Origin of the sequence: Pseudomonas entomophila (genome assembly GCF_018417595.1) — a bacterium.
GTDB lineage: Bacteria > Pseudomonadota > Gammaproteobacteria > Pseudomonadales > Pseudomonadaceae > Aquipseudomonas > Aquipseudomonas entomophila_C.
Window position 1 is genome coordinate 5,158,981 of sequence record NZ_CP070982.1, and the last position, 230,686, is coordinate 5,389,666.

General features: G+C 64.7%; 203 protein-coding genes, 2 tRNA genes, 4 pseudogenes and 1 riboswitch (2 of these 210 running past the window's edge). Of the genes and pseudogenes, 96 read left to right on the forward strand and 113 right to left on the reverse strand.

Annotated features, from left to right (window positions below; translation table 11 throughout):
* Positions 1-212, forward strand: the 3' portion of a protein-coding gene (locus tag JYG34_RS22620) for a cation diffusion facilitator family transporter (RefSeq protein WP_213658420.1). The gene continues 658 nt to the left of window position 1, outside the view; only the last 212 of its 870 coding nucleotides appear in the window; its start codon lies beyond the left edge, outside the window; it ends in the stop codon at positions 210-212.
* A 103-nt stretch (positions 213-315) separates the two neighbouring features.
* Here the strand turns inward: JYG34_RS22620 and JYG34_RS22625 are convergent, their stop codons facing one another.
* Positions 316-1,101: a DUF6515 family protein gene (locus JYG34_RS22625; RefSeq protein ID WP_213658421.1), complete on the reverse strand. Its 786-nt coding sequence runs from the start codon at positions 1,099-1,101 to the stop codon at positions 316-318.
* Positions 1,102-1,494: 393 nt separating this feature from the next.
* Between JYG34_RS22625 and JYG34_RS22630 the strand changes: the two genes are divergently transcribed.
* Positions 1,495-1,971 carry an Lrp/AsnC family transcriptional regulator gene (locus JYG34_RS22630; RefSeq protein ID WP_011535815.1) on the forward strand — a complete coding sequence of 159 codons (477 nt, stop codon included), beginning with the start codon at positions 1,495-1,497 and terminating at the stop codon, positions 1,969-1,971.
* A gap of 53 nt (positions 1,972-2,024) precedes the next feature.
* The gene (locus tag JYG34_RS22635) at positions 2,025-2,228 is read left to right on the forward strand and encodes a DUF2788 domain-containing protein (RefSeq protein WP_011535816.1); all 204 of its coding nucleotides are present in this window, start codon (positions 2,025-2,027) and stop codon (positions 2,226-2,228) included.
* 78 nt (positions 2,229-2,306) lie between these two features.
* Here JYG34_RS22635 and JYG34_RS22640 read toward each other — a convergent pair whose 3' ends face one another.
* The 4 genes from JYG34_RS22640 to JYG34_RS22655 form a co-directional block, all read right to left on the reverse strand.
* Positions 2,307-2,936, reverse strand: coding sequence for a pseudouridine synthase (locus JYG34_RS22640; RefSeq protein WP_249746192.1), 630 nt, complete (start codon positions 2,934-2,936; stop codon positions 2,307-2,309).
* A 6-nt stretch (positions 2,937-2,942) separates the two neighbouring features.
* On the reverse strand, positions 2,943-4,406 hold the full coding sequence (gene amn, locus JYG34_RS22645; protein WP_213658422.1) for an AMP nucleosidase: 1,464 nt from the start codon (positions 4,404-4,406) through the stop codon (positions 2,943-2,945).
* 159 nt (positions 4,407-4,565) lie between these two features.
* Positions 4,566-6,221 (reverse strand): acyl-CoA dehydrogenase family protein, encoded by a 1,656-nt coding sequence (locus tag JYG34_RS22650; protein WP_213658423.1) that lies wholly within the window; start codon positions 6,219-6,221, stop codon positions 4,566-4,568.
* Positions 6,222-6,648: 427 nt separating this feature from the next.
* A complete protein-coding gene (locus JYG34_RS22655; RefSeq protein ID WP_213658424.1) occupies positions 6,649-8,640 on the reverse strand; it encodes a sensor histidine kinase in 1,992 nt (663 codons plus the stop codon).
* 265 nt (positions 8,641-8,905) lie between these two features.
* Here JYG34_RS22655 and JYG34_RS22660 point away from each other — a divergent pair, with 265 nt between their 5' ends.
* The 8 genes from JYG34_RS22660 (at position 8,906) to lnt (ending at position 16,568) form a co-directional block, all read left to right on the forward strand.
* Complete coding sequence (locus tag JYG34_RS22660; RefSeq protein ID WP_213658425.1) at positions 8,906-9,703, forward strand: hydroxymethylpyrimidine/phosphomethylpyrimidine kinase; 798 nt, start codon at positions 8,906-8,908, stop codon at positions 9,701-9,703.
* A gap of 14 nt (positions 9,704-9,717) precedes the next feature.
* Positions 9,718-10,341, forward strand: coding sequence for a thiamine phosphate synthase (thiE, locus tag JYG34_RS22665; RefSeq protein WP_213658426.1), 624 nt, complete (start codon positions 9,718-9,720; stop codon positions 10,339-10,341).
* 17 nt (positions 10,342-10,358) lie between these two features.
* Positions 10,359-11,642, forward strand: coding sequence for a glutamate-1-semialdehyde 2,1-aminomutase (hemL, locus tag JYG34_RS22670; protein ID WP_213658427.1), 1,284 nt, complete (start codon positions 10,359-10,361; stop codon positions 11,640-11,642).
* Positions 11,643-11,832: 190 nt separating this feature from the next.
* Positions 11,833-12,378, forward strand: a complete 546-nt coding sequence (locus tag JYG34_RS22675) for a tetratricopeptide repeat protein (RefSeq protein ID WP_011535824.1) — start codon at positions 11,833-11,835, stop codon at positions 12,376-12,378.
* 332 nt (positions 12,379-12,710) lie between these two features.
* Positions 12,711-13,709 (forward strand): PhoH family protein, encoded by a 999-nt coding sequence (locus tag JYG34_RS22680; protein ID WP_213658428.1) that lies wholly within the window; start codon positions 12,711-12,713, stop codon positions 13,707-13,709.
* The gene (ybeY, locus tag JYG34_RS22685; protein WP_213658429.1) at positions 13,702-14,175 is read left to right on the forward strand and encodes an rRNA maturation RNase YbeY; all 474 of its coding nucleotides are present in this window, start codon (positions 13,702-13,704) and stop codon (positions 14,173-14,175) included. Before JYG34_RS22680 ends, ybeY begins: the two co-directional genes overlap by 8 nt.
* Before the next feature lie 27 nt (positions 14,176-14,202).
* Entirely contained in the window at positions 14,203-15,042 is an 840-nt protein-coding gene (locus JYG34_RS22690) for an HlyC/CorC family transporter (RefSeq protein WP_213658430.1), read from the forward strand.
* Between the two features lie 8 nt (positions 15,043-15,050).
* Positions 15,051-16,568, forward strand: a complete 1,518-nt coding sequence (gene lnt / locus JYG34_RS22695; protein ID WP_213658431.1) for an apolipoprotein N-acyltransferase — start codon at positions 15,051-15,053, stop codon at positions 16,566-16,568.
* A 118-nt stretch (positions 16,569-16,686) separates the two neighbouring features.
* Here lnt and JYG34_RS22700 read toward each other — a convergent pair whose 3' ends face one another.
* Positions 16,687-17,448, reverse strand: a complete 762-nt coding sequence (locus tag JYG34_RS22700) for a YdcF family protein (RefSeq protein WP_213658432.1) — start codon at positions 17,446-17,448, stop codon at positions 16,687-16,689.
* Between the two features lie 127 nt (positions 17,449-17,575).
* Entirely contained in the window at positions 17,576-17,890 is a 315-nt protein-coding gene (locus JYG34_RS22705; protein WP_213658433.1) for a hypothetical protein, read from the reverse strand.
* 238 nt (positions 17,891-18,128) lie between these two features.
* Here JYG34_RS22705 and leuS point away from each other — a divergent pair, with 238 nt between their 5' ends.
* The 5 genes from leuS to JYG34_RS22730 all read left to right on the forward strand — a co-directional run bounded on the left by leuS (position 18,129) and on the right by JYG34_RS22730 (position 24,189).
* Positions 18,129-20,735: a leucine--tRNA ligase gene (gene leuS / locus JYG34_RS22710; RefSeq protein WP_213658434.1), complete on the forward strand. Its 2,607-nt coding sequence runs from the start codon at positions 18,129-18,131 to the stop codon at positions 20,733-20,735.
* A 54-nt stretch (positions 20,736-20,789) separates the two neighbouring features.
* Positions 20,790-21,395: an LPS assembly lipoprotein LptE gene (lptE, locus tag JYG34_RS22715; protein WP_213658435.1), complete on the forward strand. Its 606-nt coding sequence runs from the start codon at positions 20,790-20,792 to the stop codon at positions 21,393-21,395.
* A 37-nt stretch (positions 21,396-21,432) separates the two neighbouring features.
* Positions 21,433-22,470 carry a DNA polymerase III subunit delta gene (gene holA / locus JYG34_RS22720; protein WP_213658436.1) on the forward strand — a complete coding sequence of 346 codons (1,038 nt, stop codon included), beginning with the start codon at positions 21,433-21,435 and terminating at the stop codon, positions 22,468-22,470.
* A 178-nt stretch (positions 22,471-22,648) separates the two neighbouring features.
* Positions 22,649-22,813, forward strand: coding sequence for an alternative ribosome rescue factor ArfA (arfA, locus tag JYG34_RS22725; protein ID WP_011535834.1), 165 nt, complete (start codon positions 22,649-22,651; stop codon positions 22,811-22,813).
* A gap of 62 nt (positions 22,814-22,875) precedes the next feature.
* Positions 22,876-24,189 carry a lytic murein transglycosylase gene (locus tag JYG34_RS22730; RefSeq protein ID WP_213658437.1) on the forward strand — a complete coding sequence of 438 codons (1,314 nt, stop codon included), beginning with the start codon at positions 22,876-22,878 and terminating at the stop codon, positions 24,187-24,189.
* A gap of 84 nt (positions 24,190-24,273) precedes the next feature.
* Here JYG34_RS22730 and JYG34_RS22735 read toward each other — a convergent pair whose 3' ends face one another.
* The 13 genes from JYG34_RS22735 to JYG34_RS22795 form a co-directional block, all read right to left on the reverse strand.
* Positions 24,274-25,212, reverse strand: a complete 939-nt coding sequence (locus JYG34_RS22735) for a S66 peptidase family protein (protein ID WP_213658438.1) — start codon at positions 25,210-25,212, stop codon at positions 24,274-24,276.
* A gap of 96 nt (positions 25,213-25,308) precedes the next feature.
* A complete protein-coding gene (gene lipA / locus JYG34_RS22740) occupies positions 25,309-26,325 on the reverse strand; it encodes a lipoyl synthase (protein ID WP_249746193.1) in 1,017 nt (338 codons plus the stop codon).
* A gap of 2 nt (positions 26,326-26,327) precedes the next feature.
* The gene (lipB, locus tag JYG34_RS22745) at positions 26,328-26,975 is read right to left on the reverse strand and encodes a lipoyl(octanoyl) transferase LipB (protein ID WP_213658439.1); all 648 of its coding nucleotides are present in this window, start codon (positions 26,973-26,975) and stop codon (positions 26,328-26,330) included.
* Positions 26,975-27,250, reverse strand: coding sequence for a DUF493 domain-containing protein (locus JYG34_RS22750; protein ID WP_213658440.1), 276 nt, complete (start codon positions 27,248-27,250; stop codon positions 26,975-26,977). Before JYG34_RS22750 ends, lipB begins: the two co-directional genes overlap by 1 nt.
* A gap of 73 nt (positions 27,251-27,323) precedes the next feature.
* Positions 27,324-28,484, reverse strand: a complete 1,161-nt coding sequence (locus JYG34_RS22755; RefSeq protein ID WP_213658441.1) for a D-alanyl-D-alanine carboxypeptidase family protein — start codon at positions 28,482-28,484, stop codon at positions 27,324-27,326.
* Positions 28,485-28,713: 229 nt separating this feature from the next.
* The gene (locus JYG34_RS22760) at positions 28,714-29,712 is read right to left on the reverse strand and encodes a septal ring lytic transglycosylase RlpA family protein (protein WP_213658442.1); all 999 of its coding nucleotides are present in this window, start codon (positions 29,710-29,712) and stop codon (positions 28,714-28,716) included.
* Complete coding sequence (mltB, locus tag JYG34_RS22765) at positions 29,712-30,722, reverse strand: lytic murein transglycosylase B (protein ID WP_213658443.1); 1,011 nt, start codon at positions 30,720-30,722, stop codon at positions 29,712-29,714. Before mltB ends, JYG34_RS22760 begins: the two co-directional genes overlap by 1 nt.
* A 17-nt stretch (positions 30,723-30,739) precedes the next feature.
* Complete coding sequence (rodA, locus tag JYG34_RS22770) at positions 30,740-31,843, reverse strand: rod shape-determining protein RodA (RefSeq protein WP_011535843.1); 1,104 nt, start codon at positions 31,841-31,843, stop codon at positions 30,740-30,742.
* 38 nt (positions 31,844-31,881) lie between these two features.
* The gene (mrdA, locus tag JYG34_RS22775; protein WP_213658444.1) at positions 31,882-33,780 is read right to left on the reverse strand and encodes a penicillin-binding protein 2; all 1,899 of its coding nucleotides are present in this window, start codon (positions 33,778-33,780) and stop codon (positions 31,882-31,884) included.
* Positions 33,781-33,797: 17 nt separating this feature from the next.
* Complete coding sequence (rlmH, locus tag JYG34_RS22780) at positions 33,798-34,265, reverse strand: 23S rRNA (pseudouridine(1915)-N(3))-methyltransferase RlmH (protein WP_011535845.1); 468 nt, start codon at positions 34,263-34,265, stop codon at positions 33,798-33,800.
* 9 nt (positions 34,266-34,274) lie between these two features.
* Complete coding sequence (gene rsfS, locus JYG34_RS22785) at positions 34,275-34,703, reverse strand: ribosome silencing factor (protein ID WP_062575306.1); 429 nt, start codon at positions 34,701-34,703, stop codon at positions 34,275-34,277.
* A 44-nt stretch (positions 34,704-34,747) separates the two neighbouring features.
* A complete protein-coding gene (gene nadD / locus JYG34_RS22790; RefSeq protein WP_213658445.1) occupies positions 34,748-35,407 on the reverse strand; it encodes a nicotinate-nucleotide adenylyltransferase in 660 nt (219 codons plus the stop codon).
* A 1-nt stretch (position 35,408) separates the two neighbouring features.
* Entirely contained in the window at positions 35,409-36,680 is a 1,272-nt protein-coding gene (locus tag JYG34_RS22795; protein WP_213658446.1) for a glutamate-5-semialdehyde dehydrogenase, read from the reverse strand.
* Positions 36,681-36,987: 307 nt separating this feature from the next.
* Between JYG34_RS22795 and JYG34_RS22800 the strand changes: the two genes are divergently transcribed.
* Together JYG34_RS22800 and JYG34_RS22805 are read left to right on the forward strand one after the other, a co-directional pair.
* Entirely contained in the window at positions 36,988-37,680 is a 693-nt protein-coding gene (locus tag JYG34_RS22800; RefSeq protein WP_213658447.1) for a DNA-3-methyladenine glycosylase, read from the forward strand.
* A gap of 3 nt (positions 37,681-37,683) precedes the next feature.
* Complete coding sequence (locus tag JYG34_RS22805) at positions 37,684-39,000, forward strand: bifunctional DedA family/phosphatase PAP2 family protein (protein WP_213658448.1); 1,317 nt, start codon at positions 37,684-37,686, stop codon at positions 38,998-39,000.
* A gap of 101 nt (positions 39,001-39,101) precedes the next feature.
* Here the strand turns inward: JYG34_RS22805 and JYG34_RS22810 are convergent, their stop codons facing one another.
* The 3 genes from JYG34_RS22810 to JYG34_RS22820 are packed head-to-tail and all read right to left on the reverse strand — an operon-like array spanning position 39,102 to position 40,777.
* Positions 39,102-39,692 carry an LON peptidase substrate-binding domain-containing protein gene (locus JYG34_RS22810; protein ID WP_213658449.1) on the reverse strand — a complete coding sequence of 197 codons (591 nt, stop codon included), beginning with the start codon at positions 39,690-39,692 and terminating at the stop codon, positions 39,102-39,104.
* 9 nt (positions 39,693-39,701) lie between these two features.
* Entirely contained in the window at positions 39,702-40,418 is a 717-nt protein-coding gene (locus JYG34_RS22815) for an LrgB family protein (RefSeq protein ID WP_213658450.1), read from the reverse strand.
* Positions 40,415-40,777, reverse strand: a complete 363-nt coding sequence (locus tag JYG34_RS22820) for a CidA/LrgA family protein (protein WP_213658451.1) — start codon at positions 40,775-40,777, stop codon at positions 40,415-40,417. The genes JYG34_RS22815 and JYG34_RS22820 overlap by 4 nt, the downstream gene beginning before the upstream one ends.
* 149 nt (positions 40,778-40,926) lie before the next feature.
* Between JYG34_RS22820 and JYG34_RS22825 the strand changes: the two genes are divergently transcribed.
* From JYG34_RS22825 to JYG34_RS22835, 3 genes are all read left to right on the forward strand, one after another.
* Entirely contained in the window at positions 40,927-41,382 is a 456-nt protein-coding gene (locus tag JYG34_RS22825; protein WP_213658452.1) for a MaoC family dehydratase, read from the forward strand.
* Between the two features lie 120 nt (positions 41,383-41,502).
* Positions 41,503-43,236 carry a C13 family peptidase gene (locus JYG34_RS22830; RefSeq protein WP_213658453.1) on the forward strand — a complete coding sequence of 578 codons (1,734 nt, stop codon included), beginning with the start codon at positions 41,503-41,505 and terminating at the stop codon, positions 43,234-43,236.
* Between the two features lie 27 nt (positions 43,237-43,263).
* Entirely contained in the window at positions 43,264-43,908 is a 645-nt protein-coding gene (locus JYG34_RS22835) for an oxidoreductase (RefSeq protein WP_011535856.1), read from the forward strand.
* Positions 43,909-44,030: 122 nt separating this feature from the next.
* Here the strand turns inward: JYG34_RS22835 and pbpC are convergent, their stop codons facing one another.
* Entirely contained in the window at positions 44,031-46,379 is a 2,349-nt protein-coding gene (gene pbpC, locus JYG34_RS22840) for a peptidoglycan glycosyltransferase PbpC (RefSeq protein ID WP_213658454.1), read from the reverse strand.
* Positions 46,380-46,447: 68 nt separating this feature from the next.
* Here pbpC and JYG34_RS22845 point away from each other — a divergent pair, with 68 nt between their 5' ends.
* The gene (locus JYG34_RS22845; protein ID WP_213658455.1) at positions 46,448-46,741 is read left to right on the forward strand and encodes a hypothetical protein; all 294 of its coding nucleotides are present in this window, start codon (positions 46,448-46,450) and stop codon (positions 46,739-46,741) included.
* Positions 46,742-46,805: 64 nt separating this feature from the next.
* Here the strand turns inward: JYG34_RS22845 and JYG34_RS22850 are convergent, their stop codons facing one another.
* Positions 46,806-51,710 carry an alpha-2-macroglobulin gene (locus tag JYG34_RS22850; protein WP_213658456.1) on the reverse strand — a complete coding sequence of 1,635 codons (4,905 nt, stop codon included), beginning with the start codon at positions 51,708-51,710 and terminating at the stop codon, positions 46,806-46,808.
* Between the two features lie 167 nt (positions 51,711-51,877).
* Between JYG34_RS22850 and JYG34_RS22855 the strand changes: the two genes are divergently transcribed.
* The 3 genes from JYG34_RS22855 to JYG34_RS22865 all read left to right on the forward strand — a co-directional run bounded on the left by JYG34_RS22855 (position 51,878) and on the right by JYG34_RS22865 (position 54,118).
* Positions 51,878-53,212, forward strand: a complete 1,335-nt coding sequence (locus tag JYG34_RS22855) for an MATE family efflux transporter (protein WP_213658457.1) — start codon at positions 51,878-51,880, stop codon at positions 53,210-53,212.
* Between the two features lie 167 nt (positions 53,213-53,379).
* Positions 53,380-53,706 (forward strand): polymorphic toxin type 44 domain-containing protein, encoded by a 327-nt coding sequence (locus tag JYG34_RS22860; protein ID WP_249746194.1) that lies wholly within the window; start codon positions 53,380-53,382, stop codon positions 53,704-53,706.
* Positions 53,684-54,118, forward strand: coding sequence for a hypothetical protein (locus JYG34_RS22865; protein ID WP_213658459.1), 435 nt, complete (start codon positions 53,684-53,686; stop codon positions 54,116-54,118). The genes JYG34_RS22860 and JYG34_RS22865 overlap by 23 nt, the downstream gene beginning before the upstream one ends.
* Positions 54,119-54,153: 35 nt before the next feature.
* Here the strand turns inward: JYG34_RS22865 and speA are convergent, their stop codons facing one another.
* The 4 genes from speA to JYG34_RS22885 form a co-directional block, all read right to left on the reverse strand.
* Positions 54,154-56,067, reverse strand: a complete 1,914-nt coding sequence (speA, locus tag JYG34_RS22870) for an arginine decarboxylase (protein ID WP_213658460.1) — start codon at positions 56,065-56,067, stop codon at positions 54,154-54,156.
* 152 nt (positions 56,068-56,219) lie between these two features.
* Positions 56,220-56,591, reverse strand: a complete 372-nt coding sequence (locus JYG34_RS22875) for a translation initiation factor Sui1 (RefSeq protein WP_213658461.1) — start codon at positions 56,589-56,591, stop codon at positions 56,220-56,222.
* A 262-nt stretch (positions 56,592-56,853) separates the two neighbouring features.
* Positions 56,854-57,390 carry an NUDIX hydrolase gene (locus JYG34_RS22880; RefSeq protein ID WP_213658462.1) on the reverse strand — a complete coding sequence of 179 codons (537 nt, stop codon included), beginning with the start codon at positions 57,388-57,390 and terminating at the stop codon, positions 56,854-56,856.
* Position 57,391: 1 nt separating this feature from the next.
* Positions 57,392-58,459 (reverse strand): DUF2333 family protein, encoded by a 1,068-nt coding sequence (locus JYG34_RS22885; protein ID WP_213658463.1) that lies wholly within the window; start codon positions 58,457-58,459, stop codon positions 57,392-57,394.
* A gap of 248 nt (positions 58,460-58,707) precedes the next feature.
* On the opposite strand from JYG34_RS22885, the gene JYG34_RS22890 reads away from it, so the two are divergent.
* From JYG34_RS22890 to accC, 6 genes are all read left to right on the forward strand, one after another.
* Entirely contained in the window at positions 58,708-60,324 is a 1,617-nt protein-coding gene (locus JYG34_RS22890) for a response regulator (RefSeq protein WP_213658464.1), read from the forward strand.
* A gap of 1,398 nt (positions 60,325-61,722) precedes the next feature.
* On the forward strand, positions 61,723-62,502 hold the full coding sequence (locus JYG34_RS26740) for a methyl-accepting chemotaxis protein (protein ID WP_434011784.1): 780 nt from the start codon (positions 61,723-61,725) through the stop codon (positions 62,500-62,502).
* 145 nt (positions 62,503-62,647) lie between these two features.
* Positions 62,648-64,405 (forward strand): protein-disulfide reductase DsbD, encoded by a 1,758-nt coding sequence (locus JYG34_RS22900; RefSeq protein ID WP_213658466.1) that lies wholly within the window; start codon positions 62,648-62,650, stop codon positions 64,403-64,405.
* Between the two features lie 177 nt (positions 64,406-64,582).
* Positions 64,583-65,035, forward strand: a complete 453-nt coding sequence (gene aroQ / locus JYG34_RS22905; RefSeq protein WP_011535870.1) for a type II 3-dehydroquinate dehydratase — start codon at positions 64,583-64,585, stop codon at positions 65,033-65,035.
* A 98-nt stretch (positions 65,036-65,133) separates the two neighbouring features.
* On the forward strand, positions 65,134-65,601 hold the full coding sequence (gene accB, locus JYG34_RS22910; RefSeq protein ID WP_186714982.1) for an acetyl-CoA carboxylase biotin carboxyl carrier protein: 468 nt from the start codon (positions 65,134-65,136) through the stop codon (positions 65,599-65,601).
* A gap of 17 nt (positions 65,602-65,618) precedes the next feature.
* Positions 65,619-66,974, forward strand: coding sequence for an acetyl-CoA carboxylase biotin carboxylase subunit (accC, locus tag JYG34_RS22915; protein ID WP_011535872.1), 1,356 nt, complete (start codon positions 65,619-65,621; stop codon positions 66,972-66,974).
* A 50-nt stretch (positions 66,975-67,024) separates the two neighbouring features.
* Here accC and JYG34_RS22920 read toward each other — a convergent pair whose 3' ends face one another.
* Complete coding sequence (locus JYG34_RS22920) at positions 67,025-67,516, reverse strand: hypothetical protein (RefSeq protein ID WP_213658467.1); 492 nt, start codon at positions 67,514-67,516, stop codon at positions 67,025-67,027.
* A 288-nt stretch (positions 67,517-67,804) separates the two neighbouring features.
* Between JYG34_RS22920 and prmA the strand changes: the two genes are divergently transcribed.
* The 8 genes from prmA to JYG34_RS22960 all read left to right on the forward strand — a co-directional run bounded on the left by prmA (position 67,805) and on the right by JYG34_RS22960 (position 78,423).
* Positions 67,805-68,683 carry a 50S ribosomal protein L11 methyltransferase gene (gene prmA, locus JYG34_RS22925; protein WP_213658468.1) on the forward strand — a complete coding sequence of 293 codons (879 nt, stop codon included), beginning with the start codon at positions 67,805-67,807 and terminating at the stop codon, positions 68,681-68,683.
* Between the two features lie 43 nt (positions 68,684-68,726).
* On the forward strand, positions 68,727-70,055 hold the full coding sequence (locus JYG34_RS22930) for a DUF3426 domain-containing protein (protein WP_213658469.1): 1,329 nt from the start codon (positions 68,727-68,729) through the stop codon (positions 70,053-70,055).
* A gap of 287 nt (positions 70,056-70,342) precedes the next feature.
* Positions 70,343-71,356 carry a tRNA dihydrouridine synthase DusB gene (gene dusB / locus JYG34_RS22935; RefSeq protein ID WP_213658470.1) on the forward strand — a complete coding sequence of 338 codons (1,014 nt, stop codon included), beginning with the start codon at positions 70,343-70,345 and terminating at the stop codon, positions 71,354-71,356.
* The gene (gene fis, locus JYG34_RS22940) at positions 71,353-71,673 is read left to right on the forward strand and encodes a DNA-binding transcriptional regulator Fis (RefSeq protein WP_011535876.1); all 321 of its coding nucleotides are present in this window, start codon (positions 71,353-71,355) and stop codon (positions 71,671-71,673) included. Before dusB ends, fis begins: the two co-directional genes overlap by 4 nt.
* A 78-nt stretch (positions 71,674-71,751) precedes the next feature.
* Complete coding sequence (gene purH, locus JYG34_RS22945) at positions 71,752-73,359, forward strand: bifunctional phosphoribosylaminoimidazolecarboxamide formyltransferase/IMP cyclohydrolase (protein WP_213658471.1); 1,608 nt, start codon at positions 71,752-71,754, stop codon at positions 73,357-73,359.
* Positions 73,360-73,491: 132 nt separating this feature from the next.
* A complete protein-coding gene (gene purD / locus JYG34_RS22950) occupies positions 73,492-74,787 on the forward strand; it encodes a phosphoribosylamine--glycine ligase (RefSeq protein ID WP_213658472.1) in 1,296 nt (431 codons plus the stop codon).
* A gap of 135 nt (positions 74,788-74,922) precedes the next feature.
* Positions 74,923-77,697, forward strand: a complete 2,775-nt coding sequence (locus JYG34_RS22955) for a hybrid sensor histidine kinase/response regulator (protein ID WP_213658473.1) — start codon at positions 74,923-74,925, stop codon at positions 77,695-77,697.
* Between the two features lie 129 nt (positions 77,698-77,826).
* Entirely contained in the window at positions 77,827-78,423 is a 597-nt protein-coding gene (locus JYG34_RS22960) for a MarC family protein (RefSeq protein WP_011535880.1), read from the forward strand.
* 56 nt (positions 78,424-78,479) lie between these two features.
* Here the strand turns inward: JYG34_RS22960 and JYG34_RS22965 are convergent, their stop codons facing one another.
* From JYG34_RS22965 to cobG, 5 genes are all read right to left on the reverse strand, one after another.
* Positions 78,480-79,166: a hypothetical protein gene (locus tag JYG34_RS22965; protein WP_213658474.1), complete on the reverse strand. Its 687-nt coding sequence runs from the start codon at positions 79,164-79,166 to the stop codon at positions 78,480-78,482.
* A 99-nt stretch (positions 79,167-79,265) separates the two neighbouring features.
* Entirely contained in the window at positions 79,266-80,966 is a 1,701-nt protein-coding gene (gene cobJ / locus JYG34_RS22970) for a precorrin-3B C(17)-methyltransferase (protein WP_213658475.1), read from the reverse strand.
* Positions 80,954-81,688: a precorrin-2 C(20)-methyltransferase gene (locus JYG34_RS22975; RefSeq protein WP_213658476.1), complete on the reverse strand. Its 735-nt coding sequence runs from the start codon at positions 81,686-81,688 to the stop codon at positions 80,954-80,956. The genes cobJ and JYG34_RS22975 overlap by 13 nt, the downstream gene beginning before the upstream one ends.
* Positions 81,685-82,311, reverse strand: coding sequence for a precorrin-8X methylmutase (locus tag JYG34_RS22980; RefSeq protein WP_046854044.1), 627 nt, complete (start codon positions 82,309-82,311; stop codon positions 81,685-81,687). Before JYG34_RS22980 ends, JYG34_RS22975 begins: the two co-directional genes overlap by 4 nt.
* A complete protein-coding gene (cobG, locus tag JYG34_RS22985; protein WP_213658477.1) occupies positions 82,304-83,629 on the reverse strand; it encodes a precorrin-3B synthase in 1,326 nt (441 codons plus the stop codon). The genes JYG34_RS22980 and cobG overlap by 8 nt, the downstream gene beginning before the upstream one ends.
* Before the next feature lie 243 nt (positions 83,630-83,872).
* Between cobG and cbiE the strand changes: the two genes are divergently transcribed.
* From cbiE to cycA, 13 genes are all read left to right on the forward strand, one after another.
* Positions 83,873-85,084 carry a precorrin-6y C5,15-methyltransferase (decarboxylating) subunit CbiE gene (gene cbiE / locus JYG34_RS22990; protein WP_213658478.1) on the forward strand — a complete coding sequence of 404 codons (1,212 nt, stop codon included), beginning with the start codon at positions 83,873-83,875 and terminating at the stop codon, positions 85,082-85,084.
* Positions 85,077-86,171, forward strand: a complete 1,095-nt coding sequence (locus JYG34_RS22995) for a cobalt-precorrin-5B (C(1))-methyltransferase (RefSeq protein WP_213658479.1) — start codon at positions 85,077-85,079, stop codon at positions 86,169-86,171. The genes cbiE and JYG34_RS22995 overlap by 8 nt, the downstream gene beginning before the upstream one ends.
* Positions 86,168-86,896 (forward strand): cobalt-precorrin-6A reductase, encoded by a 729-nt coding sequence (locus JYG34_RS23000; protein ID WP_213658480.1) that lies wholly within the window; start codon positions 86,168-86,170, stop codon positions 86,894-86,896. The genes JYG34_RS22995 and JYG34_RS23000 overlap by 4 nt, the downstream gene beginning before the upstream one ends.
* Before the next feature lie 83 nt (positions 86,897-86,979).
* Entirely contained in the window at positions 86,980-87,210 is a 231-nt protein-coding gene (gene vapB, locus JYG34_RS23005; RefSeq protein WP_011535889.1) for a type II toxin-antitoxin system VapB family antitoxin, read from the forward strand.
* A complete protein-coding gene (gene vapC, locus JYG34_RS23010) occupies positions 87,210-87,620 on the forward strand; it encodes a type II toxin-antitoxin system tRNA(fMet)-specific endonuclease VapC (RefSeq protein WP_213658481.1) in 411 nt (136 codons plus the stop codon). Before vapB ends, vapC begins: the two co-directional genes overlap by 1 nt.
* Before the next feature lie 72 nt (positions 87,621-87,692).
* The gene (locus tag JYG34_RS23015; protein ID WP_011535891.1) at positions 87,693-88,130 is read left to right on the forward strand and encodes an NfeD family protein; all 438 of its coding nucleotides are present in this window, start codon (positions 87,693-87,695) and stop codon (positions 88,128-88,130) included.
* 27 nt (positions 88,131-88,157) lie between these two features.
* Positions 88,158-89,012, forward strand: coding sequence for an SPFH domain-containing protein (locus JYG34_RS23020; protein ID WP_011535892.1), 855 nt, complete (start codon positions 88,158-88,160; stop codon positions 89,010-89,012).
* Between the two features lie 147 nt (positions 89,013-89,159).
* Complete coding sequence (locus tag JYG34_RS23025) at positions 89,160-89,549, forward strand: DUF2946 domain-containing protein (protein WP_213658482.1); 390 nt, start codon at positions 89,160-89,162, stop codon at positions 89,547-89,549.
* Positions 89,550-89,596: 47 nt separating this feature from the next.
* A complete protein-coding gene (locus JYG34_RS23030; RefSeq protein ID WP_213658483.1) occupies positions 89,597-90,079 on the forward strand; it encodes a copper chaperone PCu(A)C in 483 nt (160 codons plus the stop codon).
* A gap of 24 nt (positions 90,080-90,103) precedes the next feature.
* Entirely contained in the window at positions 90,104-90,535 is a 432-nt protein-coding gene (locus tag JYG34_RS23035) for a DUF2946 domain-containing protein (protein ID WP_213658484.1), read from the forward strand.
* A 69-nt stretch (positions 90,536-90,604) separates the two neighbouring features.
* Entirely contained in the window at positions 90,605-92,671 is a 2,067-nt protein-coding gene (locus tag JYG34_RS23040; protein WP_213658485.1) for a TonB-dependent copper receptor, read from the forward strand.
* A gap of 58 nt (positions 92,672-92,729) precedes the next feature.
* On the forward strand, positions 92,730-94,097 hold the full coding sequence (locus JYG34_RS23045) for a PepSY-associated TM helix domain-containing protein (protein WP_213658486.1): 1,368 nt from the start codon (positions 92,730-92,732) through the stop codon (positions 94,095-94,097).
* 191 nt (positions 94,098-94,288) lie between these two features.
* Entirely contained in the window at positions 94,289-95,704 is a 1,416-nt protein-coding gene (gene cycA / locus JYG34_RS23050; protein WP_213658487.1) for a D-serine/D-alanine/glycine transporter, read from the forward strand.
* A 123-nt stretch (positions 95,705-95,827) separates the two neighbouring features.
* Here cycA and JYG34_RS23055 read toward each other — a convergent pair whose 3' ends face one another.
* Positions 95,828-96,127: a hypothetical protein gene (locus JYG34_RS23055; RefSeq protein WP_213658488.1), complete on the reverse strand. Its 300-nt coding sequence runs from the start codon at positions 96,125-96,127 to the stop codon at positions 95,828-95,830.
* A 632-nt stretch (positions 96,128-96,759) separates the two neighbouring features.
* On the opposite strand from JYG34_RS23055, the gene urtA reads away from it, so the two are divergent.
* From urtA to JYG34_RS23090, 7 genes are all read left to right on the forward strand, one after another.
* A complete protein-coding gene (gene urtA / locus JYG34_RS23060; protein WP_213658489.1) occupies positions 96,760-98,025 on the forward strand; it encodes an urea ABC transporter substrate-binding protein in 1,266 nt (421 codons plus the stop codon).
* Positions 98,026-98,109: 84 nt separating this feature from the next.
* On the forward strand, positions 98,110-99,630 hold the full coding sequence (gene urtB / locus JYG34_RS23065) for an urea ABC transporter permease subunit UrtB (RefSeq protein WP_434011152.1): 1,521 nt from the start codon (positions 98,110-98,112) through the stop codon (positions 99,628-99,630).
* Positions 99,630-100,709, forward strand: coding sequence for an urea ABC transporter permease subunit UrtC (gene urtC / locus JYG34_RS23070; protein WP_213658491.1), 1,080 nt, complete (start codon positions 99,630-99,632; stop codon positions 100,707-100,709). The genes urtB and urtC overlap by 1 nt, the downstream gene beginning before the upstream one ends.
* Positions 100,706-101,563, forward strand: coding sequence for an urea ABC transporter ATP-binding protein UrtD (gene urtD / locus JYG34_RS23075; protein ID WP_213658492.1), 858 nt, complete (start codon positions 100,706-100,708; stop codon positions 101,561-101,563). Before urtC ends, urtD begins: the two co-directional genes overlap by 4 nt.
* A gap of 94 nt (positions 101,564-101,657) precedes the next feature.
* A complete protein-coding gene (gene urtE / locus JYG34_RS23080) occupies positions 101,658-102,356 on the forward strand; it encodes an urea ABC transporter ATP-binding subunit UrtE (RefSeq protein ID WP_213658493.1) in 699 nt (232 codons plus the stop codon).
* 31 nt (positions 102,357-102,387) lie between these two features.
* Complete coding sequence (locus tag JYG34_RS23085; RefSeq protein WP_213658494.1) at positions 102,388-102,912, forward strand: GNAT family N-acetyltransferase; 525 nt, start codon at positions 102,388-102,390, stop codon at positions 102,910-102,912.
* 5 nt (positions 102,913-102,917) lie between these two features.
* A complete protein-coding gene (locus tag JYG34_RS23090; protein WP_213658495.1) occupies positions 102,918-103,460 on the forward strand; it encodes a GNAT family N-acetyltransferase in 543 nt (180 codons plus the stop codon).
* A gap of 128 nt (positions 103,461-103,588) precedes the next feature.
* Here JYG34_RS23090 and JYG34_RS23095 read toward each other — a convergent pair whose 3' ends face one another.
* The 3 genes from JYG34_RS23095 to cbpA all read right to left on the reverse strand — a co-directional run bounded on the left by JYG34_RS23095 (position 103,589) and on the right by cbpA (position 105,291).
* Positions 103,589-103,918: a thioredoxin family protein gene (locus tag JYG34_RS23095; protein ID WP_213658496.1), complete on the reverse strand. Its 330-nt coding sequence runs from the start codon at positions 103,916-103,918 to the stop codon at positions 103,589-103,591.
* Positions 103,919-104,023: 105 nt separating this feature from the next.
* Positions 104,024-104,329: a chaperone modulator CbpM gene (locus JYG34_RS23100; protein ID WP_213658497.1), complete on the reverse strand. Its 306-nt coding sequence runs from the start codon at positions 104,327-104,329 to the stop codon at positions 104,024-104,026.
* Between the two features lie 2 nt (positions 104,330-104,331).
* Positions 104,332-105,291, reverse strand: a complete 960-nt coding sequence (cbpA, locus tag JYG34_RS23105) for a curved DNA-binding protein (protein WP_213658498.1) — start codon at positions 105,289-105,291, stop codon at positions 104,332-104,334.
* A 163-nt stretch (positions 105,292-105,454) separates the two neighbouring features.
* On the opposite strand from cbpA, the gene JYG34_RS23110 reads away from it, so the two are divergent.
* Positions 105,455-106,726 carry an Hsp70 family protein gene (locus JYG34_RS23110; protein ID WP_213658499.1) on the forward strand — a complete coding sequence of 424 codons (1,272 nt, stop codon included), beginning with the start codon at positions 105,455-105,457 and terminating at the stop codon, positions 106,724-106,726.
* 102 nt (positions 106,727-106,828) lie between these two features.
* On the opposite strand, the gene JYG34_RS23115 is transcribed toward JYG34_RS23110, so the two are convergent.
* From JYG34_RS23115 to JYG34_RS23125, 3 genes are all read right to left on the reverse strand, one after another.
* Positions 106,829-107,836 carry an AI-2E family transporter gene (locus tag JYG34_RS23115; protein WP_011535910.1) on the reverse strand — a complete coding sequence of 336 codons (1,008 nt, stop codon included), beginning with the start codon at positions 107,834-107,836 and terminating at the stop codon, positions 106,829-106,831.
* A gap of 70 nt (positions 107,837-107,906) precedes the next feature.
* Positions 107,907-108,200: a PsiF family protein gene (locus JYG34_RS23120; protein ID WP_186660750.1), complete on the reverse strand. Its 294-nt coding sequence runs from the start codon at positions 108,198-108,200 to the stop codon at positions 107,907-107,909.
* 63 nt (positions 108,201-108,263) lie between these two features.
* Positions 108,264-109,052, reverse strand: a complete 789-nt coding sequence (locus tag JYG34_RS23125) for an AraC family transcriptional regulator (RefSeq protein ID WP_213658500.1) — start codon at positions 109,050-109,052, stop codon at positions 108,264-108,266.
* A gap of 204 nt (positions 109,053-109,256) precedes the next feature.
* Between JYG34_RS23125 and JYG34_RS23130 the strand changes: the two genes are divergently transcribed.
* Entirely contained in the window at positions 109,257-110,129 is an 873-nt protein-coding gene (locus tag JYG34_RS23130; protein ID WP_213658501.1) for a DMT family transporter, read from the forward strand.
* A 114-nt stretch (positions 110,130-110,243) separates the two neighbouring features.
* Here JYG34_RS23130 and JYG34_RS23135 read toward each other — a convergent pair whose 3' ends face one another.
* Positions 110,244-111,134, reverse strand: coding sequence for an esterase/lipase family protein (locus JYG34_RS23135; protein ID WP_213658502.1), 891 nt, complete (start codon positions 111,132-111,134; stop codon positions 110,244-110,246).
* Between the two features lie 125 nt (positions 111,135-111,259).
* On the opposite strand from JYG34_RS23135, the gene osmE reads away from it, so the two are divergent.
* Entirely contained in the window at positions 111,260-111,601 is a 342-nt protein-coding gene (gene osmE, locus JYG34_RS23140; protein WP_213658503.1) for an osmotically-inducible lipoprotein OsmE, read from the forward strand.
* Between the two features lie 27 nt (positions 111,602-111,628).
* Positions 111,629-112,156 carry a ferritin-like domain-containing protein gene (locus JYG34_RS23145; RefSeq protein WP_213658504.1) on the forward strand — a complete coding sequence of 176 codons (528 nt, stop codon included), beginning with the start codon at positions 111,629-111,631 and terminating at the stop codon, positions 112,154-112,156.
* Positions 112,157-112,267: 111 nt separating this feature from the next.
* On the opposite strand, the gene JYG34_RS23150 is transcribed toward JYG34_RS23145, so the two are convergent.
* Positions 112,268-114,328, reverse strand: coding sequence for an AsmA family protein (locus JYG34_RS23150; protein WP_213658505.1), 2,061 nt, complete (start codon positions 114,326-114,328; stop codon positions 112,268-112,270).
* 341 nt (positions 114,329-114,669) lie between these two features.
* Between JYG34_RS23150 and JYG34_RS23155 the strand changes: the two genes are divergently transcribed.
* The 3 genes from JYG34_RS23155 (at position 114,670) to JYG34_RS23165 (ending at position 117,275) form a co-directional block, all read left to right on the forward strand.
* A complete protein-coding gene (locus JYG34_RS23155) occupies positions 114,670-115,170 on the forward strand; it encodes a phage infection protein (protein ID WP_213658506.1) in 501 nt (166 codons plus the stop codon).
* Between the two features lie 122 nt (positions 115,171-115,292).
* Positions 115,293-115,925, forward strand: coding sequence for a TetR family transcriptional regulator (locus tag JYG34_RS23160; RefSeq protein ID WP_213658507.1), 633 nt, complete (start codon positions 115,293-115,295; stop codon positions 115,923-115,925).
* A gap of 261 nt (positions 115,926-116,186) precedes the next feature.
* Positions 116,187-117,275 (forward strand): AGE family epimerase/isomerase, encoded by a 1,089-nt coding sequence (locus JYG34_RS23165; protein WP_213658508.1) that lies wholly within the window; start codon positions 116,187-116,189, stop codon positions 117,273-117,275.
* A gap of 55 nt (positions 117,276-117,330) precedes the next feature.
* On the opposite strand, the gene JYG34_RS23170 is transcribed toward JYG34_RS23165, so the two are convergent.
* The 7 genes from JYG34_RS23170 to JYG34_RS23200 all read right to left on the reverse strand — a co-directional run bounded on the left by JYG34_RS23170 (position 117,331) and on the right by JYG34_RS23200 (position 124,156).
* Positions 117,331-117,645 carry a hypothetical protein gene (locus tag JYG34_RS23170; protein ID WP_213658509.1) on the reverse strand — a complete coding sequence of 105 codons (315 nt, stop codon included), beginning with the start codon at positions 117,643-117,645 and terminating at the stop codon, positions 117,331-117,333.
* A gap of 14 nt (positions 117,646-117,659) precedes the next feature.
* Positions 117,660-118,424, reverse strand: coding sequence for an SDR family oxidoreductase (locus JYG34_RS23175; protein ID WP_213658510.1), 765 nt, complete (start codon positions 118,422-118,424; stop codon positions 117,660-117,662).
* Between the two features lie 634 nt (positions 118,425-119,058).
* Positions 119,059-119,775: an ABC transporter ATP-binding protein gene (locus tag JYG34_RS23180; RefSeq protein WP_213658511.1), complete on the reverse strand. Its 717-nt coding sequence runs from the start codon at positions 119,773-119,775 to the stop codon at positions 119,059-119,061.
* A complete protein-coding gene (locus JYG34_RS23185) occupies positions 119,772-120,647 on the reverse strand; it encodes an ABC transporter ATP-binding protein (protein ID WP_213658512.1) in 876 nt (291 codons plus the stop codon). Before JYG34_RS23185 ends, JYG34_RS23180 begins: the two co-directional genes overlap by 4 nt.
* Positions 120,644-121,945 carry a high-affinity branched-chain amino acid ABC transporter permease LivM gene (gene livM, locus JYG34_RS23190; RefSeq protein WP_213658513.1) on the reverse strand — a complete coding sequence of 434 codons (1,302 nt, stop codon included), beginning with the start codon at positions 121,943-121,945 and terminating at the stop codon, positions 120,644-120,646. Before livM ends, JYG34_RS23185 begins: the two co-directional genes overlap by 4 nt.
* A 2-nt stretch (positions 121,946-121,947) precedes the next feature.
* Positions 121,948-122,862 carry an ABC transporter permease subunit gene (locus JYG34_RS23195; RefSeq protein ID WP_044488501.1) on the reverse strand — a complete coding sequence of 305 codons (915 nt, stop codon included), beginning with the start codon at positions 122,860-122,862 and terminating at the stop codon, positions 121,948-121,950.
* Positions 122,863-123,019: 157 nt separating this feature from the next.
* On the reverse strand, positions 123,020-124,156 hold the full coding sequence (locus JYG34_RS23200; RefSeq protein WP_213658514.1) for a branched-chain amino acid ABC transporter substrate-binding protein: 1,137 nt from the start codon (positions 124,154-124,156) through the stop codon (positions 123,020-123,022).
* Between the two features lie 507 nt (positions 124,157-124,663).
* Here JYG34_RS23200 and pncB point away from each other — a divergent pair.
* A complete protein-coding gene (gene pncB, locus JYG34_RS23205; RefSeq protein WP_213658515.1) occupies positions 124,664-125,869 on the forward strand; it encodes a nicotinate phosphoribosyltransferase in 1,206 nt (401 codons plus the stop codon).
* 3 nt (positions 125,870-125,872) lie between these two features.
* Positions 125,873-126,700, forward strand: coding sequence for an ammonia-dependent NAD(+) synthetase (gene nadE / locus JYG34_RS23210; protein WP_213658516.1), 828 nt, complete (start codon positions 125,873-125,875; stop codon positions 126,698-126,700).
* A 111-nt stretch (positions 126,701-126,811) separates the two neighbouring features.
* Here nadE and azu read toward each other — a convergent pair whose 3' ends face one another.
* Positions 126,812-127,261, reverse strand: a complete 450-nt coding sequence (gene azu, locus JYG34_RS23215) for an azurin (protein ID WP_213658517.1) — start codon at positions 127,259-127,261, stop codon at positions 126,812-126,814.
* 349 nt (positions 127,262-127,610) lie between these two features.
* Here azu and JYG34_RS23220 point away from each other — a divergent pair, with 349 nt between their 5' ends.
* Positions 127,611-128,198 (forward strand): TIGR00730 family Rossman fold protein, encoded by a 588-nt coding sequence (locus JYG34_RS23220; RefSeq protein ID WP_213658518.1) that lies wholly within the window; start codon positions 127,611-127,613, stop codon positions 128,196-128,198.
* 117 nt (positions 128,199-128,315) lie between these two features.
* Here the strand turns inward: JYG34_RS23220 and JYG34_RS23225 are convergent, their stop codons facing one another.
* The 9 genes from JYG34_RS23225 to JYG34_RS23265 form a co-directional block, all read right to left on the reverse strand.
* Complete coding sequence (locus tag JYG34_RS23225; protein ID WP_213658519.1) at positions 128,316-130,613, reverse strand: YgiQ family radical SAM protein; 2,298 nt, start codon at positions 130,611-130,613, stop codon at positions 128,316-128,318.
* 153 nt (positions 130,614-130,766) lie between these two features.
* Positions 130,767-132,164, reverse strand: a complete 1,398-nt coding sequence (gene dnaB, locus JYG34_RS23230) for a replicative DNA helicase (RefSeq protein ID WP_213658520.1) — start codon at positions 132,162-132,164, stop codon at positions 130,767-130,769.
* A gap of 113 nt (positions 132,165-132,277) precedes the next feature.
* Entirely contained in the window at positions 132,278-132,724 is a 447-nt protein-coding gene (rplI, locus tag JYG34_RS23235; protein ID WP_213658521.1) for a 50S ribosomal protein L9, read from the reverse strand.
* 20 nt (positions 132,725-132,744) lie between these two features.
* Positions 132,745-133,611, reverse strand: a complete 867-nt coding sequence (locus tag JYG34_RS23240; RefSeq protein WP_213658522.1) for a hypothetical protein — start codon at positions 133,609-133,611, stop codon at positions 132,745-132,747.
* A gap of 35 nt (positions 133,612-133,646) precedes the next feature.
* On the reverse strand, positions 133,647-133,877 hold the full coding sequence (gene rpsR, locus JYG34_RS23245) for a 30S ribosomal protein S18 (protein WP_003249563.1): 231 nt from the start codon (positions 133,875-133,877) through the stop codon (positions 133,647-133,649).
* Between the two features lie 28 nt (positions 133,878-133,905).
* Entirely contained in the window at positions 133,906-134,331 is a 426-nt protein-coding gene (rpsF, locus tag JYG34_RS23250) for a 30S ribosomal protein S6 (protein ID WP_011535936.1), read from the reverse strand.
* Between the two features lie 293 nt (positions 134,332-134,624).
* Positions 134,625-135,368: a 23S rRNA (guanosine(2251)-2'-O)-methyltransferase RlmB gene (gene rlmB / locus JYG34_RS23255; protein ID WP_213658523.1), complete on the reverse strand. Its 744-nt coding sequence runs from the start codon at positions 135,366-135,368 to the stop codon at positions 134,625-134,627.
* Positions 135,365-137,938, reverse strand: a complete 2,574-nt coding sequence (gene rnr / locus JYG34_RS23260) for a ribonuclease R (protein WP_213658524.1) — start codon at positions 137,936-137,938, stop codon at positions 135,365-135,367. The genes rlmB and rnr overlap by 4 nt, the downstream gene beginning before the upstream one ends.
* Before the next feature lie 66 nt (positions 137,939-138,004).
* On the reverse strand, positions 138,005-138,190 hold the full coding sequence (locus JYG34_RS23265) for a hypothetical protein (RefSeq protein WP_213658525.1): 186 nt from the start codon (positions 138,188-138,190) through the stop codon (positions 138,005-138,007).
* A 19-nt stretch (positions 138,191-138,209) separates the two neighbouring features.
* Here JYG34_RS23265 and JYG34_RS23270 point away from each other — a divergent pair.
* The 4 genes from JYG34_RS23270 (at position 138,210) to JYG34_RS23285 (ending at position 141,287) form a co-directional block, all read left to right on the forward strand.
* Positions 138,210-138,296, forward strand: a tRNA-Leu gene (locus JYG34_RS23270).
* A gap of 87 nt (positions 138,297-138,383) precedes the next feature.
* Positions 138,384-138,470, forward strand: a tRNA-Leu gene (locus tag JYG34_RS23275).
* A gap of 238 nt (positions 138,471-138,708) precedes the next feature.
* On the forward strand, positions 138,709-139,722 hold the full coding sequence (locus JYG34_RS23280) for an extracellular solute-binding protein (RefSeq protein ID WP_213658526.1): 1,014 nt from the start codon (positions 138,709-138,711) through the stop codon (positions 139,720-139,722).
* On the forward strand, positions 139,722-141,287 hold the full coding sequence (locus tag JYG34_RS23285; RefSeq protein ID WP_213658527.1) for an ABC transporter permease: 1,566 nt from the start codon (positions 139,722-139,724) through the stop codon (positions 141,285-141,287). Before JYG34_RS23280 ends, JYG34_RS23285 begins: the two co-directional genes overlap by 1 nt.
* Before the next feature lie 63 nt (positions 141,288-141,350).
* Here JYG34_RS23285 and JYG34_RS26745 read toward each other — a convergent pair.
* From JYG34_RS26745 to hflC, 5 genes and pseudogenes are all read right to left on the reverse strand, one after another.
* Positions 141,351-141,866: pseudogene (locus JYG34_RS26745) on the reverse strand (methyl-accepting chemotaxis protein); the annotation flags it as partial.
* Positions 141,867-142,256: 390 nt separating this feature from the next.
* Positions 142,257-143,327: pseudogene (locus tag JYG34_RS26750) on the reverse strand (methyl-accepting chemotaxis protein); the annotation flags it as partial.
* Positions 143,328-143,558: 231 nt separating this feature from the next.
* Positions 143,559-144,851 (reverse strand): adenylosuccinate synthase, encoded by a 1,293-nt coding sequence (locus tag JYG34_RS23295; protein WP_011535943.1) that lies wholly within the window; start codon positions 144,849-144,851, stop codon positions 143,559-143,561.
* Positions 144,852-144,907: 56 nt separating this feature from the next.
* On the reverse strand, positions 144,908-146,095 hold the full coding sequence (locus JYG34_RS23300) for an ATP phosphoribosyltransferase regulatory subunit (protein ID WP_213658529.1): 1,188 nt from the start codon (positions 146,093-146,095) through the stop codon (positions 144,908-144,910).
* Between the two features lie 270 nt (positions 146,096-146,365).
* Positions 146,366-147,235: a protease modulator HflC gene (hflC, locus tag JYG34_RS23305; RefSeq protein WP_011535945.1), complete on the reverse strand. Its 870-nt coding sequence runs from the start codon at positions 147,233-147,235 to the stop codon at positions 146,366-146,368.
* Between hflC and mprA the strand changes: the two genes are divergently transcribed.
* Positions 147,228-147,308: an MprA protease, GlyGly-CTERM protein-sorting domain-containing form gene (mprA, locus tag JYG34_RS26755; RefSeq protein WP_353620507.1), complete on the forward strand. Its 81-nt coding sequence runs from the start codon at positions 147,228-147,230 to the stop codon at positions 147,306-147,308. The genes hflC and mprA overlap by 8 nt on opposite strands.
* A 43-nt stretch (positions 147,309-147,351) precedes the next feature.
* Here mprA and hflK read toward each other — a convergent pair.
* From hflK to JYG34_RS23345, 8 genes and pseudogenes are all read right to left on the reverse strand, one after another.
* Positions 147,352-148,413, reverse strand: a pseudogene (hflK, locus tag JYG34_RS23310) (FtsH protease activity modulator HflK); the annotation flags it as partial.
* Positions 148,414-148,509: 96 nt separating this feature from the next.
* Entirely contained in the window at positions 148,510-149,811 is a 1,302-nt protein-coding gene (hflX, locus tag JYG34_RS23315) for a ribosome rescue GTPase HflX (RefSeq protein WP_213658530.1), read from the reverse strand.
* A gap of 18 nt (positions 149,812-149,829) precedes the next feature.
* Positions 149,830-150,090, reverse strand: a complete 261-nt coding sequence (gene hfq / locus JYG34_RS23320) for an RNA chaperone Hfq (protein ID WP_011535948.1) — start codon at positions 150,088-150,090, stop codon at positions 149,830-149,832.
* Positions 150,091-150,183: 93 nt separating this feature from the next.
* Positions 150,184-151,155 (reverse strand): tRNA (adenosine(37)-N6)-dimethylallyltransferase MiaA, encoded by a 972-nt coding sequence (gene miaA, locus JYG34_RS23325; RefSeq protein ID WP_213658531.1) that lies wholly within the window; start codon positions 151,153-151,155, stop codon positions 150,184-150,186.
* Between the two features lies 1 nt (position 151,156).
* Positions 151,157-153,055 (reverse strand): DNA mismatch repair endonuclease MutL, encoded by a 1,899-nt coding sequence (gene mutL / locus JYG34_RS23330; RefSeq protein ID WP_213658532.1) that lies wholly within the window; start codon positions 153,053-153,055, stop codon positions 151,157-151,159.
* Positions 153,052-154,482, reverse strand: coding sequence for an N-acetylmuramoyl-L-alanine amidase (locus JYG34_RS23335; RefSeq protein ID WP_213658533.1), 1,431 nt, complete (start codon positions 154,480-154,482; stop codon positions 153,052-153,054). The genes mutL and JYG34_RS23335 overlap by 4 nt, the downstream gene beginning before the upstream one ends.
* Positions 154,483-154,494: 12 nt before the next feature.
* On the reverse strand, positions 154,495-154,968 hold the full coding sequence (tsaE, locus tag JYG34_RS23340) for a tRNA (adenosine(37)-N6)-threonylcarbamoyltransferase complex ATPase subunit type 1 TsaE (protein WP_213658534.1): 474 nt from the start codon (positions 154,966-154,968) through the stop codon (positions 154,495-154,497).
* Entirely contained in the window at positions 154,956-155,807 is an 852-nt protein-coding gene (locus JYG34_RS23345) for an NAD(P)H-hydrate dehydratase (RefSeq protein ID WP_213658535.1), read from the reverse strand. Before JYG34_RS23345 ends, tsaE begins: the two co-directional genes overlap by 13 nt.
* Before the next feature lie 65 nt (positions 155,808-155,872).
* Between JYG34_RS23345 and queG the strand changes: the two genes are divergently transcribed.
* Positions 155,873-156,937, forward strand: coding sequence for a tRNA epoxyqueuosine(34) reductase QueG (gene queG / locus JYG34_RS23350; protein WP_011535954.1), 1,065 nt, complete (start codon positions 155,873-155,875; stop codon positions 156,935-156,937).
* An 890-nt stretch (positions 156,938-157,827) separates the two neighbouring features.
* Here the strand turns inward: queG and JYG34_RS23355 are convergent.
* Both JYG34_RS23355 and orn read right to left on the reverse strand, forming a co-directional pair.
* Entirely contained in the window at positions 157,828-158,439 is a 612-nt protein-coding gene (locus tag JYG34_RS23355; RefSeq protein ID WP_213658536.1) for a trimeric intracellular cation channel family protein, read from the reverse strand.
* Between the two features lie 92 nt (positions 158,440-158,531).
* Positions 158,532-159,074, reverse strand: a complete 543-nt coding sequence (gene orn, locus JYG34_RS23360) for an oligoribonuclease (RefSeq protein WP_213658537.1) — start codon at positions 159,072-159,074, stop codon at positions 158,532-158,534.
* A 271-nt stretch (positions 159,075-159,345) separates the two neighbouring features.
* On the opposite strand from orn, the gene rsgA reads away from it, so the two are divergent.
* Both rsgA and JYG34_RS23370 read left to right on the forward strand, forming a co-directional pair.
* The gene (rsgA, locus tag JYG34_RS23365; RefSeq protein WP_213658538.1) at positions 159,346-160,377 is read left to right on the forward strand and encodes a small ribosomal subunit biogenesis GTPase RsgA; all 1,032 of its coding nucleotides are present in this window, start codon (positions 159,346-159,348) and stop codon (positions 160,375-160,377) included.
* A gap of 210 nt (positions 160,378-160,587) precedes the next feature.
* The gene (locus tag JYG34_RS23370; RefSeq protein ID WP_213658539.1) at positions 160,588-161,067 is read left to right on the forward strand and encodes a molecular chaperone Tir; all 480 of its coding nucleotides are present in this window, start codon (positions 160,588-160,590) and stop codon (positions 161,065-161,067) included.
* Positions 161,068-161,228: 161 nt separating this feature from the next.
* On the opposite strand, the gene motB is transcribed toward JYG34_RS23370, so the two are convergent.
* Both motB and motA read right to left on the reverse strand, forming a co-directional pair.
* Positions 161,229-162,263 carry a flagellar motor protein MotB gene (motB, locus tag JYG34_RS23375; protein WP_213658540.1) on the reverse strand — a complete coding sequence of 345 codons (1,035 nt, stop codon included), beginning with the start codon at positions 162,261-162,263 and terminating at the stop codon, positions 161,229-161,231.
* Between the two features lie 3 nt (positions 162,264-162,266).
* On the reverse strand, positions 162,267-163,118 hold the full coding sequence (gene motA, locus JYG34_RS23380) for a flagellar motor stator protein MotA (RefSeq protein ID WP_011535960.1): 852 nt from the start codon (positions 163,116-163,118) through the stop codon (positions 162,267-162,269).
* A gap of 130 nt (positions 163,119-163,248) precedes the next feature.
* Between motA and JYG34_RS23385 the strand changes: the two genes are divergently transcribed.
* Genes JYG34_RS23385 through asd form a run of 3 tightly spaced genes read left to right on the forward strand, consistent with a single transcriptional unit; the run spans position 163,249 to position 166,512 of the window.
* Positions 163,249-164,784, forward strand: a complete 1,536-nt coding sequence (locus JYG34_RS23385) for an HDOD domain-containing protein (RefSeq protein ID WP_213658541.1) — start codon at positions 163,249-163,251, stop codon at positions 164,782-164,784.
* A 45-nt stretch (positions 164,785-164,829) separates the two neighbouring features.
* Positions 164,830-165,639, forward strand: coding sequence for a thiosulfate sulfurtransferase (gene rhdA / locus JYG34_RS23390; RefSeq protein WP_213658542.1), 810 nt, complete (start codon positions 164,830-164,832; stop codon positions 165,637-165,639).
* A 9-nt stretch (positions 165,640-165,648) separates the two neighbouring features.
* Positions 165,649-166,512, forward strand: coding sequence for an archaetidylserine decarboxylase (gene asd / locus JYG34_RS23395; protein WP_213658543.1), 864 nt, complete (start codon positions 165,649-165,651; stop codon positions 166,510-166,512).
* Positions 166,513-166,619: 107 nt separating this feature from the next.
* Here asd and serB read toward each other — a convergent pair whose 3' ends face one another.
* Positions 166,620-167,834, reverse strand: coding sequence for a phosphoserine phosphatase SerB (serB, locus tag JYG34_RS23400; protein ID WP_213658544.1), 1,215 nt, complete (start codon positions 167,832-167,834; stop codon positions 166,620-166,622).
* A gap of 136 nt (positions 167,835-167,970) precedes the next feature.
* On the opposite strand from serB, the gene JYG34_RS23405 reads away from it, so the two are divergent.
* On the forward strand, positions 167,971-169,422 hold the full coding sequence (locus tag JYG34_RS23405) for a histidine kinase (protein ID WP_213658545.1): 1,452 nt from the start codon (positions 167,971-167,973) through the stop codon (positions 169,420-169,422).
* Positions 169,423-169,593: 171 nt separating this feature from the next.
* Here the strand turns inward: JYG34_RS23405 and JYG34_RS23410 are convergent, their stop codons facing one another.
* The 9 genes from JYG34_RS23410 to JYG34_RS23450 all read right to left on the reverse strand — a co-directional run bounded on the left by JYG34_RS23410 (position 169,594) and on the right by JYG34_RS23450 (position 178,941).
* Complete coding sequence (locus JYG34_RS23410; protein WP_213658546.1) at positions 169,594-170,304, reverse strand: PqiC family protein; 711 nt, start codon at positions 170,302-170,304, stop codon at positions 169,594-169,596.
* A 175-nt stretch (positions 170,305-170,479) separates the two neighbouring features.
* Positions 170,480-172,735: a DNA topoisomerase IV subunit A gene (parC, locus tag JYG34_RS23415; protein ID WP_213658547.1), complete on the reverse strand. Its 2,256-nt coding sequence runs from the start codon at positions 172,733-172,735 to the stop codon at positions 170,480-170,482.
* A gap of 10 nt (positions 172,736-172,745) precedes the next feature.
* Positions 172,746-173,264, reverse strand: coding sequence for a retropepsin-like aspartic protease family protein (locus JYG34_RS23420; protein ID WP_213658548.1), 519 nt, complete (start codon positions 173,262-173,264; stop codon positions 172,746-172,748).
* A complete protein-coding gene (locus JYG34_RS23425) occupies positions 173,261-174,247 on the reverse strand; it encodes an esterase-like activity of phytase family protein (protein ID WP_213658549.1) in 987 nt (328 codons plus the stop codon). The genes JYG34_RS23420 and JYG34_RS23425 overlap by 4 nt, the downstream gene beginning before the upstream one ends.
* A complete protein-coding gene (gene parE, locus JYG34_RS23430; protein ID WP_213658550.1) occupies positions 174,244-176,148 on the reverse strand; it encodes a DNA topoisomerase IV subunit B in 1,905 nt (634 codons plus the stop codon). The genes JYG34_RS23425 and parE overlap by 4 nt, the downstream gene beginning before the upstream one ends.
* A gap of 35 nt (positions 176,149-176,183) precedes the next feature.
* Positions 176,184-176,792, reverse strand: coding sequence for a YqiA/YcfP family alpha/beta fold hydrolase (locus JYG34_RS23435; protein WP_213658551.1), 609 nt, complete (start codon positions 176,790-176,792; stop codon positions 176,184-176,186).
* A 196-nt stretch (positions 176,793-176,988) separates the two neighbouring features.
* On the reverse strand, positions 176,989-177,792 hold the full coding sequence (gene cpdA / locus JYG34_RS23440) for a 3',5'-cyclic-AMP phosphodiesterase (protein WP_213658552.1): 804 nt from the start codon (positions 177,790-177,792) through the stop codon (positions 176,989-176,991).
* An 85-nt stretch (positions 177,793-177,877) separates the two neighbouring features.
* Positions 177,878-178,330: a DUF1249 domain-containing protein gene (locus tag JYG34_RS23445; protein ID WP_213658553.1), complete on the reverse strand. Its 453-nt coding sequence runs from the start codon at positions 178,328-178,330 to the stop codon at positions 177,878-177,880.
* The gene (locus JYG34_RS23450) at positions 178,321-178,941 is read right to left on the reverse strand and encodes an NUDIX domain-containing protein (RefSeq protein ID WP_213658554.1); all 621 of its coding nucleotides are present in this window, start codon (positions 178,939-178,941) and stop codon (positions 178,321-178,323) included. The genes JYG34_RS23445 and JYG34_RS23450 overlap by 10 nt, the downstream gene beginning before the upstream one ends.
* Before the next feature lie 185 nt (positions 178,942-179,126).
* On the opposite strand from JYG34_RS23450, the gene JYG34_RS23455 reads away from it, so the two are divergent.
* Positions 179,127-179,873: an RsiV family protein gene (locus tag JYG34_RS23455; protein ID WP_213658555.1), complete on the forward strand. Its 747-nt coding sequence runs from the start codon at positions 179,127-179,129 to the stop codon at positions 179,871-179,873.
* On the opposite strand, the gene cytX is transcribed toward JYG34_RS23455, so the two are convergent.
* Together cytX and thiC are read right to left on the reverse strand one after the other, a co-directional pair.
* Positions 179,842-181,125, reverse strand: a complete 1,284-nt coding sequence (gene cytX, locus JYG34_RS23460) for a putative hydroxymethylpyrimidine transporter CytX (protein WP_213658556.1) — start codon at positions 181,123-181,125, stop codon at positions 179,842-179,844. The genes JYG34_RS23455 and cytX overlap by 32 nt on opposite strands.
* Positions 181,126-181,290: 165 nt before the next feature.
* Positions 181,291-183,171 carry a phosphomethylpyrimidine synthase ThiC gene (gene thiC / locus JYG34_RS23465; RefSeq protein WP_213658557.1) on the reverse strand — a complete coding sequence of 627 codons (1,881 nt, stop codon included), beginning with the start codon at positions 183,169-183,171 and terminating at the stop codon, positions 181,291-181,293.
* Positions 183,172-183,329: 158 nt separating this feature from the next.
* Positions 183,330-183,436, reverse strand: a riboswitch (TPP riboswitch).
* A 160-nt stretch (positions 183,437-183,596) separates the two neighbouring features.
* Here thiC and JYG34_RS23470 point away from each other — a divergent pair.
* Positions 183,597-185,033: a TolC family outer membrane protein gene (locus JYG34_RS23470; RefSeq protein ID WP_011535978.1), complete on the forward strand. Its 1,437-nt coding sequence runs from the start codon at positions 183,597-183,599 to the stop codon at positions 185,031-185,033.
* A gap of 120 nt (positions 185,034-185,153) precedes the next feature.
* On the opposite strand, the gene waaA is transcribed toward JYG34_RS23470, so the two are convergent.
* The gene (gene waaA / locus JYG34_RS23475; RefSeq protein WP_213658558.1) at positions 185,154-186,425 is read right to left on the reverse strand and encodes a lipid IV(A) 3-deoxy-D-manno-octulosonic acid transferase; all 1,272 of its coding nucleotides are present in this window, start codon (positions 186,423-186,425) and stop codon (positions 185,154-185,156) included.
* Positions 186,426-186,463: 38 nt separating this feature from the next.
* Positions 186,464-187,354, reverse strand: coding sequence for a LysR family transcriptional regulator (locus JYG34_RS23480; RefSeq protein WP_213658559.1), 891 nt, complete (start codon positions 187,352-187,354; stop codon positions 186,464-186,466).
* A gap of 90 nt (positions 187,355-187,444) precedes the next feature.
* Here JYG34_RS23480 and JYG34_RS23485 point away from each other — a divergent pair, with 90 nt between their 5' ends.
* The 4 genes from JYG34_RS23485 to JYG34_RS23500 all read left to right on the forward strand — a co-directional run bounded on the left by JYG34_RS23485 (position 187,445) and on the right by JYG34_RS23500 (position 190,852).
* Positions 187,445-187,777, forward strand: a complete 333-nt coding sequence (locus tag JYG34_RS23485; protein WP_011535981.1) for a DMT family transporter — start codon at positions 187,445-187,447, stop codon at positions 187,775-187,777.
* 84 nt (positions 187,778-187,861) lie between these two features.
* Positions 187,862-189,037, forward strand: coding sequence for an NAD(P)/FAD-dependent oxidoreductase (locus JYG34_RS23490; protein ID WP_213658560.1), 1,176 nt, complete (start codon positions 187,862-187,864; stop codon positions 189,035-189,037).
* Positions 189,034-189,846, forward strand: a complete 813-nt coding sequence (locus tag JYG34_RS23495) for an aldo/keto reductase (RefSeq protein ID WP_213658561.1) — start codon at positions 189,034-189,036, stop codon at positions 189,844-189,846. Before JYG34_RS23490 ends, JYG34_RS23495 begins: the two co-directional genes overlap by 4 nt.
* Positions 189,847-189,883: 37 nt before the next feature.
* Positions 189,884-190,852 carry a metal ABC transporter ATPase gene (locus JYG34_RS23500; RefSeq protein WP_213658562.1) on the forward strand — a complete coding sequence of 323 codons (969 nt, stop codon included), beginning with the start codon at positions 189,884-189,886 and terminating at the stop codon, positions 190,850-190,852.
* Between the two features lie 87 nt (positions 190,853-190,939).
* Here JYG34_RS23500 and hldE read toward each other — a convergent pair whose 3' ends face one another.
* The 3 genes and pseudogenes from hldE to JYG34_RS23515 form a co-directional block, all read right to left on the reverse strand.
* On the reverse strand, positions 190,940-192,361 hold the full coding sequence (gene hldE, locus JYG34_RS23505) for a bifunctional D-glycero-beta-D-manno-heptose-7-phosphate kinase/D-glycero-beta-D-manno-heptose 1-phosphate adenylyltransferase HldE (RefSeq protein ID WP_213658563.1): 1,422 nt from the start codon (positions 192,359-192,361) through the stop codon (positions 190,940-190,942).
* 129 nt (positions 192,362-192,490) lie between these two features.
* Positions 192,491-194,299 carry a lipid A export permease/ATP-binding protein MsbA gene (msbA, locus tag JYG34_RS23510; protein WP_213658564.1) on the reverse strand — a complete coding sequence of 603 codons (1,809 nt, stop codon included), beginning with the start codon at positions 194,297-194,299 and terminating at the stop codon, positions 192,491-192,493.
* A gap of 18 nt (positions 194,300-194,317) precedes the next feature.
* Positions 194,318-195,489, reverse strand: a pseudogene (locus JYG34_RS23515) (O-antigen ligase family protein); the annotation flags it as partial.
* A 104-nt stretch (positions 195,490-195,593) separates the two neighbouring features.
* Between JYG34_RS23515 and JYG34_RS23520 the strand changes: the two are divergent.
* On the forward strand, positions 195,594-196,199 hold the full coding sequence (locus JYG34_RS23520; protein WP_213658566.1) for a toluene tolerance protein: 606 nt from the start codon (positions 195,594-195,596) through the stop codon (positions 196,197-196,199).
* A gap of 3 nt (positions 196,200-196,202) precedes the next feature.
* On the opposite strand, the gene JYG34_RS23525 is transcribed toward JYG34_RS23520, so the two are convergent.
* From JYG34_RS23525 to putP, 9 genes are all read right to left on the reverse strand, one after another.
* The gene (locus tag JYG34_RS23525; protein WP_213661247.1) at positions 196,203-197,291 is read right to left on the reverse strand and encodes a glycosyltransferase; all 1,089 of its coding nucleotides are present in this window, start codon (positions 197,289-197,291) and stop codon (positions 196,203-196,205) included.
* 47 nt (positions 197,292-197,338) lie between these two features.
* Positions 197,339-198,112, reverse strand: coding sequence for a glycosyltransferase family 2 protein (locus JYG34_RS23530; RefSeq protein WP_213658567.1), 774 nt, complete (start codon positions 198,110-198,112; stop codon positions 197,339-197,341).
* Between the two features lie 63 nt (positions 198,113-198,175).
* The gene (locus JYG34_RS23535; RefSeq protein WP_213658568.1) at positions 198,176-199,132 is read right to left on the reverse strand and encodes a glycosyltransferase; all 957 of its coding nucleotides are present in this window, start codon (positions 199,130-199,132) and stop codon (positions 198,176-198,178) included.
* Between the two features lie 16 nt (positions 199,133-199,148).
* A complete protein-coding gene (locus tag JYG34_RS23540) occupies positions 199,149-200,552 on the reverse strand; it encodes a PIG-L deacetylase family protein (protein WP_213661248.1) in 1,404 nt (467 codons plus the stop codon).
* A complete protein-coding gene (locus JYG34_RS23545; protein ID WP_213658569.1) occupies positions 200,549-201,445 on the reverse strand; it encodes an antimicrobial resistance protein Mig-14 in 897 nt (298 codons plus the stop codon). Before JYG34_RS23545 ends, JYG34_RS23540 begins: the two co-directional genes overlap by 4 nt.
* Positions 201,445-202,575 (reverse strand): glycosyltransferase, encoded by a 1,131-nt coding sequence (locus JYG34_RS23550; RefSeq protein ID WP_213658570.1) that lies wholly within the window; start codon positions 202,573-202,575, stop codon positions 201,445-201,447. Before JYG34_RS23550 ends, JYG34_RS23545 begins: the two co-directional genes overlap by 1 nt.
* Positions 202,559-204,316, reverse strand: coding sequence for a carbamoyltransferase family protein (locus JYG34_RS23555; protein ID WP_213658571.1), 1,758 nt, complete (start codon positions 204,314-204,316; stop codon positions 202,559-202,561). Before JYG34_RS23555 ends, JYG34_RS23550 begins: the two co-directional genes overlap by 17 nt.
* Before the next feature lie 251 nt (positions 204,317-204,567).
* On the reverse strand, positions 204,568-205,404 hold the full coding sequence (locus JYG34_RS23560; RefSeq protein ID WP_213658572.1) for a 23S rRNA (adenine(2030)-N(6))-methyltransferase RlmJ: 837 nt from the start codon (positions 205,402-205,404) through the stop codon (positions 204,568-204,570).
* A 134-nt stretch (positions 205,405-205,538) separates the two neighbouring features.
* On the reverse strand, positions 205,539-207,017 hold the full coding sequence (gene putP / locus JYG34_RS23565; RefSeq protein WP_213658573.1) for a sodium/proline symporter PutP: 1,479 nt from the start codon (positions 207,015-207,017) through the stop codon (positions 205,539-205,541).
* Between the two features lie 362 nt (positions 207,018-207,379).
* Here putP and putA point away from each other — a divergent pair, with 362 nt between their 5' ends.
* On the forward strand, positions 207,380-211,333 hold the full coding sequence (gene putA, locus JYG34_RS23570) for a trifunctional transcriptional regulator/proline dehydrogenase/L-glutamate gamma-semialdehyde dehydrogenase (protein WP_213658574.1): 3,954 nt from the start codon (positions 207,380-207,382) through the stop codon (positions 211,331-211,333).
* Between the two features lie 109 nt (positions 211,334-211,442).
* On the opposite strand, the gene JYG34_RS23575 is transcribed toward putA, so the two are convergent.
* Positions 211,443-211,871, reverse strand: coding sequence for a hypothetical protein (locus JYG34_RS23575; protein ID WP_213658575.1), 429 nt, complete (start codon positions 211,869-211,871; stop codon positions 211,443-211,445).
* 276 nt (positions 211,872-212,147) lie between these two features.
* On the opposite strand from JYG34_RS23575, the gene JYG34_RS23580 reads away from it, so the two are divergent.
* The 7 genes from JYG34_RS23580 to yccS all read left to right on the forward strand — a co-directional run bounded on the left by JYG34_RS23580 (position 212,148) and on the right by yccS (position 223,378).
* A complete protein-coding gene (locus JYG34_RS23580; protein WP_213658576.1) occupies positions 212,148-213,944 on the forward strand; it encodes an acyl-CoA dehydrogenase in 1,797 nt (598 codons plus the stop codon).
* A gap of 30 nt (positions 213,945-213,974) precedes the next feature.
* On the forward strand, positions 213,975-215,417 hold the full coding sequence (locus JYG34_RS23585; protein ID WP_213658577.1) for a TldD/PmbA family protein: 1,443 nt from the start codon (positions 213,975-213,977) through the stop codon (positions 215,415-215,417).
* Complete coding sequence (locus JYG34_RS23590) at positions 215,417-216,748, forward strand: TldD/PmbA family protein (RefSeq protein WP_213658578.1); 1,332 nt, start codon at positions 215,417-215,419, stop codon at positions 216,746-216,748. The genes JYG34_RS23585 and JYG34_RS23590 overlap by 1 nt, the downstream gene beginning before the upstream one ends.
* Positions 216,749-216,867: 119 nt before the next feature.
* On the forward strand, positions 216,868-218,295 hold the full coding sequence (mdtD, locus tag JYG34_RS23595; RefSeq protein ID WP_213658579.1) for a multidrug transporter subunit MdtD: 1,428 nt from the start codon (positions 216,868-216,870) through the stop codon (positions 218,293-218,295).
* Positions 218,296-218,407: 112 nt separating this feature from the next.
* Positions 218,408-219,745 carry an ATP-dependent RNA helicase DbpA gene (gene dbpA, locus JYG34_RS23600; RefSeq protein ID WP_249746300.1) on the forward strand — a complete coding sequence of 446 codons (1,338 nt, stop codon included), beginning with the start codon at positions 218,408-218,410 and terminating at the stop codon, positions 219,743-219,745.
* A gap of 140 nt (positions 219,746-219,885) precedes the next feature.
* Entirely contained in the window at positions 219,886-221,067 is a 1,182-nt protein-coding gene (locus tag JYG34_RS23605; protein WP_213658581.1) for an NAD(P)/FAD-dependent oxidoreductase, read from the forward strand.
* 127 nt (positions 221,068-221,194) lie between these two features.
* Positions 221,195-223,378 carry a YccS family putative transporter gene (gene yccS, locus JYG34_RS23610; protein ID WP_213658582.1) on the forward strand — a complete coding sequence of 728 codons (2,184 nt, stop codon included), beginning with the start codon at positions 221,195-221,197 and terminating at the stop codon, positions 223,376-223,378.
* Positions 223,379-223,490: 112 nt separating this feature from the next.
* Here the strand turns inward: yccS and JYG34_RS23615 are convergent, their stop codons facing one another.
* The 8 genes from JYG34_RS23615 to fba all read right to left on the reverse strand — a co-directional run.
* The gene (locus JYG34_RS23615) at positions 223,491-224,228 is read right to left on the reverse strand and encodes a substrate-binding periplasmic protein (RefSeq protein WP_213658583.1); all 738 of its coding nucleotides are present in this window, start codon (positions 224,226-224,228) and stop codon (positions 223,491-223,493) included.
* A gap of 141 nt (positions 224,229-224,369) precedes the next feature.
* Positions 224,370-225,317, reverse strand: coding sequence for an ornithine cyclodeaminase family protein (locus tag JYG34_RS23620; RefSeq protein ID WP_213658584.1), 948 nt, complete (start codon positions 225,315-225,317; stop codon positions 224,370-224,372).
* Positions 225,314-226,291, reverse strand: a complete 978-nt coding sequence (locus tag JYG34_RS23625; protein ID WP_434011154.1) for a threonine/serine dehydratase — start codon at positions 226,289-226,291, stop codon at positions 225,314-225,316. The genes JYG34_RS23620 and JYG34_RS23625 overlap by 4 nt, the downstream gene beginning before the upstream one ends.
* A 117-nt stretch (positions 226,292-226,408) precedes the next feature.
* Positions 226,409-227,038 (reverse strand): helix-turn-helix transcriptional regulator, encoded by a 630-nt coding sequence (locus JYG34_RS23630; protein WP_213658586.1) that lies wholly within the window; start codon positions 227,036-227,038, stop codon positions 226,409-226,411.
* 127 nt (positions 227,039-227,165) lie between these two features.
* Entirely contained in the window at positions 227,166-227,468 is a 303-nt protein-coding gene (locus tag JYG34_RS23635; RefSeq protein ID WP_011536010.1) for a winged helix-turn-helix domain-containing protein, read from the reverse strand.
* 14 nt (positions 227,469-227,482) lie between these two features.
* Complete coding sequence (locus tag JYG34_RS23640) at positions 227,483-227,983, reverse strand: M48 metallopeptidase family protein (RefSeq protein WP_213658587.1); 501 nt, start codon at positions 227,981-227,983, stop codon at positions 227,483-227,485.
* A 39-nt stretch (positions 227,984-228,022) separates the two neighbouring features.
* A complete protein-coding gene (locus tag JYG34_RS23645; protein WP_213658588.1) occupies positions 228,023-230,140 on the reverse strand; it encodes a putative bifunctional diguanylate cyclase/phosphodiesterase in 2,118 nt (705 codons plus the stop codon).
* 242 nt (positions 230,141-230,382) lie between these two features.
* A protein-coding gene (fba, locus tag JYG34_RS23650; protein ID WP_011536013.1) for a class II fructose-bisphosphate aldolase crosses the window boundary here: on the reverse strand, positions 230,383-230,686 show its 3' portion. Its footprint extends 761 nt past the window's final position; only the last 304 of its 1,065 coding nucleotides appear in the window; its start codon lies beyond the right edge, outside the window; its stop codon occupies positions 230,383-230,385.

The following is a 230,686-nucleotide window of genomic DNA, read 5'->3' on the forward strand; positions in this document are numbered from 1 at the left end:
TGCTCGAAGTGGTGCTGGCGATTCCCGGGGTGAAAGGCGCGCACGACCTGCGTACACGGGTGTCAGGCAGCCAGTGGTTCGTTCAGTTGCATCTTGAACTGCCCGGGGAACTGCCACTGCATCAAGCCCACGAACTGTGCGTGCAAGCTTCGCAGGCCATCCGCGAGCGTTACCCGCGCGCGGATGTGATGGTGCATGCCGACCCGGCCTGAGCAGAGCCTCCCCCGTAGGAACCAGCCTTGCTGGCGAACACCGGCAAGGCCGGTGCCAGGCACCGCAGGGCCTGCATCGCGGCTAAAGGCGCTCCTACAGGAATCAGTTGATGCTATAGCCTCGCCCACTCAGGCAGGCGCCCAGCGCCCGCCGGTAGTTGTCGGCCACGTTGGCCGGTGGCGCGTAGGTCGCAGTGGCAGGGTCGAAGCCTGTCTGGCTCACCGCCCAGCGGTGACATTGGTAGCGGTCCTGCTCCTGCTGCTCCGGCCCCTGCCCATAGGCCGGGTAGGCGATCACGTCATAACCGTTGTACGGCTGCTGGACAGGCGCTGGCACAGTAGTGGGCGGATTGACCACCACGTACTCTCGACTGTCGGCCTGGTACTGGTAGTAGGTGTCGGCCACCAGGAAGAACAACGCGCCCCCCTGCCACACTTCACGGGCATAGGGCGGCAGGTAGCCGACTCTCACGCCGTAGGGCGGCCTGACCACCACATAGCCGCCGCCATGGGGTCGATACCAATAGCCACCGGAATAGAAGTAGTCCTGCCCACGATAAGGCACTTTCCAGTAACGGTCCGGGAAACGGTCGACGCTATGGCCGGGGTGATACTGCGGCCCCGGGCCCCAACCATTGCCATGACCATCCGGGCGGCCGGCCCAGTCACCGCCCGGCCGCTGCCCGTAGTAGCGGTCGTCGCCGTGGCGACGCGGGATATCCTGGTAGTAGCCCTGGCGCGGCGGCTGGCTCTGGCGCACTTCGTCACGGGAATTGAGCGGCGAGCCGCGCCCGCCATTGGGATCCTCCGGCCCTTGGGCCAAAGCGCCCAGGCTCAAGCCCATGCCCAACAAACCAACACCTGCCAACTGCCAGATGCGCGACCTCATGTTGTTCCTCTCGCTCGGGATGACTGCATGCTGCGCAGTTTACCGTGGCGACTGGCCAGACAGATGAAATCGCAGGCATAAAAAAGGGAGGCCTTGCGGCCTCCCTTCGGGAATTGTCGTCCGTGCTCGGCGCTTGTGACACCGGCTCACCTCGCGCCGTCTTCTGGACAGTGCGTAGCCCGGGGGCCTGGCGGATCCTGTTGGATGGCCGGCCGCGACCGCCCGTCTGGGGCGCGTCGCCGTGGACTGATGTCCGGGCAGTGATTCTGGTGATAAAGATAGGCCGGATGGTGCGGCAGGGGATTGCGAAGATTGCTCTGATAAATAGCACTTGCGCAATTTTTCACCCTGGATTGATAATTCATCGCAATCCGAACAGAAAAGGCCTTTTCCATGAGCAAGCTCGACCGCTACGACCTGAGCATCCTCGCCGAATTGCAGCGTGACGCGCGCATCTCCAACCAGGAGCTGGCCGAGCGCATCGGCCTGTCCCCCTCCCCTTGCTCGCGTCGGGTCAAGCAACTCGAGGACGACGGCTACATCTCGCGCCAGGTGGCGCTGCTGGACCGCAAGAAGCTTGGGTTGAGCCTGACCGCCTATGTGCTGATCGGCATGGACCGGCACACCCCCGAGCGCTTCGAGACCTTCGAGGCGGCAATCCGCAGCCTGCCGCAGGTGCTCGAATGCAGCCTGGTCACCGGAATGGACGCCGACTATCAGCTCAAGGTGGTGGTGCCGGACATGGATCACTACCAGAAACTGCTGCTGGGCAGCCTGACCCGCATCGAAGGCGTGACCAGCGTGCGCTCGAGCTTCGTGCTCAACCAGGTGCTGGCCAGCACCGAGCTGCCCTTGACCCATCTGCGTTGAATCCCACGGCGCAGGGCGTATGATCGGGTGCTCAGCCTGCCTGGAGTGAACTGATGGATCCCGCCGTATTCGAAGAGTGGATGATGATTGTCCTGGTCACCGTGCTGATCGCTTTCATGGGCTTCATCGTCTGGGACCTGGCGAAGAAATCCAAGGCGGGGCGCTTCGGCACCCTGATCCTGTTCTTTGTGCTGGGCCTGGGGGTGCTGGCATTCATCATCAAGAGCGTGGTGGTGGGGTTCCTCGAAGGGGTGTAGCGGCGCCTTGCAACCCCCGCTCTCCCTTGCAGGAGCGGCCTTGTGCCGCTCCTGCAGGGTACGTGCATAGCTCGGATATCACAGCTTCGCCGCCACTTCCCGCCAGCAACCCTGCTCCAGCCCCTCGATCGTCCAGTCGCCGATACGCACCCGCACCAGGCGCAAGGTCGGCAACCCCACCGCCGCCGTCATCCGCCGCACCTGGCGATTTCGCCCTTCACGAATCACCAACTCCAACCAGGCCGTCGGCACGCTCTTGCGAAAACGTACCGGTGGATTGCGCGGCCACAGCTCGGGCTCATCGAGCAAACGCGCCTCGGCCGGGAGAGTCGGCCCGTCATTGAGTTCGACCCCCTCGCGCAGACGTTGCAGTTGCTCTTGGTTCGGCTCACCTTCGACCTGCACCCAGTAAGTCTTGGCCAGCTTGTGCTTGGGGTCGGCGATGCGCGCCTGCAGGCGCCCGTCGTTGGTCAACAGCAGCAGCCCTTCGCTATCGCGGTCCAACCGTCCGGCCGGGTAGATACCGGGGATATCGATATAGTCCTTGAGCGTGGCACGCCCCTCGCCGTCGCTGAACTGTGTGAGCACGTCGAACGGTTTGTTGAACAGGATCAGGCGAGGCTCGGCCGGCGGCGCCTTGGGCTGGCGACGCGGGCCGGAAGGCCGCGCCGTCGGACGGCGCGGTGTGTTGCGGGGTGGCAGGGACATGGATCCTCAGCGGAACGGCGGCTCATCGAAACTGCGCAGTTTACGCGAGTGCAGCGAGTTGAGCTCGGTGCGCAGCAGGTCGAGGGCGGCGATACCGATCTTCAGGTGCTGGCTGACCGCGCGGTTGTAGAACGCGTTGGCCGAACCCGGCAGCTTGATCTCGCTGTGCAGCGGCTTGTCGGACACGCACAGCAAGGTGCCGTACGGCACACGCAGACGGTAGCCCTGGGCGGCGATGGTGCCGCTCTCCATGTCCACGGCCACGGCGCGGGACAGGTTGATCAGCGGCCGCTCCTGGGCCCAGCGCAGCTCCCAGTTGCGGTCGTCGTAGGTTAGCACGGTGCCGGTGCGCAGGCGCTTCTTCAACTGATCGCCACGCTCGCCGGTGACCTGCGCCGCCGCCTCCTGCAGGGCCAGTTGCACTTCGGCCAGGGCCGGGATCGGGATGTTTGGCGGCACCACGCGGTCGAGGATGCCGTCACGGCGCATGTAGGCGTGGGCCAGTACATAGTCGCCTATGGTCTGCGACTGGCGCAGGCCGCCACAGTGGCCGATCATCAGCCAGCAATGCGGGCGCAGCACGGCCAGGTGGTCGGTGATGTTCTTGGCGTTTGAGGGGCCGACACCGATGTTGACCAGGGTGATGCCGTCGCCATCGGCGGCGATCAGGTGGTAGGCCGGCATCTGGTAGCGGTGCCAGACCACGCTGGCAACCAGCGCCTGGGCCTCGCCGTGGTCCATGCCTTTGTCGATGATCACGTTGCCCGGCAACACCATGCGCACGAAGCGCGGGTCCTCGCGCAACTGCTCCAGGCCGTGGCCGATGAACTGGTCGACATAACGGTGGTAGTTGGTGAGCAGGATCCACGGCTGCATATGTCGCCAGTCGCTGCCGGTGTAGTGCACCAGGCGGCGCAGGGAGAAGTCCACGCGGGCCGCGTCGAACAGCGCCAGTGGCAGCGTGTCGGCGCTCTCCCAATCGCACAAGCCGTCGGCGATGTTGTCGGTGGCCGCCGACAGGTCGGTGCTGGGGAACACCCGCGCCAGTTGCGCGGCGGTGATGCCGCTGCCGGCCAGTTCGTCGCCCTGGTCGACCACGTAGGGGTACGGGATGTTCTGCTCGCTGACGCCCACTTCCACGCTCACGGTGTAGTCGTGCATCAACGGGCGCAGTTGCTCCAGCAGGTAACTGCGGAAGGCCGCGGGCTGGGTGACGGTGACGCTGTAGGTACCGGCCACCTGGACCTTGGCATAGGCGCGGGTGGTGGCGGCGACTTCACCCAGGCTGTGGTAGGTGAGGCGCAGGGCCGGGTAGCGGAACAGCGCGCGCTCGGCCTCGGTCGGTTCGGTGCGGTCCTTGAGGTAGCGCTTGAGGGCCTGGCTCAAGGCCCCGGTGGCCTGTTCATGCAAGGCCGCCAGACGGTCGACGGCCTGTTCGGGGGTAGCAACGACTGCAAACGCTTGGCTCACGCTGGGCTTCCTGTCTTAGGGACATGCATGCCAGCCATCTTGCCTGCGTTCACGGGTAAATACACCCCCGGATGTCGGCCACCCGATCCCTGTGGAAGCCTCAGTGCTGTGTCGGCCTCACTGGCCTCTTCGCCGGCAAAGCCGGCTCCTACAGGAGATCTATGCACCGTTCCACACCGGTGTCGCACGCGCCACCAGTGCCGCTGCGTCCACGCCTCGCGGCAACGCGCCATACACCCGGCCGCTGCCGCCCAACCGGCTGCCGATGAAGGCATCGCTGACCGTCGCGTTGCCCGCTTCGAGCAGCAGCTTGGCCTGTAACGCCAGGGCAATGTCCTCGGTCAGCTGGCGTGCGCGGTACTGGATATCGCCGGTGTCGGCGAAGGCGCCTTTCAGGTTGCCGATGAACGCTGCCAGCCGCGCGTCGCCATGGCCATCCCCCAGTTCGCTGAACAACGCGTCGAGCACGCCCGGCTCCTTGGACAAAGCTCGCAGCACGTCCAGGCACTGCACGTTGCCCGAACCCTCCCAGGTGGAGTTGACCGGTGCTTCGCGGTACAGCCGTGGCAGGATGCTGTCCTCGACATAACCAGCGCCCCCCAGGCACTCGGCGGCTTCGTTGATCATTCCCGGCGCCCGCTTGCAGATCCAGTACTTGCCCACCGCCGTCACCAGCCGAGAGAAGTGCGCCTGCTGCGGATCGTCCAGTTGATCCAGCGCCTGGCCCATGCGCAGGCTCAGGGCCAGCGCGGCCTCGCTCTCCAGCGCCAGGTCGGCCAGCACGTTCTGCATCAACGGTTGCTCGTTGAGCACACGGCCACCGACCTTGCGGTGCGCGCAGTGATGCGCCGCATGGGTCAGGGCCTGGCGCATCAGCGCACTGGAGCCGACCATGCAGTCGAAACGGGTCATGGCCACCATCTCGATGATGGTCGGCACGCCCCGCCCCTCCTCGCCGATCATCCACGCCAAGGCGCCACGGAACTCCACTTCGCTGGAGGCGTTGGAGCAGTTGCCGAGTTTGTTCTTCAGGCGCTGGATATAGAACTGGTTGCGCTGGTCGTCGGGGCGGTGGCGCGGCAGCAGGAAACAGCTCAGGCCCTTTTCGGTCTGTGCCAGGGTGAGGAAGGCGTCGCACATGGGCGCCGAGCAGAACCACTTGTGCCCCACCAGCTCGTAGGGCTGGCCCGGGCCCGGCGCGCCCACCGGGTAGGCGCGGGTGGTGTTGGCCCGCACATCGGTCCCCCCCTGTTTCTCGGTCATGGCCATGCCAAGGGTGACCCCGGCCTTGTGCCGGTCGCCAATGTTGCGGGGGTCGTACGCTCGGGCAAGGATCTTCGGCAACCAGTAGCCAGCCAACTCCGGCTGCAACCGCAGCGCCGGCACGGCGGCGAAGGTCATGGTCAGCGGGCAACCGGTGCCGGCCTCGGCCTGGCTGTGCAGGTAGGTCATCGACGCGCGCGCCACGTGGGCACCTGCGCGCGGCTCGGCCCAGGGCAGGGACGGCAGGCCATGTTCGACAGCCGTGCGCATCAGCTCATGGTAGGCGGGATGAAACTCAACCAGGTCGATGCGATGGCCATAGCGGTCGTGGCTGCTGAACTCAGGTTTGTGCGCATTGGCGAGAAACCCCGCGGCCATCAGCGGGCCACCGGCCAGGGCACCGTATGCGTCGATGCGGGACTCGGCCCAGCCAGCACCGAAACGCCGCGACCACTCCTGCAGCGGCAGGTCGAGGCGGTAGAGATTGGCACCGTCCAGCGACGGCGGCTGGTTGGTGACTTCGTGGGTTTCAGCGAACTGGTGCAGGTTCATCGGGGCCTCCTGGTTCCGGTCGTGCCTGAAAGCCCCAGTGAAGCACCGCTGCCCGGTGAGTCAAAGTGACAAAACGGACTACATGGGGGGTGCTTCGTCGGGAGAATTGCCGCGGGCATGAGATCGAGCGCCGCCCGCGCGGCGCATCGCGGATGAATCCGCTCCTACACGTTTGTTTCGGGCCAGTCACGCCTGGGAGGTTACCGGTGACCGCCTTGTTGGCAAGACGCGGTTTATCGGCTGGCGCTACCGTCGCCTCGCCCCATTCAAGCCATGCGCCAAGGCTGACAACCATGGCTTCACGGATGCGGCACGTTGCAACCAATGTAGGAGCGGATTCATCCGCGATGCGCCGCGCGAGCGGCGCTCGATCTAAAGAGCGCCGCAAGGCTGCCGCCCACCTGGCAGCCAACAAGGCCTTGCCCCATTAGAATCGATTCAAGCCAGAAGCCACCCGGGCTGGCGGCAACTGCACCTGCGCGACCGCCAACGTCAGGCTCAACTCGAATCGGCTGCCCAACCCTGGCGTGGACTCGTGGGACAACGTCGCCTCGATCAACTCCCCCAGTTGCCGACAGATCGACAGCCCGACCCCCAACCCGCCGTAGCGCCGGGTCATCGACCCATCCACCTGAGCGAACCGCTGGTACAGCACCGCCTGGTCCAGGTCGTCGAAGCCGATGCCGCTGTCGCTGATGGTAATGCTCAAGGCCAGGCTGTCCGGCCCGGTACGACGGCCTCGCACCTGCACGGTAACGCCCCCCTGATGGGTGAACTTCAGGCCGTTGTCCACCAGACAGGCCACGCAGCGCGCAAGCTTTTGCGCATCGCCCACCAGGCTGTCGGGCAGGTCGGCAGGCACATCGAGGCTCAGGTAAAGGCCTTTGGCCAGGGCCTGGCTGGCGTAACCCGCGCGCAGCTCCTGCATCAAGCGCCGCAGGCTGAACGGTCCGTTCTGGTTGCGCAGGTGGCCGGCCTGCAGCTCGGTGAGGATGAGAATGTCGTCGACCATCGCCATCATGTCCTGGGCAGAGCCGGTGGCGGTGCGGTGATACTGGGCCTGCTCCGCGCTCATGGGCAGGGTGTGCAGCAGCTCGAGCGAGCCGATAACGCCGTTCATCGGCGTGCGCAGTTCGTGGGTCACGGTGGCCAGGAACTCATCCTTGAGCCGGTTGCTGCGGGCCAGTTGCAGGTTCATCTGCTCCAGAGTACGGCCAGTCTCGCGCAGGGTCTGGGCCTGTTGCTCGCGCAGGCTGTTGATGCGGTCGGCCAGGGCCAGCGACAGCAACGCCACCTCCAGCGCCGAACCCAGCTGGCTGGCGTACATGGTGATGAACAGGTTCGGCAGGTAGCCCAGCACCATCAAGGTGTTGACCAGCCCACCCAACAGGAAGGCGGTCCAGGCGATGATGAACCAGCGCGCCACCCGCAGCCCGCGCCACCAGGCATACAGCCCGGCGCTGAAGATGCTCACGGTGAACAACAGCGCCAGCAGCGTGGCCATGCGCAGCGCCACGCCGTAGCGCAGGGTCAGCGCCAGGACCATGACCAGGCCGCCGCCGGCCATCAGCACCATCAGCAGGCGATCGAAACCTCGGCTCAAGCGCCCCAGTTGCAGGAAGTGACGGGCGAACTGGCAACCAAACAGACCGGCGGCGCCAATGAAGAACGGGGTCGCGGCATTGGCCCACCAGGGGCTGTCCGGCCAGAAATAGGCGATACCGGCGCCATTGACCGACACCTGATAGAGGCCGAACGAGGCGATGTACAGGATGTAGTAGAGGTAGCTGACATCGCGCACGCTGAGGTAGATGAACAGGTTGTAGGCCAGCATCACCAGCAGCACGCCGTAGATCATCCCCAGCACGTACAGGCGGGTGGGTTGGTCCTCGAGATAGGTTTCGGCCGACCACAGGGTCAGCGGCGCCTGGATCGAACCCTGGCTGTGCAGGCGCAGGTAGGCGGTGGTCGACTGGCCAGGGCGCATGGGCAGCGCGAACAGGTAGTTGTTCTGGCGGATCTGCCGGCTGGCGTAAGGCAGTGCGTCACCGGTGCGCTGGGCCAGGTGGTAGGTTCCCTGCTCATCCGGCAGGTAGAGCTCCAGGTGGTCGAGGGGCGGATAGGCCAGTTCCAGCAGCCATTGGCGCGGCGCGGCGGAAGGAGGGGCGGCGTAGTCGAGGTCGATGCGCAACCAGAATACCGAGGTCGAATAACCGGCGTTCAACACCTCGTCCTGATGTTGCACGAAGTGGTTGGCAAAAGCGGGAGCGCTGACCTGGGTGATCGTGGCGTTACCATCGTGGTCCTCGTAGACCAGCATGGAACGGCCCAGCGGCAGACGCCCGGTGCTGTCGTCGAATTCGACCGCCCCGGCGAGCAAGGGCAAGCAGCCCAGAAGCACAATCAGCAAATAGCGCATACAGCCCCAGCATGGCCTGTCCAGTCGCGTCGCGGTTGCCTCCTTTCCCTTTGAGACGACGTGATCCGGCAGAGCCCGTTTATCGAGTTATCCGAGCACTCTAGCATAGCTTTCCGGCATGGCCAGAGGCCACTGCGAATTTGCATGCAGAAGCTCTAGCATGCAGCTTTCAGAGACCCACACAATTACATCCTGACCACTTGATCAACAAATCTTGCGCAGCGACCGATCCGCGCAAAAAGGTTTGGTGATAAGCTCGCCGACCATGAATACCTACAGCTCCCGCCCCGTTGTCCTCTGTCTGTCCGGCCACGACCCCAGTGGTGGCGCCGGCCTGCAGGCAGATATCGAAGCCCTGCTCGCCCAGGGCTGTCACGCCGCGCCTGCCGTGACCGCCCTGACCGTGCAGGATACCGTCAACGTTTCCGACTTCCGCGTGCTCGACCGCGAGTGGGTGCTGGCCCAGGCCAACGCCGTGCTGGCCGACTCCACGGTGGCCGCGGTCAAGCTGGGCATGCTCGGCTCGATCGAGATGGTCGACACCGTCGCCGAACTGCTGGCCGCGCACCCGCATCTGCCGTTGGTCTGCGACCCGGTGCTGCGCGCTGGCGGCGGCGGCCGCCTGGGCAAGGACGAGGTCGGCTACGCCCTGCGCGAGCGCCTGCTGCCCCTGGCCACCATCGCCACGCCGAACCTGCCGGAAGCGCGTATCCTCGCGGAGCTGCCGGACGGCACGGCGGACGAATGCGCCGAGAAACTGCTGCCGTTCTGTAGACACCTGCTGATCACCGGCGGTCACGGCGACGAGACCGAAATCCACAACCGCCTGTACAGCCGCGACGGCCAGTCGCACACCTGGACCTGCCAGCGCCTGCCAGGCAGCTACCACGGCTCGGGCTGCACCCTGGCCAGCGCCCTGGCCGGTCGCCTGGCCCTCGGCGAGCAGCTGGAAAGCGCCGTGCGCAGCGCCCTGGACTACACCTGGCGCACCCTGCGTGACGCCGAGCAACTGGGCAAGGGCCAGTACGTGCCGCGCCGCCTGCCCCTGGATTTCTGCTCCTGACACGAGGCCACCCGATGACGCTCCGCGGTCTGTATGCCATCACCGACAGCCAGCTGCTTGCCGGCCGTTTCCTCAGCCACGTCGAGGCGGCGCTCGAAGGCGGCGTCCGCCTGCTGCAGTACCGCGACAAGAGCGACGACGCCGGGCGCCGCCTGCGTGAAGCCGAAGGCCTGCAGAAGCTCTGCGAGCGCTACGGCACACAGCTGATCATCAACGACGACGCCGAACTGGCCGCGCGCCTGGGTGTCGGTGTGCACCTGGGGCAGACCGACGGCCCCCTGACACCGGCCCGCGCCCTGCTCGGCCGCCAGGCGATCATCGGTTCCACCTGCCACGCCAGCCTCAAGCTCGCCGAGCAGGCCGCCAGCGAAGGTGCCAGCTATGTCGCCTTCGGCCGCTTCTTCAATTCCGTCACCAAGCCGGGCGCCCCGGCCGCCAGCCTCGAACTGCTGGAGCAGGCCCGTGCCCACGTGAAACTGCCGATCGCGGTGATCGGCGGCATCACCCTCGACAACGCCGCCCCGCTGGTCGCCCATGGCGCCGACCTGCTGGCGGTGATCCACGGCTTGTTCGGTGCCGACAGCGCGCAGGAAGTCACCCGCCGCGCCCGTGCCTTCAACGCCCTGTTCGCCTCCTGATTTCGAGAGAAGATCCCATGTCCCGTTCCGAATCCCTGTTCAAAGAAGCCCAGAAGCACATCCCCGGCGGGGTGAACTCGCCCGTGCGTGCCTTCAAGAGCGTTGGCGGCACCCCGCTGTTCTTCAAGCACGCCGAAGGCGCCTATGTCGTCGACGAGGATGACAAGCGCTATGTCGACTACGTTGGTTCCTGGGGCCCGATGATCCTTGGCCACGGCCACCCGGACGTGCTGGACGCCGTGCGCCGGCAGCTGGAACACGGCCTGTCGTACGGCGCGCCGACCGCCATGGAAACCGAAATGGCCGACCTGGTCTGCTCGATCGTGCCGTCGATGGAGATGGTGCGCATGGTCAGCTCCGGCACCGAAGCGACCATGAGCGCCATTCGCCTGGCCCGTGGCTACACCGGCCGCGACGCCATCATCAAGTTCGAGGGTTGCTACCACGGTCACTCCGACAGCCTGCTGGTCAAGGCCGGTTCCGGCCTGCTGACACAAGGTGTACCGAGCTCGGCCGGCGTGCCGGCGGACTTCGCCAAGCACACCCTGACGCTGCCGTTCAACGACATCGCCGCAGTCGAGAAGACCCTCGCCGAAGTCGGCCAGACCGTGGCCTGCATCATCGTTGAGCCAGTGGCCGGCAACATGAACTGCGTGCCACCGGCGCCGGGCTTCCTCGAAGGCCTGCGCGAGCAGTGCGACAAGCATGGCGTGGTGCTGATCTTCGATGAAGTGATGACCGGTTTCCGCGTATCGCTGGGCGGTGCCCAGGGTCACTACGGCATCACCCCGGACCTGTCGACCTTCGGCAAGATCGTCGGTGGCGGCATGCCGGTCGGCTGCTTCGGTGGCAAGCGCGAGATCATGGGCTGCATCGCCCCGCTGGGCCCGGTCTACCAGGCTGGCACCCTGTCGGGCAACCCGCTGGCCATGGCTGCCGGCCTGACCACCCTCAAGTTGATCAGCCGCCCCGGCTTCCACGACGAACTGACGGCCTTCACCAGCCGCATGCTCGACGGCCTGCAGCAACGCGCCGATGCCGCAGGCGTACCGTTCGTCACCACGCAGGCGGGTGCCATGTTCGGCCTGTACTTCAGCGGCGCCGACGACATCGTCACCTTCGACGACGTGATGGCCAGCGACGCGGAACGTTTCAAGCGTTTCTTCCACCTGATGCTTGAAGGTGGCGTGTACCTGGCCCCGAGTGCCTTCGAGGCTGGCTTCACCTCCATCGCCCATGGCGACAAGGAGCTGCAGATCACCCTGGATGCGGCCGAGCGCGCCTTCGCCAAGCTCAAGTGACCTGGCCCTGTTCGCCGGCTTGCCGGCGAACAACCCTCGACGTGTGACCCCGTTCACACAGCCACGCCGAAGCTGTCCCTCCTTCCATGAGGCAGAAATTCGAGTAAATCTTTGTAAGGTTGGCGCTGCTTATCCCATAATGTGCCACCAGAGATATTGGCCGCAGCTTTGCAGAGGTAAGTCGATCCCCATGAACCGCACCGGCCGCGCCCTGACCCTGGGCTGCCTGTTGCTACTTCAGCCCCTGCTGGCCCTGGCGGAGGGCGGTAACTCGTTGCTGATTCCAGCGACGGGCCGCTGCACCCTCAATACAGCGCCCGAAGAACTGGAGAGCGCCCTGAAGGCCTGCGAGCGGACGGCGGAATCCGGGGATGCCGAGGCGCAATACGAACTGGGCGAGTTCTACTACAGCGGTACGCCACGTCACCTCGACTTCGCCCTCAAATGGTTCGAGAAGGCCTCGCTGCAGGGCCAGGCCCAGGCGCAGTACCGTCTAGGTTCGATGTTCTTCCATGGCGAAGGCGTCAAGGCCAACAACGTGCAGGCCTACATCCTGCTGAAAATGGCCGCGGTCAACGGGGCGGAGGACGCCCTGGACATGGCCGACGAAGTCACCGAGCAAATGCCCCGCGACGAACTCGAACACGCCACCCAGGTGCTCGGCCAGATCTTCCGCAAATACCTGCTCGAATTGCAGAACGCCGAAGGGCGCACACCCTTTTCGCCCTTGCCCTGAGCCCTCGCCTTCACCGTATCGTCAACTTCCACTGCCACAATCCATTGCAGGCGGGCAAACGGCGTTGGTGTCTTCGGCCGCATTGCGAGGCAAGGCCCCCTTGACTTGGCACGACCTCTGTAGGAGCGGCTTTAGCCGCGATCACCCGCGAAGCGGGTGCCACGCCTGCATCGCGGCTAAAGCCGCTCCTACAAAGGGCGGCGCTAGCAGGCTTGAATGCGAAGGCGCCAGCACAGGGCTACACCCCTTGATCGTTTCAGTGCTTTCGCCACTGCCATTCAAGGGTTATTCTTGAGTTCACATCCATCGCCGTCGAGCGGCTAGAAACGACCTTGAACGCACCCATACAACCCCATCGTTTCATCCTCGAACCTTTCGAGGCCCACCGTTTCGCCAACCTGTGCGGCCAGTTCGACGAGCACCTGCGCCTGATCGAACAGCGCCTGGCCATCGAGATCCGCAACCGCGGCAATCAATTCGAACTGATCGGCGAACCCAAGACCACTTCCGCAGCGGAACAGCTGTTGCGCCGTCTCTACCGAGAGACCCAGGCCAGCGACCTGTCACCGGAAACCGTCCATCTCTACCTCCAGGAGTCGGCCGTCGAGCACATCGACAATCCGGCCGTCAACGAGGTCAGCGTCTCGCTGCGCACGCGCAAGGGCAACATTCGTCCACGCGGGCTCAACCAGCAGCGCTACGTCAAGGAAATCCTGGCCAACGACATCAACTTCGGCATCGGCCCGGCCGGTACCGGCAAGACGTATCTGGCTGTGGCCTGCGCCGTCGACGCCCTGGAGCGCGAGCAGGTGCGGCGCATCCTGCTGGTGCGCCCGGCGGTCGAGGCTGGCGAGAAGCTTGGCTTCCTGCCCGGTGACCTGGCACAGAAAATCGACCCGTATCTGCGCCCGCTCTATGACGCACTCTACGAAATGCTCGGCTTCGAACACGTGGCCAAACTGATCGAGCGCCAGGTGATCGAGATCGCCCCGCTGGCCTACATGCGCGGCCGCACGCTCAACAACAGCTTCATCATCCTCGACGAAAGCCAGAACACCACCCTCGAGCAGATGAAGATGTTCCTCACCCGCATCGGCTTCGGCTCGACCGCGGTGATCACCGGCGACATCACCCAGGTCGACCTGCCCCGTGGCACCAAGTCGGGCCTGGCCCACGTGATCGAGGTGCTCAAGGACGTGCCGGGCATCAGTTTCACCCATTTCCAGCCCAAGGACGTGGTACGCCACCCGCTGGTGCAGCGTATCGTCGAAGCCTACGACCGCTTCGAAGCCCGTCAGTCGAAGCCCGAGGCAACCGGCAAAGATGCTTGAACTCGACCTGCAACGGGCCACGGACGCCGCCGCCCCCGATGACACCGCCTTCCGCCGCTGGTGCGAGCTGGCCCTGCGCCAGCGTACAGCCGACTCGGAGATGACCATCCGCCTGGTCGACGAGATTGAAGGCCGCGAGCTGAACCACACTTACCGGCACAAGGACTACGCGACGAACGTGCTGTCCTTCCCCGCCGACGTGCCCGACGACCTGCTCGACATTCCGCTGCTGGGTGACCTGGTGATCTGCGTGCCGGTGGTCGAGCGCGAAGCCCGGGAACAGGGCAAGTCGCTCGAGGCGCACTGGGCGCACCTGGTCATCCATGGCTGCCTGCACCTGCTCGGCTACGACCACATCGAAGACGATGAGGCCGAGGAGATGGAAGCGCTGGAACGAGAATTGCTGGCGGAACTGGGTCACCCGGACCCGTACGCCGACGACGAAACCGATTCAATCACACACTGAACACTGCAAGGATCACGAGTAACCGCCATGAGCGAAGATCGATCGAGCAACGGGCAAAAGTCCTGGCTGGGTAAACTGACCCAGGCTTTTGCCCATGAGCCGAAAAACCGCCAGGAGCTCCTCGAGCTGCTGCGCGAAGCCCATCAGAACAAGCTGCTCGACAGCGAAGCGCTGACCATCGTCGAGGGTGCCATCCAGGTCGCCGACCTGCAGGTGCGCGACATCATGGTGCCGCGCTCGCAGATGATCAGCATCAAGGCCAGCCAGTCGCCACGCGAGTTCCTGCCGGCGGTGATCGACGCCGCGCACTCGCGCTACCCGGTGATCGGCGAGAGCCACGACGATGTGCTCGGCATCCTGCTCGCCAAGGACCTGCTGCCACTCATCCTCAAAGAGAACGGTGACAGTTTCAATATCAAGGACCTGCTGCGCCCAGCCACCTTCGTGCCCGAATCGAAGCGCCTGAACGTGCTGCTGCGCGAGTTCCGTGCCAACCACAACCACATGGCCATCGTCATCGACGAATATGGCGGCGTGGCGGGCCTGGTGACCATCGAGGACGTGCTCGAGCAGATCGTCGGCGACATCGAGGACGAGCATGACGTCGAGGAGGACAGCTACATCAAGCCATTGCCCAGCGGCGACTTCCTGATCAAGGCGCTTACGCCCATCGAGAACTTCAACGCGTTCTTCGACAGCGCATTCTCCGATGACGAGTTCGACACCGTCGGCGGCCTGGTCATGAGCGCCTTCGGCCACCTGCCCAAGCGCAACGAAACCACCGAAATCGGCAGCTACCGCTTCCGTATTCTCAATGCCGACAGTCGCCGGATACACTTGCTGCGCCTGACACCGATCACCCGCTAAGGAACGACATGCGCTGGATCACCCGCCCCGGCTGGCCCGGTAACCTGCTGGCCCTGGCGGCCGGCGCCTCCACCCTCCTGGCCCTGGCACCCTTCGACATCTGGCCGCTGGCCCTGCTGTCCCTGGCCCTGTTCTACGCCGGCCTGCGCGAGCTGAGCCCGCGCCGGGCCCTGGGCCGTGGCTGGTGCTTCGGTTTCGGCCTGTACGGTGCCGGCACCTGGTGGATCTACGTCAGCATGAACACCTACGGTGGCGCCTCGCCGCTGTTGGCGATTGCCCTGCTGGTGGCGTTCTTCGCCTGCCTGGCGTTCTTCTTCGCCCTGCCCGCCTGGCTCTGGGCGCGCTGGCTGCGGCGCGACGAGGCGCCATTGGCCGATGCCCTGTGCTTCGCCGCCCTGTGGCTGTTGCAAGAGGCCTTCCGCGGCTGGTTCCTCACCGGCTTCCCCTGGCTCTACGCCGGCTACAGCCAACTCGACGGCCCACTGGCCGGCCTCGCCCCGCTGGGCGGAGTCTGGCTGATCTCCTTCGCCCTGGCACTCACCGCCGCCCTGCTGTGCAACCTCCACCGCCTGCGCGAACGCCGTTCGTTCCTGGCCGTGGGCGTGCTGTTGCTGGTGGCGCCCTGGATCGTCGGCCTGGCCCTCAAGGACCACGCCTGGACCAAGCCGGCGGGCGACCCGCTGAAGGTCGCCGCCCTGCAGGGCAATGTGGAGCAGGACCTGAAATGGGACCCGGCGCACGTCAATGCGCAACTGGCGCTGTACCGCGACATGAGCTTCAGCTCGAAACCCGTCGACCTGCTGGTCTGGCCGGAAACTGCGGTCCCCGTGCTCAAGGACCAGGCCCAAGGCTACATCGACATGATGGGCGGCTTTGCCGCCGAGCGGCATTCGGCGCTGATCACTGGCGTGCCGGTGCGCCAGGAAGTGCGCCACCAGCGCCGCTATTTCAACGGCATCACCGTGACCGGCGAGGGCGACGGCACCTACCTCAAGCAGAAGCTGGTGCCGTTTGGTGAGTACGTGCCATTGCAAGACATGCTGCGCGGGCTGATCGAGTTCTTCAACCTGCCGATGTCGGACTTCGCCCGCGGCCCCGAGGACCAGCCACTGCTGCAGGCCAAGGGCTACCAGATCGCGCCGTACATCTGCTACGAAGTGGTCTACCCGGAGTTCGCCGCCAGCCTGGCGGCGCGCAGCGACCTGCTGCTGACCATCAGCAACGACACCTGGTTCGGCACCTCGATCGGCCCGCTGCAACACCTGCAGATGGCCCAGATGCGTGCGCTGGAGGCCGGTCGCTGGATGATCCGCGCCACCAACAACGGCGTGACGGCGCTGATCGACCCGTTTGGCCGGATCACCGCGCAAGTGCCGCAGTTCCAGCGAGCGGTACTGTATGGCGAGGTGGTGCCGATGCAGCAACTCACGCCTTACCTGCAATGGCGTTCGTGGCCGCTGGCGATCGTCTGCGCGTTGCTGCTGGGCTGGGCGCTGCTCGCGGGGCGAATCGCCAAGACCGTCTAACCGGCAACACCCCTGTAGGAGCGACTTCAGCCGCGATCACCCGCGAAGCGGGTAGCAGGCGCCGCGTCGCCTGCATCGCGGCTAAAGCCGCTCCTACAGAGATCGCGTACGCCAGGCATCAATAGAACAACCGATACCCCAGCAGCCCCACCGCTTCATTCAGCAACTGCCCGCTCTGCCACATTGCCCGCCCTTCCGGCAGTAATCCGCCAAATGGCCGCGCATGCTCCTGCCCGAGGAAGCCCACCGGGGCTGGCAGCACCTCGAACCCCGCCCGCTCGAAGCTCCAGCGAGAGCGCTGCATATGCCAGGCCTGGGTCACGACCACCACACGACGAATACCCAACGGCTGCAGCAGCTTCGCCGTGAAGTCGGCATTCTCCCAGGTGGTACGGCTGGCCTCTTCCTTCCAGGCGACCTTCACCCCGAAATCGGCCTCCAGGCGATCAGCCATCAACTGCGCCTCACTGGGCGGCGTGCCGTAGTGCAAGCCGCCACTGGTCACCACCGGCAACCCGGAAGCCTTGGCCAACTGCGCAGCAAAGCGCATGCGCTCCAGCGCGACATAGGTCGGCTGGTCCGAGCCGCCCCAGGCTGGATCGCCCCGTTCACGTCCGGCGCCAAGGACCACGATGGCATCGGCTTTCTTCGCCAGCTCTTTCCAAGCGACCAGTTCAAGGGACGGTTCGGTCTCCAGCGCCCGTGCCGCCTGCTCCACCGCCAGCGGCATGCTCATCAGCCACAGCCCACCCAATCCAACGGTGAAACAGAAGGCCGCCAGGCGCGGACGTCGCCGTCGCCACCACCAGGCGGCCAGCAGCAGGAGCAGGAGCAGGCCCGGGGGCATCAACCATTGTTTGATGAAAAAGCGAATCGGCATGACATACCTCCATGGAAGGCATGCAGCCTAAGAGGATCGGCGCCGGGCCTCAAGGGCGACCGGCACCGATCGGAGCGTGTTGTATCGAAGAACCGGCGCGTTGCCCTGCGCCTGCAACCCTGAACGGCTATCGGGACGGCAGCGTCCTGGATCTGGCTGGAGCGGTTGAACGCTTTCTATCCTTGAGCCAGATGATCCTGGCCGTGGACTGTTCCGGCTGCGTATACGCACCGGCGCTGGCATGACGGCCTTCCGGGAGCGATTCCAGGTAGGCCTTGATTACCTCGAACTCGGCGTGGCTCAGACCACGTAACTCCAGTTCGGCGGGCATCTCATCGCGCAATCGTACCGATGTCCTGGCAATTTCCAGTGCCAGGCCCAGGCGGTCGATCAGGCGCTCGTACAGCTCCGGTTTGTTTGCAGGTAGTTGCGACTCTCCCATCCGTTCACCTCATTGAAGGTAAGAATTTCTCCCCCCACAAAAGAGCTTAGCGTCGCTGGCAAAAGCAGCCGTCCGTCACGACCAACGGCCCGCGCGGCGCGCGATGCAAACTGGGTTTCCCACGACGCGCGACGCTCATGTATGCTACGGCGTTCACTCTATTACGACACCGGAGTGCCGGACGCAGCGAGGTCGCGCTGCCTGGAACATGTCTCTTATCTCTCAATACAAAGTAGCCATGCACGAACAATACACACCCCGTGATGTAGAAGCCGCCGCCCAGAATGCCTGGGACGAGCAACAATCGTTCGCTGTTACCGAACAGCCAGGCAAAGAGACTTACTACTGCCTATCGATGTTCCCGTACCCGAGCGGCAAGCTACACATGGGCCACGTGCGCAACTACACCATCGGCGACGTGATTGCCCGCTACCAGCGCATGCTCGGCAAGAACGTCCTGCAACCGATGGGCTGGGACGCCTTCGGCATGCCGGCGGAAAACGCCGCGATGAAGAACAACGTCGCCCCGGCCAAGTGGACCTACGAGAACATCGACTACATGAAGACCCAGCTCAAGAGCCTGGGCCTGGCCATCGACTGGTCGCGTGAAGTCACCACCTGCAAGCCGGACTACTACCGCTGGGAACAGTGGCTGTTCACCCGCCTGTTCGAAAAAGGCGTGATCTACCGCAAGAACGGCACTGTCAACTGGGACCCGGCCGACCAGACCGTACTGGCCAACGAGCAGGTCATCGACGGCCGTGGCTGGCGTTCGGGCGCGCTGATCGAGAAGCGCGAGATCCCGATGTACTACTTCCGCATCACCGACTACGCCGACGAGTTGCTGGAAAGCCTCGACGAGCTGCCGGGCTGGCCCGAGCAGGTCAAGACGATGCAACGCAACTGGATCGGCAAGTCGCGCGGCATGGAGGTGCAGTTCCCGTACGACCAGGCCAGCATCGGCCATGAAGGCACCCTGAAGGTCTTCACCACCCGTCCGGACACGCTGATGGGCGCCACCTACGTGGCCGTCGCCGCCGAACACCCGCTGGCCACCCAGGCCGCCCAGGGCAATGCGGCGCTGCAGGCGTTCATCGACGAGTGCAAGAGCGGCAGCGTCGCCGAGGCCGACATGGCCACGCAGGAGAAGAAGGGCATGGCCACTTCCCTGTTCGTCGAGCACCCGCTGACCGGCGAGAAGCTGCCGGTATGGGTCGCCAACTATGTGCTGATGCACTACGGCGACGGCGCGGTGATGGCCGTACCGGCCCACGACGAGCGCGACTTCGAGTTCGCCCACAAGTACAACCTGCCGGTCAAGGCGGTGGTGCGCACCAGTGCCGGTGACGACGTCGGCAGCGAATGGCTGGCCGCCTACGGCGAGCACGGCCAGCTGATCAACTCCGGCGAGTTCGACGGCCTGGACTTCCAGGGCGCCTTCGACGCCATCGAAGCCGCGCTGATCCGCAAGGACCTGGGCAAGTCGCGCACCCAGTTCCGCCTGCGCGACTGGGGCATCAGCCGCCAGCGCTACTGGGGTTGCCCGATCCCGATCATCCACTGCCCGTCCTGCGGCGACGTGCCGGTTCCGGAAGATCAACTGCCGGTGACTCTGCCGGAGAACGTGGTGCCGGACGGCGCCGGTTCGCCGCTGGCGCGCATGCCCGAATTCTATGAGTGCACCTGCCCGAAATGCGGCAGCGCGGCCAAGCGCGAAACCGACACCATGGACACCTTCGTCGAGTCGTCCTGGTACTTCGCCCGCTACGCCTCGCCAAACTACGACAAGGGCCTGGTCGACCCGAAAGCGGCCAACCACTGGCTGCCGGTTGACCAGTACATCGGCGGTATCGAGCACGCCATCCTGCACCTGCTGTACGCGCGCTTCTTCCACAAGCTGATGCGTGACGAAGGCCTGGTAACCTCGAACGAGCCGTTCAAGAACCTGCTGACTCAAGGCATGGTGGTCGCCGAAACGTACTACCGTGTCGCCAGCAACGGCGGCAAGGACTGGTTCAACCCGGCCGACGTCGAGGTCGAGCGCGACGCGAAAGCCAAGATCATTGGCGCGCGCCTGAAAACCGACGGCCTGCCGGTGGAAATCGGCGGCACCGAGAAGATGTCGAAATCGAAGAACAACGGCGTCGACCCACAGTCGATGATCGAGCAGTACGGTGCCGACACCTGCCGCCTGTTCATGATGTTCGCCTCGCCGCCCGACATGAGCCTGGAATGGTCCGACTCCGGTGTCGAAGGCGCGAGCCGCTTCCTGCGCCGCGTCTGGCGCCTGGCCCAGGCCCACGTGGCACAGGGCCTGCCGGGCCAGCTGGACATCGCCGCCCTGAGCGACGAGCAGAAAGTCATCCGCCGCGCCATCCACGCCGCGATCAAGCAAGCCAGCACCGACGTGGGCCAGTTCCACAAGTTCAACACCGCCATCGCCCAGGTGATGACCGTGATGAACGTGCTGGAGAAGGCCCCCCAGGCCAGCGCTCAGGATCGCGCCTTGCTGCAGGAAGGCCTCGAGGCCGTCACCCTGCTGCTGGCGCCGATCACCCCGCACATCTCCCACGAACTGTGGAAGCAGTTGGGCCATGAACAAGCGGTGATCGACGCGACCTGGCCGAGCGTCGACGAAAGCGCCCTGGTGCAGGACACCGTGACGCTGGTGGTGCAGGTCAACGGCAAGCTGCGTGGCCAGGTGGAAATGCCTGCCGCCGCCAGCCGAGAAGAGATCGAAGCCGCCGCCCGCAACAACGAGAACGTCCTGCGTTTCACCGATGGCCTGACCATCCGCAAGGTCATCGTGGTACCGGGCAAACTGGTCAACATCGTCGCCAATTGATGGCAACGCCCACCCGCACGGGTGGGCGTATTCGGCCCACGAGGGAGCTACAACATGATCAAACGCAATCTGCTGGTAATGGGCCTCGCTGTACTGCTGAGCGCCTGCGGTTTCCAGCTGCGCGGCACTGGCACCACCGAACTGACCATCAAGGAACTGGACCTCAGCGCCCGTAACGCCTATGGCGACACGGTCAAGCAACTGCGCACCACGCTGCAGAACAGCGGCGTGAAGGTCTACAGCGGCGCGCCTTACAAGCTCGTGCTTACCAACGAGCAGGAAACCCAGCGCGCGGCAACCTACACCGGCGGTTCCCGTTCGGCGGAATACGAGCTGACCACCGTGCTCAACTATGCAATCGAAGGCCAGAACGACAGCGTTCTGCTGGAAGACAAACTGCAAGTGCAGAAGTACTACGTGTACGACGGCAACAACATCACCGGCTCCGGCCAGGAAGCCACCCAGGTTCGCAACGAGATTCGCCGTGACCTGGTGCAAGGCATGATGGTACGCCTGCAGCAGCTGACTCCAGCTCGCCTCGACGACCTGCAGCGCAAGGCCGACGAACGTGCCCAGGCTGAAGCACGCGCCCTGCAGGAAGCGCAACGCATCCAGGACGAGACGCCCCAGCAATCGCCGCTGGAAGTCCCGGCCAAGTGAGCCGGAGCGGGGTGCCAGAGCCACCCCGCCTTTCTCTATGAAACTGTCCCCCGCCCAACTCAACAAGCACCTGCAAGGCCAGCTCGCGCCCGTGTACATCGTCAGCGGTGACGACCCGCTGCTGTGCCAGGAGGCCGCTGATGCCATCCGCGGCGCCGCGCGCCAGCAGGGCTTCGATGAGCGCCAGGTGTTCAGCGCCGACGCCAACTTCGACTGGGGCAACCTGCTCCAGGCCGGCGCCAGCCTGTCATTGTTCGCCCAGCGCCGCCTGCTGGAACTGCGCCTGCCCTCCGGCAAGCCGGGTGACAAAGGCGCCGCCGCGCTGATGAAGTATTGCGCCAGGCCCGCCGAAGACACGCTGCTTCTGATCAGCCTGCCCAAGCTTGACGGCAGTGCGCAGAAAACCAAGTGGGGCAAGGCACTGATCGAGGGCGAACACTGCCAGTTCGTGCAGATCTGGCCGGTGGACGCACAGCAGTTGCCGCAGTGGATCAGCCAACGCCTGTCGCAGGCCGGCCTGTCGGCCCAGCGCGACGCGGTCGACCTGATCGCCGCGCGGGTGGAAGGCAACCTGCTGGCTGCTGCCCAGGAAATCGAGAAGCTCAAGCTGCTCGCCGAAGGCAACCAGATCACCGTCGAAACCGTCCAGGCCGCCGTCGCCGACAGCGCCCGCTTCGATGTCTTCGGCCTGGTCGACGCCATTCTCAACGGTGAAGCGGCCCATGCCCTGCGCATGCTCGAGGGCTTGCGCGGCGAAGGTGTCGAGCCGCCGGTCATACTCTGGGCCCTGGCCCGTGAGTTGCGTCTGCTGGCTGGGCTGGCCCTGCAATTCAGCCAGGGCGTCCCGCTCGACAAGGCTTTCAGCCAAGCCCGGCCACCGGTGTGGGACAAGCGCCGCCCCCTCGTGAGCAAGGCCCTGCAACGCCTTTCGGCGCAGCGCTGGGCGATGCTGCTGCAGGATGCCCAGCGCATCGACGCGCAGATCAAGGGGCAGGCCGAAGGGTCACCCTGGACCGGCCTGACCCGGTTGTCGCTGCTGATGGCAGGGCAACGCCTGGCCCTCCCGTCTGAGTAGGAGCGGCTTCAGCCGCGATCACCCGCAAAGCGGGTGTCACATACCGTGTCGCATTCTTCGCGGGTAAACCCGCTCCTACAGGGACCGCTGCTGCCGCACCATATACACAATCAATTGGCCCTCTACCGCCAACAAGCCTAGAGTCCGCCGCGAAATCCACCCCGACCGGGAACCCACCATGAGCAAGAAACCGAAGAAGCACGGCCCCAACAAGGCCAAGTCGATCATCGCCCAACCGCTGTTCCGCTGCCGCCAGGAACAACCGAACAAGGGCAAAGGCAGCTACCGCCGCGAAGCCTTCCAATCGAGAGATTGGGAGGCTTCTTGCTTTATGGCCGCCTGAAAGGGCATGAAAAGCGCAGGCATGGTATGGTCGGCACCTGACCTGCAATTCTGGATCTGTGCATGCCCTCTCGTCTCACTCTACGCTGGCAACCGCGCCAGCTGATCGCTGCCACCAGCTTCATCCTGCTCGTCGCCTGCGCGGAGAAACCCACCGCCGCGGACGCCCTGCCGCTGGCACCTGCCCAGCCCGCCCCGGTCGTCACCCTGCCCAGCGCCACACCTGAAGCCAGCACCGAAATCCAGCCGTTGCAGACCTTCGCCCAATGGCAGGCAGGCTTCCGCCAGCAAGCCCTGCAAGCCGGTATCAGCCCCAGCCTGTTCGATCGCGCCTTCCTCGGCGTCACCCCGGACATGGACGTGATCAAGGCCGACCGCAGCCAACCCGAGTTCACCCGCCCGGTCTGGGAGTATCTCGACGGCGCCCTGTCGCCCCTGCGCGTGCGCAACGGCAAGAAGCTGCTGGAACAGAACAGCGAACTGCTGAGCCGTATCGAACAGCGCTACGGCGTCGACCGCCAGGTGCTGGTCTCGGTCTGGGGCATGGAAAGCAACTTCGGCCAGTTCCAGGGCAGCAAGTCGGTGATCCGCTCGCTGGCCACCCTCGCCTACGAAGGCCGTCGCCCGCAATTCGCCCAGGACCAGCTGATCGCCGCCCTGCAGATCCTGCAGAACGGCGATATCCCGCCCGACGCCATGCGCGGCTCCTGGGCCGGCGCCATGGGCCAGACCCAGTTCATCCCGACCACCTACCTGACGCATGCCGTGGACTTCGACGGCGACGGTCGCCGCGACATCTGGAACAGCACTGCCGACGCCCTGGCGTCGACCGCCCACTATCTTCAAGCCTCCGGCTGGAAGCGTGGCCAGCCTTGGGGCTTCGAGGTGCAGGTGCCGGCCGGCTTCGACTTCTGGCTGGCCGACGGCAGCCAACGCAAGAGTGTCAGCGAGTGGCTGCAATTGGGCGTGAAATTGCCCGCCGGCACCCAACTGCCCGCTGGCAGCAGCCAGTTGTCCGCCGCACTGCTGTTGCCGGCTGGCGCACGCGGCCCGGCATTCCTGGTGCTGGACAACTTCCGCGCCATCCTCAAGTACAACAACTCGTCTTCATATGCGTTGGCGGTGAGCCTGCTGGGGGATCGTTTCTACGGTTGGGGGTTTATCGCCGGCAGTTGGCCCAAGGACGACCTGCCGCTGAGCCGCAGCGAGCGTATCGAGTTGCAGACGCTGCTCAATGCCAACGGGCATGAGGCGGGCAATGCTGACGGGATCATCGGTGCCAATACCCGCAAGGCCATCCGCAACGCGCAGCAAGCGCAGGGCTGGCCGGCGGATGGCTACCCAACGCACAAGCTGCTCGATAGCCTGCGTCGTTGAGACCTGTTCGCCGGCAAGCCGGCTCCTGCATGTACCTGTAGGAGCTGGCTTGCCGGCGATGGCCGCAAAGCGGCCCCGACCACTTCAAGCCTTGAACAATCCCTGCTCCAGCACCACCCTCTGCTGGCCGGCATCCAGCCGCACCCTCGCCCCCAGCGGCAGGCACACATTCGGATCACAATGCCCACTGCGCCACCCCGCCAGCACCGGTACCCCAAGCGGCCCGAAGATATCCAGCAGCAACGGCGTCAATGATGCGACCGTAATTCCCGCGAAGTCGCCTACCAACACACCTCGCACGCCCTCCAGCCTGCCTGCCAGGCGCAGCTGGGTCAGCAGGCGGTCCACCCGGTAAAGCGGCTCGTTGACGTCCTCGATGAACAGGATGCCGTCCCGGATATCGATTTCCGCCAGCGTGCCCATCGTGGCACCCAGCATCGACAGGTTGCCCCCCACCAGGCGCCCGGAGGCCACTCCAGGCACCACCGTGGTGAGCGGGAAGGCTGCCGGGTGGCCAATCGCATCGCCTGCCTCCAGGCGTCCGCACAGCTGCTCAAGCAACGAATCGACGGTAGGCTCGAGCTTCCCACCCAGCAAGTCGGCGTTGAGCATCGCCCCGTGGAAGGTAACCAGGCCCGAATACCGGTTGATGGCCGTATGCAAGGCAGTGATATCGCTATAGCCGATCAGCGGCTTGGGATGGCGGCGAATCAACTCGAAATCGAGGGCATCGAGCAGGCGCATGCTGCCATAGCCGCCACGCATGCAGAGGATGGCGTCGACGTCGGGATCGCGAAAGGCATCGTGCAGGTCCTGGAGGCGCTGCTGGTCGCTGCCCGCCAGGTAACCATCCGCCTGGCTTACCCCGGGATAGAGACGGCAGCGGTAGCCCCGCCGTTCGAACCACTGGCGTGCCTTGTCGGCGTCCACCCGCGCCGGCCCCGCCGGCGCGACGATGGCGAAACAGGCATTGTCGGGCAATGCCTTGGGCAACAGGGATTCAACGGTCTCCACACAATTCATCGCGCCACTCCTTGCAGCTTGTCGCTTGAAACTTGCAGCTAAAAAAAAGCCGATGCCGCCTCACGGCGCGCATCGGCATGGTCGCTCAAGCTCGCGTCAGAGCTTGATCTTGGCTTTGTGGGCCTGCTGGTCGGCGTGGTACGACGAACGCACCAGCGGGCCGGAGGCGACGTTCTTGAAGCCCATCTTGTAGCCTTCCTCGGCGAACCAGGCAAAGGTGTCCGGGTGGACGAAGCGCTGTACCGGCAGGTGGTTGCGCGACGGTTGCAGGTACTGGCCCAGGGTCAGCATGTCGATGTCGTGTTCACGCATGCGGTGCATGACCTCGATGACTTCCTCGTCGGTCTCGCCCAGGCCCAGCATCAGGCCGGACTTGGTCGGTACGTGCGGGACCATCTGCTTGAACTTCTGCAGCAGGTCCAGCGACCAGTCGTAGTCCGAACCCGGACGCGCGGCCTTGTACAGGCGCGGCACGGTCTCGAGGTTGTGGTTGAACACGTCCGGCGGGGTCTGCGCGGTGATCTCCAGCGCCACGTCCATGCGCCCGCGGTAGTCCGGGACCAGGGTCTCCAGCTGCACGCCCGGCGACAGCGCGCGGATCTCGCGGATGCAGTCGGCGAAGTGCTGGGCGCCACCGTCACGCAGGTCATCGCGGTCCACCGAAGTGATCACCACGTACTTCAGGCGCAGGTCGGCGATGGCGATGGCCAGGTTTTTCGGTTCATCCAGGTCCAGCGGCTTTGGTCGGCCGTGGCCAACGTCGCAGAACGGGCAGCGACGGGTGCAGATGTCGCCCATGATCATGAACGTGGCGGTACCGCCGGAGAAGCACTCGCCCAGGTTCGGGCAGGAGGCCTCCTCGCAGACGCTGTGTAGCTTGTGCTTGCGCAGCAGTTGCTTGATACGGTCGACTTCCGGCGAAACCGGGATGCGCACGCGAATCCAGTCAGGTTTTTTCGGGAGTTCTTCGGTGGGGATGATCTTCACCGGGATACGCGCCACCTTCTCGGCGCCGCGCAGCTTCACGCCGGCCTCGACTTTCTTCGGGGCGGGGCGGGGGGTGACGTCTTGCGTCGGGATCAGGTTCGGCACGGCTTCTTGCACAGTTGTCATAATCAGTCGATTCCGCCCGTCAGGGTCGTCTGCTCAGCATAGTCGAGGTGCCTGACCAGCTGTCCGCGCAGCCTTGTCCTGACCTCGTCGAGTTCGATCGGGCCTGCCAGGTCGCGCAGCTGGGTCATGGCCAGCCCCGCATACCCACAGGGGTTGATTCGGCGGAATGGCGCAAGGTCCATGTCCACGTTCAGGGCAAGGCCGTGGAAGGAACGGCCGTTGCGAATTCGAAGGCCAAGGGACGCGATCTTCGCGCCATCGACATAGACGCCAGGGGCATCGGGCTTGGCCACGGCCTGCACGCCGTAGCTGGCGAGCAGGTCGATCAGGGTCTGCTCGATGCGGCTGACCAGTTCGCGCACGCCAATGCTCAGGCGGCGCACGTCCAGCAGCAGGTAAGCCACCAGCTGGCCAGGGCCATGATAAGTGACCTGGCCGCCGCGGTCGGTCTGCACCACCGGGATCTCGCCCGGGATCAGCAGGTGCTCGGCCTTGCCGGCCTGCCCCTGGGTGAAGACCGCAGGGTGCTCCACCAGCCAGATTTCGTCCTGGCTGTCGGGGCCACGTTGCTCGGTAAAGCGACGCATGGCCTCCAGCACCGGTTCATAGGGCTGCAGGCCAAGATCGCGAAAACCGAGAACGCCGGGCATCACAGCACCATTTTCACGATGCCGGTGGCACGCAGTGCACTGTTGATGTCGTGCAGCTGGTTCTCGCTTTCGGCAACGATATGCAGTTGCACCGTGGTGTACTTGCCTTCCTTGCTCTGGCGCTCGGCCAGGGTCGACAGGTCGACCTTGGCGTGCTTGCTGAGGATCTCGATCACGGTGTCACGGAAACCGACAACGGTGTCGCCGATCACCTTGATCGGGTAATCCTCGCAGGGGAATTCGATTTTGTGCGACTTGACGTCAGGTTCGCTCATGGCGGAAACGGCCTCGTAAGCCGTGGCAGCAACAACGCCCCCGCCTGGTTCACGGGGGCATGCAGGTCACGTGTCAGTTGAACAACCCGTAGAAGAACAGACGGATGCTATCCCACATACGGCGCAAGAATCCGCCTTCCTCCACGCCATCGAGAGCGATGAGGTCGGCACTGTGAACGACTTTCTCGTCCAGTTTGACTTCCACTTTGCCGATCACGTCACCTTTATTGATCGGTGCGGTGAGCTGCGGGTTCATGGTCATCGAAGCCTGGAGGCGTTTCAATTGGCCTTTAGGCATGGTCATGGTCAGGTCGTTGGCCAGGCCGGCTTTCACCTGGTTGGTGGCGCCTTTCCATACCGGAGCCTGGGTCAGCTCGGTGCCTTTCTGGTAGAAGGTCTGGGTTTCGAAGAAGCGGAAACCGTAGGTCAGCAGCTTTTGCGTCTCGGCGGCACGGGACTGTTCGCTGTTGGTACCGAACACCACGGCGATCAGGCGCTGGCCGTCGCGAACGGCCGAAGCGACCATGCAGTAGCCGGCTTCGTCGGTGTGGCCGGTCTTCAGGCCGTCGACGGTCTTGTCGCGCCACAGCAGCAGGTTGCGGTTAGGCTGCTTGATGTTGTTCCAGTAGAACTCTTTCTGCGAGTAGATGGCGTAGTGCGCGGGGTCTTCGTTGATGATCGCGCGTGCCAGCAGGGCCATGTCGTGGGCCGAGGAGTAGTGCTCCGGGTTCGGCAGGCCGGTCGGGTTCATGAAGTGGCTGTTGGCCATCCCCAGGTCACCGGCGGTCTTGTTCATCATGTCGGCGAAGGCGTCTTCGCTGCCGGCGATGTGCTCGGACAGGGCAACAGAGGCATCGTTGCCCGACTGGATGATGATGCCGTGCAGCAGGTCGCTGACGGTGACCTGGCTACCGACCTTGATGAACATGCGCGAACCACCGGTGCGCCAGGCGTTCTCGCTGACGGTGACCGGGTCGTTCTCGCCGATCTGGCCACGACGGATGTCCAGGGTGGCGATATAGGCGGTCATCAGCTTGGTCAGGCTGGCTGGCGGCAGGCGCTCGTCACCGTTGTTCTCGACCAGCACGTTGCCGCTGGACGCGTCCATGAGTACGTAGGACTTGGCGGCCAGTTGCGGAGGTGCCGGCATCATCTGCTCCGCCGCGAAGGCGGCAGGCGTGATCAGCAGCAGAACGGGCAGGCAGAGTCGTTTGGCAAGGTTGGTGATGTTCATCCGTCTCTCGTAAATCGCTAATGGTCTGATGTTTCGTGGGCAGGTTCGGTTGCCCAGCGCCCCGTCAGTCTAGTTTTATGGCCTGTGGCCTGGCCCGACTGTGCGACGTAATGCCGCTGCGGGCAAAAACGGGCATTGTACATGCCATTGCCCGGCAATTCATGAACAAACCGACAGGTCGGCGTGCTCTGCTTCGCGGGCAAACCCGCGAAGGGTTCGGCACATAGCGTCAGTCGGTCACGACCTTCGCCTGCCCCAGGTTCGCCAGGCGAATGCTGTCCTGGGCCTGCTGGATCTCGCCCTGGCTGCTGATCGGCCCCAGGCGCACCCGGTGAAGCGTCTGCTGGTTGCGCACGATGGAGCTGATGAACACCGGCGCGCTGACCATGGTGCTCAGCTTCGAGCGCAGCAACTCGGCGGCATCCGGGTTGGCGAACGCGCCCACCTGCAGGAAGCTGCCACCGTTGCCGTTCGGTACGTTGTTACCCCCCACTTGCACCGGCACCACGGGTGCCGCGTGCTGCTGCGGCGGGGGGGTCCATTGCTCGACCCGCCCGGTGCTGGCCGCAATCGGCTGAGCCTGGGCCACCTGTGGCTCCTTGAGCATCAGCGGTGGCTGCTGGCCACGCTGGGCCCACCATTGCTGTGGATCGATCCCCTCGACGCGCACATGCGCGGTGCCGATCTCGGCATAGCCGAGCTTCTTCGCTGCCGCATAAGACAAATCGATGATGCGATCGGAATAGAACGGGCCACGATCGTTGACCCGCAGGATCACGCTGCGGCCGTTGGCCAGGTTGGTCACCCGCACGTAGGCCGGCAGCGGCAGGGTCTTGTGCGCCGCGCTCATGCCGTAGAGGTCATAGAGCTCACCGTTGGCGGTGTTCTGGCCGTGGAACTTGGTGCCGTACCACGAGGCGGTGCCTTCAGCGCGGTAGCTGCGCGAGTCCTGCATCGGGTAGTAAGTCTTGCCCATCACCGTGTACGGGTTGGCTTTGTAGTTGCCGGTGTGCACGGTCGGGGTGGCGTCGGGGATCTTGTTGACGTCGACATCCCACCAGGGCGCGCCATCCTTGTGGGCGCGGTTGATGTCCAGGCCCGGCTGCGCGCGGACGGTGTTGCCACCACTCTGCGGTGCGGGGCGGCTGGAGGAGCAGCTGGCCAGGACCAGGCCCACGGCGAGGCAGGTCAACAGCTTGGCGGTGTTCACTGTGAAGAATTCGCGCATTACTTGACGCCCCGTGCCAGAACCAGCTGTTGCGCAAGCTGATGCACCGCCATGGCGTACATCACGCTGCGGTTGTAGCGCGTGATCGCGTAGAAGTTCTTCAGGCCCATCCAGTACTCGGGGCCGTTTTCGCCTTCCAGGCGGAAGGCGGTGACCGGCAGATCATCGCGCAACGCATCATGGCTCGACCAGCCCAGCGCTCGCAACTCCCCGACCGTCTTCACCGGCTCGATTCCAGTGGTCAGGCCCTCGTCGACGCGCTCGCCACGCACCTGGGCAGGGCTGACAACCGGTTCGCCGGCCACCCAGCCATGGCGCTTGAAGTAGCTGGCGACGCTGCCGATGGCATCGTCCGGGTTGTTCCAGATATTGATGTGGCCGTCACCGTCGAAGTCCACCGCATAGTTGCGGAAGCTGCTGGGCATGAACTGCGGCAGGCCCATGGCGCCGGCGTAGGAGCCCTTGAGCGTCAGTGGGTCGAGCTGTTCCTCGCGGGCCAGCAGGAGGAACTCGCGCAGCTCCTTGCGGAAGAATTCGGCACGCGGCGGGTAGTCGAAGCCCAGCGTGGACAGGGCATCGATGACGCGATAGTTGCCGGTATTGCGACCGAAGAAGGTCTCCACGCCGATGATCGAGACGATATATTGTGCCGGCACGCCATATTCCTGCTCGGCGCGGGCCAGGGCGGCCTCGTGCTGGCGCCAGAAGTCCACGCCGCGGGCAATCCGCGCATCGGTGAGGAACATCGGGCGGTATTCTTTCCAGGGTTTGACCCGCTCGGCCGGCCGCGAGATCGCGTCGAGGATCGCCTGCTTGCGCTGCACCTCGCGGAACACGCCCATCAGTTGCTCGCCGGCAAAACCGTAGTCGCGGGTCATCTCGCCGACGAACTCGGCCACCTGGGGCGAGTTGTCGTAATCGCCGGCAACAGCCTGCTGGACAGCGCCGAACAGGCCCACCGCGCCGATCCACGGCACACAACGGGCAGCCCAGTTACGCACTGCTTGCATTGAATTCTTCACCTTTTTCAAACTTGCGCGATCCATTTGCGGTGCGTGTGGATCGACATCAGAACGCCAAACGCTGACAGCAGCGTCACCAACGAAGTTCCGCCATAGCTGATGAAGGGCAGCGGCACGCCCACCACGGGCAGAAGGCCGCTGACCATACCGATATTGACGAACACATAAACAAAGAAGGTCATGGTCAGGCTGCCCGCGAGCAGCTTGCCGAACAGGGTCTGCGCCTGGGCGGTGATCATCAGCCCACGGCCGATCAGCAGCAGGTAGACGATCAGCAACAGGCAGATGCCGACCAGGCCGAATTCCTCACCCAACACGGCGATGATGAAGTCGGTGTGGCTCTCGGGCAGGAAGTCCAGGTGCGACTGGGTGCCCAGCAGCCAGCCCTTGCCGAATACCCCGCCCGAGCCGATCGCCGCCTTGGACTGGATGATGTTCCAGCCGGTGCCCAACGGGTCGCTTTCCGGGTCGAGGAAGGTCAGCACGCGCTGCTTCTGATAGTCGTGCATGACGAAGAACCACATGGCCACCGCCACCGGTACTGCCGCGGCGATGACGCTGATGATCCAGCGCCAGCGCAGGCCGCCCATGAACAGCACGAAGGCGCCGGAGGCGAGGATCAGCAGCGCCGTGCCCAGGTCGGGCTGGCGCACGATAAGAATGAATGGCACACCGATCATCACCAGGCTGATCGCCACATGCTTCAAATGCGGTGGCAAAGTGCGCTTGGACAGGTACCAGGCGATGGTCGCCGGCATGATGATCTTCATGAACTCCGAGGGCTGGAAACGGATCACCCCGGGGATGTTGATCCAGCGCGTGGCGCCCATGGCGTTGTGGCCCATCACGTCCACCACCACCAGCAGGAACACCCCGGCCAGGTAGGCCAGCGGCACCCAGCGCGCCATGAAGCGCGGCTCGAGCTGGGCGATGACGAACATCGACACCAGGCCGATGCCGAACGAGCTGGCCTGCTTCATCAGCAGGTCCCAGTTCTTGCCGCTGGCCGAATAGAGCACGAACAGGCTGCCGGCGGCCAGCGTCAGCAGGATGAGCAGCAAGGGGCCGTCGACATGGATGCGCTGCAGGAAGCTGGCGCGCCTGCGCATCACGTCCTCGCTGGAGAGCATGCGATCGAAATTGTTCTTCACGGGGCCGGTTCCTGGGCGACTGTGGCGGGGCCGAACTCGGGCTTGAGGCGGCCGTTCTCGTCGAGCAGCCAGGCGTCCATGACCTGACGCACCACGGGGGCGGCGACGCCGGAGCCGGACTCGCCGTTCTCGACCATCACCGAGACCACGATCTTCGGGTCTTCGGCGGGGGCGAAGGCAACGAACAGCGCGTGGTCGCGGTGTCGTTCCTGGAGTTTGTTGCGGTCGTACTTCTCGCCCTGCTTGATCGCCACGACCTGGGCGGTGCCGCTCTTGCCGGCGATACGGTAGATCGAGCCGAGGGCGGCCTTGCGCGCGGTGCCGCGGGCGCCGTGCATCACCTGCTCCATGCCGTGGGTGACCTTGGCCCAGTCGGACTTGTCACGCAGGACGATGTTCTCCATGGGGTTCTCGTCCACCGGCGGCTGGCCTTCGATGGTCTTGGCCAGGTGCGGGCGGTTCCACACGCCCTTGTTGGCGATCAACGCGGTAGCCTGGGCCAGCTGCAGGGGCGTGGCCTGCATGTAGCCCTGGCCGATGCCGAGGATCAGGGTTTCACCTGGGAACCAGGCCTGGCGACGGGTCGCGCGCTTCCACTCGCGCGAGGGCATCAGGCCTGGAGACTCTTCGAACATGTCCAGCGAAACCTTCTGCCCAATACCGAACTTGTTCATGTAGCTGGACAGTCGATCGATACCCATCTTGTGCGCAAGATCATAGAAGTACGTGTCGTTGGAACGCATGATCGCCACATCCAGGTCCACCCAGCCATCGCCGGTGCGGTTCCAGTTGCGGTACTTGTGATCGTAGTTGGGCAACTGGTAGTAGCCCGGGTCGAACACCCGGCTGCCCGCCGTGACCACGCCACTGTCGAGGCCCGCGATGGCCACCGCCGGCTTGATGGTCGAGCCGGGCGGGTACAGGCCGCGCAGCACGCGGTTGAACAGCGGCCGGTCGATCGAGTCGCGCAGCTCGGCGTAGGCCTTGAAACTGATGCCGGTGACGAACAAGTTAGGGTCGAAGCTTGGTTGGCTGACCATCGCCAGCACCTCGCCGGTGCGCGGGTCGAGGGCGACGATGGCGCCACGGCGCCCGCCCAACGCCTGCTCGGCGGCCTCCTGCAGCTTGATGTCGAGGCTCAGGACAATATCCTTGCCCGGCTTGGGGTCGGTGCGCTTGAGCACCCGCAGCACCCGGCCACGGGCGTTGGTCTCGACTTCCTCGTAACCGACCTGGCCATGCAGCTCGGGTTCGTAGAAGCGCTCGATGCCCGTCTTGCCGATGTGGTGGGTACCGCTGTAGTTCACCGGGTCGAGGGTCTTGAGTTCCTTCTCGTTGATCCGCCCCACATACCCCACGGAATGAGCAAAATGCGCACCCTGCGGGTAGTGGCGCACCAACTGCGCGGCCACTTCCACGCCGGGCAGGCGGAACTGGTTCACGGCGATGCGGGCGATCTGCTCTTCGTTGAGCTCGAACAGGATGGGTACTGGCTCGAAGGGCCGGCGCCCCTGCTTCATGCGCTTCTCGAACAGGGCGCGATCGTCCGGAGTCAGTTCCAGCACTTCGACGATCACATCCAGCACCTCCTGCCACTTGCCGGGGTTGCCGGCGCGTTCGCGGGTCATGACCAGGCTGAAGCTGGGGCGGTTGTCGGCGACCACCACCCCGTTGCGGTCGAAGATCAACCCACGGGTTGGCGGAATCGGCTGCACATGCACCCGGTTGTTCTCCGACAGTGTCGAGTGGTAGTCGTACTGGATGACCTGAAGAAAGTACAGCCGGGCGATCAGCACGCAGACGAGCGCCACCACCGCCACGGCGCCCACGACGACGCGGTTGCGCACCAGGCGGGCGTCTTTCTCGTGGTCCTTGAGGCGGATCTGCTGCGGCATCGGGCGGGCTTACAGGTTCATTTGTGGTAGGGATGCCCGGACAACACGGTCCAGGCGCGGTAGATCTGCTCGCCGATGAGTATCCTTACCAACGGGTGCGGCAGCGTCAGTGGCGACAGCGACCAGCGCTGCTCGCTGCGCGCACAGACCTCAGGTGCCAGCCCTTCCGGGCCACCCACCATCAGGTTGACCGTGCGCGCATCCAGGCGCCAGCGGTCGAGCTCACCGGCAAGCTGCTCGGTACTCCAGGGCTTGCCATGGACCTCGAGGGTGACGATGCGTTCCCCCGGCTGCACCTTGCTCAGCATCGCCTCGCCCTCCTGACGGATCAGGCGGGCGACATCGGCGTTCTTGCCGCGGGTGTTCAGCGGGATTTCCACCAGCTCCAGCGCAAGCTCGGAGGGCAGGCGCTTGGCATACTCATGCCAGCCTTCCTCGACCCATTTCGGCATGCGCGAGCCGACCGCGATCAGACGCAGACGCACGGCGCGACCTTATTCCCGATCCTTGAGCTTGTCGGAATAGTCGTGGGTGTTTTCCGGGCTGTGGTGCTTGCCATCGGCGGCACGGCTCTGCTCGGCACCCAGCCACAGGCGCTCCAGGTCGTAGAACTGGCGGGCGGCGGCGGTCATCATGTGCACGATGACGTCGTTCAGGTCGAGCAGCACCCAGTCGCTGTCGCCCTTGCCTTCTTCGCCCAGCGGCTGCGCGCCCTTGGCCTTGACCGCTTCGCGGACCTTTTCCAGCATCGCGTTGATCTGGCGGTTGGAGGTACCGGTGGCGATGATCATGTAGTCGGTCAGGCTGTGCTTTTCACGCACGTCGATGACCTGGATGTCCTGGGCCTTGACGTCTTCCAGCGCGGCCTTGGTCAGTTCGACCAGTTCTTCGCCACTGATGCCATTGATTTTCTGCTTGGTCATATAAAACTCGTTCAACTCGTTGAATGAGGCGCTCGCTGGCGCCGTCAGTTGGACGCACGATACAGGTCGTGCGCCTCGATATAGGCCAGTACTGCGTCCGGCACCAGGAACCGCGCCGACTTGCCGCTGGCCAGCAGCTGTCGGATTTGCGTGGCGGACACCGCGAGCGGGGTCTGCCAGACGAACGAAATGTGCCCCGCCGGGCCGGACATGGCGGTGGGATCGCTCTCCGAGCGCGCCGCCAGCAGGTTGCGCAACTCGTCAGGGGGGTCGACATCGGCATCCGGGCGCTGCAGCACCAGGATGTGACAGTGTTGCAACAGTTCTTCCCAACGGTGCCAGCTGGGCAGGCCGCAGAAGGCATCCCAGCCCAGCACCAGGAACAACTGGTCTTGCGTGTCCAGTTCAGCACGAATCGATTCGAGTGTGTCGATGGTGTACGACGGTTTGTCGCGGGCCAGTTCACGATCATCGACACTCAGGCAGCCGACTCCGGCTACCGCGTCGCGCACCATGGCCAGGCGGTCCTGAGCCGACACCTGTGGGGTGTCGCGGTGCGGCGGGCGGGCGTTGGGCAGCAGGCGCAGCTCGTCCAGGCGCATGAACTCGGCCACTTCCAGCGCGCTGCGCAGGTGGCCGATATGCACCGGGTCGAACGTACCGCCGAGAATGCCGACGCGCCGGACTGCCAAAGCGCTGCTCAACTCAGCACGGCTCCTGGCCGCGCAGCTGGCCGTCACCGATCACCACGTACTTCTCGCAGGTCAGGCCTTCCAGGCCGACCGGACCACGGGCGTGCAGCTTGTCGGTGGAAATACCGATCTCCGCGCCCAGGCCATACTCGAAACCGTCGGCGAAGCAGGTCGGGGTGTTGAGCATGACCGACGCCGAGTCGACTTCGGCCATGAAGCGCCGGGCCTGGCCCTGGTGCTCGGTGATGATCGAATCGGTGTGGTGCGAGCCGTAGTGGTTGATGTGCTCGATGGCCTGCTCCAGGCCATCGACGACGCGGATCGACAGGATCGCGTCGAGGTATTCGGTGTGCCAGTCGTCTTCGCTGGCCGGTTTGCTGTCGATGATCGCCTGGGTGCGCTCGCAACCGCGCAGCTCGACGCCCTTCTCCTGGAAGCGGCGGGCCATCTCCGGCAGGAAGCGCCCGGCCACGCGCTGGTCGACCAGCAGCGTTTCCATGGCGCCGCAGATGCCGTAGCGGTAGGTCTTGGCGTTGAAGGCGACGCGCCAGGCCTTGTCCAGGTCGGCGTGTTCATCGACGAAGATGTGGCAGATGCCGTCGAGGTGCTTGATCACCGGTACCCGGGCGTCACGGCTGATGCGCTCGATCAGGCCACGGCCGCCGCGCGGGACGATGACGTCGACGAACTCCGGCATGCTGATCAGCGCGCCGACCGCTTCACGGTCGGTGGTCTCGACTACCTGCACCACCGCCGGCGGCAGGCCGGCCTCGGCCAGGCCACGCTGGATGCAGGTGGCGATGGCGCGGTTGGAGTGAATGGCTTCGGAGCCGCCGCGCAGGATGGTCGCGTTGCCCGACTTGAGGCACAGGCTGGCGGCGTCGATGGTCACGTTGGGGCGCGACTCGTAGATGATCCCGATCACCCCCAGCGGCACGCGCATCTTGCCAACCTGGATGCCCGACGGGCGGTAGCTCATGTCGCGGATGGCGCCGACCGGGTCCGGCAGGCTGGCCACCTGGCGCAAGCCGGTGATCATGCCGTCGATGCGTGCAGGGGTGAGTGCCAGGCGGTCGAGCAGCGCGGGCTCCAGGCCATTTTCACGGCCATTGGCGAGGTCCTGTTCATTGGCTGCAGTGAGCTCGGCGCGGGCGGCGTCCAGTGCATCGGCGGCGGCTTGCAGGGCGCGGTTCTTCTGCGCGGTGCTGGCACGGCCGATCACCCGCGAGGCCTCACGGGCGGCGCGACCCAGGCGGGTCATGTAGTCAAGAACGGACTCAGTCATGGGCTCGGTGTCTTGGCGAAGGGGAAATCGGCTGATTATAACTGGCGCGCTCGGGTACGCCCAGCGGCGGGTGGCGGATGGTAGAAAATGGCTGGGGGGGATGGGTAGGAAAGATGTAACCGCTCTTATCGAAAATTCCAGGATCCAGTTCAGCCTTTTCGCGGGCAAGCCCGCTCCCACAGGGGTGAAGGCGCCCTCAACCTGTGGGAGCGGGCTTGCCCGCGAAAAGGCCAGCACCGATGTCATTCAGCCTTGATTAAGCCATTCATTGCTATCATCCCCGCCTCGATAGCCACGAACCGCCCATATGCCCGCCCCAGCCCCCTGCCCGGCCCGCGCGCTGCCCGACAGCTTCTTCGACCGCGATGCCCAGACCCTCGCCCGCGAGCTGCTGGGCAAGGTCATCCGCCACCGCCACGGCGACCTCTGGCTGGCCGCGCGGATCATCGAGACCGAGGCTTACTACCTGACCGACAAGGGCAGCCACGCCTCTTTGGGCTACACCGAGAAGCGCAAGGCGCTGTTCCTCGATGGCGGCCACATCTACATGTATTACGCCCGGGGTGGCGACTCGCTGAACTTCAGCGCCCAGGGCCCGGGCAACGCCGTACTGATCAAGTCCGCCTACCCCTGGACCGACGCCCTCTCCGACGAAAACAGCCTGGCACAGATGCAACTCAACAACCCCGACACCAGCGGCAACCTGCGCCCGCCCGAGCGGCTGTGCAATGGCCAGACCCTGCTGTGCCGCGCGATGGGCCTGAAAGTGCCGCATTGGGACGCACAACGGTTCGACCCCGAGCGCCTTTACGTCGAAGACTGCGGCATCGCCGTGAACCGGGTGATCCAGGCGCCGCGCCTGGGCATCCCGCACGGTCGCGACGAACACCTGCCCTACCGCTTCGTCGACGCCGAGTACGCCCGCTACTGCACCCGCAATCCGCTGCGCCGCGGCCAGCACGAAGGCCGCGACTTCTTCATCCTCGAACAAGGAAACTGACCCATGGGCCAATGGCTCGACAGCCTGACCGCCTGGCTCGGCGCCAACCCGCAGTGGCTTGGCCTGGCGATCTTCGTGATCGCCTGCGTGGAATGCCTGGCCATCGCCGGCATCATCGTGCCCGGCACCGTGCTGCTGTTCGCCGTCGCCGTACTGGCCGGCAGCGGTGCCTTCACGATTGGCGAGACCCTGCTGCTGGGCTTCCTCGGCGGCCTGCTCGGTGACGCGCTCTCCTACGGCGTGGGCAAGTACTTCCACCAGAACATCCGCCGCCTGCCGTTGCTGCGCAGCCACCCGGAGTGGATCGGCAGCGCCGAGGCGTACTTCCAGCGCTACGGCATCGCCAGCCTGCTGGTCGGGCGCTTCATCGGCCCGCTACGCCCGATGCTACCAATGGTGGCCGGCATGTTCGACATGCCGCTGCCGCGCTTCATCGCCGTCAGCCTGGTGGCAGGGGCTGGCTGGTCGGTCGCCTACCTGCTGCCGGGCTGGGCCACCGGCGCGGCGATGCGGCTGCCTTTGCCGGAGGGCTTCTGGCTGGAGGCCGGCATCGTCTTCAGCACGCTCGCGGTGCTGATCGGCCTGAGCCTGAACAGCAGCCTGCGCGACCAACGCTACGGTACACGGCTGATCGCCGCGCTGAGCAGCCTGGCGGTGGCGGCGCTGTTCATCGGCTGGCCCTACCTCAACGAATTCGACCAGGGCTTGATGACCCTGGTGCAGGAGCATCGCAGCCAGGCCATCGATGGCGCCGTGGTGATGATTACCCGGCTGGGCGACTTCCGCACCCAGTTCTTCCTCGGCGGCCTGTTGACCGGCCTGCTGTTGCTGGCCCGGCAATGGCGCCATGCGCTGTTCGCCGGGGCGACACTAATCGGTACCGCGCTGGCCAATGGCTCGCTGAAATGGCTGTTTGCCCGCGCACGCCCGGAAGTGCTGGCCGATCCGTTGACCAGCTACAGCATGCCCAGTGGACACAGTTCGGCGTCGTTCGCGTTCTTTCTGGTGCTGGCAGTACTGGCCGGGCGTGGTCAGCCACCGCGCATGCGCCTGACCTGGGTGTTGCTGGGCTGCCTGCCGGCGCTGGCCATCGCCCTGTCGCGGGTGTACCTGGGGGCGCACTGGCCGACGGATATCCTGGCCGGGGCATTGCTGGCGTGCTGCGTATGCGCGGTGAGCCTGACACTGGTGCAACATCGCCAGCCGCTCACGGCGTTGTCGCAACGGGTATGGTGGCTGGTGCTGCCGGCCTGTGTCGCGCTGTTGTCGTTCTTCATGCTGCATGCGCTGCCCAAGGCGTTGTTGCGCTACCAGTACTGAGGTTGGCTGCACCGGCCCTTTCGCGGGTAAACCCGCTCCCACAGAAGCAGCGCCGTACCTGTGGGAGCGGGTTTACCCGCGCAGAAGCCGACGCGGGTTGATCAGGCGAACAGTTCGCCCTGAATCCGTTCGAGCAGCGCCTGGATCGCCTCCAGCCGCCGCTGCGGAGAATCGATCGCCAGCAGGTCCAGCTTGTCCTCCTCCACGAACGGCAACAGGTACGCCAGCTGGTTGCCCAGCGACTGGCGCCCATCGACATCCCGGGGCATGTCCAGCGCCTCCACCATCGGGTGCTCGCCCAGCGCCAGCAGCAACGCCAGCAGGTCATCGTCCTGCTCCACCAACGGGCTGTCCGCCTGGTCAGGCAACCACTGCACCTCGGCGAGCATGAGCTGGTCCTTCTGCACCTCGGTCTGCTCGACAGTGAACCGCCGGACACCTTCGACGCGGATACCCAGCAAACCATTGTCCTGCTGCACGAAGTCGCGGATCAGCGCCTCGCAACCAATCGAGGCCACCGCTGGCGGGGCCTTGCCCACCTGCTCGCCTTCGAGGATGCACACCACGCCAAAGCCCGTGCCCTGCTTCATGCAACGGCCGATCATGTCCAGGTAGCGTGCCTCGAAGATCTGCAGGTCGAGCAGGCAACCGGGGAACAACACGGTATTGAGGGGAAAAAGCGGTAGCGTCATGTGTTTTCCTCAAGCCACCAGGCTGACCGCCAGCGGCAGGAAGACTGCCGTGGCCACGCCCATCAGGCTCATCGCCAGCGCGGCGAAGGCGCCGCATTCATCACTTTCCTGCAAGGCCACCGAGGTGCCGACCGCATGGGCGGTCACCCCCAGCGCCATGCCCCGCGCCTCGGGGCTGAGCACACCACAGCGCGTCAGCAGCGCCGGGCCGAAGATCGCCCCGATCACCCCGGTGATCAGCACGAACACCGCCGCCAGGGCCGCCACGCCACCAATCTGCTCGGCCACCAGCATGGCGATGGGCGACGTCACCGACTTCGGCGCCATGGTCATCAGGATCATGTGCTCGGCGCCGAACCACCACCCCAGCGCCAGGCACGCCACGGTGGCGAACAGCCCTCCGACTACCAGCGTAGTAAATGTCGGCCAGAACAGTTGGCGGATGCGCCGCAGGTTGAGGTACAGCGGCACCGCCAGGGCCACGGTGGCCGGGCCGAGAAGAATGTTCATGATTTCGGTGCTCTTGCGGTATTCGCTGTAGTCGATACCGCACAGCAACAGTACGCCGATCACCACCAGCATCGACACCAGCACCGGCTGCAGGAAGATCCAGCGGGTCTTTTCGTAGGCCGCCAGCACCATCTGGTAGGCGGCCAGCGTGATGCCGATGCCGAACAGCGGGTGGTGGATGACCGCATCGAGCGCGCCGTGCCAGTCGAGGGTCATGGCTGCTCCTCGCGCTGGCCCTGGCGATGGATGAGTCGCTGCATCAGCACGCCGACGAACACCAGGGTCAGCAGACAGGAGATCAGCAGCGCGCCGACGATGGCCCAGAAGTCCGCGGCGATATCCCTGGCGTAGACCATCACCCCCACCGCCGGCGGCACCAGCAGCAACGGCAGGTAGCGCAACAGGCTGCTGGCGGCGTCGTTGAGCGGCTTGCCCACCTCGCCACGGATCATCAGGAAGGCCAGCAGCAACAGCAGGCCGATGATCGGCCCGGGCAGGATCGCCAGGAACAGGTGATTGATCGCCGTCCCCAGCAACTGGAACAGCACCAGCCAGGTCAAACCACGCAACAGCATAAGGACCTCCCGAGAGCATGGCGGCCATTATAAGCACGCTAAGCAAGTGTCTATAAGGCGATATTCGGCGAAAAGCGGGCAACTTGACTGAAACCGTTCGTCGTGCTGATCTTGCACATTCGTACCAAATGACAATCTGGAGAGTCGCGATGCCCTATGTACCCGTTACAGAGCTTTCGCAGTACGTTGGAAAGGAACTGGGACGTTCCGCCTGGCTGAAGATCGATCAGCAACGCATCAACCTGTTCGCCGAGGCCACCGGCGATTTCCAGTTCATCCATGTGGACCCGGCAAAAGCGGCCAAGACCCCCTTCGGCACCACCATCGCCCATGGTTTCCTCACCCTGTCGCTGATCCCCAAGCTGATGGAAGATATCCTGGTGCTGCCCGAAGGGCTGAAGATGGTGGTCAACTACGGGCTCGACAGCGTGCGCTTCATCCAGCCGGTGAAGGTCGACAGCAATGTGCGGCTGAAGGTCGAACTGGTCGACGCCACCGAGAAGAAACCGGGGCAGTGGCTGCTCAAGGCAACCGCCACCCTCGAGATCGAGGGTGAGGAGAAACCGGCCTATATCGCCGAACCGCTGTCGCTCTGCTTCGTCTGAAGCAGCACGATCCGGCACGAAATCCGTGGGAGCGGCTGAACCCGCTTCCACAAGCGCCGCTCATTCACGCTCCCCGGCATTCTGCGGCATACTCGGCGCATCGTTCGTCCGGACTCCACCATGCGCCCACTGCTTCCCCTCACCCTGATCCTGTTGCTCACCGCTTGCGGCGAAGGCGAACCGCTGTCGCCACCGGACGCACGCCTGCCCGATGGCGGTCGCTACCGTGGCCAGGTGGTCAATGGCCTGCTGCAGGGCGAAGGGCGCATCGACTACCCCAACGGCAGCTGGTACGCCGGCACCTTCAAGGATGGCCAGTGGCACGGCCAGGGCGAATGGCACGGCAGCAACGGCGAGGTGTACCGCGGCCAGTTCAGCGAAGGCCTGTTCCAGGGCCTGGGTGACCTCACCACCCCCGGCAGCCACTATGCCGGCACCTTCAAGCATGGCCGACGCGATGGCGAGGGCGCGCTCAAGCAACACGACCAGACCTACCGTGGCCAATTCAAGGATGACCAGTACGAAGGTGCCGGCCAGCTCGAACTGGCCGACGGCAGCCGCTACCAGGGCCTGTTCGCCAAGGGCAAGCCCAATGGCGCGGGCGTTCGCAGCGACGCCAGCGGCAACCAGTTCAGCGGCCACTTCATCGACGGTCAGCTCCAGGGCGCCGGCACCTACGACAGCACCGACGGCGAGCAATACATCGGTGAATTCAAGGATAACCGCCTGGAAGGTCGCGGCCGCTACGAGAACGCCGATGGCGACGTGTGGATCGGCGACTTCAAGGACGGCGTGCTGGTCGGCGAAGGTGAGCTGCTGGGCAGCGATGGCAGCCGCTACAAGGGCGGCTTCCGCGACTGGCGCTTCAATGGCATGGGCACCCTGCAACTGGCCGATGGCAGCCAGTATGCCGGCGGCTTCGCCGACGACGCCTACCAGGGGCACGGCCAGCTGACCCGCGCCGACGGCAAGGCCGAGGGCGGCACCTGGGTCAATGGTGTGCGTGTGCGCGACGAGAAGGGCAAGCTGCTCCCCGACCCCCTCGATCTTGCCCTGCTCAACCAGGGCAAGCTGCTGGACGACGCGCTGGCCAAGGTTCCACGCTCGGCCGCGCCGCTGCAGCTGTACAGCCTGGTGGTGGCCGGGGACGGCCAGCAGAGCGTGTTCCTGCGCGAGGCCGACTACGTCAGCAACATGCTCAAGGTGCGCTTCGGCGCCCAGGGCCAGGTCACCCTGGTCAACCACCGCGACCACCTGGCCGACCGCCCCATGGCCACCCGCGAGAACCTCACCCGCGCCGCCCGTACCCTGGCCGAACGCAGCGGCCCGCAAGACCTGGTGTTCATCTACCTGACCAGCCACGGCAGCCACGATCACCAGTTGGTGCTGGACCAACCGCGCCTGCAACTGGCCGACCTGAGCGCCGACGAACTGGCAAGCGCCCTCGCGCCGCTCAAGGAGCGCGACAAGGTGATTGTCATCTCGGCCTGCTATTCCGGGGGCTACATCGCCCCGCTCAAGGACGACCGGACCCTGATCATGACCGCCGCGCGCCCCGACCGGGTCTCCTTCGGCTGTTCGGAGGAGGCTGACTTCACCTACTTCGGCGATGCCCTGTTCGCCCAGGCGCTGAACCAGACCGACGACCTGAAACAGGCGTTTGAACTGGCGCGCAAGACCGTTGCCGAAAGAGAACGACGGGACGGTTTCGAGGCCTCCGAGCCGCAGCTGTGGGCCCCGCCAGCGGTGATCGCGCACTGGCAGCGCCTGCGCCGGCAACAGGCCGAGCAAGCCCTGGGCACTGATGCCCGCCCCGCGGCGGGTGACCGCGCAAAAACACCGGGCACCCACTAAGCTTTGAAGTAACAAGGGAGAGACATCATGTACTTGACGCCTCAGCATGTCCTGCTTGCCGGTGCCACGGGTCTGACGGGTGAACACCTGCTCGACCGCCTGCTCAACGAACCCACCATCAGCCGTGTGCTGGCGCCTACTCGCCGGCCACTGGCCGAGCACCCGCACCTGGAAAACCCAGTGGGTGACCCGGCCGTGTTTCTCCCGCAACTGGCTGGCCGCGTCGATATCGCCTTCTGCTGCCTGGGCACCACGCTCAAGCAGGCCGGCTCCGAATCCGCCTTCCGCGCCGTCGACCTGGACATGGTCGTGGCCTTCAGCAAACGCGCCCGGGAGATGGGCGCGCGCCACCTGCTGGTGATCAGCGCCCTGGGCGCCGACCCGAAATCCACGATCTTCTACAACCGGGTCAAGGGTGAGATGGAGGAGGCACTCAAGCAACAGGATTGGCCGCAGCTGACCATCGTGCGACCGTCGCTGCTGCTGGGTGAGCGCACCCAACCGCGGCTGGGTGAACGCCTGGCCGCGCCGCTGATGCGCCTGGTGCCAGGCAAGTACCGGGGCATCGAGGTTTGCGCCCTGGCCCGGGCGTTGTGGCGCCTGGCGCTGGAGGAAGAGGACGGCATACGCGTCGTCGAGTCCGACGAGTTGCGCAAGCTGGGCAAACGCTGATCATCTGACCTGACGCGACCTCTGTAGGAGCGGCTTCAGCCGCGATGCGGGCAACCCGGTGACTGGCATCCGCTTCGCGAATGATCGCGGCTGAAGCCGCTCCTACAGAGCATCGACCTGCTTCACTCGCTGACCTGAAACTCCACCCGCGCTGTTTCACCACTTTCATCCAACGCACTCAATTCGGTACGCCCGACCTGCTCGAAACGCACCAGCAGGCTGTCCTGCCCACGGGTCTCACCCAGCGGCTGACCATTGAGGAACCACCAGCGCTGCCCTCCACCGCCCAACGCCGAGACTCGCAATTGCAGCGCCTCATCGCTGGTGGCCGGCCTGCGCAAGTTGTCACCCGGGCGCACGCCGACGATCGACAGGGGCGGCGCACTGGCTCCCACTTGCGGCGGGCAGGCCGGATCCACGGTCGGCAGCCGGGCCAACCGCCGCTCCGCCCGGGGCAGCCAGGGCTCCAGGGGCGCCGGCCACAACGCGATGTCGCGGGCCTTGGCGCCTGGACAACCGCTGTCCACCCGCAATCCCTGCTCATTGACCCAGACGGACTCACGCAACCCAAGCCCCAACGGCTGGTCCGCCGCCTGCAAAGTCGGCGGCGTGGTGCCGTCGAGGGTCCAGGCAAAGCGCTGGCGGCGACAGTTGGGGTCCTGGCGGTTCATCGGCTGGCCCAACGGCCAGCAGATCGCCGCAACCCCCACCGAATCCGGCACAGCTTCCACTGGCACGTTGATACCACGCTGGGCATCGCGGTTGCTCAGCAGGTCGTGCACCTGAAGCATCAACGGCGCCGCCGAGGCCAGGCCGAACTGCCCCGGTACCGGGGTGCCATCGGGACGACCGATCCACACACCGATCAAGTAGCGTGGGCCGACGCCAACCGACCATGCATCGCGAAAGCCATAGCTGGTTCCGGTCTTCCAGGCCAACTGTGGGCGCTGCACCAGTTCGGCGTGGGGGTCGCGGTCCGGACGGGCCTGGCCGCTGAGAATACGCCGGGTGATCCAGGCCGAGCCCGGCGACAACAGCCGACGCTCCAGCAACGGGTCCTGAGGTTGCAGGCGAATGTGCGCGCTGCGCCCTTCGCGGGCGAACGCCGCATAGCCGCCGACCAGGTCCTCCAGCCGGCTGCCCGCGCCTCCCAGGATCAGCGACAAGTTCGGCTCAGCCAACGGCGGCAGAATCAACGGCACGCCGCCCATGCGCATCTGCGCGGCGAAACGTTTCGGGCCATAGGCCTCGAGCAACTGCACCGCCGGCAGGTTGAGCGACAGCGCCAACGCGGAGCTGGCCGACACCGGGCCACTGAAACCCATGGAGAAATTGCCCGGGCGATAGTCACCGTAACGCCGCGGTACATCCTGCAGCAGCGACTCGGAATGGATCAGGCCCTCGTCCATGGCCATGGCATAGAGGAAGGGTTTGAGCGTCGAGCCGGGCGAACGCAGCGCGTGGATCATGTCGACATGACCGAAACGACGCTCATCGGCCAGGTCGATCGACCCCAGATAGGCGCGCGCCGCCATGTTTTGCGTCTCCACCACCAGCAGCGCGGCCGAGGTGCGCTCAGGCAGTCGTGCGCGCCAGCCCAGCAGCAGGTCTTCCAGACGCCGCTGCAGGGCGGCGTCGATCGTGGTACGGATCAGTGGCGGGCTGTCGGGGCTGTTCAGGCGCCGGGCCAGCAGCGGCGCCAGCGCCGGCTCCTGGCGAGGGGCGAGCAGCAACGGCTCCTCGCGCGCTTCGTCGATGCGCTGGGCCGGCCACACCTGGTACTCGGCCAGGCGCTGCAGGACCTTGTCACGGGCGCGCTGGGCACGCTCGGGGTGACGGTCGGGGCGCAAGCGGCTGGGAGCCTGGGGCAATACGGCGAGCAACGCCGCCTCGGCGGGCGTCAGGTGTTTCGGTGACTTGCCCAGGTAGGCCCAACTGGCCGCCGCCACCCCTTGCAGAGTGCCGCCGAAGGGCGCGCGGTTCAGGTAGAGCTGCAGGATCTGCTGTTTCGACAGGTGCCATTCCAGCTGTGCCGTGCGCCACAACTGGCGCAGCTTGCCCGCCAGGGTGCGGTCGTGCGGGTCGAGCAGACGCGCCACCTGCATCGACAGGGTGCTGCCCCCCGATACCACCCGCCCACCCCGCAGGTTGAGCCAGGCCGCCCGGGCCAGGGCCATGGGGTTGACCCCGGGGTGCTGATAGAACCAGCGGTCCTCGTAGGCCAGCAACGCCTCGAGGTACAGCGGCGACACCTCGTCCGGGCTGACCGGGTAACGCCATACGCCATCGCCGTCGGCGAAGCGCCACAACGGCGTGCCGTCCTCGGCCAGCACCACCCGCGCCAGGTCATCGCCCGGCATCGGCAATGGCCAGATTCGATCGGCCAGCCATAGCAAGGCAAAGGTCGACAGGATCGTCACGCAGACACGACGCAGCCCCCTGGCAAGGCGCGGGCGCGCTAAGCTTGGCATCGGGAACCGACCGGGCCGGAGGACGGCCAAAGGCGGGGAACCGCCGATTCGTTCATCAGGAAGCGACTATGCATGTAGAAGGTTTTTTCGAGTGGCTGGGCCAGGTACTGGGTTCGGTGATCCGTTTCATCGTCGACGGCCTGGGCGGGTTGTTCAACCTGCTGGCCAACGCCGGCGGCAATTTCATCGACGGCCTGGCACGCACGCTGGGGATGGACACCTCGCTGGTCAGCATCCTGGCACTCATCGTTGGCCTGATGTTGCTGTACTCGGCAATCCGCGCGTTCCTGCGTGCGTCGATCATCCTCGGGATCATCTGGGCGTTGCTGGGGTTGTGGGTGTTGAGCTGGGTGGTGCATTGACCTGTGGGAGCGGGTTCACCAGCGAAGACGGTGGTGAACCCGCTCCCACAGGAGCAGCGCAAGCTTAACGGGCGCGCACTACCATCTCTCCCTGGCTCTCGCCAGTAGCCTGCAGGTTCGGCCGGTACATCGACTCCACCTGCGGCGGCGGGATGCGATAACTGCCCGGCGTCACCGCACGGGCCAGGTACAGCAGGTGGGTGGTGCCGTAGCTGTCGAGCTTGAGTGCCGCCACATAACGATCGTCACGGTACTCCTGGTGCACCACGCTGGCGTTCTGCATCGACTCGCGCCACTGCTTCACCGCACTGCTGGCGTTATCCAGGCTGGCGGCGCTCTGGGCGAGGTTCTGGTTCTCCAGCTCCAGGCCCGCCGGCAGCAGGTCCACCACCAGCGCGTCCGGCACCTGGCTTTGCGCCTTGAGCGCCAGGTGCACCAGCACCAGGTCGCCACTGCGCAGGCTGCGCACATCCAGCGCCTGGCCATTCATGCCCAGGTACTCACGGCGGATCTCCAGGCCATTACCACTGGCGACCGGAGCCTGGCGCGGGTAGCCGGACAAGGTCAGTTGCTGGTACAGCGTGTCGCCACCCTCGTTCTGCACGGTCAGCGGTGAGGCAAGCAGCGGGCCTTCGAGCTTCATGCCCGAGTCGTTGTTGCTGAACTCGCGGATCTCTCCAGCGCTGTTCAGGCGTGCTTTCCAGTTACCTTCTGGCTTGCCCAGCAAGCCGCGGCCGGCGAGGAACAGCGCGTTGCGCTCCTGGGTGGACAGCCAGCGGTTGGCGGCCAGTTCGTCGGACAGCGCGAACAGGCGCTGGTCGACCTGGTTGCCCGCCAGGTTGTTCTCCTGCAACAGCGCCAGGATCAATGCCTGGTCACGCACGGCGCTGCCGTAATCAGCCATCCAGCCCTTGCTGCGGCTAATCGCCAGGCCAGCCTTGAGCACGTCCTGCGAACGCTGCTTGTCGCCCATCTTGTCCAGCGCCACCGCCAGCTGCACCAGCGGCAGGCCGGAGCGGGCATCGGCGCGACGATCGTACAGGCTGCGCAGGGCACCCAGCGGCGCCTGTTGGCTGCGCGCCAGCACCAGGCCGGCGTAGGCTTGTACGGCGAAGCGGGTGTGGTCGGCGTCCTGGCTGTAATCGACTTCGATCAGGTTGCGCTCCTGCACATAACGCAGCAGGCGCTCCGTGGCCTTCTTCAGCACTTCGGCCGGCACGCCGTAACCTTGCTCGCGAGCCCGCAGCAGGAAGTCGGTGACATAGGCGGTCAACCAGTACTCTTCCTCGCTGTCGGAACTCCACAGGCCGAAGCTGCCGTTGTAGCGCTGCATCCCCAGCAGGTGCTCGATGCCCATCTCGATCTTGCGCTTGCGTACATCGGCCGGCTCGCCCTTGATGCCCAGGCGCTTGAGGCTGTCGGCATCAGCGTACAGCGAGGGGTACAGGCCGCTGGTGGTCTGCTCCAGGCAACCGTAGGGGTAGGCCTCGAGGGCGCGGATCTGCTCGGCCAGGTTCAGCGGTGGGCGGCTCGACAGCGCCAGGGTGGCTTCCAGGCCGGCCGGCTCGAACTCGGCCAGGTCGCTCTCAGGCAGGTTCCAGGGTTGGTCCTTCAACGCCACGCGGTAGTGCTTGAGCATCGCCGGGTAGGCTGGGCGAACACCCAGGGTCCACTCGCGCTCGAAGGTGTTGGCCGGCTCGCCCGGCAGCTGCAGGCCATTGACCTGCACGCGCACCTTGCCCTGGCCCAGGCCACCCTGGGCCTGTACCGGGATCATCAGCGTAGTGCGCTGACCTTCGCCGAGGGCGACGTTCTGCTGGGCGCCACCGACCAGGCTCAGTTGGCCTTCGGTGACCAGTTGCACGGTCAGCTGTTGGGCGCGGCCGGACAGGTTGGCCAGGTCCAGCGCCAGGCTGGTGCGGTCGCCGCCGGCGAGGAAACGCGGTGCCGACAGTTCGGCGATCAGCGGTGCGGCGACCACGGTCTTGCCTTCGGCCACACCGAAGTGCTCCTCGGTCCAGGCCTGCGCCATCAGGCGCAGTTCGCCGTTGAAGTCAGGGATGTCGACCGTGGCCTGGCCCTCACCCTTGTCATCGAGCGTCACCGGCACGCTCTGCTGGGCGACGATGGTCACCGTGGTGTTCGGGCGCTTGCCGCCCTTGGCCATGGCGGCGTCACCGCCGAAGGCAAGGCTGGCCAGGCGGCCCTGGCCGGCTTCGATCAGCTGGCCGTAGATGTCCAGTTGGTCGGCGCCATAGGCCTTGCGCCCAAACAGGCTGGCGAACGGATCGGGGGTCTTGAAATCGGTGATGTTGAGGATGCCTACGTCCACCGCAGACAGCAGCACATGGATCTGCTTCGGCACGCTGCCATCAGCGTTGGCGGCCTTGAACTTCACCGTCAACGGCTGCTTGGGGCGCATCTTCTCCGGCGCCTGCAAGCTGACCGCGAGCTTGCGCTCGGCGCGGTCCAGCGGCAGGTGCAGCACGCCCACGGCGCGCTTGGGGGTGGCGTTGGCCTTGCGCTCGCCGGGGCGGATCACCAGGGCGCTGATGTACAGGTCGTGGCGCGCCCATTTCTTGTCCAGCTCGACGTCGAAGGTCTTGCCCTCGGCCGGCACATCGATTTCCTGCCACCACAGCGGGCCATCGGCGGACTCGATCATCAGGTAGCCACTGCCGGCGGCCGGCGGGGTGACCGTGACCTTGGCGGTGGCGCCATCCTTATAAGCGGGTTTGTCCAGGGCGATCTTCACCTGGTCGGGGCGCACGGCGCCGCCTTCGGCGTTGTCCTGGGCACGATAGCCGGCCCAGAAGCGCTCGCTGGAGACCAGACCGGTCTGCGGGTCTTCCACTTCGACACGGTACGGGCCCCACTCCACCTGGAAGTTCAGCTTGGCGGTGGAGCCGGCCTTCACGCTGACGGTTTCCTCGGCCTGGGTGAGGAATTTCTCGTTGTAGTTGTAGCTCCAGCCGTCGCTCTGCGAGTAGTTCCAGTAGTAATCGCGGCGTTCGCGAATCAGGCGCACCTTCAGGTTGTTGGCGGCGAGTTTCTTGCCGTTGCGGTCGGCGACCAGGAACTCGAATTCCACCGGGCCATCGCCATCGGTTTCCTCGCCATCGAACAGGCCACGCAGCCCAGGCAGGCGCTCGGCTGGCCAGATGGGCTGCTCCAGGCGACGGGTGATCGGCCGGCCACCGGACTCCTGCAGGCTGGCCTGTACGGTCAGTTGCAGCGGCGAACGGGCCTCGGCCCAGCGGCTTTCGATCTCGATGCGGGCCTTGCCGTTCTGGTCCAGGGTGACTTCGTCCAGCTCAAGGTCCTGGTTCAGGTCGGTCTCGGTGACCGCGCCGAACTGGTAGCCTGGCAGCGCCTTCACCGCTTCGCGCAGCGGGCGTACGTAGGCCTGGCCGCTCAGGCGGTTGCCGGCGGCGGGCGCGCCATAAAGGTAGCGGCCGTTGACCTGGATGGACGCGGTCTCGTCCGGCGACAGCGGCGTGCTGCTGCCCTTGAGCTCCAGCGCCAGGCGCTCGGGGAGGAAGTCCTCGACGAGGAATTCGTAGACCTGCTTGCGACCACCGCCCAGGTCCAGCAGCAGTTGCCAGCGGCCGGTCGGTGCCTCGGTGGCCAATTGCAGTTGATACTGGAACAAGCCGTTCTGGTCGGCCTCCCAGACGAATTTACGACTGACCTGCTCGTCCGGGCGACGGACTTCCACGCTGACCGGCTGGGCCTTGACCGGCTTGCCGTCCTGGTCACGCAGCAGGCCGTTGAGCAGTACGGTCTCGCCCGGGCGATAGAGGTCACGCGGGCCGAAGATGAAGAACTGCAGCGGATTGGCCTGAGGGCCGGTGATATCGAACTCGGCCAGGTCCAGGGCGGCGGTGTTCAGGCGCAGCAAGGTGGTGTGCACGCCTTGGGTGGCGATCAGGGTGTCGGCCTTCGGGGTGATGGGTAGCTGGGCGTGGCCATCGCCGTCGGTCTTGGCCTGGGCCAGCAGCTTGCCCTTGTCGTCGTGCAGTTCGAGGGTGACGTCCTTGAGCGCCTTGCCGCCTTCCAGGGCCTGGGTGAACACGTCCAGGCGATCGCGGTAGCGGTGGGCGGACACGCCGATGTCGCTGAGGGTGAACAGGGTGGCCGGCTGCGAGTAGTCGTAGGTGCCCGAGGCGCGCATCACTGCCAGGTACACGCCCGGCTCCTGCAGCGGCTTGATCCCGGCGATCGGCAGCAGCACGGTCTCGCGGGTATTGCGCGCGGGGTTGAGGTCGAAGCGGCCGCTGTAGACCAGTTCGGCCATGTCCAGGGTTTCCTTGGACTGGTAGTAGTACAGGCTGGAGTTGCGGCCCCAGTTGACCAGAAAGGTCGAGAGCATGTCCGGCTTGATGCGGAAGAACTCGACATCGACCTTGTCGACGTTCAGGGCGATCACCGGCAGGCCTTCGGCCAGGCGCGTGGGCAACAGCGAGCCACGGCTGGCGAAGCCCACGGTGGGCTGCATGTCGCGGGTTTCGAAACGGCTGACCGACTCGGCTTCCAACGCGTTGCCGTTGACCGACAGCAGGCCCTTGTCGATGGTCAGGACCATCTTGCGCTGCGGCTCCAGGTGGCGCAGGCGCAGTTCCATCTGATTGTCGGAGAGTTCCCAGGCACCGTCGACCTTGCCTTTGACGGTGTCCACCAGGTGCAACTTGGCGGCGAAGTCCTGGCTGGCGTCCAACGGCGCGGAGACGCTGACCGACAGGGTACTGGCGCCATCGAGCTGGACTTCCGAGACGTCCAGCACAGTCAACTCGCGGCCGGCGTAGCGCTTGGCGAGCGCGGCTGGGTCTTCGCGCTTGGCCGCTTTGGTCTCGCTGGGCGCGACGGCGGTGGCCGCATCGGCAGGCGCTGGTGGCTTGTCCTGCGTGGAGGAATCACAGGCACTGAGCAGGGCCAGCGCGCAGGCCAGCAACAATCCTTTGTTGAGCATTTGAGAGAGAACTCTTCGGCAGCATGTACGTGAGGGCAGCAACTATAGCGTAACGGCGGCTGGCTTACCTGCTGAAGAGTGGCAAGTGCGACGCTGTTCGCGCAGATGGATGACCCGACCGCTACAATGGCGCCGCGAATGAGGCACCTCTTCCCTCCGGAGCACGCATGCGTTCACTGTCCACCGCCTGGCGCGACCAGCCCACCCACCGCAAGGTCTGGGGCCTGGCCGTGCCGATGATCCTCTCCAACATCTCGTTGTCCCTGGTGGCCCTGGTCGACACTGCGGTGATCGGCCACTTGCCACACGCCCACCAACTGGGCGCGGTGGCGGTCGGCGCCACCCTGTTCGCCTTCATCGTCGGGCCGATGGGCTTCCTGCGCATGGGCTCCACCGGTTTCGCCGCCCAGGCCGCCGGTCGCGCCGATGGTGCCGCGCTGCGCCAGGTGCTGGTGCAGGGGCTGTTGCTCGCGCTCGGCTTTGCCCTGTTGATCGGTCTACTGGCCCTGCCCTTCAGTCAGCTGGCACTGAAGGGCATGCAACCCAGCGAAGCCCTGCTCGCCTCCACCGAAACCTTCTTCCACACCCGCCTGCTCGGCCTGCCGGCAGCACTGGCCTGCTATGCCCTGGTGGGTTGGTTCCTGGGCACACAGAATGCCCGGGCGCCCTTGGCGATCATGCTCACTACCACCGTGCTCAACATCGCCCTGAACCTGTGGTTCGTGCTCGGCCTGGATTGGGGCGTGCTCGGCTCGGCACGGGCCTCGGTGATCGCCGAGTGGAGCGCCGCCCTGCTAGGCCTGGCCCTTACTCGCCCGGCGCTGCGCGCTCATCCCGGGCGCATCGTCTGGGCCGCCTTGAAACGCTGGCAAGCCTGGCGCCCCCTGCTGGCAGTAAACCGCGACATCTTCCTGCGCAGCCTGGCGTTGCAGCTGGTGTTCCTGTTGCTGACCGTGCAGGGCGCGCGGCTGGGCGAGGCCACCGTGGCCGCCAACGCGCTGTTGCTCAACGGCCTGCTGCTGACCGCCTACGCCCTCGATGGTCTGGCCCACGCGGTCGAAGCCCTGTGCGGCCACGCCATCGGCGCCCGCGACCGTGCAGCCTTGCAGCGCACATTGGTGGTCGCGGGTGGCTGGTCGTTGATTGCCAGCCTGGGCTTCGCGGTGCTGTTCATGCTGGGCGGGCACTTGTTCGTCGATTTGCAGACCGACATCGCCAGCGTGCGCGAGGCGGCGTATCCGTACCTGCCCTACCTGGCGGTGTTGCCGTTGATCGCGGTGTGGAGTTATCTGCTCGATGGGCTGTTCATCGGCGCGACGCGGGCGCGGGAAATGCGCAATGGGATGCTGGTGTCGGTGTTGATTGCGCTGCCCGTGGCGTTTGCCCTGCGCGGGTTCGGCAACCATGGGTTGTGGTTGGCGTTTCTGCTGTTCATGGCGTTGCGGGGGGGGACGCTGGGGTGGGTGGGGTGGCGGTTGATACTCAAGAAACAGTGGGTGTGACAGCAAACAAATTGCAAAGTATATGGTCTTGACTCAGGCGTCCAAGCAGCTCAAAACACAAGTCCCACGGAGGGGATCACCTATAAAACATTGAGCAAGGAGCCAATATGTACCCTCCTCCAGCCCCGCCAGGGGTATCCATTACCAGTAATCTTCACTCGGCCAGCATGGAAAGGCACTACTTCAAAAACGGTGGCACTGCATTTCTCTTGTCGTGGTTCTATAACAAAGTACGCAACCGCGGCGAATGGGATTACAAGCAACACGGCCGCAAGTACGAAGCATTCGGAAATTTCAATTACGGTGCCTGCGGGACGGCAGCTGGAATTTCGCCGGAGATCTTGTTGAGAGGGGCGGGATGGGCCCAAGGACGTGCGGGAACAAGTAATCCAGCTTTCGGTAACTGGTGGGGAGACGTGCCGTATGGCGATGACCCGAGCGACCAAGAGTGGATCAAGGCAGGTATCGACTATGCAAAATCGTTGGGCTATTAAATGGCTGACTGGAGTGTTGGGGGGGATAGCACTGGCACAAGCCTTATGGATCTGGATCCCGGCAGCAGAACCACAGTTGGACAAGCTGATCCGCTCAACCCCCATCGGCATCCATAGCGCCATCTATGAAGTACTGAGCGATAGCGGTGGCGCGACAGTACCGCTAACTTACCTGTATTTCATTGCCAACCGCCAAGAAAACGAGCATCTGATACTCGAAGACCTTCGGAAACGCTCTCCTTTCCTGATCACAAAGCAAGCAGACGCCGTTAAAAAAGTCGAGGGTCTGAAAGTACAAGCTCGAACCCATGACACCGTCTATCGATACACGAGCGTTGCTCTTCTCAAGGAAGGTGGGAAAGCGCTTCCCGTCATCATTGAGCTCACCGCAACAGACGATACTGAGCACTAAAACAAAGGGGCCGCTATGCGGCCCCTTTGTTCAAATCAGGAGGACAAGTACGACGAGCGAGTCAAACCAAGACGCAACGCATCGAGGAACTGCGTCCGCTCCCGCGCGCTGATCCGTGCGCTGGCCACCTTGTCGCGGTAGTGGGTCATCAACTCCTCCGGCGACAGGTGCACGTAGCGCAGCATGTCCTCGATGGTGTCATGGGTCTCGATACCGGCGTGGTACACGCTGCCGTCGGCGTTCTGGTAGATGTTCACCGAGTCGGTGTCACCGAACAGGTTGTGCATGTCGCCCAGGATCTCCTGGTACGCGCCCACCAGGAACACACCCAGCAGGTAGTCCTCGCCCACCTTGACCGCATGCACCGGCATGCTGGTCTCGATGCTCTGTTCGTCGACGTACTGGTTGATCTTGCCGTCGGAGTCGCAGGTCAGGTCCTGCAGCACGGCGCGGCGCAGCGGCTCTTCGTCCAGGCGGTGCAACGGGATGATCGGCAGCACCTGGCCGATGGCCCAGGTGTCCGGCAGGCTCTGGAACACCGAGAAGTTGCAGATGTACTTGTCGGCCAGCTTGTCGTTCAGCTCGTCCAGCACCTGGCGGTGCGAGCGCTGGCGGGCCTTGAGCGAGTTGTGCAGGCGGCGGCACACGGCGAAGTAGCATTGCTCGGCCAGCGCTTTCTCGGCCAGGGTCAGCTTGCCGTCGGCGTACTGCGCGGCCACGTCACCCATGTAGTGGGTGGCGCGCCAGTACGTCTCGGTGACCATCTCGATGTCGGTCGGGCCCAGCAAGTCGGCCAGCCATTGCACGGTTTCGGGCAGGCTTTCCTTGTTCTCGATCACCGGCATTTCGTCGTTGTGGCTCTCGACGTCGGTCACCTGGATCACCAGCATGGCGTGGTGCGCGGTCAGCGAGCGGCCACTCTCGGAGAAGATGTGCGGGTGTGGCAGGCCCTGCGCGTCGCAGAACTCCTTGAGCATGCCGACCACCACGCCGGCATAGTCGTCCATGTCGTAGTTGATCGAGCTGGCGTTGCGCGAGTGGGTACCGTCGTAGTCGACGCCCAGGCCACCACCGACGTCGATGTGGTCGACCGGCAGGCCCAAGGCGCGCAGCTCGCCGTAATAACGGATGGCTTCCTTGAAGCCGTGCTGGTAGTCCGCCAGGTTGGCGATCTGCGAGCCCATGTGGAAGTGCAGCAGGCGGATGCCCTGGTCGAGCCCGGCATCACGGAAGCGCTGCACCACCGAGATCAGCTGGGCGGCGGACAGGCCGAACTTGGACTTCTCGCCCCCGGTGTCGGCCCACTTGCTCGACGCCAGCGACGACAGGCGCACGCGCAGGCCGACCTGCGGCTTGACCTTCAGCTCCGCGGCTTCCTCGATCACCAGGGCGACCTCGGATTCCTTCTCGATCACGATGAACACGTTGTGGCCGAGCTTCTGGCCCATCAGCGCCAGGCGGATGAACTCGCGGTCCTTGTAGCCGTTGCAGACGATGGTGCCGCCTTTCGGGGCCAGCGCCAGCACCGCCAGCAGCTCGGGTTTGGAGCCGGCCTCCAGGCCGATGGAGACGTTCTGGGTGGCGATGATGTTCTCGACCACCGCTTCCTGCTGGTTGACCTTGATCGGGTACAGCGCGGTGTACTGGCTCTGGTATTCGAGGCGCGCGATATTGGCGTCGAAGGCACCGGTCAGCTGGCGCACGCGGTCCTGCAGGATATCCGGGAAACGGACCAGCAGCGGCAGCGACAAACCGCTCTGGCGCAGCTCCTGGACTTGCTCGAACAGGTCGATCGGTGCGCTTTCCGGGCCGTTGGGGCGCACTTCGACGCGCCCGGCTTCATTGATGGCGAAATAACCAGCGCCCCAATGGCGGATGCCATAAACACTGCGGCTGTCGGCCACGGTCCACTGGCTACCATCGTCTTTGCGTGTGCGTCGTACGGACATTCAAGTCCCCTATAGATAAGTCCAAGACACTGCCCCGTCAGGTGGCGGGCGCAGTGTAGAAGCTGAAAATGACGAATCGTCCGTGCCCCCGGATAGACCCTGGCCACGGCATCGAGTTTAGAAAGCGCTGGGCGAAAAGTCGCGCGACGGCCTCAGCCGCCGGATTTCTTCGCCTTGAAGCCCTGTTTGATCAGCTCGCCGAGCAACAGTTCGACGTGGTCGCCCTGAATCTCGATGACCCCGTCCTTGAGCGCGCCGCCGGTGCCGCAGCGACGCTTGAGCGTGCTGGCGAGCTCCTTGAGCTGGTCGAGGGGCAAGGGCACGCCGGTGATCGTGGTCACGGTCTTGCCGCCACGACCTTTGCTTTCACGGCGCACACGGGCGATGCCATCCCCTTCGGGGATGAGCTGTTGGCTGCAAACGCAGGCGTCCACCGGTTTGCCACAGTCGGGGCAGTGCCGACCGGCATCGGTGGAATATACGAGACCGCCCAGGGCGGCGAAGGAAGAAGCTTTCTTGGCCACTTTTGTTCCTCTGTGCTGAGGACAAAAACTGGTCGACGGGAGCCGACCGCGAAGCCCCACTCTGGCAGGGGCGGCGCTACTGTCGCAAGGTCCTGCGACAGCCCGAAAAGGGCGCGCAGTGTAACGATAAATCCGGCGGTTGCTAAGTACAGGATTGCGCCATTTTACGAATGTTTTGCGACCTCGTTGACCTGTTCGCCGGCAAGCCGGCGCCTACACTGCCCCGCAGGAGCCGGCTCGTCGGCGAACAAGCCAATCGCAATCATCCCTGGCTGGCCTTGTACCGCTGCAACGCCACCAGCGAATCCGGGCAATACGGCTTCTTCACGCGCTCTTGCTCGACTGTCTGCAAACTGACGAACCGCGCTTCGCTCACCTCTTCCGGCTGCAACCGCAGCGGCCCGTCCCAGACCGCCGAATACACCGCACACCACAAGCGATTGCCTGGCTGCTCGAAGTAGAACGTCTCGTGAAAACGCAATTCGACGCCGCTCACGCCCAGCTCCTCGGCCAACTCCCGGGCCGCCGACTGGTCGTAGCTTTCCTGGCAGGCGACCATGCCGCCCGCCGCCACATCCCAGTAGCCCGGGTACAGCGCCTTGCTCAGGGTGCGTCGATGCACGCACAACTCACCGCGGCTGTTGAACAGCAGGATGAAGGTGCAGCGCCCGATCAGGCCGCGCTCGCGCAGTTCGGCCCTGGGCAGGGCGCCGAGCAGTTGGTCATGCTCGTCGACCCAGGCCACCAGTTCGGCGTCGGAGGCCGCGCGGTGCGCGACCTCGGCAGGGCTGATAGGCATCTCAGCCCTGGGACAGCAGTTGGCGCAGGTCGATGACCGCGGCGTTGGCCCGGGAAATGTAGTTGGCCATCACCAGCGAGTGGTTGGCCCACATGCCGAAGCCGCTGCCGTTGAGCACCATCGGGCTCCACAGCGCCTCCTGCGAAGCCTCCAGCTCGCGGATGATCTGCCGCACGCTGACCGTGGCGTTCTTCTTCGCCAGCACGTCGGCGAAGTCCACCTCGATGGCGCGCAGCAAGTGCGACAGGGCCCAGGCCTGGCCACGGGCCTCGTAGAACACGTTGTCGATCTGCAGCCATGGCGTCTCGACCACTTCCTCGTCGACCTGCGGCGCCTGGCCTGGGGCCACGGACTCGGTCTTCAGGGTGTTGTTGAGCTTGACCCGGCCAACGCTGGCCGACAGCCGCTGCGACAGCGAGCCCAGGCGGGTGGCCACGTCGCCCAGCCAGTTGTTCAGGTTGTCGGCGCGGGTGTAGAAGATCGCACCCTGGTCGCCCTTGGCCAGGCGGGTCTGATAGCGGCTCAGCGACTTGATGCCCTCTTCGAACTCCGACTCGCTCGATGGCAGGATCCAGCTCTTGTTGTCGAAGTTGAAGCGCGGCTCGGCCTTGGCCAGGTCGGCGTCTTCGGTCGACTGCGACTGGGAACGGGCGAAGTCCTTGCGCAGGGCACGGGACAGGTCGCGCACCTGGACCAGCACGCCGTACTCCCAGCTCGGCATGTTGTCCATCCACAGCCCCGGCGGGAAGCGGTCGTTGGAGATGTAGCCACCTGGCTTGTCGAGCAGGGTGCCGGCGACGGTCTTGAGGGTTTCGACGGTGGTATAGCCGACCACCATCTGCTGGCCGTTGCGCTCGGCGGCGGCCTGGGCGTTCTGCTGCACCGGGAACAGCGCCGGCTCCTGGCTCCAGTACCAGCCCAGGCCGACACACACCAGCAGGTACAGGCCGATCAGGGTCCCCAGGGCCCGGCTCCAGAGACCGCCCAGATAGCTACGGGTGGCGGCGCGACGGGTATCGACCCGCTCGCGGGGCTCGGCCTTGGCCTCGCGGTTTTTCCAATCCAGCATGGCATTGTCCTTAATCAGTCTCGACAGTTCAGGGCTTGGACCACAGGCCGCAGCCAGGGTGCCACGACAAGCCCGCGTCGCAGCACTATAAAGCAGACGCCGCCATTCGTATAAGCGACCAGTGGGTCAGCAACTGAATTATCGGCCCCTGAACACTTTGTTGACCTTGGGCACTCGCTTGTCGGAAAGCGGTGCTAGCATAGAGCCATCATCGAACCTGAACCCCTCCCCTTATAAGTAGTCAGGACATGACCCAGTCAGCCGAGCCCAGCCACGAGCGCCTCAAGCAGCATTTCGCCCAACGGGTCATCCACCAGGCCCGGCAGATTCTCGAGATCTGGCAACGCCTGCAACGTGGCGAGTGGTCCAATGGCGACCTCGGCGAGCTGTGCGAGGCCAACCTGCGCCTGCAGCGCTACGCCGAGCGCTTCGAACAGCCCGAGCACGGCACCCTGTCGGCGGCCATCGGCCAGACCCTGCGCGCCATCGAGGCCAACAGCGCACGGCTGAACTCCGAGCTGATCGGCGACCTCAACCGCCTGATGCAACGCCTGTCGCGCACCGGCCTGCGCAAGGGCGACCAGCTCGACAGCGTGCCTCTGCCGCCATTGCGCAAGCCGGTGTACATCGTCCTGCAGGACCATGACCGCGCCGAGCGCCTGGCCCAGCAGCTGGAGTTCTTCGGCCTGACCGTGCAGGCCCTGTACAGCGCCGAGGCGTTCCAGGCGTCGATGAGCGAGCGCCTGCCGTCGGCGATCATCATGGACGTGGACTTCACCGGCCCCGGCATCGGCCTGCAACTGGCCGCCCAGGCCCAGCAGGGGCTGGAGCAGCACATCCCGCTGCTGTTCTTCAGCCTGCACGAGACCGATACCCCGACCCGCCTGGCCGCCGTGCGCGCCGGCGGCCAGGAGTTCCTGACCGGCACCCTCGAGGCCTCCAGCCTGCTGGAAAAGGTCGAGCTGCTGACCAGCGCCACCCAGTACGACCCGTTCCGCGTGCTGGTGATCGACGACTCCCGCGCCCAGGCCATGCACACCGAGCGCCTGCTCAACAGCGCCGGGATCATCACCCGCACGCTCACCGAGCCGATCCGCACCATGAGCGAGCTGGCCGACTTCCAGCCCGACCTGATCATCCTCGACATGTACATGCCCGAGTGCAGCGGCACGGAACTGGCCAAGGTGATCCGCCACAACGACCGCTATGTCAGCGTGCCGATCATCTACCTGTCGGCCGAGGACGACCTGGACAAGCAACTCGACGCCATGAGCGAAGGGGGTGACGACTTCCTCACCAAACCGATCCGCTCGCGCCACCTGATCACCACCGTGCGCAACCGCGCCGCCCGCGCCCGCCACCTCAAGGCGCGGATGGTGCGCGACAGCCTGACCGGGCTGTACAACCACACGCATATCCTGCAATTGCTCGAGGATTGCAGCTTCCGCGCACGCCGTGAGGAGCAGCCGTTGAGCTTCGCCATGCTCGACATCGACCATTTCAAGAAGATCAACGACCGCCATGGCCACCCCATGGGCGACCGGGTGATCAAGAGCCTGGCGCTGTTCCTCAAGCAGCGCCTGCGCAAGACCGACTACATCGGCCGCTACGGTGGCGAAGAATTCGCCATCGTCATGCCCAACACCGCGCTCGAGGCCGCGCACAAGGTGCTGGACGAGATCCGCCGGCGTTTCGCCGAGATCCACTACCCCGCGCAACCCCACGACCTGCAGTGCACGTTCAGCGCCGGGGTGGTGCAGCTGGATGACAGACTCGACGCACTGACCATGGCCAGTGCGGCGGATGAGGCGCTGTACCGGGCCAAGCATGCGGGGCGCAATTGCGTCGTAAGAGTCGACCCATAACCTCGGAATCCATACCGACCTTGTAGGAGCGGGTTCACCCGCGATCACCAGCAAAGCGGGTGCCACACGCTACGGCGCCTGAATCGCGGCTGAAGCCGCTCCTACAGAGATGACGGCAATGTGCCACTTTTTTATGGCGCCAACCCGCTGTCGTCATCACCCCGTCACAAAACAGCAATAACTTCAGGCGCCTCTCCCCGCAGGAAGTTAGCGGCTATGCGCCTGAAGTGGCTGACCAATTTCAACACCCTGTTGCTGGTGACCGTGTGTATCGCCCTGGGCGCGACCCTGTGGTGGTCGCAACGCGCCCTGGAGCGCCCCTACCAGATGATGGAGCGTTATCTAGGCCTGTCGCAGCAGTTCCAGAACGACGCCGCGCGCAACACGCAAGCCTACCTGGCCAGCGGCGACGCGCTGCGCCATGCCTCGGCCATGGAAGCAAACAAGCAGTTGCAGGCGGCCCTGGCGCAATGGCCGGAGAACCTGTCGGCCAAGCTGCGGCCCAGCCTGGACAGCCTGCAGGCCTTCACCGCCAACGAACTGCTCGCCGCCGGCAAGCTGGCCGGCGACCCCCAGGCCCTGTTGCTGCAAGCCGAGCGGGAGCTGGGGGCGAGTCTCGAGCAACTGGCCGGCTACGCCCGCGACAGCAGCAGCCCTGACACCGGTCGCTACCTGACGCCCCTGTTCGAGGCTTCGCTGCACCTCGGCCGCCTGTCCCTGGCCCGCGACAAGCTGGTCAGCAGCGGCCGCGCCGAGCTGGCCGACGAGGTGGAGCGCGAGCTGCAACTGATTGTCGCCCAGGGCCAGGTCATCGACGGCCTGCCGCTGCTCGGTGTCACCCGAGCCGCCGAATCCAATGCCGACGACTTCGCCGCGATGATGGGCCTGGAAGCCCAGGGCAGCACCCAGCAGGAGGACATCGCGGTGGGCCTGAAGCGCGAGCTGCACAGCTTGCTCGGCCGCTACCCCGCCGAACTGCAACGCACCCGCGAGCAGATCGAACGCCGCGCTGCCCTGGCCGCCAGCACCGGCGAGCGCCTGGAGGCGGTGCAACAGGCCATCGCCGGCCTCGAGCCCGAGGTGCGCGGCCTGCACGCCACGATCGCTGGCGAGGTGCGTCTGATACAGGGCTTGATGATCGGCCTGATCCTGCTGATCGCCCTGTTGATCGACACCCTGCAACGTCGTCTGGCCCGCACCCTCACTGGCCTGGCCCCGGCCCTGTCACGCTGGGCCGAGGGTGATTTCGCCCAAGCCATCGCGCTGGGCAGGACCAACCGCGAACTGCACGACATCCAGGCATCGCTCAACCGCCTGCGCCAATACCTCGTGGAACTGGTCGGCACCATCCGCCATAACGCCGAGCAGGTCGCCGGCAGCAGCCACGCCCTGGCGGGCATGAGCAGCGCCCTGCACGACGGCGCCGAGCGCCAGGCCGGCGACACCGCGCAGATCCGCGATGCCCTGGGCGAGCTGGAAGCGACCATCCAGCAAGTGGCCGGGGATGCCAGTTCGGCTGCCGACGCCAGCCGTGATGCCGGGCGCGCCGTGGAACAGGGCCAGGCAGTGATCGGTCAGAGCTTGTCCGGCCTGCGTTCGCTGGTCGACGAGGTGCAGGGCAACGCCCGCATGATCGAGCAACTGGCCGAGGAGTCGGCGACCATCGGTGGCGTGCTCACGGTGATCCGCGCGATCGCCGAGCAGACCAACCTGTTGGCGCTCAACGCGGCCATCGAAGCGGCCCGCGCCGGCGAGATGGGCCGTGGTTTCGCCGTGGTCGCGGATGAAGTGCGCTCGCTGGCCCAGCGCACCACGGGCGCCACCGGGGAGATCCAGGCGCTGATCGACCGGCTGCAACAGGCGGCCCGCGAGTCGGTGGTCGGCATGCGTGCGCAACTGGAGCATGCCGAGGCCACCGCCAGCCAGGCGCAGTCGGCCGATGGCGCGCTGGATGCGATCGTCAGCGCCATCCGCACCATCTCCGACACAGCGGTGCGGATTGCCGATGTGACCGCGCAACAGACCGGGGCGGTGAGCGAGATTCGCGATCACAGCGAACGGATTCATGAATTGGGCGAGGACAACCTGCAGCGCATTGGTGAAGGGCGTGAGCAGGGGGAACAGTTGCTCAAGCTGGGAGGTGAGCTGAATACGACGGTGCGGGCGTTCCGCCTTTGAGGGCCCTTTCGCGGGCTTGCCCGCGAAAGGGCCTGCATAGGCGATGCAGAGACCAGCGGCCATGTGTCGCCCCTACGGGCAACTCGACCCCAATTACGACCAACTCCGCTATCATGCCCGCCACGTTCCACCTCGCGAGTCCGCCATGCGCCGCCTGTTTTTCCTGCTGCTCCTGCTGCTGGCCGGCCCCGTCTTCGCCACGGGCCTGCTCGACAACCGCCCCAGCGCCACCCTCGGCGCCGCCTCCAACAACGCCGATTTCCTGCCAGTGCACGAAGCCTTCAAGCTCAGCCTGGTCCAGGCCGACGCGCACAGCATCAAGCTGCGCTTCGTCGCCACCGACGGCTACTACCTCTACCGCCACCGCTTCCAGTTCCGCACCGAACCCGCGGACATCAAGCTGGGCACGCCGGACATCCCCAGGGGCGAGGCCAAGCACGACGAGTTCTTCGGCGACGTCGAGGTGTACCACGGCGTGCTCGACATCGAGGTGCCGCGCAATGACCCACGCGCCTTCACCCTGCTGGTGGGCTACCAGGGCTGCGCCGACAAGGGCCTGTGCTACCCACCGGAAACCGCACGACTGAGCATCGACGGTGACGGCGCCCCGCTGCCGGTAACCGATAAGCAGGGCTGGACCTGGAAATCCCTGCTGCTGTTCTTCCTCGCCGGGGTCGGCCTGACCTTCACCCCGTGCGTGCTGCCCATGCTGCCGATCCTCTCCGGCGTGGTGTTGCGCGGCCAGGTCGGCGGCCTGCGCGGGCTGTCGCTGTCGCTGGCCTACGTGCTGCCGATGGCGGCCAGCTTCGCTGTGCTGGGCGCACTGATGGGGCTGTTCGGCGCCGGGCTGAACCTGCAGGCGCGCCTGCAATCGGCCTGGGTGCTGGTACCGTTTGCGGCGTTCTTCGTGCTGTTCGCCCTGGCCATGTTCGGGTTGTTCGACATCAAGCTGCCGCACGCCCTGAGCAGCCGCCTGGATACGCTGGCCCATCGCACCAAGGGCGGCTCGCTGCTGGGTGCGGCGGTGCTGGGCGTGCTGTCCAGCCTGCTGGTTTCTCCTTGCGTCTCGGCCCCGCTGGCCGGCGCGCTGCTGTACATCAGTGCCAGTGGCGATGCTCTGGGCGGTGCGCTCAAGCTGTTCGCCCTGGGTTTGGGCATGGGCGCGCCGCTGCTGCTGGTGGCCACTGGTGGCGCGGCCTGGCTGCCGAAGAGCGGCCCCTGGATGAACACGGTCAAGAACGCCATTGGCGTACTGCTGCTGGGCCTGGCCATCGGCCTGCTGAGCCGCGTGCTGCCGGGCCCGGTCACACTGCTTCTGGTCGGCCTGCTCGCCGGCGGCGTGGCGCTGTTCCTCGGCGCCCTGGAGTTCGTGGTCAAGACGCCGCGCCAGCGCCTGGCGCAGCTGCTCGGCCTGGCCCTGTTGGTGTACGCCCTGGCCTGCGGGTACGGCGCCCTGAGCGGCCGGGGCGACCCGCTGCGCCCGCTGCCCCCACCGGTCGTTGCCGGTACCGCGACGGCGGTGAAGGCCGATACCTGGCAAACCATCACCACCCCGGCCGCCCTTGATGCAGCCCTGGCCGACGCCAAGGCCGCGGGCCAGCCGGTGCTGCTGGACTGGTACGCCGACTGGTGCATCAGTTGCAAGGTGATCGAGCACGAAGTGCTCAACACCGAGCAGGTACAGGCGCAACTGGGTGCCTTCCGCCTGCTGCGCTTCGACATCACCGAGAGCAACGCCGAGCAGCGCGCCCTGCTCGACCGTTATCGCCTGTTCGGCCCACCCGCGCTGATGTTCTTTGCAGCGAACGGCAGCGAACTGACCACTGATCGGGTCATTGGCGAGATAAACGCCGGCGATTTCGCCCAGGTTGTGGCGCGCGTGCGCGGCCAACTCGGTCTATAACTCCCTGCGGCCTGTGAAAAATCTCGCAACAAGTGACCAGAGTCAATCATCTGGTCACATACTTTGCGCGAACCTCGGACATCGTGCCGGCTATTGCCGGGAACTGGACACCCAGCGCCGGTTCCGGCATAGTCGCCGCGCTATGTCGAATTGCCCTACAAAACCAAGGAATCGCAGATGGCAACCCTACTGGTGCTGCACGGCCCCAACCTGAACCTGCTCGGGACCCGCGAACCGGGTCACTACGGCGCCGCCACTCTGGCGCAGATCAATCAGGACCTGGAGCAGCGCGCCCGCGCCGCCGGCCATCATCTGCAATACCTGCAGAGCAATGCCGAGTACGAATTGATCGACCGTATCCACGCCGCGCGCAACGAAGGCGTGGACTTCATCCTGATCAATCCGGCCGCTTTCACCCACACCAGCGTCGCATTACGTGACGCATTGCTTGCGGTGAGCATCCCATTCATCGAAGTGCACCTCTCCAACGTGCACAAGCGTGAACCGTTCCGTCACCACTCCTACTTCTCCGATGTCGCGGTGGGAGTGATCTGCGGCCTCGGCGCCACCGGTTACCGGTTGGCCCTGGAGTCGGCGCTGGAACACCTGGCTGCCAACGCACAGCCCTGATGACACAAGGTCTTGGCCCACGGGCCGAGGCTCAGAAGAAACGTTTTCGACACGTTTTCAAATTACGTCCCCGACCGAACCTTGGGAGTTGATGATTAATGGATATCCGTAAAGTCAAGAAGCTGATCGAACTGCTGGAAGAGTCTGGCATCGACGAACTGGAGATCAAGGAAGGCGAAGAGTCCGTTCGCATCAGCCGTCACAGCAAGACCCCGGCCGGCGCCCAGTACTTCGCCGCCCCGGCTCCGATGGCCGCTCCGGTCGCCGCCGCTGCCCCGGTTGCCGCTGCCGCTCCGGCCGCTGAAGCCGCTGCCGCCGCGCCAGCCCTGAAAGGCACCGTGATTCGCTCGCCGATGGTCGGCACCTTCTACCGCAAGCCTTCGCCAACTTCGCCGAACTACGCTGAAGTCGGCCAGGCCGTGAAGAAGGGCGACACCCTGTGCATCGTCGAAGCCATGAAGATGATGAACCACATCGAAGCCGAGATCGGCGGTGTGATCGACGCCATCCTGGTGGAAGACGGCCAGCCGGTTGAGTTCGACCAGCCGCTGTTCACCATCGTTTGATTCGCGGAGAACCAACGATGTCTGGGAAGCTTGAAAAAGTCCTGATCGCCAACCGCGGGGAAATTGCCCTGCGGATCCTGCGTGCCTGCAAAGAGCTGGGCATCAAGACCGTCGCCGTGCACTCCACGGCCGACCGTGAACTGATGCACCTGGGCCTGGCGGACGAGTCGGTCTGCATCGGCCCGGCATCGTCCAAGGAATCGTACCTGCACATCCCGGCGATCATCGCCGCCGCCGAAGTGACAGGCGCCACCGCCATCCACCCGGGCTACGGCTTCCTCGCGGAAAACGCCGACTTCGCCGAACAGGTGGAAAAATCCGGCTTCGCCTTCATCGGCCCGAAAGCCGACACCATCCGCCTGATGGGCGACAAGGTTTCGGCCAAGGACGCAATGATCAAGTCGGGCGTGCCGACCGTGCCAGGCTCCGACGGCCCACTGCCGGAAGACGAAGAGGTTGCCCTGGCAATCGCTCGTGACGTCGGCTACCCGGTGATCATCAAGGCCGCCGGTGGCGGTGGTGGTCGCGGCATGCGCGTGGTGCACAAGGAAGAAGACCTGATCGAGTCGGCCAAGCTGACCCGTACCGAAGCCGGCGCCGCCTTCGGCAACCCGATGGTCTACCTGGAAAAGTTCCTGACCAACCCACGCCACGTGGAAGTGCAGGTACTGTCCGACGGCCAAGGCAACGCCGTGCACCTGGGCGACCGTGACTGCTCGCTGCAGCGCCGTCACCAGAAGGTACTGGAAGAAGCCCCGGCCCCGGGCATCGACGAGAAGGCCCGCCAGGAAGTCTTCAAGCGTTGCGTCGACGCGTGCATCGAGATCGGCTACCGCGGTGCCGGCACCTTCGAGTTCCTGTACGAGAACGGCCGTTTCTACTTCATCGAGATGAACACCCGCGTCCAGGTCGAGCACCCGGTCTCGGAAATGGTCACCGGCATCGACATCGTCAAGGAGATGCTCAGCATCGCCGCTGGCAACAAGCTGTCGTTCCGCCAGGAAGACGTGGTCATCCGTGGCCACTCGCTGGAGTGCCGGATCAACGCCGAAGACCCGAAGAAGTTCATCCCGAGCCCAGGCAAGGTGAAGCACTTCCACGCCCCGGGCGGCAACGGCGTTCGCGTCGATTCGCACCTGTACAGCGGCTACTCGGTTCCGCCGAACTACGATTCGCTGATCGGCAAGCTGATCACCTACGGCAAGGACCGCGACGAAGCCATGGCACGCATGCGCAATGCCCTGGACGAGATCGTCGTCGATGGCATCAAGACCAACATCCCGCTGCACCGCGACCTGGTGCGTGATGAAGGTTTCTGCAAAGGCGGCGTCAACATCCACTACCTCGAGCACAAACTGGCCAACCAGGAGTGATCGCGTTAGCGTGATGAAAGAACCCCGGCATCGCGCCGGGGTTTTTTTCTTTACGAGACCTGTTGGGCCCAGGCACGCTCAAACATCCCCAGATGATCAAGCAAGGCTTGTCCAGAATGGCCCTGCTCCAGCAGCACCCGCAATGCCGAGACATGCTCGGACAACAACCCTGGCAGCCATTCGACGCGAGATAGAAGCGGCGCCCAGTATCGATCCAGATAGTCCTCATAAGAAATCAGAAGACGCATACTCACGCTCTCAAGCACTATTTCCACGTACTCGTGCTGAGCGTCCACCAGCTCACGCCAACGCTCAGTTGCTTGCGGCTCGGTCCCGGCAAGCTGGGCACTGGCACGCTCCAGCACTGTAACGTAAAGGGCGCGCTGCAGTTCTGGGGTCAGCGCCTCGCCAAACACCAGAGAACCATACTCGACCGCAATCTGCTCCTCGATTACCGCTTGAACGGATAGCTGTGCAGCCAGCCGCTCGGCGAATTCATCTACCCATTGTGCAGCCCGGAATATCTTCGAGTCGTCAATCATATCTAATACCTCACAGTGAACGAGACTTCAGTCTGACGCCGCCCTCGGAAGGATCTGTGGTAGATATTTCTATGCTTACGCTTGTGGGCAGCGCTTGGCCTCTGCGAGCCTGGGCCACGCCATACCGATTGCCGACACTCCCGCAGGCCCAAGCGCCCCGCTGTCGATGCATGCCTGCGATAACTCCAGATAACGCCTCAGCTCTACAAACCCCCCGCACTCGCGTAAACTGGCGGCCTTTTCTCGCAGCCTCGGGCTGCCCCTGTCGATTTACCAAAGGTGCCCGCCATGCCCTGGCTGCAAGTACGCCTGGCCATCAGCCCGGAACAAGCCGAAACCTACGAAGACGCCCTGCTCGAAGTAGGCGCCGTCTCGGTGACGTTCATGGACGCCGAAGACCAGCCGATCTTCGAACCCGACCTCAACACCACCCCGCTGTGGTCGCACACGCACCTGCTGGCCCTGTTCGAGGCCGACGCTGAGCCTGACGCGGTGTTCGCCCACCTGCAGTTGCTGACCGGCAACGACCTGCCCGAGCACCAGGCCGAAGTGATCGAGGACCAGGACTGGGAGCGCAGCTGGATGGACAACTTCCAGCCCATGCGCTTCGGCCAGCGTCTATGGATCGTACCGAGCTGGCACGAGGCGCCGGAGAAGGACGCGGTCAACTTGCTGCTCGACCCGGGCCTGGCCTTCGGCACCGGCACCCATCCGACGACCGCGCTGTGCCTGGAATGGCTTGACGGCCAGCAACTCGCCGGCACGCAAGTGCTGGACTTCGGCTGCGGCTCGGGCATCCTCGCCATCGCCGCGCTGCTGCTTGGCGCCCGCGAAGCGGTTGGCACCGACATCGACGTGCAGGCCCTGGAAGCCTCCCGCGACAATGCCCAGCGCAATGGTATCGCCGACAACCTGTTCGCCCTGTACCTGCCCGAGCAGATGCCGGCCATGCAGGCCGACGTGCTGGTTGCCAACATCCTGGCCGGCCCGCTGGTGTCGCTGGCGCCGCAACTGTCCGGCCTGGTCCGCCCCGGTGGCCTGCTGGCATTGTCGGGCATCCTCGCCGAACAAGGCGAGGAGGTGGCCGCCGCCTATGCCGCCGACTTCGAGCTGGACCCGATCGTCGTTCGCGATGGCTGGGTACGCATCAGTGGCCGCCGCCGCTAAGCGCGCCTAGACTCAACTCCTGCACAGCTCCCCGGATCGCCGCATGACCGACAGTTTCGTCACCCAGTGCCCGCATTGCCAGACCAGCTTTCGCGTCACCCATCATCAGTTGAGCGTGGCCCGCGGCGTGGTGCGCTGCGGCAACTGCCTGCAGGTGTTCAATGCAGCGAAGCAGCTGCTGGAACAGAACCGTGCTGCCAGCGACCGGGGCGTGGCAACACCAGCCGAGCCCGCGCCCGCCGCTCCCCCGTTACCCGCGGCACCGCCGGTCGCCGAACCGCCCGCAGCGGACGAAGACGACTGGGCCGTGACCGCCGAGGAACTGGACGCCCTCGACCTGGACTCGGAGCTCGCGCGCCTGGAACGTCGCAGCCCGGCCGAACGCCAGGCGGCCATCACCGGTAGCACGCTACACGCCCGACGCGACGACCAAGGCAGCGAGGAACCGGCAGACGAGCTGTTCGGCACCGCCACCGACGATGACCTCGCCCCGACACCTGAGCGCGACACGGCTCCAGTGTTGGTGGAACAGGCGCCGCTTGATCTGGACCCGATCGCCGACGAACGCACCGAGCCCACACTGGGTGCGACAGATCTCGACCTGGACGACGAGCCACCGGTACGCCATCAAGCGCTGGACGACGACCTCGACACACCGGTCACGCCGCTCTCCGCTCACGATGAGCCGCTACCTGAAAAAGGCTTGTCCGCAGTGGACGATGAGGTGCGTGGCGAGCGCTTGTCGGCCCATGACGAAGACGCGCTGGACGATCAACCCATCGAGCGCCTGGAACCCAGCCTGCTGGGCAAGCCCGAGCGCCCGAACAAGGAACCTTTGGTCGATGTGGTCGACGATCCGCTGCAACTGGCCTGGGAAAAACCTGCACCCAACTGGGGCAAGCGCCTGCTGTGGGGCTTTCTGACCCTGCTGGCCGCTGGCCTGCTGGCGTTCCAGTACGTCTGGTTCCATTTCGAGGAGATGGCCCGCCAGGACCAGTACCGCCCCTGGTTCCAGCAGCTGTGCCCGATGGTCGGCTGCCAGGTGCCGACCCGTGTCGACATCTCGCGCATCAAGAGCAGCAACCTGGTGGTACGCAGCCACCCGGACTTCAAGGGCGCGCTGATCGTCGATGCGATCATCTACAACCGCGCGCCCTTCGCCCAGCCGTTCCCCCTGCTGGAGCTGCGCTTCGCCGACCTCAACGGCCAGTTGATCGCCAGCCGGCGCTTCAAGCCCAGCGAATACCTGTCGGGTGAGCTGGCGGGCCGTGGCGAGATGCCCAGCCAGACGCCGATCCACATCGCCCTGGACATCCTCGACCCGGGGCCGAAGGCGGTGAACTACAGCCTGAGTTTCCGTTCGCCGGAATAACCGACAGATGGCAGGGCCGAGTTCTGGCCCCTTCACCCGCAGGAGCGGCTTTAGCCGCGATGCAAACGCCGCGGTGCCTGGCACCCGCTTCGTGGGTGATCGCGGCTGAAGCCGCTCCTACAGAGGTCACGCCAGGTCAATGGGAAACCCAGGCTCACACCCTCGTGTCATAACGCCGCAACTGTTCAGATTTTATCCAGATTCATCTTTATCCGGTCATCGAGAGCGGGTATCATGCCATCCCTTTTTCGAACTCCAATGATTCGGCCCCACAACAGGGAACACCTATGTCGGCGGTACGCATCGGCCCTTACACACTGCAGAACAACCTGATCCTCGCGCCCATGGCCGGGGTCACGGACCAGCCTTTCCGCACACTTTGCAAACGCCTCGGGGCGGGCATGGTGGTATCGGAGATGGTCACCAGCGACATGAGCCTGTGGAACAGCCGCAAGTCGAGCCTGCGCCGCATCCACGAAGGCGACGCAGAGCCCCGCTCGGTGCAGATCGCCGGTGGCGACGCGCAGATGATGGCGGCGGCGGCCCGGGCGAATGTCGAAGCCGGCGCGCAGATCATCGACATCAACATGGGCTGCCCGGCAAAAAAAGTCTGCAACAAAGCCGCAGGCTCTGCTTTATTGAGAGATGAAGCCTTGGTCAGCGAGATCCTCCACGCCGTGGTCGGCGCAGTGGAGGTCCCGGTGACGCTGAAGATCCGCACCGGCTGGGACCGGGCGAACAAGAACGGCCTGAACGTGGCGAAGATCGCCGAACAGGCCGGTATCCAGGCGCTGGCGGTGCATGGCCGCACACGCGCCGACCTGTACACCGGTGACGCCGAGTACGACACCATCGCCGCGATCAAGCAGGCGGTGTCGATCCCGGTGTTCGCCAACGGCGACATCACCTCGCCAGAAAAGGCCCGGGCGGTGCTGGACGCCACCGGTGCCGACGGCCTGCTGATCGGCCGCGCCGCCCAGGGGCGGCCGTGGATCTTCCGCGAGGTCGAGCATTACCTGCGCACGGGCGAGCACCTGCCTGCACCGGCGCTGGACGAAGTGGAACGCATTCTGCTGGAACACCTGGCCGCGTTGCATGCCTTCTATGGCGATGTGATGGGCGTGCGTATCGCCCGCAAGCACGTTGGCTGGTACCTGGCGACCCGACCCGGCGGCAAGGAGTTCCGCAGCCGGTTCAACGCCTTGGAAGACACACAAGCGCAGTGCGCCAACGTTCAGGCCTTTTTCTCTGAACGTCGACAGAGCCTTGGGACAGAGGACGAACAAGGGGTGGCCGCATGACGATGATGACCGAGACATTAGTGAGTGGAACAACGCCCGTGAGCGACAACGCCAACCTCAAGCAGCACCTGAACACGCCGAGCGAGGAGGGCCAGACGCTCCGCGACAGCGTCGAGAAGGCGCTGCACAACTACTTCGCCCACCTGGAAGGCGCCACCGTCACGGACGTGTACAACCTGGTGCTCTCGGAAGTCGAGGCGCCCTTGCTCGAATGCGTGATGAACTACGTCAAGGGCAACCAGACCAAAGCCAGCGAGATGCTCGGGCTCAACCGAGGCACGCTGCGCAAGAAGCTCAAGCAGTACGATCTGTTGTAAGGCCAGAACCCCAACCAAAAAAGGCGCTCATGCAAAAGGCGCCTTTTTTGCTGACTCCACCGCGTTATGGAATCTGAAATGACCGACCAGACTACCCGCCTGCCGATCCGCCGCGCCCTGATCAGCGTCTCCGACAAGACCGGTATCCTCGAATTCGCCCGTGAGCTGCAGCAGCTCGGTGTCGAGATCCTGTCCACCGGCGGCACCTACAAGCTGCTCAAGGATAACGGCGTGAACGCGGTGGAAGTGGCCGACTACACCGGCTTCGCCGAAATGATGGACGGCCGGGTCAAGACCCTGCATCCGAAGATCCACGGCGGCATCCTCGGCCGTCGCGGCACCGACGACGCCATCATGAACGAGCACGGCATCAAGCCGATCGACCTGGTGGCGGTCAACCTGTATCCGTTCGAAGCCACCATCAGCAAGCCGGACTGCGACCTGCCCACCGCCATCGAGAACATCGACATCGGCGGCCCGACCATGGTCCGTTCGGCGGCGAAGAACCACAAGGACGTCGCCATCGTGGTCAACGCCAGCGACTACGCCGGCGTCGTCGATAGCCTGAAAGCGGGCGGCCTCACCTACGCCCAGCGCTTCGACCTGATGCTCAAGGCCTTCGAGCATACCGCTGCCTACGACGGCATGATCGCCAACTACATGGGCACCATCGACCAGTCTAAACAGACCCTGTCGACCGAAGACCGCAGCGAGTTCCCGCGCACCTTCAACAGCCAGTTCATCAAGGCCCAGGAAATGCGCTACGGCGAGAACCCGCACCAGAGCGCGGCGTTCTACGTCGAGGCGAAGAAAGGCGAAGCCAGCATTTCCACCGCCATCCAGCTGCAAGGCAAGGAGCTGTCGTTCAACAACGTGGCCGACACCGACGCCGCGCTGGAGTGCGTGAAGAGCTTCGTCAAGCCGGCCTGTGTCATCGTCAAGCACGCCAACCCCTGCGGCGTCGCGGTCGTCCCAGAAGACGAAGGCGGCATCCGCAAGGCCTACGACCTGGCCTACGCCACCGACACCGAATCGGCCTTCGGCGGCATCATCGCCTTCAACCGCGAACTGGATGGCGAAACCGCGAAAGCCATCGTCGAGCGCCAGTTCGTCGAAGTGATCATCGCCCCGAAAATCTCCCAGGCCGCCCGCGAAGTCGTGGCCGCCAAGCAGAACGTGCGTCTGCTGGAGTGCGGCGAGTGGCCAACCGAGCGTGCCGCCGGTTGGGACTTCAAGCGCGTCAACGGTGGCCTGCTGGTGCAGAGCCGCGACATCGGCATGATCAGCGCCGACGACCTGAAGATCGTCACCAAGCGCGCCCCGACCGAGCAGGAAATCCATGACCTGGTGTTCGCCTGGAAAGTGGCCAAGTTCGTCAAGTCCAATGCCATCGTCTACGCCAAGAACCGCCAGACCATCGGCGTCGGCGCCGGCCAGATGAGCCGCGTCAACTCCGCGCGCATCGCCGCGATCAAGGCCGAGCACGCCGGCCTGCAGGTGCAGGGTGCGGTCATGGCCTCGGACGCGTTCTTCCCGTTCCGCGACGGCATCGACAATGCGGCTAAAGTGGGTATCAGCGCGGTGATCCAGCCGGGTGGCTCGATGCGTGACGCTGAAGTCATCGCTGCTGCCGACGAAGCCGGCATCGCGATGGTATTCACCGGTATGCGCCACTTCCGCCACTAATCAGATACCAGGCCGATCCCCGGCCCCTGTAGGAGCGGATTCATCCGCGATGCGATGCTGGTTCACCGCCGCAATCGCGGATGAATCCGCTCCTACAAGGGCCGGGGATCGCCGCCAGACAGAGGTTTTGACATGAAAGTTTTGATCATCGGCAGCGGCGGCCGCGAGCACGCCCTGGCCTGGAAAGTCGCCCAGGACCCACGCGTCGAGAAAGTCTTCGTCGCCCCGGGCAACGCCGGCACCGCCATCGAAGCCAAGTGCGAGAACGTCGCCATCGACGTCACCGCCCTGGAGCAACTGGCCGACTTCGCCGAGAAGAACGTCGACCTGACCATCGTCGGCCCTGAGGCACCGCTGGTCATCGGCGTGGTCGACCTGTTCCGCAGCCGTGGCCTGGACTGCTTCGGCCCGACCAAGGGCGCGGCCCAGCTGGAAGGCTCCAAGGCCTTCACCAAGGACTTCCTGGCCCGCCACAAGATCCCTACCGCCGACTACCAGAACTTCACCGAGATCGAGCCGGCCCTGGCCTACCTGCGTGAAAAAGGCGCGCCGATCGTGATCAAGGCCGACGGCCTGGCCGCCGGCAAGGGCGTGATCGTCGCCATGACCCTGCAGGAAGCCGAAGACGCCGTACGCGACATGCTCGCCGGCAACGCCTTCGGTGAAGCCGGTTCGCGTGTGGTCATCGAGGAATTCCTCGACGGCGAGGAAGCCAGCTTCATCGTCATGGTCGACGGCCACAATGTGCTGCCCATGGCCACCAGCCAGGACCACAAACGCGTCGGCGACAAGGACACCGGCCCGAACACCGGCGGCATGGGCGCCTACTCCCCCGCACCCGTGGTCACCGCCGAGGTGCACCAGCGCGTGATGGACCAGGTGATCTGGCCGACCGTGCGCGGCATGGCCGAGGAAGGCAACGTCTACACCGGCTTCCTCTACGCAGGCCTGATGATCGACAAGGCGGGCAACCCCAAAGTCATCGAGTTCAACTGCCGCTTCGGCGACCCGGAGACGCAACCGGTCATGCTGCGCCTGGAGTCGAGCCTGGTGCTGCTGGTGGAAGCTGCGTTCGCCAAGGCCCTGGACAAGGTCGAAGCACAGTGGGACCCGCGCCCGAGCCTGGGCGTGGTGCTGGCCGCTGGCGGCTACCCGGGCGACTACAATAAAGGCGACGTGATCAGCGGCCTGGACGCTGCCGCCAAGCTCGAAGGCAAAGTGTTCCACGCCGGTACTTCGCTCAAGGATGGCCAGGTCGTGACCCACGGCGGCCGCGTACTGTGCGCCACCGCAATGGGCGATACCGTTGCCCAAGCGCAGCAGCAGGCCTACCGCCTGGCCAAGGAAGTCACCTGGAACGGTAGCTTCCACCGTACCGACATCGGCTACCGGGCCATCGCCCGCGAGCGCGGTGAACACCAGCAGTAATACTGCGCCGAATGGCCGCCGCGCCCGGTGCGCGCGGCCTTCGGCTCGTCGACAAGGCCCTGCGGGGCCTTGCCTTCGCCTTGGCGCGCCGCGCATAGTTGTTACCCGGCACATTAGCTAAAAAGGGATTTCGTCGTGCGTCGGCTTCGGATTGCCACTGCCCTGATCGTCAGCCTGCTGACCCTGCTCTGCCTGCTCCCGGCCCACGCCGACCAGGCCGGGGGGTGGTCCGCGCTGCTCGATGAACAGGCCAACCTGCAGCTGTCCGACGTACGCTCCGAGCGTTACCGCAACCAGTTCAGCCCACTGGTCCTCGAAGAACTGGATGCCGCCCTCCCCGACCAGGCCCTGTGGCTGCACTACCGCCTGGAACCGAACGACCAGGAGCAACTGGTCCGCATTTTCGCCCCTGATCTGTCGCGCCTTGACCTCTACGCCCTCGAGGATGGCAAGCTGCTGCGCCAACTGCACCACGGCAAGCAGGGCGATGGCCTAAGCCCCACCCAGCGCGGCAGGGACCATGTGCTGCCACTGCCGCACAGCAACCAACCGCTGGACATCTACCTGCGGTTGGTCTCCGAGCACCAGTTGCGTCCGGCCATCAGTGTCGAGTCCACCGCCCACGCTGCCGCCGACCAGCGCCAGTCGCTGCTGTTCGGCCTGCTGTTCGGCGGGCTGGTGATGCTGATCCTGCACAACCTGATCCGCTTCGCCTACACCCGCTCCAGCACCACGCTGGTACTGGCGCTGTACCACGCCCTGATGCTGCTCAGCGCGCTGATCCTGCTCAACCTCAGCGGCCCCTGGTGGCACCTGTGGTACAGCGCCCAGACCCCGGCCGCCTACCTCACGCTGGTGCTGGCGGGCCTGGCCGGCCTGTACTTCACCGTGCATTTCTTCTCACCCTGCGGCTCGGCACGGCTCACCCGCCTGTTGCACCTGGAAATGCTGGTGGCGGCTGTCAGCGGCCTGGTGCTGCTGTTCGTCGATACATTGCCGCTGAACCTGATGACCTATGCCCTGCTGGCCATCGGCAGCCTGAGCATGTTGCTGGTCAGCTGCTATCACTGGCATCGGGGCTACACGCCAGCGCGCCTGTTCGCCGTGGCCATGCTGGTCTACAACCTCGGCGGGCTGGTACTGCTACCGGCACTGCTGGGCCTGACCCGCACCCCGACGCCCTGGCTGCTGTGCATCCTCATGGCCTTGACCGTGGCCAGCGGCCTGCTGCTCAACCTGGCCGTCAGCGAACGCCTGCGGCGCATCAGCGAGGAACGTTTCCGTGCCAGCCGCGCCCTGGCCGCCAGCGATGCCGAAATCAACGCCAAGGCCGAGTTCCTGGCCAAGATCAGCCACGAAATCCGCACCCCCATGAACGGCGTGCTGGGCATGACCGAGCTGCTGCTGGGCACGCCGCTGTCGGTCAAGCAGCGCGACTACGTGCAGACCATCCACAGCGCCGGCAACGAACTGCTCACCCTGATCAACGAGATTCTCGATATCTCCAAGCTCGAGTCGCGGCAGATCGAACTCGACGATGTGCAGTTCGACCTCAACGCCCTGATCGAGGACTGCCTGAACATCTTCCGGGCCAAGGCCGAGCAGCAGAACATCGAGCTGATCAGCTTCACCCAGCCACAGGTGCCACGGGTGGTCAGCGGCGACCCGACGCGCCTGCGCCAGGCCCTGTCGAGCCTGCTCGACAACGCACTGAAGAACACCGACCAGGGCGAGATCCTGCTGGTGGTCGCCCTCGACCAGCGCGGCGACGCCCCGCGCCTGCGCATCGCCGTGCAGGACAGCGGCGAGCCGATGCCACCGGCCGAGCGCGACGCCTTGCTGCAAGCCGAACTGCACAGCCGCCACTTCCTCTCCAGCAACAAGCTCGGCGGCCACCTTGGGCTGGTGATCGCCAAGCAACTGATCGGCCTGATGCAGGGCGAGTTCGGCATCAAGACCAACACCAGCATGGGCAACACCCTGTGGCTGACGCTGCCGCTCGACCCGCTGCGCCTGGAGCAGCCGCCCACCGATCTCGATGGCCCGCTGCGCGACGCGCGGGTGCTGGTGGTCGACGACAACGACACCTGTCGCAAGGTGCTGGTGCAGCAATGCAGTGCCTGGGGCATGAACGTCAGCGCGGTGCCTTCGGGCAAGGAGGCGTTGGCGCTGCTGCGCACCAAGGCGCACCTGCGCGACTACTTCGATGCCGTGCTGCTGGACCAGAACATGCCCGGCATGACCGGCATGCAACTGGCGGCCAAGATCAAGGAAGACCCGAGCCTGAACCATGACATCCTGGTGGTCATGCTCACTGGCATCAGCAACGCACCGAGCAAGGTCATCGCGCGCAATGCCGGGGTCAAGCGCATCCTCGCCAAGCCGGTGGCCGGCTACACGCTCAAGACCACCCTCGCCGAAGAGCTGGCCCTGCGTGGCCGCGAGCAAGCGCCCCCGGCATTACCGGGCAGCCTCCCGCAGCCATTGGACCTGCCCAGCGACTTCCATATCCTGGTGGCCGAGGACAACAGCATCTCGACCAAAGTCATCCGCGGCATGCTCGGCAAGCTCGACCTCGAGCCGGACACTGCCAGCAATGGCGAGGAGGCCTTGCAGGCGATGAAGGCCAAGCGCTACGACCTGGTGCTGATGGACTGCGAGATGCCGGTGCTCGACGGTTTCTCCGCCACGCAACAGCTGCGCGCCTGGGAATCCACCAATGGCCGCCCGCGCACCCCGGTGGTGGCGTTGACCGCGCATATCCTCAGCGAGCACAAGGAACGCGCGCGCCTGGCGGGCATGGACGGGCACATGGCCAAGCCGGTGGAGTTGTCGCAGTTGCGCGAGCTGATCCAGTTCTGGTCGGGGCAACGGCAGGTCGTCTCCGACGACACCACGCACATCCTGTAGGCGCGGCTTCAGTCGCGAGGCAGCCATCACCGAATCTGGCACCTGCTTCGCGGGTGATCGCGGCTGAAGCCGCTCCTACAGGTTCCGTGCTATACAGGTGCCACCCATTTCCGCCGCGGACTCAGCGCCATGCTCCATGAGTTGTTCAGCGTCTACCTGAAGATGCTCGTGCTCTACAGCCCATTCTTCGTGCTGTCGTGTTTCATCGGCCTCACCCGCGGCCACTCCAGCAAGGAGCGCAAGCAACTGGCCTGGCGCGTGGCCATCGCCACATTGGTCGCCAGCGTGCTGCTCTATCTGTTCGGGCGAGTGATCTTCGGCGTGTTCGGCATCACCGCCGACGCGTTCCGCATCGGTGCCGGCTCGGTGCTGTTCATCTCGGCGCTGGGCATGGCCCAGGGCAAGTCGGCGGTACAGACCGACAACGTGCAGCAGGATGTGACCATCGTGCCACTGACCATCCCCCTGACCGTCGGCCCCGGCACCATCGGCGCACTGCTGGTGATGGGCGTGGGCCAACCGCATTGGGACGACAAACTGCTGGCCATCGTCAGCATCGCGCTGGCCAGCTTCACCGTGGGCCTGGTGCTATACCTCTCGCACCGCATCGAGCGGTTGCTGGGGGACCAGGGCCTGCAGATCGTCAGCCGGCTGATGGGGCTGTTCGTCTGCGCCCTGGCGGCACAGATCATCTTCACCGGGATCAAGGGCTACCTGGTACCCTGACCGTGCTTGCCGGGATTACCGCCCGCAGGCACTGCCTGGACGGCAAACAGGGTGAATCAGAATTCGTATTCCAGCACGTTGTCGAACCGGCGATCACCCAGGCGCTTTTCCACATGCTCGCGCACACGGGCGTAATGCTGGGTGTTGAACGCCAGCAACGCGGTACCCGAGTAGTGATACGCCGCATGGTTTTTCCATTCGAACGCCACAGTATCCAGGTCCCGGATCATGCCTTTGGTGCTGACAGCGGTCTGCACCATCATCACCTGCCCATCATCCATCTCCAGGCAAGTCGTCAGGCCAACGGTGCCACTCTCCTTGTCCTTGAAATTACGCTTGAACAGCTCCTGGGCCTCGGTAATTTTGCCCAGCCCCTCAAGGGCCGACTCGGCGATCTTGCCCATGGCCTCGGCGATTGGCCCGCCGAACGCGGCCTGGCCCACCACCTTCATTGCCTTGAACGCGATAGCGCCCAGGACCAGCGATTGCTCGCCCGAATGCTCACGCTCATAGGTACGGCGCACGGTCAGCCAGCCCAGGTCCTCCATCACCTTGAGATTCTGCTTGTACCACTGCTCGCTCTGGTCTTCGCTGTCATAAAGCTTGGACGCCACCAGCGATGCGAACTGGTAGGAGTTCATGACATCGGTGCGGTTCTGCAGGCTCATCCCGGCAGCGAAGGCCATCAGCGATTGTTCGACGACAGCGGCCGAGTTGGTATCGGTAATCAGTTTGTCATTCATCATGCGAATCCTTGAGTCAGAACCCGGCGGTTGCCGGGTAGGACTCGAAGGCTATGCATGTAGGGATGCGCTGTTCAGAAGGCCGGCTTTCCTGTCGGGTCAGGGCTTCACTGGGTACCAGCGCGGGGTATAGACCCACTCGCCGCCGTCGGCACGGGGGAAGGTGCAAGTGGTCGAGGAGCCGACCAGCACCATGGTGCGCATGTCGACCATCTCCGGCAGCAACTCGCCCAGGGTGACAACCCGCAGCGTCTGCCCCGGCCGGCCGATATCACGGCCCAGGACCACCGGCGTGCTGGCATCGCGATGTCGGCGCACAACCTCCAGCGCCTGACCCAGTTGGTGAGGCCTTGCCTTGGAAATCGGGTTGTAGAAGGCCAGGACCAAGTCAGCCTCGGCGGCCATGTCCAGCCGCTTCTCGATGATCGACCAAGGCTTGAGATTGTCCGACAGCGACATCACGCAGAAGTCATGCCCCAGCGGCGCCCCCGCTTGCGCGGCGGTGGCCAGCGAGGCCGAGACACCAGGCAGGATCTCCAGATCGACACGCTGCCAGGCGGGGTCGGTGGACTCATGCAGCGCTTCGAGCACCGCGGCGGCCATGGCGAACACGCCTGGATCACCCGACGATACCACCACCACCGATCGGCCCTGGGCTGCCAGTTCGAAGGCATGTCGGGCACGCTGCATCTCTTCGCGATTGTCGGTGCAATGCAACACCTGATCCGCGCGGAACGGGCCCGCCATGCGCACGTAGGTTTCGTAGCCAAGTACATCTTCGGCGTGCGCCAGCTCCGCCTTGACCGCCGGCACCATCAGTTCGGCGGCGCCCGGCCCCAGGCCGATCACCGCCAGACGGCCACGGCGCCGGCCAACGCGGTCGATGTCGACAGGTGCTGCGCAAACGGCGTGGGCTAGCCCCGCAGACGAACCTGTACGCGCTTGTGGCAATGCATCAGCCAGCATCCGCTCGAGGTTCTCGGCGGCTGGGGCGAAGCGCAAGCCAACATTCAGTGCCTGGGCAGCCTCGTGCAGGGTTGGTTCCGCCATCTCGGTTTCGCTCGCCAGCAGGCAGGCCAACGCAGGCTCCGCGATGTTCGCCCGCTGCAATTCCTCCCGTACCTGTTGCACCAGCTCAGCACGACCGGCCGTGACCGCCACCACCACGCAACGCGCATGGATCAGCAGCTCATCAGGGCTGGCCGGCCGCAGCGCACTCCCCACATGAATGGTGCGTTGCGCATCATCGCTGGCTGGCAACTGCGCGTGCGCGAGCCACGGCGCGTCACCTTCGACACGCACCGACTCGCCCGCCAGCAGGTCGGAAACGAAGCGTTTGCCCTGCTCGAGATCCGCCAGCGCGTAGCCCTCTGGCGGGTTGAGCAGGCAGGTGCCGAAGCGCAACTCGCCACTGGTGGTGATCGCTGCGCTTACACCCAACGCTTCACCGATTTCCCGGGCCATGACGTTGACCCCGCCCAGACCACCGAGCAGCGGCACCACGGCACTGCCATCCTCGGCCACTGCCAGCACCGGCGGTTCGACGCCTTTCTCGTTCAGCAACGGCGCCAGAGTGCGAATGACGATACCCGCCGCGCACAGGGCGATGATCGGCGTGTCCTGCCGGTACAACGCACGCAGGGTGTCGCCGAAGGCCGCGTAGTAACGTTCGGCCCCCTCCACGCGCCCTTGCAGGCCGTGGATCACGGCCTGTGGATAACACTGCTGGATACGCTGCGCGGTAGCCAGGCTGCCCGGGCCGAGAATGACGATTGCCGGTGCGTTGTTCATCCCTGCCATTTCTCACCCGGCACGATGATCAGCGAGAAGTACGGCGAGGACTGCGGATCGACCTCATCCAGCGCGACGATCTTCTGGTTGGCCATGGTCGCGCGCTCCACGTATAGCGCGCGCCCGTCCAGCCCCAGTTCCGCCAGCACCTGGCGCACCTTGGGGAAGTTGCGCCCCAGCTTCATGATCACTGCCGCGTCGGCAGCGGCCAAACGCTGCTTCAGCTCTTCAGCGGGCAATACACCAGAGAGCACGGTGAGGGTCTGGTTACGATACACCAGCGGCGCGCCGAGCACCGAGGCGCCACCGAGCATCGAGCAGACTCCGGGGATGACCTGCGCTTCGTAGCGCGATGCCAGACGATCGTGCAGGTACATGTAGGAGCCGTAGAAGAACGGATCGCCTTCGCAGATCACCGCCACGTCGCGGCCGGCATCCAGGTGCGCAGCCACCTGCAAGCTGGCTTCGTCGTAGAAGTCGCTGATCACCTGTTCGTAGGAGAGCGGCGCCGGCAGCGCCTCGGTGGTCACCGGGTAAACCAGCGGCAGCAGGGTCTGTTCGGCTTGCAGGTGCGCCTCGATGATGCCGAAGGCATTACCGCGCTTGCCCTTGGCGACGAAGTACGCCACCACCGGCGCCTCGCGCAGCAGGCGCAGGGCCTTGACCGTGATCAGCTCCGGGTCGCCAGGGCCCACGCCCAGGCCCAGCAGTCGTCCGCGTGCATGCATCATTCCACCTCCGTGGCCAGCGCGTTGACCGCGGCGGCGGCCATCGCGCTGCCGCCCAGGCGGCCCTGCATGATCACGAACGGCACGCCACGGCTGTCGGCGGCGAGCATCGCCTTGGATTCGGCGGCACCGACGAAACCGACCGGGAAGCCGAGGATCAGTGCCGGCTTCGGCGCGCCGGCGTCGAGCATTTCCAGCAGGTAGAACAGCGCGGTCGGCGCATTGCCGATCACCACCACGCTGCCTTCCAGGTGCGGACGCCACAATTCCAGGGCCACCGCCGAACGGGTGTTGCCCTCGGCCTTGGCCAGGTCAGGCACGCTTGGGTCGCGCAGGGTGCAGATCACCGGGTTGTTCGCCGGCAGGCGGGCACGGGTGATGCCTTCGGCGACCATGTGCGCGTCGCAGAGGATCGGCGCGCCCTTGGCCAGGGCTTCGCGGCCAGCGCTGCCGGCGCCTTCGGAGAACTGCAGGCCATCGATGGCCTCGACCATGCCGCAGGCATGGATCACGCGCACGGCGAGCTTTTCAAGATCGGCGGGGATCCGCTCGAGCCGGGCTTCCTCGCGGATGATCCGGAAGGAATTGCGATAGATCTCCTGACCATCGCGGATGTAGTCAATCATCAAGGTGCTCCGTCGGCAGGTCGAGCATGGCGCCTGCTTCTTCTGGGGTGAGGTCGGCGGCGCGCAGCCTGCCGAAGCCCGGCAGGCGCGCGTCGCGCAAGTAAAGGTCATAGCGGCCCGGGGTTCGGGCCAGCAAGGTGGCCGGGGCGGTGTGGGCCATGGCACAGGAACGTGGGCAGGCAGTCAGGTGCACGCTGCCCGGGATACCGTGGTGCAACAAGGCGGCCAAGGTCACGGCATCGGCCTTGGTGTCGGCCTGGGCCTTGGCGCAGCCGCTGGAGCCGGTGCAGGCGACGATCCGCGCCAGCGGATGCTCGTTGTGACAGAGCATGCCGGATGCCATCAGTTGAACGCGCGCGTTTTCCAGCTCGCTCGGTTCAAGGGAGGTCAGCACCAGGCTCTGCCAAGGGCTCAGGCGCAGGCTGCCATCGCCCCATTGCCGGGCGATGCGCGCGACACTGCGCAACATGGCGGGCGTCAGGCGCCCGAGGGGTGGCGCGACGCCCAGGGCCACGCCCTGGCGCTGGGGCAGCAGGCCCAGCCACGGGCTTGTCGTCGCAGGGCGCTGCCAGGCCATCGATGGGGTGTCGATCTGGAGCCCCAGCCCTTCAAGGAAGTGTTCCACCGGGCACACCTGGAGCAGTTGGCGCATGCGCGACTGCTCGGGCGTCGCCAGGTCGAGGAAACGCGCCAGCACCGCGCGCACCAGCGCCAGCCCCTGCTCCACCGGCACAACGCCCAGTGCCTGGCCACCCGACAGGCTGCTCGCCAGCCCAAACCGCAACCAGGTACGCCCGTCGCGCTGTATCGCGGACAACCATAGATCATGGGGGTGCTCGAGCATCGCCAGGCCTTCGCCGCCATCGAGCTGCACGGCGAACTTGGCCGACAGCTTGTGGAACCTGGGTGTGCTTTCCAGCAGGTCGAGGATCTGCCCGGCCAACGCTCGGGTGTCGAACAGCATGACCGGATCGAGCCCGGCCAATGGGCTGAGCATGAGGTTGCGCACATCGTCACCGGCCGCGTCACGCGGACCGAGCCCTGCGGCGAGCAGATGCTCGACCAGGCCGCGATGGTCGCCGCCGATGCCACGGATCTGCAGATTGGCCCGGTTGGTGGCCTCGATCACCCCACCGGCGAAGCGCTCGGCGGCATCGGCCACGGCATCGGCCTGGTCGGCCAGCAGCAGGCCGCCGGGCAGCTTGATCCGGCAGATGCCACCGTCGCGCGCGGCGACGATGCGCCACAACCCCGGGCAGGCCGAGGGACGGGGCGAAACTTCGGGGGGCAGGGGCTGCGTCAAGAGGGCATCCGGCAATCGTGAAAGTGCGCTTCAGTGTAGAAGGCGCGGTATTATGCCTGCTTTGTCCGGCGGCATGAAAAGCCGGTGGTCGAGCATCCACTGCGATTGAGCAGAAATTCTGGACCGCGTCGCCCCCTTCGCGGGTAAACCCGCTCCCACAGGCTCACCGTTGCCCTCGAAGGCTGTGCTGTACCTGTAGGAGCGGATTCATCCGCGAAGGGGCGCGAAGCGGCCCCAAAAAATGGCGGAACGAAACACATGGCCCCCTGGCTGACAGTGATAGGCATCGGCGAAGACGGCTTCAGCGGCCTGGGCAAACAAGCCCGGCGCGCGCTGTTATCAGCCACACGAATCATCGGTGCCCCACGCCAACTGGCCCTGCTGCCCCGCTGCGTGACGGCCGAACAGCTGCACTGGCCCAGCCCCTTCTCCCTGGCCCCGGTCCTGGCCCTGCGCGGCGAGCCGGTATGTGTACTGGCCAGCGGCGACCCGATGTTCTACGGCGTCGGCGCCAGCCTGGCGCGCCAGCTGCCCACTGAAGAACTGCAGGTGCTGTCGATGCCCTCCTCCTGCGCCCTGGCCGCCGCCCGCCTGGGCTGGCCATTGCAGGATGTACAGGTGGTCTCGGTGGTCGCCCGCCCACTGGCCGCGCTCAATGCCCATCTGCACAGCGGCGTACGCCTGCTGGTGCTGAGCAACGACGAAAGCAGCCCGGCGGCCATTGCCGCGCAGCTGCGCGAGCGCGGCTTCGGCCCCAGTCGTCTCCAGGTGTTCGAGCACCTCGGCGGCCCACAGGAGCGAACGCTGAGCGGCACCGCCGACGACTGGCCACACACCGACATCGCCACGCTCAACCTGGTCGCCATCCAATGCCAGGCCTCACCTGACACCCCGCGCCTGCCGCGAGTGGCCGGCCTGCCCGACAGCGCCTTCCGCCATGACGGCCAGCTGACCAAGCGCGACGTGCGCGCCATCACCCTGGCCCGCCTCGCCCCGCAACCCGGCGAGCTGCTGTGGGACGTAGGCGCCGGCTGCGGTTCCATCGGCATCGAATGGATGCGCGCCCACCCCAGCTGCCGCACCCTGGCGATCGAGGCTGACGAAGGCCGCCAGGGCTACATCGAACACAACCGCGATACCCTCGGCGTGCCCGGCCTGCAACTGATCTGCGGCAAGGCACCCGAAGCCTTGGCTGGGCTGGAGCGCCCGGACGCGATCTTCATCGGCGGCGGCGTCACCCGCGAAGGCGTGTTCGACCTGTGCTGGGAGCGCCTGCTGCCGGGCGGACGCCTGGTGGCCAATGCCGTCACGCTGCAAAGCGAAGTCGCCCTGGCGCAGTTCCGCGACCAGCATGGCGGCGAGCTGACCCGCATCCACATCGCCCACACCCAGCCACTGGGCAGCTTCGACACCTGGCGCCAGGCCCTGCCGATCACCCTGCTCGACGTGGTGAAACCCCTCGATGCGTGAAGAAACCCGCGAACAGGCCGCACCGCTGCGCAGCGGCCTGACCACCGGCAGCTGCGCCACCGCCACCAGCCTGGCGGCGGCGCGCCTGCTGTTGACCGGGCAACGACACGACGCGGTGGAGATCACCCTGCCCAAGGGCAAGGTGGTGCAGATGCGCCTGGAGTTCTGCCACCTCAAAGGCGACATAGCCGAGGCCGGCACCTTGAAAGATGCCGGCGACGATCCCGATGTTACCCACGGCGCCCTGCTCTACAGCCAGGTGCGCCTGCTGGCCGAGCCCGGCGTTCGCTTCGTCGCGGGCGCGGGCGTGGGTACCGTGACTCGCCCGGGGCTGGTGCTGGCAGTCGGTGAACCGGCCATCAACCCGGTACCGCGCAAGATGATCAGCGACCATCTGCTGCAGCTGGCCAGTGACTGCGGCTACAACGGCGGTTTCGAAGTCACGGTCAACGTGCAAGATGGCGAACAACTGGCCCTGAAGACCATGAACCCACGCCTGGGCATCCTCGGCGGGCTGTCGATCCTGGGCACCAGCGGCATTGTCCGGCCGTTCTCCTGCTCGGCCTACATCGCCTCGATACACCAGGGCATCGATGTCGCCCACACCAACGGCTACACCCATATCGCCGCCTGCACCGGCAACGCCAGCGAAGACACCATGCGCCGGGTCTACAACCTGCCGGAGATCGCCCTGATCGAGATGGGCGACTTCGTCGGCGCCGTGCTCAAGCACCTGCGCAAGGTCCCCGTGCCACGCCTCACGCTGTGCGGCGGCTTTGGCAAGATCAGCAAGCTGGCGGCCGGGCACATGGACCTGCACAGCCGTCATTCGAGCATCGACCTGCCGCAGTTGGCAGGCTGGGCGGCGGCCATTGGCGCGGACACAGCGCTGCAACAGGCGATCATTGCCGCCAACACCAGCCAGCAGGCCCTCGCCCTCGCGCATGCCGCCGGCATCGCCCTGGGCGATGAGGTGTGCCGCCATGCCCTTGTCTTCGCCCGCAGCGTGGTGCCTGTCCAGGTGCAGGTGGAAGTATTCGCCATCGACCGCCAGGGCGGCATCGTCGGCAAGGCGGGCGTGGCATGAACGGCCGTATCCTGCTGCTCGGCGGCGTCACCGAAGCCCTGGCCATCGCCCGCCGGCTTGGCCCGCAGCATATCTACAGCCTTGCTGGCATCGGCCGCATTCCCCAGGACCTCGCCTGCCAAGTGCGGGTCGGCGGCTATGGCGGCGCCGAAGGCTTGGCCGAGTACCTGCGTGATGCCGGCATTGACCTGTTGATCGACGCCACCCATCCCTATGCCGCGCAGATCAGCCGCAATGCAGCTCTCGCCGCACGCAACGCCGGCATTCCCTGCTGGGCCCTGCGCCGCCCGGCGTGGCAGGCGCAACCCGGCGATGACTGGCGCGAAGTCGAGGACTGGGCCGGCCTGATCGAGGCGCTGGCCCTATTCCAGCGCCCCTTGTTCACCCTTGGCCGCGAACCCCTGCAACATCTGGACGAAATCCCGCCACACCAGTTCTGGACCCTGCGCGCCCTCGAGGCGTGCCCCGGCAATGAACGCTGCGAGGTGATCGGTGCCCGCGGGCCGTTCCTCATCGACGACGAACGTGCCCTGTTCGAACGTCGGCGGATCGATGTGCTGGTGAGCAAAAACAGCGGCAGCACGGCCACCGAGCCGAAGTTGGAAGTGGCGCGGGAGCGCGGGATTCCAGTGCTGGTACTCAAGCGGCCGGTGCTGCCGGAAGTGGATCGGGCGCTTCAGGATGCGGGGGCGCTACTGGAGGCACTCGGCCTGTCCAAGGCCTGACTCGCACACTGTATATCCCATTGACATATCCAATCCTGGAATTAAACTCCAGACATACATTTGCGCTTTCAAGGAGGCCCATCATGGAGCAAGGTGCAGTCTTCAAAAGCAACCGCAGCCAGGCTATCCGCATGCCAAAAGCCCTCGCTCTTCCAGAAGACGTCACCCGCGTGGACATCGTCGCGGTGGGCCGTTCCCGTATCATCTCGCCTGCCGGCGAAAGCTGGGACAGCTGGTTCGAGGGTGACGATGTGAGTGCGGACTTCATGGCAAGCAGGGAACAGCCAGCCGACCAAGAGCGCGAAGGATTCTGATGCTCAGGTACATGCTCGATACCAACATCTGCATTTTCACCATCAAGAACAAGCCACAGGTAGTGCGCGAGGCATTCAATCGCTACCACGGCCAACTGGCCATCAGCACGGTAACCCTGATGGAGTTGATCTACGGTGCGGAAAAATCCGCCGCGCCGGAACGTAACCTAGCCATTGTCGAGGGGTTCGCCGCACGGCTCGATGTGCTTGACTACGACATTCAGGGCGCAGCTCACACCGCGCAGCTACGTGCGGAACTGGCCAAGGCCGGCACGCCCATCGGCCCCTATGACAGAATGATTGCCGGCCACGCCCGCGCTCGTGGCCTCACGCTGGTGACCAACAACTTGCGCGAGTTCCAGCGTGTTCCGGGGTTGCGTGTGGAAGACTGGGTGACATACCCACGCTGACGATCACGAGATGGCCCTGTGCCTTGATCCTGCCGTAGAATCACCTCTCCCCTTCTGGAAGGCTCCACCCATATGGAAATGCAATGGTGGATCTGGCTCGTCTTCGGCGTAGCCCTGATCCTGCTGGAACTGGTGCTCCCCACCTTCTTCATCCTCTGGTTCGGCATCGGCGCCGTGCTGGTGTCGCTCGTCTCGCTGCTCGCCCCCAGCCTGCAACTCGATATGCAAGGCCTGCTGTGGATCGTGTTCTCATCGATCACCACTGCGCTCTGGTTCAAGGTGTTCCGCCGCAAGAAGCCGGACGTGCGCTGGACCGCCGACAGCGTGATCGGTGAAGTCGGCCTGTTGACCGCCAACGTGTCGCAGTTCCAGAAAGGCCGGGTGCGCTTTCAGAAACCCATCCTCGGCAACGAGGAGTGGACCTGCGTCTCGGACAACGACATCCCCGCCGGCGAGCGTGTGCGCCTGGCCGCCATCGAAGGCAACACCGCCCGGGTCACCCGGGCCTGAATCCGCACTAAAAGGAAGTTCGCAAGCATGACCAGCCTCATCGTCATCGGCACCCTCGCCGCATTCGTACTGATCACTGTGTTCAAGGGGGTACGCATCGTGCCCCAGGGCGAAGAATGGATCGTCGAGCGCCTGGGCCGCTACCACAGCACCCTCAAGCCGGGCCTGAACATCGTCATCCCGTACATGGACGTGGTCGCCTACCGCCTGCCGACCAAGGACATCATCCTCGACGTGCAGCAGCAGGAGATCATCACCAAGGACAACGCGGTGATCGTCGCCAACGCCCTGTGCTTCGCCAAGGTGGTAGACCCACAGAAAGCCTCGTACGGCGTGCAGAATTTCTCGTTCGCCGTCACCAGCCTGACCATGACCTCGCTGCGCGCCATCGTCGGCGCCATGGACCTGGACGAGGCGCTGTCCAGCCGCGAGCAGATCAAGGCGCGCCTGCGCGAGGCGATGTCCGAGCAGACCGAAGACTGGGGCGTGACCGTGCGCTCGGTGGAAATCCAGGACATCAAGCCCTCGCCGAGCATGCAAAGCGCCATGGAACGCCAGGCGGCTGCCGAACGTGAGCGTAAAGCCGATGTAACCCGCGCCGAAGGCAACAAACAGGCGGCCATCCTCGAAGCTGAAGCGCGCCTGCAGGCGGCCAAGCTGGATGCCGAAGCCCAGGTCAACCTGGCCGAAGCGTCGGCGCGGGCGATCACCCTGGTCAAGGAAGCGGTGGGCAGCGAGACGGTACCGGCCATGTACCTGTTGGGTGAGCGGTATATCGGGGCGATGGAGAACCTGGCGGCTAGCGACAATTCGAAAGTCGTGGTGCTGCCGGCTGATCTGCAGGAAACCGTACGCGGGCTGCTGGGCCGCGGCAAGGCCTGATATCTGCGTCACCTTCTTCGCGGGCAAGCCCGCGAAGAAGCCAATACAGGCCGCAAAAACCCCAGGTGCGGCACTTCACCGCACCCCGGCATTTTTTCCTATACTCCGCCGTACAATAGCCATCACGATTCCTGACCGGATCTCTCCATGCCCCCACGTCGGCACATCGCCTGGATAGCCTGCCTCGCCGTGCTGTTCAACCTGCTGGCCATGCCGCTGTCCTCTGCCGCGCCGAAAGGCCCGGCCGAACAGCTGCTGTGGGGGGCTTTCTGTTCCAGCATGGCCAACAAGGCCAAGGTCGATGTCCAGGCCCTGGCCAAGATCGACCTCGGTACGCAAAGCGACGACAGCGCCAGCATGATGAACTGCTGGTGCTGCCTGGGCGCCGCGCCCCTGCTGGCCCTGCCCGGCTACCCGCCGCAGTTGCACAATCCGCCCGTGCTGCCTGCCGGCCACCCGCCGCAACTCGCCGACTACCAGCTCACGCCGCGCCAGTTATGGCCCGCGCTCAACCCCCGTGCCTCTCCTCTGGCCTGAGTTCACTACGCTGTCTGCCTGAACCTCAACAGATCGGAGACTCACCCATGCTCAAGCAAGCCCTTGTCCTGGCCGCCCTGCTGCTGCCCGGTGCCTACGCCAACGCCCACGAGTACAGCAAAGGCGACCTGCACATCGCCCACCCCTGGTCGCTGGAGCTGCCGCCGAACGCGCCCAATGTCGCGGCCTATTTCGTCGTGCACAACAACGGCAAGACCGATGACCGCCTGCTTTCGGCGGACACGCCGATCAGCACCGACGCCCAACTGCACGAACACACGATGAGCGCCGCCGGCGCCATGAAGATGCAGCAGGTGCAAAGCGTGGTGGTGCCCGCCGGCAAGGACCTGACCTTCGCCCCCAGCGCCTACCACGTGATGATCATGCAGCCCAAGGACCGCAGCCTGCTGAGCGATGGCAAGCGCTTCCCGCTGACCCTGCACTTCGAGAAGGCCGGTGACATCACCGTCGAGGTCGCCGTGCAGAAGCAGCCGCCCGCCGACCAGGCGCAGCACGAGCACACGCACTGATCCGATAGCTGACTGGCGCTCGCCATGAGCCTGCCGCGCTACAGCTGCGCCCGCACTACCCGCCCTGATCGCAGGCGCGTCGGTGGCGGCTGGCTGAGCCTGTTCGCCATGTGGATGATCTTCATCGGCCCGCTGGTTTCCCAGTCGATGCCGATGGAGCACCACGCCGGCATGTCCATGCCCATGGACATGTCGATGAGCATGCCCATGGCGCACGGCCACAACGAACACCACGGCCACGGCAACGATGGCCAGCTGCACGTGATGTGGGAGAAGTGCGGCTACTGCAGCCTGCTGTTCAACTGCCCCGCCCTGCCCCAGACCCTCAGCCCGCTCAGCGCGGGCAGTGTCACCCCACCCACCCACCTCACCGTCGCCACGCGCCAGGGCCATGCCCGGCAGGCTGTATTCCCCGGCGCCCGCAGCCGCGCGCCGCCCCGTTCGATCGTCGCTTGAACACAACACGATAAACGCCCGAAGCCAGGAGGCTTCGCGCTGACTCACGACTGATCGACTGGAATCATTATGTCCGGCTGCACCCCTGTTTTTGCCCTTTCCCTGCGCGGCACCGTCGCCGTGCTCTGCGGCTCGCTGCTCGCGCCACTGGCCTTGGCCGCCGAAACCGGCCATGAAGGCCATGTACACGACCCGGCCGAACTGAGCCCGACGGTGATCACCGCCATCGCTCCAAGCTCGCCACTGACCGTGGTCACCAATCCCAAGGACCCGCGCCAGCCGGTGCCGGCCAGCGACGGCGGCGACTACCTCAAGACCATCCCCGGCTTCTCGGTGATCCGCGCCGGCGGCACCAATGGCGACCCGGTGCTGCGCGGCATGTTCGGCTCGCGCCTGAACATCCTCACCAACGGCGGCACGATGCTCGGCGCCTGCCCCGGCCGCATGGACGCCCCGACCTCGTACATCTCGCCGGAAACCTACGACCGCCTCACCGTGATCAAGGGCCCGCAAAGCGTGATCTGGGGCCCGGGCGGCTCCGCTGGCACCATCCTGTTCGAGCGTGAGCCGGAGAAATTCGGCGAGCTGGGCAGCCGGGTCAACGGCAGCGTACTGGCCGGCTCCAACGGCCGCTTCGACAAGGTGCTCGACGCCGCGGCCGGCAACCAGCTCGGCTACGTGCGCTTCATCGGCAACCAGTCGCACTCGGACGACTTCGAGGACGGCAACGGCGACACCGTGCCGTCGCGCTGGGACAAGTGGAACGGCGACGTCACTCTTGGCTGGACCCCGGACGCCGACACCCTGCTGGAACTGACCGCCGGCAAGGGCGACGGCGAGGCTCGCTCCGCCGGGCGCGGCATGGACGGTTCGCAGTTCAAGCGCGAAAGCCTGGGGCTGCGTTTCGAGAAGTCCAACCTCGGCGAGGTGCTCGACAAGGTCGAGGCGCAGGTCTACTACAACTACGCCGACCACGTGATGGACAACTACACCCTGCGCACCCCGTCGGGCACCGGCATGATGGGCATGCCCATGGTCAGCAACGTCGACCGCCGCACCATGGGCGCGCGGATCAAGGCCACCTGGCGCTGGGCCGACGTGCAGTTGATCAGCGGCATCGACGCACAGACCAACGAGCACCGCCAGCGCGGCGGCATGGGCGTCAACGCGCACAAGGGCAAGCCCTGGACCAAGGATGCCGACTTCCACAACTACGGCGCCTTCGGCGAGCTCACCTGGTATGCGACCGGTGAGGATCGCCTGGTCACCGGCGCCCGCCTGGACCGTGCCTCGGCCCGTGATTTCCGCAAGGGCAGTGCCACCGAAGGCGACACCCGCGCCGACACCCTGCCCAGCGGCTTCGTGCGCTACGAGCACGACCTGGCGGCGATCCCCGCCACCACCTACATCGGCCTCGGCCACACCCAGCGCTTCCCCGACTACTGGGAGCTGTTCTCGCCCAAGCGTGCCCCGGCGGGCGCGGTCAACGCCTTCGATGGCATCAAGCCGGAGAAGACCACCCAACTCGACTTCGGCATCCAGTACCGCGACGAGCGCCTGGAAGCCTGGGCCTCGGGTTATGTCGGGCAGGTCCGCGACTACATCCTGTTCGACTACCAACGCAACATGATGGGCTCGCTCACCTCCCAGGCGCAGAACATCGACGCCCGCATCATGGGCGGTGAAGTGGGCGCGGCCTACAAGCTGACCGAGAACTGGAAGGCGGATGCCACCCTGGCCTACGCCTGGGGCAAGAACAGCAGCGACGGCAAGGCCCTGCCACAGATGCCACCGCTGGAAAGCCGCCTGGGCCTGACCTACAGCCGTGACACCTGGAGCGTGGGTGCCCTGTGGCGCCTGGTCGACGAGCAGAACCGCATCGCCAAGAACCAGGGCAACGTGGTCGGCAAGGACTACGACACCAGCGCCGGTTTCGGTGTGTTCTCGCTCAACGGCGCCTACAAGATCAACCACAACCTCAAGCTCAGCGCGGGCGTCGACAACCTGTTCGACAAGGCCTACGCCGAGCACCTGAACCTGGCCGGGAACGCCGGGTTCGGCTACCCGGCCAACGCCACGGAACCGGTGAACGAGCCAGGCAGGACCTTCTGGACCAAGGTCGACTTCAGCTTCTGACAACAACAAACGGGCGCGGGACCTGACCGCGCCCAACTCAGGTCTACGGGAGGCTCTCATGAGCAAACCAAACGTTTCCTTCTACAACCTTGCGTGGCGCTGGCATTTCTATGCCGGGCTGTTCGTGGCACCGTTCATGATCCTGCTGGCGATCACCGGGATCATCTACCTGTTCAAGCCGCAGCTCGACCCGTTGATGTACCGCGAGCTGATGGTGGTCGAGGCCGGCCATCACCGGCAAGGCGCCGATACCCTGCTGGCCAACGTGCGCCAGGCTTATCCACAGGGCCATGTCGGCCAGTACCTGCCACCGCTGAATGCCGAACGCAGCGCGCAGTTCGTCGTGCATGACGGCGGTCGTGAGCTGAACGTGTTCGTCGATCCATACAGCGGCAAAGTGCTGGGCGCACAGGACGGCAAGCAGAACCTGCAAGCCATCGCCCGTGCCCTGCATGGCGAACTGATGGTCGGCACGGTCGGTGACCGGCTGGTGGAACTGGCGGCGGGCTGGGGCGTTGTCCTGGTCGTGTCCGGCCTCTATTTGTGGTGGCCACGCGGGCGCAGCAGCGCAGGCGTGCTGTGGCCACGTTTCAGCGCACGCGGCCGAGTGCTGTGGCGCGACCTGCATGCCGTCACCGGCTTCTGGGGTTCGGCCCTGCTGCTGTTGATGCTGATCAGCGGCATGACCTGGACCGGGCTGTGGGGCAAGCAGTATGCCGACCTGTGGAATCGTTTCCCGGCGGCCATGTGGAATGACGTGCCCAAGTCCGATAAAGAAGCCCGCGACCTCAACAGTGCCCATCGCCAGACCGTGCCGTGGGCCATGGAGAACACCCCGATGCCGGTGTCCGGCGCCCATGCCGAGCATGCCGGGCATCACATGATGGATCACGCCCCGGCGGCGCCGCAGGTCAGCCTGCAGCAGGTCGAGGATGTCGCCACTCTGCGCAAGGTCGAGCCGGGCTACAGCATCACTCTGCCAACCACTGCTAACGGTGTGTTCACCATCGCGGTGTTCGCCGACGATCCGCGTAACGACGCCACCCTGCATGTGGACCAGTACACCGGCCAGGTGCTGGCCGATGTGCGCTGGCAAGACTACAGCCCGGTGGCCCGCGCCACGGAACTGGGGGTGATGCTGCACGAGGGCAAGATGTTCGGGCCGCTGAACCAGATCGTCATCCTGCTGGTTTGCCTGATGATCCTGCTGGGCTCGGTGAGTGGGCTGGTGATGTGGTGGAAGCGCAAGCCAGATGGTGGACTGGGGGTGCCGCCGCTGCGCCATGACCTGCCGCGCTGGAAGACGGCGGTGGGGGTGATGGTGGTGCTGGGCATTGCCTTCCCGCTGGTGGGGATCTCGATGGTGGTGATGTGGGTCGTCGATAATCTCGTGATGCGCAGGCACAAGGTCATGGCCCAAGCCTGATTGCGCACAGGCCTCTTCGCGGGCAAGCCCGCGAAGAGGCCGGCACCATCAACCATTGATTCCCGTCATGTCCCCGCCCCCGCTGCACCGCCAAGATCGTGTCGATCTGCCACGCCCGTGATCGGAACACGACGTGATAGCCTACGCGGCTTTCGCTCACAAAAAGACTGACCCTCAATGGAATGCAGCCTATGACCCGGACCTCCCAGACACCCTCTGAAGAGCAGCACCTGCAACGCAACCTGACCAACCGCCACATCCAGCTCATCGCCATCGGCGGCGCCATCGGCACCGGCCTGTTCATGGGCTCGGGCAAGACCATCAGCCTGGCCGGCCCGTCGATCATCTTCGTCTACATGATCATCGGCTTCATGCTGTTCTTCGTCATGCGCGCCATGGGCGAGCTGCTGCTGTCGAACCTCAACTACAAGTCGTTCATCGATTTCTCCGCCGACCTGCTCGGCCCCTGGGCCGGCTACTTCACCGGCTGGACCTACTGGTTCTGCTGGGTGGTCACCGGCATCGCCGACGTGGTGGCGATCGCCGCCTACACGCAATTCTGGTTCCCGGAACTGCCGCAGTGGATACCGGCGCTGAGCTGCGTGGCCCTGTTGCTGTCGCTGAACCTGGTGACGGTGAAGATGTTCGGCGAAATGGAATTCTGGTTCGCCCTGATCAAGATCATCGCCATCATGGGCCTGGTCGCCACCGGCCTGTACATGGTCGTCACCGGCTTCCAGTCGCCGAGCGGGCACAGCGCCACCCTGGCCAACCTGTGGAATGACGGCGGCATGTTCCCCAACGGCCTGCTCGGCTTCTTCGCCGGTTTCCAGATCGCCGTGTTCGCTTTCGTCGGTATCGAGCTGGTGGGCACCACCGCTGCTGAAGCGAAGAACCCCGAGCGCACCCTGCCGCGGGCGATCAACTCGATCCCGATCCGCATCATCGTGTTCTATGTGCTCGCGCTGATCGCGATCATGGCGGTGACCCCATGGCGCGACGTGGTGCCGGGCAAGAGCCCGTTCGTGGAACTGTTCATGCTGGCCGGCCTGCCGGCGGCGGCGAGCATCATCAACTTCGTGGTGCTGACCTCGGCGGCCTCGTCGGCCAACAGCGGCGTGTTCTCCACCAGCCGCATGCTGTTTGGTCTGGCCCAGGAGGGCGACGCGCCCAAGGCGTTCGAGAAACTCTCGCGCCGCGCGGTGCCGGCCAACGGCCTGTACTTCTCCTGCACCTGCCTGCTGCTGGGCGCGGTGCTGATCTACCTGGTACCCAATGTGATCGAAGCCTTCACCCTGGTGACGACGGTGTCGGCGGTGCTGTTCATGTTCGTGTGGACGCTGATCCTGCTGTCGTACCTGAGCTACCGCAAACAGCGCGCGGCGCTGCATGAGCAGTCCACCTACAAAATGCCCGGCGGGCGTTTCATGTGCTATGTGTGCCTGGTGTTCTTCGCCGGCATCCTGGTGTTGCTGAGCCTGGAGGCGGATACGCGCTCGGCGCTGGTGGTGACGCCGATCTGGTTCGTGATCCTGGCGGTGACCTATCAGTTTGTGCGCAGCAGGCGTCAGCCGCGTGCGGCGGTGCGTGAGGCGTCTAACAACTGATCCGGCCAATGGGGCCGCTGCGCGGCCCTTTCGCGACACAAGGCCGCTCCCACAGAGCTGCGCAAGACCAATGGTATGCGCGGTCCATGTGGGAGCGGCCTTCCCAGGATTTTCAGCCAAGCACTAAGCCTGCTCCAACCCCTCAAGCACCGCCTCGGCCAACGCCAGGCCTTTCTCCAGCGAGTTCTCCGTCGCCGTCAGCAAACTGCGCAACGGCTCCCCCGCCTTCTCCAACGCGGTGGCATTGGTTTCATACGCCGCCTTCAACGCCGCCACCGCGCACACCAGCGCATCCTCGCTATCAACGCCAGAACGTACCGAGAGAATCGGATCATGGGCGTGATTGCAGGTGCCGAAGTGGGAACCAGCAGTGACGGGACGTGATTTGCGGGGACTGTGGTTGACCAGCGATTCCTGGTTCATGGCTGCACCTCTCGATGAAAGGTGGCGATCTCGACAAATGCGAACGGTGGATCTGGAACGATCTTCTTGAGCATGGTGCATCTCCTTGCGGCTCTCCGTAATGACGCTCCGCACCCACACGCCAATATGGGTGGACGGAGCCGTGCGGGTTGGCGTGCCGGACAGAGAGAGCCGGTGAGCCCGAAGGCTCCCACACACGGCTCCGCCCATAACGGGTGCAGCCATGCAGGACACTGCTGAAAGTGCCCGCTCTCTGTATCCGGGACGCCAATCCCGAACCGCAGAAACTACTGCGGTGCGGCACGGTACTCAAGTACTGCTAGTGTGTCAAAATGTTGGGCGGCAAATGCCTTCAGTAAGCCCTCCGTACACCTAAATGGGACTGCTTTGCAGTCCTTCGCGGATGAATCCGCTCCTACAGGGGCAGCGCCGTGCTTGTAGGAGCGGATTCATCCGCGATGGGCCGCACAGCGGCCCCAATCCTGTGCATGCTAATCGTCAAGGCACCATCCTGGCCCCGCCCCGCGCCCCGATTCGTCGCACAACCGCTCTACCACGCACCTTCCATCGCTCGGCACAGCCCTTGCAATCTCCGACCTGGCCAACACCCACCATCACATCGGAGTGAGCACATGAAGCGACGCAGTCTGATCAAGGCCTTCACCCTCAGCGCATCGATCGCCGCGATGGGCCTGAGCTGGAGCATCCAGGCCGCCGAGACCATCAAGGTCGGCATCCTGCATTCGCTGTCGGGGACCATGGCGATTTCCGAGACCTCGCTCAAGGACATGGCGCTGATGACCATCGACGAGATCAACGCCAAGGGCGGGGTCAACGGCAAGCAGCTCGAGGCGGTGGTGGTGGACCCGGCGTCCAACTGGCCGCTGTTCGCCGAGAAGAGCCGCCAGCTGCTGACCCAGGACAAGGTGGCGGTGGTGTTCGGCTGCTGGACCTCGGTGTCGCGCAAATCCGTGCTGCCGGTGTTCGAAGAGCTCAACGGCTTGTTGTTCTACCCGGTGCAGTACGAGGGTGAGGAGATGTCGCCGAACGTCTTCTACACCGGTGCTGCGCCCAACCAGCAGGCGATCCCGGCCGTGGAATACCTGATGAGCGAGGACGGCGGCAGCGCCAAGCGCTTCTTCCTGCTGGGCACCGACTACGTCTACCCGCGCACCACCAACAAGATCCTGCGCGCCTTCCTGCACAGCAAGGGCGTGGCCGACAAGGATATCGAGGAGGTGTACACGCCGTTCGGCCACAGCGATTACCAGACCATCGTCGCCAACATCAAGAAGTTCTCAGCCGGTGGCAAGACGGCGGTCATTTCCACCGTCAACGGCGACTCCAACGTGCCGTTCTACAAGGAGCTGGCCAACCAGGGGCTGAAGGCCACCGATGTGCCGGTGGTGGCGTTCTCGGTGGGTGAAGAAGAGCTGCGCGGCATCGATACCAAGCCGCTGGTGGGGCACCTGGCCGCGTGGAACTACTTCGAGTCTGTGGATAACCCGGTGAACCAGAAGTTCGTCGCCGACTGGAAGGCCTACGCCAAGGCCAAGAACCTGCCAGGGGCCGACAAAGCGGTGACCAACGACCCGATGGAGGCCACTTACGTGGGCATCCACATGTGGGCGCAGGCCGCCGAGAAAGCCAAGTCCACCGATGTCGACAAGGTCCGCGAGGCGCTGGCCGGGCAAACCTTCAAGGCGCCGTCCGGGTTCACCCTGACCATGGACAAGACCAACCATCACCTGCACAAGCCGGTGATGATCGGCGAGATCCAGGATGACGGGCAGTTCAGCGTGGTGTGGCAGACCGAGGAGCCGTTGCGGGCGCAACCGTGGAGCCCGTTCATTCCGGGGAATGACAAGCGGCCGGATTATACGGTGAAGGGTAATTGAGTGCATTGGGGCCGCTGTGCGGCCCTATCGCGGATAAATCCGCTCCTACAGGCCCGTGTGTGTGTAGGAGCGGATTTATCCGCGATGAATCCACCGCCGATTTCCAGGACTGCCCGCATGCTCAGACTCCTGCTCACCCTCTTGTTGCTACTGCCCCTGGCCACCCAAGCCAGCGAAGGCGAGTTCTTCCTCACCGCCAAACCCGCCGAACAGGCCAACCTGCTCGAAACCTGGGCCGCGCAACCCGATGCCGCCCGCCTGCCGCTGCTGGCAAACCTGCGCCAGGGCCGCATCGCCGACAACGACACCCGCAAGCTGCGCCTGAACAATCGCCTGCGCGGCCTGATCGACAACGCCCTGGCCAGCCACCAACTGTTCAGCGACCAGACCAACGTCCGCCTGGCCGCCGCCCAGCAATTGCAGAAAACCGCGCAACCCGCGCAGATGGCCTTCCTCGACCGCCGCTTCGCCAGCGAACCGGACGCCGCCGTGCACGCCGCCCTCGGCCTGGCCCTGGCCAACCTGCAACTGGGCGCCAGCGAACCCGCGGTACGCCTGGCCGCCGTGCGCCTGCTCGGCGAAACCGGCGACCCGCTGGCCCGCACCCGCCTCGAAGCGCTGCTGCAACCCGACGCAGAAGCCGACCCGGGCGTGCGCACCGCCGCAGAAACCAGCCTGGCCCAGGTACAGCGCAAGCTGCTGGTCGGTGAATTGCTCGGCCAAGCCTTCAGCGGCCTGTCGCTGGGTTCGATCCTGCTGCTGGCGGCGCTGGGCCTGGCGATCACCTTCGGCCTGCTGGGGGTGATCAACATGGCCCACGGCGAGATGCTGATGCTCGGCGCCTACAGCACCTACATGGTCCAGGTGCTGCTGCAGCGCTATGCCCCCGGCGCCATCGAGTTCTACCCGCTGATCGCCCTGCCGGTGGCCTTTGTCGTCAGCGCCGGCGTCGGCATGGCGCTGGAGCGCACGGTGATCCGTCACCTGTATGGCCGCCCGCTGGAAACCCTGCTGGCCACCTGGGGCATCAGCCTGATCCTGATCCAGGCCGTGCGCCTGATCTTCGGCGCGCAGAACGTCGAGGTGGGCAACCCGGCCTGGCTGTCCGGCGGCATCCAGGTGCTGCCCAACCTGGTGCTGCCCTACAACCGCCTGGTGATCATCGGCTTCGCCCTGGCGGTGGTGCTGCTCACCTGGCTGCTGCTCAACCGCACGCGGCTGGGCCTGAACGTGCGCGCGGTCACCCAGAACCGCAACATGGCGGCCTGCTGCGGGGTGTCCACCGGGCGCGTCGACATGCTCGCCTTCGGCCTTGGTTCCGGCATCGCCGGGCTGGGTGGCGTGGCCCTGAGCCAGGTCGGCAACGTCGGCCCGGACCTGGGCCAGAGCTACATCATCGACTCGTTCCTGGTGGTGGTGCTCGGCGGTGTCGGCCAGTTGGCCGGCAGCCTGTGGGCGGCCTTCGGGCTGGGCATCGCCAACAAACTGCTGGAGCCGCAGATCGGTGCGGTGCTGGGCAAGATCCTCATCCTTGCGCTGATCATTCTGTTCATCCAGAAGCGCCCGCAAGGCCTGTTCGCCCTCAAGGGACGGGTAATCGACTGATGAACCAGCCATTGATTGTCACTGCCACGCGCAAGGCCGGCACCCGGGTTTCAATGGCCGTCGGCGCCATTGTCGTCCTGGTGCTGGTGGCCCTGCCGCTGTTGTCGCTGCTGCCCGACGGCCACAGGCTTCAGGTCTCCGCCTATACCCTGACCCTGGTCGGCAAGATCCTCTGCTACGCCATCGTCGCCCTGGCCCTGGACCTGGTGTGGGGCTATGCAGGCTTGCTGTCGCTGGGCCATGGCCTGTTCTTCGCCCTGGGTGGCTACGCCATGGGCATGTACCTGATGCGCCAGGCGGCCGGCGATGGCTTGCCGGGGTTCATGACCTTCCTGTCGTGGAGCGAGCTGCCCTGGTACTGGGCCGGCACCCAGCATTTCGCCTGGGCGCTGTGCCTGGTGGTGCTGGCGCCGGGGCTGCTGGCGCTGGTGTTCGGCTTCTTCGCCTTCCGCTCACGGATCAAGGGCGTGTACTTCTCGATCATGACCCAGGCCCTGACCTTCGCCGGCATGCTGCTGTTCTTCCGCAACGAGACGGGCTTCGGCGGCAACAACGGTTTCACCAGCTTCCGCACCATCGTTGGTTTCGACATCGCCGCCCAAGGCACCCGGGCCGTACTGTTCCTGCTCACGGTCGGCTTGCTGTTGGCCAGCCTGTACCTGTGCTGGCGCCTGACCCAGAGCAAGTTCGGGCGCCTGCTCACCGCCGTGCGCGACGCGGAAAACCGCTTGATGTTCTGCGGCTACGACCCGCGCGGCTTCAAGCTGCTGGTGTGGGTGCTCAGCGCCGTGCTGTGCGGCCTGGCCGGGGCGCTGTACGTGCCGCAGGTGGGCATCATCAACCCCAGCGAGATGTCGCCGACCAACTCCATCGAGGCCGCCGTGTGGGTGGCCCTGGGCGGGCGCGGCACGCTGATCGGGCCGCTGCTCGGCGCCGGCCTGGTCAATGGCATGAAAAGCTGGTTCACCGTGGCGTTCCCCGAGTTCTGGCTGTTCTTCCTCGGCGCGCTGTTCATCCTCGTCACTTTGTACCTGCCCAAGGGCGTGGTCGGCCTTGTGAAGAAAAGGAGCCAGCCATGAGAAGCGTGCCCCCGGTGCATCCGGAATTCATGCTGGAACCGATCTTCGACCAGATCGGCAGCGCTCGCGAGGCGATCGGCCTGGGCCGGCGCCGCGAGGCCGGGCTCGACACCCGCCACGGCACGGTGCTGAGCCTGGAGGGCATCAGCGTCAGCTTTGATGGCTTCAAGGCGCTCAACGAGCTGAACCTGTACATCGGCGTCGGCGAGCTGCGCTGCATCATCGGCCCCAACGGCGCCGGCAAGACCACGATGATGGACGTGATCACCGGCAAGACCCGCCCCGACACAGGCACCGCGTTCTTCGGCGACACCCTCGACCTGACCCGCATGAGCGAGTGCCAGATCGCCCAGGCCGGCATCGGCCGCAAGTTCCAGAAGCCCACGGTGTTCGAGGCGCTGACGGTATTCGAGAACCTGGAGCTGGCGCTCAAGGCCGACAAGTCGGTGTGGGCCAGCCTGCTGGCGCGGTTGTCCGGCGAGCAGCGCCAGCGTATCGAGGAGGTGCTGACCACTTTGCGCCTGCTGCCCCTGGCCCAGCGCCAGGCGGGGTTGTTGTCCCACGGGCAGAAACAGTTTTTGGAGATCGGCATGTTGCTGGTGCAGGAGCCGAGGTTGCTGCTGCTCGACGAGCCAGTGGCGGGGATGACCGATGCCGAGACCGAGTTCACCGCCGAGCTGTTCCGCTCATTGGCGGGCAGGCATTCGCTGATGGTGGTGGAGCATGACATGGGCTTCGTCGGCAGCATTGCCGACCATGTGACGGTGCTGCACCAGGGCAGTGTGCTGGCGGAGGGGTCGCTGGCGCAGGTGCAGGAGGATGAGCGGGTGGTCGAGGTGTATCTCGGCCGGTGATCGGCTTTGGATTTTGGGTGCCTGTGCCGGCCCTTTCGCGGGTAAACCCGCGAAAGGGCCGGCACAGGCAAAGCAGACATTTCAGGGACAACACATGCTCAAGATAGACACCCTGCACCAGTACTACGGCGGCAGCCACATCCTGCGCGGCCTGTCCTTCGAGGCCAAGGTCGGCGAGGTCACCTGCCTGCTGGGCCGCAACGGCGTGGGCAAGACCACCCTGCTGCGCTGCCTGATGGGCCTGCTGCCGGCTCGCGAGGGCCGCGTGGAATGGGAGGGCAAGCCGATCACCACGCTCAAGCCCCAGCAACGCGTCCAGGCCGGCATCGCCTACGTGCCCCAAGGCCGCGAGATCTTCCCCCGCCTGAGCGTCGAGGAAAACCTGCTGATGGGCCTGTCGCGCTTTCCCGCCCGCGAAGCACGGGAAGTGCCCGCCTTCATCTACGAACTGTTCCCGGTGCTGGAGCAGATGAAGCAACGCCGTGGCGGCGACCTCTCCGGTGGCCAGCAGCAACAACTGGCCATCGGCCGCGCCCTGGCCAGCCGCCCGCGCCTGCTGATCCTCGACGAACCCACCGAAGGCATCCAGCCGTCAGTCATCAAGGAGATCGGCGCGGTGATCCGCAAGCTCGCCGACCGTGGCGACATGGCCATCCTGCTGGTGGAGCAGTTCTACGACTTCGCCGAGGAACTGGCCGACCAGTACCTGGTCATGGCACGCGGCGAAATCGTCCAGCGCGGCCGGGGCGAAAACATGCAGGCTGAAGGTGTGCGCGGCCTGGTTACCATTTAATCTGCAACCACTTCCCTTGCGAGACGCTGTCATGAGTTACCAGATCCGCGACGCCCTGATCGACGACGTGCCGGGCATCCTCGACATCTACAACGACGCCGTGGCCAACACCACGGCGATCTGGAACGAAACCCCGGTGGACCTGGGCAACCGCCAGGCCTGGTTCGAGGCCCGCGCGCAGCAGGGCTATCCGATCCTGGTGGCAGTGGACGACAGCGGCGTGCTGGGCTATGCCTCATTTGGCGACTGGCGGCCGTTCGAGGGTTTCCGTCATACCGTCGAGCATTCGGTGTACGTGCGTGGCGACCAGCGCGGCAAGGGCCTGGGCCCTGTGTTGATGGCCGCGCTGATCGAGCGCGCGCGCCACTGCGACAAGCATGTGATGGTCGCCGCCATCGAGAGCGGCAATGCCGCGTCGATCAGCCTGCACGAACGCCTGGGCTTCAGCATCACCGGGCAGATGCCGCAGGTGGGGGTGAAGTTCGGGCGCTGGCTGGACCTGACCTTCATGCAGCTTTACCTGGATGACAACACCCTTCCCCCTTCAAGGACCTGAAGCCCATGAACACCGCCCAGCTGCACCGCGTCACCCACGAAGGCCTGGCGTACTACCGCGACAGCCTGGTGGCCCTTTTGCTCGATGCGGTGCGCCAGGGCGCATCGGTGGGGTTTCTGGCTGATATCGACGAGCAGCAGGCCAAGGCCTATTTCGATGAGGTGAAGGCAAAACTGGCCAGTGGCGAGCAGTTGCTCTGGGTCATTGCCCAGGGCCAGGAAGTGCTGGGCAGCGTGCAGTTGGGCTTGTGCCTGAAGCCCAACGGCCTGAACCGGGGCGAGGTGCAGAAGCTGCTGGTGCACAGCGATGCACGGCGGCGTGGGCTGGGGCAGCAGTTGATGGGGGCGCTGGAGGCCGAGGCGCGGCGGATCGGGCGGGGGATGCTGTTTCTCGATACCGAGGCTGGGTCTGGGGCGGAGGCATTCTATCAGGCGCTGGGGTACAGCAAGGTGGGGGAGATCCCAGACTATGCCTGCGGGCCGGAGGGGGTTTATCGGCCGACAGCGTTGTATTTCAAGGTCCTGGCTCCGGCGCCGGAACGGCGCTGATGCCTTCGCGGGTAAACCCGCCCCCACAGCAGATCGAGTCCACCTGTGGGAGCGGGTTTACCCGCGAACACCGGCGAAGCCGGTGCCATGCAACACGCAGGCAGACCAACGCCTGCAGGGCGCCAGAGTTAAAGCAGACGTGCCAACAACGCCTTAGGCCGATCTTCTGTGTAATAACCCACCAATTCTTCCTTCTTCTCACCCTCGGAGAAGTACAGCAGTGTCGGCGCCGACTGAACATCGTAGGTGCCTGCAATAGTCGAGCCGTCAGTCAATTGTAACCGTAAAAAGTCAGCAGCCTGCTCCTTGGCTGCCCAGTCATCGATGACCTTGCTCATACGTTTGCTGGCATTTTCACTGCCATCGGCCTTGTATTTGAAGAACTCGACCACCACAGGCTTCCCAGCCTTCAGTACCTTGTCTTCAAATTGCGCCTCGGTGATTTGCTGCACAGCCATGTCGACGCTCCTGCATTGAGAGATCCGCACCATGCGGAAGGAGCCTCAACGCTAGAACGCCCACCAGACGGCGTCTACTGGCAAAAATATCAGGTCAGGTGGGCATTACCCCTGCACAAACCGCCCCAACCGCTGGCGCAACATGCTGTTCTCGCTACGCAAATGCTGCACCTCTTCCAACAGCTCCAACGCCAACGCCACCCCTTCCCACTCCAGTTCCAGCTCCTGATGCAGCTTCACCGCGCGCTTCAAGGTCACCGGCGCGCGGTCATCGAACACCCACTCCTCGGGCGTTCGCCCCGACGGTTCGACAATGCCGTGCTCGACGATCTCGATCACCCAGTCGGCCGACACATCGGCTTCCTGGCACAGGGTACGCATGTCCAGTTGAACGATCAGGGTGCTGCTCATGATCACTTACTCCATTGAGTCCTCGGGTTGAACGCGGCTTTCTCGGAGAGCTGGGTCCACAGTTCGCGCGCGGCGGCGTCGGACTGGGCGGGCATGACCACCTTGAGCTGGGCGTACAGGTCGCCGCGCTCGCCCTGCTTGTTCGCAAGGCCCATGCCCTTGACCCGCAGGCGCTGGCCGCTCTGGCTGTCGGGGCGGATGGTCAGGTTGATCTTGCCGGTCAGGGTCGGCACGGCCACCTTGGCGCCAAGCGCCGCTTCCCACGGTGCCAGGGGCACGGTGATGATCAGGTCATGGCCTTCGACATCGAACAGCGGGTGCGGTGCCATGCGGATGGTCAGGAACAGGTCGCCATTGGCGCCACCGCCCACGCCCGGCGCGCCCTGGCCCTTGAGGCGGATGCGCTCGCCGTCGGTCACCCCGGCGGGGATCTTCACGTTCAGCGTTTTCGTGGTGAACCCGGTGCGCTGCCCGGCGGCATTGGTTTGCGGCACCTGGAAGCTGATCTGCTTGGATTCCTTGTTCAGGGTCTCTTCGAGGAAGACCGCCAGTTCCAGTTCCACGTCCTGCCCTCGCCTGCCGGCACTGCGTTGTTGCCGGCCACCGCCGCCACCGAAGGGGTTGCCGCCCCGGGCGCCGAAGATCGAGCTGAAGAAGTCGGAGAAGTCGCCGCCCTCGAAGCCGCCGCCACTGCCGCCACGGGACTGCCAGCCAGGCGGTGCCTGGAACGGCCGGCCGTGCTGGCCGCCGTACTTGCGGATCTCGTCGTACTCGGCGCGCTTGTCCTTGTCGCCAAGCACTTCGTAGGCCTCGTTGGCCTCCTTGAACTTGTCCTCGGCGTCACGCTCCTTGCTGACGTCGGGGTGATACTTGCGCGCAAGCTTGCGGTACGCGGCCTTGATCGCCTTCTCGTCCGCGCTCGCCTCGACGCCGAGTATCTTGTAATAGTCTTTGAAGTCCATCTATGGATCACCAATGTGAATGTACGTATTGCTACTGAAGATTGGGGTCAAGCATAGCCTTTCAAGGTTCATCCGGGGTTGCGCTATCGCAGACGGCCGGTCTTGATTTAGCCGCAGACTGGCATAAACTGCGCGGCCGTTTTGCCTCCGGAAGCTCTCCTTCATGTCTGACGTATCCCCGGCCCGCGCCCTCGGCATCGACTTCGGCACCTCCAACTCCACGGTCGGCTGGCACCGCCCGGGCGTCGAATCGCTGATCGCCCTGGAAGACGGCAAGATCACCCTGCCGTCGGTGGTCTTCTTCAACATCGAGGAGCGTCGCCCGGTGTATGGCCGCCTGGCCCTGCACGAATACCTGGAAGGCTACGAAGGCCGCCTGATGCGCTCGCTCAAGAGCCTGCTGGGCTCCAAGCTGATCAAGCACGACACCAGCGTGCTGGGCAGCGCCCTGCCGTTCAAGGACCTGCTGGGCATGTTCATCGGCGAGCTGAAAAAGCGCGCCGAAGCCGATGCCGACCGCGAGTTCGACCAGGTGGTGCTGGGCCGCCCGGTGTTCTTCGTCGACGAAGACCCGGCCGCCGACCAGGAAGCCGAGGACACCCTGGCCGATGTCGCGCGCAAGATCGGCTTCAAGGACGTGTCGTTCCAGTACGAGCCCATCGCCGCGGCGTTCGACTACGAGTCGGGCATCAGCCGTGAAGAGCTGGTCCTGATTGTCGATATCGGCGGTGGTACCTCGGACTTTACCCTGATCCGCCTGTCGCCCGAGCGTCACCTGGTGGCCGAGCGCCAGAGCGACATCCTCGCCACCGGCGGCGTGCACATCGGCGGTACCGACTTCGACAAGCAGCTGAGCCTGCAGGGCGTGATGCCGCTGTTCGGCTACGGCAGCCGAATGAAGAGCGGCGCGCTGATGCCCACCAGCTACCACCTCAACCTGGCCACCTGGCACACCATCAACGCCCTGTACTCGCAAAAGTCGCAACTGGCCCTGGGCAGCATGCGCTACGACATCGAGGACACGCTGGGTATCGACCGCCTGTTCAACCTGATCGAGCAGCGCGCCGGGCACTGGCTGGCAATGGAAGTGGAAGCGAGCAAGATCGAGCTGACCGACCGCGACAGCCGCCGGATCGACTTCGGCCGGATCGAGCCTGAACTGTCGGCGGAGCTGACCCGGGCGCTGTTCGAAGACGCCATCGGTGGGCTGCTGGAGCGGGTGCGCGGCAGCGTGAGCGAATTGCTGGCCAAGGCCGGCGTCAGCGAGGGGCAGGTGGACACGGTGTTCTTCACCGGTGGTTCCAGCGGGATTCCGGCGCTGCGCAACAGCGTGGCGGCGATGCTGCCCAATGCGCGGCATGTGGAAGGCAATATCTTCGGCAGCATTGGTAGCGGCCTGGCGATCGAGGCACGCAAGCGTTACGGGTCGATCTGATATTCGTGCCGGCCCCATCGCGGCTGAAGCCGCTCCTACAGGAACGTGCGGCCCTTGTAGGAGCGGCTTCAGCCGCGATGGGGCCGGCACAGGCAATACACCTCAAACCAGCTCCGCCCGCTTCAGCTCACTCTTCAGGTAAGCGTAATAGATCGGCCCCGCCACCACCCCGGGCAGCCCGAACGCCGCCTCGAACACCAGCATCGCCAGCAACAGCTCCCAGGCCTTGGCACTGATCTGCCCACCGACAATCCGCGCGTTGAGGAAGTACTCGACCTTGTGGATCACGATCAGATACCCCAGCGCCGCCGCCGCCACCCAGATCGACAACGACATCCCGACGATGGTGATCAGGGTGTTGGACATCAGGTTGCCGATCACCGGCAGCAGCCCAAGCAGGAAGGTCAGCACGATCAGCGTCTTGGTCAGCGGCAGGTGCACGCCGAACAACGGCAGCACCACCGCCAGGAAGATGCCGGTGAATACAGTGTTGAGCAGCGAGATCTTGATCTGCGCGAAGACGATGTTGCGAAACGCCTGCACCAACAGGCTCAGGCGCTCGAACAGCGCCGCCGCCAGGGGCTTGCGCCGGGAGATGTCGGGGATGCGCTGCAGGGCGACGATGGCACCGAGGATCATGCCGATCAGCAGGGTGACGAACATGTGCGCCATGCCCTTGCCGACCAGTTGCAGGTCGCTCAGGTGGCTCTTGATCCAGTCGCCGATGGCCACCTTGAACTCGGCGGCGCTGGCCGGCAGGTAGGCTTCGATGAACGGCGGCAGCTGGCCACGGGCGCGCTCGACCAGGGCCATGAACTTGTCCAGCGAAGCGCCGGGGTTCTCGGCCTCGTGCAGCAGGAAGCTGAAGGCGCCGGCGATCAGCAACGTGAGCGTGCTCACCACCAGGGTGCCGAGCAGCGCCACCGCCAGCCAGCGCGCGCGCTGCCCGGCGATCAGCGGTTGTAGCCTGGGCGTGAGCATGTTGACCAGCTCGAAGACCAGCAGGCCGGCCAGCAGGCTGGGCAACAACTTCAGGGGCAGCGCCAGCAACAGGCCGGCCATGACGATGACCCAGCTGGCGAGGGTGATCTGACGGGGGGTGAAGGTCATACAGCCTCGGCGGCAGACAGCGGAAAGACCCGCAGTCTGCCAGCCTTCAGGGCACAGGCATAGGCGCAGGTCATTTCTTCTTCAGGCAGTCGCTCATGAAGGTCTTGCGCTCGTCGCCCTTGAGCGCCTTGGTGGTGGCATCGGCGTTGCAGGTCTTCATCTTCTCCTGCTGGGTAGCGGGCTTGGCCGGCTCGGCCTTTTTCAGGCAGGTGCTCATGAACGCCTTGCGCTCGTCACCCTTGAGCGCCTTGGTGGTGGCGTCGGCATTGCAGGTCTTCATCTTTTCCTGTTGCGCGGTGGCGGCGAATCCTTGCCCGGCGATCAACATGCCCAACACCAACAGTGGTACGTGCAGCAGCTTCATGGAGTGGTCTCCTTGTCTGCGCGCCCGATGCGCGCTCGTCGAGCAGAGTGTAGACAAGTTTTCTTACATCTCCGTGCGGGCGCGGCGCCGGTACTGCTCAGGCGTGCAGTTGGCCTGGCGCTGGAACATGGCGATGAAGGCCGAGGCGCTGCTGTAGCCGAGGTCGAAGGCGATGGCCTGGATCGGCAGCCCCGCTTCCAGCGCTTCGATGGCGCGCAGGAAACGCAGGCGCAGGCGCCACTCGCCGAAACTGATCCCCAGTTCATGGAGGAAGTGCCGGGCCAGGGTGCGCTCGCTGACATGCACCTGGGCTGCCCAGTCGGCCAGCGGGCGGTTGTCTCCAGGCTCGGCGTGCAGCGCTTCGAGCACCTGGCGCAAGCCCTCGCTGCGGGCGAACGGCAGGTAACAGGTCTGGGTCGGGGCCAGGTGCAACTGGTCGATCAGGACCTCTACCAGGCGCTGGTCGCGCGCGTCCTGGGCCACATGCAGGTCGCGGCGGGCAAAGTCACCGAGGATCGCCTTGAGGATGTCGCTGATCACCAGGCTGCAGGGCTGCGCCGGCAGCTCGGCGCACAGGCTGCGCTCGAGGTAGACCGAACGGTAGATGATGGCCTGGGGGTTGTAGCAACCGTGTTCGGTGCCCGGTGGCACCCACACGGCGTAATGCGGCGGCGAGATGAAGCGCTGCCCTTCGACGTCCAGGTGCATCAGGCCATGGGAGGCGTAGTTGAGCTGGCCCCAGGGGTGACGGTGTGGCGGGCTGTGGGTGTCGGCGCCGAATTCGTCGTAGCGGAAGTAGACCGGCGCGGGGAGCTGGTCGAACTGGGGGATGTCGAGGTACTTGCGGGCCATGCTGTCTGCTTCGCGGGGCTAGTTGTCTGGATGGGAGTATAGGGTTTCATACAGACAAACGATAATACCGGGCCATCAGGGGCCGCTGGGCGGCCCTTCGCGGGTAAACCCGCTCCTACAGAGACGGTGCAAATCCTGTAGGAGCGGGTTTACCCGCGAAGGGCTGCGTAGCAGCCCCACTCTGTCACTGTGAGTACCCGTTGCATGAACTACCTCTTCCCCCTCATCGCCATCCTCATCTGGGCCGGCAACACCGTGGTCACCAAGATGTCCGCCGGGGCCATCTTCCCCGCCGAGATCGGCTTCTACCGCTGGCTGCTGGCCGGCCTGCTGTTCACCCCCTTCCTGCTGCCCCAGGTATGGCGCAACCGCGCGGCGATCCGCCCGCACCTGGGCAAGGTCTTCGTGCTGGGTGTGCTGGGCATGGCCATCTACCAGAGCCTGGCGTACTTCGCCGCCAGCATCACCAGCGCCACCAACATGGGCATCATCCTCTCGCTGATGCCATTGATGTCGCTGGCCCTTTCAATCGCCTGGCTCGGCCAGCGCCTGAGCTACGGCGCGCTGCTGGGTGCAGTGGTGTCGTTCTTCGGCGTGCTGGAGGTGGTCTCGGCCGGGCAACCCGGCGTGCTGCTGCATCAAGGGCTGAACAGCGGCGACCTGATGATGCTGGTTGCCACCTTCGCCTATGCGCTGTACAGCTTCCTGCTGAAGAAATGGCAGCTGCGCCTGCCGCCGCTGCAGCTACTGTACCTGCAAGTGCTGGTGGCGATCCTGGTGCTGCTGCCGCTGTTCCTGCTGTCGCCGAAGACCGGGCTGAACGGCCACAACATTGGCCTGGTGCTGTATGCCGGCCTACTGGCCTCGATGGTTGCGCCGCGGGTGTGGATGCAGGCCGTGCACCGCCTGGGCCCTAGCCGCACCACGCTGTTCTTCAACCTGCTGCCGGTGGTGACGGCGGTGATCGCGGCGGCGGTGCTGGACGAGCAGTTGGCCAGTTATCACCTGGTCGGCGGCTTGCTGACGTTGGTCGGTGTGCTGCTGGCCGAGCGCTGGACAACACCGGTACGGCGTTGACCGATGGGAGCGCTACGCGCTCCTTTCGCGGCTAAAGCCGCTCCTACAGGCGAACGCAATCCCCTGTAGGAGCGGCTTTAGCCGCGAAAGGGCTGCAAAGCAGCCCCAGGTTCGTCACAACCCGGCAGCCTTGAGGCGGGCGGCATGCTCGGTGAACAGCCGCACCGGCTCGGCACCCTTGCCGACCGCGCCTAATGACTGGTTGACGATATCCAGGTGATCGAGCGGATAGTCGTCGCCAATCACCTGGCCCAAGTGCGAACTGAAACGCCCGACCATGCCATCGCACTGCCCCTTCTCCCTGACAAAGCTGCGGGCGAACAGGCGGCAGAAGTAGTTGCTGCCGTCGAAGCGGTTCAGGCCCTGGTCAGTGCGCCCAGGCTGCAAGGTGCCTGACCATGAGTAGTAGCGTACGCCGTTCACTTCGCCCGCACCCTCGCCACCCCAGACCTCCGGCAGCCCCTGTGGATAAGCCTGGTTGAACAGCGCCACCCCGGCGCAGGTCAACGACTGATGAAAGGCATGCACGTCGATCGGCAGCGGCTCGCGGCGCCAGCCAGTCTCCAGCCAGCCCAGCAACACGGCAACGCCATGCAGCACCGCCTTGAGGATGCGCCCCTGGGGTGAGTCGCCCGGCGCCGTGCGTTCGAGGTGGTCGGCCAGCTCCGAGCCATGATTGGGGCCGGCCACCGAGGTCACCGAAGCCACCCGGTCGGGCCGCTTCGCGGCCGCATAGCGCGCGCTCAGCGCCCCTTGGCTATGGCCGATCAGGTTGACCTTATCGGCTCCCGTGCGCTGGCAGATCTCCTCGATGATGCCCAGCAGCTGCTCGCCCCGCACTTCGCTGGAATGCAGCGGCGACACCTGCACTGGAAACACCTGCGCGCCGCCCCGGCGCAACGCAGGAACGATGCCGAACCAGTAGGGATACGGCAACGCACGCACAAAGCCGAGCATGCCCGGTACCAGCACCAGTGGATAACGCGTGGCCAGTTCCTGACTCATCACCCTTGCCCTCATCCGTGAACAGACCGGCCCACCCTACAGCGCGATCGAAGACAAGCGCAATCGAACTCCCGGCGCGCCGCGCGGTTCCAAGCAGAACAGACCCCTGAGCAAGGAGCGGGACCATGCACAAGCGAACCCTGGCCATCCTTCTGGCAAGCGCGACCCTCGCCGCCTGCGGCAGCCGCCCGGAGAACCCGGTGGACTACGTCACCTACCGCGACGAGCCGCTGGTCAAGCAGGTCGAACACGGCATGACCATGCAGAAGGTCATCGCCATCGGCGGCAGCCCGTCGAATGTGATCGACCTGCCCCACGGCGGCACCTGCAACGACTACATCCTCAACCGCGATGGCCACCAGCAGCCCTACTACGTGCGCTTCGACGCCACCGGCCATGTCGACGCCAAGGGTTTCAAGACCTGCAAGCAGCGCCAGAAAGACAGCGACGCCGTGCCCGGCGCCTGACCCCACCCGATGCCTACGGAGATCAACATGAGCGTTGAACTGACCGATGTGAAGACCCTGCGCGCCCGCGCCCGCAAGCATGTCGAGCAAGGAGCGGTGACCGAGGGTTACCACGCCGACCGCGAGAAAATCCTGCGCCTGCTCAACGAGTCGCTGGCCACCGAGCTGGTCTGCACCCTGCGCTACAAGCGCCACTACTTCATGGCCAGCGGCATCAAGGCCAGCGTTGCCGCCGAGGAGTTCCTCGAGCATGCCAACCAGGAAAGCGAGCATGCCGACCGGCTGGCCGAACGCATCGTGCAATTGGGCGGCGAGCCGGACTTCAACCCGGACAACCTGAGCAAGCATTCGCACGCCCAATACGTGGCGGGCGACTCGCTGAAGGAAATGGTGCTGGAAGACCTGGTGGCCGAGCGGATCGCCATCGACAGCTACCGCGAGATCATCCAGTACATCGGTGACAAGGACCCGACCACCCGGCGCATCTTCGAGGATATCCTGGCCCAGGAAGAGGAGCACGCGGACGATATGTCCGATCTGTTGAAAGGGTTGTGATTGCCGGCACGATCCTTACGATCCTTGTAGGAGCGGCTTTAGCCGCGAACACCGGCATAGCCGGTGCCAATCACCGCGTCGCCTGCTTCGCGGCTGAAGCCGCTCCTACAATCATTTCTTCACCGCCGCCGGTGCCTTGCCGGTCTTCATCTGCTGCAACAACGGCGTGCACTGGTTAGGAGCATCGCCACTGCTCGGCGCAATCAATGCCAGCAACCCGGCCGCCGGCCCGACCACCACGCCAAGCGCCACCATCCCCGCCCCGCGCAATGCCAGCGGCACCGCCTGCACACCGGCGCTGGGCTTGGCGAACGGCCCACGCACGTACAACGGCGAGCGCAGCGAGAACAGGCGCAGGCCCTTGGATTCGGGAGTGATCTTCAGGTCCAGTTGCTCGCTGGCGAAGTTGGCCGTGCCGTTGATGTAGATGATCGCGTTCTCGGTGTCGAAGACAAACAACCGCGTGGTCGCCAAGCCATCCTTGATCCCGACATCGGCTGCGGCGCAATTGATCTTCACATCCTCATCGCCGAACAACTTGCCGACCACATAGTTGCCCACGTTGAGCCCGGCGATCTCCATCAGGCCACGGCTGATGGCGCCATCGTTCATCAACAGGCGCAGGTCGCCGTTGGCGGTGCCCAGCAAGGCCGCCACCGAGTTGCCGCGGCCACTGATGTCGGCATCGCCATTGAGCTCACCAAAGCTGGTCTGCATCGGCGCGAAGCCGGGGAACATCTGCTTTAGCTTGAAGCCGCGCGCGGTCAACCGGGCACGGCCCTGCAACGGTGCGCCACGGCCGTCCAGGCGGATGTTGGAATCAAGGTTGCCACCGGCCACGCCGAAGCGCAGCGGCTCCAGGCGCAGCAGGCCGTCATCGAGGATCACGTGGGCGGAGAGGTCCTTGAACGGCAGCTTCTCGCTGTGGACGATGCGCTTGCCGGCAAAGCTGACGTCGGCATCCATGGCCCGCCAACGCTCGGTACGGAATTCTTCCACCGGCAGCACCTTGCCCGCCGGCTGCTTGCTGGCGCCACCGCGCGCCTTCTGCGCGCTGTTGGAGTCGGCACCGATCAGCGGCGCCAGGTCCTTGAACAGCAACTGGTTCGAGACCAGCTTGCCCGCCAGCTTCGGCCGCGGCTGGCTGGCGACGAAGGCCAGGTCGCCATGGATGTCGCTGTCGCCGATCTTGCCGTTGAAGCCCTCGTAGCGAAACTGCGCGCCTGCGGGATCGTGCAGGTTGGCGGTCAGGTGGCCATCGGTGGAATAGACCGGGGTGTCCGGCAGGGTCACACCGGTCAGCGGGTAGAGATTGCCCAGGCTGCTGCCGGAGAGCGCCAGGCGCAGGTCCAGGGCGCCCAGGTTACGGGGATCGGTCAGGGTGCCCGCCAGGACCACGCGGGTATCGCCGATGCGTGCGTCGGCCTGCAGCGGGAAGGGCTGGCTGGCGTCCTGCAGCGCCAGCAACCCGCCGATCTTGCCGGTTGCGGCCACCGCCTTGCCCTTGTAGCGACCCTGGGCCTTGAAGCCAAAGGCATAGTCCTGGGCCTTGCCGACCTGCTCGGCGCGCTCCTTGCCGACGATTTCGCTGAACGGGATCGGCTTGCCCAGCGGGTCGACCTGCACCTTCATGCTGGTCTTCAGGGTCTGGTCATCGAAGCTGACATTGCCCTGGTCGAAGCCGATGGCGCCGATGTCCAGCTCCCATTTCGAGGGCGGGGCGTTCTCATCCTTGGGCCCGAAGTCGAAGACCCAGTTGGCGCGGCCATCGGCCAGGCGCGCAAGGCTGGCGCTGGGCTTGACCAGGTCGATGCGCGGGATGCTGATGCGCTGGACGATCAGCGGCAGTGGCGACAGGCGGAACTCCACGCGCTCCAGCCCGACCATTCGCGGTTCCTTGAGCCAGTCGGGGTTGCCGAGCGTCAGGTCTTCGGCGGTGAAATGCGGCCAGGGCACGAAGGCCCGCCAGCCGCCCTCCTCAGGCTCGGTACGCCAGTTCACGGCGAGGTTGCCATTGATCGCGAAGGGGCGATGCAGGGCTTCGGAAACCTTCTCGTTGAGCAGTGGCTTGACCCGGTTCCAGTCGAAGGTGGCGATCACCACCACCAGGATCGCCAGCAGGGTGGCCAGGGTGGCGAGGGTCCAGAGGAGGATTCTGGCAGGGCGCGTCATGCAGGGTTCTCCTGACTGCAGGGCTCGAAGCGGGTGTCGCAATGGCACCTAGTATGTCGGACTGATGAAAAACCGTCGGGTTTGATCCGGACGGCCATGATAGCGAAGTTTTTTCTGACGCTTTTCTCAGCTTTTGGTCGACGAGCGGCCACTGTGTTACCAGGCCGAAGGCTCGCACGCAGATTGATCGAGCAGCCACAAGTACTGCCCTAGAGCCATTGCAACTCAGTATCAATCCCGTCGATTGTCACCATTATCCCGATGAACTTCTCTCTGGCGTTACCGGGCGTAGCATTGGCTCCGTACCCACTTTCCCAGCCCCCCAGAGGAGCACCGAAATCATGAAACGCCATCTGCTGCTGAGCCTGACCCTGTCCGTCCTTGCCGCCAACGCCTTCGCCCTGCCGGCCGAAGACCAGCACCTTAGCGCCGAATCGCGTTCCAGTGCCGCGACCGTCGCCCAACCGCTGAACACCCTGGCCGAAGGCGGCGCCGAACGCCTGCAAGAACGTGCCGGACGCTTGGCCGAGGGAGGGGCTGACCGCCTGATCGAACGTACTGGTCGCGTCGCCGAAGGTGGCTCGGATCGCCTGATCGAACGCACCGGTCGCGTCGCCGAAGGTGGCTCGGATCGCCTGATCGAACGCACTGGCCGCGTCGCCGAAGGTGGCTCGGATCGCCTGATCGAACGCACTGGCCGCGTCGCTGAAGGTGGCTCGGATCGCCTGATCGAACGCACTGGCCGCGTCGCCGAAGGTGGCTCGGATCGCCTCAACGAACGCAACAACCGTGTAGCCGAAGGTGGCTCGGATCGTCTGGTCGAACTCAGCCGTGTGAGCTGATCGCCATGGCCGAGAACAACAACCCGCCCCACTGCGCCTGCTCCCCTCCAAGCCCGGTCCATTGACCGGGCTTTGTTTTTTTATCCAGAATGCCCAGCCGTACCGTCAAAGAATCCTGCCCCATGCTGCCGCGCGCCGAACAGAAGCTACAGACCCGCCAGGCCCTGCTGGATGCCGCCTGCCTGCTCATGGAGAGCGGCCGTGGCTTCGGCAGCATCAGCCTGCGCGAGGTGGCCAAGGCCGCCGGCATCGTGCCCACCGGTTTCTACCGCCACTTCCCCGACATGGACGCCCTGGGCCTGGCCCTGGTCGCCGAGGTCGATACCACCTTCCGCCAGACCATCCGCCTGGTGCGGCACAACGAGTTCGAGCTCGGTGGCATCACCGACGCCTCGGTGCGCATCTTCCTCGACGTGGTGATCGCCCATCGCGCACAGTTCCTGTTCCTCGCCCGCGAGCAGTACGGTGGCTCGCAGCCAGTGCGCCAGGCCATCGCCCGCCTGCGCCAGGACATCAGCAGCGACTTGGCCACCGACCTTGCGCGCATGCCGCGCTGGCAGCACCTGGACGGCGCGGCGCTGGCGGTGATGGCCGACCTGGTGGTCAAGACCGTGTTCGCCACCCTGCCCGAGCTGATCGACAGCCCCGAGCCGGGTTATCCACAGGCGCTGTCACCCCAGGAAAAAATCACCCAGCAGCTGCGCTTCATCTTCGTGGGTGCTCGGCATTGGCAGGGTCTGGGAAATCCAGGCTAGCCACACCGGCCTCTTCGCGGGCAAGCCCGCTCCCGCAGGGTCCCGCCGCCCCCGTGGGAGCCGGCTTTGCCAGCGAATGGGCCAGTGCATTCAGCACAAGACAGTAGCCCCCACAGACAGGGCAGTGCCTGGGGAACCCGGGTCTGCCAGATGACCGCGCCTCCTGTGGGAGCGGGTTTACCCGCGAAAGGGCCGGCACGAACAACCCACAACCTCACTTCTGCTACCATGGCGCCCTGCCCGACCGTCACGAGCGCCACCATGTCCGACCCCCGCCCTGCACTGACCCGTTTCCACCAGCACTTCGCCGAACGCATCGTGCCGCTGTGGCAGGGCCCTGGCTGGAACGCCGACATGGCCCTGCCCTACGAAGCCCTCGACGCCCAGCACCGGCCACTGCCCGTGCAGCGCTACCGGGCCATGGCCTGCGCCCGCCAGCTCTACCTCTTCAGCAGCCGCATCGAGCAGCCCGGCGCGGCCGAGCGCGCAGCGGCGCTGTTCCGCTCGCTGCAACGGCACTTCCACGACGCCGAGCACGGCGGCTGGTTCTACAGCATCGATGCCGAAGGCAAGCCGCTGGATCGGCGCAAGGACCTCTACACCCACGCCTTCATCGTCTTCGCCTGCGCCCATTACTGGGGCAAGGTGCGCGAAGGTCTGGTGGAGTCGGCCCTGAACGCGGCATTGGAAATCGTTGCCGAGCAGTTCGCCCGCGATGATGGCCTGTATGAAGCCAGCCTGGGTGAAGACTGGTCGGACCTGGGCAGCGGCCCGCTACAGAACCCGCAGATGCACCTGGCCGAAGCCTTCCTCCAGGTACTGGCCGTGCGCGAGGACGACGAGGTTCGCCAGTCGCTGCTGCAGTTGTGCGACGCACTGCAGGCTCAGTTCATCGAACCGAGCCACGGCTTGATGCTGGAGAAGCCACGCGGCGCTGTGGATAACTGGTTCGAGCCAGGCCACCAGTTCGAATGGTTCTACCTGCTGGACACCTCGCCGCTGCTGCGCGGGACGGCGCTGCACGCCTCCATCACCCGCGCCTTCGCCTACGCCGAGCAGTGCGGTGTGAAGGATACGGCGGTGCTGGCGATGCTCGATGTGGACGGCAAGGTCATCGATGCCACCCAACGGATCTGGGCCCAGGCCGAGTACCTGCGGGCACTGGCCTTGCGGCCAGGCAGCGAGGCGAGGTTGCTGGCGCAGCTGCAGGCGCTGGCGTCACGATTCCTGCATGACGGTGGCTGGCATGAGTGCCGTGATGGTGACGGTGCGGTGAGCCGGCATGATATGCCTTCGACCACCCCTTATCATTTGGCTACTTGCCTCGAAGAGATGGCACGTTACGCCTAAGGGTACGCTTTCCTGCTGCATCTGAAACGCTCTGCCTCCTACCCTCGACATTCCTTCATGTGCCGGGTTCAAACCAGTGAACAAGCAGACTTTTGCAGCGTATCTCCAGCAGGAAATCAACAAAGCAGCGCAAGACATCGTCAACCGATCCGACAATGTCGATTACTTCGCTCATGGCAAGCTGAGTTATCTGCTCAGTCTCCGCCGTATTACCAGTGGCAACGCAGTGCGTGAGGATTTCGGTCGGCATGACGGAATCAATGACGTCCTGCAACTGCTTGAGATCATCCCGCAAGATCGTACCTACCTCTCTTACATACCGAAGTGATCTCAGCACCATGGGCGAACCGGTAATCATCGGTTCGCCCATGTCTATTCCTTGTATTACTCGGTCGACCGGTGGATCGAGAACCCAGCCCAGTCCTGGCTCACCGGCATCAGCTCGAGGCTGTTGATGTTGATGTGCGCCGGCTGGTTGAGGATCCAGAAGATGGTCTCGGCGATGTCCTGCGGCTGGATCGGGTCAGCCCCGGCGTAGGTGGCATCGTACTTCGCCTGGTCACCACCAAAGCGTACCAGCGAGAACTCGCTCTCGCACAACCCCGGCTCGATATTGCTCACCCGCACACCGGTACCGCGCAGATCGCAGCGCAGGCTCAACGAGAACTGCCCGACGAAGGCCTTGGTGCCGCCATATACGTTGGCGCCCGGGTACGGATAGTTGCCCGCCACCGAACCGACGTTGAGAATCGACGCCCCACGCCCGTGGGCGATCAGCCGTGGCAGCAGCAGGCGGGTGGTGTACATCAGGCCCTTGATGTTGGTGTCGACCATGGTTTCCCAGTCGTCCAGGCTGCAGTTCTGCGCGGCATCCACACCCAGCGCCAGGCCCGCGTTGTTGACCAGGCCCTGGAGCTTGTCGAAGCTCGGCGGCAGGCTGGCGATGGCCGCCTCCATCGCCCGGCGATCCCGTACATCGACCACCAGGCCATGCACCTCGGTCTTAGCCGACAGTTCGGCGCACAGCGCGTCCAGGCGCTCCTGGCGACGGCCGGTCAGCACCAGCTTCCAGCCGGCATCGGCGAAACGGCGGGCGGTGGCCTCACCGAAACCGGAAGTCGCGCCAGTGATGAATACGGTGGACGTCATGCTCTTCTCCTTGGGGTGTGATCGGCAGGTTTTGCAGCATGCCCGGCGCAAGCGTTGTCGACAACCGTTTCAGCAGCTGGTCAAAAAACGAACAACACCGTGAAAGGCCTGTAATAGCGGGCTTCCGTCAGGCTATGCGCATCTTATCCACAAGGCTTTCCCCACAGATTGGGGGCAACTCGTCGGACGAAGGGAACCAAATGGATGGAAAAGGTCCTGTGGACATCTCCCTATGATGGCGCAACGCTTTCAATTCTGCCGTCTACAGCAGTCTGTCCAAGGGTTTTTCACAGAGTTATCCACAGAAATGCATGGCGCTTGCCTTCCGCTTCGGACGAGCAGAAAAGTGCAATGAAATCATGCACAACCTTGATTTGATCAAAAAACAGACAAGCATTTGCAGGCCACGAAAATAAAGGGCTTGAGCGAGGTGCCACCATGTTTTCCACAGGCGGTTCCACACAATCCGTGGAAAGTTTTCAGCTTGTGCAAACAAGGGTTTGCGCTGGGATTGTGGAGTGTTTCAAGAAAGATATGCGACAAGTTGTCCACATCCATCAAACGCATCGCGGGGCAAGCCCGCTCCCACGACCTGTGGGAGCGGGCTTGCCCCGCGATGTCTGCACAATGTGATTCAGTGCCCGCCCAGATAGGCGTTACGCACCTCCTCATTGACCAACAACTCCTGCCCCGTCCCGGTCATGCGAATCTGCCCGTTGACCATCACGTACGCCCGGTCCGACAGCTTCAGCGCATGGTTGGCGTTCTGCTCCACCAGGAAGATGGTCATCCCCGTCTGCGCAAGCTCGCGCAGCGTGGCGAAGATCTGCTTGACCACGATAGGCGCCAACCCCAGCGACGGTTCATCGAGCAACAGCAGCTTGGGCCGGCTCATCAGCGCCCGGGCGATGGCGAGCATCTGCTGCTCGCCCCCGGACATGGTCATGGCGCGCTGGTTGCGCCGCTCCTTAAGGCGCGGGAACAGTTCGTACATGCGCTGCATGTCTTCGGCGGCATGCTGGTCGCCGATGGGGATGGTGCCCATCATCAGGTTCTCCTCGACGGTCATGTCGGGGAATACCCGGCGCCCTTCCGGCGACTGGGCGATACCGTTGGAGGCAATGTAGTGCGACGACTTGCGGGTGATGTCGGTGCCGCGATAGATGATATGCCCCGACGCCGCCCGCGGCTGGCCGAAGATCGACATCAGCAGCGTGGACTTGCCCGCGCCGTTGGCGCCGATCAGGCTCACCGTCTCGCCTTCGTTGATGTGCATCGAGACTTTCTTCAGGGCCTGGATCGGCCCGTAGAACACGTCCAGGTCCTTCAGTTCGAGAATGGGTGCACTCATACCAGCTCCTCTTCGTCGGCACCCAGGTAGGCGGCGATCACCGTCGGGTTGTGGCGGATGTCCTGCGGCGCGCCTTCGGCGATCACGTTGCCGTGGTCGAGCACGACGATGTGGTCGGAAATGCTCATGACCATGCCCATGTCGTGCTCGATCAGCACCACGGTGATGTCATGCTCGTCGCGCAGCACGCGGATCATGCGGCTCAGGGCCTCGGTTTCCTGCGGGTTGAGGCCCGCGGCCGGCTCGTCCAGGCAGATGATCTTCGGCCGCGTGCACATGGCCCGGGCGATTTCCAGGCGGCGCTGCTGGCCATACGAAAGCTCACCGGCCAGGCGGTTGGCGCAGTCGACCAGGTCGACCACCTCCAGCCAGTAGAAGGCATGATCCAGCGCGTCGCTCTCGGCCTGGCGATAGGCTTTGGTGTTGAGCACCCCGGCCAGCAGGTTGCGGTTGACCCACATGTGCTGGGCCACCAGCAGGTTCTCCACCACGGACATTTCCCTGAACAGGCGAATGTTCTGGAACGTCCGCGCCAGCCCGGCGCGGTTGACCAGGTGGGTGCCGCCGAACATCTTGTAGTACATGCGGTTGGCAAAGCGCGCAGGCGAGACGAAGTCGGCCGGTTGGAAGCGCTCGCCCAGCAGTTGGATGACGTTGGTGCTGCTGCCGCGCACGTTCAGCTCGATGCGCCCGCCGCTGGCTTTGTAGAAGCCGGTCAGGCAGTTGAACACGGTGGTCTTGCCGGCGCCGTTGGGGCCGATCAGAGCGAAGATCTGGTTGCGCTTCACTTTCAGGCTGACATCGCTAAGCGCCTTGATCCCACCGAACTGCATCATCAGGTTGTCGACCGACAGAATGATATCGTCGCTCATGGCGCCACTCCTTTACGCGGGACCACGCCGGTACGGCTGATACGGATCAGCCCGCGCGGTCGCCAGATCATCATCAGCACCATCAGCACACCAAACAGCAGCACCCGGTACTCGGAGAAGCTGCGCAGCAGCTCCGGCGCCACGGTCAGCACGAAGGCCGCGATCACCACGCCCACGGTCGAGCCCATGCCGCCCAGCACGACGATAGCCAGGATCAGCGCCGACTCGAAGAAGGTGAACGACGACGGGTTGACGAAACCCTGGTAAGACGCGAAGAACACGCCCGCCAGGCCGGCAGTGGATGCACCAAGGGTGAACGCCGAGAGCTTGACCAGCACATGGTTCAGGCCCATGGAGCGGCAGGCGATCTCGTCTTCACGCAGTGCTTCCCAGGCGCGGCCCACTGGCATGCGGGTCAGCCGGTGCTTGATGTACAACACCGCCAGCACCACCAGGAACAGCACGACATAGATGAACACGAACTTGAGGTTGGCGTTGTACTCGAAGCCGAAGAACTCGTGGATCGGCACGCCACCGTCTTTGGCCCGGCGGCCGAACTCCAGGCCCATGAAGGTCGGCGACGGCACCGGCATGCCATTCGGGCCACCGGTGAACGACAACCAGTTGTTCAGCACCAGGCGAATGATCTCACCGAAGCCCAGGGTGACGATGGCCAGGTAGTCGCCGTGCATTCGCAATACCGGGAAACCGAGGATGCACCCCGCCAGCGCCGCAGCAATCGCCGCCAGCGGCAGCACGCTCCAGAAACCCAGGCCGAGATACTGGTAGCCCAGCGCCAGGCCGTAGGCGCCGATGGCGTAGAAGGCCACGTAGCCCAGGTCGAGCAGGCCGGCCAGACCGACCACGATATTCAGCCCCAAGCCCAACAACACGTAGATCAACCCGAGGATGACCACCGTCAGCAAGTACTTGTTGGCGAACACCGGGAACACGATGGCGATCACGATCAGCGCCGGGATGATGTAGCGCAACCGCGACTTGTAGTCCGGCGCCAGCACATGCACGCCCGAGCCACCGCTGTCGAAGCCCTGCAGCATGCGCAGGCCGGTGCCGGTCTGCAGGAACAGGCTGAGCAGGAAGCGCCCGACCATCACCCCGCCGACCAGCCAGGCGACACGGGCGGGCTCGGCGTTGAAGCTGTAGCCGTCGAGCACCACGCCGACGACCGGGCCAAACACGATAAGGGCCAGCAAGCCGGCGACGATGGTCTCCAGCAGGCTGCGTTTGAGGTCGAAACCCTTGGTTTCGGGTACAGAGGCAGTTTTGGCAGAGGACATGTTCACACCTTAGCCACGAGCGGGCGACCCAGCAGGCCTTGCGGACGGAAGATAAGGATCATCACCAGCAGCGAGAAGCTGAACACATCCTTGTAGTCGGAGTTGATCAAACCGGAGAACAGCGATTCGGAGATGCCCAGGATGATCCCGCCGAGCATCGCGCCCGGCAGCGAGCCGATCCCCCCGAGCACCGCGGCGGTGAACGCCTTGATGCCGATGATGAAGCCGGCGTAGAAGTCAAAGGTGCCGTAGTTCATGGTGATCAGCACGCCGGCCAGCGCCGCCATCACCGCGCCGATGACGAACACGTAGGAGATCACCCGGTCGGTGTTGATCCCCAGGATCGAGGCCATCTTGCGGTCCTGTTGCGTGGCGCGGCACATGCGGCCGAGCTTGGTGTACTTGATCACGTAGGTGAGCAGGCCCATGCCGACGAACGCGGCCACCAGGATGAAGATCTTGGTGTAGGTGAGTTGCACGAAACCACTGCCCACCTCGACGCGCCAGGCGCCTTCGAGCAGGGTCGGTACACCTTGCTGGCGCGCGCCCTGGCTGATCTGCGCATAGTTCTGCAGGATCAGCGAGATACCAATGGCACTGATCAGCGGCGCCAGGCGGGTGGAGTTGCGCAGGGGCTTGTAGGCGATGCGCTCGATGGTGAAGCCATAGACGCCGGTGACGACCACGGTGAACAACAGCGTGCCCAGCATCAGCAGGGGGAAGGACTCGACGCCGAAGTAAGCCAGCAATGCCAGGCTGATCGCCGCGAGGTACGCGGAGATCATGTACACCTCGCCGTGCGCGAAGTTGATCATGCCGATGATGCCATAGACCATTGTGTAGCCGATGGCGATCAGGCCATAGACCGACCCGAGGGTCAGGCCGTTGACCAGTTGCTGCAGGAAAATACCATCCATAACGCAATCTCACCTGATTGAGATTGCACGAGCGCCGACCACGGCAGGCCACGGATGAAGCGGCCCTCGCAGCGCAGAACTGTGCAGATCTACGGATAAAGACGGGTACCGCGGGGCAGCGGCCCGGGCGCACAGGCGCCCAGGCCGGATGCCGTTGTTATTTTTGTTTTTCCAGCTGGTGGTACTTGCCGTCCTTGTCCCACTGGTAGACCACATAGTCCGATACCGTCAGGTCACCCTTGCTGTCCCACTTCTTCTCGCCCATGACGGTCTTGACCGGGTTGGCCTTGAGCCACTTGGCGGCGTCCTCGCCCTTGTTCGACTTGGCGCCGTTGAACGCGGCGGCCAGGGCCTGTACCGAGGCGTAGGCGTACAGGGTGTAGCCTTCGGGCTCGGTACCGGACTTGCGGAACTCTTCCACCACCGCCTTGCTGTCAGGCAGCAGGCGCGGGTCGGCACCGAAGGTCATGTACACGCCGTCGACGTACTGGGCGCCGCCCGCAGTGGCTACCAGTTCGTCGGTGACGATGCCGTCGTCGGACATGAACTTGACGTCCTTCAGGCCCTGCTCGCGCAGCTGGCGCACCAGCGGGCCGGCTTCCGGGTGCAGGCCGCCAAAGTAGACGACGTCGGCACCGGCGGCGCGGATCTTGGTGACCACGGCGCTGAAGTCCTTCTCGCCACGGGTCAGGCCTTCGTACAGCACCGGCGTGACACCGCGTTTGGTCAGCTGCGCCTTGGTCGCATCGGCCAGGCCCTGGCCGTAGGTGTCCTTGTCGTGCAGCACCGCCACTTTCTTGCCCTTGAGCACGTCGACGATGTAGTCGCCGGCGACGATGCCCTGCTGGTCGTCGCGGCCGCACATGCGGAACATCGCGCCCAGACCGCGCTCGGTGACCTGCGGGTTGGTCGAGCCCGGGGTGATGGCGATCACGCCGGCTTCGTCGTACACCTCGGAGGCGGGGATGGTGTTGGAGGAGCAGAAGTGACCGACCACGCCGATGACCTTGTCCTGGTCGACCAGGCGGTTGGCCACGGCCACGGCCTGCTTGGGTTCACAGGCGTCATCGCCCTTGACCAGAATGATCTTCTCGCCGTTCACCCCTCCGGCGGCGTTGATCTTGTCGGCTGCCGCCTGGGCACCTTTCATGTACTGCTCGCCAAACGCTGCGTTGGCCCCGGTCATGGGGCCCGCGACGCCGATCTTGACGTCGGCCTGAACATACGAAGAAACACCCAGTGCCGTGGCCACGGCCAGTGCCAGGAAACCTTTCTTGTAAAACGTCTGCGACATGAGGTGGTGCTCCTAGAGTATTTTTTTGGTTGGCACTACAACTTCTCAGCCCTGTGCTCCGAGCAAGGGCCGTGCCAGTGGTTTTGTCTTCCGGGAAAACACGCGAAGGGGTGTTGTGACAGGCGACCGACGGCCTTTTCTTTATTGAGCGTGCAACCGTCTACCTCGTAGCAAGCGCTACCGACACGCCTAGACAAGGAGCAACCTGCGAGCGCCATCATTGCAACCCTTGCGAGTGTTAACGTGCAACCGACCTGTAACAGCGGACGTCACCGAAGTGCACACCGCTGGTGCGCGACTGCTACAGGGGGCACCGTTTAAAGGCTAGCCGGTGCACGGAAAAACACCTGCTTTGGCCAGGCCATCCTCTTCGCGGGCAAGCCCGCCCCCACAGGAGCGCAGCCAGCCTGTAGGAGCGGGTTTACCCGCGAAGACGCCAGCACAGGCGCAACAACACCTCAAAGGCTGGCACAATAGCCACCATTCGACGCCCTGGAGCCCCACCTGATGAGCGAGAGCGCATTCGCCGAGCGCATCGTGCACAACCTGCTCGACACCGACTTCTACAAGCTGACGATGATGCAGGCGGTGCTGCACAACTACCCGGACGCCGACGTCGAATGGGAATTCCGCTGCCGCAACGGCGAGGACCTGCGCCCCTACCTGGGCGAGATCCGCAACCAGCTCGAGCTGCTCAGCGAACTGACCCTGGAAGACGAGCAACTGGCCTTCCTCGAACGCATCAGCTTCCTCAAGCCCGACTTCCTGCGTTTCCTGCGCCTGTTCCGTTTCAACCTGCGCTACGTGCGCGTCGGCATCGAGCATGACCAGCTGTGCTTGCGCATCCGTGGCCCCTGGCTGCACGTGATTCTCTTCGAAGTGCCGCTGCTGGCGATCATCAGCGAAGTACGCAACCGCCACCTGCACCCGCGCATGCGCCTCTCTGAAGCGCGCGACCAGCTGCATCGCAAGTTCGACTGGTTGAGTGCCCATGCCAGCGACGACGAGCTGGCCCAGCTGCAGGTGGCCGACTTCGGCACCCGGCGGCGTTTCTCCAGCCGCGTCCAGGAAGAAGTGGTGCGCGTGCTGCGCGATGACTTCCCGGCCCGTTTCGTTGGTACCAGCAACGTCGACCTAGCATGGAAACTGGATATCAAGCCCCTGGGCACCATGGCCCACGAATGGGTCATGGCCCACCAGCAGCTCGGCCCGCGGCTGATCGACAGCCAGATCGCCGCGCTCGACTGCTGGGTGCGTGAATACCGCGGCCTGCTGGGCATCGCCCTGACCGACTGCATCACCATGGATGCGTTCCTGAAGGATTTCGACCTGTACTTCGCCAAGCTCTTCGATGGTTTGCGCCACGACTCGGGCGAGCCGGTGGCCTGGGCCGAGAAGGCGATTGCCCACTACCAGAAGCTGGGCATCGACCCGATGACCAAGACCCTGGTGTTCTCCGATGGCCTGAACCTCACCCGCTCACTGGAAATTTTCCGTGCCCTGCGCGGGCGCATCAACGTCAGTTTCGGTATCGGCACCAACCTGACCTGCGACATCCCCGGTGTGGCGCCCATGAACATCGTGCTTAAAATGACCGACTGCAACGGCTCGCCGGTGGCGAAGATCTCCGACGAAGCCGCCAAGACCCAGTGCCGCGACGAGAACTTCGTCACCTACCTGCGTCATGTCTTCAAAGTCCTTAGCAAGGAGTAACCCATGCAAGCCGTTCAGCAAGAGATTGCCCAGGCGCTCAAGGTGCAGCCGCCGTTCGAAGGCGCCGCCGCGCTCGAGCAGGAAGTCGCCCGGCGCGTGGCCTTCATCAAGGGGTGCCTGAATAACGCCCGGCTCAAGACCCTGGTGCTGGGCATCAGCGGCGGTGTCGATTCGCTGACCGCCGCCCTGCTCGCCCAGCGCGCCATCAACGAGCTGCGCAGCGAAACCGGCGACAAGGCCTACACCTTCATCGCCGTGCGCCTGCCGTACCATGTACAGCACGACGAGCACGACGCCCAGGCCTGCCTGGAGGTGATCAAGCCCGACGAAGTGCACACCATCGACATCGCCCCGGCAGTGAAGGCCCTGGCCGCGGAAGTCAAGGAACTGAAGAACGGCTCGCCGACTTTGGTGGACTTCGTCGTCGGCAACATCAAGGCCCGCACCCGCATGGTCGCCCAGTACACGGTCGCCGGCGCCCGCGCGGGCCTGGTGATCGGCACCGACCACGCCGCAGAGGCGGTGATGGGGTTCTTTACCAAATTCGGTGATGGGGCTTGCGACCTGGCGCCGTTGAGCGGGCTGGTGAAGAACCAGGTGCGGGCGATTGCGCGCAGTTTCGGTGCGCCGGAATCGCTGGTGGAGAAGGTGCCGACCGCAGACCTCGAAGACCTCGAGCCTGGCAAGCCGGACGAAGCGTCCCACGGCGTGACCTACCAGCAGATCGATGCCTTCCTGCATGGCCAGTCGGTGAGCCAGGAGGCGTTTGACATCATCGTCGCCACCTACCGCAAGACCCAGCACAAGCGCGAGCTGCCGTTCGCGCCTTGAGCGGGCGCTAGAAGGACCTGTGGGAGCGGGTTCACCCGCGAATGCAGCGGTGGCTTCACCATTGCATTCGCGGGTAAACCCGCTCCCACAGGGTACTGCGTCAGGTTTTGATTACTTGACGATGACCTTGCCCTTCATCATCGAGATATGGCCCGGGAAGGTGCAGAAGAAGCTGTAGTCGCCACCGGCTTCCAGCTTGCTCGCATCGAATTTCACTTCGGTTTCTTTCTCAGGCGCGCCGATCATCTTGGTGTGGGCGATGATCGCGGCGTTGTCGGCCTTGATATAGTCCTTTTCCAGGCCCTGGGACATGCCTTCGGTGGCGATGCCCTGCATGTCGGCGGTCTTGCTGATCACCAGGTTGTGGCCCATGACGTTCTTCGGCAGGTTGCCGGAGTGGGTCAGTTTGACGGTGAACTCCTTGCAGCTCTTGTCGACCGTGATTTCCTTGGTGTTGAACGACATCTGGTCGGTCGAGTCGACAGTCACCGAACACTCGGCTGCGAAGACAGAGGCGCTGGCGAGGGTCAGCAGGGATACCGCTACAGCTTTCGCAAACATCATGAATCTCCTTGGCAGGGGTTTATCAATTGCGAGTCTGCCTGAAACCGGAACGCCCGTCCCTGATATGGGTCAAGGGGTGTCAAGTGGCCAGACAGTAGATTTGTTCAATGGATTGTATACAACCAATCAAAGTGCACATCATGCCCTCTTACTGGACGATGGGACAACCTCTCATTTAGGAGTAATTGCCATGACCTTGAACAGCCTGATGTGCAGCCTGCTGGCTGCCTATGCCAGCGGTGCCAGTGGCGCGGCCGTCTGCGAGTTCGCCCGCCCCGAGTAATCAGCCCTTGGAAGCGACAGGCATGGGCCTTACCCTGTGCGCGCATGTAAAGGGAGATAAGCAATGCCTGTACGTTCCGTTTGTGTCTTCTGTGGCGCCAGCATCGGTGCCAACCCCGCCTACCGCGAAGCCGCCGTCGCCCTGGGCCAGGCCATCGCCCGCCGTGGCCTGACGCTGGTATACGGCGGCGGCGCGGTGGGGCTGATGGGCACTGTCGCCGACGCCGCCCTGGCGGCCGGTGGCGAGGTCATCGGCATCATTCCCGAAAGCCTGATGAACGCCGAGATCGGCCACAAGGGCCTGACCCGCCTGGAAGTGGTGGATGGCATGCACGCGCGCAAGGCGCGCATGGCCGAGCTCAGCGATGCCTTCATCGCCCTGCCGGGTGGTCTGGGGACGCTGGAGGAACTGTTCGAGGTGTGGACCTGGGGGCAACTGGGCTATCACGCCAAGCCGCTGGGGTTGCTGGATGTGAACGGCTTCTACGAAAAACTGGGCGGGTTCCTCGACCACATCGTCGAGGAAGGTTTCGTGCGGCCGCAGCATCGGGCGATGCTGTTGCTCGGCCAGCAACCGGAGGCGCTGCTGGAGGGGATGGACCGGTTCGAGTCGCCGGTGTTGCCGAAGTGGGTCGACAAGCAGCCGGATTGATCTTTTAAAGGCATGAATGAACCTGTGGGAGCGGGCTCGCCCGCGAATGCTGTAGTGGCTTCACTATTGCATTCGCGGGCAAGCCCGCTCCCACAGGGTTCTCTGCAGCCTTGAAGGTCAACGCGGGATGACAGGCTGGCGCGGCTTCTTGCCCTTGCCACCTTTGGCTGCTTCCTTGCGCTCCTTGGCCGCCTGCTGGTTGCGGGCGAACGCCTCGGCCTTGGCCTTCTCGCGCTTGTCCCACGGCTTGCTGCCATCGCTGGCACGCGGCGGCAGGCCGGTGTGCTGGGTGAGGATCTTCTGGTCCTTGCCCACCTTGTGGCTGCCGGCCGGGGTCGAGTTCTTGCGGCGCGCGCTCTGGTAGCTGTCGGTCTGCGGCTGGTGCAGCGGGATCAGCTGGTGCTTGCCCGGCCCGATCAGGTCGGCGCGGCCCATGCGCTGCAGCGCTTCGCGCAGCATTGGCCAGCCTTTCGGGTCGTGGTAGCGCAGGAACGCCTTGTGCAACCGGCGCTGCTCCTCGCTCTTGACGATCTCCACCCCTTCGCTCTTGTAGGTGACCTTGCGCAGCGGGTTCTTGCCCGAGTGGTACATCGCGGTGGCCGAGGCCATCGGCGACGGGTAGAACGCCTGCACCTGGTCGGCGCGGAAACCGTTGCCCTTGAGCCACAGGGCCAGGTTCATCATGTCTTCATCGGTGGTGCCCGGGTGGGCGGCGATGAAGTACGGGATCAGGTACTGTTCCTTGCCCGCCTCTTTCGAGAACTTCTCGAACATGCGCTTGAAGCGGTCGTAGGTACCGATGCCCGGCTTCATCATCTTGTCCAGCGGGCCACGCTCGGTGTGCTCCGGGGCAATCTTCAAGTAGCCGCCGACATGGTGGGTGACCAGTTCACGCACGTACTCCGGCGATTCGACCGCCAGGTCGTAGCGCAGGCCCGAGGCGATCAGGATCTTCTTCACCCCCGGCAGTGCTCGGGCCTTGCGATACAGCTCGATCAACGAGCTGTGGTCGGTGTTGAGGTTCTCGCAGATGCCCGGGAACACGCACGACGGCTTGCGGCAATGCTTCTCGATGTCGTGGCTCTTGCAGGCGATGCGGTACATGTTGGCAGTGGGGCCGCCGAGGTCGGAGACCACGCCGGTGAAGCCCGGCACCTTGTCGCGCATCTCCTCGATCTCGCGAATGATCGAGTCGTGGGAGCGGTTCTGGATGATCCGGCCTTCGTGCTCGGTGATCGAGCAGAAGGTGCAGCCACCGAAGCAGCCACGCATGATGTTCACCGAGAAGCGGATCATCTCGTAGGCCGGGATGCGCTCCTTGCCATAGGCCGGGTGCGGGACCCGCGCATAGGGCATGCCGAACACGTAGTCCATCTCTTCGGTGGTCATGGGGATGGGTGGCGGGTTGAACCACACATCCACTTCGCCATGTTTCTGCACCAGGGCGCGGGCGTTGCCCGGGTTGGTTTCCAGGTGCAGCACACGGTTGGCGTGGGCGTAGAGCACCGGGTCATTGCGTACTTTCTCGAACGATGGCAGGCGGATCACCGACTTCTCGCGGGTGACGCTCGGGCTGTCGAGAATCTGCACGACCTTGGCTTCGTTCGGGTCTTCCTGGTCGCCCTTGGCCTGCTCGATGGCACAGGCCTGGGTGTCTTGCGTATTCACATACGGGTTGATGATCTTGTCGACCCGGCCTGGGCGGTCGATGCGGGTGGAGTCGATCTCGAACCAGCCCTGCGGCGTGTCGCGGCGAATGAACGCGGTGCCGCGCACGTCGGTGATGTGCTCGATGCTCTCGCCTTGAGAGAGGCGCTGGGCGACTTCGACGATCGCACGCTCGGCGTTGCCATACAGCAGGATGTCGGCGCTGGCATCGACCAGGATCGAGTGGCGGACCTTGTCCTGCCAGTAGTCATAGTGGGCGATGCGGCGCAGCGAGGCCTCGATGCCACCCAGCACGATCGGCACGTGCTTGTAGGCTTCCTTGCAGCGCTGGCTATATACCAGGCTGGCGCGGTCCGGGCGTTTGCCGGCCAAGCCGCCGGGGGTGTAGGCGTCGTCGGAGCGGATCTTCTTGTCCGCGGTGTAGCGGTTGATCATCGAGTCCATGTTGCCGGCCGCGACACCGAAGAACAGGTTCGGCTCGCCGAGCTTCATGAAGTCGTCTTTCGACTGCCAGTTCGGCTGGGCGATGATGCCCACACGGAAGCCCTGGGCCTCCAGCAAGCGGCCGATGATCGCCATGCCGAACGAGGCATGGTCGACGTAGGCGTCGCCGGTCACGATGATGATGTCGCAGGAATCCCAGCCGAGCTGATCCATCTCCTCCCTGCTCATGGGCAGGAACGGTGCCGGCCCGAAGCATTCGGCCCAGTACTTGGGATAGTCGTAGAGTGGTTTGGCTGCTTGCATGTCAGTGACCGGTTCTAATGTGCAGGAAAATCGCGGGCGCGGAATATAGCACAAATTTTGACCAAATCCGACGGTGATGGTCGGATTCATCGAGAGCATGGAGATCCCTGCAGGGGCGGGCTTGCCCGCGCCTGCAGGGTCCCCGGCCAGGTCTTATTCGTCGTCGTCGAAGTTGTACATGCCCGGCGCGAGGTTCTCGAAGCGGGTGTACTTGCCGATGAACGCCAGGCGCACGAAGCCGATGGGGCCGTTACGCTGCTTGCCAATGATGATTTCGGCCACGCCCTTGTGCTCGGTCTCGGGGTGATACACCTCGTCGCGATACACGAACATGATCACGTCGGCGTCCTGCTCGATCGCACCGGATTCACGCAGGTCGGAGTTGACCGGGCGCTTGTTGGGGCGCTGCTCCAGGGAGCGGTTGAGCTGCGACAGGGCGATCACCGGGCAGTTGAACTCCTTCGCCAGCGCCTTGAGCGAGCGGGAGATCTCGGAAATCTCGTTGGTCCGGTTGTCACCGGCCGAACCCGGGATCTGCATCAACTGCAAGTAGTCGACCATGATCATGGCGATCTCGCCATGCTCACGGGCCAGTCGGCGGGTCCGCGCACGCATCTCCGAAGGGCTGATACCGGCCGTGTCGTCGATGAACAGCTTGCGATCATTGAGCAAGTTGACCGCCGACGTCAGGCGCGGCCAGTCATCGTCGTCCAGCTGACCGGAACGCACCTTGGTCTGGTCGATGCGGCCGAGGGACGAGAGCATACGCATGATCAGCGATTCACCGGGCATCTCGAGGGAGAACACCAGCACCACCTTGTCGCTGCGCAACACGGCGTTTTCCACCAGGTTCATGGCGAAGGTGGTCTTGCCCATCGACGGACGGCCCGCAACGATGATCAGGTCGGCCGCCTGCAGGCCGCTGGTCTTTTCGTCCAGGTCGGTGAAACCGGTGGAAACACCGGTAATGTCGCTGTCGGAGTTGAACAGTGTGTCAATGCGGTCGATGGCCATGGTCAACAGCTCGTTGACCCCCACCGGACCACCGGTCTTCGGCCGCGCCTCGGCGATCTGGAAGATCTGCCGCTCGGCGTCGTCGAGGATTTCCTCGGCGTTGCGCCCCTGCGGGTTGAAGGCGTTGTCGGCGATGTCGGTACTGATGCTGATCAGTTGGCGCAATGTGGCACGCTCGCGAATGATCGCAGCGTAGGCCTTGATGTTGGCCACCGACGGGGTGTTCTTGGCCAGTTCGGCGAGGTAGGCCAGGCCGCCTACTTGCGTGGACACGCCTTCCTTGTCCAACTGCTCGTGCAGGGTCACCACATCGAACGGCTGGTTCGCATCCACCAGCTTGTGGATGGCGCGGAAGATCAGGCGGTGGTCATGCCGGTAGAAATCGCCATCCGACACCTGGTCCAGCACCCGCTCCCAGGCGTTGTTGTCCAGCATCAGGCCACCGAGCACGGCCTGTTCGGCCTCGATGGAATGCGGCGGCACCTTCAGGGCGGCGGTTTGCAGGTCGAGCTGTTCGGGATGGGTGATCTCGTTCATGGCCACGAAAAAATTCTGGAAGATGAAAAAGACAAAGGGCACGGCCTGTTCAGAACAGGACCGTGCCCGATGTTAACCGCCCGGCCCCCGAGGGGCCAGCCGATCAGCGCAGCTTAGGCAGCTACGACAACCACGCGTACGGTGGCTTCAACATCGCTGTGCAGGTGCACGGCTACGTCGTATTCGCCAACCTGACGGATGGTGCCGTTCGGCAGACGAACTTCAGCCTTGGCCACTTCAACGCCGGAGGCGGTCAGGGCGTCAGCGATGTCGTGGGTGCCGATCGAACCGAACAGCTTGCCTTCGTCGCCAGCGGTGGCAGTGATGGTCACTTCCAGCTCGGCCAGTTGGGCAGCGCGGCTTTCAGCCGAAGCTTTCTTCTCGGCTGCTGCTTTTTCCAGCTCGGCGCGGCGCTCTTCGAACGCGGCCAGGTTGGCGGCGTTGGCAACGGTGGCCTTGCCGAACGGCAGCAGGTAGTTACGGCCGTAACCGGCCTTAACGTTTACTTTGTCGCCCAGGTTGCCCAGGTTGGCGACTTTTTCCAGCAGGATCAGTTCCATTTGGTAAAACCTCTTAACTTTTAACCTTCACCGTTCGCGGAGTCGTCACCCTGTGAAGGGGACTTGCGACCGCGAAAATCAAACAGGCTGTCGACAATGGCCAAAACCACGAGCAACGGATAAATCAGCTGCATGAGCAGCGGCAGCGTCACGTACAGCCCCACCAGCCAGAAACCGGCCAGTCGCCCTTGTGCCACCAGCCCATGAACCAGGGCGAGGGCAGCGAGCAGCAGTACCAGGCTTGATGCCGATGCCAGCACGATGAACTGCGACCCGAGGAACGGGCCCAGCACCATCAGCGACACCAGCGCCAGCATCGATACTGGCGGCAGCCTCACGTCGCGGAACTCGCGACCGAAACCACCGGGGTTGTACAACTCGGCTTGCCAGTAGCGCGCCAGCATCAAAGCCACCACGCTGAACAACTGCAGCATCACCGCACTGGAAGCGACCAGCAAAGGGCCGATCAGCTCACCAGGCAACACTGGCTTACCCTCGAACTGCGGCAGGGCTTTTTCAAGCGCCTTGGCCAGCACCTCGAAAGTCTCGCGCAGCGCCACGTCCAGGATCAGGCCGTAGACCAGGCCTAATACGATGCTGGACAGCAGCACCCGGTTCCAGGAATGCCCGGCACGCAACAAAGCGGCCAGCCCCAGCGTCCCCAACAGCACCAGCAAGGTGCTCGGTTCGCCGAAGAACCACATGGCCAGCGCCGGCAAAAGGCCCCAGGCGATGACCGATGACGCGTCCTTGAACCCACGCCGCAGGAACACCAGGCTCCCGGCGGCTGCACTCAACCAGAACAGCAGCGGCAGTACCGCGCTGATGACCACCACGAGGGTGGCCTGCACACGACCGCGCATGATGAAACCCGCTAACGCTCGCATGCTTATCCCTTGCTACTTAAGTCGACGACCCGGTCTCAGCGGCCGTGGCTGTCGGTGTAGGGCAGCAGGGCCAGGAAGCGGGCGCGCTTGATAGCGGTGGCCAGCTGACGCTGATAACGAGCTTTGGTACCGGTGATGCGGCTTGGAACGATCTTGCCGGTTTCGGATACGTAAGCTTTCAGGGTGTTGAGATCTTTGAAGTCGATCTCTTTCACGTCTTCAGCAGTGAAGCGGCAGAATTTACGACGACGGAAGAAACGTGCCATGTGATTGGCTCCTCAAAAGGTCCGTGGATTACTCGTCAGCGTTATCGCTGTTGTCGCTGTCATTGCTGTCGTCGCCTTCGGCGCCATCAGCATGCTCAGGACGTTCGCGACGCTCACGGCGCTCGCTGCGGTTCTCTTCGGCCTTGAGCATCTCGGACGGGCCGGTAACGGCTTCGTCGCGACGGATGACCAGGTTACGGATCACGGCATCGTTGTAGCGGAAGTTGTCTTCCAGCTCGGCCAGGGCCTTGCCGGTGCACTCAACGTTCAGCATCACGTAGTGAGCCTTGTGAACATTGTTGATTGCGTAGGCCAGTTGACGACGGCCCCAGTCTTCCAGGCGGTGGATCTTGCCACCGTCTTCTTCGATCAGCTTGGTGTAACGCTCAACCATGCCGCCGACTTGCTCGCTCTGGTCCGGGTGAACCAGGAAGATGATTTCGTAATGACGCATGAATGCTCCTTACGGGTTAGTAGTCTGCCAGCAACCTGGTCAGACAAGGAGTGAATGACACTGTATGACTTGCCCTAGCGAGAAGGCACATGCGCGCCTGCCTGCTCGGCAAGGGGCGCAATTGTAGAGAAGGCCGGAGGGACAAGCAAGGAGATTGGCGAATATTTGAACAATCAAGCATAGGGCATTCATGTAGGAGCGGCTTTAGCCGCGATCACCCGCAAAGCGGGTGCCAGACACCGCGATGCCTGAATCGCGGCTAAAGCCGCTCCTACACGAGTCAACGCCAGCTCTCAGATTTTCTGGCGCTGGCGCACGGCCTCGAACAAGCACACCCCGGTTGCCACCGAGACGTTGAGGCTGCTGACGCTGCCCGCCATCGGCAGCTTGACCAGGAAGTCGCAGTGCTCGCGGGTCAGGCGACGCATGCCCTTGCCTTCGGCACCCATGATCATCACCAGCGGGCCGGTCAGGTCCTGCTGGTAGATCTCCTGCTCGGCCTCGCCCGCGGTACCTACCACCCAAAGGCCACGCTGCTGGAGCTTTTCCAGGGTGCGGGACAGGTTGGTCACGGCCACCAGCGGAATCACTTCCGCGGCGCCGCAGGCCACCTTGCGCACCACGGCGGTCAGGCTCGCGGACTTATCCTTGGGGATCACCACGGCGGTGGCACCGGCAGCATCGGCAGTGCGCAGGCAAGCGCCGAGATTGTGCGGATCGGTGACACCATCGAGCACCAGGATCAGCGGCGGCGTTTCGGTGCGTTCGAGCAATTCCTCGAGCATCAATTCGCCCCACACCTGGCTCGGGCTCACCTCGGCGACCACTCCCTGGTGCACGCCCTCGACCCAGGCGTCGAGCTCACGGCGCTCGGCCTGCCCGACCTGGACGCGGTTTTCCGCGGCCAGGGCCAGCAAAGCCTGGATGCGAGGCTCGCTGCGCCCCTCGGACAGCCAGATCTGCTTCACGCGCTTGGGATGGTGCTGCAGCAGTGCCTGCACGGCATGCACACCGTAGATCTTTTCCAGCTGACTCATGACTTGCTCTTGCCCTTACGTGGCGCGCCGGACTTCGACGGCCCCTTGCGATGCTTGGTCTTGCCCGAAGCCTTGGCGCCCTTCTCGGCTTTGCCGCCAGCGTGGGCACTGTGCTTGGCATCGCTCATCAGGGCCTTTTTCATCTCGCGGCTCTTGCGCACCTCGGCGTTACGCTGAACGGCGTCTTTCGGGAAGTATGCCTCGGCGGTTTCGCCCTTGCGGCTGCGCGGCTTGGGCGAGATCTTCGCTTCGGTCGCGGGCGCGGCCTGTGCCGCTGGTTCCGCCGACGCTGCGCGCGGCTTGCGGCCGACCGGCGCATTGACGGCGGCTTCGGACATTTCGAAATCGATCTTGCGCTGCTCGAGGTCGACGCGCATGACCTTGACCTCGACCGTGTCGCCCAGGCGGAAGCTGCGCCCGCTGCGCTCGCCGGACAGGCGGTGGTGCACAGGGTCGAAATGGTAGTAGTCGCCCGGCAGGGCGCTGACGTGCACCAGGCCTTCGACGTAGATGTCGGTCAGTTCGATGAACAGGCCGAAACCGGTCACCGCGGTGATCACGCCCGGGAAGGTCTCGCCCACACGATCACGCATGTACTCGCACTTGAGCCAGTTGACCACGTCGCGGGTGGCCTCGTCGGCACGGCGTTCGGTCATCGAGCACTGCTCGCCCATCTGGTCGAGGGTGTTCTCGTCGTAAGGGTAGATGCGCGCCTTGGGGATGCTCATGGCGCCGGCGCGCTTGACGTGCGGCGTGTCGATCTTCGAGCGAATCACGCTGCGGATGGCGCGGTGCACCAGCAGGTCCGGATAGCGACGGATCGGCGAGGTGAAGTGGGTGTAGGCCTCGTAGTTCAGGCCGAAGTGGCCATTGTTCTCGACGCTGTACACCGCCTGGCTCAGCGAGCGCAGCATGACGGTCTGGATCAGGTGGAAGTCCGGGCGACCGGCGATGCTCGCCAGCAGCTGCTGGTAGTCCTTGGGCGATGGATCCTTGCCCTTGTGCAGGGTCAGGCCCAGCTCGCCGAGGAAGGCGCGCAGCTTTTCCAGGCGCTCAGGCGGCGGGCCGTCGTGCACGCGGTACAGCGAAGGCACGTTGTGCTTCTGCAGGAACTCGGCGGTGGCGACGTTGGCCGCCAGCATGCATTCCTCGATCAGCTTGTGGGCGTCGTTGCGCACGGTCGGGCGAATTTCGTCGATCTTGCGGTCTTCGCCGAAGATGATGCGGGTTTCCTGAGTCTCGAAATCGATGGCGCCACGGGTGTGACGGGCATCGACCAGCACCTTGTACAGGTTGTACAGGTTCTTCAGGTCCGGCAGGACCTCCTTGTACTCCTCGCGCAGCGCCTTGCCCTCACGGGTGCGGGCGTGCTCGAGCATGCTGCTGACCTTGTTGTAGGTCAGGCGGGCATGGGAATGGATCACCCCTTCGTAGAACTGGTAGTCGACCATCTGGCCGGCCTTGTTCATGGTCATCTCGCAGACCATGGCCAGGCGATCGACGTGCGGGTTCAGCGAGCACAGGCCGTTGGACAGCTCCTCGGGCAGCATGGGTACCACGCGCTCGGGGAAGTACACCGAGTTGCCGCGCTGCTGGGCCTCGACGTCCAGGGCCGAGCCCAGGCGCACGTAGCTGGACACGTCGGCGATCGCCACGTACAGGCGCCAGCCGCCGGAGAACAGGCGCAGCTTGCCCAGGGGTTCGCAGTAGACCGCGTCGTCGAAGTCGCGGGCGTCCTCGCCGTCGATGGTGACGAAGGGCAGGTGGCGCAGGTCGATGCGCTTCTCTTTGTCCTTCTCCTCGACTTCGGAGCGGAACTTGCGCGCTTCCTTGATCACCTCCTGCGGCCAGACATGCGGGATGTCATAGCTGCGCAGGGCGATGTCGATTTCCATGCCCGGCGCCATGTAGTTGCCGATGACCTCGACCACGTCGCCCTGGGGCTGGAAGCGTGGGGTCGGCCAATGGGTGATCTTGATCGACACGAACTGGCCGATCTTGGCGCCGCCATTGCGACCGGCAGTCACCAGCACTTCCTGCTGGATCTTCGGATTGTCCGGGGTCACATAGCCGATGCCGCCCTCTTCGAAGTAGCGGCCGACCACGCTTTCGTGGGCACGGGAGATGATTTCGACCAGCACGCCTTCGCGGCGGCCGCGGCGATCGACGCCGGACACCCGGGCCAGGCCGCGGTCACCGTCGAACACCAGGCGCATCTGTGCCGGGCTGAGGAACAGGTCTTCACTGCCGTCGTCGGGAATCAGGAAGCCGAAGCCGTCACGGTGGCCGGACACGCGGCCGCAGATCAGGTCGAGCTTGTCTACCGGGGCATAGGTGCCGCGCCGGGTATAGATAAGCTGGCCATCGCGCTCCATGGCACGCAGGCGGCGGCGCAGGGCTTCGATCTGGTCTTCTTCATAAAGACCGAACTCTTCAGCCAGCTGTTCGCGTGCGGCCGGTTCGCCACGGTCGGCGAGGCGCTGCAGGATCAGCTCACGGCTGGGGATAGGGTTGTCGTATTTTTCCGCTTCGCGAGCGGCCTCGGGATCGAGGGATTGCCAATCGGCCATCAGAAGGGGTTCACCTTGGGGTATATAGATATGAATTCTGGCATAGGCGTATTGAAACCGGAAATGTCAGCCTTGGACAGCCCCGGCAGCACGTCCATCGCGCGGCAATAGGCCCACGGAATCAACAAGTTGAATTTTTTGAAATTTTTTTCGTTCGGGGGCTTTACAGCCATCAGGAGCGTCCGTATAGTGCGCACCACAACGACGGACAACCCCGAAGTTGTAGTAGAGATGAACGGCGCTGTAAAGCATCTTGTAATCTCGAATGTGTGCCCAGGTGGCGGAATTGGTAGACGCGCTGGTTTCAGGTATCAGTGACTTAACGGTCGTGGAAGTTCGAGTCTTCTCCTGGGCACCAAGATTTTCAAGTAATAGATGACCAAGGATCTGTTACTACTGTGTGAAAGCGAACGTTGATCGCCTTCAGCAGATGATTCAAAGCTTTGCCCAGGTGGCGGAATTGGTAGACGCGCTGGTTTCAGGTATCAGTGACTTAACGGTCGTGGAAGTTCGAGTCTTCTCCTGGGCACCATACAAAAACCCACTAGCTTGCTAGTGGGTTTTTTCTTGCCTGCGATTTTTATCACCCCCTCGCCCGCCGATGATTCTCGTGCGTATTCAAGATCGAGCGCCGCGCGGGCGCCGCTCGATCTCGCAGGCCAGACAGCGTCAAGCGAACGCTCATGAATTTCCCGTAACGCGCCCATTTGAGAAACAATTTCGTTTACCATTGTTTCCAAATATGTAGCCGTAAGCGAGGAAGTACCCGCATGACGATCCGCCCGCAACCGCTGATGCGCACCCTGGCCGCTGCACTCCTGAGCCTGGTGATTGGCGCCCCGGCCGCCCTGGCAGACGAACCTGTCACGTTGACGATGTACAACGGCCAGCACAAGGAAATCGGCGACGCCATCGCCAAGGCCTACGAGGCCAAGACCGGTATCCATATCAATATTCGCAAGGGCAGCAGCAACCAGCTGGCCAGCCAGATCATCGAGGAAGGCGAGCGCTCGCCGGCCGATATCATCTACACCGAAGAGTCCCCCCCCCTGAACAACCTGGGTGAACTGGGCCTGCTGGCGAAGATCGACGATGCCACCGCAAACATGATGCCCAAGGAGTACGTGGGCGCCAACGGCACCTGGATGGGCATCACCGCGCGCACCCGCATCGTGGTGTTCAACCCGAAGAAGATCGAAGAGAAAGACCTGCCGACGACCGTCATGGACTTCGCCAATCCTGAATGGGAAGGGCGCGTCGGCTACGTCCCCACCAGCGGCGCCTTCCAGGAACAGGCCGTGGCCATCCTCAAGATGCACGGGCGCGAGGCCACCGAAGAATGGCTGACGGGCCTGAAAGCCTTCGGCAAGGCCTACACCAACAACATGGTCGCGCTGAAGGCCGTGGAAAAGGGCGAAGTGGCCGCCGTGCTGGTCAACAACTACTACTGGTATGCCCTGGAACGCGAGCGCGGCAAGCTCGACTCCAAGCTGTACTACCTGGCCGACGGCGATGCCGGCAACCTGGTGACCATCTCCGGCGCCGCCGTGGTCAAGGCCAGCAAGCACCCGAAAGAAGCCCAGGCCCTGCTCAACTGGATGGCCAGCGAAGAAGGCCAGCGCGTGATCACTCAGACCACCGCCGAGTATCCGCTGCACAAGGGCATGGTCTCGGATCGCGGCCTGAAGCCGTTCGAGGATCTGCGCCCGCCGAAGATCTCGCCGGCCGACCTGGGCAATGCCGAGGAAGCCATCGAGCTCGAACGTGAGGTTGGCCTGCTCTGATGACCGCCGCCCTGCCCTCGCCCACCTTGTCGCGCTTTGTCCCGAAACGCAGGCGCCCGTCCATCTGGGTGGTACTGCCCGTGCTGTTCCTGGTGGCGATGAGCTTGTTGCCGCTGCTGTACGTCGGGCTCAAAGCCTGGGAAGCGGGCTGGCACGAAGCCCTGCGCCTACTCTGGCGCCCCTTCGTCTGGGGGCTGCTGCGCAACACCTTGCTGCTGATGGTCGGCGTCACCGTGCTGTGCCTGCTGGCGGGCGTGGCCCTGGCCTGGCTGCTGGAGCGCAGCGACCTGCCAGGGCGCCGGCTGTGGGGCGTGGTGCTATGCCTGCCGTTCGCCGTGCCATCGTTCATCAGCAGCTTCACCTGGGTGTCGCTGAGCTCGGATTTCGAAGGGTTGGGCGGGGCAATCCTGGTCATGGCGCTGTCGAAGTACCCGTTGGTATTCCTCCCGGTGGCCGCCACCCTGCGCAACCTCGACACTTCGCTCGAAGAGTCGGCGCGCACCCTGGGCTGCACCCGCTGGGGCGTGTTCCACAAGATCACCTTGCCGCTACTGTGGCCGTCGATGCTCGGCGGCGCGCTGTTGATCGCCCTGCACATGCTGGTGGAGTTCGGCGCCTTGTCGATCCTTGGGCTGCAGACATTCACCACGGCGATCTACCAGCAGTTCGAGCTGGAGTTCAGCAACGCCAACGCAGCCATGCTCTCCGCGGTGCTGCTGGCGCTTTGCCTGGTGATGCTGTGGCTGGAGTTGCGAGTACGCGGCAAGGCACGGCATGTGCGTATTGGCCAAGGCGTGGCGCGTCGTGCGCAGCCAGTACGCCTGCGTGCCTGGATGCCACTCGGGCAGCTGTTCTGCCTGGCGCTGGCAGTACTGGGCAGCGGCATTCCACTGGCCATGCTGGGCTACTGGCTGAGCGTGGGTTCGTCGGCGGCCTTCCCGGTGGCGGCGATCAGCAAAGCGTTGCTGACCTCGCTGTCGGTGTCGCTGGGCGGCGCCGGATTCTGCGTGCTGCTGGCCTTGCCGATCAGCTTCCTGGTGGTGCGCTACAAAGGTCGCCTGGCGATCTGGGCCGAACGCCTGCCATACCTGCTGCATGCCCTGCCCGGCCTGGTGATCGCGCTGACGCTGGTGTTCTTCGCACTGCACTATGTGCCGGCGCTGTACCAGACCACCGCGCTGCTGATCCTGGCCTATGCCCTGTTGTTCCTGCCGTTGGCGCAGTCGCCGGTGCGTACCGCGCTGAACAAGGCCTCGCCGACCTTGGAGGAAGCTGCGCGCACCCTGGGCGCCAGCAGCTTCGCGGCGTTCTGTCGGGTGACCTTGCCCATCATCTTCCCGGCGATGGCGGCGGCCTTTGCCCTGGTGTTCCTGGATGCGATGAAGGAGCTGACCGCCACCCTGCTGCTCAGCCCAACCGGCATGACCACCCTGGCCACCGAGGTGTGGGCGCACACCGCCAATGTCGAATTCGCGGCGGCGGCGCCTTATGCGGCGCTACTGATCGTGGTGTCGGGGTTGCCGGTATACCTGCTGACCACGCGAATGTACCTGAACAAGGCTTGACCAGGCGACACCGCACGGTAGGAGCGGCCTTGTGCCGCTCCTACAGGTAACCGCATCCCACCCTCAGGCCCGGAACTGCCCCAGGCTGGCCCGCAACTGCGCCGCCAGGTCATCCAGCACCTTGCTGCTGGCCGTCGTCTGCATCACCACCTCGGCTGAACGCTCGGCCTGGGCATGGATGGTCTCCACCCGCCCACGCACCGCCTGCGCGCCACTGGCCTGTTGCTCGGCCGCACGGGTGGCCAGGCCGATCGCCGCATGCACCTGCTCCACCGCCGCCTGCACCGATTGCTGGCGCCGCTCGTTGTCACGCAGCACCAGCAAGCCTTCACTGGCCTGGCGCCCGGCCTGGCTGATGGTGGCCACGGCCTCCTTCGCGCCCTGCTGCAACGCGACGATGTGCGACTGGATATCGCCGGTGGAACTCTGGGTCTTGCTCGCCAGCGCCCGCACCTCATCGGCCACCACGGCGAATCCACGCCCGGTCTCACCCGCGCGCGCCGCCTCGATGGCGGCGTTGAGCGCCAGCAGGTTGGTCTGCTCGGCAATACCGTGGATCACCGTCAGCACGACTTCGATCTGCTCGCTCTGCTTGGCCAACCGCTCGATCACTTGCGAGCCGGTTTCCACCTCACCCGCCAGGTTCTCGATCAATCGCGCCAGCTGAGTGGAGGCGCGGCTGTTCTCATCGGTGGCCTGACGAATGTCCACCACCTGCTGCAGCGCGGCCTGCATCGCATGGCTCTCGGCCTGCGCTTCGTCCGCCATGCTCGACAGGTCGCGCAGGCTGGCGGCCACCTCATCACGCTGCAAGGCCGCAGCAGCATCGGCGCCGGCATTGCGCTGAGCCATACTGCCGATCTCCACGCCAGTGCGCTGCGCCACTTCACCGGCCTCACGGACTATAGGCTGCAGTTTGTCGACGAAACGGTTCACCGCAGAGGCCATGTCACCGATCTCGTCACGGCTGTCCAGCTTGACGCGCTTGGTCAGGTCGCCCTCCCCGGCGGCCAGGTCATTCAGCGCGGCGATCAGCAGCCGCAACTTGTTCACCACCCGATGGCCCAGCACCACCGCCACCACCAGCAGCACACCCAGCCCGACCAGTACCAAGCCCAGGCCGATGCGCCAGCGCAGCTCGCCGGCCGCATCACGCACGGTCTGCGCGGTGTTGGCCTGCATGGCCGTGGCGCTGTTCTGCGCGGTTTCCAGGCGTGCCCGCAACGCTTTGCCGCTGTCGGCGGCGGCGGCCACCAGGCTGTCGCCGACCAGCTGTTCACCACTGGCGATCAGTGCCGCGAAACGCTGGTCGAGGGCCTTCAGTTCCTGGTCGACACCGGCCGTGGAAACACCCATCAGCACCTTGCCGATCTCGGCACCGTTGGGGCTGATCGAGGCTTCGACGAAGTACACCGAAGGGTCCTTGCGCGCCGCGTCCAGCACCTTGTCCAGCGCCCGCTCGCCCTGGCCCTTGTCCATCAGTGCCTGGTTGATCGGGTTCTGCCGGTTGAGGTAGCGGGTCAGGTGCTGGCCCTGCGCATCGTCGTAGATCACGAACAGTACGTTGGGGTTGCGCTGGGCGCGCCGGGCGAAGTCCGAGAGCGTCGGCACATCGTTGTCCCAGATGGCACGCGGCGCCACGGAGGCGAGCAACTCGGCCATGTCGTTGGCCGAATCCTTCAGGTTCTTCTCCAGGGTCGCGCGCAGTTGCTGCTGCTCGCTCTGCAACCGCTCGGAAAGACCGGCGCTCAAACGCTGACGGGTGCTGGCCGACAGGCTGTCGAGCCCGGTGCGCACATCTTGCCCGGCTTGCTCAAGCTCCGTGGCCAGTTTGCGACTGTCATTGCCCAGCCGCTCCCCCAGATCGGCCTCCAGGGCCGTCACCGTGCTCCGCGTCAGTGCAACGGCAACCAGCACCTGCACCAGAAGAGCGATACCAAGCGCAACAAACACAGGCCGCAAGAGGCGGCTTCGTAACAGTGAAAGGATGGCAGACACGTTGTAACCCTCGTGTTTCTGGCGCCATTGCTTTGATGGCATCTTCAGAAATTTCTTACAGCAAGGGTTGTGCCGAAGGCAGCAGGTAAAAATGCCAGGATCAGTGGCGTCAATACCGACCCTTCCGCGGGCAAGCCCGCTCCCACAGGTTTAGCGCTGCCTCTGTGGGAGCGGGCTTGCCCGCGAAAGGACCGATACAGGTATGGCACAGAAAAGAAAAACGCCGCGCCCCTTGCGGGAGCGCGGCGTTCAATCAGCTACCGAAGCGGCCGATCAGGCGAACGGATGACGCAGCACGATGGTCTCGTTGCGGTCCGGGCCGGTCGAGATGATGTCGATCGGCGCGCCAACCAGTTCCTCGATGCGCTTGATGTAAGCGCGCGCGGCTTCTGGCAGCTCTTCCAGGGTTTTCACGCCCAGGGTCGATTCGCTCCAGCCTGGCATCTGCTCGTATACCGGCTCCAGGCCGATGTAGCTGTCGGCATCGGAAGGCGCGTCGATAACGGCGCCGTTCTCGTTCTTGTAGCCCACGCAGATGTTGATGGTTTCCAGGCCGTCCAGTACGTCCAGCTTGGTCAGGCAGATACCCGAGATGCTGTTGACGTCGATGGCGCGACGCAGGATCACGGCGTCGAACCAGCCGCAACGGCGGGCACGGCCGGTGGTCGAACCGAACTCGTGGCCGCGCTTGGCCAGGGTGGCGCCGGTCTCGTCGAACAGTTCGGTCGGGAACGGACCGGAACCGACGCGAGTGGTGTAGGCCTTGGTGATACCCAGGATGTAGTCGAGGTACATCGGGCCAACGCCGGAACCGGTGGAAATGCCGCCAGCGGTGGTGTTCGAGCTGGTGACGTACGGGTAGGTACCGTGGTCGATGTCCAGCAGCGAGCCCTGGGCACCTTCGAACATGATGTCCTTGCCGGCGCGGCGCAGGTTGTGCAGTTCGGCGGTGACGTCGAGCATCATCGGCTTGAGCTGCTCGGCATAGGCCATGCACTCGTCCAGGGTTTGCTGGAAGTCGATGGCCGGCTCTTTGTAGTAGTTCACCAGCTGGAAGTTGTGGTAGTCCAGCAGCTCACCGAGCTTGGCGGCGAAACGCTCGCGGTGGAACAGGTCGCCGACGCGCAGGCCGCGACGCGCAACCTTGTCTTCGTAGGCTGGGCCGATGCCGCGGCCGGTGGTGCCGATCTTGGCTTCGCCACGGGCTTTCTCACGGGCCTGGTCGAGGGCCACGTGGTACGACAGGATCAGCGGGGCAGCCGGGCTGATGCGCAGGCGCTCGCGCACCGGCACGCCCTTCTCTTCCAGCTTGGTGATTTCACGCATCAAGGCGTCCGGCGCAACGACCACACCATTGCCGATCAGGCACTGCACGCCTTCACGCAGGATGCCCGAGGGAATCAGGTGCAGAACGGTCTTCTCACCGTTGATCACCAGGGTGTGGCCCGCGTTGTGGCCACCCTGGTAGCGCACTACGGCGGCAGCATGTTCGGTCAGCAGATCGACGATCTTGCCTTTGCCCTCATCACCCCACTGGGTGCCCAGGACGACGACATTCTTACCCATAACACTTGTCCTCATTCACGCAAACTTGGTTGCCGGCCCACTGCCGGCGAAGAATCTCAATGGGTCAGCGGCAGAACCTGCCAGCGCCCGTCTTGCTGAATCAATTGCCGATCACAATCCGCCTCGAGAGCAGCACTCAGCGGTTGGCCAGGCAGGGCCTGGACCACACGCTGGCCCTCGTTGCGCAACTGGCAGACCTGCTGCCAGAGGGCCGCATCGCTGCTGTCGGGCATCCAGATGCCGCCAGCAGGCAATACGACCTCCGCTCGCCCCAGTGTGACCAGGGTCTTCAAATCCGTGGAGAAACCGGTGGCCGGGCGCGCCCGGCCAAAATCAGCGCCGATGTCGTCGTAGCGGCCACCCTGGGCGATCGATTGCCCCTCGCCCGGCACGAACACGGCGAACACCACGCCGGTGTGATAGTGGTAGCCGCGCAGCTCGCCGAGGTCGAAGTACAGTGGCAGGTCCGGGTAGCGCGACGCCAGGCGATCGGCGATCGCCAGCAGGTCGTCCAGCGCCGCCAGCACGCTGGCCGGGGCACGGCCCAGGCGCACGCGGGCCTCGGCCAGCACTTCACGGCCACCGCACAGCTCGCACAGCGCACGCAGCATGTTGCCCAGGTCTTTCGGCAGGTCGGCGGTCAGTGCCTGCACTTCGTCGACCGCCTTGCGCTGCAGGGCGTCGAACAACTGTTGCTCAACCGCACCGGACAGGCCAGCGGCACGGGCCAGGCCGCGGTAGATACCGACATGGCCGAGGTCCATGTGCACATCCGGCACATCGGTCAGTTGCAGCGTGGCGAGCATCAGGCTGATGACTTCGACATCGCTGGTGGGGCTGGCATCGCCGTACAGCTCGGCGCCCAGTTGGATCGGGCTGCGCGAGGTGGACAGGGCACGCGGTTGCGCGTGCAGCACGCTACCGGCATAGCACAGGCGGCTAGGGCCTTCACGGCGCAGGGTGTGGGCATCGATGCGCGCCACCTGCGGGGTGAAGTCGGCACGGAAGCCCATCAGACGCCCGGATTGTGGGTCGACGACCTTGAAGGTGCGCTGGTCCAGGTCCTGGCCGGCGCCGGTGAGCAGCGACTCCAGGTACTCGATATGGGGTGTGACAACCAGCTCGTATCCCCAGCTCTGGAACAGGTCCAACACCTGCCGACGCGCGATCTCGATGCGCGCAGCCTCAGGTGGCAGTACTTCCTCGATGCCATCTGGCAAAAGCCAGCGGTCTACCGTTGCCATTACGCCATTTCCCCTTTGGTCCGGGCGGCCTGCCTGGCGGCGAGCCTTGAGTGAAACGGATCCTGGCGGACAGCAGCGGGCAGGACCGAGCCCAGCGCAGCCACCGTTACCAACATCCTCGAATACCTTGCGCCGGGGCCGCTCTCGGGCCAATGAACCTTACAGACGCAAAAAAGCCGGGAATTTCCCGGCTGACTCATCATACACCCCTTTTCGCTCGGGATGCACCCCGCCTGGCATTTTAGCAGCCGGGCGGGGGCACTCATCGCGTCAGGGCTTGCTCTTGTCCAGGTAGCGGAAGAACTCGTTCTTCGCATCCAGGACCAGCACGTCGCTCTTGCTGGAGAAGCTTTCGCGGTACGCCTGCAGGCTACGGTAGAACGCGTAGAAATCAGCGTCCTGCGTATAGGCTTTAGCATAGATGGCAGCCGACTGGGCATCGCCATCACCGCGGGTCTCTTCCGCCTCACGATATGCCTCGGCCAGCAGCACACGGCGCTGACGATCAGCGTCGGCACGAATACCTTCGGCCAGCTCGTTACCCTTGGCGCGGTGCTCGCGGGCCTCACGTTCACGCTCGGTGCTCATACGGTCGAACACGCTGCGGTTGACTTCCTTGGGCAGGTCGATGGCCTTGACGCGAACGTCGACCACTTCGATACCCAGCTCCTTGCTGGCCATGCGGTTCAGCGAAGCAGTGATGTCGCTCATCAGCGCGTCACGCTCACCGGAAACCACTTCGTGCAGGGTGCGCTTACCGAACTGGTCACGCAGGCCGCTTTCCAGACGACGCGACAGACGCTCGTCAGCGATCTGCTTCATGCCCGAGGTGGCGGTATAGAAGCGCTCGGCGTCCTTGACCCGCCACTTGGCGTAGGCGTCGACCATCACTGCTTTCTTCTCCAGCGTCAGGAAACGCTGGGTCGGGGCATCGAGGGTCATCAGGCGGGCGTCGAACTTGCGCACCTGGTTCACGTACGGGACCTTCACGTGCAGGCCAGGTTGGACGTCAGCCTTGACCACGCGACCGAACTGCAGCAATACCGCGCGTTCGGTTTGCGAGACGATATAGAAGCAGTTCCAGGCGACAACCCCAAGTACCACGGCGCCGATCAGGGCGAACAGCGATTTATTGCTCATCAGCGGCTCTCCCTGGAACGCAGCGGCGGTTGTTGTTGCAGGTCTTGCGCGCTACGCGCGGCGGCGTCGTTGACCGACGGCGATACACTGCTGACCGGCGCTGCACTGCTGCGGCTGCCTTCGACCATCTTGTCCAGTGGCAAGTAGAGCAGATTGTTCTGCCCGTCCTTGGCGGTTACCAGGACCTTGCTGGAGTTGCTGTAGACCTCCTGCATGGTTTCCAGGTAGAGGCGCTGGCGAGTGACCTCGGGTGCCTTGCGGTATTCGGCGACCAGTTTGGTGAAGCGGTCAGCCTCACCCTTGGCACGGGCGATGACTTCGTCGCGGTAGCCGTTGGCGTCCTCGATGATGCGCTGGGCCTGACCACGGGCCTCGGGCACCACGCCATTGGCGTAGGATTCGGCCTGGTTGCGGGCACGCTGCTCGTCTTCACGGGCGCGGATCACGTCGTCGAAGGCTTCCTGCACTTCACGCGGGGCTGCCGCGCTCTGTACGTTGACCTGGGTGACGGTGATACCGGTGCGGTACGTGTCGAGGAAGCGCTGCAGACGCTCGCGGATGTCCACGGCCATCTGCTCGCGACCTTCGGTCAGCACCTGGTCCATCGAAGTGGAGCCCACCACGTGGCGCAGGGCGCTGTCGGTGGCATGCTGCAGACTGACTTCCGGCTGGTCGACGTTGAGCACGAAGTCCTGCAGATTGCTGATGCGGTATTGCACGGTCAGCGGCACCTCGACGATGTTCTCGTCCTCGGTGAGCATCTGCCCCTGCTTGGTGTAGGCCCGCTCGCGGGTCACGTTTTCCATGTACTTGCGGTCGATCGGCGGGAAATAGATATTCAGGCCGGGGCCGACGGTCTCGTAGTACTTGCCGAAGCGCAGCACCACGGCCTGCTCCTGCTCGTCCACCACGTACACGGCGCTGTACAGCCAGATCGCCGCCAGCACCGCCAGGCCAACGCCCAGCAGGCCGAAGCCGCCACCCTTGCCGATATTGCGGTCACCGCCGCTGCGTTTCTTGCCACTGCCGAACATGCCGTTCAGGCTGTCCTGCAGCTTGCGGAAGGCCTCGTCGAGATCCGGTGGACCTTTCTTGTCGCCACCACCGCCGCCGCCATTACGGCGACCGCCCCAGGGATCCTGATTGTTCGAGTTGCCACCCGGCTCGTTCCAAGCCATAGCGCTCTCCATCTGATAAAGCAAAGACGCGCCCACGGCGCGCCGTCCAATGCTACAGAATGCCTGTCACCGCTGCCCGCCGACCTCGACGGGCATTTATTGCAAAGTGTGTTGCTCGACAAACACTTGCGGCTCCATGCCTTCGCGGCTGACCAGGCGATTCAACTCGATCCTGGGCAGTCGCACGCTCAGCAGGCTGCGCCCTTCTTCATCATGCTCTTCACTCTGCACAGCGCCCAAGGCAAAGAATTGCGCGCGCAGGCGGGCAAATCGTTGCTCCAGGCACAGGGTTCCGACATACAGGTCGTCCCCCAGCAACTCGGCAATCGCCTGGCCAACCAACTCCAGGCCACGTCCATCACGTGCCGATACCCAGACTCGCTGCGGCTTGCCATCGGCATCGCGCTGGATCTGCGGCTCGACATCTTCAAGCAGGTCGAGTTTGTTATAGACCTCGAGGATCGGCAAGCTCTCGGCCCCGATCTCGCCCAGCACCGCCAGTACCTGCTCGATCTGCTCCATACGATCAGGCTCATGGGCATCGATCACATGCAGCAGCAGGTCGGAGTTGCTCGACTCTTCGAGCGTAGCCCGAAATGCCTCGACCAGCTTGTGCGGCAGGTGGCGGATGAAGCCCACGGTGTCGGCCAGCACGATCGGCCCCAGGTCGGCCAGCTCAAGCCGGCGCAGGGTGGGGTCGAGGGTGGCGAACAACTGGTCCGCGGCATAGACCTCGGACTGGGTCAGGGCATTGAACAGGGTCGATTTGCCGGCGTTGGTGTAGCCCACCAGCGACACCGACGGGATGTCCGCGCGCTTGCGCCCGCGACGGGCCTGTTCACGCTGGCTGCGTACCTTCTCAAGGCGTGCCTTGATCTGGCGCAGGCGCACCCGCAGCAGGCGGCGGTCGGTTTCGAGCTGGGTTTCACCCGGGCCGCGCAGGCCGATACCACCCTTCTGGCGTTCAAGGTGGGTCCAGCCGCGCACCAGCCGCGTGCTCATGTGCTCGAGCTGGGCCAGTTCGACCTGCAGCTTGCCTTCGTGAGTGCGCGCCCGCTGGGCGAAGATGTCGAGAATCAGCCCGGTGCGGTCCAGCACGCGACACTCGAAGACGCGTTCGAGGTTGCGTTCCTGGCTGGGCGTGAGGGTGTGATTGAAAATCACCAGGTCGGCTTCGGCGGACTTGACCAGGTCGCGCAACTCCTCGACCTTGCCGCTGCCGATCAGAAACTTGGCGGTGGGCTGATGCCGCGCCACTGTTACCAGCGAAACGATATCGGCGCCGGCCGACAGCGCCAGCTCCTGAAACTCCTGCGGGTCTTCGCGCGCCTCAGGGTTCTGACCTTCCAAGTGAACGAGCAGCGCTCGCTCACCACCACCGTGGCGCTCAAAGAACAATGCAGGCTCCTACTTTTTTCAAGCGTTGCCTGGCTCGCTGTCGCCGTGCTCGGCATCGGACGGGCTTGGCAGACGAACCGGACGGGCAGGTACGACGGTCGAAATGGCGTGCTTGTAGACCATCTGGCTGACGGTGTTCTTCAGCAGCACGACGAACTGGTCGAAAGATTCAATCTGACCCTGCAGCTTGATCCCGTTGACCAGATAGATCGAAACCGGGACTTTTTCTTTTCTCAAGGTGTTCAAGTAAGGGTCTTGTAGCGAATGCCCTTTTGACATATGCCGCACTCCTGTAAGGATCAATAGTAGAAAAACAAGAAATTCGATGATTCATGCCGCCTTTCGTAAGAATAGACGGCTATAAGCAGGGACTCAGCTCAATATGGAGACGGCCCCAAGGTATTTCAAGGTGCGGGACAGATTGTCGCAGGCCAGGCTATCCAGCCAGTGCACGCCATCCCAGCCGCGCAACCAGGTGAACTGCCGCTTGGCCAGCTGGCGGGTGGCAATGATACCGCGTTCTTGCATCTCATTCTCAGTCAACTGACCGTCGAGATAGTCCCAGACCTGTCGGTAACCCACTGCTCGTATAGACGGCAGCCCCGCGTGCAAGTCACTTCTGGCTCGCAGCGATCGGACCTCGTCGACGAAGCCCTGTTCCAGCATCTGCGAAAATCGTAGCGCAATTCGCTGATGCAAAATGTGACGATCTGTAGGAGCAATCGCCAAACTCGCGACAGTATAGGGCAAATGCCCGCTCGCGCCTGCGTCTGCGCCGCGACTTTCCGCGAATTGACGCTGGCGGTGGGCGGTCATGCTCTCGCCACTCACCCGGTATACCTCAAGCGCGCGAATCAGGCGCTGCGGGTCATTCGGGTGGATACGCGCAGCCGATTCCGGGTCAACTTCAGCCAGCTGCCTATGCAGTTCGGCCAAGCCCAGCATACTTGCCTGCGCCTCGAGTTCGGCGCGCACTGCGGCGTCGGCCGGCGGCATGTCAGCCAGGCCATCGACCAATGCCTTGTAATAAAGCATGGTGCCGCCCACCAGCAGCGGGATCTTGCCGCGCGCGGTGATCTCGGCCATGGCTTCGAGGGCGTCGGTGCAGAACTGCTTGGCCGAATAGCTCTCGACCGGATCGAGGATGTCGATCAGCCGATGCGGGTAGGCGGCCAGGATCTCTTTCGAGGGCTTGGCGGTGCCGATGTCCATGCCGCGATAGACCAGCGCCGAATCGACGCTGATCAGTTCGCACGGCAACACCTTGGTCAATTCGATGGCCAGGTCGGTCTTGCCGGCCGCGGTCGGCCCCATGAGAAATATCGCCGGGGGTTTGCCACTCATTTCATCGCCCCCGCAGGAACAGCTTGTCCAAGTCGTCCAGGCCCATCTGGGTCCAGGTCGGCCGGCCGTGGTTGCATTGGCCGCTGCGCTCGGTGTTTTCCATGTCGCGCAGCAGCGCGTTCATTTCCGGGATGGCCAGGCGCCGGTTGGCGCGCACGGCGCCGTGGCAGGCCATGGTCCCGAGTAGTTCGTTCAGGTGCGCCTGGATGCGGTCGCTGGTGCCGTACTCCATGAGGTCGGCCAGCACGTCCTGCACCAGGCGGTTGGCCTCGGCTTGCTTGAGCAGTGCCGGAATCTGGCGAATCGCCACGGTTTCCGGGCCCAGGCGCTGCAGTTCGAAGCCCAGGCGCTGGAACCACTGGGCGTGCTCCTCGGCGCAGTCCGCCTCGCGCTGGCTCAGCGCCAATGACTCAGGCACCAGCAGTGGTTGGCCGCTCAGCCCCTCGCTGGCCATGGCCACCTTGAGGCGCTCGTACATGATCCGTTCGTGAGCGGCATGCATGTCCACCAGCACCAGGCCGACGGCGTTCTCGGCGAGGATGTAGATGCCCTTGAGCTGGGCCAGGGCGTAGCCCAGCGGCGGAATATCGCCTTGGCTCTCTGGCAAGGAAGCAGGCGCGGCGCCGTCCAGCGGCGCGTAGAACTCGCGGTACACCGCCTGGGTCTCGGCGACCGGCAGCGCCTGCGATGGACGCGGCGTGTATTGATACTGGTAACCCGATCCAGCGCCACTGCCCGCAGCGAACGACGGGCGCGGCTCGGCCTGCGCCTGCTCGAGCACAGGCGAAGCCAGGCGCATTTCACCCTGTGGACCGAACTCGCCAACCTGCTGCCCGCTGGGGCGGACGATCTCGCTGGCAGCGGCAGGCGCCGCCAGCTGGTCTTCCGGGCGCACGTCGGCCAAGGCGCGGTGCAAGGTGCCATAGAGGAAGTCATGGACCATCCGCCCTTCGCGGAAGCGCACTTCGTGCTTGGTCGGGTGCACGTTGACATCGACGCCGGTCGGGTCGCATTCGAGGAACAGCACGAAGGTCGGGTGCCGGCCGTTGAACAGCACGTCGCGGTATGCCTGGCGCACCGCGTGGGCCACCAGCTTGTCGCGCACGGCGCGGCCGTTGACGAAGAAGTACTGCAGGTCGGCCTGGCTGCGCGAGAAGGTCGGCAGGCCAACCCAGCCCCACAGGCGCAGGCCATTGCGCTCGACATCGATCGGCAGCGCCTGCTCGAGGAAGCCCGGCCCGCAGATGGTCCCAACGCGCCGGGCGCGAGCCATCTCGTCGGTAGCTTCGTGCAGGCTGAAGATGGTCTTGCCGTTATGGCGCAGGTGGAAGCCCACGTCGAAGCGCGCCAGCGCCAGGCGCCGGATCACTTCCTGCAGGTGATCGAATTCGGTCTTCTCGGCCTTGAGGAACTTGCGCCGGGCCGGCGTGTTGAAGAACAGGTCGCGCACTTCGACAGAGGTGCCGACCGGGTGCGCGGCTGGCTGCACGCGTGGGGTCATGTCACGGCCTTCGGTTTCCACCTGCCAGGCTTCGCTGGCGTCGGCGGTGCGCGAAGTCAGGGTGAGCCGTGCCACCGAGCTGATCGAGGCCAGGGCTTCACCACGAAAGCCCAGGCTGAGCACGCCTTCGAGGTCTTCCAGCTCGCGGATCTTGCTGGTGGCGTGGCGCGCCAGTGCCAGCGGCAGGTCGTCCGGCGCGATACCGCCGCCGTTGTCACGCACGCGCAGCAGCTTCACACCGCCCTGCTCGACTTCGACCTCGATACGCCGGGCGCCGGAGTCCAGGCTGTTTTCCAGCAGCTCCTTGGCCACCGAAGCCGGGCGCTCGACCACCTCGCCGGCGGCGATCTGGTTGGCCAGCCGCGGGCTGAGCAGCTGGATACGCGAACCGCCGCTCATTGCTGGGACGCCAGGGTGGTGGCCGGGATGTCGAGGTGCTGGCCGACCTTCAGCTCGTCAGTCTTCAGGTTGTTGCTGCTGCGCAGGGCCGTGACGCTGACCTGGTAGCGCACGGCGATCATCGCCAGCGTCTCGCCCGGGCGCACGGTGTGATCACGCGGCCCCTGGGCGATCTTGCCACTGTCGCGCAGCCAGGCAATGTAGGTGCCTGGTGGCGGGTTCTGCTGGAAGAACTGGCGCACACCGGTGTGAATCGAACGCGCCAACGCCTGCTGGTGGCTCTTGGTTGCCAGCTTGGAAGCTTCGTTGGCGTTGGAGATGAATCCGGTTTCAACGAGGATCGACGGAATGTCAGGCGACTTCAGCACCATGAATCCGGCCTGCTCCACCCGCTGCTTGTGCAGCGGCGTCACCCGGCCCATGTTGCCCAGCACTTTCTGCCCGACATTGAGGCTGGAGCTGAGGGTGGCAGTCATCGACAGGTCGAGCAGCACGCCGGCAAGCATGCGGTCCTTGTCGTCGAGGCTGACGTTGCCGGCACCGCCGATCAGGTCGGAACGGTTTTCCGTGTCGGCCAACCAGCGCGCGGTTTCGGAGGTCGCGCCACGATCGGACAGAGCGAATACCGAGGCACCGAAAGCGGCCGTGGACGGCGCGGCGTCGGCATGGATCGAGACGAACAGGTCGGCGCCCTTCTTGCGAGCGATCTCGGTGCGCTTGCGCAGTGGGATGAAGTAGTCGCCGGTGCGGGTCAGCTCGGCGCGGTAGCCCTTCTCGGTGTTGATCTGGCGCTGCAGCTCCCGGGCGATTTCCAGCACGATGTCTTTCTCGTGCTGGCCACGCGAGCCCGAGGCACCCGGGTCTTCACCACCGTGGCCGGCGTCGATGGCGACGACGATGTCACGCTTGCCAGCGGGGGCCGGCGGCAGCTTGATGGCCGGCTGCGCCGGCGTCACCGGCACCGCGGGCGTGGTAGCCGGCGGCTGCGGCGCGGGCGGCGGCGTAGGGTTACTGGCGGCGATGGCGTCGGCTTCCTGGTCGTACAGGTCGACCACCAGGCGGTTGCCGTACTGGGCGTTGGGTGCCAGGACGAAGCTTTTCGGTGAAACGGCCTTTTTCAGGTCGACCACCACGCGCAGGTCGGTAGGTGTGCGCTGGGCCGAACGCACGCTGGTGATCGGCGTGTTCGAAGTGGAAACGTTCAGCGGCGCGCCCAATGTGGCGCCATTGATGTCGATCACCAGGCGATCGGGTGCGGTCAGGGTGAAGACGCTGTGCTGCACAGGCCCGGACAGGTCGAAGACCAGCCGCGTGTTGTCCGGAGCGCGCCACAGGCGCATGCTCTTGACTTGAGTGACGGCCAGCGCGTCGACGGCCACCGCGGTCAGCAGCAGCCCAACGACGGCGACCAGTGCGCGTATGCGCATACCTTTCCCCACTTACTGTTTGAATGCTTCGGCCAGAACGGCACACCAGGATTCGCCGCGAGCCCCCTGCGGCGACAGGTTCAGCGAACGTCCGCCCGCTTGCGGGCTTATGGTAATGGTCAGGTCGGGCTTTGGCAAAACGCCCGCGCCTTTATCGGGCCACTCGAACAGGCACAGCGGATCGCCCTCGAAATAGTCACGGATGCCCATGAACTCGAGCTCTTCCGGGTCGACCAGGCGGTACAGGTCGAAGTGGAAGGCGCGAATGTCGCCGATTTCATAGGGTTCTACGACAGTAAAGGTCGGACTTTTCACCGGCCCGGTGTGACCAAGGCCACGAATCAGACCACGGGAAAGCGTGGTCTTGCCCGCGCCAAGATTGCCCTCGAGAAAGATCACGCCATGACCGCCGGTCACTTCAGCCAGCTTCGCGCCAAACGCGACGGTGGCCGGCTCGTCGGCCAGAAACAGGGTTAAACCTGACACGCTGAATGCTCCTCCAATAACGCTCTAATGACCGGGACCAGATCGCTGGCCGCCAGCCCTCTACCTTTTACTCCCAGGCGCTCGCCGGCACAGGCGTGCAGCCATACCCCCAGGCATGCGGCCTGCCACGCATCCAGCCCTTGGGCCAGCAACGCCGCCAAGACGCCGGTCAGCACATCGCCCAGGCCTGCTCCAGCCATGGCAGGATGCCCACGCCCGCACAGCGCCAGTTGTCCGGCAGGGTCGGCCACCAGCGTGCCGGCGCCCTTGAGCACGCAGACGCTGGCATGGCGGCGCGCCAGCTTGCGCGCCGCCCCGGGCCGATCAGCCTGCACGGCCTCGGTGGATATGCCCAGCAGGCGTGCCGCCTCACCCGGATGCGGCGTCAGGATGCTGCCGCTGGGCAAAGCCAGTGGCGCACCCGCCAGCAGGTTGAGCGCATCGGCGTCCCAGACCTGCGGCACGTGCACATGACTCACCGCCGACAACAGGCTGCGCCCCCAGGATGCTTGTCCCAGGCCTGGGCCGACCACCAGGACCGAGGCTCTTGCGAGCGGGCCCATCAATTCATTGGCCGAGGTCACGCCCAGCCACATGACTTCCGGCAGGCGGGCCAGTCCGGCACCGACATGTTCGGGGCGGGTGGCCACGCTGACCAGGCCGGCACCACAACGCAGCGCCGCCTCGCTGCTGAGCATCACCGCGCCACCGGTGCCCAGGTCACCGCCCACCACCAGCACATGGCCAAAATCGCTCTTGTGGGCGTCGGCGGCGCGTGGCGGCAACCTGGCCAAGGTCAGGCTGCTGAGCGGCATTGTGGGGTGTTTGGTCTGAGGCATGGGGTCAAAGGCTCCGATGTCTGGCAGAATTATACGCACCTGTGCCTGTAATGCCTTATCCATCCATGCCTGCCAATACTCCAGACATCGCCACACTGGCCCAATCGATCAAGGATTGGGGCCTCGAACTCGGTTTTGCCCATGTCGGCATCGCCGGGGTCGACCTTGGCGAGCACGAACAACACCTGCAGCGTTGGCTCGCTGCGGGCTACAACGGTGAAATGGAGTACATGGGCGACCATGGCCACAAGCGCTCGCGCCCGGCCGAGCTGATCCCCGGGACCTTGCGGGTGATCTCGCTGCGCATGGACTACCTGCCCGGCGACACGCAGATGGCCAAGCGCCTGGCGGAGCCGGAAAAGGCTTATATCTCGCGCTACGCCCTGGGCCGCGACTACCACAAGCTGGTGCGCAAGCGCGTGCAGCACTTCGCCGACCGTATCCAGGAAGCCATCGGCCCGTTCGGCTACCGCGCCTTCGTCGACAGTGCCCCGGTGCTGGAGAAGGCCCTGGCGCAAGAGGCCGGCCTGGGCTGGATCGGCAAGAACACCTTGCTGCTCAACCGCAAGGCCGGCAGCTACTTCTTCCTCGCCGAACTGTTCGTCGACCTGCCGCTGCCGATCGATGGCATACAGGGGAGCGATCATTGCGGGCGCTGCCAGGCGTGCCTGGATATCTGCCCGACCCAGGCCTTCGTCGGGCCCTACCAGCTCGACGCGCGGCGCTGCATCTCGTACCTGACCATCGAGTTGCGCCATGCCATCCCGGTCGAACTGCGGCCGCTGATCGGCAACCGGGTGTTCGGTTGCGACGACTGCCAGATCGTCTGCCCGTGGAACCGCTTTGCCAAGACCACGACCGAGGATGACTTCATGCCGCGGCGTGGCCTGGACAACATCGAGCTGGCCGAGCTGTTCCTGTGGGACGAGCCGCGCTTCCTCGCCCGCACCGAAGGTTCGCCGTTGCGGCGGGCGGGGTATGAGCGGTTCCTGCGCAACCTGGCGGTGGGGTTGGGCAATGCGCCGTCAACCATTCCGGTGCTGGAGGCGCTGAATGCGCGGCGGGATGATCCTTCTGATCTGGTGCGTGAGCATGTGGAGTGGGCGCTGGCGCGACACGGCGCGCTCTGACCATCTCGCTCTGCTTCTGCTTCTGCTTCTGCTTCTGCTTCTGCTTCTGCTTCTGCGATCGAATGATTAACCAACAAGCAAGCTAGCGACAGCTACGCCCGTCCAGGCGCCGCCCGTAACTTCGCGACTTCAGGAGGCTGAGCGCAGGCGTCTGGAGGGCCAGGTGCGCAGCACCCTTCGGCGTAGCCGAAGGCGCGAGATGTAGACTTGCGCAGCAAGTCGTAGGCCGCGCGGGCCTGGAAGGCGCCGGAGCGAAGGGACCCGGAGCGTAGCGGAGGGCCGTATGAATGGAGCGCAGCGTTTTTTGGTTACTTTTTGTCGCGTTTGACAAAAAGTGACCCGCCGTAAGGGCGGAAAGGTGACTTCGAGTCGCTATAGCAAATGGATATACATATAGCTGTAGAGACCTACTTAGCTTTGACTTTGACTTTGACTTTGACTTTGACTTTGACTTCCAGAGTATTGGTCTGAAGTCTGCGAGCATATCCATTGACGATAGAGACGCGGACTCACCTTTTCGCCTTTACGGCGACCTTCTTTTGCTCGCGGGCAAAAGAAGGCAAAAACCGCTGGCTCCGTTCATACGGCCCCTGCGCTTCGCTCCGGGGTCCCCTCACTCCGGCCTTGCTCCCGCGTGGACGCACTGAAGGGCCATCCATGGCCCATCAGTGCTCGACGGGCATCCATGCCCGTCGCCCCGCTACGCAAGTCCTACGTTCGGCCTCCTGAAGTCGCATTTGGCGGTGCCTGAACTATTGCGCACTTAGAAGCAAGATCAAGATCAAGATCAAGATCAAGATATATGAGCTAGTTATGTGGTGGCAGCTTCGCTGGCAAGCCGGCTCCTACAGATTTAGCAATAGGCCGATAGCATACGACCCCAACGTGAATCAATGCTGATCGTTGTAGTGGAACTTGGGCATTTCCCAGTGAAACCTGATCGCCAGTAGCCGCACCAGGAACCCACCGAACAAGGTCAGCAACATCGCCTGCTCCGCCGGCACCTTGAAATACACGCACCCCAGATAGAACCACGCCGCGGCGAACGACACGCTGGCATACAGCTCACGCCGGAACACCAGCGGAATGTCGTTGCAGAAGATATCCCGCAGGATCCCGCCGAACACCCCGGTGATCACCCCGCTGATCGAAGCGACCAGGAACCCCTGCCCCATCTCCAGCGCGGTCATGCAGCCGATCAACGTGAAAGCCACCAACCCCAGCGCATCGAGCACCAGGAACAGCGAGCGCAAGTGGCGCATCAACGGGGCGATGAAGATGGTCAGCAACGCCGCGAAACTGGTCAGCACCAGGTACTCCGGGTGTTTCACCCAGGTCAGCGGATAGTGCCCGAGCAGTACGTCACGCACCGAGCCACCACCCAGCGCGGTGACACAGGCGATCAGCACCACGCCGAACCAGTCCATGCCTCGGCGGCCGGCGGACAGGGCGCCGGTCATGGCTTCGGCGGTGATGGCGACGAGGTAGAGCATCAGCAACATGGTGCAGGTCCGTGCGGGAAAGGCGCGCAGTCTAACCAGTCAGGCGGGGCACCAAAAGGGGGCGCGCCGACGATCGCCGGCGCACGGCAGGCTCAGAACTTGATGAAATGCTCGCGGTAGTGACGCAACTCGGCAATGGACTCACGGATATCGTCCAGCGCAAGGTGGGTGCTGCCCTTCTTGAAGCTGTCACGTACATCCGGCGCCCAGCGGGCCGCAAGCTCCTTGAGGGTGGAGACGTCGAGGTTGCGGTAGTGGAAGTAGTTTTCCAGCCCGCGCATGTGACGGTAGAGGAAGCGGCGATCCTGGCAGATGCTGTTGCCGCAGATCGGCGACTTGCCCTTCGGTACCCACTGCTCGAGGAAGGCGATGGTCTGCGCCTCGGCCTCGGCCATGCTCACCTTGCTCTCTCGCACCCGCTGGGTGAGGCCCGAGTTGCCATGGGTGCGGGTGTTCCATTCGTCCATGCGCGCCAGCACTTCGTCGCTGTGGTGGATGGCGATCACCGGGCCTTCGGCCAGGGTGTTCAGGTCGCTGTCGGTGACGATGGTGGCCATCTCGATGATGACGTCGCTGTCCGGATCCAGGCCGGTCATTTCCAGATCGATCCAGATCAGGTTCTGTGGGTTCTGCATGAAAAGGCTCCTCTGATAGGCCGTCATATTAGCCTAGTGTCCTGCCTCGGAAATACGTTCTCTTTTGGCGAGTGGCTTGGGTGTTCGGCCAAGGCGCCACGACGAGTCATGGCAGGGCTATGGCGAGGAGTGGCAACGCCGGCCGGGCGCCCAAGACGCCGCCAAAAGTGAACAGCTTATTTCCGAGGCAGGACACTCGCGAGGTTGGTCGTGGGCGGGCCGTGCTAAACTGCCTGCCGTTTTCTTTCTGCCTCGCCGACACGGAACCTTCATGGCCAAACGCCAGCTCAACCGCCGCCAGAACTGGCGCATCGAAAAGATCCAGGGCGAGCGCGCCGCCCGCGCCGCCAAACGCGAGCAGCATGTGCTGCAAGAGCTGGAGGGTGGTGACCTGGGGCCGGAGCAACTGGGCCTGGTGATCGCCCACTTCGGTGTGCAGGTCGAGGTCGAGGCCCAGGACGGCGAAGCGGCCGGCCAGGTCTTCCGCTGCCACCTGCGCGCCAACCTGCCGGCGCTGGTCACCGGAGACCGCGTGGTGTGGCGCGCCGGCAACCAGGGCATCGGCGTGATCGTCGCGCAGATGCCACGCACCACCGAACTGTGCCGACCAAACAACCATGGCCAGCTCAAGCCGGTGGCGGCCAACGTCGACTTGATCGTCATCGTCTTCGCCCCGGCCCCCGAGCCGCACCCCAACCTGATCGACCGCTACCTGGTGGCCGCCGAGCACGCCGGCATTCGTCCATTGCTGCTGCTGAACAAGGCCGACCTGATCAACGAAGAGAACGCACAAACCCTCAACGCCATGCTGGAGGTGTACCGCAACCTCGGCTATCCGTTGCTGGAAGTCTCCGCGCATCAGGGCGACGGCATGCAACGCTTGCAACAAACGCTGGATGGCCATATCAGCGTGTTCGTCGGCCAGTCGGGCGTGGGCAAGTCGTCGCTGGTCAACAGCCTGCTGCCCGACGCTGGCACCCGTGTCGGCGACCTGTCGGAATGGTCGGGCCAAGGCACCCACACCACCACTACCGCGCGGCTGTACCACTTCCCCAACGGCGGCGACCTGATCGACTCGCCGGGTATCCGCGAATTCGGCCTGGGCCACGTCAGCCGTGACGACGTGGAAGATGGCTTCATCGAGTTCCGCGAGCTGATCGGCAACTGCCGCTTCCGCGACTGCAAGCACGACCGCGAACCGGGCTGTGCGTTGCTCAAGGCACTGGAAGGCGGCCAGGTATCGCAGCAGCGCATGAACAGCTATCGCTCGATCATCGCCAGCCTGCCAGAAGATAGCTATTAAGGCTTTTCTGTAGGATGTTTTACCGGGAGCCGTAGGAAGGCTCCCGTTTTTTCGTCATCCCTTGTTGATTGCCCGACCTTTCACCGATTGTTCAGCCCAGGATCCGTCGCCAACCCGCGACGCCCCTGCACGGCTCAAGGAAGGTCACACAATGACAAAATCAGCACGCAACCTGCACTGCGCCTACCTCCCACAAGGAGAGCAGGACTGATGCCGGTCTTCATCAGCTACCCCCACGGCGACCGTCTGGACGCCTTTATCCTCAACGAGCGCATGTTGCTCGAAGGCATCCCCACCCAACTGGTACTGTTCGATTGCAACGGGCAGACCTTCGACGACCTGCATGGCAATTTTTGCCAGCAGATGAGCGACGCCACCCACTGGATCGGCCTCGTGTCCGACAGCAACGGTGAAGATTGGTGGACTGCCTGGCTACTCGGGGCCGCGGCCATTTCCAACCGGCGAATAAGCTTCTACCACACCGGCGAGGGAAGCCCGCCGGAGCGATTGGGCAAATGGCCGGTAATGCGCGAACGCAGCCATATCGATCTGTTTGTATTGGCGTATCACGATGAACTGACGTTCGGGCGGGGGATGTCGTCGTCCACGGGACAAAGGGGCTTCAGCGATCGGGACAACGCCGACTTCTTCCATGCCGATCTCAAGGCCAAGATCCGGCGGGGGTTCTGAGCGGCAGGGGCGGTAATCCTGGCTGCACTGTCGCGTAGGGAACAGGGCCCTCTGTAGGAGCGGCTTCAGCCGCGATGCAGCCGACGCGGTGCCTGCACCCGCTTCGCGGGTGATCGCGGCTAAAGCCGCTCCTACAGGGGCCGCATTGCGGCCCTTATCGGTTACTGGCCCTTGGCCTCGTCCATCTTCAACACACCATCCTCGAAGATGTTCAGCTTCTGGCGCAGCTCACGCGGCTGCATCGGCTCCTGCGCCGCTTCGCCCGCGGCACCTGGCGCAGCGGGGGCTGCGGCACCAGGTGTGCCACTGGCAGGTGGTGTCGCCGCAGGCGGCGCGTCCGGCGTGCCTTGCTCGCCCTCGATATTGCGCTGGGCCTTCTTGGTCAGCACGATGATGTCGATCCGCCGGTTGACCGGATTGAACGGATTCTCCCGGTCGAACAGCGACGACGACGCATAGCCGACCACCCGGGCCACCTGGCCATCCGGATAGCCACCGGCAACCAGTGCGCGGCGCGCGGCGTTGGCGCGGTTGGCCGACAGCTCCCAGTTGCCGAAGTCACCAGTGCCGGCATACGGCTTGGCGTCGGTGTGGCCGCTGATGCTGATCTTGTTCGGCACCGCCTTGATGGTGTCGGCCATGGCCAGCAGGATATCTTCGAAGTACGGCTGCAGGCGCGCGCTGCCCAGGTCGAACATCGGCCGGTTCTCGGCGTCCATGATCTGGATGCGCAGGCCGTCCTGGGTGATCTCGAACAGGATCTGGTCCTTGAACTTCTGCAGCTGCGGGTTTTCCTCGACCTTGTTCTGCAACTCCTGCAGCAGCAGTTCCAGGCGCTCGCGCTCGACCTGCTCGGCCATGGTCTCGACCTGGTCCTTGTCCAGCTGGATGCTGGTGTCAGGCGTAGGTTCGGACTTGGTTTCCGGGTTGATGGTCTTTTCCGGCGCCAGTTGCGGCGATCCACCCAGGTCGATGATGTACGGTGTGCCGCTCTCGGAGAAACCGATCGGGTCCTTGAAGTAGCCGGCGATCGCGATCTTCTGCTCGGGCGTGGCGGTAGACAGCAGCCACAGCACGAGGAAGAACGCCATCATCGCCGTGGCGAAGTCGGCAAAGGCAATCTTCCAGGCACCGCCATGGTGGCCGTCGCCAAAGCGCTTGACGCGCTTGACGATGATGGGCTGATTGTTCTCCATGGCTTAGCGACCGCGTACTGCTTGTTCCAGCTCGGCGAAGCTCGGGCGGTGGCCCGGGTACAGCACCTTGCGACCGAACTCGACCGCCAGCGACGGCGGCATGCCGGAGGCCGAGGCCACCAGCGAAGCCTTGATCGCCTCGTAGACGTTCAGCTCTTCCTTGGCATCATGGCGCAGGGCGTTGGCCAGAGGGCCGAAGAAGCCATAGGCGGCAAGAATACCGAAGAAGGTACCGACCAGTGCCGCACCCACGTGCAGGCCGATGGACTTCTGGTCGCCGTCACCCAGCGATGCCATGGTCACCACGATACCCAGTACCGCCGCGACGATACCGAAACCAGGCATGCCGTCAGCGATGCCGGTCACCGCGTGGGACGGGTGCTCCAGCTCTTCCTTCATGCTCAGCAGCTCCATGTCGAACAGGCCTTCGAGCTCATGGGGCGCCATGTTGCCGGTGGACATGATGCGCAGGTAGTCGCAGATGAACGCGGTCATGCGCTCATCGCCCATCACTGCGGGATACTTGGCGAAGATCGGGCTGGCCGCCGGGTCCTCGATGTCGCCCTCGATGGCCATCATGCCTTCACGACGGCTCTTGTTGAGGATCTCGTACACCAGGCCCAGCACTTCGAGATAGAAGGTGTGGGTGAAGCGGGTGCCGAACATCTTCAGCGACTTCTTGATCACATGCATGGTCATGTGACCAGGGTTGGCCTGGAGGAACGCACCGAAGGCCGCGCCGCCGATGATCAGCACCTCGAACGGTTGGATCAGTGCCGCGATCTTGCCGTGGGAAAGCACGTAGCCGCCGAGCACGCTCGCGAATACGACGATGATGCCGATAATTTTAGCCATAAGTTGAAAGCACTTGCTGTCGTGGTCAGGGTAAGGGGCGGGAGCTTGAAAACTCTTCTTCTACTTATCGGCAGAACTGCGCCAGACTATAGCCACTCAATGCGAAAAGCCAGTTCGGACTGATGTCAATATGCCAATTGAAACCAAGGTGCCAAGTCAGGTCCCGTCGAGTCTAGAGGCCTGGGTAAAGCTGCTCGACGGGATTCGCGTGCCGATTCCGAAGGACAGCCACGACCGTGTGCTGCAGGCCATCAACGACAACCGCCGCTCCCTGCGCGACATCGCCGAACTGATGCAGGACAGCCCCGCGCTGGTGCTCTGCGTGATGCGCGAAGCCAACCACCCGGCCAATGCCAGCCAGGCGGAACCCGCCGAAAGCCTGGAAATCGCCCTCAATCGCCTGGGCCTGGCGCGCACCAGCCAGCTGCTGGCCCGCCTGCCTGCCGTGCCCGACGACGAGATCCCGCCGGTGCTGCGCCAGTTCCTGCTGATCAGCCAGCACGCCACCCAGCAGGCCAACGGTTTGTTCGCCAGCCGCCTTGCACGCCTGTGGCAGGAAATCCACTGGGGCAGCCTGCTGTTCCTCTCGCCACTGTGGCCATTGGCCCTGGCCTACCCCAAGCTGCTCGATACCTGGGAGCTGCGTGTTATCCACAAGGGGGAGAACGCCGGTGAGGTCGAGCAGGAACTGTTCGGCGTGCGCATCATGCCGCTGTGTCAGGCCATGGCCCAACATTGGCGGTTGCCCGAGTGGGTGACCCAGGGTTACCGCCTGCTGATGGACGAGCGCGACCAGTTGGCGCAGGTGCTGAGCATCGCCCGCGAGCAGGATCCGCTGGTCCAGCAGCAACGCCTGGACGAGGAACCGGCCTTGCGCCGCTGGTTCAACCAGCCACCGAACACCGTGCTGCTGGCCAACGGCCTGGCCCTGGCCGCCCAGGTGGGTTGGGACAACCCGCACCTGCTGCGCTGGCAGTTGCTCACTGCGCTCTATCTGCAAACCACGCTTGACGACGTCCAGCAGCAGGTCCACCAGCAGGCTGCGGCCAGTGCCCGTCATCACGCCCAGCATGCCCTGTTCCATCCGGCCGAGGCGCTGATATGGCCCTGGCACCAGCGTCGCCCGCACCCGGACATGCTCACCCCACCGCCACCCGCGCACCAGGATCTCGAACGCTGGCGCAAGCTATGTGCCGAACTGCTGGCCCAACCAAGCCCGTTCAGCAACGCCGTGCACCTCGCCACCCAGGCCTGCGAAGCCCTGCTGGCCTGCGGCATGCAGCGGGTGATGCTGTTGATGCTGGACAAGCCCAATGAATGCCTGCGTGTACAGCAATTGGCCGGCCTGCCAAAGGAGGCTGCCGCTCAAGTGCTTCCGCTGGCCGGGAGCAAACTGCTTCAGCGCCTGCTTAGCCAAGCCACGCAACTGCGCCTGACCCCCGAAAACCACGCGCAGTTCGCCGCACTGATGCCCGCGCCACTGCGCGCCTTCTTCAAGGGCGAGCACCTGCTGCTGCGCTCGCTGGCGGTCAACGGCCAGCCTTTGATGCTGATGGTCGCCGACCAGGGCGGCAAACCGCTGGCCGATGTTGGCGTACAGGCCTTCGGCAAGACCGCGCAGTGTGTGGAACGTGCCCTGGCCACCTTTGGTGCCCGCCATTCATAACGACCTTGCGCTACAATCGCCCTCTTTCCACCCTGGAGATCGTGGATGACTGATTTTTCCGGCTTGCCCCTGGTGATCGAGCCTGCGGACCTGCTGCCGCGCCTGGATTCGCCACAGCTGATCCTGGTCGACCTGACCAGCGTCAACCGCTATGGCAGCGGGCATATCCCCGGGGCCCGCTTCGTCGACCCGAAACGCACCCAGCTGGGCCAACCGCCAGCGCCTGGGCTGCTGCCAGCCCGCGCCGACCTGGAAAAACTGTTCGGTGAACTCGGCCACCGCGACGACGCGGTCTATGTGGTCTACGACGACGAGGGTGGCGGCTGGGCCGGGCGCTTCATCTGGCTGCTCGACGTGATTGGTCACAAGGGCTACCACTATCTCAATGGTGGGATCCAGGCCTGGCCGGCAGACAAACTGTCCACCGAGGTGCCTGAAAACGCCGGCGGCCCGGTGAGCCTGCACCTGCATGCCGAACCCACCGCTACCCGCGAGTACCTGCAAAGCCGCCTGGGCGCCGCCGACCTGGTCATCTGGGACGCCCGCGGCCCGCTGGAATACAGTGGCGAGAAAGTCCTGGCGGCCAAAGGCGGGCACATCCCCGGCGCGATCAACTTCGAATGGACCGCCGGCATGGACCTCAACGATCACCTGCGTATCCGCAAGGACATCGCCGAAGTCCTGCAAAACCTGGGTATCACCCCGGACAAGGAAGTGATCACCCACTGCCAGACCCACCACCGCTCCGGCTTCACCTACCTCGTGGCCAAGGCCCTCGGCTATCCACGGGTCAAGGGTTATGCCGGTTCCTGGGGCGAATGGGGCAACCACCCCGACACGCCCGTCGAAGTTTAAGGACGCTCAATGAAATCCCGCTTGTTCATCATCAGCCAGTACCTGCTGCCGCACCACCTGCTGTCGCGCCTGGCCGGCTGCGTCGCCGAGTGCCGCGCGCGCTGGTTCAAGAATGCCTTCACCGCCTGGTTCGCCAAGCGCTACCAGGTGAACATGTCCGAGGCGCTGGTCGAAGACCTCAGCGCCTACGAGCACTTCAACGCATTCTTCACCCGCGCCCTCAAGCCGGGCGCCCGCCCGCTGGACGAGACCCCTGGCGCGATCCTCTGCCCGGCCGATGGCGCCGTCAGCCAGCTCGGTCCGATCGAACATGGCCGCATCTTCCAGGCCAAGGGCCACGGCTACAGCGCCCTGGAGCTGCTGGGTGGCGATCCGGCCCTGGCCGCGCCGTTCATGGGCGGCGAGTTCGCCACCATCTACCTGTCGCCCAAGGACTACCACCGCGTGCACATGCCGCTGGCCGGCACCCTGCGCGAGATGGTCTACGTGCCCGGCCGGCTGTTCTCGGTCAACCAGACCACTGCGGAAAACGTCCCGGAGCTGTTCGCCCGCAACGAGCGCGTGGTCTGCCTGTTCGACACCGAACGCGGCCCGATGGCCGTGGTACTGGTGGGCGCGATGATCGTCGCCTCGATCGAAACCGTCTGGGCTGGCCTGGTCACCCCGCCGAAGCGCGAACTGAAGACCTTCCGCTACGACGACGCCAGCCGCGCGCCGATCCACCTGGAAAAGGGTGCCGAGCTGGGTCGCTTCAAGCTGGGCTCCACTGCCATCGTGCTGTTCGGGCCCGAGCAGGTGAAGTGGGCCGAGAGCCTGGGTGCTGGTTCCCCGGTACGCATGGGTGAGCTGCTGGCGCAGCCGAGCCAGGCCTGACCACTCGGTAATAAAAAGCCCTGCATGATTCAAATCATGCAGGGCTTTTTTTGCCTTGGGATTGCTGGGAGGGCTTCGCCCTCCTTTCGCGGCCCCGGGGCTCAAGATCAACCGCGCGCTTCGCGATCACGCACGCCGAGCAGATACAGCACGCCGTCCAGGCCCAGGGTGGAAATCGCCTGCTTGGCCGACTGGCGTACCAGCGGTTTGGCGCGGAAGGCCACGCCCAAGCCGGCCAGCGACAGCATCGGCAGGTCATTGGCGCCATCACCGACGGCGATGGTCTGCTCGAGTTGCAGGCCCTCTTCACTGGCCAGCTGCTGCAGCAGGTCGGCCTTGCGCTGGGCGTCGACGATCGGCTCGACGGCCACGCCGGTCACCTTGCCGTCGACCACTTCGAGCTCGTTGGCGAACACATAGTCGATGCCCAGACGCGCCTGCACCTGCTTGGCGAAGTAGGTGAAACCGCCCGAGAGGATCGCAGTCTTGTAGCCCAGGCGCTTGAGCTCGGCGAACAGGTGCTCGGCACCCTCGGTCAGGCGCAGGGAGGCGCCGATCTGGTCGAGCACGCCCACGTCCAGGCCCTTGAGCAGCGCCATGCGCTCCTTGAAGCTGGCACGGAAATCCAGCTCGCCACGCATGGCGCGCTCGGTGATCGCCGCCACCTGCTCACCAACGCCCGCCGCCTTGGCCAACTCGTCGATCACTTCGGCCTCGATCAGCGTGGAGTCCATGTCGAACACCGCCAGGCGGCGGTTGCGGCGGAACAGGTCATCGCGCTGGAAGGCGATGTCGATGTTCAGTTCCTCGGACAGGGCGAAGAAGTCGGCGCGCAGGGCCTGGGCATCACTGGCCTCGCCCCGCACGGAAATCTCCAGCGCGGACTTGCCCTTCCCGGTCGGGGCGTCCAGCGCCACCCGTGCGGACAGGCGCTCGATGCGTTCGATGGTCAGGCCGTACTGGCTGATGATCGCGCTGACCCGCTGCAACTGCTGCGGAGTGACCCGACGGCTGAGCAAGGTGACGATATGGCGCGCTTCGCCCTGGCTGTCGGCCCAGTGCTGGTAGTCCGCCTCGGAGATCGGCGTGTAACGGGCCTGCAAGTCCAGCTCGTGGGCCTTGGACTGTACGCTCTGCAGCAGCGCGGTGGCCACTTCGTTGTCGGGAATATCGACCAGGATGCCGAACGACAGGGTGCCGTGCATCACCGCCAGGCCGATGTCGAGGATGTTCACACCGCCCTGGAGCAGGACGCCGGTGATGGCCGCGGTAAGACCCGGACGGTCTTCACCAGTGATGTTGATCAGGACGATTTCGCGCAAGACCGGGCTCCGACTTCGATGAAAAATGCGCATTCTACCGATTTTCCATGACCATCGGGCACCAACGATACTTTGCCGACAAAACGCGTATCGCTATACTGCGCAGCAACTTTCTCGCCATAAAGAGCCGCGCTCTGTGAACCGGCCCACGCCCGTCAAACCCGACAATTTCTTCCTGATGATCTACCGAGCCCTGAGCCAGCGCCGAATTCCCCTGGCCCTGCGCATTGCCAGCCACAACATCTTCCTGGTGGCCCTGGCCCTGGTGATCTATGCCTGCGTCATGGGCCTGCAGTTCAAGCAGGCCATGCATGAGCAGGCCGACGCCGTGGGACAGAGCCTGACCACCCAGACCGCCACGTCGGCGACCGAGCTGCTGGTGTCCAACGACATCCTCAGCCTCAACGTGCTGCTGGGCAACCTGGTGAAGAACCCGCTGGTGGCGCACGCGGCCATCTACAGCGTGGACAACCGCATCCTCGCCGAGGCCGGCCAGCGCCCGAAAAACAGCCTGCTGGGCGAGGCCGAGGGCCTGTACCAGACCAAGATCACCTTCCAGGACGTGACCGCCGGCCAGCTGCGCATCAGCCTGGACATGAACCAGTTCCAGCAGCCCATGCTGATCAGCCTGCAAAGCATGGGCATCCTCGCCGCCATCCTGCTGGCGCTGGCGCTTACCCTCAGCCTGCGCCTGGGCCGTTTCATTTCCACCCCGCTGTTGCAACTGCGCGTCTGGCTGCGTGACCCGCACCCCTACACGCCGGGTACCGACCGCCACGACGAGATCGGCGACCTGGCCCGCCAGCTGCACGCCCGCCTCGCCCCGCCGCCGCCTCCAGAGCCGGAGGTGGAAGACGAGGAAGACGACTTCGACGACGCGCCCGTCCCCAAGCCTGCCCCACGGGCGAAAGCAGTTGCGCAGGTGGCCGAGCACGATGACGACGACGACGCCTTCGCCGGCCTGATGGATGAAGAGAGTGCCCCGGCCAAACCTGTTGCCATCGAGTCTGACGAGCCGCAATACAGCGCGGTGCTGGCCGTGCAACTGGGCTCCCAGGAGCAACTGCGCCGCCTGCCACGCACGCGCCTGACCGAGCTGCTGGAGCGTTACCGCGACTGCCTGGACCAAGCCGCCTCGCTGTACGAAGGGGAAGTCCACACTTTGAACGATGGCAGCACCCTGCTGCTGTTCCACAGCCGCGACAGCGGCGAGGACTACCTGACCAACGCCATCTGCTGCGGCGAGCTGCTGCGCGCCCTGGGCCACGCCCTGCAGATCGAGGTGGCCGACAGCGGCATCACCTTGCAACTGCAGCTGGGCCTGGTGCTGGCCGACGACCTGCAAGGCATGGATCAGGTCGATCTGCTGATGACCGAGCAGGCCCAGGACGCCCTGGCCCTGTCGCAGCACAGCCGCAACCTGCTGCTGGTCGAGCGCCGGATCAGCGATGACACGCTGATCCGCCAGCGCGCGCGCATCCGTCCGATCGCCAGCCCCGAGGGGGCATGCTGCGTGGAGCGGCTGATGGAGCCATACCCATCGATGCTGGAGCGCCAGCTGGCGCGGATGCACGAACGCCGCGCCTGACACCTTATCGGGACCTGTAGGAGCGGCTTCAGCCGCGATCACCGGCACAGCCGGTGCCATGCACCGCGTCGCCTGGTTCGCGGCTGAAGCCGCTCCTACAAGAGATATGCAACGCTAAATCGGCCCCACAAAAAAGCCCGCATCGCTGCGGGCTTTTTCATGTCGGCTACATCAGAACCGAAACACTTCCATATCGGTGCGGATCGGCGAAGCCATCGGAATCTTAGGTTTCTCCGGCTCTTTCTTCACCTGTACCGGAGCCGCCTGCTTACGCGGCGCCTCCTCGACGATAGCCGGCTGGTTGGCCAACGGCTTGACCGCGACGCTGAGCTGTTCGGCCAGCTTCTGCAGCAATTGCCCTTGAGCCTGCACCTGCGCCGACTCGCTGCCCGCGTGGGGCTGCTCGAGGTGCACGATGCGGTTGTCACGCACCTGGCCACGACGGTCCAGCAAGCGCCATTGGGCGTCGAGAATGGCCGGCTGGTTCTTGCCCGAATCCAGGCGGGTGATCGACAACAGCACCTGCACATCCGGCGTGAACCCGGTACTCGCCGGGGCCAGCACCACGCGCTGGCTGTCCAGGCGCCAGGCCAGCTGACGAACCAGCAACTGATCGATATCCGACGAAAGGCTGCCCGCCCAACGGCCATCGGTCGCTGCAGTCAGGCTGCCATCGGTCTGGCGCTGCAGGAAGGTTTCGCGTTGCAGGTAGTCGGCCACCGAAACGGGGCCAAGCACCACCGCCATGCCCGCCGCCTGGGAAGGCTGGGCGGGATCACCGCTGTCGAGCTGGTACAGGGCGACCGGCTGGTGCATGCTGCACCCGCTCAGGCCCAGCAGGCCAGTCATCAGCAGCGCAAATGGAAGGCGCAGAAATTTCATTCATCCCATCCAGGCGGTCGTCACCAGACGGACCGCAGTGATACTCATGTAGATTCATACGGGCGCTCGGCCACGCCGGCGCCACAAGCGCACTATCATCCGCGAAATGGCCGCCAGACTCCAGCATTTCCGCCTGAAGCGGCGCCGAAAGCGCCGCAGCAGACAGCCCATGCACTCAGGCGGGTGTCTCCACCATCAAGCTATCCACGCGCTGGAAACCACGTGGCAATTTGCTACCGCGGCGACCACGCTCACCCTTGTAGTGCTCGAGATCATCCGGCTTCAGGGAAAGGGTACGCTTGCCAGCTTGCAATACAAGGGTCGAGCCCTCGCTGATCACTGCCAGGTCAGTGACGAATTCTTCACGACTGGCCACCCGGTCGCCCGGCACGCCGATGATCTTGTTGCCCTTGCCCTTGCCCAGCTGCGGCAGGTCGGCAACCTTGAACACCAGCAGGCGACCTTCGGTGGTGACGGCCGCCAGCCAATCCTGCTCGCGGCTGGCCACCGGGCGCGGGGTCATGACTTTGGCGCCGTTGGGCAGGCTGAGCAGGCCCTTGCCGGCCTTGTTCTTGGCCTGCAGGTCCTCGCCCTTGACCACGAAGCCGTAACCGGCGTCGGAGGCCACCACGTACAGGGCCTCATCCTCAGGTAACAGCACGCACTCGAAGGTGGCGCCCGGCGGCGGTGTCAGGCGACCGGTCAGCGGCTCACCCTGGCCACGGGCCGACGGCAGGCTGTGGGCAGCCAGCGAGTAGCTGCGGCCGGTGGAGTCGATGAGTACGGCGAATTGATTCGAACGACCAGCAGCCGCGGCCTTGAAGCCGTCACCCGCTTTGTACGAAAGCCCGGTGGCGTCGATGTCGTGGCCCTTGGCGCAACGCACCCAACCCTTCTCCGAGAGCACCACGGTGACCGGCTCGGTGGGCATCAGCTCGTTTTCCGACAGGGCCTTGGCCTCGGCACGCTCGACGATCGGCGAGCGACGGTCATCGCCATAGGTTTCGGCGTCTTCGAGCAGTTCGCTGCGCACCAGCTTGCGCAGCTTGGCATCGCTGCCCAGCAGGGTGGCCAGGCGCTTCTGCTCCTTGAGCAATTCGTCCTGCTCGCCACGGATCTTCATCTCTTCCAGGCGAGCCAATTGACGCAGGCGAGTCTCGAGAATGTAGTCGGCCTGGATCTCGGTGAGGTCGAAGCGGGCGATCAGCGCCTGCTTGGGGTGTTCCTCGGTGCGGATGATGTGGATCACTTCATCCAGGTTGAGGAACGCGGTGAGCAAACCGTCCAACAGGTGCAGGCGTTTCTCGACCTTGTCCAGGCGGTGCTGCAGGCGGCGGCGGACAGTGCCGATCCGGTACTCCAGCCACTCCAGCAGCAACGCGCGCAGGTTCTTCAACTGCGGACGGCCATCGAGGCCGATGATGTTGACGTTGACCCGGTAGGTGCTCTCCAGGTCGGTAGTGGCGAACAGGTGCTGCATCAGTTCGGCGGCATCCACGCGGTTGGAACGCGGGATGATCACGATGCGGCAAGGGTTCTCGTGGTCCGACTCGTCGCGCAGGTCAGCCACCATCGGCAGCTTCTTGGCCTGCATCTGCGCGGCGATCTGCTCCAGCACCTTGGCCCCGGAAACCTGGTGCGGCAGCGCGGTGACGATGATGTCGCCGTCCTCGACGCGGTACACGGCGCGCATGCGGATCGAGCCCTTACCCGTCTCGTAGAGCTTGAGGATGTCGGCGCGCGGGGTGACGATCTCGGCCTCGGTCGGGTAGTCCGGGCCCTGGATGTGCTCGCACAGCTGCTCGATGGTGGCCTTGGGCTCGTCGAGCAGGCGCACGCAGGCGCTGGCCACTTCGCGCAGGTTGTGCGGCGGTACGTCGGTGGCCATGCCCACGGCGATACCGGTGGTGCCGTTGAGCAGGATGTTGGGGAGCCGCGCCGGCAGTACCGCAGGCTCCTGCAGGGTACCGTCGAAGTTGGGTACCCAGTCGACCGTGCCCTGGCCTACTTCACTGAGCAGCACTTCGGAATAGCGCGACAGGCGCGCCTCGGTGTAACGCATGGCGGCGAACGACTTGGGATCGTCCGGCGCACCCCAGTTGCCCTGGCCGTCGATGAGGGTGTAGCGGTAGCTGAACGGCTGGGCCATCAGCACCATGGCCTCGTAGCACGCCGAGTCGCCGTGGGGGTGGAATTTACCGAGCACGTCGCCGACGGTACGCGCCGACTTCTTGTGCTTGGAATCGGCGTCGAGGCCCAATTCGCTCATGGCATAGACGATGCGGCGCTGGACCGGCTTGAGGCCGTCGCCGATATGCGGCAGGGCGCGGTCCATGATCACGTACATGGAGTAGTTGAGGTAGGCCTGTTCGGTGAAGTCCGCCAGGGAACGGCGTTCGACGCCTTCGAGACTGTCCAGTAAGTCGCTCATGCGAGCCTCGTCATTTCAGGTTCTGGCGCAGCAGCATGGTGCCGCCGCGCTGGGTGAATTCAAGTTGTTTCAGGGCACTCATGCCCAGCAGCACGGCCTGGCCATCCAGGCCGGGCACCACCAGCGCACGCACGTCGCGCAGGTGGATGTCGCCCAGCTGCAAGCTGTTGAGCCGGGTGCGGTAACCTTCGGTGCGACCGTTGGCCGTGCTCAACTGCACCGGCGGGCCTCGATCCAGATCCAGATCGCGGGCCAACGCCTCGGGGATTGCCACGTCGGTGGCGCCAGTGTCGAGCATGAAATGCACCACCCGGCCGTTGATCGCGCCGTCGGCGACGAAATGACCCTGGCCATTGCTCAGCAGGCGCACTTCAATGAAGCCGTCGCCCTGCTCGCTTTGCACCACGGCGTTGGGGTTCTGCTGGCGCTCCTCCCATTGGCCGAAAAAGCGCGTGGCCAGGAACATCGCGGCCGCCCAGGCGACGATCATCAGCACCCTGCCCGCGCGCTTGCCCGGTGGCTGGCTCATGGGTTGGCGCTCCAGCCGCCGGCCGGCGCGTCGAAGCGCCAGACGATCGGCCGCGCCTCGCCATCCACACGCGGACGATCATTGTTGTCGATACCGATCCAGGCACCGCGCTTGTCGATCACCAGCGCTTCGGCCAGGCCGTAGGGCTGCGTGTAGCGCCGCGACTCGACCAGGGCATCGGCGGCGAATGACCAGCAGCGTTCGACCTCACCCGTTTCAGTATCGCGGCGGCAAATCCGGTAGGCGTTGCGTTCGAGGGTGAACAGCTTGCCCTCGAACCAAGCCAGGTCGGCAAAGTCCCGCGATACCGGACGGGCCTCCGGAAATTGCGGCGGTTGCATCTCGACGCCGGCTTCACTGAGCAGCACGCAACTGCGCCCGCAGGTCCATACCGATTGCTGGCGCTGTACGGCAAGCAGGCCGCGACGCTCGCGCTCGGCGGCCAGCCACAGGCGGTCGCCCGCCGGGTTGATCGCCAGCCCTTCGAACAGTGCATTGAAGTGCAGCAGCATGCCGCTGCCCCGCGCCTGGCGGACCATGGCCTGGTCGATCCTCAGCCAGTTCGGCTCGCCGTCGACCGGCAATTGCAGCACGGCGGCATGGGCCTCGCTGACCACATAGAGGTTGTCGGCCTGGTCGCAGGTAATGCCCTCCAGATCCAGAGAGCCACCGCGGAGATACGACGCCGCCCAGTTGCGCGACTTCAAACCCCATGGCAAGCCGGTGTCCGGCACGTCCGGCGGGGTGAAGACCAGTGGCTGGGCGCTCCAGGTCGCATTGTCCTGATCCAGCCGATAGATGCGCTCGTCATCCCGGTCGGAGACCGCCCACAGCGCACCCCGGCACCAGGCCAGGCCCGACAGGTTGCCGCCGCGCATGCCATCGACGGCGTGCTCACTGGTGAGCTTGAGCTCCGGCCAGTTGCCCGCCTGGGCCTGCAGGGCGAACAACGCCAGGCAGGTTGCCAGGAGCAGCCGAATCAAACCGTGACCTCGGCCAGGTTGCCATTGGCTTCCAGCCAGCTCTTGCGGTCACCGGCGCGCTTCTTGGCCAGAAGCTTGTCCATCAGCTCGCAGGTCGCCTGCACGTCGTCCAGCGTGAGCTGGACCAGGCGACGGGTGTTCGGGTCCATGGTGGTCTCGCGCAGCTGCGGCGGGTTCATCTCACCCAGGCCCTTGAATCGGGTGACCTGGGGCTTGCCGCGCTTCTTCTCGGCGACCAGGCGATCGAGGATGCCATCGCGCTCGGCTTCGTCCAGGGCGTAGTAGATCTCCTTGCCCAGGTCGATGCGGTACAGCGGTGGCATGGCCACATAGACATGGCCGGCCTCGACCAGCGGGCGGAAATGCTGGACGAACAGCGCGCACAGCAACGTGGCGATGTGCAGGCCGTCGGAGTCGGCGTCGGCGAGGATGCAGACCTTGCCGTAGCGCAGTTGCGAGAGGTCGGTGGCGCCCGGGTCGACGCCGATGGCCACGGCAATATTGTGCACTTCCTGGCTGGCCAGGACTTCACCGCCATCGACTTCCCAGGTGTTGAGGATCTTGCCGCGCAGCGGCAGGATCGCCTGGAATTCCTTGTCCCGTGCCTGCTTGGCGGAGCCACCGGCCGAGTCACCCTCGACCAGGAACAGTTCGGCGCGCATTGGGTCCTGCCCTGCGCAGTCCGCCAGCTTGCCGGGCAGCGCCGGGCCCTGGGTGATGCGCTTGCGCTCGACCTTCTTGCTCGCTTTCAGGCGACGGCCGGCGTTACTGATGGCCAGCTCCGCCAGTTGCATGCCCAGCTCGGGGTGAGCGTTGAGCCACAGGCTGAAGGCGTCCTTGACCACGCCAGAGACGAACGCCGCCGCCTCGCGGGACGACAGGCGCTCCTTGGTCTGGCCGGAGAACTGCGGCTCCTGCATCTTCATCGACAGCACGAAGCTGATGCGTTCCCAGACGTCCTCGGGCGCCAGCTTCACCCCACGCGGCAGCAGGTTGCGGAACTCGCAGAACTCGCGCATGGCGTCCAGCAGGCCTTGGCGCAGGCCGTTGACGTGGGTACCACCTTGCGCGGTGGGAATCAGGTTGACGTAGCTTTCCTGGATGCTGTCGCCTCCTTCGGGCAGCCACAGCAGGGCCCAGTCGACGGCCTCCTTGTTGCCGGCCAGGCTGCCGCAGAACGGCTCGTCGGGCAGGCGCTGGAACTCACTGACCGAGTCGACGAGATACGAACGAAGGCCGTCCTCGTAATGCCACTCGACCTTCTCGCCAGTGCCCTTGTCCTCGAAGCTGATGGACAGCCCCGGACACAGCACGGCCTTGGCCTTGAGCACATGCTTGAGGCGGCTGATGGAGAACTTCGGCGAGTCGAAGTACTTCGGATCGGGGCTGAAGTACACGCTGGTGCCGGTGTTGCGCTTGCCGACGCTGCCGACCACTTCAAGCTCGCTGGCCTTGAAGCCATCGGCGAAGGTCATCTGGTATTCGTTGCCGTCGCGCTTCACGCGTACGCGCACCTGGCTCGACAGGGCGTTGACCACCGAGATGCCGACACCGTGCAAGCCGCCGGAGAACTGATAGTTCTTGTTGGAGAACTTGCCGCCGGCGTGCAGCTTGGTGAGGATCAGTTCGACACCGGAAACGCCCTCTTCGGGGTGGATGTCCACCGGCATGCCGCGGCCATCGTCGCTGACTTCCAGCGAGTGGTCGGCGTGAAGGATGACCTGCACCGAACGGGCATGACCGGCCAGGGCTTCGTCGACACTGTTGTCGATGACTTCCTGGGCCAGGTGGTTGGGCCGGCTGGTGTCGGTGTACATGCCCGGCCGCTTGCGGACCGGGTCAAGGCCCGAGAGGACTTCGATGGCGTCTGCGTTATAGGCGCTAGCGCTGGGATTGGCCATGGGGTCTCGTCGTCAGTCTGGTGAATGCGAAAAAATCAAAATACAGAAAAATCCAGCGCCGCATACTGCCCGCGGGCAATCCCGGCGAACGCCAGCAGGGCCGGCAGCTGTTCGGCGAAGCCCTGGTAGCTGTGGTCGCCGCCGGCCTGGATGCGCAGGGAGCAAGCACGGTAATAACGCTCGGCCTGGCGATAGTCCAGTGTTTCATCGGCGGTCTGCAACCACACTTGATAGCGGCTGGCGTCCTGTGGCGGCGGCACTTCCAGTTCGGCCAATGCCTCCACGTGGTCGTGGGTCAGCTCCCAGGCCTCGTCGGTATAGAGGTTGCGCTGGGTGCCGAGGTAGCCGTCGAACAGGCGATGCGGCGCGACCGCCGGGTTGACCAGCAAGGCCTTGAGCCCGTGGCGCTCGGCCAGATGGGTGGCATAGTAGCCGCCGAGGGAGCTGCCGACCAGCAGCGGCGCGCCCAGCTCACCGATGGCTGCCTCCAGCTGGGCGATAGCCTGGCGCGGATGGTGGTGCAGGGCCGGGACGCGCAGTTGGTCGGCCAGGCCGAGCTGCTGCATCACCGCCTCGAGCTGACGGGCCTTCTTCGACAGCGGCGAGCTGTTGAAGCCATGGATATAGAGGATGGAACCCGACATGCTGCCCCCGGACGCAAAGATGCGCAGTGTAGCGCGTTCGAAGGGCATTGGCGCAGCGTGGGGATTTTCGCGACGAAGACTGCAAATGGTGCATCGCGCTTCTGTAGGAGCGGGTTTACCCGCGAACACCGGCGCAGCCGGTGCCAAGCACCGCGGTGCCTTCTTCGCGGGTAAACCCGCTCCTACAAGCAGCCTCTCAATACCCCGGGCTGTCGAAATCCAGCTTCACCTCGAAATCGAGCGCCCGTTCCACCCCGGTTTCCAACCGCCCGTCGTCATGCAGCCGCAGCCAGCGATAACCTGGCTGTTCCTCGCTCACCTTGAAATCTTCGCTGCGGGGCGCGAACTGAATGCAGGTAGACGGTGTGGCGAGGTAACGGACGCCGTCGCATACCTCATCCCATTCCTGATGGATATGCCCCCAGAGCACGGCTTTCACCTGTGGATAACGTTTGAGCCGCCGCAACAGCTCATCGGCATTGCGCAAACCGATCGGCGCGATCCAGGCGCAACCGATATCCACCGGCTGGTGGTGGCAGCACACCAGGCAATGGCGTTCGCCGGCATCGGCCAGTGCCTGGTCCAGCACCGCCAGTTGATCGTCCGCCAACAACCCGAACGTGGCGCCGACCACCGCCGAATCGAGCATGACGATGCGCCATTGACCAATGTCGGTCACGGCCTGCACCAGTTCCGGCGCCACGGTCTGCATCACCTGGGCTTCGTCATGGTTGCCTGGCAACCAGCGCGAAGGGGCGCCGAACACCGCCGTCATCTGACGGAAAGCAGCGTAGGAAGCTTCGCTGGCGTCCTGGGAGAGGTCGCCCGTGCACAGCAGCAAGTCGATGCGAGGCTGCTCGCGCAAGACCTGGCCGACCACATGCCCCAGGCTGTTTCGGGTATTGAGGCCCAGCAGGCTGCCTGCCGGGTCGGCGAACAGGTGGGCGTCGGTCAGTTGCACCACGTGAACGGGTGACGGAGGCGAAAGTGATTGCGGCAACGGCCGTCTCCTCGAACGGATTCAGCACGGATTATGGCGGGGGATCGGTTGCGAGCAAATACTCGGAACCGACCTGCATCACATTTCAGCGCACGGCTTCCAGCTCATGGCCGCAAGCCAGGCAGTGGCTCAGCCATTCACCGAGGAACAGGTTGAGCTGGGCCTTTTCGTCCGGCTGGTGCATCGCCGTGTTGGGGTACGGGTAGATGCTGCGCAGGCGGCGAGTATGCTCGGCACTGACGACCTCGGCCATGCGCGCGTCGTGATACACCTGTACCTCCAGTGCCGGCACCGGCAGCCACGGCAGGCTGTGTTCCTGGCGCACCCGCAGCGTGGTGGTGTAGGGGCAGGCCAGCACCACATCGAGCACCAGCACACCGAGCATCTGGTCGCCCTGGGTCATGCCGATGCGCCGCGAGCTTTGCGTGGTGCGCATCTCCGGCAGCAGGCGCATCAGGCGGGCATAGTTGGCCTCGCAGGCGGTCTGCAGCCCGACCAGGTCGACCCGATAGCGCTCGCGCAGCAGGTTCACTTCCACATACCTCGGACTTCGTCGCGGTTCAGTGCCAGCCATTGCAGGGCGATGATCGTGGCCGCGTTGTGAATCTTGCCATCGCGCACAGCTTGCAATGCATCCTCGAATGCCCAGACGCGCACCCGGATATCTTCGCTCTCTTCTTCGAGACCATGCAGGCCGCCCGCACCTTCACTCTCGCAACGCCCCAGGTAGAGATGGACAAATTCGTCGCTGCCGCCGGGTGACGGGAAGTACTTGGTGATCGGCCAGAGCGCCTTGAACGTCAGGCCTGCTTCTTCCTCACCTTCGCGCCGGGCAACTTCTTCAGGGTCTTCCCCCTCCTTGTCGATCAGCCCAGCCACCATTTCGATGAGCCAAGGGTTGTCGACCTTGTCCAGGGCACCCACGCGGAACTGCTCGATCAGCACCACCTCGTCGCGCTGCGGATCGTAGGGCAGCACGCAGACGGCGTCATGCCGCACGAACAGCTCGCGGGTGAATTCACGGCTCATGCCACCTGCGAACAGTTCGTGACGCAGATGCAGCTTGTCCAGCTTGTAGAAGCCCTTGAACAACTGCTCGCGCCGGGCGATTTCGACTTTCTGGGGCGCTGAATTCAACGTGTCCGTCATGCAAACTCCTCATTACCTCGATTACCGCATCGCGCAATCCTACTCTGCGCGCCGCGCGGTTTCATCACTTTCCGCCGACCGTTCGGGCAGCCGGGACAGGCGCGCCACTCTCTGTTAGCTTAGTGGCGAACTGAAGGCCGCGCAGGCGGTCCAAGGCCGATCATCACCGTTGTGCAAGGATCAACATGAGGCTAGTCAAACTGACTTGCGTGGCCGCCCTGGCCCTGGCGCTCGGCGCCTGCCAGAGCCTGTTCACGCCCAACTACCGGGCGCCGCTGGAGGTCAAGCGCGAAGCCTGGGAACACCTCAAGCCCGGCTGCAGCGAAAGCGACTGCCCGCTGGTCAACATCGACGTGGTGCACTTCCCGGCCCTGCCCAAGCTCGACGCCATCGTCGAAAAGCGCTTGTTGCAGCTGACCGAGGACAACCAGCGCGGTACCCCGCCGACCTCGCTGCAGATGTATGAACAGCAGTACCTGGCCCAGGCCGACAAGCGCAACAGCAGCTACCTGCAAGCCAAGGTACGCGAACAGCATGACGGCCTGGTGATCATCGAGCTGTCCAGCTACCTCGACAGCGGCGGCGCCCACGGCATGCCCGGGCGCGGCTTCATCAACTACTCGCGCAAACTGGACAAGGTGCTGACGCTGCAGGACATGCTGGTGCCCGGCCAGGAAGCGACGTTCTGGAAGACCGCCGAGGAATCCCACCGCGCCTGGCTGATCAGTACCGGCATGGACAAGGACCCGGAGTTCGTCAAGACCTGGCCGTTCAAGCAGTCGCCGCACATCGCCCTGACCTACGGCGCGGTGGTGATCAAGTACGAGGTCTACGCCATCGCCCCGTATTCCATGGGCCACGTCGAGCTGAAGATCCCCTACCCGCGCCTCAACGGCGTGATCAAGCCTGAGCTGTTTCCCGGCCGCGGCTGAGCGCTAGCACCAGGTGCAGCCCCCCTGCCAGCAGCAATGCCGGCAGGGTCGCCCCCACCTCCGGCGCCATGTTCGCCATCAGGTGATAGGCTGCCACCCCCACCGCCCAGGCCAGCAGCGCCTGCCAGTGCAGCCCCTCCACCACTGCCGGCAGGCGGCGGCGACGGACCACGAAGTGGTCCACCAGCACCACGCCGAACAATGGCGCGAATACCGAGCCGATCAGCAGCAGGAAGTTCTGGTACTGGGCCAGCGGCGCCAGCAGGGCGATCAGCGTGCACAGCACGCCGATGGCCAAGGCCAGGTGCTCGACCTTCAGCTTGATCAACAGCCCAGTGGAAACCGCTGCGGAATGGATGTCGGCGAAGGCGTTCTCCGACTCGTCCAGCAGGATCAACAGCAACGGAATACCCAGCCCGGCACCAGCCAGCGCCAGCAACAACGCATTCACCTCACCGCTCGGCGCGAACGCCAGGGTGTAGGCCACGCCCAGGCTCATCAGCCAGGCATTGCCGATGAAAAAGCCCAGCGCCGTGCCGCCGAACACCCGGCTGGCGCGCTGGCCGAAGCGCGAATAGTCGGCGATCAGCGGCAACCACGACAACGGCATGGCGATGACGATGTCGAAGCCTACGGCCTGGGACAGCGAGCCATCCCCCGGGCGCTGCCACAGTCCGGCCAGGTCGGCCTTGGCGAACAGGTTCCAGGTCAGCCACAGGCAGGCGCCCAAGAGCAACCAGATGCCCCATTTGCGCAGCACCTTGCGCACGAACGCCAATGGCCCGCTGACCGCCAGCAAGGTGGCCAGGGCGCCAAAGCACAATGTCCACAACAACGGGCTGCTCCAACTGCTGCTTTCTCCGAATGCGCGTGTACCCAGCAGGCTGGCGGCGTCGCGCATGACGATGATTTCGAACGAACCCCAGCCGATCAATTGCAGCAGGTTGAGCAAGGCCGGCAGGCGCGCGCCATGGCGGCCCAGGGTCAAGCGCAGGCTGCCCATCGCCGACAGCCCGGTGTCGCTGCCGATCACACCGGCCGCCGCGAGCAATAGCACACCCACCGCCGTGCCAAGCGTGATCGCCAGGACCGAGCCGGCCAGGCCCAGGCCCGGCGCCAGCAGGCCGCCGACCTGCAGGACCATCAGGCCGATGCCAAGGGAAAACCACAGCGAGAACAAGTCGCGGGCGCCGAACTGGCGGTGGTGGGAGGGGACCGGGTGGTCGGGGGAGAAATGGCTGGGTGCTGTCATGGAAGGCTCGCCGGAATATTGGAGTTGTGGCTGGCGAGGACTGCGTCCTCGTATCGCGACACAAGGCCGCTCCCACAGGATCCGCGCATGACTTGGGCCATACACGGGACCTGTGGGAGCGGCCTTGTGCCGCGAAAGGGCCGCGACGCGGCCCCCAAGGTTTACTTACACCTTCTGGTACAGCTGGCTGCCTTCCTGGCGGAACCGCTCGGACTGCTCGCGCATGCCCTGCTCGACCGTCACGTCAACGGTTTCGATCTTGGCGGCGTACTCGCGCACTTCCTGGGTGATCTTCATCGAACAGAACTTCGGCCCGCACATCGAGCAGAAGTGCGCGACCTTGGCCGACTCCTTGGGCAACGTCTCGTCGTGGAACGAACGCGCGGTGTCCGGGTCCAGGCCCAGGTTGAACTGGTCTTCCCAGCGGAACTCGAAGCGCGCCTTGGACAGCGCGTTGTCACGAATCTGCGCGCCCGGGTGGCCCTTGGCAAGGTCGGCGGCATGGGCGGCGATCTTGTAGGTGATGATGCCGGTCTTCACGTCATCCTTGTTCGGCAGGCCCAGGTGTTCCTTGGGCGTGACGTAGCAGAGCATGGCGCAACCGAACCAGCCGATCATCGCCGCACCGATGCCCGAGGTGATGTGGTCGTAACCCGGGGCGATGTCGGTGGTCAGCGGACCCAGGGTGTAGAACGGCGCCTCGTCGCAGCACTCGAGCTGCTTGTCCATGTTCTCCTTGATCAGTTGCATCGGCACGTGGCCGGGGCCTTCGATCATGCACTGCACGTCATGCTTCCAGGCGATCTTGGTCAGCTCGCCAAGGGTTTCCAGTTCACCGAACTGGGCGGCGTCGTTGGCGTCGGCAATCGAGCCTGGGCGCAGGCCGTCGCCCAGCGAGAAGCTGACGTCGTAGGCCTTCATGATTTCGCAGATCTCGTCGAAGTGCGTGTACAGGAAGTTCTCTTTATGGTGCGCCAGGCACCACTTGGCCATGATCGAACCGCCGCGGCTGACGATGCCGGTCACGCGCTTGGCCGTCAGCGGCACATAGCGCAGCAGCACGCCGGCATGGATGGTGAAGTAGTCCACGCCCTGTTCGGCCTGTTCGATCAGGGTGTCGCGGAACAGCTCCCAGGTCAGGTCCTCGGCGACGCCATTGACCTTCTCCAGGGCCTGGTAGATCGGCACGGTGCCGATCGGTACCGGCGAGTTACGGATGATCCATTCGCGGGTTTCGTGGATGTGCTTGCCGGTGGACAGGTCCATGACCGTGTCCGAACCCCAACGGATGCCCCAGGTCAGCTTGGCCACTTCTTCCTCGATCGAGGAGCCCAGGGCGCTGTTACCGATGTTGCCGTTGATCTTCACCAGGAAGTTGCGGCCGATGATCATCGGCTCCAGTTCCGTGTGGTTGATGTTGGCCGGGATGATCGCGCGGCCACGGGCGATCTCCTCGCGAACGAACTCGGGAGTGATCTCTTTCGGGATGCTGGCGCCGAAGCTGTGGCCGGCGTGCTGCTGGTCCAGCAGGCCGGCGGCGCGAGCTTCCTGCAGTTTCATGTTCTCGCGGATGGCGACGTATTCCATCTCGGCGGTGATGATGCCCTGACGCGCGTAGTGCATCTGCGAGACGTTGGCGCCGGCCTTGGCGCGGCGGGGGTTGCGCACGTGGGCGAAACGCAGCTTGGCAAGCTCCGCGTCGTTCAGGCGCTGCTGGCCGAAGTTCGAGCTCAGGCCCTCCAGGCGTTCGGTGTCGCCACGGGCGTCGATCCACGCCGAGCGCACATCGCCCAGGCCCTTGCGCACGTCAATGACGACGTTGGGGTCGGTGTACGGGCCGGAGGTGTCATACACCAGCACCGGGGCGTTCTTCTCGCCGCCGAAGTCGGTGGGGGTGTCGTGCAGGCTGATCTCGCGCATGGGCACGCGGATGTCGGGGCGCGAACCTTCGACATAGACCTTGCGCGAATTGGGCAGGGGTTGCACGGACTGTTGGTCGACTTGGGCCGACTCGCTCAGACTGATCGCTTTTTCTTGTTTGCTCATCACAGGCTCTCCAGACAGCTCCCTTGCGGGCGGAATGTCGGGGTGAACCTGAAAGGCGCGGACGCACCCGTAGTGACGAGTGCAGTGCCGGATATGGGGTGCCGTGAGCTGCATGCAGCTGTGACGATCCCGGACCTGGCACAAGAGGCTCCCGGGATAATGAGAGCAATCTTGTTCCCTACGCAGGCGCTAACCTGATCAGGTTCAACGGGATCCGCAACTTTGCGATCTCAGCCTTTGCTTCAAGGCACCCCGACAAGAACATGCGCAGTCTAGACTGGAGTGGCCGGCAAAGCCAAGCGGGTAGATCCGGGGGTGATAAATGGCACAAGCGGCGGATTGTTGAGGACGGCGTGCGGCACTACACTGGCGCATCGCTCGATACCCGACAGTACAGTAAATAAAATTTGATCAAGGATTGCCCTATGCTGCGCAAACTCTCACTGGCAATTGCCGTGTCTTGTGCGTCCCACGGAGTGGCCTGGGCAGTGGATACGCCCACGACGGTGAAGACCGACCTGGTCAGCGTCTACCAGGAAGCGGTCGACAACAACGCCGACCTGGCCGCCGCCCGCGCCGACTATGGCGCCCGCCGTGAAGTGGTGCCCCAGGCCCGCGCCGGCCTGCTGCCCAACCTCTCGGCCGGTGCCGAGATGATGAACACCCGGACCAAGCTCGACGAGCCGTCGATCACCTCCAACCGCAGCGGCAACGCCTGGAGCGCCACCCTGGCGCAACCGATCTTCCGCGCCGACCGCTGGTTCCAGCTGCAGGCCGCCGAGTCCGTCAACGAGCAGGCCGCGCTGGAACTGTCGGCCACCGAGCAGAACCTGATCCTGCAGACTGCCGAGAACTACTTCGCCGTGCTCCGCGCCCAGGACAACCTGGCCTCGACCAAAGCTGAAGAAGCGGCCTTCAAGCGCCAGCTCGACCAGTCCAACGAACGCTTCGACGTCGGCCTTTCGGACAAGACCGACGTGCTGCAATCGCAGGCCAGCTACGACACCGCCCGGGCCAACCGGATCATCGCCGAACGCCAGGTGCAGGATGCCTTCGAAGCCCTGATCACCCTGACCAACCGCCAGTACAGCGCGATCCAGGGCGTGGTCCACACCCTGCCGGTGCAGGTGCCGACCCCCAACGATGCCAAGGCCTGGGTCGAGACCGCCGGGCGGCAGAACCTCAACCTGCTGGCGACCAACCACGCCGTGACGGCCGCTGAAGAGACCGTGCGCCAGCGCAAGGCCGGCCATGCGCCGACCCTCGATGCCGTGGCGAAATACCAGAAGGGTGACAACGACAATCTCGGCTTCACCAACTCGCAACTGCAACCGAACGTGCATTACGGTCGTGATGTCGAGCAGACCAGCATCGGCCTGCAACTGAACATTCCGATCTACAGTGGCGGCCTGACCAGCTCGCAGGTTCGCGAAGCCTACGCGCGCCTCACGCAGACCGAACAGCAGCGCGAAAGCCTGCGCCGCCAGGTGGTGGAGAACACCCGCAACCTGCACCGCGCGGTGAACACCGACGTCGAGCAGGTGCAGGCGCGCAAGCAGTCGATCATCTCCAACCAAAGCGCACTGGAAGCCACCGAGATCGGCTACCAGGTGGGTACGCGCAATATCGTCGATGTGCTCGACGCCCAGCGCCAGCTGTACACCTCGGTGCGCGACTACAACAACAGCCGCTATGACTACATTCTCGACAACCTGCGCCTGAAGCAGGCCGCCGGCACGTTGAGCCCGCAGGACCTGCAGGATCTTGGACGCTACCTGAAAGCCGACTACAACCCGGACAAGGACTTCCTGCCACCGGACCTGGCAGCGGCGGCGGCGAAGAACTTCGAACGCCGGCCCTGAGAATCTGGGGCAGCTTCGCTGTCCGTTCGCGGCACAAGGCCGCTCCTACAGGGTTCGCGCAATCTGCTGTAGGAGCGGCCTTGTGCCGCGAACGGAGCGCAAAGCGCTGCCAAAACGCCTCTATTTCAACAGTCTTGCCAGCCCATCCAGCAAACGCTGCAAAGCGCCCTGGTTAGCCTGCATCACAGCCCTGCCCGCCTCGCCCATGCGCCGGGCATCCTGGGGCAACTCCACCAGTCGGCGCACCGCCCCCGCCAGCCCTTCGGCGTCATCCACCTGCTGCAACGCTCCCGCCTCGCGCAGCATCGCGCTGATCTCGAGGAAGTTGAACACGTGCGGCCCCATGAGCACCGGCAAAGCCAACGCCGCTGGCTCCAGCGGGTTGTGCCCGCCCGTGGGCACCAGGCTGCCGCCGACGAAGGCGATGTCGGCCAGGGCATAGAGGAACAGCAACTCGCCCATGGTGTCACCCAGCAACACCTGGGTCTGCGCCGCCACCGGCTCGCCTAGCGAGCGGCGCACCGTGGCGAACTGCTCGGCGCACAGAGTATGCACCGCGTTGAACCGCTCCGGATGGCGCGGCACCAGGATCAGCAGCGCATCACTGTGCACCTGCAACAATTGCTGGTGGGCAGCGAGAATCAGCGCATCCTCACCGTCATGGGTACTGGCGGCGATCCACACCGGGCGCTGGGTCGCGCCCCACTGTCCACGCAGCTCACGGGCACGCGGCAACAACTGCTCGTCGACCTTCAGGTCGAACTTGATCGAACCGGTCACTTGCACGCACTCGGCGCGGGCACCAAGGCTGCGAAAACGCTCGGCCTCGGTCTCGGTCTGCACCGCGATCAGGCTCATTTCCTCGAGCATCGGTCGGGTCAGGCCGGCAAAACGGGCATAACCCCGCGCCGAACGCTCGGACAGTCGCGCATTGGCCAACGCCACCGGAATGCCACGTTTCGCGCACTGGTGGATATGGTTGGGCCACAGCTCGGTTTCCATGATAACGCCCAGCTTCGGCCGCACATGGTCGAGGAAGCGCCCCGCCGCCCACGGCAGGTCATAGGGCAGGTAGCAGTGTTGCACCCGCGGCTCGTTGGCGAACATCGCGTGGATCCGCTCCGAGCCAGTCGGGGTCATGCAGGTGAGCGTGATGGGCAGGTCCGGATACTGCGCGAGCAGGGCGCGCACCATTGGCGCGGCGGCGATGCTCTCGCCCACCGAGACCGCATGCACCCAGATGCCCCCCTGTTGCAACGGCGGCAACTGCCAGGCGAAACGCTCGGTGATGCGCGCACGATAGGCCGGCGCCTTGCGCCCGCGCAGGAACAGGCGCAGCGCGACCAGCGGCAGGCCCAGGTGAAACAGCAGGGTATAGAGGGTTCTGTTCATGGCGGCGGAGTTTACTAGGAACCGTACGAAAAGGCCTGTCAGCCAATCGCTCGCAAGTGCACGGCGAAGCGCTCGGCCAGCCATTGGGCGGCCGGGCCCAGCGGTTCGTCACGGCGCCAGGCCAGCTCCGCAACCAGGGCCGGTGGGCGCCATTCGCTGTCCAGTTCGACCATCTGCGCCTGGTAGGTGGGGTACTGCACCACATGCCGGGGCAGCCAGGCCCACCCCAGGCCGCGCATCAGCAGCTCGGCCATGGCGTAGAAACTGTCGGCGCGCCAGACCTGCGGGCTGATCGCCTCGCCACCCGGGTAGCCGCTTTGCTGGGGAGTGATCAGCAACTGGCGATGGCGGGCCAGTTGCTGGCGGCTGACCTTGGCCAGGCTCGCCAGCGGATGGTCGACGGCACATACCGTGACCATCTCGACACTGCCCAACGCGCGCCGCTCGAGCGAAGCCGGAATGCTTTCGTGATGGAAGAACAGGCCAAGGTCGGCGCGCCGCTCCACCAACTTGCGCGCCACATCCCCTTGGGCACCGCTGGCCAGTTGGACCTCCAGGTAGGGATAGCGCGCCGCCAGCTCGTCCAGGCTGTCGATTACCGGCTGGTACGGCATGGCCTCGTCCTGGGCCACCCGCAGCAAGGCTTCCTGGCCACGCATCAACGCCAGGGCTCGACCGTCGAGGCGTTCGCACTGGCGCAGCAGTTCGCGGGCATCCTCCAACAGCGCGGCGCCGCTTTCGGTCAGCCTGGGCTGGCGCCCGCTGCTGCGCTCGAACAGCGCCACACCCAGGTCCGCCTCCAACAGGGCGATGGCGTTGCTGACCGCCGACTGTGCCCTGCGCTGCTCACGCGCCACGGCGGAAAACGAACGCAGTTCCGCCGTGCGCACGAACAACCGCAGTTGTTCCAGGTTCCAGTGCTCGGCCATGGCCAACCCATCTCCAGATCAGATAGGTAATGACTTTACCGCATCTGGGCATCCTCTAGAATGCACAGCCAGCAACGGAGGACCCGCACCATGAACGCCTATACCTATCTCGCCATCGCCATCTGCGCCGAAGTCATCGCCACCGCCTCCATGAAGGCGGTCAAGGGGCTGAGCACGCCGCTGCCGCTGCTGTTGATGATCTGTGGCTACGGGGTGGCGTTCTGGATGCTGACCCTGGTGGTGCGCAGCATTCCGGTGGGCATCGCCTACGCGATCTGGTCGGGGCTGGGCATCGTGCTGATCAGCGTTGCGGCCCTGGTGATCTACGGGCAGAAGCTGGATGTCCCGGCGATGCTGGGCATGGCCATGATCGTCGGCGGCGTGGTGGTGATCCAGGTGTTCTCCAACACCGCCGGGCACTGACGCGCCCCCTGCAGGAGCCAGTGCAAGCTGGTCGAGGGCTTAGCCTGTATACTGCGCACCTGTCCCAGCTTTCGAGGTGCCCGCATGCCATCCGCCATTTCCACTGACGTGCTGATCGTCGGCGCCGGGGTCGCAGGCCTCTGGCTCAACGCCCGCCTGCGCCGCCTGGGCTATTCGACAGTGCTGGTGGAGCGCGCCAGCCTGGGCGGCGAGCAGACCATCAAGTCGCAAGGCATCATCCACGGCGGCACCAAGTATGCCCTGCACGGCGCCCTGACCGGCGCCTCCGAGGCCATCGCCGACATGCCGCGGCGCTGGCGCGAAGCGCTGGCCGGCAACGGCGAGCTGGACCTCACAAGCACCCGTCTGCTGTCCGACGCCCACTACCTCTGGTCCCCTGGCACCCTGGCCGGCAACCTCACCAGCTTCTTCGCCAGCAAGGCCGTGCGCGGCCGGGTCGACCAGGTCAAGGGCGAGCAACTGCCCCCGGCGCTGCAGGACCGGGCATTCAAAGGCAAGGTCTACCGCCTGGCCGAGCTGGTCATCGACGTACCCAGCCTGCTGGCCAACCTTGCACAACTGGCCGATGACAGCCTGCTGGCGGGCGAACATATCGAGCCCCTGCGCGAAGACGGCGAACTGAGCGGCCTTATCGTCGATGGCCGCGAAATCCGCGCCCAGCGCATCGTCCTCAGCGCCGGTGGCGGCACGGCGGACTTGCTGCACGCCCTCGGCCTCGACCAGCCCGCCATGCAGCGCCGTCCACTGCACATGGTCCTGGCCAAGGGGCCCAACCTCAAACCCCTGTACGCCCACTGCCTGGGCGGTGGTCCCAAGCCACGCATCACCGTGACCACCCATCCGGCCGCCGACGGCCAGTGGGTCTGGTACCTCGGTGGCGACATTGCCGAGGCCGACGGCGTGGCTCGCGAGCCTGCCGCGCAAATCGCCGCGGCGCAAAAGGAAGTCGCCGGCCTGTTGCCCTGGGTCGACCAGAGCCAGGTACGCTGGGCCACCCTGCGGGTCGACCGCGCCGAGCCCGCGCAATCGGGCCTGGTGCGCCCGGACAACGCCTTCCTCGCCGAACAGCAGCGCCTGCTGGTGGGCTGGCCGACCAAACTGGCCCTGGCGCCGGACTTCGCCGACCGCGTGCTGGCCAGCTTCGAACGCGATGGCATCCGCCCCTCGGCACAGCCGGACTTGACCGACCTGCCGCGTCCATCGCTGGGTGTACCGGCCTGGGAGCAACTGCTGCCATGAGCCTGCCAACCCTGCACGACTATCTTCGCCCCCTGGGCAGCACCGGCCTGCGCGTATCGCCCCTGGGTCTGGGCACGGTCAAGCTGGGCCGCGACCAGGGGGTGAAGTACCCCAATGGTTTCACCATCCCCGATGACGAAACCGCCCAACTGCTGCTCAGGCAGGCGCGAGAACTCGGGATCAACCTGCTCGACACCGCCCCAGCCTACGGCCGCAGCGAGGAGCGCCTGGGCCCGTTGCTGCGCGGCCAGCGTGACGAATGGGTGATCGTCAGCAAGGTCGGTGAAGAATTCGACAACGGCCAGTCGCATTTCGACTTCAGCGCCGCCCACACACGCCGCTCTGTCGAGCGCAGCCTCAAACGCCTGGAAACCGACCGCATCGAGCTGGTGCTGGTGCACTCCGACGGCAACGACCTGGCGATTCTCGAACACGAGGCGGTGTATGAAACCCTCGCCACCCTCAAGCAGGAGGGCAAGATTCTCGGCTATGGTTTCTCCGGCAAGACCGTTGCCGGCGGCCTGAAAGCCTTGGAACAGGGGGACTGCGCCATGGTCACCTACAACCTCAACGAGCAGGCGGAACGGCCGGTGCTGGACTACGCTGCCGAGCACGGCAAGGCGATCCTGGTGAAGAAGGCTCTGGCCAGCGGGCACATCTGCCTGGCGCCAGGCGTCGACCCGGTACAGGCCAGCTTCGAGCTGCTGTTTGCCCACCCAGGCGTCAACAGTGCGATTGTCGGCACCATCAACCCGGTTCACCTGGCCCACAACGTGGCCACCGTCGCCCGCATCCTGGGTCGCCCCTGAGCCGCCCGGGCGGGGGCCCATCGCAAGGAGGAGCCTCGTGCCGCGTACGCTGATCCGCAAGAACCCGAGCAACTTCAAGACCCTGCCCCTGCATGTCGAGGCCACGCACGACGGCCTCACCTACCAGAGCATCGGCATGCCGCTGAACTTCGCCCAGACGCTGCAGCGGCGCAAAGCGATCCAGTTGCAGAACAGCGACCACTTTGTGGCCGAGCTGGCCAACCTGGGCGTGTCGGTACGCCTGACCCTGCATTGGCATGGTCGCGACTATTGGGTGCTGGTGCGTCAACGCCGCCAGGACCGCGGCGATGTGGTGCTGAAACTGATATCTGGCTATGTGCCCGCCCACGAACTGAACTTGCCCCTGCATACGGCGATTCAGGAGGTGGCCGAGGAGTGCCTGCTGGAAACACCCGAAGGTTGGCTCGGCGGACGCTTCAATGACACCTGGCTGCCAGCGCCCTACTCCGATGCCCTGCATTATCGAGAGGCCCTGCCTTTCGTCCTGACACCGGCCTCGGGAGCAGCGCGCCCCGTGCACTGTGGCAACCTGATGTTGCTGGAGCGGCCACAAGCCTATGTGCACCTGCCCACCGCATCGTTGCAACTGATCTACGACCTGCGCCTCGAGGTCCCCAGAGAGGCCAAGTCACTGAGCCTGTTCCATGTCGACGAACGCCTCGAAGGCGACCAGCTGGTGGCGCGCCTCGACCGCAAGCGCCCCGACCTGTACCTGATGCCCTTGCAGGACGGCAAGCCACTGGCAGAGCTCTACACCGTGAAAAAGGACCAACTGTTGCCAGCCAGCACGCGCGGGCTATGGCTGGCGGAGAGCTTCGCCCGCCAGGAAGGCTGGGTCGTTCGGGATGAGCGGGTGCGCTGGAAGCAATGGTTGAAGGACCAAGGGCTGGTCGAAAGCAGGACGGCGCCGGCATCGCATCTGGAGCGCTTCAGTGACAAGGCGCGGGCACTGCTGGAGCGGGCGCGCACCTCGTTGCACAAGTAGGTCACCCTCTGAGGAGCCAGCCTTGCTGGCGAACGCTGCGCAATTGCCGGTTCGCCAGCAAGGCTGGCTCCTACAGGAAGGTCGATGTCAGTGCTTGCGGATCTTCTCGACGATGGCCGTGGTCGAGCTGTTCTCCACCAACCCCAGCACCTTCACCGTGCCGCCATAGGCCTTGACGATATCGGCGCCGACCACCTGGTCGATGCCATAGTCGCCGCCCTTGACCAGCACGTCCGGTTTGACCTGGCGCAGCAAGTTTTCCGGCGTGGCCTCGGGGAAGCTGATCACCCAGTCCACCGCACCCAGGCCGGCCAGCACGGCCATGCGCCGGTCGACACTGTTGATCGGCCGGCCAGGCCCTTTCAGGCGGCTGACCGAGGCATCGTCGTTGATCGCGACGATCAGCCGGTCGCCTTGGGCACGAGCCTGCTCCAGGTAGGTGACGTGGCCCGCATGAAGAATATCGAAGCAGCCGTTGGTGAAGACGATCGTTTCGTTGTGCGCACGGGCATCGTCGATGGCCAGCAACAGCTGTTCCAGGCTAAGCACCCCTCGCTCCGAACCCTCCTCGCGCTGGATGGCCCGGCGCAGTTCGGGGGCGCTGATGGCGGCGGTACCGAGCTTGCCGACCACGATGCCGGCCGCCAGGTTGGCCAGGGCGACGGCATGGGGCAGGTCCTCGCCGGCGGCAATGGCGGCGGCCAGGGTCGAAATCACAGTATCACCGGCACCGGTCACATCGAATACTTCGCGGGCACGGGCCGGCAGGTGCAGGGCCGGATGGCCGACGCGCAGCAGGGTCATGCCATGCTCGCCACGGGTCACCAGCAAGGCGCCAAGGTCCAGCTCTTCCAGCAGCTTCAGGCCTTTGGCGACCAGTTCGGCTTCGTCGGCGCAGCGCCCAACGATGGTTTCGAACTCGCTCAGGTTCGGAGTGATCAGGCTGGCGCCACGGTAGATCGAAAAATCCTTGCCCTTGGGGTCGGCCAGGACCGGGATCTGCTTCTGGCGAGCGGCCTGGATCAGCGCCTGGTGATTACGCAGCGCGCCCTTGCCATAGTCGGACAGGACCAGGACCTTGACGCCGTCGAGCAGTGCTTCGACCTCCTCCCCCAGCGACAAGGGATCGGTGGCGAAAGGCTCTTCGAAATCGATGCGCAGCAACTGCTGATGCCGGCTCATGACCCGCAGCTTGACGATGGTCGGCTGGTGGGCGATGCGCTGGAAGATCGAACGCACGCCAGCGGCCTGCAGGCTGTTGGCGAGGCTGTCGGCCGCCTCGTCCTGGCCGGTGACACCGACCAGCGAAGCGGGCGCGCCAAGGGCGGCGATGTTCAAGGCCACGTTGGCCGCACCACCGGGGCGATCCTCGATCTGGTCGACCTTGACCACCGGCACCGGTGCCTCGGGCGAAATACGTGAAGTACCGCCATGCCAGTAGCGGTCGAGCATGACATCGCCGACCACCAATACCGGGGCTTGATCGAAACGCGGCATGGACAACTTCATGGGCAACCCATATGAAAAAGTGAACAGGGGCAGGATATTAGCACAGGGGCGAGGATGGCTTTACGGCCACCTGCATCTGTGAACATCGCGGTGACAATCGGGGCCCCACAGGCCCCGATTCGCGTGGGGTCAGGTGATATCGGCGTTTTCCGGCGCATCCAGCCCCATGGCGTGCAGGCGGGCATAATAGCCATTGGCCGCTAACAGTTCGGTATGCGTACCACGCTCCACCAGGCGGCCCTGGTCCATCACCAGGATCATGTCCGCTTTCTCGATGGTCGACAGGCGGTGGGCGATCACCAGCGTGGTGCGCCCCTGCATGACATGGTCCAAGGCTGCCTGGATATGGCGCTCGGACTCAGTGTCGAGGGCCGAGGTCGCCTCGTCGAGAATCAGCAGCGGTGCGTTCTTCAACAGTGCCCGGGCAATCGCCAGGCGCTGGCGCTGGCCACCGGACAGCAGCACGCCGTTTTCGCCCACTTCGGTGTCGAAGCCGTTGGGTAACTGGTCGACGAATTCCTTGGCATAGGCATCGGCCGCCGCTGCCTCGATATCCTCGCGCGGTGCACCGGCGAGGTCACCATAGGCGATGTTGTTGGCTACCGTGTCGTTGAACAGCGTCACATGCTGGGTCACTTGCGACACGTGCTGACGCAGGTTACGCAGGCGGTACTGCTCGATCTCCACGCCATCGAGCAGGATCTGCCCTTCGCTATGGTGATAGAAGCGCGGGATCAACGCCGCGAGCGTCGACTTGCCACTGCCGGAGCGCCCCACCAGTGCAATCATCTGGCCCGGCTCGGCGGTGAAGCTGATATCGCTGAGCACCTGACGCTCGGTACCAGGGTAGGTGAAGCTGAGGTTGCGTACCTCCAGACGACCCTCGACCCGCTGCTTCTCGACAGTGCCGCTGTCGACCTCGGGCTGCTCGTCCAACTGCTCGAAGATGCTCTCGGCACCCGCCAGGCCCTTCTGGATGGTCGAGCTGACTTCGGAAAGCTGGCGGATAGGCTTGGGCAGCAGCCCGGCGGCGGTGATGTAGGCGACCAGGTCGCCGGCCGAGGCTTCGCCACGCAGGAACAACACCAGGAACATCAACACGGCCATGGCGGTGTAGATCACCAGTTGCAGCAGTGGCGTGTACAGCGCGCCGGTCTTGGTCATGCGCAGCTGCTTGTCGGTGTTGCTCTGGCTGGCCTTGTTGAAGCGGCTTTCCTCGTAGCGCTCGCCGCCGAAGCTGCGCACCACCCGGTAACCCTGGATGGTCTCGGAGGCGACATGGGTCACGTCGCCCATGGCCACCTGGATCTTCTTGCTCTGCTTGCGGAATTTCTTGCTGGCCGTGCTGACCATCACGGCGATGACCGGCAGGATGGCGAGCATCACCAACGTGAGTTGCCAGTTCATCCACAGCAGGTAGAGGAACAGGAACACCACCGTCAGGCCTTCGCGGATCACGACCTTGATCGCGTCGGTCGCCGCGCCGGTGACCATCGTCACGTTGAAGGTGATACGCGAGATCAGGTGACCGGAGTTGTGGTTGTCGAAATAGCGGTTGGGCAGCACCAGCAGCTTGTTGAACAGTTCGACACGCAGGTCATGTACCAGGCAGAGCGATACCTTGGCCAGGAAGTAGTTGCCCAGGAACGAGCCCAGGCCCTGCCAGGCGGCGATCAGGATGATCAGCAGCGGTACCGCCTGCAGCAGTTGCAGGTCGCGCAGGTAGGGTACGTTGGGGAACAGCACGGCCTCCGGGTTGCTCAGACCGTCGACGAAGTACTTGAGGATCCCGGCCAGCATGGGCTGGGTGGAGGCGAAGATCACGAAGCCCACGATGCTCAGCAGGAAGATGCCGATGTAGGGTTTCACATAGCTCAACAGCCGGAAGTAGATCTTCAGGCTGGAGGAGTTTTCCGCAGGGCGCGGTGTTTCGGCCATCGTCAAGCTCGCTGTACAGGTTGAACCGGTGATTTTACCACAGGCTTGTCAGCGGGCCGCGCTCCGGGCAACAACATCGCCAACCCCACCGGCAGCCAGCTGATGAACCATTCGGCGCGCGGCGTGCCCGTGAGACTCGCGGCGTCGAACTGCATCGCCAGGGTGGAGAACACCCACAGGCTCAACAGCACCTTACCGAACGGTGTCGAGCGCGCCCGGATGATCTCGCCCAGGGTGAACAGCCATACCGCGATCCACAGCAGCATGCCCGGCAAGCCAAGCTCGACGGCAATATGGGTGAACATGTTGTGGGTGTGGTCGAACTGCAGGCCTGCCGCCTCGATCCGGTAATTCGCTCCCAGGCCAAGCCCGGTCCAGGGATGCTCACCGATCATCTGCAGGGATGCCTGGAAGATCTCAGGTCGGTAGGATGCCCCACGCTGCATGATCAGGTCATAGGCGACATAGATCGCGGCACTCCCTGCGACCAGCACCCCCAGGGCCAGTAGGTTGCTGAAACGACTACGGAACCAGAGAGGCGTGAGCAGGATGGTCATCGCCAAGGACGCGAGCGTGCCACGGCTTTGACTGAGGGCAACGAACGCCCCCAGGCATGCGAGTGCCGCCAACCAGCCCAGTTGCGCCCCCCGATTCCGAGGGCAGTCGTACAACAACCAGATGATCGCTGTACCGATGACGTAGGCACCGAGAATGGGATGGGAAATTTCCCCAATGCCCTCAAGCCGGATATAGAACGGATAGCCAATCACACTGTAGAAGCGGATGATTGCAACCAGCGCCGCGATGGCCAACAGCACGCCGCCTACGCGCAAAATGCCGCGGCAACGCTCCACCCCCAGTTGCGCCAGCAACGGGAAGGCCATCAGGAACACCAGGATGTAGAGCAGGCGTTTGATTTCGCGCGAGTCTTCCTCGGTGGAGGACCAAACCAACGTCGCGGCACTCCAGGCCAGCAACAAGGCAATACTGGCCCATAAGGCACGCTGACCGCGCCACGCCTGGATGAACACCTGCCGGGCCGGCCAGGCCAGCAGCAAGGTCGGCAACCACAGGAACAGCACCAGCCCCTGCTGGTAAAGCTTGTTGCTCGGAGCCAGCGCAATCGCCGCCAGGAACCAGGCGAACCCCAACCCCAACCAGGCTTGCACCCAGCGTTTTTCGTAGAACATCAGTCTCCCCCCGATGATTCGAACTCACACCCGCATGGTGCTTCCGGGTAATTTTCGGCATTATTGCCGGTCATTTTGCTTGCCCAGAAGACAAGGCCACCCCAATGCAATGCTCCCGGCTAACCCAAGTCGACTTCGATCAGCTGACACAAGGCGCCAAGATTCTTGAAGCAGACAGCCACGGCGCCAAAGTCTACCTGCTTGGCGATGGAAACATCCTCAAGGTTTTTCGTCGCAAACGCCTGATTTCATCCGCCTTGCTGCGGCCGTATTCGCAACGCTTCGTCGACAACGCCCTGCACCTCGCGCAACTGGGCTTTGCAACCCTGGAGGTGATCAGCCATCACAAGCTGGCGCTGCCAGGTCGCACGGCCGTGCTCTACCGCCCACTACCGGGACAGACCCTGCTGCAGCTTTCGCGCGGGGACGATTTCGATTGGGAACAGCACTTGCCGCGGCTGGTGGACCTGGTTCGCCGGATGCACCGCTCGGGCATCTACTTCCGCTCGCTGCACCTGGGCAATGTGGTGGAAACCCCCGAAGGGGTGCTGGGGCTGATCGACGTCGCTGACATGCGCTTCCTGCGCGCCCCGCTTTCCTCGCGGATGGTTCGGCGCAACGTTCACCACATGGTGCGTTACATCGAGCGTGAACGGCTCGCCAACCAGTTCCCCCTGGAACGATTCGAGGCGGCGCTGTCGCAACGCTGACTCTCAGCGATCCAGCAGCCCGATCGAGCCCTCCTTGAAGGCCACCCATCGCTCTTCCGGCGCCATGGCCTGCCACTGCTCGCGGGCCTGGGCAGCGGCGTCACGCAGGCCACAGTGACCGATCGCGTCGGCCCAGGCGGCCAGGTCGCCAACGGGCAGATAGCATCCTGCCTCGCCCAACTGCTCGCGAAACACCGGCAAGTCGCTGCAAAACACCGGCACACCTGACAGCACGGCCTCCTGCACCACCAAGCCAAGCCCTTCCGAGCGGGAAGGCACCAACAACCAGTCGAATGCCGGATACAGCTGGACCAGATCGTCACGATGCCCACCGAAGTGCACGCTACCCTCTACACCGAGGGCCTTGGCCTGTGCCTCCAACCGGCCGCGCAGCGGACCATCGCCCAGAATGGCCAGACGCAACCCAGCCTGGTGCTCCCGTACCTGGGCGAACGCCTCGATCAGCATCTCGAAACCCTTGCCCTCGACCAGGCGCCCCACAGCGCCCAGCAGCGGCCCCTGCACCGGCAGAGCCAGCGCCTGGCGCGCGTCTTCCCGACCGAGCAATTGCTGAGCGAACGCCTGCGGATCGAGGGCCATTCGCAAGGTACTCACCGGGCAACCAAGCCCCTGCTCGAGCGAACGGGCCAATGTCGCGGAAACGGCGGCAATACTCAGCCGCTCGGGTGGCAGGCTACGGAATAGCCTGACGTCGTTCGTGCTAAGACGCGTCTTGCCGTGGAACAGCACGGCCACCCGCACTTCCGGCATTTGCCGGGCGAGCGGCAAGAACAGCCGGGCCACGCCCAGGCCATCGAGCACCAGCACGTCTACCGAGGCCTCGGCCAACGCCTTGCGCAGGCGCCAGCGCAGCCATGGCATCGCCAGCACATACGGTATTCGCCGCTTGAGCAAACGCTGTGGCAAATGCCAGCTGCGCACCGGCCCAAAACTGCTGCATAGACCGTCACCGAGCAACAACCAGTTGCAAACCCGCGCGTCCGACTGCGCATGAACCAGAAGATCCCGATGGACCTTGTGTATGGACATGTAGGGCGAGCCGCCCGACCACATCACATTGACGATATTCAACGGCATTGCGCCCCTTCCAGAAGTCCGTGGGCCTCGTATGAGCCGTATCAATGGGCCAGGAAACCGATCCCCAGCCCAACCACCAGCCCGAGCAACGACGATAGCGCAAACTTCACCCGATCCCGTTGCCGCCGGCGGACCTTGCGTTGAACTTCCTCCGGCACGGTCACATGCATGCCAAAGCCGGTATGCAGCACCGCATCGCCCTCGAGCGTCACGGCCGTCAGGTTCAACTCGGCATAGCGACGCGACAGCGCCTTCTCACCAGAATAGGCAGCGTACGGCGCGCAGCTTTGATAATCACTCAAACGCCGCAACCCTGGGTTGAGCGAGAAAGCCTGCCACTCGGCTTTCTCCGAAATCAGCGGGTAGCAGGGCACGCCGGCGATCACCTGGCGATCTCCCAGGTGGATATACGGGCTGTGAATGGCCAGGTCGTGGGCGTGACTGCGCAGCCAGACCTGAAGCAGGTGCGGGCTGACCTCGAGTATCGCGCGGGAATCCTCGACGAACCCAGGGCGATAGAAACGCCAGTCATCCTCGCAATGGAAGATATAGGGTGTCCGCACACGGCTGTAGGCCAGGTCGATCGACGCCAGCTGGCCCAGCTTGGGACGGTTCACGAACACCGTGCAATGCCCTTTCCAGTGTTCCGGCACAGCGTCATGCACCGCATCGTTGCCCGAGTCTTCGGTGATGAAGACCTCGCGGACCGTCGCGGTGTTGTACCGGTCAAAGCTTTCCAGGGTTTCCTTGAGCAGGTCGAAACGCCCGCAACTCGTCACCACCAGGGTGACATCACTTACATCGGAAAAACGCACGGGGTTCCCTCCGCCTCGCGGCAGGTACACTTCATGCCCATCATCGATGGGCGAATCAAAAATTCAGATTCCGAGCTGCAGGCGCAGACGCTGCCATGGGGTCAGCGGTGGATGGGGCCGCAGCGCGGGGCTCATGTGTTCGACAATGCTACGGCCGACCTGGGCAAAACTGAAGCGAGAAGTTGCAAGTTCGCGGCCATTGACGGCAATACGCGCCGCCAGGTCCGGATCATCGCGCAGGCGGCGCAATTTGGCCTGCAGTACCGGGATGCTGTCGTAGAGCACGACGTTGTGCATGTCTTGCAGCCCCAAGGCGCGGTTTTCCTGCTCACCCTGGTCGTAGGCCAGCAGCACGCAACCACAGGCCATTGCCTCGAAGTTCTTGATCATGTACTCGCCCATGCCGACATCGGCGCTTACAAAAAAGCGGATGCGGTTGAGCGTGTTGCAGTAATCCTCGCCCGACTTGGTCCGGGTGACCACCAGGTTCTCCACCCGCCCCAGTTCGTCCAGCAACGCCTTGCGACCGCTGTAGGCGACACTGTTGGTGCTACCCACGAACGCCAGCTCGATGTCGCGCTCGCGGCCCTGGTCGGTGAGCAATTGCTCGTCATAGCCCTTGGGCACGAACACCGCGTCGAAACCTTCCTGGCGCAGGCGCTCGCTGACCATGTAGCCGGAACTGATGACCCGCGCCCACGGCAGCTTGCGGTAGTGCGCGCTGAACTTGCCGGTGTACTTGCAGGGGATGTAGTTCTGGTAGGCGTCGTGCTCGAGGATCACCAGGTTGGGGACGCTGCGGATGAACGCCACCTGACGGATTTCCTGCTTGAAACGCAGGAAGAACACGATGCGGTCGTAACGCGTGACATCCACCTCGCGCTTGAAATAACGGCGCAGGTTGCGCTGGTCCTCGCTGGACAGCCAGCGCAGGTCGCAGTCGCAGTTGGCCGCGACACCGTCGTACAGGCGGTCGAGAATCGCCCGCTGTTCCTTCTGCACCAGAAATAGGACTTTCATTGCTTTCCTTGGGCGCTCACAGGTCGCGACGCCAGAACAGTTCATGTCGGCGCACCGCCTTGCGGAAGAACTCGTTCTCCCCATACGGCGATGGGCGGCGCCCTGCCAGCCAGCGTTGCAACGCTCGGCGCAGGCGACGCTTGAAAGGGGGCGCGGGTTGCAGGTCGTGCATCATGCCCAGGGCCATGGCCTTGTCGCGCTGGGTGTCGATGTCCAGCACCAGGCTGCAGGGCGCCCAGGCTTCAACGGCTTCCAGTTGCGGCGGCAAGGCCACGCCATCACCGCTGTCGCCCATTGGCCAGCGGTCGTTGTCATGCAGGTGGTTGGCGTAGCACAGCAAGGTTTCAGGCTGCCACGCCAGACCTTGCAGCGCTTCGAGCACGGCGGCCTGGGCACAGATGTGATCCGGGTGCGGATCCAGCACCGGATGCGGCATCACCAGCACCTCGGGCCGGGCCATCTCGAGCAGGGCACGCAGGTCGGCCAGCAGGTTGTGCCAGGTCGGCGCGCCGTCGGCATCGGCCGGCAGCGCAAGCGGATTGAAACAGCGGAACGGGCGAATATCGGCCATGTCGGCTTCACGCGAGCCTATCGGCTGATCCGGCGCGGCCTGCATCGCCGGCAGTTGCAGACAGAAATAACCCAACTGCACACAACGCGACTCCGGCACACCAGCCCAGCGTGGTACGGCGATACTGTCCCAGGCACGCAGGCGGCCCTTCAGCCTGGCTGCCTCAGCCTTGGCCAGCCCCATGGCCTGATAATGCTCGGCTTCGATCTCACCGGCGGTCAGGGTGACCACCCAGGTTTCGTCGGCCTGGCTGTAGAGGCCGTAAGCCGCCAGCTCGGCGTCGTCGGCATGGGGAGCGATGACCATCACCCGGCGTTTGCGCAGTTCGACCGCAGGGGTTATCCACAGGCGCGGCGCGCCCTGCAATCGGCAATGCCGACCACGCAGGCGCAACGTACCGGCCATAAGCGATTCGGCCAACCCCGTCAGGTTGAGGAAGCGCGCCCCTTTGACGCCACGCTCGAACGTTTGCACGTCGCTGGCGGCCCCCGCCAGCAGCTCGACGCGAGGGTCGAGGAAGCGTCCGAGCCAACTGCTGCGGACACCGACTTCAAGGATCAGTGTCTCGTCACCCTGCAGCACAACATCGGTTTGCAGCAGATCGCCCTGCAGGCTTGCTGCGACTTCGCGAGTGTCCTCAGCGAAACGGTAGGCGTAGTCTTCGCCCGGCGAGTAGAACAGGTGATCGGCGAACCACGCTTCGTGCACTGCCCACAACAGCGGCAGCAGCAACAGCGGCAACCACCACGCAACGAACACACCCAGGGCGACCAGCATCAGCAGGCCCACCAGCAACCCCAGGCGCTTGTTACGCCGGTGGCGCTTGAGCAACTGCTGCTTGCGGCTCACGACTGGAATACCGGCACGGGGTTGCACCAACGGTCCTTGTATTCGCGGTCGGCACGACCGAACGAGAATCGCAGTGCCTTGCCGCAAGCGTTGGCATCCTCCCAGGCGGCCTGGGTGTTGAGGAAGCTCAGCACGCTGCCCGGGCTGAAGGCCTTGGTTTCTGGGTCGACACCGCCATTGACATACTCCACGCTGATCCACTCGGGCGCCTCGACCCGGTATACCAGCTGGATGGCGATGGCCGCCCCGTCGAGGAACAACACCGAGCCGATCAGCAGCTCGCGCAGGCGCTCGACCACCTCTGCCATACGTGCCGCGCCAGTGGCCGGGAAACCCCAGCGACGCTGGAACAGGTCGCAGTACATGGTAGCGATTTCGCTGGCAGTGAACTCACTGATCGGGCGCACCTGGCCGCCCGCCTCTTCCAGCAGGCGCAGCTCGCGTCGCTGGTTGTAGCGAAACTTCTTTGAAAGGTCTTCGTGCGCACGGGCCATGGCCAACTGCTCGGGTTGCGCCTTCAGGCCACTGAAGCGGCCTTGGTTCAGTTCCGACAGGTAGCGCCCGGCATGGCGCAACGGCGCCGCCGCGTTTATGGCGGCCGGCAGGATGATCTCGGCGTTGCCGAGGTCGAACAGGCCTTTCTTGCCGTGACGCTTGAGCACGTCCTTGGACAACGCCAGATGGCGGCCCCAGGCTGGCAATGCGGCCTTGAGCTCACCGCCCTGCACCCAACCAAGGTAACGCACCGGGATTTGCGCGAGGTCGGCCAGTTGTTCGATCACCCGTGGATGCGTGGCCACGCTGCCACCGAAACGCTGCCAGGCGTCGTTGTAGGTGGCCGCGTCGATGACCTGCCAGCCACGCTCGCGCCAGGCTTGGATGTGCTTGAGCATCAGGCCTCCGCCACCAGCGCGCGCACATGCGGCAGCTGCCAGAAAGCATCGCGTACCGCCTGGTCGCTGAACCGCTCGTGAAGGCGTTGCAGCATATGCTGCGCGCACAGCGCGCGCTGCTGCGCATCAAGCCCGGCCATATGTTTCAGGGCCTGGGCCAGCTGCGCGGCGTCGCCCAACGGGAACAACACGCCCACGCCTTCGACGACTTCGCGGGCGCCGCCGCAAGCGGTGGCCAGCACCGGCACGCCAGCGACCATCGCCTCGAGCAGGACCATCCCGAACGGCTCGTGGTCCGAGCTAAGGGCAAATACATCGAACGCCTGGAAATAGCGGCGGGCATCCGGCACTTGGCCGAGAAAATCGACCTGGTCGGCGACCCCCAGCTCGACGGCCTGCGCCTTGAGCTTCGCCTCCAGGCGCCCTTTGCCGAGAATCGCCAGGCGCGCACCGGCAGGCAGCCCCGGCAGCGCTTCGGCAAAGCCGCGCAGCAAGGTGGCCTGATCCTTGTCCGGGTGCAGGCGCCCGACGTTACCCACGACCCAGGCCTGCTCATCCAGCCCCAGGGCCCGCCGCGCCTCGTCGCGCGGCACCAGGGTGGCCTGCAACGCCGCGACATCGACACGGTTGTACAGGGTCTGGATACGCTCGTCCGGCCACTGCGCCAGGCAACGGCGCATGTCGTCGCGCACTGCATCCGACACACCCAGCAGGCTCAGGCGCCTGCGGAACAGGTTGGCGAACAGGCGCCGCCCCTTGCGCTGGTAGTCGCCGAAGGCGTGATGCACGCCGATCACCGGCAAGCCGGTGCCCAGCAGTGCCACGTAGATCGGCTTGAAGCGGTGGGCGATGCAGAAACTGAAATTGCGCTGCGCGGCGATCTTGCGCAGCGCACGGATCGCGCCCAGCTTCAGGCCGCGCACGGCCTTGGAGCTGAACTCGAGAAACAGCACCTCGTCCGAGGCGCAGCCGGCCGCGACCTGCGCGTCGGCTGCCCCGGTGAGAAAGACGGTGGTGACCTTGTAGCCGCTGCCCTGGAACAGGCTGGCATATTGACGGGCGCAATCGAGGAACGGCCCGTCATAGCCATGGCAGAACTGCAGGATCCGGGGTTCAGAGCGGCTGGTCATACGGCGCCGCGCCATCCTTGACCACCAGGATGTCTTCCATGATCAGGTACTGCAGATCCGAGCCGAAGAACATGTTCAGGGCGTCGGTCGGCGAGCAGATCATGGGTTCGCCACGGCGGTTGAGCGAGGTGTTCAGCGACACGCCGTTGCCGGTCAGCTCTTCCAGTGCCTTCATCATGTCGTAGTAGCGCGGGTTGTACTCGCGTTTGAGCACCTGGGCACGGGAAGTGCCGTCCTCGTGCACCACTTCCGGCACGCGGGTCTTCCACTCTTCAGCCACTTCGAAGGTGAAGGTCATGAACGGCGCCGGGTGGTCGATCTTGATCATCTGCGGCGCGACGGTGTCGAGCATCGACGGGCAGAAAGGCCTCCAGCGCTCGCGGAACTTGATCTGGTGGTTGATGCGGTCGGCCACGCCTTCCACGCTTGGGCAACCGATGATCGAGCGACCACCGAGCGCGCGCGGGCCGAACTCCATGCGACCCTGGAACCAGGCCACCGGGTTGCCGTCGACCATGATCTTGGCGATCTGCTCAGGCATGTTCTCGAGCTTGCGCCATTTCGGCTGGCTCGGGTGGCGGGCACAGGCGGCAATCACGTCTTCGTTGGAGTATGCAGGGCCGAGATAGACGTGTTCCATCTTCTCGACCGGCACGCCACGGGCGTGGGACACGTAAGCAGCGGCACCCACCGCGGTACCAGCGTCACCGGAAGCCGGCTGGACGAACAGCTCTTTCACGTCGTCACGGGCGATGATCTTCTGGTTGAGCTTGACGTTCAGCGCACAGCCACCGGCGAAGGCCAGCTTGCCGGTTTCCTTCAACGTGTCGCCCAGGTAGTGGTCGATCATCTGCAGGGCGAGTTTCTCGAACAGCGCCTGCATGCTCGCCGCGTAGTGGATGTACGGCTCGTCGGCGATGTCGCCTTCACGTTTCGGGCCCAGCCACTCGATCAGCTTGGGCGAGAAGTAGAAGCCCTTGCCCTTCTCTTTATAGCGGCGCAGGCCGATGACGTTGGCGTACTCGGTGTTGATCACCAGTTCGCCGTTTTCGAAGCTGGCCAGGCGCGAGAAATCGTACTTGCTGGCATCGCCGTACGGCGCCATGCCCATGACCTTGAACTCGCCGTCGAGCATCTCGAAGCCGAGGAACTCGGTGATTGCGCCATACAGGCCACCCAGCGAGTCCGGATCGAAGAATTCCTTGATCTTGTGGATCTTGCCGTTTTCGCCGTAGCCGAAGAAGGTGGTGGCGTACTCACCCTTGCCGTCGATACCGAGGATCGCGGTCTTCTCCTTGAAGCCCGAGCAGTGGTAGGCGCTGGAGGCGTGGGCAAGGTGGTGCTCGACCGGCTCGATCTTGATCTTCTTCGGGTCGAAGCCCAGTTGCTCCAGGCACCAGACGATCTTCTTGCGGTAGCGCTTGTAGCGGCGGTTGCCCATCAGCAGCGCGTCGAGGGCGCGGTCCGGGGCGTACCAGTAGCGCTTGGCATAGTGCCAGCGGGCCTTGCCGAACAGGCTGATCGGGGCGAAGGGAATCGCCACCACGTCAACGTCCGATGGCTTGATGCCGGCCTGCTCCAGGCAGAACTTCGCCGACTCGTAGGGCATGCGGTTCTTCGCATGCTTGTCACGCACGAAGCGCTCTTCTTCGGCGGCGGCAATCAGCTTGCCGTCGATGTACAGGGCCGCGGAAGGGTCATGGCTAAGGGCGCCGGACAGGCCAAGAATCGTCAGTGCCAAGGGTCTAGCCTCTCAAATCGGTAGAAATGCGCCAGCGGCCTCTTGGGCGGATGGCGGCTAAAGGGCGGGATTATAACGCAAAGATCAAGGACACACTGCCCCCTTGTAGGAGCGGCCTTGTGCCGCGAAAGGGGCGCGAAGCGGCCCCAGGCTTTCAGCGTCGCCAGCGAAATCGCCGGGGCTGCTACGCAGCCCTTTCCGGCCGGTCCGACGCCTCGGCAAGGCCGCTCCACAGGGGCACGCGCCGCGGCTTATTCGGCGATCAACCAGTCCATGCGGAAGCTGCCCGCAGTCTGCGCCAGTTCCTTGGCCAGCCAGGGCAGCAGCGCCTTGAGCTCGTCTTCCAGGCCCCACGGCGGGTTGGCGATGGCCAGGCCCGAACCGTTCAGGCCCTGCGGGCTGTCCTGGTGATGAACATACAGCTCGACCCGCAGCAGCTTGGGCGCGCCCGTGCTGGTCAGGTCCTGGTAGAAGCGGGTCAGCGAGCGCTGGTCCTTGATCGGGTACCAGATCGCCGCGACGGTCTGGCGCATGCGACCGATCGCCTCTTTCATGGCCACGGTGCAACGCTTGAGCTCGTCGGCCTGCTCGAACGGCGGGTCGATCAGCATGATCGCGCGCTTTTCCTGCACCGGCAGCAGCGCCCGCGGGATATGCCAGCCCTCGCCAAGGTGAACGGTGACCCGCGGGTCCTTCTTCATGTTTTCCTTGAGCAGCGCCCCGTCTTCAGGGTGCTTCTCGTTGAGCAGGGCGCGGTCCTGCTGACGCATCAGCCGGCGGGCCAGCTCGGGCGAACCCGGGTAGTAGCGCAGCTCGCCGTCCTGATTCAGGCGCTTGATGATGCGCAGGTAGTCGGCGGTCACTTCCGGCAGGTCGTCGCGCCCCCACAGGCGGGCGACACCTTCGAGGTATTCGCCGGTGCGGGTCGCCTGGTCGCCTTGCAGGTCATAGAGGCCCAGGCCGGCGTGGGTGTCGATGTAGGCGAACGGCTGCTCCTTGCGCGACATCAGGGCGATGAGGCGGGTGAGCACGATGTGCTTGAGGACGTCGGCGTGGTTGCCGGCGTGGAAGGCGTGACGATAATTCATGGCGACTCCTGCGGGGGCGGCAAGTTTACCTTGCCTGCAGGAGACACAAAAGCATCGCGGGGCAAGCCCGCTCCCACAAATTCCTGCAAAGGCTCGTGGGAGCGGGCTTGCCCCGCGATGGATTCAGCGCCGAATCACTTGTCGGCGTGATACGCCGCATCAGCCGTTTCGAAGCGCGAAACCATGCTCTTCGACGGGCTGCCCAGCTTGCTCACCACCAAAATGGCGATGCTGGCGAACAGGAAGCCCGGAATGATTTCGTACAGGCCCAGGCCCACGTAGTTCTTCCACAGGATCACGGTCAGTGCACCAACCACGATACCGGCCAACGCGCCGTTGCGGGTCATGCCTTTCCACAGCACCGAGATCAGCACCACCGGACCGAAGGCGGCACCAAAGCCAGCCCAGGCATAGGCCACCAGGCCCAGCACGCGGTTTTCCGGATTGGAGGCCATGGCGATGGCGATCAGCGCAACGGCCAGCACCATCAGGCGGCCGACCCATACCAGCTCTTTCTGCGAAGCGTTCTTGCGCAGGAACGACTTGTAGAAGTCCTCGGTCAGGGCGCTCGAGCACACCAGCAGCTGACAGCTCAGGGTGCTCATTACCGCGGCCAGGATGGCCGACAGCAAGATACCGGCAATCCATGGATTGAACAGGATCTTGGCCAGCTCGATGAACACACGCTCGTGGTTCTCGGTGACCGGGCCCGCCAGGTCAGGGTGCGCCGAGAAGTAGGCGATACCGAAGAAGCCGACGGCGCAGGTGCCGCCCAGGCACAGGATCATCCAGGTCATGGAAATGCGGCGGGCATTGGCGATCGATTTCACCGAATCAGCGGCCATGAAGCGCGCCAGGATGTGCGGCTGGCCGAAGTAGCCCAGGCCCCAGCCCATCAACGAGATGATGCCGATGAAGGTAGCGCCCTTGAACATGTCGAAGTGAGCCGGGTTCACCGCCTCGATCGCCATGAACGTGGTGTCGAAGCCACCGGTGGAGATCAGCACGATCACCGGGGTCAGAATCAACGCGAAGATCATCAGCGAGGCCTGCACGGTATCGGTCCAGCTCACCGCCAGGAAACCACCGACGAAGGTATAGGCGATGGTCGCCGCGGCGCCGGCCCACAGGGCGGTTTCGTACGGCATGTCGAAGGTGCTTTCGAACAGGCGGGCACCGGCGACGATGCCAGAGGCGCAGTAGATGGTGAAGAACACCAGGATGACGATCGCGGAAATGATCCGCAGCAGCCCGGTCTTGTCCTCGAAGCGGCTGGAGAAGTAGTCCGGCAGCGTCAGGGCGTCACCGTTGTGCTCGGTCTGCACGCGCAGACGGCCGGCGACGAACAGCCAGTTCAGGTAGGCACCGACGGTCAGGCCGATGGCGATCCAGGCCTCGGAAAGGCCCGCGAAGTAGATGGCGCCCGGCAGGCCCATCAGCAACCAGCCGCTCATGTCCGATGCACCGGCGGAAAGCGCGGTGACCACGCTGCCGAGGCTACGGCCGCCGAGAATGTAGTCGGAGAGGTTCTTGGTGGAGCGATAGGCGGCGAAGCCGATCAGCACCATTGCCGCGATGTAGACCACGAAGGTGATCGTTAGTGGATTGCCCATGAGTTGTGCCCTGGCGTTGTTTTTATCTCTTGCGAACCGCCGTGCACGACGACGGTTGCACCCAGGCGGCGCATCCTATGCAACAACATGAACGAGGTGCAACCATTTTTCATTTGCAAGTTGCACCCAGTCATGATTTTTCAGACAAAGCCTCTTTTTTGCTCCTTTTCGGAGCAAACATCGCGTTTTACATAAGCAAATGCACCAAAACACCCCCTTTTAGCTATCCAAAAACGTCCTTCAGACGAGTTGCACCTTTGTCATGAAGATTTCGGGTTGCACCCGGTTGCACCCGAATTGTCCTACAGGCTAATCTTGCCTCCAGCTTAGGCCACGCCCGTGGCCAATAACGAGGATAAGAAATGGCGACGACCACCCTTGGGGTCAAACTCGACGACCCGACCCGTGAGCGACTCAAAGCAGCTGCGCAGTCCATCGACCGCACGCCGCACTGGTTGATCAAGCAAGCGATCTTCAACTATCTCGAGAAGCTCGAGGGTGGCGCCACCCTGAACGAACTCAACGGCCATGTCGCCAACCTCGGCGATGACGCCGGTGAGGTTGCCACCGACCACGCCCATCAATGCTTCCTGGAATTCGCCGAAAGCATCCTGCCGCAATCGGTGCTGCGCTCGGCGATCACCGCCGCCTACCGCCGCCCCGAGCAGGAAGTCGTGCCCATGCTGCTGGAGCAGGCACGCCTGCCGGCCGCGCAAGCTGAAGCCACCAACAAGCTGGCCGCGAGCCTCGCCGACAAGCTGCGCAACCAGAAGAGCGCCGGCGGCCGTGCCGGCATCGTCCAGGGCCTGCTGCAGGAATTCTCCCTGTCCTCGCAGGAGGGCGTGGCGCTGATGTGCCTGGCCGAAGCCTTGCTGCGCATCCCCGACAAAGGCACCCGCGATGCGCTGATCCGCGACAAGATCAGCACCGGCAACTGGCAGCCGCACCTGGGCAACAGCCCGTCGCTGTTCGTCAACGCCGCCACCTGGGGCCTGCTGCTGACCGGCAAGCTGGTCAGCACCCACAACGAGTCCGGCCTGACCTCCTCGCTCACCCGCATCATCGGCAAGAGCGGCGAGCCGATGATCCGCAAGGGCGTCGACATGGCCATGCGCCTGATGGGCGAGCAGTTCGTCACCGGCGAAACCATCGCCGAGGCCCTGGCCAATGCCAGCAAGTTCGAGAGCAAAGGCTTCCGCTACAGCTATGACATGCTCGGCGAAGCGGCCCTGACCGAACACGACGCGCAGAAGTACCTGGCCTCCTACGAGCAGGCGATCCACTCGATCGGCAAGGCCTCCCACGGCCGCGGTATCTATGAAGGCCCGGGCATCTCGATCAAGCTCTCGGCCCTGCACCCGCGCTACAGCCGCGCCCAGTACGAGCGCGTGATGAACGAGCTGTACCCGCGCCTGCTGTCGCTCACGCTGCTGGCCAAGCAGTACGACATCGGCCTGAACATCGACGCCGAAGAGGCCGACCGCCTGGAGCTGTCGCTGGACCTGCTCGAGCGCCTGTGCTTCGAACCGTCGCTGGCCGGCTGGAACGGTATCGGCTTCGTTATCCAGGCCTACCAGAAGCGCTGTCCGTACGTGATCGACTACGTCATCGACCTGGCCAAGCGCAGCCGCCACCGCCTGATGATCCGCCTGGTGAAAGGCGCCTACTGGGACAGCGAGATCAAGCGCGCCCAAGTCGAAGGCCTGGAAGGCTACCCGGTCTACACCCGCAAGGTGTACACCGACGTCTCCTACATTGCCTGCGCCCGCAAGCTGCTGTCGGTACCGGAAGCCATCTACCCGCAGTTCGCCACCCACAACGCCCACACCCTGTCGGCCATCTACCAGATCGCCGGGCAGAACTACTACCCGGGCCAGTACGAGTTCCAGTGCCTGCACGGCATGGGCGAGCCGCTGTACGAACAAGTAGTGGGCAAGGTCTCCGAAGGCAAGCTGAACCGTCCGTGCCGTGTGTACGCGCCGGTCGGCACCCACGAAACCCTGCTGGCCTACCTGGTTCGCCGCCTGCTGGAAAACGGCGCCAACACCTCGTTCGTCAACCGCATCGCCGACCACTCGATCTCCATCCAGGAACTGGTCGCCGACCCGGTCGCCAGCATCGAACGCATGGGCACCCAGGAAGGCAGCATTGGCCTGCCGCACCCGCGCATCCCGATGCCGCGCGAGCTGTATGGCAGCGAGCGGGCCAACTCGGCCGGTATCGACATGGCCAACGAACACCGCCTGGCGTCGCTGTCCTGCGCCCTGCTGGCCACCGCCCATAACGACTGGAAAGCCGCCCCGCTGCTGGGCTGCACCGCCAGTGAGCAACCCGCTGCCGCGGTACTCAACCCGGCCGACCACCGCGATATCGTGGGTCACGTACAAGAGGCCACCGTCGCCGACGTCGACAACGCCATCCAGTGCGCGCTGAACGCCGCGCCGATCTGGCAGGCCACCCCGCCGGCCGAGCGCGCCGCGATCCTCGAACGCGCCGCCGACCTGATGGAAGCTGACATCCAGCCACTGATGGGCCTGCTGGTGCGCGAAGCCGGCAAGACCTTCGCCAACGCCATCGCCGAAGTGCGCGAGGCCGTGGACTTCCTGCGCTACTACGCGGTGCAGGCACGCAACGACCTGCGCAACGACAACTGCCGCCCGCTGGGCCCGGTGGTCTGCATCAGCCCGTGGAACTTCCCACTGGCGATCTTCTCCGGCCAGGTGGCCGCGGCCCTGGCTGCCGGTAACCCGGTGCTGGCCAAACCGGCCGAACAAACCCCGCTGGTCGCCGCCCAGGCCGTGCGCCTGCTGCTGGAAGCTGGCATCCCCGAAGGCGTGCTGCAACTGCTGCCGGGCCAGGGGGAAACCGTCGGTGCCGGCCTGGTCGGCGACGAACGCGTCAAGGGCGTGATGTTCACCGGTTCCACCGAAGTCGCCCGTCTGCTGCAGCGCAACATCGCCGGCCGCCTGGACAACCAGGGCCGTCCGATCCCGCTGATCGCCGAAACCGGTGGCCAGAACGCCATGATCGTCGATTCCTCGGCGCTGACCGAGCAGGTGGTGATCGACGTGGTGTCCTCCGCGTTCGACAGTGCCGGCCAGCGTTGCTCGGCCCTGCGCGTGCTGTGCCTGCAGGAAGACTCAGCCGACCGTGTGATCGAAATGCTCAAGGGCGCCATGGCCGAAAGCCGCCTGGGCAACCCCGAGCGCCTGTCCGTGGACATCGGCCCGGTGATCGACGCCGAAGCCAAGGCCGGCATCGAGAAGCACATCCAGGGCATGCGCGACAAAGGCCGCACCGTTTACCAAGTAGCCATCGCCGAGGGCGAGGAGATCAAGCGCGGCACCTTCGTGATGCCGACCCTGATCGAGCTGGAAAGCTTCGACGAACTCAAGCGCGAGATCTTCGGCCCGGTGCTGCACGTGGTGCGCTACAACCGCAAGGACCTGGACCAGTTGATCGAGCAGATCAACGCCTCCGGCTACGGCCTGACCCTGGGCGTGCACACCCGCATCGACGAGACCATCGCCAAGGTGGTGGACAACGTCAACGCCGGCAACATGTACGTCAACCGCAACATCGTCGGTGCCGTGGTCGGTGTGCAGCCGTTCGGTGGTGAAGGCCTGTCCGGCACCGGCCCGAAAGCCGGTGGCCCACTGTACCTGTACCGCCTGCTGTCGACCCGCCCGGCCGACGCCATCGCCCGCCACTTCCAGGCCGACGATGCGCGCAGCCAGGCCGACACCACCCTGCGCGACCAGCAGATCAAGCCGCTGACCACCCTCAAGACCTGGGCGGCCGGCAGCCAGATGAGCGACCTGGCCGCCTTGTGCGAGCAGTTCGCCGAACAGTCGCAGAGCGGTATCAGCCGCGTGCTGCCGGGCCCGACCGGCGAGCGCAACACCTACACCGTGCTGCCGCGCGAGCACGTGCTGTGCCTGGCCGACAACGAAGCCGATCTGCTGGCGCAGCTGGCGGCGGTACTGGCCGTGGGTAGCTCGGCGGTGTTCCAGGACGGCGAGCCGGCCAAGACCGTGCGCGCCCGCCTGCCGAAAGAGCTGCAAGCGAAGATCAAGCTGGTGGCCGACTGGAACAAGGACGACGTGGCCTTCGACGCGGTTATCCACCACGGTCACTCCGACCAGCTGCGCGGTATCTGCGAGCAGGTGGCCAAGCGTGCCGGGGCGATCGTCGGCGTGCACGGGCTGTCCAGCGGCGACCACCAGATCGCCTTGGAGCGCCTGGTGATCGAGCGCGCGGTGAGTGTGAACACGGCTGCTGCGGGCGGTAACGCCAGCCTGATGACCATCGGTTAAGACGGCTGATACCATCGCGGCGCACCGCCGCTCCCGCCAGGTCGCGACCTGGCCTGCGTGGGAGCGGCGGTGCAGCGCTGCGACTGGCCCCGCGATGCGTGTTTCGGGGTCAGGCAGCGGCCTGTTTTTTACTGAAGAACCAGAGGGTGCCAATCTTCAGCAGCTCGCAGGCAAGCACGGTCAGCAGAGCCCTCGTGGGATTAGCTGACGCGCTAAAGCCTGCATACAAGTAGAGCAGCGAAATCGAGGGGATGAAAAACAGCAGCCGTAGAGGCAGTTGCAATGCCACCAACCATTTCACGCTAGCGTGTTGAGCAAAGAACAGCACGCAACTGACCACCAACGACAATAGAAAACCCGTGCGCAAAGCCATCAGCAAAGCGGTGGACAGACCATGGTCACTCATGATTGCCGGAAGCCGCAGCAGATCGGACAGGAACGGAACCCTGCCGGTACTGATCACTTTGAGCAGGTAGTCAGCCAACAACAACGCATCGAATGCGCCCCAACACCACCAGGTTGTCCGTCTGCTGTTCACGATAGGGCCCACCCCTTGGCAAAAGTTGGCGAACGGTACCCGAGGTATCGGCCCTTAACTTGTAGCCCAATTCACAAACAACTGTAGGCATTACCAGTTTTCGCAAACAGGAGCCCGAGCATCGGTTACCGTTCACGCCGGCGCGATAACCACCCAGGACGCCCAGCCAGGCGCTTCACTACCCCGTTTTTAATCCAGTATCACCCAAACCTATTAACCTCCCTCCCGCCTACCCTACCGCCTAGACTCGCTGCATCCCGAACCAGGAATGCCGCCATGTCCGAGCAACTCCTCAGCAGCCGCAACCTCGCCTTCGAACTCTACGAGGTCCTCGACGCCGAGGCCCTGACCCAGCGCCCGCGCTTCGCCGAGCACAGCCGCGAGACCTTCGATGCCGCGCTGACCACCGCCCGCACCCTCGCCGAGAAGTACTTCGCCCCGCACAACCGCAAGGGCGACGAGTACGAGCCACGCTATGTGAACGGTCGCGCCGAGCTGATCCCGGAAGTGAAGCCAGCGGTCGACGCCTTCCTCGACGCAGGCTTCCTCAATGCCAACCGCGATTTCGAAGCCGGTGGCATGCAGCTGCCCAGCCTGGTGTCGCAAGCCTGCTTCGCCCACTTCCAAGCCGCCAACGCCGGCACCACGGCCTATCCGTTCCTGACCATGGGCGCCGCCAACCTGATCGAGAGTTTCGCCACGGATGAGCAAAAGCGTCTGTTCCTGCAACCGATGATCGAGGGCCGCTACTTCGGCACCATGGCCCTGACCGAGCCCCATGCCGGCTCGTCCCTGGCCGATATCCGCACCCGTGCCGAGCCCGCAGGCGACGGCACCTACCGGCTCAAGGGCAACAAGATCTTCATCTCCGGCGGCGACCATGAGTTGTCGGAGAACATCGTGCACATGGTCCTGGCCAAGCTGCCGGACGCCCCACCCGGGGTGAAGGGCATCTCGCTGTTCATCGTGCCCAAGTACCTGGTCAACCGTGACGGCAGTCGCGGCCCGCGCAACGACGTGCTGCTGGCCGGCCTGTTCCACAAAATGGGCTGGCGCGGCACCACCTCCACCGCGCTGAACTTCGGCGACAACGGCCAGTGCGTGGGCTACCTGGTAGGTCAGCCGCATCAGGGCCTGGCCTGCATGTTCCAGATGATGAACGAGGCGCGCATCGGCGTCGGCATGGGCGCGGTGATGCTGGGTTACGCCGGCTACCTCTATTCGCTGGATTACGCCCGCCAACGCCCACAAGGCCGCCTTCCGGAGAACAAGGACCCACATAGCCCCGCCGTGCCGATCATCGAGCACAGCGATGTGAAGCGCATGCTGCTGGCACAGAAGGCCTACGTGGAGGGTGCTTTCGACCTGGGCCTATACGCGGCCCGGCTGTTCGATGACACCCACACCGCCGCAGATGCAGACGCACGCCGGCAAGCCCTGGAACTGCTCGACCTGCTCACCCCCATCGTCAAGTCCTGGCCCTCGGCGTTCTGCCTCAAGGCCAATGAACTGGCGATCCAGATCCTGGGTGGACACGGCTATACCCGCGAGTATCCGGTCGAGCAGTACTACCGCGACAACCGCCTCAACCCGATCCACGAGGGCACCGAAGGCATCCAGTCCCTTGACCTGCTCGGGCGCAAACTGGCACAGAACAACGGTGCCGGCCTCAAGCAACTGATCCGCCTGATCGCCGGCACCTGCGGGCGCGCCAGCCATCACCCGAATCTCGACGCACTGCGTCAGCCGCTGGAGCAACTGCTCAACCGCCTGCAAACAGTGACGCTCACCCTGCTCGGCGACCTGGCCAGCGGCAAGGTCGCGGGCGCACTGGCCAACTCGGCGCTGTACCTCAAGGTGTTCGGCCACTGCGTGATCGGCTGGCGCTGGCTGGAGCAGGCCATTCATGCCGAGGTCGGCCTGCTCAAGGGCAGCGACCGTGACTTCTACCTGGGCAAGCTCCAGGCCGCGCGTTATTTCCTCACCTGGGAAGTGCCGGGCTGCCATAATGACCTCGCTTTGCTCGAGGCCCGCGACGATACGTGCCTCGCCATGCAAGAGGGGTGGTTCTAGGGGGAGCCACCGCACACACGGAGGTTTCCGATGTTCGACTCCAGCACCCAGCTGCGCCAGCGCTTCAAGGCACTGCGCAGCACGGCCGAACTGTTCTCGCTTCGCCACGTGAAGCAATCGCACCAGTCACTGTCGGTTCGGCGCAATGTCGCCGAACCGCCCTACTTCAGCCAGGACGAGGGCGCCATGCTCACCGTGCGGGTCGCCGGCGTCGAGGCCTACGCGGCCACCGCCGACCTCTCCCAGGCAGGCCTGCAACGCGCCCTGGAACAGGCCGAGGCGCTGGCCCGGCGGATCAAGGCCAGCAGCCTGCTCGACCTGAGCGGCCAACCGGCGCCAACCGGAAGTCACGATCACGTCTCGCCCAACTTCGAACAGGCGCTGCCCAACCTCGCCGACTGCCTCGAACTGCTGGCCAGCGAATCGGCCAGCGTGCCGAAGGACAGTCGCCTGGTGGACTGGCAGGCGAGCCTGGGCATCAGCCTGGTCGAGCAGACCTACCTGAACTCCGCCGGTGCTGAACTGCGCCACGCCCAGCGCTTCATCTACCCAGGCCTGGGCGTCACTGCCAGCGACGGCCAGGACAGCCAGAGCCGCAGCCTGGGTCGGGAGAACTTCGGCCAGCAAGGCGGCTTCGAGGTGATCGAGCGCTGCGGCCTGGTCGGCGCGGCGCGGCGGGTGGCCGACGAGGCCCTGCAACTGCTGCTGGCCCCCAATACGCCGAGCGGCAAGCGCGACCTGCTGCTGATGCCCGACCAGATGATGCTGCAGATCCATGAATCCATCGGCCACCCGCTGGAGATGGACCGCATCCTCGGCGACGAGCGTAACTACGCCGGCACCAGCTTCGTCAAAGCCGCTGATTTTGGTCATCTGCAGTACGGCTCGCCATTGCTCAACGTAACCTTCGACCCGACCATCGGCGAAGAGCTGGCCAGCTACAGCTTCGACGACGACGGCACCCCGGCCAGCAAACAGTACCTGATTCGCGACGGCTTGTTGGTCCGCCCCCTGGGCGGCGCGCTGTCGCAGTTGCGCTCGGGCCTGGACGGTGTCGCCAACAGCCGCGCCTGCGGCTGGAACCGGGCGCCGATCGACCGCATGGCCAACCTCAACATCGAACCGGGCGACCAGTCGCTGGAGCAGTTGGTCGGGGGGATCGAGCGCGGCATCCTGATGCGCACCAACCGCTCCTGGTCCATCGACGATGCGCGCAACAAGTTCCAGTTCGGCTGCGAGTGGGGGCAGCTGATCGAGAACGGTGAACTAAAGGGCGTGGTGAAGAACCCGAACTACCGCGGCATCTCCGCCGACTTCTGGCGCAACCTGTCGGCGGTCGGCGACCGCGGAACCTTCCAGGTGCTTGGCACGCCCAACTGCGGCAAGGGCGAACCCAACCAGGTGGTGCGGGTCGGCCACGCCTCGCCGGCCTGCGTGTTCAGCCAGATCGACGTCTTCGGAGGGGATGCCTGATGAGCACCGTGTATCAACAACGCTTCGAGAACCTGCTCGACAGCTTGAACGCCGCCGTGCAGCCCGGCGAGCAGTTCACCCTCGGCTACAGCGCCGAGCAATCGCAGTTCGTGCGTTTCAACCACGCCAAGGTGCGCCAGGCCGGGCTGGTCAGCCAGGCCAGTGCGCAGCTGCGGCTGGTACGCGACGGCCGCCAGGCCGAACAACAGATCACCCTGGGCGATGACGCCGAACTCGATCGCCAGCGCCTGCACGACGCACTCGCGCAATTGCGCCAGACCCTGCCGCTGCTGCCGGTGGACCCGTACCTGAGCCTCGACGAAAGTGCCTGGCACAGCCATAGCCTGCTGGAGACGCCACTGCCTGAGCTGGACGAAGTGCTGGCCCTGATCGAACGCGAGGCGAGTGATCTGGACCTGGTCGGGATCTATGCCGCCGGCCCCATCTGCCGAGGCTTCGCCAGCTCCTTCGGCGCCTTCGGCTGGCACCAGGCCAACAGCTTCAACATTGACTGGAGCCTGTTCCACGCCAACGGCCAGGCGGTCAAGGCCAACTACGCGGGACAAACCTGGCGCGGCGAAAAATTCGCCGCGCGCCTGCGTCAGGCCCGTGAGCAGTTGGAGCACCTGGGGCGCCCGGCCATCACCCTCAAACCCGGCAGCTATCGCGCCTACCTGGCGCCTGCAGCGATGGACGAGATCGCCGGCATGCTCTGCTGGGGCGGCTTCTCCGCGCAGTCCCTGGCCACTGGCAACAGCTCGTTGCAACGCCTGTACAACGGCGACGCGCGGCTGAGCCCGCTGGTGAGTTTCAGCGAGCAGGTCAGCGGTTCGCTGAGCCCGGCGTTCTCCGACGAAGGCTCGCCCCGTCGCGACCTGCTGCTGATCGGCGAAGGGCGTGGGCTGGAACGGCTGGTGAGCGCCCGCAGCGCCGCCGAGTTCAAGCTTGTGGCCAACGGCGCCGACAGCCACGAATCGCCCTGCGCGCTCAGCCTGGCGCCGGGCAAGCTGCCCAGCGCGCAGATCCTCGAACGCCTCGGCACCGGCCTGTACATCAGCAACCTCTGGTACCTGAACTATTCGGACCTGCCGGCGGCGCGCATGACCGGGCTGACCCGCTTCGCCACCTTCTGGGTGGAGAACGGCAAGATCCAGGGGCCGGTGAGCACCATGCGCTTCGACGACAGCCTGTACAACCTGCTGGGCAGCCAGTTGGAAGACCTGACCGTGGAGCGCGAAATGATCCTGTCGACCAGCACCTACGGGCAGCGCAGCACCGGGTCTAGCCATCTGCCGGGAGCGCTGGTCAAAGGGTTGACCCTGACATTGTGATCGGCAGGACCGGCCTCTTCGCGGGTAAACCCGCTCCCACAGGGCTATCGATAAACCTGTGGGAGCGGGTTTACCCGCGAAGAGGCCCGCACAGGCAACCCACAACACAGAGGTAACTGATGCCCGACCGTGCCCCGCTGGACCCCGTCACCGCCCGCTGGATTCCCTGGGTGGTGGCCATCGCCTTCTTCATGCAGTCGCTCGACGGCACCATCCTCAACACCGCGTTGCCGGCCATGGCCCGCTCCCTGGCGGAGGACCCACTGCGCATGCAGGGGGTGATCATCGCCTACATGCTCACCGTGGCCCTGCTGATCCCGGCCTCGGGCTGGATCGCCGACCGTTTCGGGACCAAGCGCATCTTCTTCAGCGCGATCCTGCTGTTCAGCTTCGGCTCGCTGCTCTGCGCCATGGCCAACAGCCTGGGCTTCCTGATCCTGGCCCGGGTGATCCAGGGCCTGGGCGGCGCGCTGATGCTGCCGGTCGGGCGGTTGGTGGTGCTGCGCGCCTACCCACGCACCGAGTTGGTGCGGATCATGAGCTTCATCACCATCCCCGGCCTGCTCGGCCCGCTGCTCGGCCCGACACTGGGCGGTTGGCTGGTGGAGATCCTCACCTGGCACTGGATCTTCCTGCTCAACCTGCCGGTGGGTGCGCTGGGTTGCTACGCGGTATGGAAGTTCATCCCCGACCTGCGCGGCGCCGAACGCACCAGCTTCGACGGCCCGGGCTTCCTGCTGTTCGGCGCGGCGATGGTGCTGATCACCATCGCCATGGAGGGCCTGGGCGAACTGCACCTGCCGCACCTGCGGGTGATGCTGCTGCTGTTCGCCGGCATGGCCTGCCTGGCCGCCTATTGGCTGCGCGCCGGGCGTGATCCAGAGCCACTGTTCTCGCCCTCGCTGTTTCGCGTGCGCACCTTCGCCATCGGCATCCTCGGCAACCTGTTCGCCCGCCTGGGCAGCGGTGCCCTGCCCTTCCTCGTGCCCTTGCTGCTGCAGGTGGCGCTGGGCTATTCGCCGGCCCAGGCCGGCATGAGCATGATCCCGCTGGCAGCGGCGGCAATGGTTGCCAAGTCCATCGCCCGGCCACTGATCGAACGCCTGGGATACCGCATCGTGCTCACCGGCAACACCCTGCTGCTGGGCCTGCTGCTGGCCAGCCTGGGGCTGGTCGACGAACAGACACCCTATACCTTGCTGCTGGCGCAACTGGCGCTGCTGGGGGCGGTGAACTCGATGCAGTTCACCGCGATGAACACGGTGACCCTGATCGACCTCGACGACGCCAGCGCCAGCAGCGGCAACAGCCTGCTGTCGGTCGTAGCTCAGTTGTCGCTGAGCCTGGGCGTGGCCTGCGCCGGCGCCTTGCTTGGCGGCTTCACCGCAGCCGGCAGCGCCGAGGGTGTGGAAAGCACACTGGGCGCGTTCCAGCTGACCTTCGTGACCATCGGTGTGATGGCCATGCTGGCGGCGGCGATCTTCCTGCAACTGGCGCCGACAGACGGAAGGCGCGCCCGTCGTCCGGAACATCACGTCGAGTCGTAGGGCGAATGGCCACGAGGCTGGTAGACTGTGCGGCATTTTTCGCTTCGCACCGCAGGCCCGCCTCGTGACCGTTGAAACCACCGCCTTTGCCACCCTCCCGCTGTCCACCGCCATGCTGGCCAACCTGGACGCCCTGGGCTATGCCTCGATGACCCCGATCCAGGCCCAGAGCCTGCCGGTCATCCTCAAGGGCCAGGACCTGATCGCCCAGGCCAAGACCGGCAGCGGCAAGACCGCCGCCTTCGGCATCGGCCTGCTCAACCCGATCAACCCACGCTATTTCGGCTGCCAGGCACTGGTGCTGTGCCCGACCCGCGAGCTGGCCGACCAGGTGGCCAAGGAGCTGCGCCGCCTGGCCCGCGCCGAGGACAACATCAAGATCCTCACCCTGTGCGGCGGCGTGTCGCTCGGCCCGCAGATCGCTTCGCTGGAGCACGGCGCGCACATCATCGTCGGCACCCCGGGGCGCATCCAGCAGCACCTGGACAAAGGCACCCTGGTGCTCGACGGGCTCAACACCCTGGTGCTCGACGAAGCCGACCGCATGCTCGACATGGGTTTCTTCGACGCCATCGCCAGCATCATCGGCAAGACCCCATCGCGCCGCCAGACCTTGCTGTTCTCCGCCACCTACCCGGCTGGCATCGAGCAGTTGGCCAAGGATTTCATGCGCCAGCCACAGCAGGTCAAGGTCGAGGCACTGCACAGCGACAACCAGATCGAGCAGCGCTTCATCGAGATCGACCCGCAACAGCGTCTTGAAGCCGTGACCCGCGTGCTCGGCCACTACCGCCCACAGTCCTGCGTGGCGTTCTGCTTCACCAAGCAGCAATGCGAGGACCTGGTCACCCACCTGACCGCCAAGGGCATCGTCGCCCAGGCCCTGCACGGCGACCTGGAGCAGCGCGACCGCGACCAGGTGCTGACGATGTTCGCCAACCGCAGCAGCTCGGTGCTGGTGGCCACCGATGTGGCCGCCCGCGGCCTGGACATCGACGGCCTGGACCTGGTGATCAACGTCGAGCTGGCCCGTGACGCCGAAATCCACGTGCACCGCGTCGGTCGTACCGGCCGTGCCGGCGAGAAAGGCGTGGCGATCAGCCTGGTGGCCCCGGCCGAAGGCCATCGCGCCCAGGCCATCGAGGACCTGCAGAACAAACCGCTGCGCTGGGAGCAGCTGGACAACCTCAAGAGCAAGGGCGGCGAGCCGCTGCTGCCGACGATGACCACCCTGTGCATCGGCGCCGGGCGCAAGGACAAGCTGCGCCCGGGCGACATCCTCGGCGCGCTGACCGGCGATGCCGGGCTGCCGGGCAAGCAGGTGGGCAAGATCGCCATCTTCGACTTCGTGGCGTTCGTCGCCGTGGAACGGGCGGTGGCCAAGCAGGCCATGCAGCGCCTGAACAGCGGCAAGATCAAGGGCCGCGCCCTTAAAGTCCGTATCGTTTGATGTGATCTGGGGCCGCTTTGCGGCCCTTTCGCGACGCAAGGCCGCTCCCACAAGGTCCTGCGTACACGGTTCCCTGTGGGAGCGGCCTTGCGTCGCGATAGGGCTGCGCAGCAGCCCCAGACTCTCCAAGAGGTAATTTCGTGCACTCCACCGACGTGATCATCCTCGGCGCCGGCGCCGCCGGCCTGATGTGTGCCCTGCTCAGCGCCCAGCGCGGGCGCCGGGTGCTGGTGCTCGACCACGCCAACAAGCCGGGCAAGAAGATCCTCATGTCCGGCGGCGGGCGCTGCAACTTCACCAACCTGTACACCGAGCCCGCCAACTTCCTCTCGCACAACCCGCACTTCTGCAAGTCGGCGCTGGCCCGCTACACCCAGTGGGACTTCATCGAGCTGGTGTGCAAGCACGGCGTGCCGTACCACGAGAAGAAGCTCGGCCAACTGTTCTGCGACAACAAGTCCAGCGACATCCTCGACATGCTGCTGACCGAGTGTGACAACGCGGGCGCCGAATTGCGCATGAACACCAGCATCGAACAGATCGACAAAGCCGAGGCCGGCTACACCCTGCAGACCAGCGCCGGGCCGTTCGCCTGCCAGTCGCTGGTGATCGCCACCGGCGGCCTGTCGATCCCGACCTTGGGCGCCACCGGTTTCGGCTACCAGGTCGCCCGCCAGTTCGGCCATGAACTGCTACCGACCCGCGCCGGCCTGGTGCCGTTCACCATCACCGAGCCCCAGCTCAAGGCACTGTGCACCGAGTTGTCCGGCACCTCGCTGGATTGCGTCGCCAGTTGCAACGGCACGAGCTTCCGCGAAAACCTGCTGTTCACCCACCGTGGCCTGAGCGGCCCGGCGATCCTGCAGATCTCGTCGTTCTGGGAGGCCGGCGACACGGTCGAGATCAACCTGCTGCCCGACCGCGATGCGCTGGAGTGGCTGCTGGGCCAGCAGGTCGAACGCCCCAACAGCGAACTGAAGACCGTGCTGGGCGAGGTGTTCACCCGCAAGCTGGCCACCCTGCTGGCCGAGCAGTGGTTCTTTTCGAAACCCCTGAAGCAGTACACGCCGGCAGAATTGACCCAGATCGCCGAGAAACTGTCGGCCTGGCAGGTGGTGCCAGCGGGCACCGAGGGCTATCGAACCGCCGAGGTCACCCTGGGAGGCGTGGATACCCGCGAAGTGTCATCCAAGACCATGGAGTCGCTGAAAAGCCCGGGGCTCTACTTCATCGGCGAGGTGCTGGACGTGAGCGGGCACCTGGGCGGTTTCAACTTCCAGTGGGCCTGGGCTTCGGCCAACGCCGCGGCGCAGTTCGTGTAGAGTAGAATCCATTCAGCAGCACGGAACGCTTCTTGCTGGTCTGTGCTCGGAGTGCCATTTCGGGGCTGCTGCGCAGCGGCCCCAGACGGCCTCGAAGCTACTCAACCGATCTCAGCCCAGGGCCATCATGTCATCGAGCTCGTTCCGCCATTCATTGCGTCGCCTGTGGGGCCAAGACAAGTTCAGCTACGCCATCCGCGTGACCATCGCCCTCACCGGCAGCATGGCCTGGTGCTGGTACCAGAACGAGATGAGCCTGCTGATCCCGCTGTTCCTCGGCATCATCGCCAGCGCCCTGGCCGAGACCGACGACGGCTGGCAGGGCCGCCTCAGCGCCCTGGCCGTCACCCTGGTGTGTTTCGCCATCGCCGCCCTGTCGGTGGAGCTGCTGTTCCCCTACCCCTGGATCTTCGCTGGCGCCCTGGCCCTGGCGGCCTTCGGCCTGACCATGCTCGGGGCACTGGGCGAGCGCTACGGCGCGATCGCCTCGGCGACGCTGATCCTGTCGGTGTACACCATGATCGGTGTGGACCAGCGCGGCGGCGAGGTCAGCGACTTCTGGCACGAACCCTTGCTGCTGGTGGCTGGCGCGGCCTGGTACGGGTCGCTGTCGGTGCTGTGGCAGGCGCTATTCTCCAACCAGCCGGTACAGCAGAGCCTGGCCAAGCTGTTCTACGAGCTGGGCAGCTACCTCAAGCTCAAGGCCAGCCTGTTCGAACCGGTGCGCACCCTCGACGTCGAGGCCACGCGCCTGGAACTGGCCAAGCAGAACGGCAAGGTGGTGGCCGCGCTCAACGCCGCCAAGGAAATCATCCTGCACCGGGTCGGCAACAGCCAGCCCAATTCCAAGGTCAGCCGCTACCTCAAGCTGTATTTCCTGGCCCAGGACATCCATGAGCGAGTCAGCGCTTCACACTACCCCTACAACGCCCTGACCGACGCGTTTTTCCACAGCGACGTGATGTTCCGCTGCCAGCGCCTGCTGCGCAAACAGGGCGCGTCCTGCCAGGAACTGGCCCGGTCGATCCGCCTGCGCCAGCCATTCGTGCTGGCCAGCGGCTACCCCGAGGCCCTGGAAGACCTCAACGCCTCGTTGGAACATCTGCGTATCCAGAGCAACCCGGCCTGGCGCGGCCTGTTGCGCTCGCTGCGGGCACTGGCGGCCAACCTGGCGACCCTCGACCGCCTGCTCAGTGCCGCCAGCAACCCCGACAGCCTGGCCGACGCCAGCGACAGCAGCCTGCTCGACCGCTCGCCACGCACATTGAAGGATGTCTGGACGCGCCTGCGTACCCAGCTGACCCCGACCTCGCTGCTGTTCCGCCATGCCCTGCGCCTACCCCTGGCGCTGTCGATCGGCTATGGCATGGTGCACCTGATCCACCCGACGCAGGGTTACTGGATCATCCTCACCACCTTGTTCGTCTGCCAGCCCAACTATGGCGCCACCCGACGCAAGCTGGTGCAGCGGATCTTCGGCACGGCCATCGGCCTGACCGTGGGCTGGGCGCTGTTCGACCTGTTCCCCAACCCATTGATCCAGTCGGCCTTCGCCGTGGTGGCCGGGGTGGTGTTCTTCGTCAACCGCACCACCCGCTACACCCTGGCCACGGCGGCGATCACCCTGATGGTACTGTTCTGCTTCAACCAGATCGGCGATGGCTATGGCCTGTTCCTGCCGCGCCTGTTCGACACGTTGGTCGGCAGCCTGATCGCCATTCTCGCGGTGTTCCTGTTCCTGCCCGACTGGCAGGGCCGGCGCCTGAACAAGGTGTTGGCCAACACCCTGGCCTGCGCCAGCCAGTACCTGCGCCAGATCATGCAGCAGTACGCCCACGGCAAGCGCGACGACCTCGCCTACCGCTTGGCCCGGCGCAACGCGCACAACGCCGATGCGGCGCTGTCGACCACCCTGGCCAACATGCTCATGGAGCCGGGGCACTTCCGCAAGGAGGCCGATGTGGGCTTCCGCTTCCTGGTGCTGTCGCACACCTTGCTCAGCTACCTCTCGGGGCTGGGGGCGCACCGCGACACGGCACTGCCGGCCGAGGTCCACGAGCAACTGATCGAAGGGGCCGGGCAAGCGCTGGCCGCAAGCCTGGACGAGATCGCCAATGGCCTGGCGGCGCGGCTGCCGGTGGCGATCCACAGCGATGCCGAGGAGGCCCTGGCCAACAGCCTGGAGCAGATGCCTGAGGAACTGGATGAGCATCAACGCCTGGTGCAGACCCAACTGGCGTTGATCTGCCGGCAGTTGGGGCCGTTGCGCACACTGGCCGGGCATTTGATCAAGGAAGGCGAACCGGCCTGATTTGGTTATTGTCTGTACTGGCCTCTTCGCGGGTAAACCCGCTCCCACAGGTTTATCGAAAACGCTGTGGGAGCGGGTTTACCCGCGAAGAGGCCGCCACAGGGTGCTGGGATCAGAAGCCATGCTGGCGCAACAACCGGTCATAGCTCCCGTCGGCCTTCATCGCCGCAATGGCCTTTTCGAAGCGCTTGACGATCTGCTGGTGCTCGGGGTGCTTGAGGCTCACCAGGATGTGCAGGCTATTCTCCGCCAGCGGCGGTTCGACGAAAGCCACCGCGTCACGCACCTGCGGCGGCTCGCGCTGCAGGTTGTAGCGCGCCACATATTCGTCCTCCACCGCCAGGTTGACCCTGCCCGCTGCCAACATGCGCACTGCCGACGAAAAGCTGCGCACCGGCACCTTGTTCAGCCGGGTATCAGTGTCGAAAGCCGGTGAATAGGCGTAGTCACGCACCACGGCAATGCTATAGGGGTAGAGGTCGGCGAGTTTCTGGTAGCCGAAGGTTTCACCTTCGTGCTTCAGCAGGCGGATGCGGTTGGTGAGGTAGGCACCCGAGAACTGGCCGATGCGGGTGCGCTCGTCATTGAACCACGCATTGATCAACACGTCGTAGCGCCCTTCCCCCACCCCCATCAGCGCCCGGGCCCAGGGCACCTCTTCGAACTCGGTGGCATAGCCGGCACGCGTGAGGGCAGTGGTGACGATATTGGTCGCCAGGCCACCGCCGGGCATCCCGCTATCGGTGAAGGGCGGCCAGCTGTCCGCCACCAGGCGCAGCTTCTCGAGGCCGAAGGCCGGAGCTGCGCACAACACACTCAGCAATCCAAGAACGCAAAGCAGTGGCCGCATGCTCAAGTCCTTTCGCAGTGGGGGGCACACGCTGGAAATGGCGATCTTCGCTACAGACCTTGCACATTACACAAAGCCTGCGGCCGACGGCAGCGGCAAGTAATATCAAATAGCCTCTATTTTGGTCGAACTACAGGATCCTCAGTGCTGCAAGGCCTGGTAAGCGTAGCAAGCGATCTGTGCGTCCTGGACCGCGACACCGGTCAGGTCCGCCACGGTCAACTGGTCGTCACTGGCGCGCCCCATGCTGGGATTGTCGAGCAAGGTACCGAGTTCCAACAAGCGCGAGCGTTCGAGCAACCCGACCTGCAGCGCATGGGAGACTTCGCCGTACTGGCTGCATTGGCTGAGCGAGTCGACCACGACCTTATCGGCCTTCGCCACCAGGCATGCAGCGAGCTCCTGCTTGCCAGGCGCATCGGCGCCGACCGCAGTGATATGGGTACCGGGCCGGACCCAAGCGCGTTCGAGCAGGGCTTCGCGCGAAGGCGTTGCAGTGATGATGAGGTTCGCGGCCTCTGCCACGACCCGCGGCTCACGTTCCAGGCGCACCGTGAAACCCAGCCGCTCGGCGAAATCACGGTAACTGGCCAGCCCAGCTTCGCTGCGGCCCCAGACACTCAACTCGCGGCAGGAGGTGACCGGCATCAGTTGCTCAAGCTGCATGCGTGCCTGGGTGCCGGTGCCCAGGATGCCAATGCGCTCGACCTGGCGTGGCGCCAGCAACCGCGCCACGATGCGCCCGGCCAGGGCGGTGCGCATGCAGGTCAGCCAGCCCTGGTCGGCCAGCAGAGCCAACGGTTGCCCCGTGCGCGCGCTGAACACCAGCACCAGGCCGTCGTTGCTTTCCAGGCCCTGCGCGGGATTGTCGTAGAAACCCGTGGATACCTTGACGGTGAAGGTATCGCCGCCTTCGAGGTAGGCGGACTTCACGCAGCAGTCGCCATTGGCCTGGGCAAACATGAAAGCCTGCACGGAGGGCACCTGGACCCGCCCCTGTGAATAGGCCACGAAGCCCTGCTCCAGCCTGCGCACGGCCTCGTCGAGGTCCAGGTTGGCGATGATCGCGTCACGTTCATGGATTTTCATGCGATGGCCTCGAGGAAGGTCTCCAGCTTCACGTTGCGCCCGCACAGGATCACCGCCACTTTCTTGCCCTGGTAGTCCCCCGCGACCTGCTTCATGCCTGCCAGGGCCACCGCGGCGGCACCCTCGATGATCCAGCGCTCACAAGCGGCGGCGTCACGCATGGCCTGCTTGATTTCATCCTCACTGACCAGCACGGTTTTCTTCAGCAGCCGCTGGAGAATCGGGAAGGTTACGGCGTCCTGTTCCACGCCTCCGGCGGTCCCATCGGACAGCGTGGGCTGCTCCTCCATGTCGATGATCCGACCAACTTCAAGCGAGCGCTGCAAGGTCGGCGCATTGGCCGGCCAGCAGCCGATGATTTCGGTCGAAGGGGACAACTTGTGCAAGGCGGTGGCGATGCCGGACACCATGCCGCCGCCACCCACGGCGACGAACACCGCGTCCAGGTCCGGCGCCTGGTCGAACAACTCCATGCCGATGGTGCCCTGCCCGGCGATCACGTCCAGGTCGTTGTAGGGCGAGACGAACGGCTTGCCCTGGCGCTCGGCTTCGCGGCGGGCCTGCACTTCGGCGCCCAAAGAGTCGACGTCCAGCACCGACACCTCGGCGCCGAGCTGACGCATGGCGTCAATCTTCACCGGCGAGGCCTCATGGCTGACATGCACGGTCACCGGCACGCCAAGGAGCTGCCCGGCCAGCGCCAGCCCCTGACCATGATTGCCGGAAGAGGCCGCGATTACGCCCTTGGTACGCTGCTCGGCATCCAGCAGCCGCAGCTTGTTGCTGGCGCCGCGAAACTTGAAGGAGCCGGTGAGCTGCAGGTGTTCGCACTTGAGGTGTACCTCGCATCCCGTCATCGCCGAAAGGCCAGGGCTACGCGTCAGCGGCGTCACCGGCACCTGGGGGCGCAGGGCGGCATGGGCCAGGTGGATGGACTGGTACAGTTGATCGAGCGCAATGTCGTCGATTGCCACGGGTGGATGCTCCTGGGTCAGACGGCGGGTGCAGGCCGCCATCAATGGAATAAAAATCCACCGTAGAATATTTTTCCACAAAGCACAAGCCAGCACCGGACCACCGACGTGCAGGCCTCAGGCCTCCCGGGCAATCTTCACGTACTTGTAGATCGTCGCCCGGCCCATGCCCAGGACATTGGCCACGTAGTCGTAGGCGCTGCCGCCGCGGAAAGCCCCTTCACCGTGCAGCGCCTCCACCAGCTCGCGCTTGTGCTCGCGGGTGAGGCCATCGAGGCTCAAGCCACGCTCCCTGAGCCAGCCATGCAGGAAGGTGTTGATGCGCTCCTGCCAATCGTCGCGGAACAGCACGTCGGGCTGGGGCAGCAAGCGGCTGGCCTGGAAGAACAGGTCCAGCGCCTGCTTGGCCTGCTCCAGCACCGAAACGTTGAAATTGATGCACAGCAGCGCCTCAGGCACCCCGGCGTCATCGACCATGACGCTGCTGATCGAGCGAACTTTCTGACCGTTCCAGTTGAGTTTTTCGTAGGGCCCCAGCGGCGTGGCAGCACTCAGTTCGCCCGGCAGGTCTTCGAGCGCCGAGTCGTCGCCCAGTTGCCGCTTGGAGATGTTGTTGGCGATATGCACCACCGTCTGGCTGCGCAGGTCGTGGACCACGACTTCGGCGTGGGGGAACAGCAGGGTGGCGACACCATCGGCCATGGCGGCGTAGTTGCTGAAACGTGCGTTGATGGCCTTGGCAGACATCGGAACATCCTGAAAATGGGGTGTGGGGTAAAGATTCGGCACGGCCCCTGTAGGAGCGGCTTCAGCCGCGAAGCAAGCGACGCGAATGGCACCGGCTGAAGCCGCTCCTGCAGAGACTGCGCCCCGCTCAGGGGTAGCCCAGCACTTCGCGGATCTGGCGCAGATGCTGGATGATCCACTGCTTGTCGATGGCGCCCCAGTCACGGATGCGGTAATGCCCGGCATGGTTGCGCGCCCCGGCCTGCTGCTCGAACTCGCAGACGATGTCCAGGTCGGCCAGGGCGGTGATGGTGTCCTGGGCGGTACGCCGCGGCATGCCGGTGGCCTCCATCAATGCCGGTACGCTGGTGGCGGTCTGGCTGTCGATCAGCCAGGCTACGTACAGTCGGCGGTAGAAGCTGCTGCGGGTCTTGCTCACTTCCGTGGTCATGGGGTGCTTGTCCCTCAGGTGTTGCCCGGCAGCTCCCGATAGGTCAGGTAGACGCGCAGGTCGAATTCCAGTTGGTGGTAGTCCGGTTCCATGTGCTGGCAGAGCTGGTAGAACGCCTTGTTGTGGTCGCGCTCCTTCAGATGCGCCAGCTCATGCACCACGATCATGCGCAGGAACTGCGGCGCAGCCTCCTTGAACAGCGAGGCGACGCGGATCTCCTTCTTCGCCTTGAGCTTGCCACCCTGCACCCGCGACACCGCGGTGTTCAGCCCCAACGCGCGATGGGTGAGGTCCAGGCGGTTGTCGAACAACACCTTGTCCAGCGGCGGCGCGCTGCGCAGGTACTGTTGCTTGAGGTCCTGGGCGTAGGTGTACAGCGCCTTGTCGTTCTGCACCGCGTGACGCTCGGGGTAACGCTGCTGCAGATAGTCGCCCAGGCGTTGGCTGGCGATCATCTGGCGCACCTGTTCCTGGAGGTGAGGCGGGTAGGCTTGCAGATAGCGAAGTGCGGTCATGGCGGGTGGGTCGGACTGGGAAGACGCGAGTGTAGCCAATCATGGGGTCCAGGGGAAAATCGGCGGAAAACCACTGGCATCGCTGGCAGTCATCGGGCGGGCGACCAGGAACCCCTGCACATAGGTGCAACCGCTACTCTTGAGCCAGTCGGCCTGGGCTTTGGTTTCCACGCCCTCGGCGATCACCGTGATGCCATAGTCGGCGCACAGGCCGATGACACTGCGGGCCATGGCGATGTCCGCCGCCGACTCCGGCAGCCGCGCCACCAGGTGGCGGTCGATCTTCAACGTGTCGATGGGCAGGTCGCGCAACATGCGCAACGAGCAGTCGCCAGCGCCAAAATCATCCAGCGCTACACGAATGCCCAACTCACGCAGACGATGCACCTGCTTCACTGCGGCGTCGATGTTGTACATCAGCGAAGTTTCGGCCACCTCCACTTCCAGCTGGGCCGGCTGCAAGCCATGCTCGTCGAGCACCCGCGCCAGCTCGTCGGCCAGGCCCGGCATGGCGAACTGCGCCCGGCTGAGGCTGACCCCCAGGACCAACTGCGAACCGAAGCGCTCGCCCCACTCCCGGCGTTGGGCGGCGCCCTTGCGATAGATCCAGCTGGCCAGGCTGTTGATCAACCGCGCCTCTTCCAGCAGCGGGATGAACAGCCCGGGCGGCACATCGCCGACGCTCGGGTGCTGCCAGCGCAGCAGGGCCTCGAAGCCACGCAGGCGACCATCGGCAAAGGCGACCTGGGGCTGGTAGACCAGCGTGAAGTCGTTCTGCTCGATGGCTTCACGCACACTGTCTTCGAGCATCAATCGCGAACGGGCGCGGCCATTGAGCTCTTCGTCATAGAAGCGATATTGCTGGCGCCCGGCTTGCTTGGCCGCGTACATGGCAGCGTCGGCCGCGCGCAGCAGCCCTTCGACGTTTGCGCCGCAGTCCGGGTAGGTGGCGATACCAATGCTCACGCCGAGGCTGACTTCCAACCCATCGAGTTGCTGGAAGCTGGACATCCGTTCGAGCAGTTTCTCGGCGTAGCGTCCGGCTTGTTCCGGGTAGGGCAAGCCGTCGAACAGCGCAGTGAACTCGTCCCCGCCCATGCGCGCGAGCAGCGCCTCGCTGCCCAGGCAGTCCTTGAGCTGCTCGGCGACCCAGCGCAACACCTTGTCCCCGGCTTCATGTCCGAGCAGGTCGTTGATTCGCTTGAAACCGTCCAGGTCCATGTACATCAGGGCGCGGACCTTGTCGGAGCGCTCGTTGCGCATCAGCGCGCCCTCGGCGGCCTGGTAGAAACCACGGCGGTTGAGCAGGCCGGTCAGCGGGTCGGTGACCGCCTGGTATTCCAGTTGCTGGTGCAGACTGCGCACCACCGACATGTCCAGCACCGTCACCACCATCGCCCGCTGCTCGGCGGGCAGCGGCGCGCAGGACAGCGCCACCGGTATCAGCTGGCCGCTGACGGTGCGTAACTGCGCGTCGTGGACCCGGAAGATCTGGCGCTTGAGGTACGCCTGGTAAAAGTCCGACTCATGCCACAGGTTGGCGCATGGCAACTGGATGAGGTCCAGCACATGCGCGCCCTGCAGCTTCTCCACCGGTGTGTCTAGCAGGCGCGAGATGGCCGGGTTGGCGAAATTGATGGTGCCCGACTCGTCCACCACCAGGATGCCTTCGGCCGCGTTCTCCAGGATCGAGGCATTGAAGGCCCGGGCCGACTCCAGCTCACGGGTCAGGCTCTGCAACATGCGCCGGTTGCGCTGTTGCTCGAGCAGCGCCTGGACTTTCGGCTTGAGGATCTGCGGGTCGAACGGTTTGAACAGGTAGTCCACCGCACCATTGGCGTAGCCCTTGAGCACGGCGGCCTCGGACTGTTCATTGGCGGTGAGGAAAATGATCGGCGTCAGCCGGGTGCGTTGGCTGCCGCGCATCAGCCGGGCGACTTCGAAACCGTCCATCTCGGGCATCTGCACGTCGAGCAGCACGAGATCGACTTCGTTTTCCAGCAGGGCACTCAGGGCTTCCATCCCTGAACTGGCGGTCAATACCTGCCAGTCCTGGCGGGACAGCAAGGCCCGCATGCTGATCAGATTCTCCGGATAATCGTCTACGACGAGCAGAACCGAGCGATTGTCCGGTGGTTGAGTGTGAGCGACATCCATGCTGCTTCTCTTGTTAGGCCGATTACGACGAGCCATTGGATCCGATCTTTACTCTAGACTCGGCGACCGAAGACGCAACGCGTGCAGATGGCTATAAGCCATCGGAAGTGATGTTAGCCGACTAACGGTATCAGCGCGGCGCGAGCGCGCCACGGACGCTCTTACCGGGAAAAAGACTGCCATGATCAGCGGGCACAAAAAAACCCGCATCGCTGCGGGTTTTTTCGTGACGCGGCGCCGGATCAGTTGATCTTGGCGGCCAGTTCGCCCTTGGCGTAGCGCTGGAACATGCCTTCCAGGGAGATCGGCTTGATCTTCGAGGCATTGCCGGCGGTGCCGAAGGCTTCGTAGCGGGCGATGCACACGTCACGCATGGCCTTGACGGTCTCGCCGAAGAACTTGCGTGGGTCGAACTCGCTCGGGTTCTGCGCCATCAGGCGACGCATGGCGCCGGTGGAGGCCAGGCGCAGGTCGGTGTCGATGTTGACCTTGCGCACGCCGTACTTGATGCCTTCGACGATTTCTTCGACCGGCACGCCGTAGGTC

Bases quoted from the DNA above. Each gene is read 5' to 3' on its own strand.
- JYG34_RS22625 (WP_213658421.1), bottom strand. From the start codon at position 1,101: ATGAGGTCGCGCATCTGGCAGTTGGCAGGTGTTGGTTTGTTGGGCATG.
- JYG34_RS22630 (WP_011535815.1), top strand. From the start codon at position 1,495: ATGAGCAAGCTCGACCGCTACGACCTGAGCATCCTCGCCGAATTGCAG.
- JYG34_RS22635 (WP_011535816.1), top strand. From the start codon at position 2,025: ATGGATCCCGCCGTATTCGAAGAGTGGATGATGATTGTCCTGGTCACC.
- JYG34_RS22640 (WP_249746192.1), bottom strand. From the start codon at position 2,936: ATGTCCCTGCCACCCCGCAACACACCGCGCCGTCCGACGGCGCGGCCT.
- JYG34_RS22650 (WP_213658423.1), bottom strand. From the start codon at position 6,221: ATGAACCTGCACCAGTTCGCTGAAACCCACGAAGTCACCAACCAGCCG.
- JYG34_RS22655 (WP_213658424.1), bottom strand. From the start codon at position 8,640: ATGCGCTATTTGCTGATTGTGCTTCTGGGCTGCTTGCCCTTGCTCGCC.
- JYG34_RS22660 (WP_213658425.1), top strand. From the start codon at position 8,906: ATGAATACCTACAGCTCCCGCCCCGTTGTCCTCTGTCTGTCCGGCCAC.
- thiE (WP_213658426.1), top strand. From the start codon at position 9,718: ATGACGCTCCGCGGTCTGTATGCCATCACCGACAGCCAGCTGCTTGCC.
- hemL (WP_213658427.1), top strand. From the start codon at position 10,359: ATGTCCCGTTCCGAATCCCTGTTCAAAGAAGCCCAGAAGCACATCCCC.
- JYG34_RS22675 (WP_011535824.1), top strand. From the start codon at position 11,833: ATGAACCGCACCGGCCGCGCCCTGACCCTGGGCTGCCTGTTGCTACTT.
- ybeY (WP_213658429.1), top strand. From the start codon at position 13,702: ATGCTTGAACTCGACCTGCAACGGGCCACGGACGCCGCCGCCCCCGAT.
- JYG34_RS22690 (WP_213658430.1), top strand. From the start codon at position 14,203: ATGAGCGAAGATCGATCGAGCAACGGGCAAAAGTCCTGGCTGGGTAAA.
- lnt (WP_213658431.1), top strand. From the start codon at position 15,051: ATGCGCTGGATCACCCGCCCCGGCTGGCCCGGTAACCTGCTGGCCCTG.
- JYG34_RS22700 (WP_213658432.1), bottom strand. From the start codon at position 17,448: ATGCCGATTCGCTTTTTCATCAAACAATGGTTGATGCCCCCGGGCCTG.
- JYG34_RS22705 (WP_213658433.1), bottom strand. From the start codon at position 17,890: ATGGGAGAGTCGCAACTACCTGCAAACAAACCGGAGCTGTACGAGCGC.
- leuS (WP_213658434.1), top strand. From the start codon at position 18,129: ATGCACGAACAATACACACCCCGTGATGTAGAAGCCGCCGCCCAGAAT.
- lptE (WP_213658435.1), top strand. From the start codon at position 20,790: ATGATCAAACGCAATCTGCTGGTAATGGGCCTCGCTGTACTGCTGAGC.
- holA (WP_213658436.1), top strand. From the start codon at position 21,433: ATGAAACTGTCCCCCGCCCAACTCAACAAGCACCTGCAAGGCCAGCTC.
- arfA (WP_011535834.1), top strand. From the start codon at position 22,649: ATGAGCAAGAAACCGAAGAAGCACGGCCCCAACAAGGCCAAGTCGATC.
- JYG34_RS22730 (WP_213658437.1), top strand. From the start codon at position 22,876: ATGCCCTCTCGTCTCACTCTACGCTGGCAACCGCGCCAGCTGATCGCT.
- JYG34_RS22735 (WP_213658438.1), bottom strand. From the start codon at position 25,212: ATGAATTGTGTGGAGACCGTTGAATCCCTGTTGCCCAAGGCATTGCCC.
- lipA (WP_249746193.1), bottom strand. From the start codon at position 26,325: ATGACAACTGTGCAAGAAGCCGTGCCGAACCTGATCCCGACGCAAGAC.
- lipB (WP_213658439.1), bottom strand. From the start codon at position 26,975: ATGCCCGGCGTTCTCGGTTTTCGCGATCTTGGCCTGCAGCCCTATGAA.
- JYG34_RS22750 (WP_213658440.1), bottom strand. From the start codon at position 27,250: ATGAGCGAACCTGACGTCAAGTCGCACAAAATCGAATTCCCCTGCGAG.
- JYG34_RS22755 (WP_213658441.1), bottom strand. From the start codon at position 28,484: ATGAACATCACCAACCTTGCCAAACGACTCTGCCTGCCCGTTCTGCTG.
- JYG34_RS22760 (WP_213658442.1), bottom strand. From the start codon at position 29,712: ATGCGCGAATTCTTCACAGTGAACACCGCCAAGCTGTTGACCTGCCTC.
- mltB (WP_213658443.1), bottom strand. From the start codon at position 30,722: ATGCAAGCAGTGCGTAACTGGGCTGCCCGTTGTGTGCCGTGGATCGGC.
- rodA (WP_011535843.1), bottom strand. From the start codon at position 31,843: ATGCGCAGGCGCGCCAGCTTCCTGCAGCGCATCCATGTCGACGGCCCC.
- mrdA (WP_213658444.1), bottom strand. From the start codon at position 33,780: ATGCCGCAGCAGATCCGCCTCAAGGACCACGAGAAAGACGCCCGCCTG.
- rsfS (WP_062575306.1), bottom strand. From the start codon at position 34,703: ATGACCAAGCAGAAAATCAATGGCATCAGTGGCGAAGAACTGGTCGAA.
- JYG34_RS22795 (WP_213658446.1), bottom strand. From the start codon at position 36,680: ATGACTGAGTCCGTTCTTGACTACATGACCCGCCTGGGTCGCGCCGCC.
- JYG34_RS22800 (WP_213658447.1), top strand. From the start codon at position 36,988: ATGCCCGCCCCAGCCCCCTGCCCGGCCCGCGCGCTGCCCGACAGCTTC.
- JYG34_RS22805 (WP_213658448.1), top strand. From the start codon at position 37,684: ATGGGCCAATGGCTCGACAGCCTGACCGCCTGGCTCGGCGCCAACCCG.
- JYG34_RS22810 (WP_213658449.1), bottom strand. From the start codon at position 39,692: ATGACGCTACCGCTTTTTCCCCTCAATACCGTGTTGTTCCCCGGTTGC.
- JYG34_RS22815 (WP_213658450.1), bottom strand. From the start codon at position 40,418: ATGACCCTCGACTGGCACGGCGCGCTCGATGCGGTCATCCACCACCCG.
- JYG34_RS22820 (WP_213658451.1), bottom strand. From the start codon at position 40,777: ATGCTGTTGCGTGGTTTGACCTGGCTGGTGCTGTTCCAGTTGCTGGGG.
- JYG34_RS22825 (WP_213658452.1), top strand. From the start codon at position 40,927: ATGCCCTATGTACCCGTTACAGAGCTTTCGCAGTACGTTGGAAAGGAA.
- JYG34_RS22830 (WP_213658453.1), top strand. From the start codon at position 41,503: ATGCGCCCACTGCTTCCCCTCACCCTGATCCTGTTGCTCACCGCTTGC.
- JYG34_RS22835 (WP_011535856.1), top strand. From the start codon at position 43,264: ATGTACTTGACGCCTCAGCATGTCCTGCTTGCCGGTGCCACGGGTCTG.
- pbpC (WP_213658454.1), bottom strand. From the start codon at position 46,379: ATGCCAAGCTTAGCGCGCCCGCGCCTTGCCAGGGGGCTGCGTCGTGTC.
- JYG34_RS22845 (WP_213658455.1), top strand. From the start codon at position 46,448: ATGCATGTAGAAGGTTTTTTCGAGTGGCTGGGCCAGGTACTGGGTTCG.
- JYG34_RS22850 (WP_213658456.1), bottom strand. From the start codon at position 51,710: ATGCTCAACAAAGGATTGTTGCTGGCCTGCGCGCTGGCCCTGCTCAGT.
- JYG34_RS22855 (WP_213658457.1), top strand. From the start codon at position 51,878: ATGCGTTCACTGTCCACCGCCTGGCGCGACCAGCCCACCCACCGCAAG.
- JYG34_RS22860 (WP_249746194.1), top strand. From the start codon at position 53,380: ATGGAAAGGCACTACTTCAAAAACGGTGGCACTGCATTTCTCTTGTCG.
- JYG34_RS22865 (WP_213658459.1), top strand. From the start codon at position 53,684: ATGCAAAATCGTTGGGCTATTAAATGGCTGACTGGAGTGTTGGGGGGG.
- speA (WP_213658460.1), bottom strand. From the start codon at position 56,067: ATGTCCGTACGACGCACACGCAAAGACGATGGTAGCCAGTGGACCGTG.
- JYG34_RS22880 (WP_213658462.1), bottom strand. From the start codon at position 57,390: ATGCCTATCAGCCCTGCCGAGGTCGCGCACCGCGCGGCCTCCGACGCC.
- JYG34_RS22885 (WP_213658463.1), bottom strand. From the start codon at position 58,459: ATGCTGGATTGGAAAAACCGCGAGGCCAAGGCCGAGCCCCGCGAGCGG.
- JYG34_RS22890 (WP_213658464.1), top strand. From the start codon at position 58,708: ATGACCCAGTCAGCCGAGCCCAGCCACGAGCGCCTCAAGCAGCATTTC.
- JYG34_RS26740 (WP_434011784.1), top strand. From the start codon at position 61,723: ATGAGCAGCGCCCTGCACGACGGCGCCGAGCGCCAGGCCGGCGACACC.
- JYG34_RS22900 (WP_213658466.1), top strand. From the start codon at position 62,648: ATGCGCCGCCTGTTTTTCCTGCTGCTCCTGCTGCTGGCCGGCCCCGTC.
- aroQ (WP_011535870.1), top strand. From the start codon at position 64,583: ATGGCAACCCTACTGGTGCTGCACGGCCCCAACCTGAACCTGCTCGGG.
- accB (WP_186714982.1), top strand. From the start codon at position 65,134: ATGGATATCCGTAAAGTCAAGAAGCTGATCGAACTGCTGGAAGAGTCT.
- accC (WP_011535872.1), top strand. From the start codon at position 65,619: ATGTCTGGGAAGCTTGAAAAAGTCCTGATCGCCAACCGCGGGGAAATT.
- JYG34_RS22920 (WP_213658467.1), bottom strand. From the start codon at position 67,516: ATGATTGACGACTCGAAGATATTCCGGGCTGCACAATGGGTAGATGAA.
- prmA (WP_213658468.1), top strand. From the start codon at position 67,805: ATGCCCTGGCTGCAAGTACGCCTGGCCATCAGCCCGGAACAAGCCGAA.
- JYG34_RS22930 (WP_213658469.1), top strand. From the start codon at position 68,727: ATGACCGACAGTTTCGTCACCCAGTGCCCGCATTGCCAGACCAGCTTT.
- dusB (WP_213658470.1), top strand. From the start codon at position 70,343: ATGTCGGCGGTACGCATCGGCCCTTACACACTGCAGAACAACCTGATC.
- fis (WP_011535876.1), top strand. From the start codon at position 71,353: ATGACGATGATGACCGAGACATTAGTGAGTGGAACAACGCCCGTGAGC.
- purH (WP_213658471.1), top strand. From the start codon at position 71,752: ATGACCGACCAGACTACCCGCCTGCCGATCCGCCGCGCCCTGATCAGC.
- purD (WP_213658472.1), top strand. From the start codon at position 73,492: ATGAAAGTTTTGATCATCGGCAGCGGCGGCCGCGAGCACGCCCTGGCC.
- JYG34_RS22960 (WP_011535880.1), top strand. From the start codon at position 77,827: ATGCTCCATGAGTTGTTCAGCGTCTACCTGAAGATGCTCGTGCTCTAC.
- JYG34_RS22965 (WP_213658474.1), bottom strand. From the start codon at position 79,166: ATGAATGACAAACTGATTACCGATACCAACTCGGCCGCTGTCGTCGAA.
- cobJ (WP_213658475.1), bottom strand. From the start codon at position 80,966: ATGGCAGGGATGAACAACGCACCGGCAATCGTCATTCTCGGCCCGGGC.
- JYG34_RS22975 (WP_213658476.1), bottom strand. From the start codon at position 81,688: ATGATGCATGCACGCGGACGACTGCTGGGCCTGGGCGTGGGCCCTGGC.
- JYG34_RS22980 (WP_046854044.1), bottom strand. From the start codon at position 82,311: ATGATTGACTACATCCGCGATGGTCAGGAGATCTATCGCAATTCCTTC.
- cbiE (WP_213658478.1), top strand. From the start codon at position 83,873: ATGGCCCCCTGGCTGACAGTGATAGGCATCGGCGAAGACGGCTTCAGC.
- JYG34_RS22995 (WP_213658479.1), top strand. From the start codon at position 85,077: ATGCGTGAAGAAACCCGCGAACAGGCCGCACCGCTGCGCAGCGGCCTG.
- JYG34_RS23000 (WP_213658480.1), top strand. From the start codon at position 86,168: ATGAACGGCCGTATCCTGCTGCTCGGCGGCGTCACCGAAGCCCTGGCC.
- vapB (WP_011535889.1), top strand. From the start codon at position 86,980: ATGGAGCAAGGTGCAGTCTTCAAAAGCAACCGCAGCCAGGCTATCCGC.
- vapC (WP_213658481.1), top strand. From the start codon at position 87,210: ATGCTCAGGTACATGCTCGATACCAACATCTGCATTTTCACCATCAAG.
- JYG34_RS23015 (WP_011535891.1), top strand. From the start codon at position 87,693: ATGGAAATGCAATGGTGGATCTGGCTCGTCTTCGGCGTAGCCCTGATC.
- JYG34_RS23020 (WP_011535892.1), top strand. From the start codon at position 88,158: ATGACCAGCCTCATCGTCATCGGCACCCTCGCCGCATTCGTACTGATC.
- JYG34_RS23025 (WP_213658482.1), top strand. From the start codon at position 89,160: ATGCCCCCACGTCGGCACATCGCCTGGATAGCCTGCCTCGCCGTGCTG.
- JYG34_RS23030 (WP_213658483.1), top strand. From the start codon at position 89,597: ATGCTCAAGCAAGCCCTTGTCCTGGCCGCCCTGCTGCTGCCCGGTGCC.
- JYG34_RS23035 (WP_213658484.1), top strand. From the start codon at position 90,104: ATGAGCCTGCCGCGCTACAGCTGCGCCCGCACTACCCGCCCTGATCGC.
- JYG34_RS23040 (WP_213658485.1), top strand. From the start codon at position 90,605: ATGTCCGGCTGCACCCCTGTTTTTGCCCTTTCCCTGCGCGGCACCGTC.
- JYG34_RS23045 (WP_213658486.1), top strand. From the start codon at position 92,730: ATGAGCAAACCAAACGTTTCCTTCTACAACCTTGCGTGGCGCTGGCAT.
- cycA (WP_213658487.1), top strand. From the start codon at position 94,289: ATGACCCGGACCTCCCAGACACCCTCTGAAGAGCAGCACCTGCAACGC.
- JYG34_RS23055 (WP_213658488.1), bottom strand. From the start codon at position 96,127: ATGAACCAGGAATCGCTGGTCAACCACAGTCCCCGCAAATCACGTCCC.
- urtA (WP_213658489.1), top strand. From the start codon at position 96,760: ATGAAGCGACGCAGTCTGATCAAGGCCTTCACCCTCAGCGCATCGATC.
- urtB (WP_434011152.1), top strand. From the start codon at position 98,110: ATGAATCCACCGCCGATTTCCAGGACTGCCCGCATGCTCAGACTCCTG.
- urtC (WP_213658491.1), top strand. From the start codon at position 99,630: ATGAACCAGCCATTGATTGTCACTGCCACGCGCAAGGCCGGCACCCGG.
- urtD (WP_213658492.1), top strand. From the start codon at position 100,706: ATGAGAAGCGTGCCCCCGGTGCATCCGGAATTCATGCTGGAACCGATC.
- urtE (WP_213658493.1), top strand. From the start codon at position 101,658: ATGCTCAAGATAGACACCCTGCACCAGTACTACGGCGGCAGCCACATC.
- JYG34_RS23085 (WP_213658494.1), top strand. From the start codon at position 102,388: ATGAGTTACCAGATCCGCGACGCCCTGATCGACGACGTGCCGGGCATC.
- JYG34_RS23090 (WP_213658495.1), top strand. From the start codon at position 102,918: ATGAACACCGCCCAGCTGCACCGCGTCACCCACGAAGGCCTGGCGTAC.
- JYG34_RS23095 (WP_213658496.1), bottom strand. From the start codon at position 103,918: ATGGCTGTGCAGCAAATCACCGAGGCGCAATTTGAAGACAAGGTACTG.
- JYG34_RS23100 (WP_213658497.1), bottom strand. From the start codon at position 104,329: ATGAGCAGCACCCTGATCGTTCAACTGGACATGCGTACCCTGTGCCAG.
- cbpA (WP_213658498.1), bottom strand. From the start codon at position 105,291: ATGGACTTCAAAGACTATTACAAGATACTCGGCGTCGAGGCGAGCGCG.
- JYG34_RS23110 (WP_213658499.1), top strand. From the start codon at position 105,455: ATGTCTGACGTATCCCCGGCCCGCGCCCTCGGCATCGACTTCGGCACC.
- JYG34_RS23115 (WP_011535910.1), bottom strand. From the start codon at position 107,836: ATGACCTTCACCCCCCGTCAGATCACCCTCGCCAGCTGGGTCATCGTC.
- JYG34_RS23120 (WP_186660750.1), bottom strand. From the start codon at position 108,200: ATGAAGCTGCTGCACGTACCACTGTTGGTGTTGGGCATGTTGATCGCC.
- JYG34_RS23125 (WP_213658500.1), bottom strand. From the start codon at position 109,052: ATGGCCCGCAAGTACCTCGACATCCCCCAGTTCGACCAGCTCCCCGCG.
- JYG34_RS23130 (WP_213658501.1), top strand. From the start codon at position 109,257: ATGAACTACCTCTTCCCCCTCATCGCCATCCTCATCTGGGCCGGCAAC.
- JYG34_RS23135 (WP_213658502.1), bottom strand. From the start codon at position 111,134: ATGAGTCAGGAACTGGCCACGCGTTATCCACTGGTGCTGGTACCGGGC.
- osmE (WP_213658503.1), top strand. From the start codon at position 111,260: ATGCACAAGCGAACCCTGGCCATCCTTCTGGCAAGCGCGACCCTCGCC.
- JYG34_RS23145 (WP_213658504.1), top strand. From the start codon at position 111,629: ATGAGCGTTGAACTGACCGATGTGAAGACCCTGCGCGCCCGCGCCCGC.
- JYG34_RS23150 (WP_213658505.1), bottom strand. From the start codon at position 114,328: ATGACGCGCCCTGCCAGAATCCTCCTCTGGACCCTCGCCACCCTGGCC.
- JYG34_RS23155 (WP_213658506.1), top strand. From the start codon at position 114,670: ATGAAACGCCATCTGCTGCTGAGCCTGACCCTGTCCGTCCTTGCCGCC.
- JYG34_RS23160 (WP_213658507.1), top strand. From the start codon at position 115,293: ATGCTGCCGCGCGCCGAACAGAAGCTACAGACCCGCCAGGCCCTGCTG.
- JYG34_RS23165 (WP_213658508.1), top strand. From the start codon at position 116,187: ATGTCCGACCCCCGCCCTGCACTGACCCGTTTCCACCAGCACTTCGCC.
- JYG34_RS23170 (WP_213658509.1), bottom strand. From the start codon at position 117,645: ATGGGCGAACCGATGATTACCGGTTCGCCCATGGTGCTGAGATCACTT.
- JYG34_RS23175 (WP_213658510.1), bottom strand. From the start codon at position 118,424: ATGACGTCCACCGTATTCATCACTGGCGCGACTTCCGGTTTCGGTGAG.
- JYG34_RS23180 (WP_213658511.1), bottom strand. From the start codon at position 119,775: ATGAGTGCACCCATTCTCGAACTGAAGGACCTGGACGTGTTCTACGGG.
- JYG34_RS23185 (WP_213658512.1), bottom strand. From the start codon at position 120,647: ATGAGCGACGATATCATTCTGTCGGTCGACAACCTGATGATGCAGTTC.
- livM (WP_213658513.1), bottom strand. From the start codon at position 121,945: ATGTCCTCTGCCAAAACTGCCTCTGTACCCGAAACCAAGGGTTTCGAC.
- JYG34_RS23195 (WP_044488501.1), bottom strand. From the start codon at position 122,862: ATGGATGGTATTTTCCTGCAGCAACTGGTCAACGGCCTGACCCTCGGG.
- JYG34_RS23200 (WP_213658514.1), bottom strand. From the start codon at position 124,156: ATGTCGCAGACGTTTTACAAGAAAGGTTTCCTGGCACTGGCCGTGGCC.
- pncB (WP_213658515.1), top strand. From the start codon at position 124,664: ATGAGCGAGAGCGCATTCGCCGAGCGCATCGTGCACAACCTGCTCGAC.
- nadE (WP_213658516.1), top strand. From the start codon at position 125,873: ATGCAAGCCGTTCAGCAAGAGATTGCCCAGGCGCTCAAGGTGCAGCCG.
- azu (WP_213658517.1), bottom strand. From the start codon at position 127,261: ATGTTTGCGAAAGCTGTAGCGGTATCCCTGCTGACCCTCGCCAGCGCC.
- JYG34_RS23220 (WP_213658518.1), top strand. From the start codon at position 127,611: ATGCCTGTACGTTCCGTTTGTGTCTTCTGTGGCGCCAGCATCGGTGCC.
- JYG34_RS23225 (WP_213658519.1), bottom strand. From the start codon at position 130,613: ATGCAAGCAGCCAAACCACTCTACGACTATCCCAAGTACTGGGCCGAA.
- dnaB (WP_213658520.1), bottom strand. From the start codon at position 132,164: ATGAACGAGATCACCCATCCCGAACAGCTCGACCTGCAAACCGCCGCC.
- rplI (WP_213658521.1), bottom strand. From the start codon at position 132,724: ATGGAACTGATCCTGCTGGAAAAAGTCGCCAACCTGGGCAACCTGGGC.
- JYG34_RS23240 (WP_213658522.1), bottom strand. From the start codon at position 133,611: ATGCGAGCGTTAGCGGGTTTCATCATGCGCGGTCGTGTGCAGGCCACC.
- rpsR (WP_003249563.1), bottom strand. From the start codon at position 133,877: ATGGCACGTTTCTTCCGTCGTCGTAAATTCTGCCGCTTCACTGCTGAA.
- rpsF (WP_011535936.1), bottom strand. From the start codon at position 134,331: ATGCGTCATTACGAAATCATCTTCCTGGTTCACCCGGACCAGAGCGAG.
- rlmB (WP_213658523.1), bottom strand. From the start codon at position 135,368: ATGAGTCAGCTGGAAAAGATCTACGGTGTGCATGCCGTGCAGGCACTG.
- rnr (WP_213658524.1), bottom strand. From the start codon at position 137,938: ATGGCCGATTGGCAATCCCTCGATCCCGAGGCCGCTCGCGAAGCGGAA.
- JYG34_RS23265 (WP_213658525.1), bottom strand. From the start codon at position 138,190: ATGCTTTACAGCGCCGTTCATCTCTACTACAACTTCGGGGTTGTCCGT.
- JYG34_RS23280 (WP_213658526.1), top strand. From the start codon at position 138,709: ATGACGATCCGCCCGCAACCGCTGATGCGCACCCTGGCCGCTGCACTC.
- JYG34_RS23285 (WP_213658527.1), top strand. From the start codon at position 139,722: ATGACCGCCGCCCTGCCCTCGCCCACCTTGTCGCGCTTTGTCCCGAAA.
- JYG34_RS23295 (WP_011535943.1), bottom strand. From the start codon at position 144,851: ATGGGTAAGAATGTCGTCGTCCTGGGCACCCAGTGGGGTGATGAGGGC.
- JYG34_RS23300 (WP_213658529.1), bottom strand. From the start codon at position 146,095: ATGGCAACGGTAGACCGCTGGCTTTTGCCAGATGGCATCGAGGAAGTA.
- hflC (WP_011535945.1), bottom strand. From the start codon at position 147,235: ATGAGCAATAAATCGCTGTTCGCCCTGATCGGCGCCGTGGTACTTGGG.
- hfq (WP_011535948.1), bottom strand. From the start codon at position 150,090: ATGTCAAAAGGGCATTCGCTACAAGACCCTTACTTGAACACCTTGAGA.
- miaA (WP_213658531.1), bottom strand. From the start codon at position 151,155: ATGAGTGGCAAACCCCCGGCGATATTTCTCATGGGGCCGACCGCGGCC.
- mutL (WP_213658532.1), bottom strand. From the start codon at position 153,055: ATGAGCGGCGGTTCGCGTATCCAGCTGCTCAGCCCGCGGCTGGCCAAC.
- JYG34_RS23335 (WP_213658533.1), bottom strand. From the start codon at position 154,482: ATGCGCATACGCGCACTGGTCGCCGTCGTTGGGCTGCTGCTGACCGCG.
- JYG34_RS23345 (WP_213658535.1), bottom strand. From the start codon at position 155,807: ATGCCTCAGACCAAACACCCCACAATGCCGCTCAGCAGCCTGACCTTG.
- queG (WP_011535954.1), top strand. From the start codon at position 155,873: ATGCCTGCCAATACTCCAGACATCGCCACACTGGCCCAATCGATCAAG.
- JYG34_RS23355 (WP_213658536.1), bottom strand. From the start codon at position 158,439: ATGTTGCTGATGCTCTACCTCGTCGCCATCACCGCCGAAGCCATGACC.
- orn (WP_213658537.1), bottom strand. From the start codon at position 159,074: ATGCAGAACCCACAGAACCTGATCTGGATCGATCTGGAAATGACCGGC.
- rsgA (WP_213658538.1), top strand. From the start codon at position 159,346: ATGGCCAAACGCCAGCTCAACCGCCGCCAGAACTGGCGCATCGAAAAG.
- JYG34_RS23370 (WP_213658539.1), top strand. From the start codon at position 160,588: ATGCCGGTCTTCATCAGCTACCCCCACGGCGACCGTCTGGACGCCTTT.
- motB (WP_213658540.1), bottom strand. From the start codon at position 162,263: ATGGAGAACAATCAGCCCATCATCGTCAAGCGCGTCAAGCGCTTTGGC.
- motA (WP_011535960.1), bottom strand. From the start codon at position 163,118: ATGGCTAAAATTATCGGCATCATCGTCGTATTCGCGAGCGTGCTCGGC.
- JYG34_RS23385 (WP_213658541.1), top strand. From the start codon at position 163,249: ATGCCAATTGAAACCAAGGTGCCAAGTCAGGTCCCGTCGAGTCTAGAG.
- rhdA (WP_213658542.1), top strand. From the start codon at position 164,830: ATGACTGATTTTTCCGGCTTGCCCCTGGTGATCGAGCCTGCGGACCTG.
- asd (WP_213658543.1), top strand. From the start codon at position 165,649: ATGAAATCCCGCTTGTTCATCATCAGCCAGTACCTGCTGCCGCACCAC.
- JYG34_RS23410 (WP_213658546.1), bottom strand. From the start codon at position 170,304: ATGAAATTTCTGCGCCTTCCATTTGCGCTGCTGATGACTGGCCTGCTG.
- parC (WP_213658547.1), bottom strand. From the start codon at position 172,735: ATGAGCGACTTACTGGACAGTCTCGAAGGCGTCGAACGCCGTTCCCTG.
- JYG34_RS23420 (WP_213658548.1), bottom strand. From the start codon at position 173,264: ATGAGCCAGCCACCGGGCAAGCGCGCGGGCAGGGTGCTGATGATCGTC.
- parE (WP_213658550.1), bottom strand. From the start codon at position 176,148: ATGGCCAATCCCAGCGCTAGCGCCTATAACGCAGACGCCATCGAAGTC.
- JYG34_RS23435 (WP_213658551.1), bottom strand. From the start codon at position 176,792: ATGTCGGGTTCCATCCTCTATATCCATGGCTTCAACAGCTCGCCGCTG.
- JYG34_RS23450 (WP_213658554.1), bottom strand. From the start codon at position 178,941: ATGACGGACACGTTGAATTCAGCGCCCCAGAAAGTCGAAATCGCCCGG.
- JYG34_RS23455 (WP_213658555.1), top strand. From the start codon at position 179,127: ATGAGGCTAGTCAAACTGACTTGCGTGGCCGCCCTGGCCCTGGCGCTC.
- cytX (WP_213658556.1), bottom strand. From the start codon at position 181,125: ATGACAGCACCCAGCCATTTCTCCCCCGACCACCCGGTCCCCTCCCAC.
- thiC (WP_213658557.1), bottom strand. From the start codon at position 183,171: ATGAGCAAACAAGAAAAAGCGATCAGTCTGAGCGAGTCGGCCCAAGTC.
- JYG34_RS23470 (WP_011535978.1), top strand. From the start codon at position 183,597: ATGCTGCGCAAACTCTCACTGGCAATTGCCGTGTCTTGTGCGTCCCAC.
- waaA (WP_213658558.1), bottom strand. From the start codon at position 186,425: ATGAACAGAACCCTCTATACCCTGCTGTTTCACCTGGGCCTGCCGCTG.
- JYG34_RS23480 (WP_213658559.1), bottom strand. From the start codon at position 187,354: ATGGCCGAGCACTGGAACCTGGAACAACTGCGGTTGTTCGTGCGCACG.
- JYG34_RS23485 (WP_011535981.1), top strand. From the start codon at position 187,445: ATGAACGCCTATACCTATCTCGCCATCGCCATCTGCGCCGAAGTCATC.
- JYG34_RS23490 (WP_213658560.1), top strand. From the start codon at position 187,862: ATGCCATCCGCCATTTCCACTGACGTGCTGATCGTCGGCGCCGGGGTC.
- JYG34_RS23495 (WP_213658561.1), top strand. From the start codon at position 189,034: ATGAGCCTGCCAACCCTGCACGACTATCTTCGCCCCCTGGGCAGCACC.
- hldE (WP_213658563.1), bottom strand. From the start codon at position 192,361: ATGAAGTTGTCCATGCCGCGTTTCGATCAAGCCCCGGTATTGGTGGTC.
- msbA (WP_213658564.1), bottom strand. From the start codon at position 194,299: ATGGCCGAAACACCGCGCCCTGCGGAAAACTCCTCCAGCCTGAAGATC.
- JYG34_RS23520 (WP_213658566.1), top strand. From the start codon at position 195,594: ATGCAATGCTCCCGGCTAACCCAAGTCGACTTCGATCAGCTGACACAA.
- JYG34_RS23535 (WP_213658568.1), bottom strand. From the start codon at position 199,132: ATGAAAGTCCTATTTCTGGTGCAGAAGGAACAGCGGGCGATTCTCGAC.
- JYG34_RS23545 (WP_213658569.1), bottom strand. From the start codon at position 201,445: ATGCTCAAGCACATCCAAGCCTGGCGCGAGCGTGGCTGGCAGGTCATC.
- JYG34_RS23550 (WP_213658570.1), bottom strand. From the start codon at position 202,575: ATGACCAGCCGCTCTGAACCCCGGATCCTGCAGTTCTGCCATGGCTAT.
- JYG34_RS23560 (WP_213658572.1), bottom strand. From the start codon at position 205,404: ATGAATTATCGTCACGCCTTCCACGCCGGCAACCACGCCGACGTCCTC.
- putP (WP_213658573.1), bottom strand. From the start codon at position 207,017: ATGGGCAATCCACTAACGATCACCTTCGTGGTCTACATCGCGGCAATG.
- putA (WP_213658574.1), top strand. From the start codon at position 207,380: ATGGCGACGACCACCCTTGGGGTCAAACTCGACGACCCGACCCGTGAG.
- JYG34_RS23580 (WP_213658576.1), top strand. From the start codon at position 212,148: ATGTCCGAGCAACTCCTCAGCAGCCGCAACCTCGCCTTCGAACTCTAC.
- JYG34_RS23585 (WP_213658577.1), top strand. From the start codon at position 213,975: ATGTTCGACTCCAGCACCCAGCTGCGCCAGCGCTTCAAGGCACTGCGC.
- JYG34_RS23590 (WP_213658578.1), top strand. From the start codon at position 215,417: ATGAGCACCGTGTATCAACAACGCTTCGAGAACCTGCTCGACAGCTTG.
- mdtD (WP_213658579.1), top strand. From the start codon at position 216,868: ATGCCCGACCGTGCCCCGCTGGACCCCGTCACCGCCCGCTGGATTCCC.
- dbpA (WP_249746300.1), top strand. From the start codon at position 218,408: ATGCTGGCCAACCTGGACGCCCTGGGCTATGCCTCGATGACCCCGATC.
- yccS (WP_213658582.1), top strand. From the start codon at position 221,195: ATGTCATCGAGCTCGTTCCGCCATTCATTGCGTCGCCTGTGGGGCCAA.
- JYG34_RS23615 (WP_213658583.1), bottom strand. From the start codon at position 224,228: ATGCGGCCACTGCTTTGCGTTCTTGGATTGCTGAGTGTGTTGTGCGCA.
- JYG34_RS23620 (WP_213658584.1), bottom strand. From the start codon at position 225,317: ATGAAAATCCATGAACGTGACGCGATCATCGCCAACCTGGACCTCGAC.
- JYG34_RS23630 (WP_213658586.1), bottom strand. From the start codon at position 227,038: ATGTCTGCCAAGGCCATCAACGCACGTTTCAGCAACTACGCCGCCATG.
- JYG34_RS23635 (WP_011536010.1), bottom strand. From the start codon at position 227,468: ATGACCACGGAAGTGAGCAAGACCCGCAGCAGCTTCTACCGCCGACTG.
- JYG34_RS23640 (WP_213658587.1), bottom strand. From the start codon at position 227,983: ATGACCGCACTTCGCTATCTGCAAGCCTACCCGCCTCACCTCCAGGAA.
- JYG34_RS23645 (WP_213658588.1), bottom strand. From the start codon at position 230,140: ATGGATGTCGCTCACACTCAACCACCGGACAATCGCTCGGTTCTGCTC.